This window comes from Streptomyces sp. NPDC085937, assembly GCF_044540535.1.
Classification (GTDB): Bacteria; Actinomycetota; Actinomycetes; order Streptomycetales; family Streptomycetaceae; genus Streptomyces.
In genome coordinates this window covers 112,841-287,991 of sequence record NZ_JBITSH010000002.1, presented here as the reverse complement: position 1 = coordinate 287,991, position 175,151 = coordinate 112,841, and the positions used below count along the sequence as shown (strand labels likewise).

148 protein-coding genes, 4 tRNA genes and 7 pseudogenes are annotated in these 175,151 nt (G+C 71.5%); 83 read left to right on the top strand and 76 right to left on the bottom strand.

Going from position 1 to position 175,151, the window contains the following annotated elements; translation table 11 throughout:
- Positions 1–517 precede the first annotated feature (517 nt).
- Positions 518–757, top strand: coding sequence for a heavy-metal-associated domain-containing protein (locus ACIF8S_RS04820; RefSeq protein ID WP_145827689.1), 240 nt, complete (start codon positions 518–520; stop codon positions 755–757).
- A 124-nt stretch (positions 758–881) separates the two neighbouring features.
- Complete coding sequence (locus tag ACIF8S_RS04815; protein WP_399997327.1) at positions 882–3,143, top strand: heavy metal translocating P-type ATPase; 2,262 nt, start codon at positions 882–884, stop codon at positions 3,141–3,143.
- Positions 3,144–3,833: 690 nt separating this feature from the next.
- Here ACIF8S_RS04815 and ACIF8S_RS04810 read toward each other — a convergent pair.
- The 3 genes from ACIF8S_RS04810 to ACIF8S_RS04800 all read right to left on the bottom strand — a co-directional run bounded on the left by ACIF8S_RS04810 (position 3,834) and on the right by ACIF8S_RS04800 (position 8,224).
- Positions 3,834–5,123: a citrate synthase gene (locus tag ACIF8S_RS04810; RefSeq protein WP_024887427.1), complete on the bottom strand. Its 1,290-nt coding sequence runs from the start codon at positions 5,121–5,123 to the stop codon at positions 3,834–3,836.
- Positions 5,124–5,301: 178 nt separating this feature from the next.
- Positions 5,302–7,695 carry an ATP-dependent RecD-like DNA helicase gene (locus ACIF8S_RS04805; RefSeq protein ID WP_399997326.1) on the bottom strand — a complete coding sequence of 798 codons (2,394 nt, stop codon included), beginning with the start codon at positions 7,693–7,695 and terminating at the stop codon, positions 5,302–5,304.
- A gap of 52 nt (positions 7,696–7,747) precedes the next feature.
- Positions 7,748–8,224, bottom strand: a complete 477-nt coding sequence (locus ACIF8S_RS04800; RefSeq protein ID WP_399997325.1) for a MarR family winged helix-turn-helix transcriptional regulator — start codon at positions 8,222–8,224, stop codon at positions 7,748–7,750.
- 113 nt (positions 8,225–8,337) lie between these two features.
- Here ACIF8S_RS04800 and ACIF8S_RS04795 point away from each other — a divergent pair, with 113 nt between their 5' ends.
- Positions 8,338–9,465, top strand: coding sequence for an epoxide hydrolase family protein (locus ACIF8S_RS04795; protein WP_399997323.1), 1,128 nt, complete (start codon positions 8,338–8,340; stop codon positions 9,463–9,465).
- On the opposite strand, the gene ACIF8S_RS04790 is transcribed toward ACIF8S_RS04795, so the two are convergent.
- The gene (locus ACIF8S_RS04790) at positions 9,434–10,426 is read right to left on the bottom strand and encodes a DUF1648 domain-containing protein (protein ID WP_399997321.1); all 993 of its coding nucleotides are present in this window, start codon (positions 10,424–10,426) and stop codon (positions 9,434–9,436) included. The genes ACIF8S_RS04795 and ACIF8S_RS04790 overlap by 32 nt on opposite strands.
- The gene (locus ACIF8S_RS04785) at positions 10,423–10,770 is read right to left on the bottom strand and encodes a GntR family transcriptional regulator (RefSeq protein ID WP_024883592.1); all 348 of its coding nucleotides are present in this window, start codon (positions 10,768–10,770) and stop codon (positions 10,423–10,425) included. Before ACIF8S_RS04785 ends, ACIF8S_RS04790 begins: the two co-directional genes overlap by 4 nt.
- A gap of 62 nt (positions 10,771–10,832) precedes the next feature.
- Here ACIF8S_RS04785 and ACIF8S_RS04780 point away from each other — a divergent pair, with 62 nt between their 5' ends.
- Positions 10,833–11,150, top strand: a complete 318-nt coding sequence (locus ACIF8S_RS04780; protein WP_215209933.1) for a hypothetical protein — start codon at positions 10,833–10,835, stop codon at positions 11,148–11,150.
- 116 nt (positions 11,151–11,266) lie between these two features.
- Positions 11,267–11,788, top strand: a complete 522-nt coding sequence (locus ACIF8S_RS04775; protein WP_399997318.1) for a hypothetical protein — start codon at positions 11,267–11,269, stop codon at positions 11,786–11,788.
- Positions 11,789–11,824: 36 nt separating this feature from the next.
- Here ACIF8S_RS04775 and ACIF8S_RS04770 read toward each other — a convergent pair whose 3' ends face one another.
- From ACIF8S_RS04770 to ACIF8S_RS04760, 3 genes are read right to left on the bottom strand one after another with little or no spacing between them, the layout of a single operon-like run.
- Positions 11,825–12,037 carry a DUF397 domain-containing protein gene (locus ACIF8S_RS04770; RefSeq protein ID WP_399997317.1) on the bottom strand — a complete coding sequence of 71 codons (213 nt, stop codon included), beginning with the start codon at positions 12,035–12,037 and terminating at the stop codon, positions 11,825–11,827.
- Entirely contained in the window at positions 12,024–12,221 is a 198-nt protein-coding gene (locus ACIF8S_RS04765; protein ID WP_399997315.1) for a DUF397 domain-containing protein, read from the bottom strand. Before ACIF8S_RS04765 ends, ACIF8S_RS04770 begins: the two co-directional genes overlap by 14 nt.
- Positions 12,205–12,636 (bottom strand): hypothetical protein, encoded by a 432-nt coding sequence (locus ACIF8S_RS04760; RefSeq protein WP_399997314.1) that lies wholly within the window; start codon positions 12,634–12,636, stop codon positions 12,205–12,207. Before ACIF8S_RS04760 ends, ACIF8S_RS04765 begins: the two co-directional genes overlap by 17 nt.
- Positions 12,637–12,821: 185 nt before the next feature.
- Between ACIF8S_RS04760 and ACIF8S_RS04755 the strand changes: the two genes are divergently transcribed.
- From ACIF8S_RS04755 to rbsD, 5 genes are all read left to right on the top strand, one after another.
- Positions 12,822–13,862, top strand: a complete 1,041-nt coding sequence (locus tag ACIF8S_RS04755) for a LacI family DNA-binding transcriptional regulator (RefSeq protein ID WP_399997312.1) — start codon at positions 12,822–12,824, stop codon at positions 13,860–13,862.
- The gene (locus ACIF8S_RS04750) at positions 13,859–15,391 is read left to right on the top strand and encodes a sugar ABC transporter ATP-binding protein (RefSeq protein WP_399997310.1); all 1,533 of its coding nucleotides are present in this window, start codon (positions 13,859–13,861) and stop codon (positions 15,389–15,391) included. Before ACIF8S_RS04755 ends, ACIF8S_RS04750 begins: the two co-directional genes overlap by 4 nt.
- Positions 15,381–17,339: a substrate-binding domain-containing protein gene (locus tag ACIF8S_RS04745; protein WP_399997309.1), complete on the top strand. Its 1,959-nt coding sequence runs from the start codon at positions 15,381–15,383 to the stop codon at positions 17,337–17,339. Before ACIF8S_RS04750 ends, ACIF8S_RS04745 begins: the two co-directional genes overlap by 11 nt.
- 107 nt (positions 17,340–17,446) lie before the next feature.
- Positions 17,447–18,352 carry a ribokinase gene (locus ACIF8S_RS04740; protein ID WP_399997308.1) on the top strand — a complete coding sequence of 302 codons (906 nt, stop codon included), beginning with the start codon at positions 17,447–17,449 and terminating at the stop codon, positions 18,350–18,352.
- A complete protein-coding gene (gene rbsD, locus ACIF8S_RS04735; RefSeq protein WP_399997307.1) occupies positions 18,349–18,738 on the top strand; it encodes a D-ribose pyranase in 390 nt (129 codons plus the stop codon). The genes ACIF8S_RS04740 and rbsD overlap by 4 nt, the downstream gene beginning before the upstream one ends.
- Positions 18,739–18,964: 226 nt before the next feature.
- Here the strand turns inward: rbsD and ACIF8S_RS04730 are convergent, their stop codons facing one another.
- From ACIF8S_RS04730 to ACIF8S_RS04720, 3 genes are read right to left on the bottom strand one after another with little or no spacing between them, the layout of a single operon-like run.
- Positions 18,965–19,798 carry a sugar phosphate isomerase/epimerase family protein gene (locus ACIF8S_RS04730; protein WP_399997305.1) on the bottom strand — a complete coding sequence of 278 codons (834 nt, stop codon included), beginning with the start codon at positions 19,796–19,798 and terminating at the stop codon, positions 18,965–18,967.
- Positions 19,795–20,952 carry a dihydrodipicolinate synthase family protein gene (locus ACIF8S_RS04725; RefSeq protein WP_399997304.1) on the bottom strand — a complete coding sequence of 386 codons (1,158 nt, stop codon included), beginning with the start codon at positions 20,950–20,952 and terminating at the stop codon, positions 19,795–19,797. The genes ACIF8S_RS04730 and ACIF8S_RS04725 overlap by 4 nt, the downstream gene beginning before the upstream one ends.
- Positions 20,949–22,100, bottom strand: a complete 1,152-nt coding sequence (locus ACIF8S_RS04720) for a Gfo/Idh/MocA family protein (protein ID WP_399997302.1) — start codon at positions 22,098–22,100, stop codon at positions 20,949–20,951. The genes ACIF8S_RS04725 and ACIF8S_RS04720 overlap by 4 nt, the downstream gene beginning before the upstream one ends.
- Positions 22,101–22,389: 289 nt before the next feature.
- Here ACIF8S_RS04720 and ACIF8S_RS04715 point away from each other — a divergent pair, with 289 nt between their 5' ends.
- From ACIF8S_RS04715 to ACIF8S_RS04700, 4 genes are all read left to right on the top strand, one after another.
- The gene (locus ACIF8S_RS04715) at positions 22,390–23,436 is read left to right on the top strand and encodes a LacI family DNA-binding transcriptional regulator (RefSeq protein WP_399997301.1); all 1,047 of its coding nucleotides are present in this window, start codon (positions 22,390–22,392) and stop codon (positions 23,434–23,436) included.
- 217 nt (positions 23,437–23,653) lie between these two features.
- Positions 23,654–24,184 (top strand): hypothetical protein, encoded by a 531-nt coding sequence (locus tag ACIF8S_RS04710; protein ID WP_399997299.1) that lies wholly within the window; start codon positions 23,654–23,656, stop codon positions 24,182–24,184.
- Positions 24,185–24,276: 92 nt separating this feature from the next.
- Positions 24,277–25,077, top strand: a complete 801-nt coding sequence (locus tag ACIF8S_RS04705; protein WP_399997298.1) for a sugar phosphate isomerase/epimerase family protein — start codon at positions 24,277–24,279, stop codon at positions 25,075–25,077.
- Positions 25,078–25,205: 128 nt separating this feature from the next.
- Positions 25,206–26,444: an MFS transporter gene (locus ACIF8S_RS04700; RefSeq protein WP_399997297.1), complete on the top strand. Its 1,239-nt coding sequence runs from the start codon at positions 25,206–25,208 to the stop codon at positions 26,442–26,444.
- Positions 26,445–26,650: 206 nt separating this feature from the next.
- Here ACIF8S_RS04700 and ACIF8S_RS04695 read toward each other — a convergent pair whose 3' ends face one another.
- The gene (locus tag ACIF8S_RS04695; RefSeq protein ID WP_399997295.1) at positions 26,651–27,661 is read right to left on the bottom strand and encodes an EamA family transporter; all 1,011 of its coding nucleotides are present in this window, start codon (positions 27,659–27,661) and stop codon (positions 26,651–26,653) included.
- Between the two features lie 93 nt (positions 27,662–27,754).
- Here ACIF8S_RS04695 and ACIF8S_RS04690 point away from each other — a divergent pair, with 93 nt between their 5' ends.
- Together ACIF8S_RS04690 and ACIF8S_RS04685 are read left to right on the top strand one after the other, a co-directional pair.
- Entirely contained in the window at positions 27,755–28,672 is a 918-nt protein-coding gene (locus ACIF8S_RS04690; RefSeq protein ID WP_399997293.1) for a LysR family transcriptional regulator, read from the top strand.
- A 321-nt stretch (positions 28,673–28,993) separates the two neighbouring features.
- The gene (locus tag ACIF8S_RS04685) at positions 28,994–30,844 is read left to right on the top strand and encodes a glycoside hydrolase family 3 protein (protein WP_399997292.1); all 1,851 of its coding nucleotides are present in this window, start codon (positions 28,994–28,996) and stop codon (positions 30,842–30,844) included.
- Between the two features lie 81 nt (positions 30,845–30,925).
- On the opposite strand, the gene ACIF8S_RS04680 is transcribed toward ACIF8S_RS04685, so the two are convergent.
- The 4 genes from ACIF8S_RS04680 to ACIF8S_RS04665 form a co-directional block, all read right to left on the bottom strand.
- On the bottom strand, positions 30,926–31,297 hold the full coding sequence (locus ACIF8S_RS04680) for a hypothetical protein (RefSeq protein WP_399997290.1): 372 nt from the start codon (positions 31,295–31,297) through the stop codon (positions 30,926–30,928).
- 69 nt (positions 31,298–31,366) lie between these two features.
- Positions 31,367–31,741: a hypothetical protein gene (locus tag ACIF8S_RS04675; protein WP_399997289.1), complete on the bottom strand. Its 375-nt coding sequence runs from the start codon at positions 31,739–31,741 to the stop codon at positions 31,367–31,369.
- A gap of 3 nt (positions 31,742–31,744) precedes the next feature.
- On the bottom strand, positions 31,745–35,827 hold the full coding sequence (locus tag ACIF8S_RS04670) for a polymorphic toxin-type HINT domain-containing protein (RefSeq protein WP_399997288.1): 4,083 nt from the start codon (positions 35,825–35,827) through the stop codon (positions 31,745–31,747).
- 210 nt (positions 35,828–36,037) lie between these two features.
- A complete protein-coding gene (locus tag ACIF8S_RS04665) occupies positions 36,038–36,520 on the bottom strand; it encodes a hypothetical protein (protein WP_399997287.1) in 483 nt (160 codons plus the stop codon).
- Positions 36,521–37,028: 508 nt separating this feature from the next.
- Between ACIF8S_RS04665 and ACIF8S_RS04660 the strand changes: the two genes are divergently transcribed.
- Positions 37,029–37,619, top strand: a complete 591-nt coding sequence (locus ACIF8S_RS04660; RefSeq protein WP_399997285.1) for a hypothetical protein — start codon at positions 37,029–37,031, stop codon at positions 37,617–37,619.
- Positions 37,620–37,632: 13 nt separating this feature from the next.
- On the opposite strand, the gene ACIF8S_RS04655 is transcribed toward ACIF8S_RS04660, so the two are convergent.
- The 3 genes from ACIF8S_RS04655 to ACIF8S_RS04645 all read right to left on the bottom strand — a co-directional run bounded on the left by ACIF8S_RS04655 (position 37,633) and on the right by ACIF8S_RS04645 (position 43,380).
- Positions 37,633–39,066: a S28 family serine protease gene (locus tag ACIF8S_RS04655; protein ID WP_349792676.1), complete on the bottom strand. Its 1,434-nt coding sequence runs from the start codon at positions 39,064–39,066 to the stop codon at positions 37,633–37,635.
- 107 nt (positions 39,067–39,173) lie between these two features.
- Entirely contained in the window at positions 39,174–39,560 is a 387-nt protein-coding gene (locus ACIF8S_RS04650; protein WP_399997284.1) for a hypothetical protein, read from the bottom strand.
- A gap of 112 nt (positions 39,561–39,672) precedes the next feature.
- Entirely contained in the window at positions 39,673–43,380 is a 3,708-nt protein-coding gene (locus ACIF8S_RS04645) for an ABC transporter ATP-binding protein (protein ID WP_399997283.1), read from the bottom strand.
- Between the two features lie 214 nt (positions 43,381–43,594).
- On the opposite strand from ACIF8S_RS04645, the gene ACIF8S_RS04640 reads away from it, so the two are divergent.
- Both ACIF8S_RS04640 and ACIF8S_RS04635 read left to right on the top strand, forming a co-directional pair.
- Positions 43,595–44,428: an endonuclease I family protein gene (locus tag ACIF8S_RS04640; protein WP_399997282.1), complete on the top strand. Its 834-nt coding sequence runs from the start codon at positions 43,595–43,597 to the stop codon at positions 44,426–44,428.
- Positions 44,429–44,648: 220 nt separating this feature from the next.
- Positions 44,649–44,876, top strand: a complete 228-nt coding sequence (locus ACIF8S_RS04635; protein WP_399997281.1) for a DUF397 domain-containing protein — start codon at positions 44,649–44,651, stop codon at positions 44,874–44,876.
- Between the two features lie 223 nt (positions 44,877–45,099).
- On the opposite strand, the gene ACIF8S_RS04630 is transcribed toward ACIF8S_RS04635, so the two are convergent.
- The 3 genes from ACIF8S_RS04630 to ACIF8S_RS04620 are packed head-to-tail and all read right to left on the bottom strand — an operon-like array spanning position 45,100 to position 49,287.
- The gene (locus tag ACIF8S_RS04630) at positions 45,100–46,788 is read right to left on the bottom strand and encodes a thiamine pyrophosphate-binding protein (protein ID WP_399997280.1); all 1,689 of its coding nucleotides are present in this window, start codon (positions 46,786–46,788) and stop codon (positions 45,100–45,102) included.
- Complete coding sequence (gene speB / locus ACIF8S_RS04625) at positions 46,785–47,753, bottom strand: agmatinase (RefSeq protein WP_349792660.1); 969 nt, start codon at positions 47,751–47,753, stop codon at positions 46,785–46,787. Before speB ends, ACIF8S_RS04630 begins: the two co-directional genes overlap by 4 nt.
- Positions 47,754–47,808: 55 nt before the next feature.
- Positions 47,809–49,287 (bottom strand): sodium:solute symporter, encoded by a 1,479-nt coding sequence (locus tag ACIF8S_RS04620; protein WP_399997279.1) that lies wholly within the window; start codon positions 49,285–49,287, stop codon positions 47,809–47,811.
- 187 nt (positions 49,288–49,474) lie between these two features.
- Between ACIF8S_RS04620 and ACIF8S_RS04615 the strand changes: the two genes are divergently transcribed.
- Positions 49,475–51,079 (top strand): PucR family transcriptional regulator ligand-binding domain-containing protein, encoded by a 1,605-nt coding sequence (locus ACIF8S_RS04615; RefSeq protein WP_399997278.1) that lies wholly within the window; start codon positions 49,475–49,477, stop codon positions 51,077–51,079.
- 155 nt (positions 51,080–51,234) lie between these two features.
- Here ACIF8S_RS04615 and ACIF8S_RS04610 read toward each other — a convergent pair whose 3' ends face one another.
- Both ACIF8S_RS04610 and ACIF8S_RS04605 read right to left on the bottom strand, forming a co-directional pair.
- Complete coding sequence (locus tag ACIF8S_RS04610) at positions 51,235–51,870, bottom strand: TetR/AcrR family transcriptional regulator (protein WP_399997277.1); 636 nt, start codon at positions 51,868–51,870, stop codon at positions 51,235–51,237.
- 282 nt (positions 51,871–52,152) lie between these two features.
- A pseudogene (locus ACIF8S_RS04605) lies at positions 52,153–52,488 on the bottom strand (IS1380 family transposase); the annotation flags it as partial.
- Between the two features lie 196 nt (positions 52,489–52,684).
- Here ACIF8S_RS04605 and ACIF8S_RS04600 point away from each other — a divergent pair.
- From ACIF8S_RS04600 to ACIF8S_RS04590, 3 genes and pseudogenes are all read left to right on the top strand, one after another.
- Positions 52,685–53,392: an alpha/beta hydrolase gene (locus tag ACIF8S_RS04600; protein ID WP_399997276.1), complete on the top strand. Its 708-nt coding sequence runs from the start codon at positions 52,685–52,687 to the stop codon at positions 53,390–53,392.
- 229 nt (positions 53,393–53,621) lie between these two features.
- Positions 53,622–54,468 (top strand): annotated as a pseudogene (locus ACIF8S_RS04595) (IS5 family transposase).
- Between the two features lie 65 nt (positions 54,469–54,533).
- Positions 54,534–54,719: pseudogene (locus tag ACIF8S_RS04590) on the top strand (hypothetical protein); the annotation flags it as partial.
- Between the two features lie 152 nt (positions 54,720–54,871).
- On the opposite strand, the gene ACIF8S_RS04585 reads toward ACIF8S_RS04590, so the two are convergent.
- The gene (locus ACIF8S_RS04585; protein ID WP_399997274.1) at positions 54,872–55,645 is read right to left on the bottom strand and encodes a GNAT family N-acetyltransferase; all 774 of its coding nucleotides are present in this window, start codon (positions 55,643–55,645) and stop codon (positions 54,872–54,874) included.
- Positions 55,646–56,003: 358 nt separating this feature from the next.
- Here ACIF8S_RS04585 and ACIF8S_RS04580 point away from each other — a divergent pair, with 358 nt between their 5' ends.
- Entirely contained in the window at positions 56,004–56,792 is a 789-nt protein-coding gene (locus tag ACIF8S_RS04580; RefSeq protein WP_024885504.1) for a phosphatase, read from the top strand.
- Here the strand turns inward: ACIF8S_RS04580 and ACIF8S_RS04575 are convergent.
- The 4 genes from ACIF8S_RS04575 to ACIF8S_RS04560 form a co-directional block, all read right to left on the bottom strand.
- Positions 56,762–57,226 (bottom strand): hypothetical protein, encoded by a 465-nt coding sequence (locus ACIF8S_RS04575; protein WP_399997273.1) that lies wholly within the window; start codon positions 57,224–57,226, stop codon positions 56,762–56,764. The genes ACIF8S_RS04580 and ACIF8S_RS04575 overlap by 31 nt on opposite strands.
- 58 nt (positions 57,227–57,284) lie before the next feature.
- Entirely contained in the window at positions 57,285–58,160 is an 876-nt protein-coding gene (gene tesB / locus ACIF8S_RS04570; protein ID WP_399997272.1) for an acyl-CoA thioesterase II, read from the bottom strand.
- A gap of 35 nt (positions 58,161–58,195) precedes the next feature.
- Entirely contained in the window at positions 58,196–59,353 is a 1,158-nt protein-coding gene (locus ACIF8S_RS04565) for an acyl-CoA dehydrogenase family protein (RefSeq protein WP_149548386.1), read from the bottom strand.
- Positions 59,354–59,561: 208 nt separating this feature from the next.
- Positions 59,562–60,158 (bottom strand): TetR/AcrR family transcriptional regulator, encoded by a 597-nt coding sequence (locus tag ACIF8S_RS04560; RefSeq protein WP_399997271.1) that lies wholly within the window; start codon positions 60,156–60,158, stop codon positions 59,562–59,564.
- Between the two features lie 86 nt (positions 60,159–60,244).
- On the opposite strand from ACIF8S_RS04560, the gene ACIF8S_RS04555 reads away from it, so the two are divergent.
- From ACIF8S_RS04555 to glmS, 13 genes are all read left to right on the top strand, one after another.
- Entirely contained in the window at positions 60,245–61,861 is a 1,617-nt protein-coding gene (locus ACIF8S_RS04555; RefSeq protein WP_399997270.1) for a carboxyl transferase domain-containing protein, read from the top strand.
- Between the two features lie 26 nt (positions 61,862–61,887).
- Entirely contained in the window at positions 61,888–63,912 is a 2,025-nt protein-coding gene (locus ACIF8S_RS04550) for an acetyl/propionyl/methylcrotonyl-CoA carboxylase subunit alpha (protein WP_399997794.1), read from the top strand.
- Positions 63,909–64,856: a hydroxymethylglutaryl-CoA lyase gene (locus ACIF8S_RS04545; RefSeq protein WP_399997269.1), complete on the top strand. Its 948-nt coding sequence runs from the start codon at positions 63,909–63,911 to the stop codon at positions 64,854–64,856. Before ACIF8S_RS04550 ends, ACIF8S_RS04545 begins: the two co-directional genes overlap by 4 nt.
- A 4-nt stretch (positions 64,857–64,860) precedes the next feature.
- Positions 64,861–66,021: an acyl-CoA dehydrogenase family protein gene (locus tag ACIF8S_RS04540; RefSeq protein ID WP_399997268.1), complete on the top strand. Its 1,161-nt coding sequence runs from the start codon at positions 64,861–64,863 to the stop codon at positions 66,019–66,021.
- Positions 66,022–66,215: 194 nt separating this feature from the next.
- Positions 66,216–67,262, top strand: coding sequence for an ABC transporter substrate-binding protein (locus tag ACIF8S_RS04535; RefSeq protein ID WP_399997267.1), 1,047 nt, complete (start codon positions 66,216–66,218; stop codon positions 67,260–67,262).
- 48 nt (positions 67,263–67,310) lie between these two features.
- A complete protein-coding gene (locus ACIF8S_RS04530) occupies positions 67,311–68,183 on the top strand; it encodes a siderophore-interacting protein (RefSeq protein WP_399997265.1) in 873 nt (290 codons plus the stop codon).
- Positions 68,184–68,341: 158 nt separating this feature from the next.
- Positions 68,342–69,784, top strand: coding sequence for a lysine decarboxylase DesA (gene desA / locus ACIF8S_RS04525; RefSeq protein ID WP_399997264.1), 1,443 nt, complete (start codon positions 68,342–68,344; stop codon positions 69,782–69,784).
- Positions 69,768–71,060, top strand: coding sequence for a lysine N(6)-hydroxylase/L-ornithine N(5)-oxygenase family protein (locus ACIF8S_RS04520; protein WP_399997262.1), 1,293 nt, complete (start codon positions 69,768–69,770; stop codon positions 71,058–71,060). Before desA ends, ACIF8S_RS04520 begins: the two co-directional genes overlap by 17 nt.
- Positions 71,057–71,599, top strand: a complete 543-nt coding sequence (locus tag ACIF8S_RS04515) for a GNAT family N-acetyltransferase (protein WP_399997261.1) — start codon at positions 71,057–71,059, stop codon at positions 71,597–71,599. The genes ACIF8S_RS04520 and ACIF8S_RS04515 overlap by 4 nt, the downstream gene beginning before the upstream one ends.
- Positions 71,596–73,368 (top strand): IucA/IucC family protein, encoded by a 1,773-nt coding sequence (locus ACIF8S_RS04510; protein ID WP_399997259.1) that lies wholly within the window; start codon positions 71,596–71,598, stop codon positions 73,366–73,368. Before ACIF8S_RS04515 ends, ACIF8S_RS04510 begins: the two co-directional genes overlap by 4 nt.
- A 118-nt stretch (positions 73,369–73,486) precedes the next feature.
- Positions 73,487–74,377 (top strand): DUF4429 domain-containing protein, encoded by an 891-nt coding sequence (locus ACIF8S_RS04505; RefSeq protein WP_399997258.1) that lies wholly within the window; start codon positions 73,487–73,489, stop codon positions 74,375–74,377.
- Positions 74,378–74,452: 75 nt separating this feature from the next.
- Positions 74,453–74,710: a hypothetical protein gene (locus ACIF8S_RS04500; RefSeq protein ID WP_006131553.1), complete on the top strand. Its 258-nt coding sequence runs from the start codon at positions 74,453–74,455 to the stop codon at positions 74,708–74,710.
- Positions 74,711–74,722: 12 nt separating this feature from the next.
- On the top strand, positions 74,723–76,540 hold the full coding sequence (gene glmS, locus ACIF8S_RS04495; RefSeq protein ID WP_399997257.1) for a glutamine--fructose-6-phosphate transaminase (isomerizing): 1,818 nt from the start codon (positions 74,723–74,725) through the stop codon (positions 76,538–76,540).
- 142 nt (positions 76,541–76,682) lie between these two features.
- On the opposite strand, the gene ACIF8S_RS04490 is transcribed toward glmS, so the two are convergent.
- Complete coding sequence (locus ACIF8S_RS04490) at positions 76,683–77,210, bottom strand: universal stress protein (protein WP_024885487.1); 528 nt, start codon at positions 77,208–77,210, stop codon at positions 76,683–76,685.
- A 274-nt stretch (positions 77,211–77,484) separates the two neighbouring features.
- Here ACIF8S_RS04490 and ACIF8S_RS04485 point away from each other — a divergent pair, with 274 nt between their 5' ends.
- The 4 genes from ACIF8S_RS04485 to ACIF8S_RS04470 all read left to right on the top strand — a co-directional run bounded on the left by ACIF8S_RS04485 (position 77,485) and on the right by ACIF8S_RS04470 (position 80,365).
- Complete coding sequence (locus tag ACIF8S_RS04485) at positions 77,485–77,826, top strand: hypothetical protein (protein ID WP_399997256.1); 342 nt, start codon at positions 77,485–77,487, stop codon at positions 77,824–77,826.
- Positions 77,827–78,213: 387 nt separating this feature from the next.
- Positions 78,214–79,446 carry a helix-turn-helix domain-containing protein gene (locus ACIF8S_RS04480; protein ID WP_399997255.1) on the top strand — a complete coding sequence of 411 codons (1,233 nt, stop codon included), beginning with the start codon at positions 78,214–78,216 and terminating at the stop codon, positions 79,444–79,446.
- 123 nt (positions 79,447–79,569) lie between these two features.
- Positions 79,570–80,172 (top strand): oligoribonuclease, encoded by a 603-nt coding sequence (orn, locus tag ACIF8S_RS04475; RefSeq protein ID WP_145827637.1) that lies wholly within the window; start codon positions 79,570–79,572, stop codon positions 80,170–80,172.
- A gap of 120 nt (positions 80,173–80,292) precedes the next feature.
- Positions 80,293–80,365: transfer RNA gene (locus ACIF8S_RS04470), tRNA-His, on the top strand.
- A 156-nt stretch (positions 80,366–80,521) separates the two neighbouring features.
- Here the strand turns inward: ACIF8S_RS04470 and ACIF8S_RS04465 are convergent.
- Positions 80,522–81,577 (bottom strand): LacI family DNA-binding transcriptional regulator, encoded by a 1,056-nt coding sequence (locus tag ACIF8S_RS04465; protein WP_399997253.1) that lies wholly within the window; start codon positions 81,575–81,577, stop codon positions 80,522–80,524.
- A gap of 342 nt (positions 81,578–81,919) precedes the next feature.
- On the opposite strand from ACIF8S_RS04465, the gene ACIF8S_RS04460 reads away from it, so the two are divergent.
- The 4 genes from ACIF8S_RS04460 to ACIF8S_RS04445 all read left to right on the top strand — a co-directional run bounded on the left by ACIF8S_RS04460 (position 81,920) and on the right by ACIF8S_RS04445 (position 86,766).
- Positions 81,920–83,278 (top strand): ABC transporter substrate-binding protein, encoded by a 1,359-nt coding sequence (locus ACIF8S_RS04460; RefSeq protein ID WP_399997252.1) that lies wholly within the window; start codon positions 81,920–81,922, stop codon positions 83,276–83,278.
- Between the two features lie 5 nt (positions 83,279–83,283).
- Positions 83,284–84,294 carry a carbohydrate ABC transporter permease gene (locus ACIF8S_RS04455; protein WP_399997251.1) on the top strand — a complete coding sequence of 337 codons (1,011 nt, stop codon included), beginning with the start codon at positions 83,284–83,286 and terminating at the stop codon, positions 84,292–84,294.
- Between the two features lie 11 nt (positions 84,295–84,305).
- Positions 84,306–85,211: a carbohydrate ABC transporter permease gene (locus ACIF8S_RS04450; protein WP_024885480.1), complete on the top strand. Its 906-nt coding sequence runs from the start codon at positions 84,306–84,308 to the stop codon at positions 85,209–85,211.
- 115 nt (positions 85,212–85,326) lie between these two features.
- Positions 85,327–86,766, top strand: a complete 1,440-nt coding sequence (locus tag ACIF8S_RS04445; protein ID WP_399997250.1) for a GH1 family beta-glucosidase — start codon at positions 85,327–85,329, stop codon at positions 86,764–86,766.
- 211 nt (positions 86,767–86,977) lie between these two features.
- Here the strand turns inward: ACIF8S_RS04445 and ACIF8S_RS04440 are convergent, their stop codons facing one another.
- The 3 genes from ACIF8S_RS04440 to ACIF8S_RS04430 all read right to left on the bottom strand — a co-directional run bounded on the left by ACIF8S_RS04440 (position 86,978) and on the right by ACIF8S_RS04430 (position 90,683).
- Positions 86,978–88,432: a cellulose binding domain-containing protein gene (locus ACIF8S_RS04440; RefSeq protein ID WP_399997249.1), complete on the bottom strand. Its 1,455-nt coding sequence runs from the start codon at positions 88,430–88,432 to the stop codon at positions 86,978–86,980.
- Positions 88,433–88,542: 110 nt separating this feature from the next.
- Entirely contained in the window at positions 88,543–89,952 is a 1,410-nt protein-coding gene (locus ACIF8S_RS04435; protein WP_399997248.1) for a sensor histidine kinase, read from the bottom strand.
- Positions 89,949–90,683 carry a response regulator transcription factor gene (locus ACIF8S_RS04430; RefSeq protein WP_399997246.1) on the bottom strand — a complete coding sequence of 245 codons (735 nt, stop codon included), beginning with the start codon at positions 90,681–90,683 and terminating at the stop codon, positions 89,949–89,951. Before ACIF8S_RS04430 ends, ACIF8S_RS04435 begins: the two co-directional genes overlap by 4 nt.
- 145 nt (positions 90,684–90,828) lie before the next feature.
- Between ACIF8S_RS04430 and ACIF8S_RS04425 the strand changes: the two genes are divergently transcribed.
- Complete coding sequence (locus tag ACIF8S_RS04425; protein ID WP_399997244.1) at positions 90,829–91,380, top strand: hypothetical protein; 552 nt, start codon at positions 90,829–90,831, stop codon at positions 91,378–91,380.
- 90 nt (positions 91,381–91,470) lie between these two features.
- Here ACIF8S_RS04425 and ACIF8S_RS04420 read toward each other — a convergent pair whose 3' ends face one another.
- Entirely contained in the window at positions 91,471–92,340 is an 870-nt protein-coding gene (locus ACIF8S_RS04420; protein ID WP_399997243.1) for a spermidine synthase, read from the bottom strand.
- A gap of 151 nt (positions 92,341–92,491) precedes the next feature.
- Positions 92,492–92,878 carry a hypothetical protein gene (locus ACIF8S_RS04415; RefSeq protein ID WP_399997793.1) on the bottom strand — a complete coding sequence of 129 codons (387 nt, stop codon included), beginning with the start codon at positions 92,876–92,878 and terminating at the stop codon, positions 92,492–92,494.
- A gap of 285 nt (positions 92,879–93,163) precedes the next feature.
- On the opposite strand from ACIF8S_RS04415, the gene ACIF8S_RS04410 reads away from it, so the two are divergent.
- Entirely contained in the window at positions 93,164–94,621 is a 1,458-nt protein-coding gene (locus ACIF8S_RS04410; RefSeq protein ID WP_399997242.1) for a hypothetical protein, read from the top strand.
- 158 nt (positions 94,622–94,779) lie between these two features.
- On the opposite strand, the gene ACIF8S_RS04405 is transcribed toward ACIF8S_RS04410, so the two are convergent.
- Positions 94,780–95,349, bottom strand: a complete 570-nt coding sequence (locus tag ACIF8S_RS04405; RefSeq protein WP_358874031.1) for a hypothetical protein — start codon at positions 95,347–95,349, stop codon at positions 94,780–94,782.
- Positions 95,350–95,482: 133 nt separating this feature from the next.
- On the opposite strand from ACIF8S_RS04405, the gene ACIF8S_RS04400 reads away from it, so the two are divergent.
- Positions 95,483–96,079 carry a TetR/AcrR family transcriptional regulator gene (locus tag ACIF8S_RS04400; RefSeq protein ID WP_399997241.1) on the top strand — a complete coding sequence of 199 codons (597 nt, stop codon included), beginning with the start codon at positions 95,483–95,485 and terminating at the stop codon, positions 96,077–96,079.
- A gap of 71 nt (positions 96,080–96,150) precedes the next feature.
- Here the strand turns inward: ACIF8S_RS04400 and ACIF8S_RS04395 are convergent, their stop codons facing one another.
- The gene (locus ACIF8S_RS04395; RefSeq protein ID WP_399997239.1) at positions 96,151–96,747 is read right to left on the bottom strand and encodes a histidine phosphatase family protein; all 597 of its coding nucleotides are present in this window, start codon (positions 96,745–96,747) and stop codon (positions 96,151–96,153) included.
- Positions 96,748–96,930: 183 nt separating this feature from the next.
- Here ACIF8S_RS04395 and ACIF8S_RS04390 point away from each other — a divergent pair, with 183 nt between their 5' ends.
- From ACIF8S_RS04390 to ACIF8S_RS04375, 4 genes are read left to right on the top strand one after another with little or no spacing between them, the layout of a single operon-like run.
- Positions 96,931–97,890, top strand: a complete 960-nt coding sequence (locus ACIF8S_RS04390; RefSeq protein WP_399997238.1) for a phosphatase PAP2 family protein — start codon at positions 96,931–96,933, stop codon at positions 97,888–97,890.
- Positions 97,841–99,010: a hypothetical protein gene (locus tag ACIF8S_RS04385; RefSeq protein WP_399997236.1), complete on the top strand. Its 1,170-nt coding sequence runs from the start codon at positions 97,841–97,843 to the stop codon at positions 99,008–99,010. The genes ACIF8S_RS04390 and ACIF8S_RS04385 overlap by 50 nt, the downstream gene beginning before the upstream one ends.
- Entirely contained in the window at positions 99,001–100,602 is a 1,602-nt protein-coding gene (locus ACIF8S_RS04380; RefSeq protein WP_399997235.1) for a hypothetical protein, read from the top strand. Before ACIF8S_RS04385 ends, ACIF8S_RS04380 begins: the two co-directional genes overlap by 10 nt.
- Positions 100,599–101,948, top strand: a complete 1,350-nt coding sequence (locus ACIF8S_RS04375) for an AAA family ATPase (protein WP_399997234.1) — start codon at positions 100,599–100,601, stop codon at positions 101,946–101,948. Before ACIF8S_RS04380 ends, ACIF8S_RS04375 begins: the two co-directional genes overlap by 4 nt.
- Before the next feature lie 61 nt (positions 101,949–102,009).
- On the opposite strand, the pseudogene ACIF8S_RS04370 reads toward ACIF8S_RS04375, so the two are convergent.
- The 4 genes and pseudogenes from ACIF8S_RS04370 to ACIF8S_RS04355 all read right to left on the bottom strand — a co-directional run.
- A pseudogene (locus ACIF8S_RS04370) lies at positions 102,010–102,105 on the bottom strand (IS5/IS1182 family transposase); the annotation flags it as partial.
- 1,270 nt (positions 102,106–103,375) lie between these two features.
- Positions 103,376–103,591 (bottom strand): annotated as a pseudogene (locus ACIF8S_RS04365) (helix-turn-helix domain-containing protein); the annotation flags it as partial.
- 35 nt (positions 103,592–103,626) lie between these two features.
- A complete protein-coding gene (locus tag ACIF8S_RS04360) occupies positions 103,627–103,965 on the bottom strand; it encodes a helix-turn-helix domain-containing protein (RefSeq protein WP_232649539.1) in 339 nt (112 codons plus the stop codon).
- On the bottom strand, positions 103,962–104,345 hold the full coding sequence (locus tag ACIF8S_RS04355) for a type II toxin-antitoxin system RelE/ParE family toxin (protein ID WP_399997233.1): 384 nt from the start codon (positions 104,343–104,345) through the stop codon (positions 103,962–103,964). Before ACIF8S_RS04355 ends, ACIF8S_RS04360 begins: the two co-directional genes overlap by 4 nt.
- A gap of 868 nt (positions 104,346–105,213) precedes the next feature.
- Here ACIF8S_RS04355 and ACIF8S_RS04350 point away from each other — a divergent pair.
- A complete protein-coding gene (locus ACIF8S_RS04350) occupies positions 105,214–106,308 on the top strand; it encodes an LLM class flavin-dependent oxidoreductase (RefSeq protein ID WP_399997232.1) in 1,095 nt (364 codons plus the stop codon).
- Here ACIF8S_RS04350 and ACIF8S_RS04345 read toward each other — a convergent pair.
- The gene (locus tag ACIF8S_RS04345; protein ID WP_399997231.1) at positions 106,284–108,227 is read right to left on the bottom strand and encodes a putative bifunctional diguanylate cyclase/phosphodiesterase; all 1,944 of its coding nucleotides are present in this window, start codon (positions 108,225–108,227) and stop codon (positions 106,284–106,286) included. The two genes, ACIF8S_RS04350 and ACIF8S_RS04345, sit on opposite strands and share 25 nt — an antisense overlap.
- A 440-nt stretch (positions 108,228–108,667) precedes the next feature.
- On the opposite strand from ACIF8S_RS04345, the gene ACIF8S_RS04340 reads away from it, so the two are divergent.
- Positions 108,668–109,906: a M6 family metalloprotease domain-containing protein gene (locus ACIF8S_RS04340; RefSeq protein WP_399997792.1), complete on the top strand. Its 1,239-nt coding sequence runs from the start codon at positions 108,668–108,670 to the stop codon at positions 109,904–109,906.
- Positions 109,907–109,956: 50 nt separating this feature from the next.
- On the opposite strand, the gene ACIF8S_RS04335 is transcribed toward ACIF8S_RS04340, so the two are convergent.
- From ACIF8S_RS04335 to ACIF8S_RS04315, 5 genes are all read right to left on the bottom strand, one after another.
- Positions 109,957–110,030 (bottom strand) — tRNA-Lys (locus tag ACIF8S_RS04335).
- Positions 110,021–110,614 (bottom strand): hypothetical protein, encoded by a 594-nt coding sequence (locus tag ACIF8S_RS04330; protein ID WP_024885459.1) that lies wholly within the window; start codon positions 110,612–110,614, stop codon positions 110,021–110,023. The genes ACIF8S_RS04335 and ACIF8S_RS04330 overlap by 10 nt, the downstream gene beginning before the upstream one ends.
- A 145-nt stretch (positions 110,615–110,759) precedes the next feature.
- Positions 110,760–111,125 carry a hypothetical protein gene (locus ACIF8S_RS04325; RefSeq protein WP_349792579.1) on the bottom strand — a complete coding sequence of 122 codons (366 nt, stop codon included), beginning with the start codon at positions 111,123–111,125 and terminating at the stop codon, positions 110,760–110,762.
- A 297-nt stretch (positions 111,126–111,422) separates the two neighbouring features.
- Positions 111,423–112,154 (bottom strand): decarboxylase, encoded by a 732-nt coding sequence (locus ACIF8S_RS04320; protein ID WP_399997229.1) that lies wholly within the window; start codon positions 112,152–112,154, stop codon positions 111,423–111,425.
- The gene (locus ACIF8S_RS04315; protein WP_399997228.1) at positions 112,151–113,005 is read right to left on the bottom strand and encodes a decarboxylase; all 855 of its coding nucleotides are present in this window, start codon (positions 113,003–113,005) and stop codon (positions 112,151–112,153) included. Before ACIF8S_RS04315 ends, ACIF8S_RS04320 begins: the two co-directional genes overlap by 4 nt.
- Before the next feature lie 193 nt (positions 113,006–113,198).
- Here ACIF8S_RS04315 and ACIF8S_RS04310 point away from each other — a divergent pair, with 193 nt between their 5' ends.
- Positions 113,199–114,146 carry a D-2-hydroxyacid dehydrogenase gene (locus ACIF8S_RS04310; RefSeq protein ID WP_399997226.1) on the top strand — a complete coding sequence of 316 codons (948 nt, stop codon included), beginning with the start codon at positions 113,199–113,201 and terminating at the stop codon, positions 114,144–114,146.
- Positions 114,147–114,164: 18 nt separating this feature from the next.
- Positions 114,165–115,553: an amidase gene (locus tag ACIF8S_RS04305; protein ID WP_399997225.1), complete on the top strand. Its 1,389-nt coding sequence runs from the start codon at positions 114,165–114,167 to the stop codon at positions 115,551–115,553.
- On the opposite strand, the gene ACIF8S_RS04300 is transcribed toward ACIF8S_RS04305, so the two are convergent.
- Positions 115,534–116,028, bottom strand: coding sequence for a DUF3830 family protein (locus ACIF8S_RS04300; protein WP_399997223.1), 495 nt, complete (start codon positions 116,026–116,028; stop codon positions 115,534–115,536). The genes ACIF8S_RS04305 and ACIF8S_RS04300 overlap by 20 nt on opposite strands.
- A 97-nt stretch (positions 116,029–116,125) precedes the next feature.
- Between ACIF8S_RS04300 and ehuB the strand changes: the two genes are divergently transcribed.
- The 6 genes from ehuB to ACIF8S_RS04270 all read left to right on the top strand — a co-directional run bounded on the left by ehuB (position 116,126) and on the right by ACIF8S_RS04270 (position 120,362).
- On the top strand, positions 116,126–117,040 hold the full coding sequence (ehuB, locus tag ACIF8S_RS04295) for an ectoine/hydroxyectoine ABC transporter substrate-binding protein EhuB (RefSeq protein ID WP_399997222.1): 915 nt from the start codon (positions 116,126–116,128) through the stop codon (positions 117,038–117,040).
- Complete coding sequence (gene ehuC / locus ACIF8S_RS04290) at positions 117,037–117,738, top strand: ectoine/hydroxyectoine ABC transporter permease subunit EhuC (RefSeq protein ID WP_399997220.1); 702 nt, start codon at positions 117,037–117,039, stop codon at positions 117,736–117,738. Before ehuB ends, ehuC begins: the two co-directional genes overlap by 4 nt.
- Positions 117,735–118,385 carry an ectoine/hydroxyectoine ABC transporter permease subunit EhuD gene (gene ehuD, locus ACIF8S_RS04285; protein ID WP_349792568.1) on the top strand — a complete coding sequence of 217 codons (651 nt, stop codon included), beginning with the start codon at positions 117,735–117,737 and terminating at the stop codon, positions 118,383–118,385. The genes ehuC and ehuD overlap by 4 nt, the downstream gene beginning before the upstream one ends.
- Positions 118,375–119,166: an ectoine/hydroxyectoine ABC transporter ATP-binding protein EhuA gene (ehuA, locus tag ACIF8S_RS04280; protein WP_399997219.1), complete on the top strand. Its 792-nt coding sequence runs from the start codon at positions 118,375–118,377 to the stop codon at positions 119,164–119,166. Before ehuD ends, ehuA begins: the two co-directional genes overlap by 11 nt.
- Before the next feature lie 252 nt (positions 119,167–119,418).
- Positions 119,419–120,177 carry an IclR family transcriptional regulator gene (locus tag ACIF8S_RS04275; protein ID WP_399997218.1) on the top strand — a complete coding sequence of 253 codons (759 nt, stop codon included), beginning with the start codon at positions 119,419–119,421 and terminating at the stop codon, positions 120,175–120,177.
- A 111-nt stretch (positions 120,178–120,288) separates the two neighbouring features.
- Positions 120,289–120,362 (top strand) — tRNA-Lys (locus tag ACIF8S_RS04270).
- 72 nt (positions 120,363–120,434) lie between these two features.
- Here the strand turns inward: ACIF8S_RS04270 and ACIF8S_RS04265 are convergent.
- From ACIF8S_RS04265 to ACIF8S_RS04255, 3 genes are all read right to left on the bottom strand, one after another.
- Positions 120,435–121,040, bottom strand: a complete 606-nt coding sequence (locus ACIF8S_RS04265) for a lytic polysaccharide monooxygenase (protein WP_399997217.1) — start codon at positions 121,038–121,040, stop codon at positions 120,435–120,437.
- Between the two features lie 123 nt (positions 121,041–121,163).
- Positions 121,164–122,300, bottom strand: coding sequence for an SPFH domain-containing protein (locus tag ACIF8S_RS04260; protein WP_399997216.1), 1,137 nt, complete (start codon positions 122,298–122,300; stop codon positions 121,164–121,166).
- Positions 122,301–122,377: 77 nt separating this feature from the next.
- Entirely contained in the window at positions 122,378–123,715 is a 1,338-nt protein-coding gene (locus ACIF8S_RS04255; RefSeq protein ID WP_399997215.1) for a peptidoglycan-binding protein, read from the bottom strand.
- 195 nt (positions 123,716–123,910) lie between these two features.
- Between ACIF8S_RS04255 and ACIF8S_RS04250 the strand changes: the two genes are divergently transcribed.
- The 3 genes from ACIF8S_RS04250 (at position 123,911) to ACIF8S_RS04240 (ending at position 128,421) form a co-directional block, all read left to right on the top strand.
- A tRNA-Lys gene (locus tag ACIF8S_RS04250) sits at positions 123,911–123,984 on the top strand.
- A 466-nt stretch (positions 123,985–124,450) separates the two neighbouring features.
- Complete coding sequence (locus ACIF8S_RS04245) at positions 124,451–126,484, top strand: glycosyltransferase family 2 protein (RefSeq protein ID WP_399997214.1); 2,034 nt, start codon at positions 124,451–124,453, stop codon at positions 126,482–126,484.
- On the top strand, positions 126,481–128,421 hold the full coding sequence (locus ACIF8S_RS04240) for a galactose oxidase-like domain-containing protein (protein ID WP_399997212.1): 1,941 nt from the start codon (positions 126,481–126,483) through the stop codon (positions 128,419–128,421). Before ACIF8S_RS04245 ends, ACIF8S_RS04240 begins: the two co-directional genes overlap by 4 nt.
- Positions 128,422–128,502: 81 nt before the next feature.
- Here ACIF8S_RS04240 and ACIF8S_RS04235 read toward each other — a convergent pair whose 3' ends face one another.
- From ACIF8S_RS04235 to ACIF8S_RS04210, 6 genes are all read right to left on the bottom strand, one after another.
- Entirely contained in the window at positions 128,503–129,537 is a 1,035-nt protein-coding gene (locus ACIF8S_RS04235) for a glycoside hydrolase family 6 protein (RefSeq protein WP_399997211.1), read from the bottom strand.
- 453 nt (positions 129,538–129,990) lie between these two features.
- Positions 129,991–130,674 carry a class F sortase gene (locus tag ACIF8S_RS04230; protein ID WP_399997209.1) on the bottom strand — a complete coding sequence of 228 codons (684 nt, stop codon included), beginning with the start codon at positions 130,672–130,674 and terminating at the stop codon, positions 129,991–129,993.
- A 17-nt stretch (positions 130,675–130,691) separates the two neighbouring features.
- Positions 130,692–131,300, bottom strand: a complete 609-nt coding sequence (locus ACIF8S_RS04225) for a hypothetical protein (protein ID WP_399997208.1) — start codon at positions 131,298–131,300, stop codon at positions 130,692–130,694.
- Positions 131,301–131,446: 146 nt separating this feature from the next.
- The gene (locus ACIF8S_RS04220) at positions 131,447–132,226 is read right to left on the bottom strand and encodes an HAD-IIA family hydrolase (protein WP_024885439.1); all 780 of its coding nucleotides are present in this window, start codon (positions 132,224–132,226) and stop codon (positions 131,447–131,449) included.
- Positions 132,227–132,319: 93 nt separating this feature from the next.
- Positions 132,320–133,012: an LPXTG cell wall anchor domain-containing protein gene (locus tag ACIF8S_RS04215; protein ID WP_399997206.1), complete on the bottom strand. Its 693-nt coding sequence runs from the start codon at positions 133,010–133,012 to the stop codon at positions 132,320–132,322.
- Positions 133,013–133,308: 296 nt separating this feature from the next.
- Entirely contained in the window at positions 133,309–134,397 is a 1,089-nt protein-coding gene (locus tag ACIF8S_RS04210; RefSeq protein ID WP_399997791.1) for an ROK family protein, read from the bottom strand.
- Positions 134,398–134,500: 103 nt separating this feature from the next.
- Here ACIF8S_RS04210 and ACIF8S_RS04205 point away from each other — a divergent pair, with 103 nt between their 5' ends.
- Both ACIF8S_RS04205 and ACIF8S_RS04200 read left to right on the top strand, forming a co-directional pair.
- Entirely contained in the window at positions 134,501–135,577 is a 1,077-nt protein-coding gene (locus ACIF8S_RS04205) for a Gfo/Idh/MocA family oxidoreductase (RefSeq protein ID WP_399997205.1), read from the top strand.
- A complete protein-coding gene (locus ACIF8S_RS04200) occupies positions 135,574–136,065 on the top strand; it encodes a heme-degrading domain-containing protein (protein ID WP_349792549.1) in 492 nt (163 codons plus the stop codon). The genes ACIF8S_RS04205 and ACIF8S_RS04200 overlap by 4 nt, the downstream gene beginning before the upstream one ends.
- Positions 136,066–136,168: 103 nt before the next feature.
- Here the strand turns inward: ACIF8S_RS04200 and ACIF8S_RS04195 are convergent, their stop codons facing one another.
- From ACIF8S_RS04195 to ACIF8S_RS04180, 4 genes are all read right to left on the bottom strand, one after another.
- On the bottom strand, positions 136,169–137,026 hold the full coding sequence (locus tag ACIF8S_RS04195; RefSeq protein WP_399997204.1) for a fumarylacetoacetate hydrolase family protein: 858 nt from the start codon (positions 137,024–137,026) through the stop codon (positions 136,169–136,171).
- A 160-nt stretch (positions 137,027–137,186) separates the two neighbouring features.
- On the bottom strand, positions 137,187–137,921 hold the full coding sequence (locus ACIF8S_RS04190) for a YidC/Oxa1 family membrane protein insertase (protein WP_399997203.1): 735 nt from the start codon (positions 137,919–137,921) through the stop codon (positions 137,187–137,189).
- A gap of 157 nt (positions 137,922–138,078) precedes the next feature.
- Positions 138,079–138,426: a DUF6412 domain-containing protein gene (locus ACIF8S_RS04185; RefSeq protein ID WP_399997202.1), complete on the bottom strand. Its 348-nt coding sequence runs from the start codon at positions 138,424–138,426 to the stop codon at positions 138,079–138,081.
- A gap of 73 nt (positions 138,427–138,499) precedes the next feature.
- Positions 138,500–139,030: a helix-turn-helix domain-containing protein gene (locus ACIF8S_RS04180; protein ID WP_349792542.1), complete on the bottom strand. Its 531-nt coding sequence runs from the start codon at positions 139,028–139,030 to the stop codon at positions 138,500–138,502.
- Between the two features lie 150 nt (positions 139,031–139,180).
- Here ACIF8S_RS04180 and ACIF8S_RS04175 point away from each other — a divergent pair, with 150 nt between their 5' ends.
- Together ACIF8S_RS04175 and ACIF8S_RS04170 are read left to right on the top strand one after the other, a co-directional pair.
- The gene (locus ACIF8S_RS04175) at positions 139,181–140,599 is read left to right on the top strand and encodes an MFS transporter (RefSeq protein WP_399997201.1); all 1,419 of its coding nucleotides are present in this window, start codon (positions 139,181–139,183) and stop codon (positions 140,597–140,599) included.
- A 62-nt stretch (positions 140,600–140,661) separates the two neighbouring features.
- Positions 140,662–141,678, top strand: coding sequence for an SEC-C domain-containing protein (locus ACIF8S_RS04170; RefSeq protein WP_399997199.1), 1,017 nt, complete (start codon positions 140,662–140,664; stop codon positions 141,676–141,678).
- Between the two features lie 144 nt (positions 141,679–141,822).
- Here the strand turns inward: ACIF8S_RS04170 and ACIF8S_RS04165 are convergent, their stop codons facing one another.
- Positions 141,823–142,656, bottom strand: coding sequence for an alpha/beta fold hydrolase (locus ACIF8S_RS04165; RefSeq protein WP_399997197.1), 834 nt, complete (start codon positions 142,654–142,656; stop codon positions 141,823–141,825).
- Between the two features lie 234 nt (positions 142,657–142,890).
- Positions 142,891–143,256, bottom strand: a complete 366-nt coding sequence (locus tag ACIF8S_RS04160; RefSeq protein ID WP_399997195.1) for an iron chaperone — start codon at positions 143,254–143,256, stop codon at positions 142,891–142,893.
- A gap of 127 nt (positions 143,257–143,383) precedes the next feature.
- Between ACIF8S_RS04160 and ACIF8S_RS04155 the strand changes: the two genes are divergently transcribed.
- Genes ACIF8S_RS04155 through ACIF8S_RS04145 form a run of 3 tightly spaced genes read left to right on the top strand, consistent with a single transcriptional unit; the run spans position 143,384 to position 146,392 of the window.
- Positions 143,384–143,806 (top strand): very short patch repair endonuclease, encoded by a 423-nt coding sequence (locus ACIF8S_RS04155; protein ID WP_399997193.1) that lies wholly within the window; start codon positions 143,384–143,386, stop codon positions 143,804–143,806.
- Between the two features lie 22 nt (positions 143,807–143,828).
- Positions 143,829–144,866 carry a DNA cytosine methyltransferase gene (locus ACIF8S_RS04150; protein ID WP_399997192.1) on the top strand — a complete coding sequence of 346 codons (1,038 nt, stop codon included), beginning with the start codon at positions 143,829–143,831 and terminating at the stop codon, positions 144,864–144,866.
- Positions 144,863–146,392: a DNA cytosine methyltransferase gene (locus ACIF8S_RS04145; protein ID WP_399997191.1), complete on the top strand. Its 1,530-nt coding sequence runs from the start codon at positions 144,863–144,865 to the stop codon at positions 146,390–146,392. Before ACIF8S_RS04150 ends, ACIF8S_RS04145 begins: the two co-directional genes overlap by 4 nt.
- A gap of 12 nt (positions 146,393–146,404) precedes the next feature.
- On the opposite strand, the gene ACIF8S_RS04140 is transcribed toward ACIF8S_RS04145, so the two are convergent.
- From ACIF8S_RS04140 to ACIF8S_RS04130, 3 genes are read right to left on the bottom strand one after another with little or no spacing between them, the layout of a single operon-like run.
- The gene (locus tag ACIF8S_RS04140; RefSeq protein WP_252537077.1) at positions 146,405–147,280 is read right to left on the bottom strand and encodes a DUF6339 family protein; all 876 of its coding nucleotides are present in this window, start codon (positions 147,278–147,280) and stop codon (positions 146,405–146,407) included.
- Positions 147,277–148,272 carry a hypothetical protein gene (locus ACIF8S_RS04135; protein WP_399997189.1) on the bottom strand — a complete coding sequence of 332 codons (996 nt, stop codon included), beginning with the start codon at positions 148,270–148,272 and terminating at the stop codon, positions 147,277–147,279. Before ACIF8S_RS04135 ends, ACIF8S_RS04140 begins: the two co-directional genes overlap by 4 nt.
- Positions 148,269–150,509, bottom strand: coding sequence for a helix-turn-helix domain-containing protein (locus ACIF8S_RS04130; protein ID WP_399997188.1), 2,241 nt, complete (start codon positions 150,507–150,509; stop codon positions 148,269–148,271). The genes ACIF8S_RS04135 and ACIF8S_RS04130 overlap by 4 nt, the downstream gene beginning before the upstream one ends.
- Before the next feature lie 334 nt (positions 150,510–150,843).
- Between ACIF8S_RS04130 and ACIF8S_RS04125 the strand changes: the two genes are divergently transcribed.
- The 5 genes from ACIF8S_RS04125 to drmB all read left to right on the top strand — a co-directional run bounded on the left by ACIF8S_RS04125 (position 150,844) and on the right by drmB (position 162,924).
- Complete coding sequence (locus tag ACIF8S_RS04125) at positions 150,844–151,047, top strand: hypothetical protein (protein WP_399997186.1); 204 nt, start codon at positions 150,844–150,846, stop codon at positions 151,045–151,047.
- 129 nt (positions 151,048–151,176) lie between these two features.
- On the top strand, positions 151,177–155,922 hold the full coding sequence (locus ACIF8S_RS04120) for a DEAD/DEAH box helicase (protein WP_399997185.1): 4,746 nt from the start codon (positions 151,177–151,179) through the stop codon (positions 155,920–155,922).
- Complete coding sequence (locus tag ACIF8S_RS04115; RefSeq protein WP_399997184.1) at positions 155,919–157,823, top strand: UvrD-helicase domain-containing protein; 1,905 nt, start codon at positions 155,919–155,921, stop codon at positions 157,821–157,823. Before ACIF8S_RS04120 ends, ACIF8S_RS04115 begins: the two co-directional genes overlap by 4 nt.
- Positions 157,820–161,065 carry a helicase-related protein gene (locus ACIF8S_RS04110; protein WP_399997183.1) on the top strand — a complete coding sequence of 1,082 codons (3,246 nt, stop codon included), beginning with the start codon at positions 157,820–157,822 and terminating at the stop codon, positions 161,063–161,065. Before ACIF8S_RS04115 ends, ACIF8S_RS04110 begins: the two co-directional genes overlap by 4 nt.
- The gene (gene drmB, locus ACIF8S_RS04105; protein ID WP_399997182.1) at positions 161,062–162,924 is read left to right on the top strand and encodes a DrmB family protein; all 1,863 of its coding nucleotides are present in this window, start codon (positions 161,062–161,064) and stop codon (positions 162,922–162,924) included. Before ACIF8S_RS04110 ends, drmB begins: the two co-directional genes overlap by 4 nt.
- 8 nt (positions 162,925–162,932) lie before the next feature.
- Here drmB and ACIF8S_RS04100 read toward each other — a convergent pair whose 3' ends face one another.
- A complete protein-coding gene (locus ACIF8S_RS04100; RefSeq protein ID WP_399997180.1) occupies positions 162,933–163,598 on the bottom strand; it encodes an ATP-binding protein in 666 nt (221 codons plus the stop codon).
- A gap of 211 nt (positions 163,599–163,809) precedes the next feature.
- On the opposite strand from ACIF8S_RS04100, the gene ACIF8S_RS04095 reads away from it, so the two are divergent.
- Both ACIF8S_RS04095 and ACIF8S_RS04090 read left to right on the top strand, forming a co-directional pair.
- Positions 163,810–164,658: a helix-turn-helix domain-containing protein gene (locus ACIF8S_RS04095; protein ID WP_399997179.1), complete on the top strand. Its 849-nt coding sequence runs from the start codon at positions 163,810–163,812 to the stop codon at positions 164,656–164,658.
- The gene (locus ACIF8S_RS04090) at positions 164,655–164,855 is read left to right on the top strand and encodes a DUF397 domain-containing protein (protein ID WP_399997177.1); all 201 of its coding nucleotides are present in this window, start codon (positions 164,655–164,657) and stop codon (positions 164,853–164,855) included. The genes ACIF8S_RS04095 and ACIF8S_RS04090 overlap by 4 nt, the downstream gene beginning before the upstream one ends.
- Before the next feature lie 47 nt (positions 164,856–164,902).
- Here the strand turns inward: ACIF8S_RS04090 and ACIF8S_RS04085 are convergent, their stop codons facing one another.
- Positions 164,903–165,439: a GNAT family N-acetyltransferase gene (locus tag ACIF8S_RS04085; RefSeq protein WP_399997176.1), complete on the bottom strand. Its 537-nt coding sequence runs from the start codon at positions 165,437–165,439 to the stop codon at positions 164,903–164,905.
- 100 nt (positions 165,440–165,539) lie between these two features.
- Complete coding sequence (locus ACIF8S_RS04080; RefSeq protein WP_399997174.1) at positions 165,540–165,980, bottom strand: DUF6086 family protein; 441 nt, start codon at positions 165,978–165,980, stop codon at positions 165,540–165,542.
- Between the two features lie 255 nt (positions 165,981–166,235).
- Between ACIF8S_RS04080 and ACIF8S_RS04075 the strand changes: the two genes are divergently transcribed.
- The 3 genes and pseudogenes from ACIF8S_RS04075 (at position 166,236) to ACIF8S_RS04065 (ending at position 168,579) form a co-directional block, all read left to right on the top strand.
- Positions 166,236–166,724, top strand: a complete 489-nt coding sequence (locus ACIF8S_RS04075; protein ID WP_399997173.1) for a GNAT family N-acetyltransferase — start codon at positions 166,236–166,238, stop codon at positions 166,722–166,724.
- Between the two features lie 105 nt (positions 166,725–166,829).
- Positions 166,830–167,335, top strand: a pseudogene (locus ACIF8S_RS04070) (GNAT family N-acetyltransferase).
- Positions 167,336–167,961: 626 nt separating this feature from the next.
- On the top strand, positions 167,962–168,579 hold the full coding sequence (locus ACIF8S_RS04065) for a hypothetical protein (protein WP_399997171.1): 618 nt from the start codon (positions 167,962–167,964) through the stop codon (positions 168,577–168,579).
- A gap of 10 nt (positions 168,580–168,589) precedes the next feature.
- Here ACIF8S_RS04065 and ACIF8S_RS04060 read toward each other — a convergent pair.
- The 4 genes and pseudogenes from ACIF8S_RS04060 to ACIF8S_RS04045 form a co-directional block, all read right to left on the bottom strand.
- A pseudogene (locus ACIF8S_RS04060) lies at positions 168,590–169,130 on the bottom strand (TetR/AcrR family transcriptional regulator); the annotation flags it as partial.
- A gap of 4 nt (positions 169,131–169,134) precedes the next feature.
- Positions 169,135–169,716 carry a sugar O-acetyltransferase gene (locus ACIF8S_RS04055; RefSeq protein WP_399997169.1) on the bottom strand — a complete coding sequence of 194 codons (582 nt, stop codon included), beginning with the start codon at positions 169,714–169,716 and terminating at the stop codon, positions 169,135–169,137.
- 116 nt (positions 169,717–169,832) lie between these two features.
- Positions 169,833–170,309, bottom strand: a complete 477-nt coding sequence (locus tag ACIF8S_RS04050; RefSeq protein WP_399997168.1) for a DUF2267 domain-containing protein — start codon at positions 170,307–170,309, stop codon at positions 169,833–169,835.
- A 133-nt stretch (positions 170,310–170,442) separates the two neighbouring features.
- Positions 170,443–170,862: an Hsp20/alpha crystallin family protein gene (locus ACIF8S_RS04045; protein ID WP_399997167.1), complete on the bottom strand. Its 420-nt coding sequence runs from the start codon at positions 170,860–170,862 to the stop codon at positions 170,443–170,445.
- Positions 170,863–171,083: 221 nt separating this feature from the next.
- Here ACIF8S_RS04045 and ACIF8S_RS04040 point away from each other — a divergent pair, with 221 nt between their 5' ends.
- On the top strand, positions 171,084–171,386 hold the full coding sequence (locus tag ACIF8S_RS04040) for a hypothetical protein (RefSeq protein ID WP_024885410.1): 303 nt from the start codon (positions 171,084–171,086) through the stop codon (positions 171,384–171,386).
- A 107-nt stretch (positions 171,387–171,493) separates the two neighbouring features.
- On the opposite strand, the gene ACIF8S_RS04035 is transcribed toward ACIF8S_RS04040, so the two are convergent.
- Both ACIF8S_RS04035 and ACIF8S_RS04030 read right to left on the bottom strand, forming a co-directional pair.
- Positions 171,494–172,972: an MFS transporter gene (locus ACIF8S_RS04035; RefSeq protein ID WP_399997165.1), complete on the bottom strand. Its 1,479-nt coding sequence runs from the start codon at positions 172,970–172,972 to the stop codon at positions 171,494–171,496.
- A 173-nt stretch (positions 172,973–173,145) separates the two neighbouring features.
- On the bottom strand, positions 173,146–174,492 hold the full coding sequence (locus tag ACIF8S_RS04030; RefSeq protein WP_399997164.1) for a DUF445 domain-containing protein: 1,347 nt from the start codon (positions 174,490–174,492) through the stop codon (positions 173,146–173,148).
- Between the last annotated feature and the right edge of the window lie 659 nt (positions 174,493–175,151).

Here is a 175,151-nt window from a genome sequence, read left to right as displayed (position 1 = left end):
CCGTCGCCCAGGCGCGACCGGGGCCGTCACCCAGGCGCGACCGGGGCCGTCGCCCAGGCGCGACCGGGGCCGTCACCCAGGCGCGGCCCAGGGTGGTCGCGCAGGCCCCGACCGGGGCGGCTCTCCGGGCGGGCCCGCGGGCGGCTCCCGTACGGACGGCGCCGGAACACTCCCGGAGGCGCTGCCCCGACGGTCCCGGGGGACGCACTCCGGGCACCCGGGGACGTGCGGCTCTCCGGGCAGCTCCCGTGCGAACGGGAGCCGGAGCGTTCCCGGAGGCGCGGCCCGGCCGCCCGGGCCGTCACCCAGGCACGACCGGGGCGGTCACCCAGGCGGGACCCCAGGGCCGTCACCCAGGCGCGGCCCCGGGGTGGTCGCGCAGGCGGCACCGGGCCACGCCCTGGCGGACCCTCATCAGTGCTTCATACCCCCTAGGGGTATAGTGTGAGAGGTACGGGGTCCCCAGGGACCCCTCCGACCCCCTGCACACCCGCTACGCCCCGACGAGGAGAACGACATGACGTCCCAGACCGATACCCAGGGTTCCGTCACCACCGTCTACAAGGTGACCGGGATGAGCTGCGGGCACTGCGAGGGCGCCGTCTCCGGCGAGATCTCGGAGATCCCCGGCGTCAGCTCGGTGACGGCCGTCGCCTCCTCCGGCGAGGTGACCGTGGTCTCCGCGGCCCCGCTCGACGAGGAGGCCGTGCGCGCCGCCGTCGACGAGGCCGGCTTCGAGCTGGCCGGCACGGTCTGACCACCGGGCCCCACCCCCCGAAGGCACCCCGCGCGGCGTGAACCGGCCGTACCGGCCACCCGGAACCCGTGGCCCCGGCCCGGCCCGCCGCCCACCGCATCCCGGACGTCCCTGGAGCACGGACATGACCAGCACCACCGCCCCCGAGGCACCGGCCGCCGAGCAGCCGGCCCTCTCGGAGGTCGAGCTGCTCATCGGCGGGATGACCTGCGCCTCCTGCGCGGCCCGCGTCGAGAAGAAGCTCAACCGCATGGACGGCGTCACCGCCACGGTGAACTACGCCACCGAGAAGGCCCGGGTCACCTACCCGCCGGGCGTCGAGGTCGCCGACCTGATCACCACGGTGGTGAAGACCGGCTACACCGCCGAGGAGCCGGCGCCCCCGCGGCAGGACGACGAGGAGACCGCCTCCGGGACCGACCCGGAGACGGCGGCCCTGCGCACGCGCCTGATCGTCTCCGCGCTGCTCTCGCTGCCGGTCGTGCTGCCGGCGATGGTTCCGTCCCTGCAGTTCGACCACTGGCAGTGGCTGTCCCTCACGCTCGCCGCGCCCGTGGTGGTGTGGGGCGCCGCCCCCTTCCACCGGGCCGCCTGGACCAACCTCCGGCACGGCGCGGCCACCATGGACACCCTGGTCTCCGTCGGCACGCTGGCCGCGTTCGGCTGGTCGCTGTGGGCGCTGTTCCTCGGCGACGCGGGCGAGCCGGGCATGCGGCACCCCTTCGAGCTCACCGTCTCGCGCACCGACGGCGCCTCCACGATCTACCTGGAGGTCGCCGCCGGCGTCACCACGTTCATCCTGCTCGGCCGCTATCTGGAGGCCCGCTCCAAGCGCCGTGCGGGAGCGGCCCTGCGGGCGCTGATGGAGCTGGGCGCCAAGGACGTCGCCGTCCTCAGGGACGGCCGTGAGGTGCGGGTGCCGGCCGACCGGCTGGCCGTCGGCGACCGGTTCGTGGTCCGTCCCGGGGAGAAGATCGCCACCGACGGCACGGTCGTCGAGGGTGCCTCCGCCGTGGACGCGTCCATGCTGACCGGCGAGTCCGTGCCGGTGGACGTGACCGTCGGCGACACCGTCACCGGCGCCACGGTCAACGCGGCCGGCCGGCTCGTCGTCGAGGCCACCCGGATCGGCGCGGACACCCGGCTCGCCCGGATGGCGAAGCTGGTGGAGGACGCGCAGACCGGCAAGGCCCAGGTGCAGCGCCTCGCCGACCGGATCGCCGGGGTCTTCGTGCCCGTGGTGCTGCTGATCGCGGCCGCCACCTTCGGGCTGTGGCTCGGCAACACCGGGGACACGGTCGCCGCGTTCACCGCGGCCGTCGCCGTACTGATCATCGCCTGCCCCTGCGCGCTCGGCCTCGCCACGCCGACCGCTCTGATGGTCGGCACCGGGCGGGGCGCCCAGCTCGGCATCCTCATCAAGGGCCCCGAGGTGCTGGAGTCCACCCGGCGCGTGGACACGGTCGTCCTGGACAAGACAGGCACCGTCACCACCGGCCGGATGTCCCTGCGGGCGGTGCACACCGCCGAGGGCACCGACGAGCGGGAACTGCTGCGGCTCGCGGGCGCCCTGGAGCACGCCTCCGAGCACCCGGTCGCCCGGGCGATCGCCACGGGCGCCGAGGAGCGCGTCGGCACGCTGCCCGGGGCCGAGCGGTTCGAGAACGTCCCCGGCAAGGGCGTGCGCGGGCGCGTGGAGGGCCGTGACGTGGTCGTGGGGCGGCTGTCCGAGGCGTTCGGGGAGCTGCCGCCCGAGCTGGCGCGGGCCGAGGAGGAGGCCGAACGTGCGGGGCACACCGCCGTGGTGGCCGGCTGGGACGGCACGGCACGCGGTGTCCTCGCCGTCGCCGACACCGTGAAGGAGACCAGCGCCGAGGCGGTCCGCGAGCTGCGGGCGCTGGGCCTCACGCCGGTGCTGCTGACCGGCGACAACCGGGCCGTGGCCGAGGCGGTGGCGCGCACGGTCGGCATCGACGAGGACCGGGTGATCGCCGAGGTGCTGCCCGAGGACAAGGCCGACGTGGTGCGGCGCCTCCAGGACGAGGGGCGCAGCGTCGCCATGGTCGGGGACGGCGTCAACGACGCGGCCGCGCTGGCCGTCGCCGATCTGGGTCTGGCCCTGGGCACCGGCACGGACGCCGCGATCGAGGCGGGCGACCTGACGCTGGTGCGCGGCGACCTGCGGGTCGCGGCGGACGCGATACGGCTGTCCCGGCGCACCCTCGGCACCATCAAGGGCAACCTGGTGTGGGCCTTCGGCTACAACGTGGCCGCGCTGCCGCTGGCCGCGGCCGGACTGCTGAACCCGATGATCGCCGGGGCCGCCATGGCGTTCTCCTCGGTGTTCGTGGTGACCAACAGTCTGCGGCTGCGGTCATTTCATTGAGGTCTCAAGTTGGGCAGTACCCCTGGAGTCCGGTAAGACCCTCACATAAGCTCTTCACAAGGCTCGCGCATCTTCCTTACGCTTGGGTCCCGTGAGAGGTTTGCGGGCTCCTGCGCACTGTGGGGAGATATGCAAGAGACGCAGATCACAGTGATCTGAACGTAACCATCGAAGGGGTTCGAAGGTCTAAGTTGGCGATGTCGGGCAGCGTCTTGGGGGGCGCTTCCTGGCATCTGGAGATGTCTTGGGGGACTTCTCCAGAGATTGCGTTGCCGGGGCACGTGCCCAGGGAAGCTTTGAGCGGCCCTCCCGACGTGCGTTGTCCCGGCAGACCGCACACACCGACGAGTGCGGCGGGTTCAGGTCCGTCCGTACTCACACAGCGATTCAGGCGCTGTCCTCACAAGCGCCCGGCCGGATCCCGTGGGGGGAATCCGCACCGGGACATGGGAAGGCGCCCTGGTACGTCGGCCCGTGGGGGGACCGGCGGCCGGGGCGCCTTTTCCTTGCGTACTTCTTACCAACGGGCGCACCACTGCGGTGGGGGCAAGCGCCCCAAGAGGCGCGTGTGCAAACGCCGAAGGGGCGCGGGGAACTGCGCGACCAGCCACAGCCGGCCCGCAGCCGCCCACACCCCTTCGGCGACGAACTCTCAGGCGCTCACGCGCACAACCCCCGCACCGGCAGGTGTCAGCGCTCCTCGACGGGAACGAAGTCCCGCTCGACGACGCCCGTGTAGATCTGCCGCGGGCGCCCGATGCGCGACCCCGGCTCCTTGATCATCTCGTGCCACTGGGCGATCCAGCCCGGAAGGCGGCCGAGGGCGAACAGGACCGTGAACATCTCGGTCGGGAAGCCCATGGCCCGGTAGATCAGACCCGTGTAGAAGTCGACGTTCGGGTAGAGGCTGCGCGAGACGAAGTAGTCGTCGGAGAGCGCGTGCTCCTCCAGCTTCAGCGCGATGTCCAGCAGCTCGTCGGACTTGCCGAGGGCGGACAGGACGTCGTGCGCGGCGGCCTTGATGATCTTGGCGCGCGGGTCGAAGTTCTTGTAGACCCGGTGGCCGAAGCCCATCAGGCGGACGCCGTCCTCCTTGTTCTTCACCTTGCGGATGAAGGAGTCGACGTCGCCGCCGTCGGCCTTGATGCCCTCGAGCATCTCCAGCACCGACTGGTTGGCGCCACCGTGCAGCGGGCCCCACAGGGCGGAGATGCCCGCGGAGATCGAGGCGAACATGTTCGCCTGCGAGGAGCCGACCAGGCGGACCGTGGAGGTCGAGCAGTTCTGCTCGTGGTCCGCGTGCAGGATGAGCAGCTTGTCCAGGGCGGCCACGACGACCGGGTCGAGCTCGTAGTCCTGCGCCGGGACGGAGAAGGTCATGCGCAGGAAGTTCTCGACGTAGCCGAGGTCGTTGCGCGGGTAGACGAACGGGTGGCCGACCGACTTCTTGTAGGCGTAGGCCGCGATCGTCGGAAGCTTGGCGAGCAGGCGGATCGTGGAGAGGTTCCGCTGCTGCTCGTCGAACGGGTTGTGGCTGTCCTGGTAGAACGTCGACAGCGCGGAGACCACCGACGACAGCATGGCCATCGGGTGGGCGTCGCGCGGGAAGCCCCGGTAGAAGTTCTTGACGTCCTCGTGCAGCAGGGTGTGCTGCGTGATGTCGTCCTTGAACCCCGCCAGCTGGTCGACGGTCGGCAGCTCGCCGTTGATCAGCAGGTAGGCGACCTCCAGGAAGGTGGAGCGCTCCGCCAGCTGCTCGATCGGGTAGCCGCGGTACCGGAGGATGCCGGCCTCACCGTCGAGATAGGTGATCGCGGATTTGTAGGCGGCGGTGTTGCCGTAGCCGCTGTCCAGCGTCACCAGACCGGTCTGGGCGCGGAGCTTCCCGATGTCGAAGCCCTTGTCACCGACGGTGCTGTCGATCACCGGGTAGGTGTACTCGCTGCCGTCGTACCGCAGTACTACAGAGTTGTCGCTCACGTCTTCCCTCACCGACGTTGTGCCTCATCTTCGAGGTGCCCTGACTGTCTCTACCATCCCCCACTCGGCTCAGGAGAGTGCACTCGGGGTCGACCATCGGGCCTATTGACGGCACTCAGTGCCGCCAACTTGCCCATCCTGCCCCCTGTGTTCCCCATCCGGAAGGCCTGTGTGACCTTCACGACTCATTTGATCGATCATTTTTTGATGACGCTGCCCTCACAGCGGGCCCCTGGCCCGTCGAGAGGTGCCGTCCACCGGGTCCCCCGCCGGACGAACCGGAACCTGAGGAGCGTGGTCCCGCCCCGGACGGGCCCGTCCCCGCGAGCCGCATGTCGAGCGCCGTGCACCGGCGGCCGGCCGACAGCGTGCGCACAGCCTGTCCGATCGCCTTGCGGGAGCCGACCAGCACGACCAGCTTCCGGGCCCGGGTCACCGCCGTGTAGAGCAGGTTGCGCTGGAGCATCATCCAGGCGCCCATGGTCACCGGGATGACCACGGCCGGGTACTCGCTGCCCTGGGAGCGGTGGATGGTCACGGCGTAGGCGTGCGCCAGTTCGTCCAGCTCGTCGAAGTCGTACGGGACCTCTTCGTCCTCGTCGGTCAGCACCGTCAGGCGCTGGTCGACCGGGTCGAGCGAGGTGACCACGCCGACGGTGCCGTTGAAGACGCCGTTCGCGCCCTTGTCGTAGTTGTTGCGGATCTGGGTGACCTTGTCGCCGACGCGGAACACCCGGCCGCCGAACCGCTTCTCGGGCAGGTCGGGGCGGCCGGGGGTGACGGCCTGCTGGAGCAGCCCGTTGAGCGTGCCCGCGCCGGCCGGGCCCCGGTGCATCGGCGCGAGGACCTGCACGTCGCGGCGGGGGTCGAGGCCGAACTTCGCCGGGATGCGCCGCGCCGCCACGTCCACGGTGAGCCGGCCGGCCTCCTCGGTGTCCTCCTCGACGAAGAGGAAGAAGTCCTTCATGCCGTCGGTGATCGGGTGCCGGCCGGCGTTGATCCGGTGCGCGTTGGTGACCACGCCGGACTGCTGGGCCTGCCGGAACACGCGGGTGAGGCGGACGGCGGGGACGGGACTGCCGTCGGCGAGCAGGTCCCGGAGCACCTCTCCGGCACCGACGCTGGGCAGCTGGTCGACGTCCCCGACGAACAGCAGGTGGGCGCCCGGCGGTACGGCCTTGACCAGCTTGTTCGCCAGCAGCAGGTCCAGCATGGACGCCTCGTCGACCACCACCAGGTCGGCGTCCAGCGGCCGGTCCCGGTCGTACGCCGCGTCCCCACCGGGCTTCAGCTCCAGCAGCCGGTGCACGGTGGACGCCTCGGCGCCGGTCAGCTCGGCGAGCCGCTTGGCGGCGCGGCCGGTCGGGGCCGCGAGCACGACCTTCGCCTTCCTGGCCCGGGCCAGCTCCACGATCGACCGCACGGTGAACGACTTGCCGCAGCCGGGTCCGCCGGTCAGCACGGCGACCTTCTCGGTCAACGCCAGCTTGACCGCGGCCTCCTGTTCGGGCGCCAGGTCCGTCCCCGTACGGCCACGCAGCCAGCCGAGCGCCTTGTCCCAGGCCACGTCCTTGAACGCGGGCATCCGGTCCTGGTCGGTGCGCAGCAACCGCAGCAGCTGGGCGGCGAGGGCCATCTCGGCGCGGTGAAAGGGCACCAGGTAGACGGCGGTGACCGGGTCACCGCCCTGCGGGTCGGGCACCTTCTCCCGTACGACGCCGGGGTCCCCCTCCGGGTCCTCCGGCTCGGCGGCGAGTTCGGCGAGGCACTCGATGACCAGCCCGGTGTCCACCTGGAGCAGCTTCACCGCGTCGGCGATCAGCTTCTCCTCGGGGAGGTAGCAGTGACCCTGGTCGGTGGCCTGCGACAGCGCGTACTGCAGGCCCGCCTTGACCCGGTCCGGGCTGTCGTGCGGGATGCCGACGGACTGGGCGATCTTGTCGGCGGTGAGGAAGCCGATGCCCCAGACGTCGGAGGCGAGCCGGTAGGGCTGGTTCTTCACCACGGAGATGGAGGCGTCGCCGTACTTCTTGTAGATCCGCACGGCGATGGAGGTGGACACCTCGACGGTCTGGAGGAAGAGCATGACCTCCTTGATCGCCTTCTGTTCCTCCCAGGCGTCGGCGATCTTCTTGGTCCGCTTGGGCCCGAGCCCGGGGACCTCGACGAGCCGCTTGGGCTCCTCCTCGATGATGCGGAGGGTGTCCAGGCCGAAGTGCTGGGTGATCCGGTCGGCGAAGACCGGTCCGATGCCTTTGACCAGCCCCGAGCCGAGATAGCGGCGGATGCCCTGCACGGTGGCGGGCAGCAAGGTCGTGTAGTTCTCGACGTGGAACTGCTTGCCGTACTGGGGGTGCGACCCCCAGCGTCCCTCCATCCGCAGGGACTCCCCCACCTGTGCGCCGAGCAGCGCGCCGACGACGGTGAGCAGGTCGTTCCCGCCGCGGCCGGTGTCGACGCGGGCGACGGTGTAGCCGTTCTCCTCGTTGGCGTACGTGATGCGCTCCAGCACGCCTTCGAGCGTGGCGAACCGGCGTTCGCCGGCGGGCGGGGCGGAGGGCTGGGTGGGCATGGCTCGACCGTACCGGGGGGCTGTGACAGGCGGCTTGGCAGAGGGCTCGGGTTCAGGATTCCTCGTCCTGGTGGGGGTGGGCGGGGCCGTGGTGCTCGGCGAGGACGGTGAGCAGGCGGGTGAGTTCGTCGCGCTCGCCGGGGGCCAGGGGGGCGAGGAGTTCGTCCTGCGCCTCGCGAATGAGGGCGTCCAGGCGGGCGAGGCGGCGACGGCCGACGGCGGTGAGGGTGATGACGTTGCGGCGGCGGTCGGCGGGGTCGGGATCGCGGCGTACGCAGTCCGTGTCGGCGAGTTCGTTGAGGACCGCGACCATGTCGCTGCGATGGATGCCGGTGCGGCGGCTGAGTTCGGCCTGGCTGGCGGGGCCGGCCTCGGCGAGGGTCAGCAGCACCGCGAAGTGCCACTTGTGGGCGCCCTCGGCGGCCAGGCGCTCACCGACGAGCCGGTCGGCCACCAGTGCGGACCCGGCCAGCAGGCGGCTGGGGATGGCGCGCAGGCGGGCGGGCGCCGGTTCCGGGGGCGTACTCATGGACGTTCCTCCACGTCTTGCGTTGGTGCCACCAACAGTCTAGCTTCGTTAGTGACGCCAACGTTTATGTCGCAAACGATTCCCGGAGATTCCGGAGATTCCCGGAGGGGACCATGATCACCCCGTTCCGCATCGCCATCCCCCAGGCCGCTTTGGACGACCTCGCCGACCGTCTCGCCCGGACCCGCTGGCCCGACGAGATACCCGGCGCCGGGTGGGACTACGGCTTCCCGCTCGCCCGGCTGAAGGAGCTCGCCGAGCACTGGCGCACCCGCTACGACTGGCGTGCGCACGAGGCCCGGCTCAACGAACTCCCGCACTACGTGACGGAGATCGACGGCCAGACCGTGCACTTCGTCCATGTGCGGTCCGCGCGGCCGGACGCGCTCGCCCTGGTCCTCACCCACGGCTGGCCCGGTTCGTTCCTGGAGTTCCTCGACGTGATCGAGCCGCTGTCCCGGGACTTCCACCTCGTCATCCCGTCCATCCCCGGATACGGCTTCTCGGGGCCGACCCACGAGCGCGGCTGGGACGTCGTCCGCGTCGCCCGCGCCTGGGCGGAGCTGATGCGGCGCCTCGGCCACGAGCGGTACGGCGCGCAGGGCGGCGACTTCGGCTCGGGCATCTCCCTGGCGCTGGGTGCGGTGGAGCCCGAGCGGGTCGTCGGGGTGCACGTCAACTACCTGCCCACCCGGCCCGACCCGGCCGCCGATGTCGCCCTGAGCCCTTCGGACGAGGCCCGGCTGGACAAGGTGCGGCACCTGATGGCGAACCGCCCGCCGTACCAGGCCCTGCAGGCCACGACCCCGCAGACCATCGGCTACGCGCTGACCGACTCGCCGGTGGGCCAGCTGGCATGGATCGCGGAACGGTTCGCACAGTGGACCGATCCCCGCACGCCGGTGAGCGACGAGCGGATCCTGACCGACGTCTCGCTGTACTGGCTGACCGCCACGGCCGCCTCGTCGGCACGGCTGCACCGCGAGTCGGCACGACGCACCGAGGGGTGCCCCGTGCCGGTGGGGGTGGCGGTGTTCGCCCACGACATCACCCAGCCGGTACGGCCCCTGGCGGAGCGGCTGTACGACATCCGACACTGGTCGGAGTTCGACCGGGGCGGCCACTTCGCGGCGATGGAAGTGCCGGAGGTGTTCGCGGAGGACGTACGGACGTTCTTCCTGGGGTCGGGGGTCGGGACGGACGAATCCGTCACTTCGCGCGTTGCCCGATCAGGGAGTTGAGGAGGGCCGCTCCCCGTTCGGCGTCGTCGACGCTGACGGCGAAGTCCTTGCCCTTGACGGTGCGGATCACCAGGCATTCGCCGCCGCGGAGCATGACGGTGGTGCCGAGGCCGCTCAGGCGGTAGCCCCAGCCGCCGACCTGCATGGCGGTGCGGTTCTCGGCCCAGGCGGAGACGATGGTGTCGGCGGCCCAGCGCCGGGCCGGCCAGCCCAGGGGGCCGAGGGCGACCTCAAGCCCCTTCTCGGTCACCCGCGCCTGGACGGAGGCGCAGGCGAGCAGTGCGACGGTGGCGAGGGCGAAGGTCGCGGCCGACCACACGGTGTGCAGCCCGGCCAGGCCGCCCATCGCCGCCACCGTCGCCCCGGCCGTGACGATCCCGCACGCGGCCGCCATGAGGTGGAGCCAGCGGTTGGACGCCCGCGACAGCCACACGAAGCGCTGTCCCTCGGGTATCTCCAGCGCCGGCCCGGCCACCGGTGGCACCGTCACCCGCGCCCGGCGGCCGATCAGCAGGGCCACCACGCCCACGGCAATCGCGCCGGCCAGGGTCACGACCACCCAGACCGTCACCGATCCGGCGTCGCGCCAGTCCGTACGGTCCAGGTTCGCCCGCACGATGGAAGCCTGAGCGCCGAGGAGCGTCACGCCGGTGAAGCCGAGGGTCACGCCCATCCACGAGGATCCCGCGAAGCCGCCGGGGCTTCGGCGAGCGCGCCACAAGGTCAGCAGGGCGGCGACCGCCAGGGCCAGCCAGAGCAGCGCCGGGAAGACCGTCGCGGCCCAGAACGGCATCGAGGAGTCCGGATCACCACCCGTCCCCCAGTGGGTCGCCAGCCGGTCCGGCAGCCGGTCCCTGGCGACCAGCGGAAAGGCCACCAGGAGCGCCAGGACTCCTACGACCCAGGCACCGGCGCCGGCACCCCACAACGTGCTGTTCCGGCGTTCCGTCCGCTCGGTCACGTGACCCCCCTGATCATGTCGATGACGTCGTCCTTGCCGTACCCGAGACGTTCCGCGTCGGCCAGGACCTCACGGATGCGGTCCAACAACGCCGAGCGGCCGTCCGCCCCCTGAGCCACGGTTACGCCGCGCCCCCTGCGGAATTCCAGCACCCCTTCGTCACGCAGGGCCCGCAGGCCGCGCAGCACCGTGTTGACGTTCACGCCCAGTGCCTGCGAGAGGTCCCGAGCCGGGGGCAGCCGGTCGCCCGGCGCGCACTCCCCTTCGGCGATGGCCCGCCGGATCGCACCGGCCACCTGCTCGTGCAGGGGGCGGTGATCGGCGACGTTCAGTCTCAGCAGCATGGTGCTAATGACGATAGCACCATAGGTGTGGGCGGGGATGGACGAGGTGGCAGTCTGCCTGCATGCCATGGATTGTGCGGGAGCATGCCGGTCGCCACTACGCCGTCGTCTTCCACTACGCCCTGCACGACGACGCCTGGTCCGTGGAGTTGAGCGAGGCGGTGCCTGCACCGGCAGCCGGCGACGACGACGCCGCGGTGACTCACCTACCGGGCGCGGCTTTCCTGACGACACTCGTCCCGGACGAGGACCCGGCCGCGGAGCCGACGGTCCGGGTGTACAGCCCGGAGGAACACGTCGTGCCGTACGAGATCACGCGCTGGTACATGGAGCAGGTCGCGGATCAGGTCGAGCGCTGCCGCGAGGCGTTCGAGCGGTGAACCGCCCACGCTGATCAGCCAGGTGCGGGGTCCCGGCCTCGCCCCCCTCTGGAACTCGCGGGCGTCCGGGGCACGTTGCGTGAAAGGGTGCCGTTCTGCCTGGCCGAGGGGGGAACATGGGGCTGACCTACGCCTACGACATCCATCTGCGTCCCGAGAACGTGGCGCGTGCGCTGACCGAGGTGGCGAAGCTGGCGCCGCCCGAGCGGAGGGTGCCGCCACTGACGGTCACGTTGCCGGGTGGTGAGCGGGTCGTGCTGCCGTTCACCAGCGACTTCAAGAGCGACCCCGTCGACTGCGCAGGGAAGGACAGGGTCACGCTCGACACGTCGCTCATGCTCCCGGCGGACGAGGCGGTGCGGGCGTACGCGGAGGAGGGGGACCTTCCCGTCGAGGACGGGCGCGTGCAGATCGGTTACGTGTACCTGGACATGTACTTCCCGCCCTTCCTGAACCTGCGCCACGTGTGCCTGGACTTCTGGGCGGCGACGTCGAGGATGAGCAGGCTGTTCGAGGACTCGGTCGCGATCAGAGAGGTGTTCACGAACCTCGCGGAGACGGCGGGGGCGGTGTGCTGTCTTTTCGACACGGGGGACGGAGCTCCCGAGCGGGTGCTTTGGGGCACGGCCCCCAACTGAACTCTGCAACGGGGACGCCGCCCACCCTCCACCTGCTCAGGCGGGCGGGCCTGCTGGTTCCTGCAGCGCGCTGATGAACTCGGCGAAGGCCAACTCTGAGAGGGTGAGTTTGGCCTGACCGGGCGCCTTCGAGTCGCGGACGGCTACGCGGGCGGGGGAGGTCGCAACCTCCACACACTCGTTGCCGTCGCCGGGGCCCGAGTAGGACGACTTGCGCCAGCGACCGTGGGTCGCGTCAGTGCGGCTCATTCCTGATCGTCGCCTCCTTGAGGCCTTCGACAAAGGTGGCGAACGTCGCCGAACGGAAGGTCAGCATTCCCCGATGCGGGGACTTCGAGTCACGCACGGAAGTGCGGGTGGGGGTCTCGGCGATCTCGACGCAGTTGTTGCCGTCGCCTTCGCCGGAGTAGGACGACCTATGCCAGTTGTCCATCGTGTGCCTCACCCCAGGCCGCGATCTCCGGATCACCGCCCCGGTTGACACCGGCCCGCGCCCCTTGGCCGCGGGCGAGACGGTGCAGGTCGGCGCTCACCTCGGAAGGCACCCGGTCCATCAGCTGCACGCCGGCCAGGCTCACCCTCGGCCCGACCTCCGCGTGGACCGCCACCCCGGCCAGCAGCATCCCCGGGGCGTACAGCGCGGTCAGGCCCACGTCGTCGTACGACTCCCAGAACGCGCCGTCACGGGCTACCCGGGACCCACTGCGGGACACACCGCCGAGCGCGGCCCACGCCTCGTCGCGGTCCATGCCGAACCGCAGCGGGCCCACCCCCACCAGCGGGTCCAGCAGCCACTGCCGCCGGTCCTCCGGCTTCCTGTCTTCCTGCTTCTCGCCCCACACCGTCACGGCGCCCCGCCCTCAGCTTCGGCCCGGCCTCTCACCGGGGATCTTGAGGGGCACCCTAGGCAGCACCACTGACATCCTCTTCCCGGTCACGATTCGGTTGCGGCGCCCTCCACCCCCTTGCCCCCGCCCGATGTAATCGTTTCCAATCCTCCGTGTAATCGATTCCACGAGGAGGTGGGTCGGGCATGGCGGGTATCAAGGACGTCGCCGCCGAGGCGGGGCTGTCCGTGGCCACGGTGTCTCGGGTGCTCAACGGGCATCCCTCGGTCAGCGAGGACGCGCGGCGTCGGGTGACCGACGCCGTCGAGCGGCTCGGGTACCGGCCGAACGCCGTCGCCCGGTCCCTGCGCACCGACCAGACCCGCACCCTCGGGCTGGTCATCAGCGACGTGATGAACCCCTACTTCACCGAGCTGGCCCGCTCCGTCGAGGAGGAGGCCCGCGCGCTCGGGTACAGCGTGATCATCGGCAACGCCGACGAGCGGCCCGACCTCCAGGACCACCACGTCACCACGCTGCTGGACCGCCGTATCGACGGGCTGCTGGTCTCCCCCACCGACGGCGGGTCGCCGGGCATGCTCGGGGCCGCGCGGGCCGGGACGCCGATGGTGTTCGTCGACCGGTGGATCCCGGGCGTCGACGTGCCCGTGGTCCGGTCGGACGGGCGGGCCGCCGTACGGGACCTCGTCGCGCATCTGCACGCGCTCGGGCACCGGCGGCTCGCGATCATCGCCGGGCCCGCCGCCACCACGACCGGCCGGGAGCGCGTGGACGCCTTCCGTGAGGCCCTCGCCGCCCACGGGCTGGAACTTCCCGACGTCTACATCGGTCAGGGCGACTTCCAGGCCGGCAGCGGACGCCGGGTCACCGAGGGCTTCCTCGACCTGGCGCAACCGCCCGAGGTCGTGTTCGCCGCCGACAACCTGATGGCGCTCGGCGCGCTGGACGCGATCCGGGCCCGCGGGCTGCGGGTGCCGGACGACATCGGGCTCGCCGCGTTCGACGACATCCCCTGGTTCGTGCACACCGACCCGCCGGTCACCGCCGTCGCCCAGCCGACCCGGGAGCTGGGGCGGGCCGCCGTGCGCGCCCTGGTCGACCGGATCGAGGGGCGGCCCGGCGCCTCCGTCGCCCTCCCCGCCCGGCTCGTCGTACGCCGCTCCTGCGGCGAGAGCGAACCCGGGATCGAGCCTTCCCCCTCCCCCGTACGAAGGAGTACGCCGTGAGCAGCCGCAGTCCTGACGAGTTGCTGCGCATCGAGGGCATCCGCAAGACCTTCCCCGGCGTGGTCGCGCTCGACGGCGTCGACTTCGACCTGCGCCGGGGCGAGGTGCACGTGCTGCTCGGCGAGAACGGCGCCGGCAAGAGCACGCTGATCAAGATGCTCTCCGGCGCCTACACGCCCGACGCCGGCCGGATCACCGTCGGCGGCGAGGAGGTGCGCATCAGCGGTGCGCAGGACTCCGAGCGGCTCGGGATCGCCACCATCTACCAGGAGTTCAACCTGGTCCCCGACCTGACGGTCGCGGAGAACATCTTCCTCGGGCGGCAGCCGCGCCGCCTCGGGATGATCGACCGGAAGCGGATGGACGCGGACGCCGAGATGCTGCTGAAGCGCGTCGGGGTCGACGTCTCCCCCCGGGCGCGGGTGCGTGAACTGGGCATCGCCCGGCTCCAGATGGTCGAGATCGCCAAGGCGCTCAGCCTGGACGCGCGCGTCCTGATCATGGACGAGCCGACCGCCGTGCTGACCTCCGAGGAGGTCGAGAAGCTGTTCTCGATCGTGCGGCGGCTGCGCGAGGACGGGGTCGGGATCGTCTTCATCACCCACCATCTGGAGGAGATCGCCGCCCTCGGGGACCGGGTCACGGTCATCCGGGACGGCCGCAGCGTCGGCCAGGTGCCCGCCTCCACGCCGGAGGACGAGCTCGTACGGCTCATGGTGGGGCGGTCCATCGACCAGCAGTACCCGCGCGAGCGCGCCGACGCCGGCGACGCCCTGCTCAAGGTCGAAGGGCTGACGCGCGACGGCGTCTTCCACGACGTCAGCTTCGAGGTGCGGGCCGGTGAGGTCGTCGGCATCGCGGGGCTGGTCGGCGCCGGGCGGACCGAGGTGGCCCGCGCGGTGTTCGGGGCCGACCCGTACGACGCAGGGACCGTGCACGTCGGCGGGGTGCGGCTGCGCGGCCACGACGTGAACGCCGCCATGGAGGCCGGGGTCGGGCTCGTGCCCGAGGACCGCAAGGGGCAGGGGCTCGTCCTCGACGCCTCCGTCGAGGAGAACCTCGGCCTGGTCACCCTCCGGTCGTCCTCCCGCGCCGGGCTCGTCGACCTCAAGGGGCAGCGCGAGGCCGCGGCCCGCATCGCCGGACAGCTCGGCGTGCGGATGGCCGGCCTCGGCCAGCACGTGCGCACCCTGTCCGGCGGCAACCAGCAGAAGGTCGTCATCGGCAAGTGGCTGCTGGCGCACACCAAGGTGCTCATCCTCGACGAGCCGACGCGCGGCATCGACGTCGGCGCGAAGGTCGAGATCTACCAGCTGGTCAACGAGCTGACGGCGGCCGGCGCCGCGGTCCTCATGATCTCCAGCGACCTGCCCGAGGTGCTCGGCATGAGCGACCGGGTCCTGGTCATGGCGCAGGGCCGGCTGGCGGGCGAACTCGACGCCGCCGACGCCACCCAGGACGCCGTGATGGCCCTCGCCGTCGGCACCACTTCCCCCAGCAACGGAACGGAGGCCCCCGGTGGCCACTGACACGCTCAAGAGCAAGCCGGGCGCGCAGGGCGGCGCCACCGGCGGCCTGCGCAGGCTGCTCCTCGACAACGGCGCGCTGACCGCGCTGATCGTCCTCGTCATCGCCATGTCGGCGCTGTCCGGGGACTTCCTGACCGCCGACAACCTGCTCAACGTCGGCGTCCAGGCCGCCGTGACCGCGATCCTCGCCTTCGGCGTCACCTTCGTGATCGTCTCGGCGGGCATCGACCTGTCGGTCGGCTCGGTCGCCGCGCTGTCCGCGACCGTCCTGGCGTGGAGCGCGACGGAGGCCGGGATCCCGGTGGCCCTCGCGGTCGTCCTCGCGGTGCTGACCGGCATCGCCTGCGGCCTGGTCAACGGCTTCCTCGTCTCGTACGGCAAACTCCCGCCGTTCATCGCGACCTTGGCGATGCTGTCGGTGGCGCGCGGTCTGTCCCTGGTGATCTCGCAGGGCTCGCCCATCGCCTTCCCCGACTCCGTCTCCCACCTGGGTGACACGCTCGGCGGCTGGCTGCCGGTGCCGGTGCTCGTCATGGTCGTCATGGGTCTGCTGACCGCGTTCGTCCTGGGCCGCACGTACATCGGCCGGTCCATGTACGCCATCGGCGGCAACGAGGAGGCCGCGCGCCTGTCCGGCCTGCGGGTGAAGAAGCAGAAGCTCGCCATCTACGCCTTCTCCGGCCTGTTCGCGGCCGCCGCGGGCATCGTGCTCGCCTCCCGGCTGGCGTCCGCGCAGCCGCAGGCCGCGCAGGGCTACGAGCTGGACGCGATCGCCGCCGTCGTCATCGGCGGCGCCTCCCTCGCGGGCGGCACCGGCAAGGCGTCCGGCACCCTGATCGGCGCGCTGATCCTCGCGGTGCTGCGCAACGGCCTCAACCTGCTGTCCGTGTCCGCGTTCTGGCAGCAGGTCGTCATCGGTGTGGTCATCGCGCTGGCGGTGCTGTTCGACACGCTGCGCCGCAAGGCGGGCGCGACCACCCCGGCGGCCGGCGCGTCCGGCGGCGGCAACAGGGGCAAGCAGGCACTGACGTACGTGATCGCGGCCGTCGTCGCCGTCGCGGTCGTCGGCGCCACCTCGCTGCTGCACGGCGGGTCCTCCCAGGCCGCCAAGCCGAAGGTCGGTCTGTCCCTGTCGACGCTCAACAACCCGTTCTTCGTGCAGATTCGGGACGGCGCCGAGGAGGAGGCGAAGAAGCTGGGCGTCGACCTCACCGTCACCGACGCGCAGAACGACGCCTCCCAGCAGGCCAACCAGCTGCAGAACTTCACCAGCGGCTCGCTCGACGCGGTCGTCGTCAACCCGGTGGACTCCGACGCGGCCGGCCCCTCGGTGCGCGGCGCGAACAAGGCGGACATCCCGGTGGTCGCCGTGGACCGTGGCGTCAACAAGGCGGACACCTCCGCGCTGGTCGCCTCCGACAACGTCGAGGGCGGCGCGCTCGGCGCCAAGGCTCTCGCCGAGAAGCTGGGCGGCAAGGGCACCATCGTGATCCTCCAGGGCCAGGCCGGCACCTCCGCGAGCCGTGAGCGCGGGGCGGGCTTCGCCGCGGGCCTGAAGGACTACCCGGGCATCAAGGTCGTCGCCAAGCAGCCCGCGGACTTCGACCGCACCAAGGGCCTGGACGTGATGACGAACCTGCTCCAGGCGCACCCCGACATCAACGGCGTCTTCGCCGAGAACGACGAGATGGCGCTCGGCGCGATCAAGGCACTCGGCTCCAAGGCGGGCAAGTCGGTGCAGGTCGTCGGGTTCGACGGCACGCCGGACGGGCTGAAGGCGGTCGAGGCGGGCACGCTGTACGCCTCCGTCGCCCAGCAGCCGAGCGAACTCGGCCGGATCGCCGTACGGAACGCGTTGCGGGCCGCCGAGGACCAGAAGGTGGAGAAGATGGTGAAGGTGCCGGTGAAGGTGGTCACGAAGGACAACGTGGCCGGCTTCGAGGGCTGACACCGGCACAGGGGCACGGGAGCCACACCGGCACCGGCGCCCCAGGGGCACACGGGCGGGCGGCCACCACGGCCGCCCGCCCTCCTCAGCGGATCGGGGAGCGATTCATGAACGACTACGACCTCCTGGTCGTCGGCTCGGCCAACGCCGACCTGGTGATCGGGGTGGAGCGCCGGCCGGGCGCCGGGGAGACGGTGCTCGGCTCCGACCTGGCGGTGCACCCGGGCGGCAAGGGCGCGAACCAGGCGGTCGCGGCCGCCCGGCTCGGCGCGCGCACCGCCCTGCTGGCGCGGGTCGGTGACGACGGGCACGGCCGGCTGCTGCTGGACTCGCTGCGCGCGGCCGGGGTGGACACGGTGGGCGTGCTGGTGGGCGGGGCGCCGACCGGTGTCGCGCTGATCACGGTGGACCCGTCGGGCGACAACAGCATCGTCGTCTCACCGGGCGCGAACGGCCGGCTGACCCCGTCGGACGTACGGGCCGCGGCGAGCCTCTTCCACGCCTCCCGGGTGGTGTCGACGCAGCTGGAGATCCCGCTGGAGTCGGTGGCGGAGGTGGTGCGGAGCCTGGCACCGGACAGCCGCTTCGTCCTCAACCCCTCGCCGCCGCAGCCGCTGCCGTCGGAGGTGCTGGCGGCCTGCGACCCGCTGATCGTCAACGAGCACGAGGCGAAGGTGATCCTGGGCGCCGGCGCCGGGGTGAGCGACGAACCCGAGGACTGGGCGCGGCTGCTGCTGGCGAAGGGCCCGCGTTCGGTCGTGGTGACGCTGGGCGGCGAGGGCGCGCTGGTGGCGTCCGCGGAGGGCGTCACGCGGGTGCCGTCGGTGAAGGTGGAAGCCGTGGACACCACCGGTGCCGGGGACGCGTTCACCGCCGCGCTGGCCTGGCGGCTGGGCACGGGCGAGCCGCTCGCCGAGGCCGCCGCCTACGCGGCCCGGGTGGGCGCGGCGGCGGTCACCAAGGAGGGGGCGCAGGTGTCCTTCCCGACGGCGGCGGAGGTCGCGGCGCTGTGAAGAAGCACGGGATCCTGAACCGGCACCTCTCCGGCGCCCTCGCCGAACTCGGCCACACCGACGGGGTGCTGGTGTGCGACGCGGGCATGCCGATACCGGCCGGGCCGCGCGTGGTGGACCTGGCCTTCCGGGCCGGGGTGCCGTCGTTCGCGGAGGTGCTGGAGGGGCTGCTCGAGGAGCTGGCCGTCGAGGGGGCGACGGCGGCGGAGGAGGTACGGGACGCGAATCCGGCGGCGGCGTCGCTGCTGGCCGGCCGCTTCCCCGACCTGGCGTACGTCCCGCACGAGCGGCTGAAGGAACTGACGTCCGGTGTGCGGCTGGTGGTCCGCACGGGCGAGGCGAGCCCGTACGCGAACGTGCTGCTGCGGTGCGGGGTCTTCTTCTGACCCGCCCCGCCCTGCGGGACGCGCCCGCACGAACTTCGAGGGGCCCGGTCCGTCGACCGGGCCCCTCGTTTCCCTCCCCCGCCAGGACCTCCCTGAAGTCCCCCCCGGGTCCCCACCCGGAAGTCCTGACGCTACGTAGACAGGCGGGGTGGGGGGAGGGTTGTACGGCCGGCGGAATTTTTTTCCGGACGGTCGGAGGACGTCCCGGCGACCGCTCCGGCGCCGGTCACCGCTCCACGTTCTCCGCCCACCGCCGGGCCGTCTCCGCCAGGAGTTCACGGCCGTCCCTCGCCCAGAGGTCCTCGTTGAAGAGCTCCACCTCGATGGAGCCCGTGTAGCCCGCCGCCTCCACGTACCCCTGCCACTCCCGCATGTCGACCGCCCCGTCGCCGATCTGGCCGCGGCCGTTGAGGACGCCCTCGGGGAGCGGGGTGATCCAGTCGGCGAGCTGGAAGGTGTGGATGCGGTTCTGCGCGCCCGCGCGGGCGATCGCCTCGGGAGCCGTGTCGTCCCACCAGACGTGGTACGTGTCGACCGTGACGCCGACCTGGTGGGCCGGGAAGCGTTCGGCGAGGTCGAGGGCCTGGGTGAGCGTGGAGACCACGCAGCGGTCCGAGGCGAACATGGGGTGCAGGGGCTCGATGGCCAGCTTCACGCCGTGGTCCTCGGCGTAGGGGGCCAGTTCCGTCAGCGCGTCCGCGATGCGTTCCCGGGCGCCGTGCAGGTCCTTCGAGCCGGGCGGGAGGCCGCCGGAGACCAGGACCAGGGTGTCCGTGCCGAGCGTGGCCGCCTCGTCGACCGCCCGGCGGTTGTCGGCGAGGGCCGCCGCCCGCTCGTCCGCGTCGGTCGCGGTGAGGAAGCCGCCCCGGCAGAGCGTCGTCACTGCCAGGCCCGCGTCCCGTACGAGCTTGGCGGCCGCGTCCACGCCGTACTCCTGGACCGGTGCGCGCCACAGGCCGACGGCCGGGACGCCCAGGTCGCGGCAGGCGGCGACCAGCTCGGGGAGCGTGAGCTGCTTGACGGTCATCTGGTTGATGCTGAAGCGGGTCAGGTCGCTCACGGGGTCACTCCGTGCAGGTGCAGCAGGGTCCTCATGCGGTCCTCGGCCAGCTTGGGGTCGGGGAACAGGCCGAGGCGGTCCGCGAGTTCGTAGGCGCGGGCCAGGTGCGGCAGGGAGCGGGCGGACTGGAGGCCGCCGGCCATCGTGAAGTGCGACTGGTGGCCCGCGAGCCACGCCAGGAACACCACGCCGGTCTTGTAGAAGCGGGTGGGCGCCTGGAAGAGGTGGCGGGAGAGCTCCACGGTCGGGTCGAGGAGGGCGCGGAAGCCGTCCGTGTCGCCCGTGTCGAGGACCCGGACCGCCTCGGCGGCCAGCGGGCCCAGCGGGTCGAAGATGCCGAGCAGGGCGTGGCTGAAGCCCTGCTCGTCGCCGGCGATCAGCTCGGGGTAGTGGAAGTCGTCGCCGGTGTAGCAGCGGACGCCCTTCGGGAGGCGGCGGCGCAGGTCGATCTCGCGCCGGGCGTCGAGGAGGGAGACCTTGATGCCGTCGACCTTGTCGGGGTGGGCGGCGATGACGTCGAGGAAGGTGTCCGTGGCCGCGTCCAGGTCGGGTGAGCCCCAGTAGCCCTCCAGCGCGGGGTCGAACATGGGGCCCAGCCAGTGCAGGATCACCGGCTCCGCGGACTGGCGGAGGAGGTGGCCGTAGATCTCCAGGTAGTCCTCGGGGCCCTTGGCCGTGGCGGCGAGGGCGCGGGAGGCCATGAGGATGGCCTGCGCGCCCGACTCCTCGACGACCGCGAGCTGTTCCTCGTAGGCCGCGCGGACCTCGACTAGGGTCACCGGGCCGCCGGTCAGCTGGTCGGTGCCGACGCCGCAGGCGATGCGGCCGCCGGCCGCCTTCGCCTCGGCGGCGGACCGGCGGATCAGCTCGGCCGCCCCCGCCCAGTCCAGGCCCATGCCGCGCTGCGCGGTGTCCATCGCCTCGGCGACCCCGAGCCCGTGCGCCCACAGATGGCGGCGGAAGGCGAGCGTGGCGTCCCAGTCGACGGCCGCCGGTGAGTCGGGGGTGGTGTCGGCGTACGGGTCGGCGACGACGTGCGCGGCGGAGAAGACCGTGCGGGAGGTGAGGGGGGCGCCGGGGGCGAGGGCGAGGGGCTCGGTGCGGGGTTCGTAGGCGCGCAGGGCGCCGTGCGCGTCGGGCAGGTGCAGGGTCACAGGGCGATCTCCGGTACGTCGAGACGGCGGCCCTCGGCGGAGGACCTGAGGCCGAGTTCGGCGAGCTGGACGCCTCGGGCGCCGGCCAGCAGGTCCCAGTGGTAGGGGGCGTCGGCGTGGACGTGCTTGAGGAACAGCTCCCACTGGGCCTTGAAGCCGTTGTCGAAGTCGCCGTTGTCCGGCACCTCCTGCCACTGGTCGCGGAAGGCCTCGGTGGCGGGGATGTCCGGGTTCCAGACCGGCTTCGGGGTGGCGGAGCGGTGCTGGACGCGGCAGGTGCGCAGGCCCGCGACGGCGGAGCCCTCGGTGCCGTCGACCTGGAACTCGACCAGTTCGTCGCGGTGGACGCGGACCGCCCAGGAGGAGTTGATCTGGGCGATCGCGCCGCCCTCCAGCTCGAAGACGCCGTAGGCGGCGTCGTCGGCGGTGGCGTCGTAGGGCTTGCCGTTCTCGTCCCAGCGCTGCGGGACGTGGGTGGCGGTGAGCGCCTGCACGGACCGGACGCGGCCGAACAGCTCGTGCAGCACGTACTCCCAGTGCGGGAACATGTCGACGACGATGCCGCCGCCGTCCTCCGCGCGGTAGTTCCAGGACGGGCGCTGCGCCTCCTGCCAGTCGCCCTCGAAGACCCAGTAGCCGAACTCGCCGCGCACGGACAGGACGCGGCCGAAGAAGCCGCCGTCGATGAGGCGCTTCAGCTTGAGCAGACCGGGGAGGAAGAGCTTGTCCTGGACGACGCCGTGCTTGATGCCCTTCTCCGCGGCGAGCCGGGCCAGTTCCAGGGCGCCGTCGAGGCCGGTGGCGGTGGGCTTCTCGGTGTAGACGTGCTTGCCGGCGGCGATCGCCTTGCGGATCGCCTCCTCGCGGGCGGAGGTCACCTGGGCGTCGAAGTAGATGTCGACGCTGTCGTCGGCGAGGACCGCGTCCAGGTCGGTGGAGAGGTGTTCTAGGCCGTGGCGCTCGGCCAGCGCCCTCAGCGCGTGCTCGCGGCGGCCGACGAGGACCGGCTCCGGCCACAGCACGGTGCCGTCGCCGAGGTCGAGTCCGCCCTGCTCGCGCAGGGCCAGGATGGAGCGGACGAGGTGCTGCCGGTAACCCATGCGCCCGGTCACACCGTTCATGGCGATACGCACCGTCTTGCGTGTCACGTCGTTCCCTTCGTACGCGGTCCGCGCGCCGCGTTCGCCGCACCCGCCTCACCTGCCCCTCGCGGGGCGGCGTGACCGGTGGACGTGACAGCAAGCGCTTTCTATACAGGCAGAAGCTAGCCTCTGCACCGCGGTGCGGACAAGACCACCGCCCACCCCGACTCGTTCGAGGGGGCGAACAACCGGGCGGATGGCCGTAGGGTCTGCTCGGAACCACCGGTGCGGGCGTGGTGGTTGCGACGGCGTACGGCACGGGCGGACGGCACGGCGGCGAGGCGGAGGACGAGACATGACGGTGACCCTGGCGGACGTGGCGGCACGCGCGCAGGTCTCACCCGCGACGGTGTCACGCGTGCTCAACGGGAACTATCCCGTGGCCGCGTCCACACGGGAACGGGTGCTGAAGGCCGTGGACGAACTGGACTACGTCCTCAACGGCCCCGCCAGTTCCCTCGCCGCCGCCACCTCCGACCTGGTCGGCATCCTGGTCAACGACATCGCCGACCCGTTCTTCGGGATCATGGCGAGCGCCATCCAGTCGGAGATCGGCGGTCCCGGCGGGCGCGCGGGCGGGGAGCGACTCGCCGTGGTGTGCAACACGGGGGGCTCGCCCGAGCGTGAACTGACCTATCTCACGCTGCTCCAGCGGCAGCGGGCGGCTGCCGTGGTGCTGACCGGCGGGGCGATCGAGGACGCGCAGCACAGGGCGGCGATGGACGCGAAGCTGCGGAAGCTGGCGGACGCCGGGACGCGGGTGGTGCTGTGCGGGCGGCCGCCGGCGCCGGCGACCGGGGCGATCGCGCTGGCCTTCGACAACCGGGGTGGCGGGCAGGACCTCACCGAGCACCTGATCGGGCTCGGGCACCGGCGGATGGGGTACATCGCGGGCCCCGAGGAGCGCACCACGACGCGGCACCGTCTGGAGGGCCACCGGGCCGCGCTGGCCGCGCACGGCGTCGAGGAGGACCCTCGCTGGACCGTGCACGGACGGTACGACCGGCGGTCGGGGTACGAGGCGACCGTGGAACTCCTCCGGCGGGACCCGTCGTTGACGGCGGTGGTCGCGGCGAACGACTCCGTCGCGCTGGGCGCCTGCGCGGCGCTGCGGGAGTCGGGACTGCGGATCCCGGACGACGTGTCGGTGGCCGGCTTCGACGACCTGCCGTTCAGCATCGACGTGGTGCCGTCACTGACCACGGTCAGACTCCCGCTTGCGGAGGCGGGCGCCCGGGCGGGCCGGATCGCGATGGGCCGCGAGGACGCCCCGCCCGGGGGGATCGCCTCGGTCCGGGGCGAGTTGATGGTCCGGGGCTCGACGACGGGGCCACGGGCCTGAAGCGGCAGTGTGTCTCCAAGGGGCGCGGGGAACCGCGCGACCGGCTCCCCTGCGCCCGCCCCCCGACGCGGCAGCCCGGCCGACACGGGGACGCCTCGCCACGCCCTGAAGGGGCGCGGGGAACCGTGCGACCGGCCCCCACCTGGCGGTGACACGGAACTCGACCGCCACCACCCCCTCCGCACCCCCTTCCGAAGCCCTACGACACACTTCTGTCATGCACCTCTACGAGGATCCGTCGACCTGGACGCCCGAACCACCCCGCTCCCGCGCCCAGTTGATCCTCCGCTTCGCGGCCACCCTCCTCTGCGCCCCCCTGCTGGGCGCACTGTGGCTGGCAGCCGCGGCCGTCCTCTTCGTCGTCGGGCTGTTCGCCGAGGTGATCACAGCCGTGAGCGACCGTTTCGAACGCGGCTACCTGCGGTTCATGGGCGCCACTCTGCGCCGCATCACCCGTCTGGGTTCCTGGTTCGTGACCTGGCCGGAGCTGCGCCACGAGGGAGACACCGAGTACTACCGGGCCCGGGTCGACCGCCGTGTCTCCCACTGGACCACGGCGGCCTCCGTCCCGCGTGAGCCCAAGAAGGCGCGGCCGCCCGTGGAGTGCGCGATCCCCCTGCGCGACTACCGCGGCGTGGGTGCCGGATACGTGGCCGAGGTCGCCGTGGGCCAGGGATGGGAACTGCGGCCGTCGAACGTCCACGAGGAGGTGCGCCTGTGGTGGGCGGCCGCCTCGCACACCGGCTGATCCCGAGGGGGACGGATCACAGGGGGCGCCGCCGTTGCGGCACCGGAGTGAGGGAGGAATCGCCCGCGCCGGTCGCGGGTAGTCCCGTATCCATGAAACTGGCGTTCTCCACTCTCGGCGTCCCCGGCCTCCCCCTCCCCGAGGTGACGGCCCTGGCGACCGCGCACGGCTACCACGGTGTCGAGCTGCGCGCCCATCCCGAGGAGCCCGTGCACACGGGCCTCACCGCCGAGCAGCGGGCGGACGTGGCCGCCGAGTTCAAGGCGGCCGGGATCGACATCCTGGGGGTGGCCGGGTACGCCCGGCTGGCCGCCCCCGGTGACGACGAACCGGTGCTCACCGAGGTGCGGGCGCTGCTCGACCTTGCCCGGGACATCGGCGCCCCGTTCGTCCGGGTCTTCCCCGGCGGCGGCGACGAGCAGAGCGCCGAGGAGGCGGACGCGACGGCCGCCCGGCGGCTGGGCACGGCCGCGGAGTACGCGGCCGACCGGGGCGTACGGATCCTGCTGGAGACCCACGACTCGCACCGCACCGGCGCGGACGCCATGCGGGTGCTGGGGCTGGTGGGGCACCGGCAGGTGGGCGCGCTGTGGGACGTGATGCACACCTGGCTGGGCGGCGAGCAGCCGGTGGACACCTTCGCCGCGCTGTCGCCGCACCTGGGGTACGTCCAGGTGAAGGACATCGCTTCGACGCAGGACACGACGCCGCTGGCGCTGGGCGCCGGGGTGCTGCCGTTGACCGACGTCGTCGAGGTGCTCTCCCGCAACGGCTGGGACGGGTGGCTGTGCTGGGAGTACGAGAAGCGGTGGTACGCCGACGCGGCGCCGCTGCCCGGCCTTCTCACCCCTGGCCGCGAGCACCTGGCGCGCCTGCTGAACGACTCGGCCTGACGGCCACGGCCGGCCCGGCGGCGGCGTGCCGGCCGGGTGGCGGGGAAAACGACTGGCCCGGGCCACGGGCGGGCGGATAACGTCCCCGCCGTGCCTCAGCCTGCCCTCCGTCGCCCTGTCATGCCCTCGTGAGCGTGTCCCGCGCGTTCCTCGACGTGCGTCCGCTGCGTACCTCACGCGTCTTCCGACGGCTGCTGATCGGACGGACCGTGTCCGTGCTCGGCAGCTTCATGACCATGGTCACCGTCATGTACCAGGTCTGGGAGATGACCCACAGCGCGGCCTGGAGCGGTGCGGTGGGCCTCGCGCAGGCCCTGCCGCTGGTGTGCTTCGGCCTGTTCGCCGGGGCCTGGGTGGACCGGGGCGACCGGCGCCGCATCTACCTGGCCGCGACGGTCGGCCAGGCGGTGTGCTCGCTGCTGCTGGCGGTGCAGGGGTTCACCGGACACGTGCCGGTGGCCGGTGTGCTGGCTCTGGTCGCCGCCCAGTCCGCCTGCGCGGCGGTGGGCGGTCCGGCGGCCGGCGTGTTCGTGCCCCGGGTGCTGCCCAAGGAGCAGGTGGCTTCCGGTCTGGCCCTCTACCAGGTCACCGCCCAGTCGATGATGCTGATCGGCCCCGCGCTCGGCGGGCTGATGCTCGGCTGGTTCGGCCTGGGCGTCTGCTACCTGGTGGACGCGCTGAGCTTCCTCATCGCCTTCTACGGCGCGTTCGGGCTGCCCGCGCTGCCGCCCGAGGGTGAGCCGTCACGGACCGGTCTGCACGGCGTGCTGGACGGGCTGCGCTTCCTGGCCGGCCACCGGGTGGTGCGGGGCGCGCTGGTCACCGACCTGGCCGCCACCGTGCTGTCCATGCCGGCCAGCCTGTTCCCGCTGATCAACGAGGAGCGGTTCGGCGGTGACCCGCGCACGCTGGGTCTGTTCATGTCGGCCATCGCGATCGGCGGGGTGACGGCGTCGGCGCTGTCCGGGACGGTGACCCACCTGAACCGCCCGGGCCTGGTGATGCTGTGCGGCGCCGGCGTCTGGGGGGCCGCGCTGGCCGCGTTCGGTGTGATGAGCAGCCCCTGGGCGGGGCTCGGCCTGCTGGTCCTGGCCGGGGCGGCCGACGCCCTCTCGGTGCTGTCACGCACCACGATCGTGCAGACCCGTACGCCCGACGCCCTGCTGGGCCGGGTCACCGCCGCCGAGCAGATCGTCGGGCAGGCCGGCCCGCACCTCGGCAACATGCGGGCGGGACTGGTGGCGGGGGCGACCTCCGGTGCGACGGCCCTGGTGACGGGCGGGCTGCTGTGCCTGCTCGCGGTGGCCTGGGTCGCCACGAGCACACGCGAACTACGCGGCGGCGTCCCCGCCCTGGAGTCACCCTGACCGCTCCCCCGGCCGGGACGCGCCGGTGCACGGACCCGCAGGGGTCCGCGCCGGGCGGGGCGGGGCGGGCCGGAACGCGCCGTCGGCTCCAGCGCCCCCGCCGCACACACCGCCACCGCGCCCGGTGCCCCCGCGCCCCCGCACCCTCGCGCCTCCGCCCCCGCCCCCGCGCACAGGAACCGTCCGCCCGCGCCGCGAGGCACGCATCACGCGCGGAGCGAAGCTCCCGGCCCCTGCGCCGACTCCGGCGACTCCCCCGACAACGCCCCCTCGGAAGGGGCCCCACCGGGCCGTGCGGGGTCCGTGACCGGCTCCGTGGCGGCGTCCGCCGGGGTGCCCTTCGCCGGAGTGGCCCCCGCCGTCCCGCTGCGGCTCAGGGACGTCAGCGCCACCCCGCCCACCAGCAGCGCCGCCGCGCACCACCGCAGCGGGGTGACGGACTCGCCCAGGAACAGGGCCGCCGACGTCATGCCGAAGACGGGGACCAGGAGGGAGAACGGGGCGACCGTGGACGCGGGGTGACGGTGCAGGAGCCAGCCCCAGGCGCCGAAGCCGAACACCGTGGCGCCCCAGGCGACGTACAGGACCGTGGCCCCGCCGGCCCGGTCCAGGGAGCGCAGCGCGGCCAGGTCCGCCGACGGGCCCTCGAGGAGCAGGGAGAGGGCGAGCAGCGGCAGCACCGGGACCGTGCTGACCCAGATCATGAAGTTCAGGGCGTCGGGGGGCGACGCCCGGCGGGTGAGGATGTTGGAGACGCCCCAGCAGGCCGCCGCCGCGACGACGAGGACGAATCCGGTCAGCGGGCCCGAGGCGCCCTCGTCGACCGCCGCCACGCCGATGCCGGCCAGCGCCACCGCCATCCCCAGCAGCCGTACGCGGCTGGGGCGTTCGCCGAGGAGGACGAAGGCGAACAGGGCCGTGAACACCGCCTGGACCTGGAGCACCAGGGAGGACAGCCCGCCCGGCATCCCGGTGTCCATGCCGATGAACAGCAGCCCGAACTTGGCGACGCCGAGGGCCAGTCCGACCCCCACGATCCATTTCCACGCCACCTTGGGCGGCCCGACGAGGAACACCGCGGGCAGGGCCGCGACCAGGAAGCGCAGCGCGGAGAAGAGCAGGGGCGGGAAGTGGTCGAGTCCGACCTCGATGACGGTGAAGTTCACTCCCCACACCGCGGCGACGAGGACGGCGAGGAGGACGTGTGACGGTCGCATACGTCGAGGATCACCGGTGACGACACTTCAGCACCAGCGACGATTCCTGCATGGTTGGATGAAGCACCGCTAACCGATCGGGGAGCCGCCGTCATGCTCGACCTCCAGCGTCTGCGCGCCCTGCACGCCGTGTCGGTGCACGGCACCGTCGGCGCCGCCGCCACCGCGCTCGGCTACACCTCGTCGGCCGTGTCGCAGCAGATCGCCAAGCTGGAGCGGGAGACGCGGACCGTGCTGCTGGAGCGGGAGGGCCGGGGCGTCCGGCTGACCGACGAGGCGCACCAACTGGTCCGGGCCGCCCGCGAACTGATCGCCATCGTGGAGCGGGCGGAGACGGAGCTGGAGGAGCGGCGCGGGGTGCCGTCCGGGCGGCTGACCGTCGCGGCGTTCGCGTCCGCCGCGCGCGGGCTGATGCCGCCCGTGCTGGCCGACCTGGCCCGCCGGCACCCCGCGCTCGACACCCGGCTCACCGAGGTGGACCCGCACCTGTCCGTGGACCTGGTCGCCAAGGGCGCGGTCGACCTGGTGATCGCGCACGACTGGGACATCGCGCCGCTGCCCGCCCCGGCGGGCGTGGAGCAGACGGTGATCGGGGACGACCTGTGCGATCTGCTGGTGCCGCGGGGGCACCGGTTCGCGGGGCGGGCGGCGGTGCGGCGCGAGGAGCTGGGCGGGGAGCGGTGGATCTGCCAGCCGCCGGGGCGGGTCTGCCACGAGTGGCTGGTGCGGACGCTGCGGGCGGCCGGGCACGAGCCGGACCTCGTGCACCAGGCCGACGAGAACCCCACCCTGGTCGCCCTGGTCGCGGCCGGCCTGGGCATCGCGCTGATCCCCCGGCTGGGCCGCGGTCCGCTGCCCGAGGGGGTGGTGGAGGTGCCGCTCGACCCGCTGCCCGTGCGGCGGCTGTACGCGCTGTGGCGTACGGGCGCGGCCCGCCGCCCCGCGATCGCGGAGACGGTCCGCACGCTGGTCGCGCACTGGCCCGCCGTGTCGGCCCACGGGCCGCGCTGACCTCGCACGCACCGAGTACGGCGGAGTCCGCTCCCGGCGGGGAACCCGCGGCCGCCCTCGTACGTCCCAGGGGCAGGCTGCCGGACGAGTCCCCCCGGGGTGGTCGCGCCGCCGCGACCGCTGACCCCCCTCAGCGCCGCACCCCGGCCCGGTGGCCCGCCGTCGTCGGCGCCGCCCCCCTCCCGCCGCGCCGGCGACGGCCCTTCCGTTTGCTGCACATGCCCTTGACTGGCAGAAACTTCCCGGATATTGGTGACCTCCTGGCAGTTTCCTTCAGCGGATCCCCGGCCCCCCCGCGGATCACCTCCCAAAGGAGCGCACGTGCCCGACAGCAGCCCCGGCACCGGCAGCACGGCAAGCACCGCCCGTCCGTCCAGACGTACCGTCCTCGCCGCGACGGCGGGCGTCACCTCCGTCCTGGCGGCCGGCGGCACCGTCCACGCGGCCACCGGCACGCACCGCCCCGACGACCGAAAGCTGCGCGCCCTCATCTCCCGTATGACGCTGGAGGAGAAGGTCGGCCAGCTGTTCGTCATGCGGGTCTACGGCCACTCCGCCACCGACCCGGACCAGGCCGACATCGACGCCAACCTCGACGAGATCGGGGTGCGTACGGCCGCCGAGCTGGTCGCCAAGTACCGGGTCGGCGGCATCATCTACTTCGCCTGGGCGCACAACACCCGCGACCCGCACCAGATCGCCGACCTGTCCAACGGCATCCAGAAGGCCTCCCTGGGCCTGCCGCGCGGTCTGCCCGTGCTGATCTCCACCGACCAGGAGCACGGCATCGTGGCCCGCGTGGGCGAGCCCGCGACGCTGCTGCCGGGCGCGATGAACGTCGGCGCGGGCGGCTCCCGCTCCGACGCGCGCAACCTGGGCCGGATCGCCGGACGGGAGCTGCACGCCCTGGGCATCCGGCAGAACTACTCCCCCGTGGCCGACGTGAACGTCAACCCGGCCAACCCCGTCATCGGCGTCCGCTCCTTCGGCTCCGACCCCGCGTCCGTCGCCGGGCTCGTCGCGGCCGAGGTGAAGGGCTACGAGTCGGCCGGAGTGGCGGCCACGGCCAAGCACTTCCCCGGGCACGGCGACACGGTCACCGACAGCCACGAGGCGCTGCCGTGGATCCACCACACCCGCGAGGAGTGGGAGGAGCTGGACGCGCCGCCGTTCCGTGCGGCGGTCGCCGCGGGCATCGACTCCATCATGACCGCGCACATCGTGGTGCCCGCGCTCGACCCGTCGGAGGACCCGGCCACCCTCTCCCGCCCGATCCTCACCGGGATCCTGCGCGAGGAACTGGGCTACGACGGCGTCGTGGTGACCGACTCCCTCGGCATGGAGGGCGTGCGCACCAAGTACGGCGACGACCGGGTGCCGGTGCTGGCGCTCCAGGCCGGCGTGGACCAACTGCTCAACCCGCCCTCGCTGGACATCGCCTGGAACGCGGTCCTGCGGGCCGTGCGGGACGGCGAGCTGACGGAGTCCCGGCTCGACGAATCGATCCTGCGTGTGCTGCGGCTGAAGGCCCGCCTGGGCCTGTTCGACGACCCCTACGTCAGCCACGCGGGCGTCGACCGCACCGTCGGCACCCGGTCGCACCTGGCCGCCGCCGACCGGATCGCCGAGCACGGAACCACCCTGCTGGTCAACGAGGGCGGGCTGCTTCCGCTGTCCCGCCGCCGGACCCCCAAGGTGCTGGTGGTCGGCGCCGACCCGGCCTCGCCTTCCGGCACCACGGGCCCGCCCACCGGCGTGCTCGCGCAGGCCCTGACCGAACTGGGCTTCACCGCGACCGCCCTGTCCACCGGTACGGCGCCCTCCGCGGCGACGATCGCCAAGGCCGTGGCAGCCGCCGGGGACGCGGACGCGGTGGTCGTGGGGACGTACAACGTCACGGCCTCCAGCAGCCAGAAGACGCTCGTCGAGCAGCTGCTGGCGACCGGGAAACCGGTCGTCGCGGTGGCGATCCGCAACCCGTACGACGTGGCCCATCTGCCGGGCGTGCGCGCCTACCTGGCGGCGTACTCCTGGACCGACGTCGAACTGCGCGCGGCGGCCCGCGCGATCGCCGGCAAGATCCGCCCGCGCGGCAAGCTGCCGGTGCCGGTGCAGCGGGCCGACGACCCGGCGACGGTGCTGTACCCGGTGGGGCACGGGCTGAGGTACTGAGAACGGGTGAGACCCTCTCCGGCCGGGGCGGCGAAGCACGCGTCGCCGCCCCGGCCGGCTCGGGTCCTCAGGGAGTCGCGGTCACGGGGTGCCCGGGATGGGGCCGAAGTGGGAGGGGTCCCGGAATCCGCCTTGGTCCTCGTGCCACTGCAGAGGGCCGCCGACGACGAATCCCTGCATACGGTCGGCGCCCACGACGTGCACATGGGGCGCTCCGTCGACGTCGATCCCGAACTCCGTCCGCACGCGGTCCCGCTCCTCCGCGGTGGCCGGTCTCATGGTGAGCCCTCGGTACATCCACCTCAGCATGAATCCGCGCACGTCGCCGATGTGCAGATCGATGCGCGGTTCGTTCGCCTTCTCCGCCGGCGATCTCAGCAGCAAGCGGTCGCCGTGAGCCGCCGTGTAGTGCCACAGGGAGAAATGACGCTCGGATTCATAAATGTGGGTCATGTCGTCCAGAAGTCGCGCCGAGTGCGGGCGACCGCCGTCCACGTCGAGTCGGCGGTCACCCACGCCCGGCTAAGGGGTCGGTGGCATACGGAGGAATCCGGAGGGCTGGGAGTCATCGGCGTGCTTCTCATGGACCTGCAGCGGCCCACCCACCACGAATCCAGCCATCACGTCCTTCCCGATGACGTGCAGCCGCCGGTCGGACTCCAGAATCGCGGTGCCGAGCATGTCCGTCACCCTTTCCCGCTCCGCTTCCGTCCCCTCGCGCACGGTGATCCCCTGGTAGACGGGACGAACGAACAGCGCCTCGACACTCGCGAAATGAAGATCGACGCGTCTGTCTGACACACCCCGACGGGAACTACGCAGCAGGACACCACCGTGGTGGAACACGCTGTACTGCCATACCACGAATGTCCGGTCGGAAGAATACTCCGCCTTCACGACCTACCCTCCGGACTTTGTCGGAGGCGGCGGCGGCTGGATGGCGCCCTGCGGGATTTCCTTGCCGGCTTCGTCGTAGAACGTCACATTGTTCCAATCCAGGTCACCCGTCCGATGGTAGAACTCGATCTGAGCCATCTCCCACTGCGTGGCTGCGCCGTCAGGCGTCCTGCCGGCCTGTGTCGCAGCATTCACCTTCTGCTGATGGGTACCGTTCACAGGTTCCCACCCCTTGAGGCTGACCGCGACTTTCTGATTGGAACTCAACGCGCTGTTCACCGCCTGCATCCAGTTGGTGTAGGGCCTTCCGTTCGGCAGCTGACCGATGACCTTGTCCAGATCGCCGCCGCCCATGACGTGGTACCCGTTGGGCAGTTGATCGGTCAGTTCCTCGGCGTGCGCGCGTATGCCGAGAACAAGTACCTTGCACTCACTGTTGTGGACCAGTACCGGCGTGTCCCCGGCCACCACGTGGAATGCGTGGAGGTCCTCGATCGTGAGGCCGTAAGTGGTGGTCCGCCGGACGAAGTCGCGTGTGGCGACGACCGTTGCCGTGGAGCCGTCGGCCGTCCGCAGCGTGTCTCCGGGACGCAGATCCGTCGCGGCGGCCCAGACGCGGAGGTTGGTGCTCCAGAACGGGTGATCGTGAGTGGCGGTGATGTCACCGCGTTCGCCGGTCGGACCGCGGATGGTGATGGCGGTGAGGTGCTTGTCCCCGGAGGTCACGATCGGGTCGGACGCCCTCCGGGCGCCGCTCTCACCGGTCAACGGGTCCGTGGCCCGGACCAGGTCCCCCGCCTTCACCTGCTCGATCGGCTTGTGACTGCCGTCGGCCATGAGCACCGGTGTGCCGGCCACGAAGCACTGGGTGCAGCCGGTGGCGGCCTGCTTGAGAGCCCGGTAGGCGAGGGTCAGTCCGCGGAGCTTGGACGTGAGGATGACGTCCTTCTGCAGCTCCCAGCAGGCCCAGAGGTCGCCCTTCTGCGCGCAGTTCTCCAGCTCGCTGAGTCCCAGAATGGTCTTCTCGAACTCCCACAGGCCCTTGCCGAACGCCTCGACGGAGGGCCCCAGGGCGAGGATGTCGCAGTACGCATCGTGGTGCTGGCACCAGCGCCCGGGGTTTTCGGCCGCTTCGCATCCTAGAATTCCGCACCGGTACAGTTCGGCGGGAGTGGCGCCCTCCTTCTCCGCGGCCTCCTTCTTGGCCACGGCCTCACGGCGTCGCTGTTCCTCCTCCTCGCGGTACTTCTTCACCGTGACCAGGAACGCCTCGCCGGCAGCGCTCAGAGCTTCTGCCGCGCTCTTGCCGGCCCGTTTCGCGGACTCCTTCGCAGCGTTCGCGGAGGCCCAGGCGACACCGGCCGAGGTCTGTGCCAGCTCGGCCGACACCGTGGCGTCGCTGGCGGACAGTGCTGCCTGACGGGCCGATGTGTCGGCCCGCTGAGCCGCGGCACGAGCCGTCCTCGCGGACTCGGCAGCGTCTTCCGCGGATGCCTCGGCGTTCTTCGCATGCTGATCCGCCTGCGACGCGTACCGGCTGGCGTCGGCAGCGGACTTCTGTGCCTTGTCGGCCCACCCCGCAGCCTCCTCGGCGGCCTGCCGCGCGGTGGCGGCCGTGACCTGTGCCCGGGCCGCGTCGGTCTGTGCCTCAGCGGCGACCTTGGCCGCGTCGGCGACGAGCTTGAGCACCTGTTGCTGGTGCGTCAACGCCAGCAGGTCCTTGCGCTCCGCCGTGTAGCGACCGGTCTCGACGAACCGGTGCAGCAGATAGGCGGGGCCCTCCAGGGCGACGCGTGCTGCCGCCTTGACCTCGGGACCTCCGCTCTCGACGAGTTGAGCTGCCAGAACCCTCTCGTCCTGCTCCCTTGCTTCATCCAACGTGGATGTGAGGAAGGTGCGGTAGGCGTCGGTGGTGCCGGCGTTCAGCGCCTCCCGCGCCTTCTCCTTCACCACGGGCCCGCCCGCGTCCGCCGCCTTGGCCACTTCCACGCGGAAGGCCTCACTGCCGGCCTCGTACTGGCCGCGCAGGAGGAACTCGCTCACCGTGGCGGCATCGCCGTCCAGTGCCGTCTCGGCGGCGTCCCGGACTTCCTTGACCGCGCTCTCTTCCGCCAGTCGCTCGACGGCGGCACGATCGTCGGCCGCCTGGGCGTCCGCGCGGGCGGTGAGTACGTAGGCGACGACACCCTCGGTGTCCTCACCCAGAGCGTGCTGGGCCGCCGCGCGCAGCCAGGGCCCGCCGTTGTCCAGGTCGAGCAGTGCGAGCTGTCGGCCCAGGCGCGCGATCTCCTCGTCGTCCGCGCCCTGCCGAGCCTCACGTGCCAGTTCCTCCGCGGTGGCACGCGCTTCCTCCACCGCATCGGCCTGATCCTTGCGCTCCTTCTCCCGGGCTTCGTCCTCGGCCTTGAGGTCGCGCGCCTTGGCTATTCCGGCGTTCGTGCGGGCCAGCAGTTCCTCCGCCTCGACCTCGCGGGCGAGCGCGTAGACGTCAGCGGCCTGCTCGGCGGCTTGTGACGCGACGTCCGCCGCCTCTGTCGCCGCGTTCGCGTGGGCTGTGGATCTCGTGGCCGCCTGGGCGGCTTCCCCTGCGTGGTCAGCTGCGTCATCGGCAGCGTCCGCCGCCTTGCGGGCGTGCTCCGCGGCGGACCGGGCCGCGTCGCGGGCTTCCTCGGCCGCCGTCGCCGCTTTCCCTGCGAGCTTCTCAGCTGCTCGAGCGGCACGGTCGGCTTCCGCCGCCTGCCGGTGAGCCGAAGCGGCCGCCGCCCGCGCGTTGGCCGCTGCGGTGCTGCTCTCCCCCGCATACTGTCCGGCCAGCACGGCAGCGTCGGCTGCGGCTGCGGCGTTGCTCCCGGCGCCGGCCGCGGAAAGGGCTGCCTTGCCCGCTGCAGTGGCCGCCTTCACGGCCTGGTCAGCGGCGTCGGCCGCCTTGGTCGCCCCCTGAGCCGCGTTGCGCGCCTGTACGGCGGCCTTCCGAGCCGCGTCCGCCTGCTGGGCGTCCGTGGCCGCTGCCGCGGCGGCGCCTCGCGCCTTTGAGGCGGCGTCGGCTGCGCCTGCGGCTGCCGCTGCTGCTTGCGCAGCCGCCGCCGACGCGACCCGGGCGGACTTGCTTGCGGCGTTGGCCGCCGAAATCGCCTTCTGGGCAGCCTTGGCGGCACCCGAGGCGGCGTTGGCCGCTCGGTTGGCCGCGCGAGCGGCGTCCGCCGAGTCCTCCTTGGTGGCCTCGGCTTCCGCGGCCGCCTTGAGGGCGGCCTCCTTGGCTTGCTTTGACGCTTCGACCGCTTCCGCCGACGCGTCTTCGGCGGCCTTGGTCTCCGTGGCGGCCAGCTTGCCCGCCTGCTCCGCCTGCTTGGCCAGTTCCGCGACAGTGGCGTGCTCCTGGTCCCGGTTGCGGGCGACGAACTGCCCCACCTCCAGGAACTCACGGACGTCGTCCATGGTGCCGCTGAGCGCCAGCCGCCCGGCGGCCCTCACCTGTGGGCCCCCGGCGGATATCAACTGTGCGACCAGGACGCGGTCGTCCGCGTCCTGTGCTTCGCTCAACCCGCTCCGCAGGAACTCGGCGACGTCCTCGACGCCGCCTTCGAGTGCGGCTCGGCCTCGCGCCTGCACCTCGGGGCCGCCTGCCGAGATCTCCCGCGCGACCAACACTCTCTGGTCCTGCTGGAAGGGCTCTTGCCAGCCCTCCTTCAGGAAGTAGGTCAGGTCTCCAGGATCCCCGGCCAATACTTCCCGGACAGCCGCCAGGGTGTTCTCGCCACCGAGACTGGCAAGCTGTGCCGCCTCGACGCGGTAGTCCTGCTCCACCAGGTCGTCATAGGTGGTCAGAAAGGTGACGACGTCCTGGTCGGACCCGGCGAGAGCCGCTCGAGCGGCAGCCCTGACCTCCGTGCCCCCGGTCGCCCAGATGTCAATGGCCTGCTGACGGATGGTCAGGTGGATGGGCTCAACAGTGGCATCCGGCACCTCCTCGGCAGGGGCCGGATTCGCTCCGAGCAGGCCACAAAGAAGGGCCGCAGCGGTAACGAAAGACACGCGATTGGCGGCACGTCTCCGTCTTCCGGAGAAACGATGCCGTTTCCATTTCATAAGACTCCTTGATTCCCATCACCGATCACAGGTGGGTCGATACACGCAAACGTCGCAGGGCTCGCATCGGCGACGCCGACCACCCGAACAAAGGCGTCGGCGGACCCCAACCCCGTTTCACTTCGGAGCAGGACCCGCCGATCTGACCCATTCGAAACTTCTCAAGCACTCCCGTGGACGAATGCCGGTACGGCACGGCCACGAGATGAATCAGCCCGTGACGCGTATCTCGACCAGGACGGACTGGGCGCCGCCCACGGTCCCTTCGCCGACCGGCTCGAACCCGCCCTCGGGCACATCCACCGTCTGGGTCTGTCCGTTGGCCGTCAGATCTGCGCTGATCGGCTGCTCGCCCGCTTCCAAAGCGAAGACGCGGGGAAGTTCGAGCGTGAGGAACCCGGAGGTCGAAGTCGCCTCGAAGCAGTAGGTGCCCCGCCTGCCGGCGCTGGAGTCAGCCACCGTGAGCACGCGGATCTGGTCCGCCTTCGGGTCACATTCGGCCACCAGAACGTGGCCGTCCCCGCGCTTCACCGTGATACCCATCGAGGACTTGATACGGTCTGCGCCTGGGTAGTTGAAGTCCTCCACCGCGTAGGGCATCTCGTCCGCAGCAGCCTGGGACTCGGTGGAGCCCCCGGCGACAGCCAGACCGGAGAATCCCCCCGCCACGGCGACGACGGCGATCGAGGTCACCGCGATGACATGTGTGCGCTTTATGGCTAATTTCCTTCTCTGAAGGCGAAGCATCCTGACTGCCAAAAAGGCAGAGTTCACCACCGCCGAACCAATGGGAAAACGAGGAGGCTTACCGCGGCGTCGATGTCACGTTTCATGACGCGTGCGGGACACCACGCGACCGCACGCCCCCCCAGATGACGCACGGCAAGAATACAAGACCCTTCGCACACCAGTACAGACTCCATCACGTCACCCAATTCACGGCTTATGTTTGCTATTTCCCTTTTACTTCAGACAAGACATGCTCGGTGTCGGTGGTACGCGCGAGGGTCGAGCAGAGTCGCGGATCGGCTCCTCACTTGTTGCGCGTACCGCCCCTACGCCAGCGCGTCCGAGCCGATGCCCCCCATATGCGCAAACGGTTCCACTTGTCTGGCCTGTCCGGGCGGCGGGCGGTCAGGCTGGGGGCGGGGATCTTCCGAGAGGGACGGCGATGCGGGTGCGCGGATGGGGGCCGGGGGCCATGGGGGCCCTGGCGGGGGTCGTACTGCTCGTCGGGTGCCGGGAGGCGCCGACGGACGCGGCCGGCGGGACGGCGGCCGTGGCGTCGCCCGTGCGGCCGACCGGGTACGGGGCGGTGTTCCTCGACGTCGGCGAGTGCAGCTCCTTCGGCCGCACCAGCTTCACCGAGGTGTCCTGCGCGAGCGAGCGCGCGGCGGCCCGGGTGGCCGCCCGGCACGACGGGACCGTGCGCGACGGGCCGCTCTGCCCGCCGGCCACCGATTTCGTGCTGCACATCAGCGAGCAGTGGCCGGCCGCCGACGAGGACGGCCACGGCATGGTGCCGCTCGGCTACGCCTGCATGCGCCACCTCCAGCCGCCGCACCCGGGCGACCCGGGCGGCGGGGGCGGCCCGCGCACCGTCGTCGGCGACTGCGTGTACGCCCTCGCCGGCGGCAAGGTCCGCGAGACCGCCTGCGACGGAAGCGGCCCGCGGGGGCCGGAGTTCAAGGTGACGAAGGCCGTGGACGCCCGGGCCGACTGCCCGGCGTCCACGGCCCTCTACGTCCGGCTGCGCGGGACCGCACCGGTCGGCTGCGCCGTCCCGGTGTGATCCCGCGCGGGTGTCACGGACGCAGCGCGTGCCGCGGCTCGACGTCCCGCTTGTCGAGCTTGGCGTCGAACTTCGCCAGCGGCCTGGCCGCCGTCGGGTTCGCCTGGACCGCGCTCGGGGCGACGCCCGCCCAGTCCAGGATGCGGGCCGTGGCCAGCGCCTTCTGCCGGTCGACCAGACCGGCCACGTTCGCACCGTGGTTCATGCCGGGCGCGGTGAAGACGTACGAGTCACGCGCGCCCTTGCCGAGGCGGAACGGCTCGGCGCCCCACGGGTCGTTCTCGCCGTACACGAACAGCATCTGCCGGGCGTGGTGGCGGACCCAGGTGTCGACGTCCCGCATGACGTGCGGCTGGAACTTCATGCCGATGGAGCGGGGCACGAAGTTGCGCGGCGGCTGGTAGCCGTAGCGGACGTACTTCTTCTCGATGTGCGGGAAGTGGATGGTCGGCGCGCCCAGCTGGGTGCCGGCCTGGTAGTAGTACGGCGTGTACGGCTCCAGGCCCTGGTCCGTGTAGAACGAGAAGCCGGAGATCGTGTCGACGGAGGTCCAGATCTCCTCGTCGGTGGCGTTCCTGGCGTCCGCCGGGATGTCCTGGCAGTCGGCGACGGTGCTGTACTGCCAGAAGCCCCACACGTAGTCAAGGACGACCGCTTCGTAGGCGCGGTCCAGGCTGCCGATGGTGTCGAAGGTGTAGCCGTTCTCGGCGGCGTAGGCGGCGTACTTCTTCTCCAGCGGGGCGCGGCGCACCAGCGCCTCGCGCTGCACGCCGTTCAGCCGGTCGCGGCACTCCTTGGTGCCGACGGTGCGGAAGAAGCGGTCGTAGGCCGAGTCCTCGTCGTTCACCACGTCGTTGGGCGCGACGTAGGCGACGACGCCGTCCATGTCCTTGGGGTAGAAGCGCTCGTAGTAGGTGGCGGTCATGCCGCCCTTGGACCCGCCGGTGGAGAGCCAGTTCTTGCTGTAGACCTTCTTCAGGGCCTTGAAGATGCGGTGCTGGTCGCTGGCGGCCTGCCAGATGTCCAGCTTCGACCAGTCGGCCGGCGCGGGCCGGGACGGGGTGAAGAAGCGGTACTCCATGGAGACCTGGTTGCCGTCCACGATCTGGGTCGGCTCGGCGCGGCGGGGCGTCGTGGAGACGCTGTAGCCGCCGGTGTAGAAGACGGTGGGCCGCGCGGTGTCCTTGTGCAGCACCGTGATCCGCTGCTGGAACGTCCCCTTGCCCGGTCGGCGGTGGTCCACCGGCTGGGTGTAGTTGAGGACGAAGAAGCGGTACCCGGTGTAGGGCTTCTCCTCGATCAGGCTCATGCCCGGGATCGAGAGCAGCCTTTCCTTGATGTCAGTGGTGCCGGTGGCCTCCGGCTCGGCGGCGGTGGCCGCCCCGGCCGTACTCAGTGTGCCTATGAGCACCGTGAGCGCCAGCAGCCATCTGAGCGCCTTGCGCATGCGCACTCCCCTGTGAGACAGATGTGCGCCGGAAGCTACTCGACCAACTCCTCACCGCACCAGGGGACGTAGGGAAAACCCTGTACAACTCCCGTTCCGGGGAGGGGTCAGCACAGGATCCAGCCGGAGCTGACCGAGTCCGCCCCGACCCGGCCCTTGACCCACACGCAGCGGCGTCCGACGTGCACGGTGACCGGCCCCGCGTGATAGGCGAAACGCCCCTCGTCGACCACCGGGCGGCCGCCGCGCGCCTGCACGCTCACCGACATCTGCCGCTTCACGCCGCCCTTCTTGGCGACGGTGACGGCGCAGACGTAGTCGCCGCGCTTGTAGACGTGCACCGACCCGGTGGAGAACGGCAGGGTCCGCGCCTTGCGCCCCGGGCACAGCGCGGACGCCTCCGCCGCCTGGGCCGGCGCGACGGCGAGCAGCCCCGAGGTGGTCAGCACCGCAAGGACCAGCGCGAGCCGCCGGTGTATCGCTCCACTGCGCACAGTCGTCCTCCCGTACCGCACCCGCCGCGACCGACGGCGTACGCGTGTACGGACGCGGGGCGTACGTCGCACGGTTGCGCGAGCCGGGGCGCGGGGGTGGTGAACGGCCGGATCAGGCCGGTGCCGGTACGTCCTCGCCGACGAACGTCCGCCACAGCGCGGCGTACCGGCCGCCCTTGCGCAGCAGTTCCTCGTGGGTGCCGTCCTCGGCGACCCGGCCGCGGTCCATGACGACGACCCGGTCGGCGCGGGCGGCGGTGGTGAGGCGGTGGGCGACGACCAGCGTGGTGCGGCGGCCTGCGATGCGGTCGGTGGCCGCGTTGACCTGTGCCTCGGTGGCGAGGTCGAGGGCGGCGGTGGCCTCGTCGAGCAACAGCACATCGGGGTCGACGAGTTCGGCGCGAGCGAGGGCGATCAGCTGGCGCTGGCCGGCCGAGAGGTTGCGGCCCCGCTCGGCGACCTGGTGGAGGTAGCCGCCGTCCAGCGTGGCGATCATCTCGTGCGCGCCGACCGCGCGGGCCGCGGCCTCCACCTCGGCGTCCGTGGCGTCGGGGCGGCCGTAGGCGATGGCGTCGCGCACGGTGCCGGGGAAGAGGTACGCCTCCTGCGGGACGACGCCCAGCCGGTGCCGGTACGCGGTGAGGTCCAGGTCGCGCAGGTCGGTGCCGTCGACGGTGACCCGCCCGGAGGTGGGGTCGTAGAACCGGGCGACCAGCTTGACCAGGGTGGACTTGCCGGCGCCGGTCTCCCCGACGAACGCGACGGTCTGCCCGGCGGGGACGGTGAGGTCGATGCCGGTGAGCGCGTCGTCGCCGTCGCCGTACGCGAAGTGCACGTCCTCGAAGGCGATCTCGCCGCGCAGGGACGTCACCGGGAGCGGCTTCGCCGGGGGCTTGGTGGAGGTCGGTTCGCGCAGCAGTTCCTGGATCCGGCCGAGGGAGACGGACGCCTGCTGGTAGCCGTCGAAGACCTGGGAGAGCTGCTGCACGGGCGCGAAGAACAGGTCGATGTAGAGCAGGTACGCCACCAGCGAGCCGATGGCCAGCGTGCCCTCGTCGACGCGGCCGCCGCCCACCACCAGCACCGCCGCCGCGGCGACCGAGGACAGCAGCTGCACGAACGGGAAGTACACCGAGATCAGCCACTGGCCGCGTACACGGGCGCTGCGGTAGTCGGCGCTGCGCTCGGCGAACCGACGCGCGCCGTCCCGCTCGCGCCGGAAGGCCTGCACGATCCGCAGCCCGGCCACCGACTCCTGGAGGTCGGCGTTGACCACCGACACCCTCTCCCGCGCCAGCTCGTACGCCTTCACGCTGGCCCGCCGGAAGAAGTACGTGGCGAGGATCAGCGGGGGCAGGGTGGCGAAGACGACCAGGGCCAGGCCGACGTCCAGCACGAGCAGGGCGACCATGATGCCGAAGAAGGTGACCACCGAGACGAACGCGGTGACCAGACCGGTCTGCAGGAACGTGGACAGCGCGTCGATGTCCGTGGTCATCCGGGTCATGATCCGGCCGGTCAGCTCGCGCTCGTAGTAGTCGAGGCCGAGCCGCTGGAGCTGGGCGAAGATCTTCAGCCGCAGCGAGTACAGCACGCGTTCGCCGGTGCGGCCGGTCATGCGGATCTCGCCGGTCTGCGCGGCCCACTGGGCCAGCACGGCGAGCAGTCCCAGCAGGGCGGCCGCCCACACCGCGGTCTGGGCGGCGCGGGTGACGCCCTCGTCGATGCCGTGCCGGATGAGGATCGGCAGCAGCAGGCCCATGCCGGCGTCCACGGCGACCAGGCCGAGGCTGATCAGCAGGGGGGTGCGGAAGCCCCGCAGCAGGCGGCGCAGGCCGTAGGAGTCCTCGGCGCGGACGGCGCGGGCCTCGTCGACGTCGGGGACGTCGTCGGCCGGGGGCAGGGCCGCGACCTGGGCGAGGAGTTCCGGGGTGGCCGGGGCGCCGTCCAGGGCGGTGTCCTTCGGCTCGCGGTCGCCGGTCCACAGCCGCGGGGTGACGCCCCGCTCGGCGTCGAACTCGGCGTCCAGCTCCTCACGGACGGAGGTGTCCTCCTCGCGCGGCCCGGCGGGCGGGGTGTGGCCCGGGGAGACGGCACCCAGCTCGTCGGGGTCGGTGAGCAGCCGGCGGTAGAGCGGGGAGCGGCGCTGGAGCTCGTCGTGGGTGCCGATGTCGGCGAGCCGGCCGCCGTCCAGGACGGCGATGCGGTCGGCGAGGTTCAGGGTGGAGCGGCGGTGGGCGATCAGCAGCGTCGTACGACCCCGCATGACGCTCTTGAGCACCTCGTGGATCTCGTGCTCGACGCGGGCGTCCACGGCGGAGGTGGCGTCGTCGAGGACCAGCAGGCGCGGGTCGGTGAGGATGGCGCGGGCCAGGGCGACGCGCTGGCGCTGGCCGCCGGAGAGGGTCAGGCCGTGCTCGCCGACGGTGGTGTCGTAGCCGTCGGGCAGCTCGTCGATGAACCGGTCGGCCTGGGCGGCGCGGGCGGCGGCGGCGATCTGCTCGTCGGTGGCGTCGGGGCGGCCGTAGGCGATGTTGGCGCGCACGGTGTCGGAGAACAGGAAGGAGTCCTCCGGGACCAGGCCGATGGCGGCGCGCAGCGACTCGGTGGTCAGCTCGCGCACGTCGTGCCCGCCGACCAGGACGGCGCCGCGGGTGACGTCGTAGAAGCGGGGCAGCAGCAGGGAGACGGTGGACTTGCCGGAGCCCGAGGAGCCGACCACGGCGAGGGTCTCGCCGGGGCGGATCTCGAAGGACAGGCCGTCGAGGACCGGCCGCTCGGGGTCGTAGCCGAAGGCGACGTCGTCGAACTCGACGGTCGCGGGGGCGTCGGCGGGCAGTTCCTTGGTGCCGTCGGTGAGGGACGGCTCGGTGTCGATCAGTTCGAGGACGCGCTCGGTGCCGGCGCGGGCCTGCTGGGCGACGGTGAGGACGACGGCGAGCATCCGCACCGGGCCGACAAGCTGGGCGAGGTAGGTGGAGAAGGCGACGAAGGTGCCCAGCGTGATGTGCCCGTGCACCGCGAGCCAGCCGCCGAGGGCGAGCATCGCCACCTGGCCCAGCGCGGGCACGGACTGGAGGGCGGGGGTGAAGCGGGCGTTCAGCTTGATGGTGCGCAGGCGTCCCGCGTACAGGCGGCGGCCGACCTCGCGCAGCTTGCCGGTCTCCTGCTCCTCCTGCCCGAAGCCCTTGACCACGCGGACGCCGCTGACCGCGCCGTCGACCACCCCGGCGACGGCGCCCGCCTGCGCCTGGGCGTACCAGGTGGAGGGGTGCAGCCGGGTGCGGCTGCGCTTGGCGATCCACCACAGGGCGGGGGCGACGGCGAGCGCGATCGCGGTGAGCGGCAGGGACAGCGACGCCATGATCACCAGGGAGATCACGAACAGCAGCAGGTTGCCGATGGTCATCGGCAGCATGAAGAGCAGGCCCTGGATGAGCTGGAGGTCGCTGGTGGCGCGGCCGACGACCTGCCCGGTGGACAGCTCGTCCTGGCGTCTGCCGTCGAGCCGGGCGATCGAGCCGTACATCTCGGTGCGCAGGTCGTGCTGGACGTCGAGGGCGAGCTTTCCGCCGTAGTAGCGGCGGACGTACGTCATGACGTAGACGGCGAGGGCGGCGCCGACCAGCAGGCCGGCCCAGGTGCCCATGTCCCGGGTCTTGTCGCCGATCACGTCGTCGATGATCACCTTGGTGATCAGCGGGACCAGGGCCATGACGGCCATGCCGGCGAGGGAGGAGCCGAGGGCCAGGACGACGTTCCTGGGGTGCCGCCACGCGTAGGCGGCCAGTCGTCGTGCCCATCCCCGTTGCGCTGTCACGCGGTGCCCTCCGATCGTCCTGATCTTCCGCAAGGCACCAACGCCGACCGAAGCGGATTTCATCCCTCCGCAACATTCCGCAGGCGCGCCTCCCCTACGCGGAGGCGGATTCTCGTCACGCAATCGGCACGCTCCCTCCACGCGCTTGACTGCATGTGCATGCCAGTCTCTCGGGTATCTCCCTTGTGCAACCCGCGTAGATCGGACACCCCACATGCCTGCTGTACGCATACGGCGCCGGAAGGCGGTGGCGCTGGCGAGCGCCGCCGTCCTGGCCGGACTCGCCGTCCCCGCCCTGACCCCCGCCACGGCCGGCGCCTCGGCTCCCGCCCCGGAGGCCCCCGCCGCCCAGACCGCCGCCGCGGTGGCCGACTACTACGAGGACGCCGAGGGCAAGACCGGCGACGACCTCAGGGCCGCCCTCAACTCGATCATCAGCGACCAGACGAAGCTGTCGTACTCGGCCGTCTGGGACGCCCTGAAGGACACCGACGAGGACCCGTCGAACAGCGGGAACGTGATCCTTCTGTACTCGGGCGTCTCCCGCAGCAAGAGCCTCAACGGCGGCGACACCGGCGACTGGAACCGCGAGCACGTCTGGGCCAAGTCCCACGGCGACTTCGGCACCTCCACCGGCCCCGGCACCGACATCCACCACCTGCGCCCGTCGGACGTCCAGGTGAACGGCGTCCGCGGCAACAAGGACTTCGACAACGGCGGCAGCGCCGTCGCGAACGGCGGGGGCAGCCTCACCGACTCCGACTCGTTCGAGCCGCGTGACGCGGTCAAGGGCGACGTGGCCCGCATGATCTTCTACATGGCGGTCCGCTACGAGGGCACCGACGGCTGGCCCGACCTGGAGCCCAACGGCAGCGTGAACAACGGCAGCGCGCCGTACATCGGCAAGCTCGACGTGCTGAAGGCCTGGAACGAGCAGGACCCGCCGGACGCCTTCGAGCAGCGCCGCAACGACGTCATCCACGAGTCGTACCAGCACAACCGCAACCCGTTCATCGACCACCCGGAGTGGGTCGAGTCGATCTGGTAGGCGTCACCTCGGCCGGCCTCCCTCAGACGAAAACGGCGGCCGGCCCGCCCCAGCGGTGGGTCAGTTGCCCGGACCCCCTCCCGGGACGGCGTCAAGGTCTACCTCGTCACCGCGGGGCACGGAGAGACGCGCTCCCCTGCTGCGGGCGATGCGGTGCATGCTCTGCCACTCAAGGAGTCACTGGCCCTGCTGAAGGCGACAGCAAAGGATCACGGACGTCATGACTGAACCGATCATCTCGAACGCTGCCGCGCTGACCGGCTGGCGGAAGTCCTCCTACAGCAACGACCAGGGCGGCAGCTGCCTGGAAGTCCTGGACGGTCACCCCATAGGCGTCCCTGTCCGCGACTCCAAGGTCCCTGAGGGCCCCGCGCTGCTCTTCCGGCCGGCCGGCTGGACGCCGTTCGTCACCGCGGTCAAGGACGGAAGCCTCTCCGTCTCCGCCTGACCGCTCCCCACCGCGGTCCCTCTCCGTGCTCAGAATCGTGGCCGCACACGTCAGCGGCCTGGCCGGGGAGCCCGAGGCCTTGAGAACCGCCCCGCTTCCACGGCCTGTGGACCCGGGCTCCTTCGGCGGCCGGATCGACGGGGTGGGCCCGGGCGCCTGCTGCCCCGGACCGGACACCACCGCCCTCCGCGTGGCTGCGGGCGATCTCGTAGGAGCCCGCGCCTCAGTTCCCCAGGTGCGTAGGTGCGAACATCCTCAGCACCGCCGGGAGGACCACCACCGACGGGCCCGAGGTGGAGAGGGACTTGGCGAGGTCCTCCTCCAGGGTTTCCGGGCTCGTGCGCAGCCCCGGGACGCCGAAGGACTCCGCCAGGGCCACGTAGTCCGGGCGGGTCAGCTCGGTCGCCGTGGGCTCGCCGAAGGCGTCCGTCATGTACTCGCGCAGGATGCCGTAGCCGCCGTCGTCGACGATCAGCCAGGTGACGTCGAGGCCGTACTGCCGGGCCGTGGCCAGCTCGGCGATGGAGTACAGCGCCCCGCCGTCGCCGGAGACCGCCAGCACCGGGCGGGTGGGGTCGGCGGCCGCCGCGCCGAGGGCGGCGGGGAAGCCGTAGCCGAGGCCGCCGGCGCCCTGCGCGGAGTGCAGGTGGTTGGGGCCCATCGCGTCGAACGCGGACCACGCCCAGTAGGCGAGGATCGTCATGTCCCAGAAGGACGGCGAGCCGGTCGGCAGGGCGCGCCGCACGGCCGTCAGCACCTGCTGCTCCAGCGCGAGGTCCTGGGCGTCGATGCGCTCCCGCACCCGGTCCAGCAGCTCGCGCACCCGCGCCGGGGCGGTCTCGTCCTCGCGGGGGTCCACCGTCTCCAGGAGCGCCTGGAGGGCGAGGCGGGCGTCCGCGTGGATGCCGATGCCGGGGTGGTTGGACTCCAGCTTGCCGAGGTCGGCCTCGATCTGGATCACCCGGCCGCAGGGCTTGAACGTGTGGTAGTTCGAGGAGAGTTCACCGAGGCCCGAGCCGACGACGAGCAGGACGTCCGCGTCCTCAAGGAAGTCGGTGGTGTGGCGGTCCTCCAGCCACGACTGGAGCGACAGCGGGTGGGTCCAGGGGAAGGCGCCCTTGCCGCCCGGGGTGGTCACCACCGGCGCCTGGATCCGCTCGGCGAGCTGCCGCAGCTTCTTGGAGGCGTCGGAGCGGATCACCCCGCCGCCCGCGATGATCGCGGGGCGTTCGGCGCGGGACAGCAGGTGCGCGGCGAGCGCGGTCAGTTCGGGGCGCGGGGGCAGCTCGTCCGGGGTGGCGTCCATGGCCGTCACCACCGGCAGCATCGTCTCCGCGAGGAGCACGTCCTGCGGGATCTCCACCCACACCGGCCCGTGCGGGACGGTGAGCGCGGACTTCCAGGCCGCCGCGATCGCGGAGGGGATCTGGGAGGCCGCACGCACCGTGTGGACGGACTTCACCACGCCCCGGAACGAGGCCGACTGGTCGGGGAGTTCGTGCAGATAGCCGTGGCGTCCGCCGCCGAGGCCTGCCGTCGGCACCTGGCTGCTGATCGCCAGCACGGGGGCGGACGCGGCCGCCGCCTCCTGGAGCGCGGCCAGCGAGGTCAGCGCGCCGGGGCCGGTCGACAGCAGCAGGGGCGCCGCCTCGCCGGTGATCCGCCCGTACGCGTCCGCCGCGAAGCCGGCGTTGTTCTCCACGCGCAGGCCGATGTAGCGCAGGTCGGAGCGGCGCAGGGCGTCGAACATGCCGAGCGCGTGCTGGCCGGGCAGGCCGAAGACGGTGGTCGCGCCCAGCCCGGCCAGGGTCTCCACGACCAGGTCTCCGCCGGTACGGCCGGGGGGCGGGTTCAGCGCGGCCTCCGTCTGGGCCGGCGTGGGGCGGAGCTCCAGGTCGTGGTCGTGTGTCACTTGGCGCGGGCCTCCGCGATCTGGCGGGACATGATCGTGGTCAGTTCGTACGCCGTGTGGGACGCGGCGACCGAGGTGATCTCGGCGTGGTCGTAGGCGGGGGCCACCTCGACGACGTCGGCGGAGACCAGGTTGCAGGAGGCGAGGCCGCGCAGGATCTCCAGCAGCTCGCGGGAGGTCATGCCGCCCGCCTCGGGCGTGCCGGTGCCGGGGGCGTGGGCGGGGTCGAGGCAGTCGATGTCGATGGAGATGTACAGCGGGCGGTCGCCGATGCGCTGCCGGAGCTGGTCGGCGACCTCGTCGGCGCCGCGGCGGTAGACGTCCGCGGAGGTGACGATGCCGAAGCCCATCTTCTCGTCGTCGGTGAGGTCCTGCTTGCCGTAGAGCGGGCCGCGGGTGCCGACGTGGGAGAGCGCCTCGGTGTCGAGGATGCCCTCCTCGACGGCCCGGCGGAACGGCGTGCCGTGGGTGTACTCGGCGCCGAAGTAGGTGTCCCAGGTGTCGAGGTGCGCGTCGAAGTGGAGCAGTGCGACCGGGCCGTGCTTCTTGGCGACGGAGCGCAGCAGCGGCAGGGCGATGGTGTGGTCGCCGCCGAGGGTCATCAGGCGGGCGCCGGTGCCGAGGAGGTCGTCGGCGGCGGCCTCCACCGTCTCGACGGCCTCGTTGATGTTGAACGGGTTGACGGCGATGTCGCCGCCGTCCGCGACCTGGGCGAGGGCGAAGGGCGAGGCGTCCTGCGCGGGGTTGTAGGGGCGCAGCAGCCGGGACGCCTCCCGGATGGCGTTGCCGCCGAAGCGGGCGCCCGGCCGGTAGGAGACGCCCGAGTCGAACGGCACGCCGACGACGGCGACGTCGGCGCGGCCGACCTCGTCGAGGCGGGGCAGCCGGGCGAAGGTCGCCGGTCCCGCGTAGCGCGGTACCCGGGAGGAGTCGACGGGGCCGCGGGGCGTTCCGTTGCTGCTCATGGAGGACTGCTCTCTTTCCTACGCTTCGTCGCGTATGTGCTGACTGCCCACGATGCTACTGGGCGGCCGGGATCTGTTCGGACACGGATTCGGACGTGCTGTCCGGCGCGGGGGCGCGTCCGGCGAGGCGTTCGCGCCAGGCGGCGAGGACGGCCGCGTCGGTGGGCCGGGTGGCGAGGGAGACGACGACGTACGCCGCGAGGGAGGCGAGCAGGCCGTAGTAGACGGGCTCGTTGGCGAGGATGCCGTAGGCGGCCATCAGGCCGATCACGGCGAGCCCGCCGACCGCGACGGAGGCGAGGGCGCCCTGCGCGGTGCCGCGCCTCCACAGCAGCCCGCCGAGGATGGGCACGAGCAGCCCGCCGACGAGCAGGTTGTACGCGACGGTCAGCGCCTGGACGACGTCGTTGAGGGCGATGGCGGTGCCGATCACGGCGAGGCCCATCAGCAGTATGAAGGCGCGGTTGCCCTTGACCTCGTCGTGCTGCTCGCCCTCGGGGCGCACGATGCCGCGCAGCCGCGCCCATATGTCGTTGTTGGCGACGGTGGCGCAGGCGATCAGCGCGCCGGAGGACGTCGACATCACGGCGGCGAGGGCGGCGGCCAGCACGAGGCCGCGCACGCCCAGGGGCAGCTCGTCCTTGACGATGGTGGCGAAGGCGTCGTCGGGGCCGGCGAGCTTCGGGTAGAGCACCTTGGCGGCCGTGCCGATCACGGCGCCGGCGACGGCGTAGGCGAGGCAGTAGGTGCCGGCGATCATGCCGCCCCAGCGGGCCGTGCGGTCGCCGCGGGCGGTGAAGACGCGCTGCCAGATGTCCTGCCCGATGAGCATGCCGAAGGTGTAGATCAGCACGTAGGTGAAGATCGTCTCGCCGCCGATGCCCAGCGGGTCGAAGTACTCGGTCGGCAGCTGCGCCTTCATCCCGCTGAAGCCGCCCGCCTTGACCACGGCGATGGGCAGCAGCAGGAGCAGCACGCCGATCGTCTTCACGACGAACTGCACCATGTCGGTGAGCGTGATCGACCACATGCCGCCGAGCGTCGAGTACGCGACGACGATGGAGCCGCCGAGGACGATCGCGAGGGTGCGGTTCATGTCGAAGAGGACGTCGAAGATCGTGGCGTAGGCGATGGTCGAGGTGACCGCGAGCATCAGGGTGTACGCCCACATGACGACGCCGGAGATGACGCCCGCCCGGCCGCCGTAGCGCAGGTCGAGCATCTCGGAGACGGTGTAGACCTTCAGCCGGGCGATGCGGGCGGAGAAGAAGACGCTCAGCGCGAGCAGTCCTAGGCCGATGGTGAACACCATCCAGGCGCCGGACAGGCCGTACTGGTAGCCGAGGCCCACGCCGCCGATGGTGGAGGCGCCGCCGAGGACGATGGCGGCCATGGTGCCCGAGTACAGGGCGGGACCGAGCCGCCGGCCGGCCACCAGGAACTCGCTCTTGGACTTGGCGCGGCGCATGCCCCACCAGCCCATGGCCAGCATGCCGGCCAGATAGACGACGATGACCAGGTAGTCCACGGCCATGCGGGGGCCTCCTTCGCGCACTGTCGGTGGCGTGTCGTGCAGACGGATCGCGCTCACCGGCGGCCACGCGGGGACATCCGCCCGTACCCGCGGGTGTGCCGGTGACCCGACCTTAGGTGGCCGAAAAGCGGCTGCGAAGTGTACGTTTCATCCAGATCGACATCCTGGGATGGAGGAAACGTCCACCATGCCGGACCCCACTGTTCCGCCCACCCCACCCGTCCCCCTGGATGCGCTGCTCGCCCGCTCGGACCTGGGCCTGCGCCGGATCGCGGGGCCCGAGGGGCCGGACATCGCCGTGCACTGGGCGCACACCTCCGAGATGGCGGACCCCTACCCCTACCTGCTGGGGGGCGAGCTGCTGCTGTCGGCGGGCGTGCACATCCCGGAGGGGGCGGGCCCGGGCTACTTCGACGCGTACGTCTCGCGGATCGTCGCGGCGGGCGGGACGGCGCTCGGCTTCGGGGTGGCGCCCGTGCACGACATGGTGCCCGGTGCGCTGGTGGAGGCGTGCGAGATGCACGGGCTGCCGCTCGTCGAGGTGCCGCCCAGGACCACGTTCTCGGCGGTGGCGCGGGCGGTGTGGCAGCTGATGGCGCAGGCCCGCACCGCCGAGCTGCGGCGGGTCACGGAGGCGCAGCAGAGCCTGGCCACCGCCGCCGCCCGCCCGGACCCGGTGCCCTCCGTCCTGCACCAGCTCGCCCGCCGACTGGCCGGCCGGGCGGTGCTGTACGGCCCCGAGGGCACGGAGATCGCGGGCGCGGGGGCGGACCAGGGCGAGGAGGCGCGGACGGCGCTGATGAAACTCGCGGAGGTGGTGCGCCCGCCGACGCCCGGACACCCCCGCACGCCGTCGCCCGAAGACCCGCGCGCGCCCTCGCCCGGACACCCGCGCGCGTCTTCGCCCGGACACCGGCCCGGATCCGGACCGGACGCCCCGGCCGGCGGCTCGGGCGACCTCCACGCCGACCCCGCGGCCCGGCCGTCCTCCGCCAGCGACACGGTCGCCGGGGTGCGGCTGGTCGCCCACGCGCTCGGCAACGGCGAGGGGTTCGTGCTGGGGGTCGCCGCCCCGCAGCGGGACGGGGGCGACCACACCATCGCCTCGGTGGCCGCGGTGCTGCTCTCCCTGCTCACCGGGGAACGGCACAGCGGCGCCGGCGCCGGCCGGTCCTCCGCGCTGGTGCGGCTGCTGCTGGGCGCGGCGCCCGGGGAGGTGGCGCCGCTGCTCGGCGGGGACCGGTGGCGGGTGGTGCACGGCAGACCGGACGGGCGGGCCGTACCCGACCCGGTGGCCGCCTCCGCACTGGGCGCCGCCCTCGGCTCGTCCCTGGTGGACGTGGCGGGCGAGGTGGTACGGGTGCTGGTGCCAGACGGGCGGGCGGTGGAACGGGTGCCGGGCTGGACGCTCGGCGTCAGCGCGGTCGCGGCCCCGCCCGACTGGCCGGCCGCCGACACCCAGGCCGCCCGCGCCCTGGCCCGCGCCCGCGCCACCCGCGCCCCGCTGCTGCGGCACGGCGACCGCCCGGCCCTGACCGACCTGGTCCCGGAGTCCGACGCGGACGCCCACGCCCGCGCGCTGCTCGCGCCGATAAGGCGGGCGCCGGCCCTGGTCGACACCCTGCGCACCTGGCTGTCCCTGCACGGCAGCTGGGACCGTACGGCGGTGGCGCTGGACGTGCACCGCAACACCGTGCGGCAGCGGATCGCGCGGTGCGCGGCGCTGCTGGAGGCGGACCTGGACGACCCGGACGTACGGATGGAGCTGTGGTTCGCGCTGCGCCGGACCTAGTCTTCTGAGTCAGGAATTCAGGACGTCGTTCCACCGCGGATCTTGATCTCGGTGAGGATGTGCATCCAGCGCTTGGCGCCCTCTCCGGCCCACAGCCCGAGAATGTCCCGCCGCCCGGCGGACGAGTGCGAAGGGGAACTTTCATGAACCTTTCGTCACCCGGCGTGCACGTCGACGCCCAGGAGGCGTCTCACGATGGTGCGGCCCATCTCGATGCGGCTCGCGTCCTGATACAGCAGGTACATGTCGTTCGCCTGGCCGAGGATAGCGAGTATCTGGAATGTGAGTTCCTGCGGTGACTGCTTGCCAGACAGCCTGCCGGCTTCCTGCGATTCCACGACGGCGGCGCTGACCAATTCGGTCCAGCGGCTGTGGAGGAGCACGAGCTGATTGCGGACGGCTCCTGGGCGGGTGTCGTACTCCGCGTTCACAGCGGCGAAGAAGCAGCCGCCCGGGAAGATGTCCCGTTCGACGAAGGAGAGCCAGTTCTCGCACAGAGCGAGGAGCTTTTTGAGGGGATCGGATTCCTGGAGAGCGGGCTGGACGATCTGTTTGTCGTAGACCAGGTGAGCCTGTTCGATGATGGCCAGTTCCAGCTCTTCTTTGGATCCGAAGAGTGCGTGCAGTGACGACTTGCTCATGCCTACCTTGTCGGCCAGCATTCCGATGGTAAGGCCTTGGAGGCCGTGCACGGTCGCTTCCGCGGGTGCTGCGGCCAGCACGGCGCGTCGGCTCCGCTCCCCATTGCTCCGCGTACGGCGGGTGGGAGTCCGTGTCGCCTCAACAGACATGATCAGCTCCTCTTGGACGATCGACCGTTCATTCTAGCCTCGATCGTTCATGAGTCCTCGTCGGTTCACTGACGGGGGCTATGTGCTTGCGAGGTACGGAAGCACGTGGGCTGGTCTTGCCCGGGGAGCCGGCGAGCGCGATCGCGTCCCGCTTGAACTCCTCGGTGTACCGCTTCGCATACTTGCTTCCCACCTGGTGCTACTTCCACTGGAACCTCAAGATCCCAGTCTCCAGGTGTCCACGATCAAGGGAAGCTTCAAGGAAGAGAGGTCAGGCATGTCGGTGATCTCTGCGACCCGGGCGCCGGGCCGCTCGGTGCCGCCGGCGCCGTAGGCCGGTGCCCATGCCTTCTTCGGGATCTTCAGGACGGCCTCGTGGATGGTGTCGGCGATGGCCCTTTTGACGGAATACGACAGCCATCGGCCCCGGCGGGAGGGTCAGTCGAGGAAGGCATGGGTCCCGCCGGTGAAGTCGGTGCGGATCAGCGTCTTCCGCCCCCGCCGCAGGTGCTTGGGGCGTTGAGCCCTGGCGAGTTGGGCTGCTTCGGTGTGATCGCTCGCGGTGTTGGAGCCCGCGTTGCCGGGCCGCAGCAGCGCGGCGACCAGCTCGCCGGAACCGGCCACTCTCCGCTCATTTGATCAAGCATCCAGACAACCCACCTCGTGAAAGCCCGAGGCTGGAGCACGTGCCACTCGATCGCCGCTCCGGCGTCTACGGGGGCGCCGTCCAGAGCACCAGGTGGCTTCCTGGACGGATGTTCGTCTAAGGTTCGCCTTGGACGAACGCCCATCCAATTACTTCGTAGGGACGAACATGCGCAAGTCGGATCTGCCCACGCTGCTCCTTGTACACGGCGCCTGGCACCGCAAAGAGATGTGGGGGAAGTTGATCAATGAGCTGCCCGGCATCGATGTCAGGACGGTGCAGCTGCCCTCCAGCGCCCCTGTTCCGCCCGACCAGCTCGGCGGCCTCTACGACGACGCAGAGGTAGTTCGCGCCGCGGTGGACGCCATCGGCCGACCGTGTGTCGTGGCCCCGCACTCGTATGGTGCGGTTCCCGTGACGCAGGGACTGCCGGGCGCGGCCAATCTCCGCCGGGTGGTCTCCATCTGCGGATGGCTCCTCGATGTGGGCGAGTCCCTCCTGTCCGTCATCGGCGGCAAGCCCACGGAGTGGATGCCGGAGATGGAAGGCGGTTGGTACGACATGACCTCCCCCCGGGAGATCTTCTACGCCGACATGTCCGAGGAGGATGCCGCAGCTGCAGCCGCGACGCTGGGTCCGACCTCCGTGGCGTCCTGTACCGAGACTGTGACGCAGGCGGTCTGGCGCACCGAGGTCCCCATCACCGCCATCTACGCGGAAGACGAGGTCATGGCGCCCTTCTTCAAGAACCTCGCCGAACGAGCCGCGGACACAGTGCTCTCCCTGCCCGGTAGTCACTCGCCCTTCCTGGCACGCCCGGCAGAGCTCGCAGCGATCCTCCGCGACGAACTGGAACAAGCCGCCAGGGAAGCCTGACTCACAGAGCGCGTGCTTGCGGCGCAGGGCGCCGTCATCATGCTGCTGATCCTCGCCGATGGTGCTTGCCCTGCCAGGTGTAGACGTCGCAATCCACACCGAACCGGAAGGCCCTCACCAGTTCAAGATCCCTCGGCCGGGACCGGGCTCACCCGTCCACGACCTCCCGGGACAGAACACCTGGAGATCGTCTTCACAGATGATCAGGCGATGAGAGATCATTCTGGTCATGGTGCGTAGTCATGAGCTGTCGGATGCCGAGTGCGCTGTGTTGTCGCGGTTGCTGCCGAGTTCGGCGACAGCGGGGCGGCCCCGTTCGGACAACCGGCGGGTACGGAACGGCATCGTGTGAAAGCTGCGGACCGGATCAGCCTGGCGTGATGTGCCGGAGCGTTATGGCTCCTGGCAGACCTTGTACACGCGCTTTCGCAGGTGGGCGTTGGACGGGACGTTTTCGCGCATGCTGCGGGCCGTCCAGGCGGAAGAGGACGCGGCCGGGGACATCGACTGGCTGGTGTCCGTCGACTCCACCGTCGTTCGGGCCCACCAGCATGCCGCCGGCGGAAAAATGGGGGCGGTCGACAGGGACGATCGGTGATCACACCCTTGGTCGATCCCGTGGTGGACTGAGCACGGAAGTTCACCTGCCCTGCGACGGGCGCGGCCGCCCTCTCGGCTTCGTCTTATCGGGCGGCAACGCCAACGACTGCACCCGCCTCGAGCCGGTGATGGAATCGATCAGCGTGCCCGGGGCCCGGGCCCGGGCGTTCACGCACCCGGCCCGACCGAGTGGTCGCCGACAAGGGCTACAGCTCTCGAAGGATCCGCGCCTGCCTGCGACGACGCGGCATCCCGCACACAATCTCTGAACGCGCCGACCAGATCCTGGGCCTGCTGAACCGCAGCACACGCGGCGGACGCCCGCCCGGCTTCGACCGGTGCATCTACCGCCGTCGCAACGTCGTTGAGCGCTGCTTCAACCGTCTCAAGCAGTGGCGCGGGCCACCCGCTATGACAAGACCCGCCAGTCCTACCAAGCGGCCGTCGGCATCGCCTCGACCCTGCTCTGGATCTGACCTTTGAAGACGATCTCCAGGAGCAGGAGGTTCGCGCTGCGCCGGACCTCAATGCTGTCCCGTAGCTGCCAGTTCGGCTCCGCGTTGGTGACGGCACACGTGGGGTGATCTCGGCGATCGATCCCGTGTGGATCGAGCCGTTCTCACGTCGGAACGAGTCGCGGTTCCGCAGACTGGTCGCGTTGGTGCGCCGTCGTGGCGGTGACGTCCGGCGCGGCCGGCCGTGGCGGCTCCGCCTGGAGGACCGCCTGCGTCGCACTCAGCGGATGAGCTGGCCCGACCACACTGTGGAGTCGTCGCGTCCTTCCGGCGTGCTGACACCGTGTGGTGAGGTGGGGACGGTGACGACCTCGTTGTCGTGCACCGTCGCTGCCTGCGGGGCGATGTGTCACGCGCCGCTTGCCTAGGAAGGAGCAGTGATCACCGTCAGGTTCTCTTCGGTGTGAAAGCCGGCCGACTGATACACAGGCTCACCCATCGGGCTCGCGTAAAGGTATGCAGTGGGGGCGCCGGCGGCAAAGCCTGCACGAACCATCTCCATGGTGACGACCTTGCCGTAGCCGCGCCTCCGGTAGGGCGGAAGCGTGGTGATGTTGAAAATGCCGTTCAGATCACCGGAGATGGCCGTCATACCCGTCCCTACCGGTACGCCGTCCAGTTCCGCCAGGTAGAGTTTCAACCCGTCGATCTTGTCCAGAGACGGTTCGGTGAGGACTCGAAACGCCTCGTGCGGCGCCTCAAAGCCCTCCGCGACAGTCCTGGCGTACAGATCGAACTCGTCGACCGATACAGCTCGTACGCGCAGGCCGTCGATTGCCGGCTCCGGCGGCAGGCCCTGGTCGGGGCGCCTTACCATGAGGGGCTGCGGATGGAATTCGGTCAGTCCGTAGCTTGCTGCCACCTCGGTGATGCGTGGTCCTGGAACCCCGCGGACGTGGATACTCCAGGGTAGTTCCCACGGGCTTTCAGAGGCAGCCAACGACGCTATCTCATCCGGGTTCGGCACGAGGCTGGGACTGACGACGGCGTTCAGCGAGGCGATAGGCGCCCCGGATATCGCCAGCACAGACCCCTCCGGGCCTCGCCGGGAATGTCCCGTGGTGACAGCGCCCAGCTTCTCGAGCAGGGTGGCGTATGCGGATGCGAATGGCCACAATGGGTCGTTTGTTTGATTCATGGGCCGACTATAGACGCGCATGCCTTCGAGTCGATCAGCGGCCGGGGCACCGGCCTGGTCATTCCGCACCGCCACGCACCCGGTCAGACCGAGTTCCCTGGACTGGAAAGAGGACCACAACCGCTCGCACCGCGGGGACCGCGGTCTTCTCCTCCCTTGAGGAGACGGCGGCGGCCCACCGGGCGCTGGAGGCGGGCGGTGTCCGGGCAAGTACGTGGTCAGGGTTAGGGCCGCGGGCGCCGGCCACCGTCGGCGGGCGCGGTGTGAGGAGCCGTACGGAGTCGGCTGAGTACGTGACGCACGTCCCAGCGCGCGATACGCCAGGGACGCCCCCTGTTCGCTGCCTCACAATGGGGGCATGCCGATATCCGGGACCCCCAGCCGCGCAGAACTCGTCGAACACCTGGTCGCCACCCGCATCGCGGGCGAGGTCGCCACCCCGCGCGAGAACAACCTCTCCCACTACCGGAAGCTGGCGAACGGCGACCGTCACTACTGGCTCGGCCTGGAGCTCGGCGAGCGCTGGACCGACGAGCAGGACGTGCTCGCGGTGATGGCCGAGCGGGTCGGCGTCAACGACGACCCGGAGTACCGGTACGGGCAGGACACCATCGACCCGGAGCTGACCGTCGACGGGCTGGAGCGGCTGGCCGGGCGGCTGCGCAAGGCGGCGGAGGGCCGGCAGCGGGTGCTGCTGGCCACCGGCCATCCGGGCGGCCTGCTGGACGTGCACCGGGCGACGGCCGCCGCGCTGCGGGCGGCGGGCTGCGAGATCGTGGTGATCCCGGACGGGCTGACCACCGAAGAGGGCTACGTGATGCAGTTCGCGGACATCGCGGTGCTGGAACACGGCGCGACGCTGTGGCACACCCACTCGGGCTCGCCCATGAAGACGATCCTGACCGCGCTGGAGCGGGAGGGCCGCCCGCTCCCGGACCTCGTCGTCGCCGACCACGGCTGGGCGGGCGCCGCCGGCCAGTACGGCGTGGACTCCGTCGGGTACGCCGACTGCAACGACCCGGCGCTGTTCCTCGCCGAGGCCGAGGGCACCGTGCAGGTGACGGTCCCGCTCGACGACCACGTGACCAGCCCCCGCCACTACGACCCGATGACGGCCTACCTGCTGGCGGAGGCGGGGCTGGCCTGAGCCCCGGCCGCCGGACGGTCGTCCACCACCCGGTCGAAGTACGGCCGGCCGTCCACCTCGACGTCCCGGACGGCCGGCTGCCGGGCCAGGGCGGGCGCCGCCGCGTCCAGCAGGCGCCGGGCCAGGGCGGGCGCCGCCGCGTCCAGCAGGCGCCGGGCCGTGCCGGGCTCGTGCAGGTTGAGCCACTCGCGGTCGGGGAGCCGTACCACCGTTCCGGCCTCGAAGTACGTCGTGTCGGACACGATCCGCAGCGGTCCCGTGGCGAACATCAGAGTCAGCCTGCGTCCGGTCCCGGCGCAGTACCCCTCGGTGAAGAAGGACAGCGACATCCGGCAGTCCTCGTAGGCGGGCAGCACCCGCTGACGGAGGGTCCAGTGCCAGGCCGTGCCGTCCACGACGAGTGTGCGCAGTATGCGGTGCTGTTGTTTGCCCACCGGGGCAGCGTAGGCCGCCGCTCCGGTGAGGTCACCGGGATTTCCGCCGTCGGGCCGGTCAGTCCTCGCGCGGGACGCGGACCACGCCCTCCTGGATGACGGACACCGCGAGGCGGCCGTCCTGCGTGTAGATGCGGCCCTGGCCGAGTCCCCGGCCGCCGTGGGCCGACGGGGACTGCTGGTCGTACAGCAGCCACTCGTCCGCGCGGAACGGACGGTGGAACCACATCGCGTGGTCCAGGGACGCGCCGACCACGTCGCCGACGGCCCAGCCGCCGCGCCCGTGGGCGAGCAGGATCGAGTCCAGCAGCGTCATGTCGGAGACGTACGTGGCCAGGACGACGTGCAGCAGGGGGTCGTCGCCCTCGACCTTGCCGTTGGTGCGGAACCAGACCTGCGAGTGCGGGTCGCGCGGCTCGCCGAAGCGGCCGTAGGGCGGGTCGTCGACGTAGCGCATGTCGACGGCCGCCCGGGCCCCGAGGTAGCGGTGCACGACCTCCGACGAAAGGTGCGGGTAGCTCCGCAGCCGCTCCTCGGATGTGGGCAGCGTCTCCGGGTCCGGGGACGGCGGCATCGGCTCCTGGTGGTCCAGCCCCTCCTCGTGCGTCTGGAAGGACGCGGAGAGGTGGAAGACCGGCTTGCCGTGCTGGACGGCCACCACCCGCCGGGTGGTGAAGGAGCGGCCGTCGCGGATCCGGTCGACGGTGTAGACGATCGGGGCACCCGGGTCGCCGATGCGCAGGAAGTACGCGTGCAGCGAGTGCGGGGGCCGGTCGGCCGGGACGGTGCGCCCCGCGGCGACCAGCGCCTGCGCCGCCACCTGGCCGCCGAAGACGCGGGGGACGGCGGAGGCACGGGACCGGCCGCGGAAGATGTTCTCCTCGATCTGCTCGAGGTCGAGCAGATCGAGGAGCTCCTGAAGTGCCTGACTCATGGAATCAGTTGTATACGGCAGGGATTTCCGGGTCCTTACAGACCCATGTCCTTGGCGATGATCGACTTCATGATCTCGCTGGTGCCGCCGTAGATGCGGTTGACCCGGTTGTCCGCGTACAGGCGGGCGATCGGGTACTCGTTCATGTAGCCGTAGCCGCCGTGCAGCTGGAGGCAGCGGTCGATGACGCGGTGCGCGACCTCGGTGCAGAACAGCTTGGCGCTGGCGGCCTCGGCGGGGGTGAGTTCGCCGGCGTCCAGGGCCTCGGTGGCGCGGTCGGCGACGGCCTCGGCGGCGTCCACCTCGGCCTGGCAGGCGGCCAGCTCGAACTTGGTGTTCTGGAAGTGGGCGACCGGCTTGCCGAAGACGGTGCGCTCCTGCACGTACTGCTTGGCGAACCGGACGGCGGCCTTGGCCTGCGCGTAGGCGCCGAAGGCGATGCCCCAGCGCTCGGAGGCCAGGTTGTGGCCGAGGTAGTAGAAGCCCTTGTTCTCCTCGCCGAGGAGGTCCTCGACGGGGACCTTGACGTCGACGAACGCCAGCTCGGCGGTGTCGGAGGTCTTCAGGCCGAGCTTGTCGAGCTTGCGGCCGACCGAGTAGCCCTCGGACTTGGTGTCGACGGCGAACAGGGAGATGCCGTGGCGGCGGTCCTCGGCCGTCGGGGCCGCGGTGCGGGCGCAGACGATCACCTTGTCGGCGTGCACACCGCCGGTGATGAAGGTCTTGGCGCCGTTGAGGACGTAGTGGGTGCCGTCCTCGCTCAGCTTGGCGGTGGTCTTCATGCCCGCGAGGTCGGAGCCGGTGCCCGGCTCGGTCATCGCGATGGCCCACATCTCCTCGCCGGTGACGAACTTCGGCAGGAAGCGCTTCTTCTGCTCGTCCGTCGCCAGCATCTTGAGGTAGGGCAGGGCGAGCAGCACGTGCACGCCGGAGCCGCCGAACTGGACGCCCGCGCGGGCGGTCTCCTCGTAGAGGACGGCCTCGAACTTGTGGGTGTCCATGCCCGCGCCGCCGAACTCCTCCGGCACGCTGATGCCGAAGATGCCCAGCTCACCGAGCTTGTAGTAGAAGTCGCGGGGCGCCTGGCCCGCCGCGAACCACTCGTCGTAGACGGGGACGACCTCGGCCTCGATGAAGGCGCGGATGGTCTCCCGGAACGCCTCGTGATCCTCGTTGAAAACCGTACGGCGCACTGTCCGCCACCCCAATCCGTGCGCCTGAACCGGCGCCGCTCTCGCGTCCCTGGTTGCTCGCCGGCGGGGTTCCTCAGCCGATGACTGCGGCCCGCATGGCTAAGCGCTTGCTCAGAACAAGGTACCGGCGAGTATCCACAGGCGTCCAGACCGGGCGGCCCGTAACGCTCGTCACTCCGCGAGCCCTTGGAGGCGGCCCCGTCGTGGCTCAGGCGCCCGCCGCCGCCGCGAACGCCCCCCGCGCCATCCGGTGCAGCAGCTCCGCCGTGCCGGCGCGGTCCGGCAGGGAGCCCGGGCGGGTGAGGTGCGGGGTGGAGTTGAGGAGGCCGAAGACCGAGTGGACCGCCGAGCGGGCGGCGGGCTCGGCGAGGTCCGGGTAGAGACGGCGCACCACGCCCACCCACAGCTCGACGTACTGCCGCTGGAGCTGGCGCACCAGCTTGCGGTCGGCGTCCCGGAGGCGGTCCAGCTCACGGTCGTGCAGGGTGATGAGCGGGCGGTCGTCGAGCGCGAAGTCGATGTGCCCCTCGATCAGCGAGTCGAGGACCGCCTCGGGGGCCGCCCCGTCCGCCTCGTCGAGTCGCCGCTTCGCGCCGGTCAGCAGCGACTCGCTGATCCCGACCAGCAGCTCCGCGAGCATCGCGTCCTTGCCCGCGAAGTGCCGGTAGAGACCGGGGCCGCTGATGCCGACCGCGGCGCCTATCTCGTCGACCCCGACGCCGTGGAAGCCGCGCTCGGCGAAGAGCCGGGCGGCCTCCTTGAGGATCTGCTCACGGCGGGTGGGGGCGTCGGTTCTGGTGGCCATGAGAACGATTCTAGACAGGGAGGTTAGCGGTCGTTAACCTGAAGGAAATGCGTTAACGCTCATTAACACGTGAGGGGACCCGCAGGATGCATGAGGCACCGGAGCTTCACAGCGCGGTTGATCCCGCGTCGGAGGCCTTTCGGGCCAACGAGGAGGCGCACCGCGCCCTCGTCGAGGAGCTGCGCGGCAAGCTGGCCGCGGCGGCGCTCGGCGGCGGCGAGCGGGCGCGCGCCCGCCACACGGCGCGCGGGAAGCTGCTCCCGCGCGACCGGGTGGACACCCTCCTCGACCCCGGCTCACCCTTCCTGGAGCTGGCCCCGCTGGCCGCCGACGGGCTGTACGACGGGCAGGCGCCGGCGGCCGGCGTGATCGCCGGGATCGGCCGGGTCGCGGGCCGCGAGTGCGTGGTCGTCGCCAACGACGCCACCGTCAAGGGCGGCACGTACTACCCGATGACCGTGAAGAAGCACCTGCGCGCGCAGGAGGTGGCCCTGGACAACCGGCTGCCCTGCGTCTACCTGGTGGACTCCGGCGGGGCCTTCCTGCCGATGCAGGACGAGGTCTTCCCGGACCGGGACCACTTCGGCCGCATCTTCTACAACCAGGCCCGCATGTCCGGCGCCGGCATCCCGCAGATCGCGGCGGTGCTCGGCTCCTGCACGGCCGGCGGCGCGTACGTCCCGGCGATGAGCGACGAGGCGGTGATCGTGCGGGGCCAGGGCACGATCTTCCTCGGCGGTCCGCCGCTGGTGAAGGCGGCCACCGGTGAGGTGGTCACGGCGGAGGAGCTGGGCGGCGGCGAGGTGCACTCGCGGGTGTCCGGGGTGACCGACCACCTCGCCGAGGACGACGCGCACGCGCTGAGGATCGTGCGTCAGATCGTCTCCACGCTCCCCGGACGCGGCGAGCTGCCCTGGCGGGTGGAGCCGGTCGCCGAGCCCAAGGTGGACCCGGCCGGGCTGTACGGCGCGGTGCCGGTGGACTCCCGCACGCCCTACGACGTCCGCGAGATCATCGCCCGGATCACCGACGGCTCCCGGTTCGCCGAGTTCAAGGCGGAGTTCGGGCAGACCCTGGTCACCGGCTTCGCGCACATCCACGGCCACCCGGTGGGGATCGTCGCCAACAACGGCATCCTGTTCTCCGAGTCTGCCCAGAAGGGCGCCCACTTCATCGAGCTGTGCGACCAGCGCGGCATCCCGCTGCTGTTCCTGCAGAACATTTCGGGCTTCATGGTCGGCAAGGACTACGAGGCGGGCGGCATCGCCAAGCACGGCGCCAAGATGGTCACGGCCGTCGCCTGCACCCGCGTGCCGAAGCTGACCGTCGTGGTCGGCGGCTCCTACGGCGCGGGCAACTACTCGATGTGCGGGCGGGCGTACTCGCCCCGCTTCCTGTGGATGTGGCCGAACGCCAAGATCTCGGTGATGGGCGGCGAGCAGGCCGCCTCGGTGCTCGCGACCGTCAAGCGGGACCAGCTCGAGGCGCGCGGCGAGGAGTGGCCCGCGGCGGACGAGGACGCCTTCAAGGCCCCGATCCGCGACCGGTACGAGCAGCAGGGGAACGCCTACTACGCCACGGCCCGGCTGTGGGACGACGGCGTGATCGACCCGATGGAGACCCGGCAGGTGCTGGGACTGGCCCTGACCGCGTGCGCCAACGCGCCCCTGGGTGACCCCCAGTTCGGCGTCTTCCGGATGTGAGGGGACCCCTGACGATGACTGACCAGATGTTCGACACGGTAGTGGTGGCGAACCGGGGCGAGATCGCCGTCCGTGTCGTGCGCACCCTGCGGTCGATGGGCGTGCGCTCGGTGGCGGTGTACTCCGACGCGGACGCGGGCGCCCGGCACGTCCGGGAGGCCGACACGGCGGTGCGGATCGGGCCGGCGCCGGCCGCGGAGAGCTACCTGTCGGTGGAGCGGCTGCTGGAGGCGGCCGCCCGCACCGGCGCGCGGGCGGTGCACCCGGGGTACGGCTTCCTCGCCGAGAACGCGGAGTTCGCGCGTGCCTGCGAGGCGGCGGGACTCGCGTTCATCGGACCCCCGGCGGACGCGATCGCGCTGATGGGCGACAAGATCCGCGCGAAGGAGACGGTTCAGGCGGCCGGGGTGCCGGTGGTGCCCGGCTCCAGCGGCAGCGGGCTGACGGACGCGCAGCTCGTCGACGCGGCCCGGGAGATCGGCATGCCGGTGCTGCTGAAGCCGTCGGCGGGCGGCGGCGGCAAGGGCATGCGCCTGGTGCGGGACGAGACGCGGCTGGCGGACGAGATCGCCGCCGCCCGGCGTGAGGCCCGCGCCTCCTTCGGCGACGACACGCTGCTGGTGGAGCGGTGGATCGACCGGCCCCGGCACATCGAGATCCAGGTGCTGGCCGACGGCCACGGCAACGTGGTGCACCTGGGTGAGCGCGAGTGCTCCCTCCAGCGTCGGCACCAGAAGATCATCGAGGAGGCGCCCAGTGTGCTCCTCGACGAGAAGACGCGGGCCGCGATGGGCGAGGCGGCCGTGCAGGCGGCCCGCTCCTGCGGCTACCGGGGCGCGGGCACGGTGGAGTTCATCGTGCCGGGCGGCGACCCGTCCCAGTACTACTTCATGGAGATGAACACCCGGCTCCAGGTGGAGCACCCGGTGACCGAACTCGTCACGGGGCTCGACCTGGTGGAGTGGCAGCTGCGGGTCGCGGCGGGCGAACCGCTGGCGTTCGGGCAGGACGACGTCCGCCTCACCGGGCACGCGGTCGAGGCGCGGCTGTGCGCCGAGGACCCCGCGCGGGGCTTCCTGCCCTCCGGCGGCACGGTGCTGCGGCTGCGTGAGCCGCAGGGCGACGGCGTGCGCACCGACTCCGGACTGAGCGAGGGCACGGAGGTCGGCAGCCTCTACGACCCGATGCTCTCCAAGGTCATCGCGTACGGCCCCGACCGGGCGACCGCCCTGCGCAAGCTGCGGGCCGCGCTCGCGGGGACGGTGACGCTGGGCGTGCAGACCAACGCGGGCTTCCTGCGGCGGCTGCTGGCGCATCCGGCGGTGGTGTCCGGCGAGCTGGACACCGGGCTGGTCGAGCGCGAGGTGGACGCGCTGGTCACGGACGGGGTGCCGGCCGAGGTGTACGCGGCGGCGGCCCTGCTCCGCCAGGCCGGCCTGGCGCCCGCCGCGGGCCCCGGCTGGAGCGACCCGTTCGACGCCGCCGACGGCTGGCGGATGGGCGGTGGCCGGGTGTGGACCGCGCACCACCTGCGGGTGGCGGGCCACGACCCGGTGACCGTGCGGGTGCGCCCCACCGCCGACGGCGGCACGGAGCTGCTGCTGCCCGGCGCGGACACCCCGGTGCGGGCGTCCGCAGGGCCGCTCGACGGGCACCGGTTCACCTGCGCCCTGGACGGTGTCGCGCACACCTTCGCCGCCCTGCCGGACGGCACCTGGCTGGGCCGGGACGGCGACGCCTGGCAGGTCCGCGACCACGACCCGGTGGCCGCGTCCCTCACCCGGGCGGGCCAGGCGGGCGCCGACTCGCTGACCGCGCCGATGCCGGGCACGGTGACGGTGGTGAAGGTCGCCGTCGGCGACGAGGTGGACGCGGGCCAGAGCCTGCTGGTGGTGGAGGCGATGAAGATGGAGCACGTCATCTCCGCCCCGCACGCCGGCACGGTCACGGAGCTGGACGTGTCCCCGGGCACGACGGTCGCCATGGACCAGGTCCTCGCGGTGATCGCGCCCGCGGACGCCGGTGAGTCCACGGAAGGGGAGACGGCATGAACGCGAGCGAGTTGGCCCTGCCGATGGCCGTACCGGCCGAGGGGCTGCCCGCGCGGGTGCGGATCCACGAGGTCGGCGCCCGTGACGGCCTGCAGAACGAGAAGGCGACCGTCCCGACGGCCGTGAAGGCGGAGTTCGTCTGCCGGCTGGCGGGCACCGGTCTGAGCACGATCGAGGCGACGAGCTTCGTGCACCCCAAGTGGGTGCCGCAGCTCGCGGACGCCGAGGACCTGTACCCGGCGGTGTCCGACCTGCCGGTCGAGCTGCCGGTGCTGGTGCCCAACGAGCGCGGCCTGGACCGCGCGCTGGCGCTGGGCGCCCGCCGGGTGGCGGTGTTCGCCAGCGCCACGGAGTCCTTCGCCAAGGCCAACCTCAACCGCACGGTGGACGAGGCACTGGCCATGTTCGAGCCGGTGGTGGCCCGCGCGAAGGAGCAGGGCGTCCACGTCCGCGGCTACCTCTCCATGTGCTTCGGCGACCCCTGGGAGGGCGCGGTCCCGGTCCCCCAGGTGGTGCGGGTGTGCCGGGCTCTGCTCGACATGGGCTGCGACGAGCTGAGCCTCGGCGACACGATCGGGGTGGCGACCCCGGGTCATGTGACCGCCCTGATCGGCGCGCTCAGGGAGGCGGGCGTGCCCGTCCCCGCGCTGGGCGTGCACTTCCACGACACCTACGGGCAGGCCCTGTCCAACACGCTGGCCGCCCTCCAGCAGGGCGTCACCACGGTGGACGCCTCCGCCGGCGGACTGGGCGGCTGCCCCTACGCGAAGTCCGCCACCGGCAATCTCGCCACCGAGGACCTGGTGTGGATGCTGCGGGGCCTCGGCATCGACACCGGCGTCGACCTCGGCCGTCTGGTCGCCACAAGCGTCTGGATGGCCGCCCACCTGGGCCGACCCAGCCCGTCCCGCACCGTACGAGCCCTCTCCCACCAGGAGCAGTGACGACATGGACCACAAGCTCTCCCCCGAGCTCGAAGAACTCCGCCGCACGGTCGAGGAGTTCGCGCACGACGTGGTGGCGCCGAAGATCGGCGACTTCTACGAGCGGCACGAGTTCCCGTACGAGATCGTGCGGGAGATGGGCCGCATGGGCCTGTTCGGCCTGCCGTTCCCGGAGGAGTACGGCGGCATGGGCGGCGACTACTTCGCGCTCGGCGTGGCCCTGGAGGAACTCGCCCGGGTGGACTCCTCGGTGGCCATCACCCTGGAGGCGGGCGTCTCGCTGGGCGCCATGCCACTGCACCTGTTCGGCACCGAGGAGCAGAAGCGTGAGTGGCTGCCCCGGCTGTGCTCGGGCGAGATCCTCGGCGCGTTCGGCCTGACCGAGCCGGACGGCGGCAGCGACGCGGGCGCGACCCGGACGACGGCCCGGCTGGACGAGTCGACGGACGAATGGGTCATCAACGGCTCCAAGTGCTTCATCACCAACTCCGGCACGGACATCACCGGCCTGGTCACGGTCACCGCGGTCACCGGCCGCAAGCCCGACGGCAAGCCCCTGATCTCGGCCATCATCGTGCCGTCCGGCACTCCCGGCTTCACGGTGGCCGCCCCGTACTCGAAGGTCGGCTGGAACGCCTCGGACACCCGCGAGCTGTCGTTCCAGGACGTCCGCGTCCCGGCGGCGAACCTGCTGGGCGAAGCGGGCCGTGGCTACGCGCAGTTCCTGCGCATCCTCGACGAGGGCCGCATCGCCATCGCCGCGCTCGGCACGGGACTCGCGCAGGGCTGTGTGGACGAGTCGGTGAAGTACGCGAAGGAACGGCACGCGTTCGGGCGTCCGATCGGCTCCAACCAGGCGATCCAGTTCAAGATCGCGGACATGGAGATGAAGGCGCACACGGCGCGCCTGGCGTGGCGGGACGCGGCGAGCCGGCTGGTCGCGGGCGAGCCCTTCAAGAAGGAGGCGGCGCTGGCGAAGCTGTACTCCTCCACGGTGGCCGTGGACAACGCCCGTGACGCCACGCAGATCCACGGCGGTTACGGCTTCATGAACGAGTACCCGGTGGCCCGCATGTGGCGCGACTCGAAGATCCTGGAGATCGGCGAGGGCACCAGCGAGGTCCAGCGGATGCTGATCGCGCGGGAGTTGGGCCTGACGGGCTGACCTCGGGACCGGCAGAGGGGGCCCGCGTCCACAACGACGCGGGCCGTCGCCGTGCTGCCGGGTGACCCGAATCACGGTGCTCGGCCGGCGTTTCCCGGGGAAGAACACCGGACGCCCTCTGGACAGATCGTTTGGTTAGGCTAACCTAACGCTGTTTGTACATCGGTCCCGTACGCACGAAAGCAGACCCTTCCATGTCGAACGCCACAACCGCCCGCTTCTCCCGTCGCGGACTGCTCGCCGCCGGTGGTGCCCTCGGGCTCGGCGCCGTCCTCACCGCCTGCGGGGACGACAAGAAGGACGGCGGCGCGGACACGAAGGGCTCCGGCGACACCAAGTCCGGCCCGTGGTCCTTCAAGGACGACCGCGGCACCACCGTGAAGCTCGACAAGACGCCCGCGAACATCGTCGCGTTCACCGGCGTGGCCGCCGCGCTGTACGACTACGGCATCGAGGTCAAGGGCGTCTTCGGCCCGACCACGACCAAGGACGGCAAGGCGGACGTCCAGGCCGGCGACATGGACGTCAGCAAGGTGACGGTCCTGGGCAACGTCTGGGACCAGTTCAACGTCGAGAAGTACGCGGCCCTCGCGCCCGACGTGCTCATCTCCACGATGTTCGACGACGCCGGCACCCTCTGGTACGTCCCCGAGGCGTCCAAGGACAAGATCGCCAAGCTCGCGCCCAGCGTCGGCATCTCCGTCTTCGACCGTCAGCTGACCGGCCCGCTGCAGCGGATGTGGGAGCTGGCCGAGTCGCTCGGCGCCGACATGAAGGACGCCAGGATCACGGAGGCCAAGAAGCGTTTCGAGGCCGCCTCCGAGCGGCTGCGCAAGGCCGCCAAGGCCAAGCCCGAGATCAAGGTGCTGGTCGGCTCGGCGAGCCCGGAGCTGTTCTACGTCTCGGGCACCAACCTCTCCATCGACCTGGAGTACTTCAAGGCCCTCGGCGTGAACTTCGTGGAGCCCACCGAAGAGGCCAAGAAGCCCACCGGCGGCTGGTTCGAGAGCCTCAGCTGGGAGAACGTCGACAAGCACAAGGCCGACGTGATCCTGATGGACGACCGCAGCTCGGCCATCCAGCCCGCCGACATCACCGAGGCGACCTGGAAGCAGCTGCCCGCCGTCAAGGCCGGCCAGGTCATCGCCCGGTCCACCGAGCCGATCCTGTCCTACGACAAGTGCGTGGCGCCGGTGGAGGCGCTCGCCGAGGCCATCGAGAAGGCCAAGAAGGTCAGCTGACGCCCTCCCCGTAAGGTCCCAGCCGCCCCCGACTCGCAGGAGCTCCTCGTGACGACTGCCGTGGCCGCCCCGTTCCGTTTCTTCGCCCTCCAGGTCGCCGGGACGCGGCGGCTCGGCCCGTCGCTCGTCCGGGTCACCTTCACCGGGCCGGAGCTGCGCGACTTCCGCTCCGACGGACGTGACCAGTCCCTGTCGCTGTTCCTGCCCCACCCGGGGCAGGACGAGCCGGTCGTGCCGCTGGAGCTGGGGGACAACTGGTGGCAGGGCTGGCGCGAACTGCCCGACGACGTGCGGGCGGTGATGCGCTCGTACACGCTGCGGGCGCTGCGCGCGGACGCCCTGGGGCACACCGTCGAGATCGACGTCGACTTCGTGCTGCACGGCGTCACCGCGGACGCGGGCGCGTCCGCGGCGGCCGGTCCCGCGTCCCGCTGGGCCGCCCGCGCCTCCGTGGGCGACCGGGTGCTGCTGCTCGGCCCCGCGCTCGCCGACAACCGGGCGATCCGCTTCCGTCCGCCCGAGGACGCCTCGACGGTGCTGCTGTGGGCGGACGAGACGGCCCTGCCCGCGGCCGCCGCGATCCTGGACGCCCTCCCCGCCGGCACCCCCGCCCGGGTCTGGCTGGAGGTGCCGCACGCCGGGGACGTCCAGGAGCTGCCGACCGCGGCGGACGCGGAGGTCACCTGGTTCGTCCGGGAGGGCGCGACGGCCCCCGAGGCCCCGCTGGCCCTGGACGCCGTCCGGGAGACCGCCCTCCCCTCCCCCGAGCGCGCCTACGCGTGGATCGCCGGGGAGTCCGGCCAGGTCAAGCAGCTGCGCCGGCACTTCGTCCGTGAGCGTGGTGTCGACCGCCGGCGGGTGACGTTCGTGGGCTACTGGCGGCGTGGTCTGACGGAGGAACAGCTCCGCGAACAGGCGTGAGCGACAACGGAGTTGAGGTTCCGTCGCATCCCGTCGCGACGTGACGACGGTCACGGCGGAAGCGGGATTACCCCCGGAAAAGTTTGGTTAGGCTAACCTAAGTTGAACCGCACCGGACCTCTCCCCGCACCGGACCGTCCCCACCGGAGGACCCCCACATGCGCTCTCACCTGCTCAACGACACCACCACGGAGCACTACCGACGCTCCGTGACCGAAGGAGTCGAGCGGGTGGCCGCCAAACTCGCCACCACCGACCGGCCGTTCACCGGCGTCACGGTCGACGACCTCGCCCCGCGCATCGACGCGATCGACCTCGACCAACCGCTCGGCGACAGCACCGCGGTGCTGGACGAACTGGAGGACGTTTACCTCCGGGACGCGGTCTACTTCCACCACCCCCGCTACCTCGCCCACCTCAACTGCCCGGTCGTCATCCCGGCCGTGCTCGGCGAGGCCGTGCTCTCCGCCGTCAACTCCTCCCTGGACACCTGGGACCAGTCGGCCGGCGGCACCCTGATCGAGCGGAAACTCGTCGACTGGACGGCCGCCCGCATCGGTCTCGGCCCCGCCGCCGACGGCGTGTTCACCTCCGGCGGCACCCAGTCCAACCTCCAGGCGTTGCTGCTGGCCCGGGAGGAGGCCAAGGCCCAGGACCTGGCGAAGCTGCGCGTCTTCGCCTCCGAGGTCAGCCACTTCAGCGTGCAGAAGTCGGCGAAGCTGCTCGGCCTCGGCCCCGACGCCGTGGTGGTGGTCCCCGTCGACCACGACAAGCGGATGCGGACCGTCGCCCTCGCCCGCGAGCTGGAGCGCTGCGCGGAGGCCGGGCTGACCCCGATGGCGGTCGTCGCCACCGCCGGCACCACCGATTTCGGCTCCATCGACCCGCTGCCGGAGATCGCCGGACTGTGCGAGCAGTACGGCGCCTGGATGCACGTGGACGCCGCCTACGGCTGCGGACTGCTCGCCTCCCGCAAGTACCGGCACCGCATCGACGGCATCGAACGCGCGGACTCCGTCACCGTCGACTACCACAAGTCCTTCTTCCAGCCGGTCAGTTCGTCTGCCGTGCTGGTGCGGGACGGGGCCACGCTGCGGCACGCCACCTACCACGCGGAGTACCTCAACCCGCGCCGCATGGTGACCGAGCGCATCCCCAACCAGGTCGACAAGTCCCTCCAGACCACCCGCCGCTTCGACGCGCTCAAGCTGTGGATGACGCTGCGCGTGATGGGCGCCGACGGCATCGGCGAGCTCTTCGACGAGGTGTGCGACCTCGCCGCCGAGGGCTGGAAGCTGCTGGCCGCCGACCCCCGCTTCGACGTGGTCGTCGAGCCCAGCCTGTCCACCCTGGTCTTCCGCTACGTCCCGGCCGCCGTCACCGACCCCGCCGAGATCGACCGGGCCAACCTCCGCGCCCGCAAGGCGCTGTTCGCGTCCGGTGACGCGGTGGTCGCGGGCACCAAGGTGGCCGGGCGCCACTACCTGAAGTTCACCCTGCTCAATCCCGAGACCACGACGGCCGACATCGCGGCCGTCCTCGACCTGATCGCCGGCCACGCCGAGCAGTACCTGGGAGAGTCCCTTGACCGCGCTTGCTGACACCACGGAACCGGCCTACGACTTCGTGGGCATCGGGCTGGGCCCGTTCAACCTGGGGCTGGCCTGCCTCACCGAGCCCATCGCCGAACTCGCCGGTGTCTTCCTGGAGTCCAAGCCCGACTTCGAGTGGCACGCCGGGATGTTCCTCGACGGCGCCCATCTGCAGACGCCGTTCATGTCGGACCTGGTCACCCTCGCCGACCCGACGTCCCCCTACTCCTTCCTCAACTACCTGAAGGAGAAGGGCCGGCTGTACTCGTTCTACATCCGGGAGAACTTTTACCCGCTGCGCGTCGAGTACGACGACTACTGCCGCTGGGCCGCCGGGCAGCTCAGCTCCATCCGCTTCGGCACCACGGTCACCGAGGTGACGTGGGACGAGGCGGCCGAGGTGTACGTCGTGGCCACGGACACCGGTACGACGTACCGCGCCCGGCACCTGGTGCTCGGCACCGGCACCGTGCCGTTCGTGCCCGAGGCGTGCCGGGGCCTGGAGGGCGACCTCTTCCACAACGCGCAGTACATGCACCGCAAGGCGGAGCTGCTGGAGAAGCAGTCGGTCACGATCGTGGGCAGCGGGCAGAGCGCCGCCGAGATCTACTACGAGCTGCTCTCCGAGATCGACGCCCACGGCTACCAGCTCAACTGGGTCACCCGCTCCCCGCGGTTCTTCCCGCTGGAGTACACCAAGCTGACCCTGGAGATGACGTCCCCGGACTACATCGACTACTTCCGCGCGCTGCCCGAGGACACCCGCTACCGCCTGGAGAAGCAGCAGAAGGGCCTGTTCAAGGGCATCAACTCGGAGCTGATCGACGCGATCTTCGACCTGCTGTACCAGAAGAACGTGGAGAGCGGCGGGCGCGGCGTGCCCACCCGGCTGCTCACCAACTCCTCGCTCACCTCCGCCCGGTACCAGGACGGCACGTACACGCTCGGCTTCCGCCAGGACGAGCAGGGCAAGGACTTCGAGATCGCCACCGAGGGCCTGGTGCTCGCCACCGGCTACCACTACCAGCAGCCCGCCTTCCTGGAGCCCGTCCGCGACCGGCTGCGCCTCGACGGCCACGGACGCTTCGACGTCGCCCGCAACTACGCGATCGACGTCACCGGGCGCGGCGTGTTCCTGCAGAACGCGGGCGTGCACACGCACAGCATCACCAGCCCCGACCTGGGCATGGGCGCCTACCGCAACGCGTCCATCATCCGCGAGCTGCTGGGCACCGAGTACTACCCGGTCGAGAAGACCATCGCCTTCCAGGAGTTCGCCGTATGAGCACCATCGGTACGTTCACGATCCGCCCGCTCGACCCGCTAAAGGACGCGGAGCTGCTGCACCGCTGGGTGACCCACCCCAAGGCGGCGTTCTGGATGATGCAGGACGCGCGGCTCCAGGACGTCGAACGCGAGTACATGCGGATCGCCGCCCACGAGCACCACCACGCATACCTGGGCCTGCACGACGGCGAACCCGCCTTCCTGATGGAGAAGTACGACCCCCGGTACGTCGAACTGGTCGGGCTCTACGAGCCGGAGCCCGGCGACGTCGGCATGCACTTCCTGGTCGCCCCCACCGACCGCCCCGTCCACGGCTTCACCCGCGCCGTCATCACCGCCGTGATGGCGGAGCTGTTCGCCGACCCGGCCACCCGCCGGGTCGTGGTGGAGCCCGACGTCGGCAACAAGGCCGTGCACGCCCTGAACGCGGCCGTGGGCTTCGTGCCCGAGCGTGAGATCGACAAGCCGGAGAAGCGCGCGCTGCTGAGCTTCTGCACGCGCGAGCAGTTCGAGGCCGCCCGAGGAGTGTCCGTATGACCCTGTCCGACGCCGTGGCGCACCTGTCCCCCCACCGCTGGGCGCGGGCCAACCGCCTGCTGATCCGCAAGGCGCTCGCCGAGTTCGCGCACGAGCGGCTCGTCACGCCGGAGCCGGCCGGTGACGGCCGGTACATCGTCCGCAGCGACGACGGCCACGCCCGCTACACGTTCACGGCCCGGCTACGGGGCCTGGACCACTGGCAGGTCGACGCCGACTCGATCACCCGGCACCGCGACGGCGCCGAGCTGGAGCTCGCGGCGCTGGACTTCTTCGTCGAGCTGCAGAAGTCCCTGGGGCTGAGCGACGAGATCCTGCCGGTGTACCTGGAGGAGATCTCCTCCACCCTCTCCGGCACCTGCTACAAGCTGACCAAGCCGGAGGTCACCTCGGCCGAGCTGGTCGACGCCGGCTTCCAGGCCATCGAGACCGGCATGACCGAGGGCCACCCCTGCTTCGTCGCGAACAACGGGCGGCTCGGTTTCGGCGTCCACGAGTACCGACGGTACGCCCCGGAGACCGGCAACCCGGTGCGGCTGGTGTGGCTGGCCGCCCATCGCTCGCGGGCCGCGTTCACGGCGGGCGTGGGCATCGAGTACGAGTCGTTCGTCCGCCAGGAACTGGGCGAGGAGACCGTCGAGGGCTTCCACGACGTCCTGCGCGCACAGGACCTGGACCCCGCCGACTACCTGCTGATCCCCGTCCACCCCTGGCAGTGGTGGAACAAGCTGTCCGTCACCTTCGCCGCCGAGGTCGCCCGCCGGCACCTGGTCCTGCTGGGCGAGGGCGACGACGAGTACCTGGCGCAGCAGTCCATCCGCACCTTCTTCAACCGGTCGCACCCGGAGAAGCACTACGTGAAGACGGCCCTGTCCGTCCTCAACATGGGCTTCATGCGGGGCCTGTCCGCCGCCTACATGGAGGCCACCCCGGCCATCAACGACTGGCTGGCCCGCCTGATCGACAACGACCCGGTGCTGCGTGACACCGGACTGTCGATCATCCGGGAGCGGGCCGCCGTGGGCTACCGGCACCTGGAGTACGAGCAGGCCACCGACCGCTACTCGCCGTACCGCAAGATGCTGGCGGCGCTGTGGCGGGAGAGCCCGGTGCCGTCCCTCCAGGACGGCGAGTCGCTCGCCACCATGGCGTCCCTGGTCCACGTCGACCACGAGGGCCGGTCCTTCGCCGCCGCCCTGATCGAGCGCTCAGGACTCACCCCGCAGGAGTGGATGCGGCGCTACCTGCGGGCCTACTACGTCCCGCTGCTGCACAGTTTCTACGCCTACGACCTGGTGTACATGCCGCACGGCGAGAACGTCATCCTGGTGCTGGAGGACGGCGCCGTGAAGCGTGCCATCTACAAGGACATCGCCGAGGAGATCGCGGTGATGGACCCGGACGCGGTGCTGCCGCCCGAGGTCGCCCGGATCCGCGTCGAGGTCCCGGACGACACCAAGCTGCTGTCGATCTTCACCGACGTCTTCGACTGCTTCTTCCGCTTCCTCGCGGCGAACCTCGCCGAGGAGGGCGTCCTCGACGAGGACGGCTTCTGGCGGACGGTCGCGGAGGTCACCCGGGAGTACCAGGCGTCGGTGCCGGCCCTCGCCGACCGCTTCGAGCGGTACGACATGTTCGCCCCGGAGTTCGCCCTGTCCTGCCTGAACCGCCTCCAGCTGCGCAACAACAAGCAGATGGTCGACCTGGCGGACCCCTCGGGCGCCCTCCAGCTCATAGGCACCCTGAAGAACCCCCTGGCAGCCTTCTGACCCGTCGAGCGGACGAGCCTCCCGGAGTACGGTCCTCCGGGGGGCTCCCGCCCTCCCCGGCCACCCCTCCTGCAACTCCCGCCCCTGCCAGGGAAGAAGCCGATGGAACAATCCCCCCATGGCGGAAATCATCCAGAAGGACGGCACGTGGACGTTCGACGGCGAGACCCTGCGCCTGACCCCCGGCCGCGACAAGAACATCGGGCTGCTGCGCCGCACGCTGGGTGAACTGGCGGTACCGCTGGAGGCGTTGGCGGGCATCTCCCTGGAGCAGGGCAAGAAGTCGGGCCGGCTCAGGCTGCGGCTGCGCGACGGCGCCGACCCGCTCCTGCACGCGACCGGCGGGCGCCTCACCGAGCCCCAGGACCCCTACCAGCTGGTCGTCGAGTCCGACCGCTACGGCGTCGCCGAGTACTTCACGGAGGAGGTCCGCACCGCCCTGCTGCTGGAGCAGATACCGTCCGGCCCGGTGACCGCCTACCTGCTGCCCGGCCCGCCCCTGCCCCTGTCCGTCTCCGCCGGGGACGGCACCGTCAGCTTCGACGGGGAGCGCGTACGGCTGGAGTGGAACTGGAAGACCGAGGACGCCAAGTCCGCCGCGGGCCCCCGCATTCTCGCGGTGCCGGACCTGGAGGGCGTGGAGTGGCAGCCGGCGGCCGGCCTGGAGAACGGCCACCTCCGCTTCCTCGTGCGCCACGCCCCCACCAAGGTCCCGGCCAAGTACGACCCGAACGCCGTGGAGTTGTGGGGCTTCAAGAAGGACCCGCTGATGGCCCTGGTGGCCGCCGCCGTGCAGGCCCGACTGCCGCACCCCTCCACCCCCGCAGCCCCGGCCCTGGACGGCCCGCGCACCCCCGAGGGCGACCGGCCCGCACCGGCCGACCGCGCCGAGGACGACCACGACGCACTCCTGCGCCGGCTGCGGGAACTGGGCGAGCTGCACCGCTCCGGCGTGCTCACGGCCGACGAGTTCGCCCTCGCCAAGCAGGCCGTCCTGAAGCGCATGTAGCGGCCATCCGCCTGAGCCTGCCCGAAATCGGGCACGTTTCTTGCGAAACCGTCGCCGGTACCTCAGGATCATCGAGTGCACGACGAACTTGTCGATCATCTGACGCGGTCCACGCCCCTCAGCCGGGGCGAGGCGCTGCGGGTGATCCAGGACGTGCTCGCCTACTTCGACGAGACGACCGAGGAGTACGTCCGTCGCCGCCACCGCGAGCTCCAGGCCCAGGGCCTGGTGAACGCGACGATCTTCCAACGGATCGAGGCGGACCTGAGATACCGCGCGGTGGCGCCGCCCGAGCTCTCGCTCCGGCAGCTGCGCCGCATCGTCTACGGCTAGGAACATACCTGTATGTGCGGAATCGTCGGTTACATCGGCAGGCGTGAGGTCGCCCCCCTGCTGCTCGAGGGGCTGCAGCGTCTGGAGTACCGCGGCTACGACTCGGCGGGCATCGCCGTCACCGCCCCGAAGACCGGGACCCTCAAGACGGTCAAGGCCAAGGGCCGGGTGCGCGACCTGGAGGCCAAGGTCCCGGCGCGCTTCAAGGGCACCACCGGTATCGCCCACACCCGCTGGGCCACCCACGGCGCCCCGTCCGACGTGAACGCCCACCCCCACCTGGACGCCGAGGGCAAGGTCGCCGTCGTCCACAACGGCATCATCGACAACGCCGCCGACCTGCGCCGCAAGCTGGAGGCGGACGGCGTCGAGTTCCTCTCCGAGACCGACACCGAGGTCCTCGTCCACCTCATCGCCCGCTCGACGGCGGAGTCGCTCGAGGACAAGGTCCGCGAGACCGTCCGCCTCATCGAGGGCACCTACGGCATCGCCGTGCTGCACGCCGACTTCCCCGACCGCATCGTCGTCGCCCGCAACGGCTCCCCGGTCGTCCTCGGCATCGGCGAGAAGGAGATGTTCGTCGCCTCGGACATCGCCGCGCTGGTCGCCCACACCCGCCAGATAGTCACCCTCGACGACGGCGAGATGGCCACCCTCACGGCCGACGACTTCCGTACCTACACCACGGAGGGCACGCGCACCACCGCCGAGCCCACCACCGTGGAGTGGGAGGCCGCCTCCTACGACATGGGCGGCCACGACACCTACATGCACAAGGAGATCCACGAGCAGGCCGAGGCCGTGGACCGCGTGCTGCGCGGACGGATCGACGACCGCTTCTCCACCGTGCACCTCGGCGGCCTCAACCTGGACGCCCGCGAGGCCCGCCGCATCCGCCGCGTGAAGATCCTCGGCTGCGGCACCTCGTACCACGCCGGCATGATCGGCGCGCAGATGATCGAGGAGCTCGCCCGCATCCCCGCCGACGCCGAGCCGGCCTCCGAGTTCCGCTACCGCAACGCGGTCGTCGACCCCGACACCCTGTACGTCGCCGTCTCCCAGTCCGGTGAGACGTACGACGTGCTGGCCGCCGTGCAGGAGCTGAAGCGCAAGGGCGCCCGCGTCCTCGGCGTGGTCAACGTGGTCGGCTCCGCGATCGCCCGCGAGGCCGACGGCGGCGTCTACGTGCACGCCGGCCCGGAGGTCTGCGTCGTCTCCACCAAGTGCTTCACCAACACCACGGTCGCCTTCGCGCTGCTCGCCCTGCACCTGGGCCGCACCCGCGACCTCTCCGTGCGCGACGGCAAGCGGATCATCGAGGGCCTGCGCCGCCTCCCCGCCCAGATCGCCGAGATCCTGGAGCAGGAGGAGCAGATCAAGAAGCTGGCCCTGGAGTACGCCGAGGCCCGCTCGATGCTCTTCATCGGCCGTGTCCGGGGCTACCCGGTGGCCCGCGAGGCCTCCCTGAAGCTCAAGGAGGTCTCGTACATCCACGCCGAGGCCTACCCGGCCTCCGAGCTGAAGCACGGCCCGCTGGCCCTGATCGAGCCGGCCCTGCCCACCGTGGCGATCGTCCCGGACGACGACCTGCTGGAGAAGAACCGCGCGGCGATGGAGGAGATCAAGGCCCGCAGCGGCCGGATCGTCGCCGTCGCGCACCAGGAGCAGGAGAAGGCGGACCACACGATCCTGGTCCCCAAGAACGAGGACGAGCTGGACCCGATCCTCATGGGCATCCCGCTCCAGCTCCTCGCGTACCACACGGCCCTGGCCCTCGGCCGCGACATCGACAAGCCCCGCAACCTCGCCAAGTCGGTCACCGTCGAATAACCACTACCTGAGCGGCAGCGCCCCGTAAGGGGCGCGGGGAACTGCGCGACAAGCCCCCACCCACCCGCACAGGCCGTGCAAACAGAACGGGCCCCTACGTGTTGCCGATCAACACGTAGGGGCCCGCCTGTGCAAGCTCACGTCATGGAATGACGACAACAGGCCGCTGCGCCCGCTTCGCCAGCCTCCCCGCGACCGACCCGAAAAGCCGTCCCACGAGCCCGTGGGTGGAACCCACGACAATCGCATCGGCCTCGTACTCCCGCCCCACCTCTTCGAGTTCGTGGCAGATGTCCCCACCCCGCTCGACGAGGATCCACGGCACCTCGGCCAGATAGTCCGCACAGGCGAGCTCGAGCCCCAGCACCTCCGTACGGTGGTCCGGGACGTCCACGAAGACCGGCGGCTCGCACCCCGCCCACACCGTGGTGGGCAGCCGGTTCGCCACATGGACGATGATCAGTCCGGACCCGGAGCGCCGCGCCATGCCGATGGCGTACGCGAGGGCCCGTTCACTGGACGTGGACCCGTCGAAGCCGACCACCACCCCGTGCCGGAAGGCGGGATCGCACGCATGGCGTGATTCCTCCGCCGCCAGGGGTTCGGCCGCCGTCGGATCGGCGACCGGCCGCTTGCGGTCCGCGGGTTCGAAGAATTCGTGACCGGCCATGGCTGTCTCGGGGTTGTGATCCTTTGTGGGGACGACAGTGTGCGGCGGAGCTGTGTCCGGGAAGTATCTTCCCAACCCCATACCCCCAAGGGTACGGCGGCACGCCTCCCGGGCCCAGATCCCGCGCGAGCCGGAAGGCGGGTTCCCCGGAGCATGCACGAGGGTCCGCCCGCGACGCAACGGTTGCTGGCCTGTACAGGCGGTTTGCGCGGTATTCGCTTGACGGCCACAGTGGGTCCCCGCAGAAGGCAAGAGCCGTCCGGCCCCGAGACCGGTGACCGACGGCCCGCCCCGCCGTTGGACTCCGCCCGGACCGCACCGCGCGACGCCCCCGCGGGACCCCGCGGACGACCTGCTCCGCTGGGCGGTCTTCAGCTGTCTGCTGGTCCCCGTGGTCCTGCTGTGGTGCGGCTCCTCGCTCGCCGGGGCGGCCGGCGTGGCGTGCGGCCTGGCGGCCGTCACGGCCGCCTGCCGGCTGCTGCTGCGCCGCTCCCGACGGGCGGCCGCGCGCACGCCGTCGGCCCCGTCACGCACTCGGCACGGACGGCGCCGGGGAGCGGGGGCGAGGGCGCGGGCGTACGCCCCGCGCGACGGAGGACGCACACCGGCCGGTTGACCGGTTTCCGCACCCACGCCCGTCTCTTTTCAGCCAACTTCGGGTCCTGGCGCATCCCTTGCCGTCACCACCCCCCAACCCCCGTTCCACCTGCACGAAGAGGGACTCACGAGCCCCGCGCACCCTATGCGGTTTGGCCACCGCGACAAGGCGCACTTCCCTGCACGGCGCGCGAGTGCAACGCTTCGTGATCGAATGCTTCACGCCAAGTTGCCAAGTCGACAATGCACCGAGTGCCGAACTGGCCAGCGGTGCACGACGGGACACAGTAGATTCGATCTTGACTGTCTTACGGCGGGGGACTCGTGCAGGACCGAGGGGAAACGTGTTGGAGCGACAGACCCGAAGGGAACAGGGCGCCGCGACCACCGAGGGGGGCTTAGCAGGATGAGCCACGACTCCACTGCCGCGCCGGAAACCGCTGCCAGGAAACTCTCCGGGCGCCGCCGCAAGGAGATCGTCGCGGTGCTGCTGTTCAGCGGCGGACCCATTTTCGAGAGTTCCATACCGCTGTCGGTGTTCGGGGTTGACCGCCAGGACGCCGGCGTGCCGCGCTACCGCTTGCTGGTATGCGGCGGCGAGGACGGCCCGCTGCGGACCACAGGGGGCCTGGAACTCACCGCGCCACACGGCCTGGAGGCGATATCCCGGGCGGGCACCGTCGTGGTGCCGGCCTGGCGATCGATCACCTCTCCGCCACCGGAGGAGGCACTGGACGCACTGCGCCGTGCCCATGAGGAGGGAGCCCGCATCGTCGGGCTGTGCACCGGCGCCTTCGTCCTCGCGGCGGCGGGCCTGCTGGACGGCCGTCCCGCGACCACCCACTGGATGTACGCGCCGACGCTGGCCAAGCGCTATCCGTCGGTGCACGTCGATCCACGCGAGCTGTTCGTGGACGACGGGGACGTGCTGACGTCGGCGGGCACGGCGGCCGGCATCGACCTGTGTCTGCACATCGTGCGCACGGACCACGGCAACGAGGCGGCCGGCGCGCTCGCCCGGCGCCTGGTGGTCCCGCCGCGCCGCAGCGGCGGCCAGGAGCGCTACCTCGACAGGTCTTTACCGGAGGAGATCGGCGCCGACCCGCTCGCCGAGGTCGTCGCCTGGGCGCTGGAGCACCTCCACGAGCAGTTCGACGTGGAGACGCTCGCCGCCCGCGCGTACATGAGCCGCCGCACCTTCGACCGCCGGTTCCGCTCGCTGACCGGCAGCGCGCCGCTGCAGTGGCTGATCACGCAGCGGGTGCTCCAGGCGCAGCGCCTGCTGGAGACGTCGGACTACTCGGTGGACGAGGTGGCCGGCCGCTGCGGCTTCCGCTCGCCGGTCGCGCTGCGCGGACACTTCCGGCGCCAGCTCGGTTCGTCCCCGGCCGCCTACCGGGCCGCGTACCGCGCACGGCGCCCGCAGGCGGACCGCGGCCAGGACCCCGACAACACGCCCGGCTCCCCGGGGCCCGTCCCGTCCGGCCAGCCGGCCCACACGGGACACCCGGTGCCGCCGTCGCTGCACCCGGACAGCCCGGTCCCGCACCAGTCCCGCCGTACGGCGGCGGCCGGTGCCCTGGGCGCTTCCCTGACCGCCTCGGCCCCGGGCGTACCGGGGCAGCGCAGCGCGCCCTGAGGTGACCGCCGTGAGGGCCGGAGGCCGTGTGCCTCCGGCCCTCACGGCGGTGCGGGGACATCCGGGGAATCCCCGCTTCACCACCCGGTCCGGCACGGCGCCGCGCCCCGTATGGTTAGACACATGAACGATCGCATGGTGTGGATCGACTGCGAGATGACCGGCCTCTCGCTGTCGGACGACGCGCTCATCGAGGTGGCCGCCCTCGTGACCGACTCCGAGCTGAACGTGCTCGGCGAGGGCGTCGACATCGTCATCCGCCCGCCGGAGCGGGCCCTGGAGACGATGCCGGAGGTGGTGCGCGCGATGCACACCGCGTCGGGGCTGCTCGAGGAGCTGCCGGACGGCACGACGCTGGAGGACGCCGAGCAGCGTGTCCTCGCCTACATCAAGGAGCACGTCAAGGAGCCCGGCAAGGCGCCCCTGTGCGGGAACTCCGTCGGCACCGACCGCGGCTTCCTGCTGCGCGACATGCCGACCCTGGAGGACTACCTCCACTACCGGATCGTCGACGTGTCCAGCATCAAGGAGCTGGCCCGCCGCTGGTACCCGAGGGCGTACTTCAACAGCCCCGAGAAGAACGGCAACCACCGCGCGCTCGCCGACATCCGCGAGTCCATCGCGGAGCTGCGGTACTACCGCGAGGCCGTCTTCGTGCCCCAGCCGGGACCCGACTCCGACACCGCGAAGAAGATCGCCGCGAAGCACGTCCTGCCTGCTCAGTAGGTGTACGGAGGGGGTTCAGGGGGGCCGCGCGGAAAGGTGGGCGCGAGCACCCCTTCGGACCCTGTACACTTTTTCTCGGCCGGTCAGGGAAGTCACTGACCTCCTCGGAACCGGTCCATGGTGGGTGTAGCTCAGATGGTAGAGCACCTGGTTGTGGTCCAGGATGTCGCGGGTTCAAGTCCCGTCACTCACCCTCACCGCAGCAGCCGGTGACCTCGCAGGAGGTCACCGGCTGTTGACGTTTCCGGGCGCCTACGGACGTCCGCCGGGGCATCCCCGTACGTCCCGGACGTACGTTCCGGACGACAGAGGGGCGGACGGCGGACAGCCGCCCCGCCCCCTTCGCCGCTCAGGACGACGCGCGCTCCACCAGTTCCGTCGCCAGCACCATCTGACGGCGCTCCAGCTCCCGCGTCGCGGTCGGGCGGCGGTCGGCGACCTCGGCGAGCAGCAGGTCGGTCATCGCCCGGCCCATCTCCTCGATCGGCTGGCGCACGCTGGTCAGCGGCGGGTCCATGTGGCGGGCGATCGCGGAGTCGTCGTACCCGACCAGCGCCACGTCGTCCGGGATGCGGCGGCCCGCCTCGCGCAGCGCCTGACGGGCACCGGCCGCCGTGACGTCCGAGGCGGCGAAGACGGCGTCCAGGTCGGGCCGGCGCTCCAGCAGGGCCGCCATCGCGCGCCGGCCGCCGCCCTCGGAGAAGTCGCCCGGCTCGATCAGCAGCTCGTCCACCGGGTGGCCCGCGTCGCGCAGCGCGTCCCGGTAGCCGTCGACGCGGCGCTGGGCGCCGTAGACGTCGAAGCGGCCGGTGATGTGGGCGACGGTGCGCCGGCCCCGGCCGACGAGGTGCTCGACGGCCTGCCGCGCACCGCCGTAATTGTCGGAGTCCACCGAGGTGAGCGTCTCCTCCGCCGAGCGGGGGCCGCTGATCACCGCCGGGATCTCCAGCTGGGACAGCATGTCGGGCAGCGGGTCGTCGGCGTGCACCGAGACCAGCAGCACCCCGTCCACCCGGTGCGCGGCCAGGTACTGGGCGAGCCGCTGCCGCTCCCGGTCGCTGCCCGCGAAGATCAGCAGCAGCTGCATCTCGGTGTCGGACAGGGCGGCGCCGACCCCGCGGAGCATGTCGGAGAAGTAGGGCTCGGTGAAGAAACGGGTCTCGGGCTCGGGCACCACGAGGGCTATGGCGTCGGTGCGGTTGGCCGCCAGGGCGCGAGCCGCGGTGTTGGGGACGTAACCGAGTTCGGCGACGGCCGCCTCCACCGCGGCGCGTGTGGCGTCGCTCACCCGGGGCGAGCCGTTGATCACTCGTGAAACCGTGCCACGGCCCACTCCGGCGCGTGCTGCCACCTCTTCGAGGGTGGGGCGGCCACCACTTCGGCCCCGCACTCCGTGGCTTGCCATCCGCCCCGCCTTCCTTCGTGTGTCACGCTGGCCTGGAATGTAACAGCCCCGGCAGTGACGGTGACCACCCCGCGAGGGCGTCCGTGCGGACTCCGGCGTTCCGAAGGACGGTCCCCCCGGCCAAGTTAACGGGCAGATAACTGAACGCACTTTGCGGTGTCTGTTCCCTTGACACCCCCGCCCGGACCCGCGACTCTTCAACACATCACTTGTGGGAGCGCTCCCACGGTACCTGACACATACACAACCCGCACGTTCCCCGCCCGAGCCGCAACGCGCAGAATACGGGTCAACAACGCCGTTGGCCGGGGGGTCGGCACGTCAGGGCAACAGGAGGACGCAATGCGAGCACGTACCCTGCCCCTCACCAGGCAGCGGTCGGGCGGGGGGAAGCCCTTCGCCCGCCGGGCGCTGGCCGTAGCGGCCGTGGTGTCGCTGGGCACCGGGCTGCTGGCCGGCTGCGCCGACGACGGCGGCGACGACAGCTCCGGTGGTTCCTCGTCCGGCGAGGGCAAGACCAAGATCACCCTGGGTCTGTTCGGAACCATGGGCTTCAAGGAGGCGGGTCTCTACGCCGAGTACGAGAAGCTCAACCCGGACATCAAGATCGAGGAAAACGTCGTCGAGCGGAACGAGAACTACTACCCCGCTCTCGTCAACCACCTGACCACCAACAGTGGGCTGATGGACGTGCAGGCGATCGAGGTCGCCAACATCGCCGAGGTCGTCGGCACCCAGGCGGACAAGTTCACGGACATGTCCAAGGTCGAGGGTGTGAAGAAGGACGGCTGGCTGCCCTGGAAGTGGGAGCAGGCCACCGCCAAGGGCGGCGAGACCATCGCCCTCGGCACCGACGTCGGCCCGATGGCCATCTGTTACCGCAAGGACCTCTTCGAGAAGGCCGGCCTGCCGAGCGACCGCGAGGAGGTCGGCAAGCTGTGGGCGGGCGACTGGAACAAGTTCCTGGCGACCGGTGAGAAGTACAAGAAGGCGGCCGGCAAGGACACCTTCTTCATGGACTCCCCCGGCGGTCTGCTGAACGCCGTCCTCAGCAGCGAGAAGGAGAAGTTCTACGACGCGTCCGGCGAGGTCATCTACAAGACCAACCCGGCCGTGAAGGCCGCCTTCGACCTGACCGCGGACGCGGCCGAGAAGGGCCTGGTCCAGTCGCAGACGCAGTTCCAGCCGGCCTGGGACACCACCATCGCCAACAGCAAGTTCGCCACCGTCGCCTGCCCGCCGTGGATGCTCGGCTACATCAAGGGCAAGTCGAAGCCGGACGCGGCCGGCAAGTGGGACGTCGCCGTGGCCCCGAAGTCCGGCAACTGGGGCGGCTCCTTCCTCGGCGTGCCGAAGAGCGGCAAGAACGTCGAGGAGGCGCAGAAGCTGGTGGCCTGGCTGACCGCGCCCGAGCAGCAGGCGAAGCTGTTCAAGGTGCAGGGCTCCTTCCCGAGCGCCACGGCCGCGTTCGACAGCCCGGAGGTGACCGGCGCGAAGAACGAGATGACCGGTGACGCCCCGATCGGCACGATCTTCTCCGAGGCCGCCAAGCAGATCCCCGTCCAGGTGATCGGCCCGAAGGACCAGATCATCCAGCAGGGTCTGACCGACAACGGCGTCATCCTCGTGACGAAGGGCAAGTCGGCCGAGGAGGCCTGGGAGACGGCCACCAAGACCATCGACAACAACCTGGACAAGTGACCCGCATGGCCACCCGTTCCGACACCGCCGCGTCCCCCGTCAAGGGGGGCGCGGCCCCGGGCCGTGCGCCCGGCAGCCCCTCCGTGGACAAGGAAGGAAGGCGCCGGGCCAAACTGTCCCGCCGCTGGCAGCGCGACGCCCGCTTCAGCCCCTACGCGTTCGTCGCTCCGTTCTTCCTGCTGTTCGCGGCCTTCGGGCTGTTCCCGCTGATCTACACCGGCTGGGCCTCGCTGCACCAGGTCGAGCTGACCGCGCCGACCGACATGGACTGGGTCGGGCTGAGGAACTACACCCGGATCTTCGACGACGACTTCTTCTGGAACGCGGCGCAGAACACCCTGACCATCGGCATCATCTCCACCGTTCCGCAGCTGATGATCGCCATGGGCATCGCCCACATCCTGAACTACAAGCTGCGCGCCTCGACCTTCTGGCGGGTCGCGATGCTCGCGCCGTACGCCACCTCGATCGCCGCCGCCACCCTGGTGTTCGTGCTGCTCTTCGGCCGTGACTACGGCATGATCAACTGGGTGCTCGACGCCGTCGGCATCGATCCGATCGGCTGGCAGGACGACAAGTGGCCCGGCCAGATAGCCGTGTCCACGATCATCATCTGGCGCTGGACCGGCTACAACGCGCTGATCTACCTCGCCGCGATGCAGGCCATCCCGCAGGACCTGTACGAGTCGGCGGCGCTGGACGGCGCCAGCCGCTGGCGGCAGTTCCTGCACGTGACGCTGCCCTCGCTGCGCCCGACGATCCTGTTCACCGTGGTGGTCTCGACGATCGGCGCCAGCCAGGTCTTCGGCGAGCCGCTGCTGTTCGACCCCAACAAGGGCGCGTCGGGCGGCGCGGAGCACCAGTTCCAGACGCTCGGCCTGTACCTGTACGAACAGGGCTGGGTCAACCAGCACCTGGGCCGTGCCTCGGCGATCGCCTGGACCATGTTCGCGATCCTGATCGTCATCGGCCTCATCAACCAGCTCATCTCGCGCCGGCTGCGCGCCAGCAGTTAAGGAGTGTGGCCGTGACGACGACTGTGACGCCCCCCGAGACACCGATCGTCAAGGAAGAGAAGCGCTCGCGCCTGCCGAAGTCGGCGCGGGCGGGCGGCACCCTGCACGGCGGTCCGATCGCCTACGCGGTCCTGATCGTGTTCACGCTCGTGTCGCTGTTCCCCCTGGTGTGGACCGCGATCGCCGCGTCCCGTGACAACCAGCGCCTGGCGGAGAACCCCCCGCCGCTCTGGTTCGGCTCGAACCTGTTCAAGAACCTGGAGATCGCCTGGAAGGACGCCAACCTCGGCGAGGCCTTCCTCAACACCACCATCGTGGCGGGCATCTCCGCGGTGACCATCGTGGTGCTGTCGACGGTCGCCGGGTTCGCCTTCGCCAAGCTGCGGTTCAAGGGTCGCAACGCCCTGATGCTGCTGGTCATCGGCACGATGATGGTTCCGCCGCAGCTCAGCATCATCCCGCTGTACATGATGGTGGCCAAGCTCGACTGGACCGACCAGCTGCAGGCGGTCATCTTCCCGTCGCTGGTCAGCGCGTTCGGTGTGTTCTTCATGCGGCAGTACCTGCTGCAGGCGCTGCCCGACGAGGTCATCGAGGCCGCCCGGGTGGACGGCGCGAGCAGCTGGCGCGTGGTGTGGCACGTGGTCTTCCCGGCCGCGCGGCCGGCCATGGCCGTGCTCGGCATGCTGATGTTCGTGCAGGCGTGGAACGACTTCCTGTGGCCGTTCCTGGTGCTGACGCAGACCGGCAACCCGACGGTGCAGGTCGCTGTCGCGGGCCTCGGCCGCGGCTACACCCCCGACCAGTCCCTGATCATGGCGGGCGCGCTGCTGGGCACGCTGCCCCTGCTTCTGGTCTTCGCGATCTTCGGCAAGCAGATCGTGGGCGGCATCATGCAGGGCGCCGTGAAGGGCTGACGCCCGCACTCCGACACCCGTGGGGCCGGGTCGCCGCCGTCCCGGCCCCCTTCCTTCTCCTTACGTATTCGTCGGTCTTCAACGACCTCTATGCGACCTCTATGGGAGCGCTTCCATGTCTGACTCCGCCACGCCGGCGACCCCGGTGACCTTTCCTCCGGCCTTCCTCTGGGGCGCCGCGACCTCCGCGTACCAGATCGAGGGGGCGGTGCGGGAGGACGGACGTACCCCTTCCATCTGGGACACCTTCAGTCACACGCCCGGCAAGACCGCCGGCGGCGAGACCGGTGACGTCGCTGTCGACCACTACCACCGCTACCGCGACGACGTGGCGCTGATGGCGGACCTCAACCTGCAGGCCTACCGCTTCTCCGTGTCCTGGTCGCGGGTGCAGCCCACCGGCCGGGGCCCGGCCGTGCAGCGCGGTCTGGACTTCTACCGCCGACTGGTCGACGAGCTGCTCGCGAAGGGCATCAAGCCGGCCGTCACGCTCTACCACTGGGACCTGCCGCAGGAGCTGGAGGACGCCGGCGGCTGGCCGGAGCGCGACACCGCCTACCGCTTCGCCGAGTACGCGCAGATCGTGGGCGAGGCGCTCGGCGACCGCGTGGACACCTGGATGACCCTCAACGAGCCGTGGTGCAGCGCCTTCCTCGGGTACGCCTCCGGTGTGCACGCGCCCGGCCGCACCGACCCGGCCGCCGCGCTGAAGGCCGCCCACCACCTGAACCTGGCCCACGGCCTGGGCACCAAGGCGCTGCGCACGGTGCTGCCGGCCCGCAGCCAGATCTCCCTCAGCCTGAACACCTCCGTGGTGCGCCCGCTGAACCCGCGGTCCCCGGCGGACGTGGTGGCGGCCCGCAAGATCGACGACCTGTCGGGCGGCATCTTCCACGGCCCGATCCTGCACGGCGCCTACCCCGAAACGCTGCTGGAGGCGACCTCGTCGGTGACCGACTGGTCGTGCATCCAGGACGGCGACCTGGACACGATCCACCAGCCGATCGACGCGCTCGGCCTCAACTACTACACGCCGACCCTGGTGTCGGCCGCCGACCCCGACGACAAGGGCCCGCGCGCCGACGGCCACGGGGCCAGCGAGCACTCGCCGTGGCCCGCCTCGGACGACGTCGCCTTCCACCAGTCGCCGGGCGAGCAGACCGAGATGGGCTGGTCGGTCGACCCGACCGGTCTGCACGAGCTGATCATGCGCTACCACCGCGAGGCTCCCGGCCTGCCGCTCTACATCACCGAGAACGGCGCCGCCTACGACGACAAGCCGGACGCCGACGGCAAGGTCCACGACCCCGAGCGCGTCGCCTACCTGCACGGCCACCTCTCCGCGGTGCGCCGGGCCATCGCCGACGGCGCGGACGTGCGCGGCTACTTCCTGTGGTCGCTGCTGGACAACTTCGAGTGGGCCTACGGCTACGAGAAGCGTTTCGGTGCGGTCTACGTCGACTACGTCAGCCAGAAGCGGACGCCGAAGTCCAGCGCCCTCTGGTACGCGCGGGCGGCCAAGTCGGGTGAGCTTCCGGAGCCCGAGGGCATCTGACCGGCCCTCGGGGTTCCGGGAGGAACGGGGCGCGGGTTCGGGGGGCGGGGCGCGGTGTCCCTGGGGAGTGCCGCGCCCCGCTCGCGTGCGTCCGGGCCTGCCACCGGACGCACGGGTGCCCCGGCCGGGTGGGGGGAGGTCCGGCCGGGGCACGCGCGTCCCCGTTGTCCGCGGTGGCTCGTGGACGCCCTTCGTGGGGGCGCCGGGCGGCTCAGTTGTAGGCCGCGAACGCCTTCGAGAAGGCGAACTTTTCCTGGAGGACCGAGCTGCAGGTGGCGTCGGCGGACGGCTTCTGACCGCCGGGGCACTGCTGGTCACGGGTACCGGACCACATCGACAGCCGGCCCAGGCCCTTGGCCTTGGCGAAGTCCACCAGCTGGGTGGCGTCCTCCACCGTGAAGATCTCGGTGACGACGTCGTTGACGCCGATCATCGGGGTGACCGCGACCGTCTTCCACGCCTCGGCCTCACCGAGCCCGAGAATTCCCTTGACCTGGGCCTGGGTGGCGGTGGCGGCCTGCTCGGCGTAGGTGCCCATGTCGTCGCTGTAGGCGGGCCCGTAGTCCATCGCCATGATGTTGACGGCGTCGATCCGCACGCCGTTCCGCTCGGCGTCGGCGAGCAGGTTCACCCCGTCCTGGGTGAGCCCCTCCGGCATGACCGGCAGGGTGTAGGAGACATCGAGGTCCGGGTGGGACTTCTGCAGCGCGGCGATCGCCTGGGCCCGGCGGGTGTTGGCAGCCGCGTTCGGCAGGGCGCCGCCCTCGACGTCGAAGTCGACCTTGGTCAGCCCGTAGGTGTCGACGACCTCGGTGTAGGCGGCGGTGAGCGCGTCCACCGAGGCGCAGGTGGTGCCGAGTTCGGAGCCGGCCGCGCCGCCGAAGGAGACACGGACGTCGCCGCCCGCCGCGCGCAGCGCGCCGATCTGCCCGGCGACAGCGTTGTCGCCGAGGCTGCCGGTACCGCCCCACCTGGGGGTGCAGCCGCCGCCGTCGGTGACGAACGCCAGGGTGTACTCCTTCACACCGGTCGCCTCGGCGCTCCCGAGCAGGTCGTACGCGGGGAAGAGGGAGGTGTCGACGTACGGCGCGAAGCCGGCGCCGTCCGCGGAGCCGCCACCGGTGGTCCGCGTGGGCCCGGGGGCCGGCTCGGTGGTGGGGTCACCGGGGCGGGTGGGTTCCTCGGTGGGCGTGGGCTGCTGGGTGGGGGTCCCGGTGGGGCGGCCGCCGGGCTCCGGCGCGGGCCCGCCCTCGCCGCAGGCGGCGCCGTCGACGAGGCAGCCGGTGGGGTCGGCGGTTCCCTTGACGACGAAACCGACGGTGACGGACTCACCGGCGGCCAGGCCGTCGGTGTCCCACTTCGGGGGCGTCACGGTGACGTGCCGGCCGCTCACCCGTGACTCGGCGTTCCACAGCGAGCCGAGTTCGGTGCCGGCCGGCAGCTCGAACTCCAGCGTCCAGTCGCCGCTCCCGCCGCTGTTGTTGGTCACCACGTACTGGGCGGTGTAGCCGGTCGGCCACTCGCTGGTCCGGGTGTACGCGGCCGCCACGCCCGCGGCCTGCGCGGTGCTGGTGAACAGGAACGCCCCGCCGCCGGCCACGGCCGCGGCGGCCACCGCGCCGATCGCCTTGTTCCTGCCGCTGATCCTGCGCCGGTGCGTACTCATCGCGTGCCTGCCTTCGTCGCCGTTCGTGGGGGGTGTGCGGCAGCACGCTAGCGATCCGGAATCGGACAACTCGCCTGATCCGGAAGGCGGTCGGGGATCTTAGGGTCCGCTTAAGGAAGGGATCGGGAGCGGTTAAAGGACCGGCCCACGCGGCCCGGTCCGCGCCGCCGGACACCGCCGCGGTGACCGCGCCGGCGCGGGGACCGTTCGCGGCCGTCGAGCTGGATCCACAGGCGCACCTCGGTCCCGCCGAGCACCGACGAACCGATCCGTACGTCGCCGCCGGTCGACTCGGCGAGGCGGCGCACGATGTCCAGGCCGAGCCCGGTGGAGCCGTCGCTTCCGGAACCCCGGCCGCGGGCCATCGCCGCCTGCGGGTCGGCTATCCCGGGGCCCGCGTCGGACACGAGGACGATCACCGCGTCCTCGCCGTTGTGCACGTCGACGGCGAAGGCGGTGCCTTCGGCGGTGTGCCGGAAGACGTTGCCGAGGAGGGCGTCGAGGGCCGCGGCCAGGTCGGTGCGGGCCACGGGGATGCGCACCGGCCGGTCCGCCCCCGCCACCCGCCACTTGCGGCCCTCGTCCTCGGCGAGCGCCGACCAGAACGCCATCCGCTCCCGCACCACCTCGGCCGCGTCGCAGCCCGCTCCCGGCCCGGCGGCGGCCGTCTGCGGCTTGGCGTCCCGGGCGGTGCGGATGATGGTGTCCACCTCCCGCTCCAGTTGCTCGACCGCCGCCCGGGTCTGCTCGGCGGCCGGGCCGTCGCCCAGCGAGGCGGCGTTGAGCCGCAGCACGGTCAGCGGGGTCCGCAGCCGGTGCGACAGGTCGGCGGCCAGCTCCCGCTCGTTGGCGAGGAGCTGGACGACCTGGTCGGCCATGGAGTTGAACGCCACGGCCGCGAGGCGCAGTTCGGTCGGCCCCTCCTCGGGCACCCGGGCGCCCAGCTTGCCCTCACCCAGTTCGTGGGCCCCCTCGACGAGCCGCTGCGCGGGGCGCACCATCCGCACGCCCAGCCGGTCGGCCACCGCGACCGAGCCGACGATCAGGGCGACGCCGACGGCGGCGAGAACCGCCCAGGCCGTGCCGACGCCGTTGGTGACCTCGGACTCCGGCACGAACACCTCGACGACGGCGATCTCGCCGGAGCTGAGCGCGACCGGCTGGAGCAGCGCCGAACCGCCGGGCACGGAGGAGGTGGAGGCACGGCCCAGCTCCCGCACGGCGGCGATGTCCTCGTCGGAGGCGCGCCGCTCCCCTATGTCGAGGGCCTGTCCGCCGCCGCTCGCCGGGATGTGCACGGCCATGGCGGCGTCGGATCCTGCCGAGGCGACGACCCTTTCCAGCTGGGCGCGGTCGGTGGTGATGGACAGCGCGGGCGCGACGGCCGCCGCCTCGCGCTCGGCACCGGCGAAGGCACGGTCGCGGGCCATCTCGCGGATGACCAGACCGAGCGGGACCGCGAAGGCCACCACGACCATCGCGGTCACGGCCAGCGACACCTTCACCAGGGCCCATCTCATCGGGGTGGCTCCGCTCCGGGCGTGTGCGCGCCCCCGGCGGCGGTCGCCGGCGGCTCCAGCTTCACACCGACGCCCCGCAGGGTGTGCAGGTAGCGGGGCCGCGCGGCGGTCTCCCCCAGTTTCCGGCGCAGCCACGACAGGTGGACGTCGATGGTCTGGTCGTCGCCGTAGGACTGCTGCCACACCTCGGCGAGCAGCTCCCGGCGAGGCACGACCACGCCGGGCCGCCCGGCCAGGAAGGCGAGCAGGTCGAACTCGCGCCGGGTCAGGTCGAGCCGTACGCCGTCCAGTTCGGCCTGGCGGCGCAGCGGGTCGACGGTGAGCCCGCCCACCCGGATCACCGGTGAGGGCGCCGCCTCACCGCCGCCGGCGCGGGCACGGCGCAGCACGGCCGCCATCCGGGCGGAGAGGTGCTCCACCGAGAAGGGCTTGGTCAGGTAGTCGTCCGCACCGGCGTTGAGCAGCCGCACGATCTCCGTCTCGTCGTCCCGTGCCGTGGCGACGATGACCGGTACGTCGGTGATGCCGCGGAGCATCTTCAGGGCCTCGGAGCCGTCGAGATCCGGCAGTCCGAGGTCCAGGACGACCACGTCGAAGCGGAAATGGGCGACCTCGCGCAGCGCCTCGAGCGCGGTGCCGACGCTGCGCACGGTGTGCGAGGCGTCGGTCAGCTGCCGTATGAGCGCCGAACGTACGAACTGGTCGTCCTCGACCACGAGAACACTTGCCATGGGCGGCACCGTACGCCATGCCGGGCGGGGTCGGCCCGGGCCTGTGGACAACTCCGGACGAGCTGCCCGAAGGCCTGTGGACGGGCCTTCCACGCCTTCCCGGGGCGCGACACGGGTGGGGCGGGTGGGGCAGTATGGCCCGACGATGCGCAGAGGACTCCTTCACGTACTGGCCTGGCTGCTCGCCACGGGCGCGGCGGTCACGCTGTCGTGGTGGGGTGTCAGCACGGTGATGGAGGGCACGGCCTACGACCCGCCGCGCGCCCTGCCGATCCCGGCGGGCGAGGAGCAGGCGCGGGCGGTGTCCTCGTCGACCCGGCGCCCGTCCGTCGAGCCGTCGAAGGAGAAGAAGGAGACCGCGAAGTCCCCTTCCCCGTCGGACAGGCCGGCCACGCCCTCCCGTACGCCGGACCCGACGCCCTCGCGCACCCCTCCCCCCGCCGGCACGCCCACGGCGCCGCCGACGACCGCGGCGGGCGAGGTCAAGAGCTACGACACCCGGGGTGGCCGGGCGGTGTTCGACATCGGCGAGGCCTCCGCGTCCCTGGTGTCGGCGACTCCGGGCGCCGGCTGGTCGATGCAGGTGTGGAAGACGGAGACGTGGATCCGGGTGGAGTTCGCCTCCGGCGCGGACCGGGTCTCGGTGTTCTGCACCTGGCACGACGGCCCGCCACGGGTGGAGATCAACACGTACTGAGGCCGCGCCTGCGAGAGTTCGGCGGGGGTTCGGCGCGGGCCGGAGGCCGGCCAGGTGAACGCCGGCCCGGCGTCGGGCGGTTCGCGACGCTCAGCGGAAGACGGACGCCGGCGGGGCCGGTGACGCGACCGCCGCCGCGTCGGTCACCGGGGCCGCGCCACCGGTGAAGTCGAGCAGCTCACGGCCGTGCAGGACCCGGCCGGAGTGCGCGTCGGATGCGGCCCGCCGGGTCAGCTCGGCGAGCGGCAGCGGTGCGTCGGAGGCGACCAGGACCGCGTTGCCGAACCGCTTGCCGCGCAGTACGGCCGGGTCGGCGATCAGCGCGAGTTCGGCGAACCGGGCGGCGGCGGTGGCGATCTGGCCACGCAGGTGTGCGAGTGGGGGGCCGTCGGCGAGGTTGGCGGTGTAGACGCCGCCCGGGGCGAGGGCCCGGCGGACGTCGTCGAGGAACTCGGTGGAGGTGAGGTGGGCCGGGGTGCGGGCCCCGCCGAAGACGTCGGCGACGACGAGGCAGGCCCAGCCGTCGGGTACCTTGGCGAGCCATTCGCGGGCGTCCGCCGCCCGCACCCGGATCCTCGCCCGGGTGTCCAACGGCAGTTCGCGCCGCACCAGGCGCACCAGGGCCGCGTCGCGCTCGACGACCTGCTGGGTGGAGCGGGGCCGGGTGGCCGCGACGTACCGGGCGAGGGTGAAGGCGCCGCCGCCGAGGTGCACGGCCTGGAGCGGCTTGCCGGCCGGGGCGACGAGGTCGACGACGTGCCCGAAGCGGCGCTGGTACTCGAAGGAGAGGTACGCGGGGTCGTCCAGGTCGACGTGCGACTGCGGCGCACCGTCGATCAGCAGCGTCCAGGCGCGCGCCCGGTCGCGGTCCGGGACGAGCTGGGCGAGCCCTCCGTCGACCTGTTCGGTGACGGCCTCGGCGGCCGGCTGCCCACGTCCACTGCTCCTGGCCCTACCCATGCGGCCATTGTCCCAGGCGGGAGGCGCGGCCCGCCGACCGGCAGCGAAGGCGCGGCTACCCACATGGGTGCGGCCCTCCGCACAGGTGCAGCCCTGCGCACAGGTGCATCCCTGGGCACCGGCATGGCCGCCTCTCGGATGCGGCCGTCCCTCAGCTGCAGCTGTCCGCCGCCGCGATCATCCGCTGGGCCTCGCCCAGTGCCTCCCGCAGTACCGCCGGGTCCGTCGCCAGGTCCGCCTCGCCGGGCGGCACCAGCCAGTCCGAGCCCCCCTCGCGCGTGTCCGGGGCCAGCCGCAGGCCGCGGCCGTCGGTCTCCGTACAGACGCTGCCGGGGACGTCCCAGGCGGCCGCGGTCCCCGGCGGCACAAGGAACGCGAGGGTGTCACCACCGCCGTCGTGCAGCACGGGGCCCACCGCGTCACCGGCTCCGCGCCGCAGGATGTCCACCGCCTCCAGTCCCTGCCGGGCCGGGACCGTGACCACGTCGCAGTCCGGACCGGCGGGTTCCAAAGGGTCGTTCTTCCGACTGGTCGTCATCATCCCGGCCTCCACCACACATCCCGCTCGGACTAGGGGTCGGGAGTCGGGGGGCTCCCGGTCCACTGAACTCAACGAGCCGCGTCGTCAAGGGCTACGGCAGAAGTCCGCCGCAAAGGATGGCACTTCATGGCAGAACGCGGACGACATATCCGGTATGTAGCCAAACTCAGCGTACCCAGCCCGTCACAGCAGGTACGTTCATGCCCGCCGGAAACAGGGTGGCACTCGGACAAGCCGCCCCGATCCCGGCATGGTTCGACGGTTCGCAGAGAGGACCCGGCCATGGCGTCGTCATCGGTGCCCTCGTCCCAGCCAGCCCGGCCACCGCGGCCGAACCTCGTCTTCCGGCACCTGCGCGGATCGCGCTCGCCGGCCGAGTTCGCCGCGGCGGTACGGCGGGCCGCCCGTGAGATCGGCGAGCGGGTCAGCTGTGACGCGCGGTACGTGCACCGGGTCGAGGCGGGCGAGATCCGCTGCCCCAACTACGCCTACGAGCGGGTGTTCCTGCACATGTTCCCCGGCCGCACGCTGACCGACCTGGGCTTCGCGCCCCGCTCGTCGGTCCGCGGGCGCCGGAACCGGGCCGCCGGGGACGTCCCCGCGGCCCGCACGGAGGACCCGCCGAACGCCACGAGTGAGAACAGCGGGGCGTGCGAACCGTATGAGACGCACAACCGGTACGACACGTACGACGAGTACGGCCCGCACGACTACGAGGAGAGCGACGTGCTGCGTCGCGCATTCATGACCGGCGGGGGCGCCACGGTGGCCGCCGCCACGCTGAGCCCCTACGGGCTCGCCCCCGACGCCTCGGCGGCGCAGCGCCCCGTGCGCCGCGTAGGGACCGGCGAGGCGTGCGCCCTGGAAGAGGCCGTGCGCCGGATCCGGCTGCTCGACGACCGGCACGGCGCGGACGGGCTCTACCGCCGCGCGGCGGCCCCGCTGCGGGCCGCGTACGCCTTGCTCGACGCCGGGGCGACCCGGCAGCGCACGGCGGACCGGCTGTACTCGGGCGCCGGGGAGCTGGCCATCTCGGTGGGCTGGCTGGCGCACGACTCGGGCCGCTTCGACGACGCGCGCTCCCACTACGCGGAGGCGCTCGCCACCGCGCGCGTGACGGGCGACGCCGGGTTGGAGGCGCACGCCTTCTGCAACACGGCGTTCCTCGCCCGCGACGCGGGCCGGCCCCGGGAGGCGGTGCGGGCGGCGCAGGCGGCCCAGCGGGCGGCACGGCCGCTCGGTTCGCCCCGGCTGATGTCGCTGCTGGCGCTGCGGGAGGCGGGCGGCTGGGCGGGGCTCGCCGACCGCGCGGGGTGCGAGCAGGCACTGGCCCGGGCGCACGCCTACTTCCAGCGGGGCACCTCGGAGGCGGATCCGGAGTGGATGAGCTTCTACGGGGAGGCCGAGCTGGAGGGCCTGGAGGCCCAGTGCTGGTCCACGCTGGGCGACTGGCCGCGCGCGGCTCGCCACGCGCGCCGCGCGGCGGAGCTCCAGGACCCGCACTTCACCCGCAACATCGCGTTGTACACGGCGGAGCTGGCCGACGACCTGGCGCGCGGCGGCCTGCCCGACGAGGCGGCGCAGGCGGGCATGCGCGCCCTCGACCTGCTGACCGAGGTCCAGTCGTCCCGCGTCCGCACGATGCTGTCCGGCACCTCCCGGGTGCTGCTGCCGCACCGCCGCGCGTCCGGCGTCTCGGAGTTCCTGGACCGCCACGCCTCGCTGCCGCGCATGATCTGACCCCGCGGCGGACGATCTGCCCCCGCGGCGGACGGACCGGCACGGAATCGCCCCGGCCGAGGTCCGTCGCGCTCACCGGGGCCCTGCGCCGACGGGAAGCCGCGGGCCCCGCCGGCGCCGGGGGAGACGCCGATGGGGCCCGCGGGGCTCGGGGCGGGTCATGCGCGCCGGGTGGCGCGACCCAGGCGGAGGGCGGAGACGAGGAAGAACACTCCCCCGAGGAAGGCGTAGCCGGCGAGCGTCTTGAGGGAGGCGTCGGCGCCGCCGGCCTGGGCGGCGAACGACACACCGGCGAGGGTCGAGATGCCGCCGCTGGCGATCATCGCCCACTGTCCGCCCATACGGCGCCGGGCGACGCCGACCACGAGCTGGACCAGACCCGCGGTGACGGCCCAGGCGCCCCAGACCCGCAGCACCGCCGGGATGCCGGAGGTGGCGGCGACGGCAAGGCCGACGGCCGTGAGGGTGCTGAGCACGATGTTCAGGTACAGGTGGCGCACCGGACCGCCGTCCGCCGCCGCGGACCGCACGTCGACGACCGCGCACGCAACGTCGAACAGCGGATAGAGCACGAGGAGCGTCGCACTGAGCGGGCCCAGCGTGTCCGCGGTGGCGAACAGCAGGGCGGCCCAGACGGCGGCGAAGGCGAAGCGCACGAAGTACAGCCTGCGCAGGGCCGCGGGAGCGGAGGCGGGTGCGGGGGCCGGGGCGGTGACGAGGGTGTCCACGAGGGTGCCTTTCGGTGGCGGGCGGACCTGCGGAGCAGGAGGGAGAACGTTCGGTCTTCCTCTATTGAAGTGGCTCACCCCACACCCGTCAAGACCGAACGTTCTCCATCTCCGTTTTGGTACGCTCGGCCCCATGAGTCGGGGCACACGAAACAGCAAGCCGTCCGAGGCGCGGACCAGGCTGCTCGGGACGGCGACGCGGATCTTCTACGCCGAGGGGATCCACTCCGTGGGCGTCGACCGGATCATCGAGGAGGCCCAGGTCACCCGGGCCACGCTGTACCGCCACTTCAGCGGCAAGGAGGAGCTGGTCCTCGCCTATCTCGGCCAGGCGGACCAGGGCATACGGGCACAGGTCGCCGGCGCGCGGGAGCCGGACGCCACTCCGGCGGACGACGTGCGGGCGGTCGCGCGGGCCATCGCCGACGGCATCCGTTCCCCCGGCTTCCGCGGCTGCGCGTTCCTCAACGCGGTGGCGGAGTTCCCCGACCCGGACCACCCGGTGCACCGGGCCGTGCTGGACCACCGGCAGTGGTTCCTGGAGACCGTCACCGAGCTGCTCGGGCGGGCGGGCATCGAGCCCGCCGACGCGGCGGGGCGGCACTTCGTGATGCTGAGGGACGGCGCCATGGCGGCCGGCTGCCTGTTCGACCCGGAGCTGGTCTGCGAGACCCTCCTGCACGGCGTCGAGGGCATCCTCACGGCGGGCACCGCCGCGTCACGCGCCTGAACGCGCGCGACGTGACGGACGCGTGGAGTGACGCACGCGTGAAGTGACACGCGCGTGAAGTGACACGCGCGTCAGGGGACAAGGTGCCCCACGTCGTTCCAGCTCTCCAGGGCCGGCTCGCCGTAGGCCCAGCCCAGGACCGACAGGGACGTCGGGTTGAGGCGGATGCGGGCCGCGAAGTCGAGCGGCAGGCCCAGCCAGCGGGCGCCGATGGACCGCAGGATGTGGCCGTGGGCGAAGACCAGCACGTCCCGGTCGGCGGAGCGTGCCCAGGCGACCACCTCGTCCGCGCGGGCCGTGACCCCGGCGAGCGTCTCGCCCTCGGGGACGCCGTCGCGCCAGATCAGCCAGCCCGGACGCACCGCCTGTATCTCCGCGGGCGTCATGCCCTCGTACGCCCCGTAGTCCCACTCCAGGAGCGCGTCCCAGTGCCGGGCGCGGTCGCCGAAGCCGGCCAGCTCACAGGTCTCCCGCGCGCGGGACAGCGGACTGGTGCGCACCTCGACGTCCGGCAGTCCGTCGTACGGCGCCCGGTGCAGGCGCTCGCCCAGCAGCTTGGCCCCCTGCCGGCCCTCCTCCAGCAGCGGCACGTCCGTCCGGCCGGTGTGCTTGCCGGACAGCGACCACGCGGTCTGTCCGTGCCGGGCCAGCAGGATGCGCGGTGCCATGGGAACCTTCCGAAAATCGCAGGCGGGACCCGTCCATCATCGCGCACCCTGGACGCGGGCAACCCGGGGGGCGATCTCCGCGTCTATCCGGTTCCGAGGGCGTGCACGCGGGAAGACGCGCGCACAACGTAGAGTGGCTCGCCGCCGACCAGGACAGCGCGAGGACGAAGGGGGAGCGATCGGATGCCGCACACCGAGACACCGGGCACCGAGGCGGTCCCGGCGACCCGGCTGCGCTGGTGGACCGAGCTGCCGCTCATCCTCCTCGTGTACGCCTGCTACTCCGCGGGACGGCTGGTCGTCCGGGGTGACGTCGCCGACGCCGTGGACCACGGCCTGGCGCTGCTGCGCATCGAGAAGGCGCTGTACCTGAACGCCGAGCACCCGCTGAACCGCCTGTTCACCCGCGAACCGTGGATCGGCATACCCGCCGACTTCTGGTACGCCTCCCTGCACTACCTGGTGACCCCGGCGGTGCTCATCTGGCTGTTCCGCTCCCACGCGGTGCGCTACCGCGCGGCCCGGACCTGGCTGATGACGTCGACGTTCATCGGTCTGATCGGCTTCACCCTGCTGCCCACCTGCCCGCCCCGGCTGCTCGACGCGAGCCACGGGTTCGTGGACACGATGGCGTACTACAGCTCCTGGGGCTGGTGGGGCGGCGAGGCGAGCGCCCCGCGCGGTCTCGGCGGCATGACCAACCAGTACGCGGCGATGCCCAGCCTGCACGTGGGATGGGCGCTGTGGTGCGGGGTGATCCTCTGGAAGTACGGGCGCGGGCGCTGGACGAGGACCGCCGCGGTGGTCTACCCGCTGGTGACCACGATCGTGGTGATGGGCACCGCCAACCACTACTTCCTCGACGCGCTGGCGGGTGCCGCCGTGATGGGCGCCGGCCTGCTGCTCGCCCCGTACGTGAGCCGGGTCGCCGGCCTGGTGAAGGCGCGGTACCTGCCCGCTTCCGTGTCCGTCCCGGCGGCCTCGTCCGACACGGATGCCACGATTGTCAGTGCCGGATGCCAGACTTCCGCGGGTGAGCGAATTCCACGGCAGCGGCATCCCGAGTCGCGGTACGGAGCAGGAGCCGAACCGGGTGCCTCCCCCACGGACGCGGGGGACGGGGCTCCGGCAGCGGCTCGCTGAGCTGCGGGGTCCCGAGGTACCGGCCAAGGCGCTGGACGCGCGCGCCCTGGCGGCCCTCGCCGCCAACCCGGGCTGCAGACGGCGCGCCATCCTCGACGGCGCCGGGGTGAACAAGGCGAAGCTGGCGAGCGCCCTGGGCTCCCCCTCGGTCTTCGGCCAGTCGCAGTTCGCGTTCGTCCGGGGCAACGCCTTCGAGGCGAAGGTCAAGGCCGACGGCGGTACGGAGCTGCTGCGCCTCGCCCACGAGAAGCTGGACCGTTCCGCCGAACCGCCCGCCGGGGCGCGCGTGCCGGACCTGACCGCGCAGGGCCCCGAGGGCCGCACCGCGCGCACGGAGCTCGCGCTGCGCGAGGCCGCCGAGGCGCCCGGCGCGTGGACGCTGCTGGACCACCCGATGCTCGCCCTGGACGTGGCGGGCTCCCTGGCCTTCCTGGAGCCGGACGCGGTGGTGGTGCACCCCGACGGCAGCTGGACGGTCGTCGAGATCAAGTCGTTCCCGATGCTGGACGGGGCGGCGGACCCGGCGAAGGTCGGCGCGGCCGCCCGCCAGGCCGCGGTGTACGTGCTGGCCCTGGAGCGGGTCGCCGCCCGGTTCGATACGCCCCCGCGTGTGCGTCACCGGGTCCTGCTGGTGTGCCCCAAGGACTTCTCCAACCTGCCGGCCGCCTCCGCCGTGGACGTGCGCAAGCAGCGCGCGGTGACCGCCCGCCAGCTGGCCCGTCTCACCCGTATCGAGGAGATCGCCGACACGCTCCCGGAGGGCACCTGCTTCTCCCCCGAGCTGCCCGCCGAGCAGCTGGAGCAGGCCGTGGAGTCCGTCCCCGCGACCTACGCGCCCGAGTGCCTGTCCGCCTGCGAGCTGGCCTTCCACTGCCGCGACCGCTCCCGCGCGTCCGGCGCGGTGACCTCCCTGGGCCGTCCGGTGCGGGCCGAACTGGGCGGTCTGACGACCGTCGGGGACGTGCTGGCGGCGGCCCGCGGCGAGGCCGGCGACCCCGACGACCCGGCGGTGGCGGCGTTGCGCCGGGCCGCCGCCCTGCGCGCGGAGGCGCTGGCGTCCGCCGCCGGGGAGGCCCGTGAAGCCGCCGGGGGCGCGCGGGAGGTGGCCCCGTGTCGCTGATCGCCACCCTGGCCCGGCTCGAGGCCGTCGACACCGGCCGCGCCCAGCCGGCCGCGACCGTCCGGCACCGGCACCTGGCCGAGCGGCCCCTGGTGTTCGTGCCGCTGGTCACCGCCGGTGAGGCGGGCGCCCCGCTGGGCGCGCTGGTGGGCACCGACCGGGACGCGCCGCGTCTGCTGGTGGTGGCGCAGCCCCGTGACCGCGACCTGCGGTTCGCGTTCCTGGCCGAACTGGCCGACGTGGTCCTGCCGTACGTCGACTCGTTCGCGGACGCCGTGGAGGCCGCCGAGCGCTCGGAGACCGACCCGGAGACCGGCAAGCGGGTCAAGGTCGAGGTGGAGCTGTGCGCGGACGCCCCCCAGCTGGTCGTGCCCAGCCGGGCGGGCATCGACCTGGTGCGGCTGCTCGGGCGCTCGATGCGGTTCCGGCGTACGGCGGAGCAGGACCCTGAGGCCCCGTTCCCGGCGCCGCCCCGGGTGCCGCTGCTCGGGCGCTGGCTGACGCACTTCGGGGAGCGGGCCCGGGTGCCCGGCTCCTGCCTGCTGCTGGCCGTGACCGACGTGCTGGGCCGGCACTGGGCGACCGGGCAGTCCACGCTGGAGGACCAGCACCTGGGGGCGCTGCTCGCCTGGATCGACCCGCCCGAGGGCCGCTCCGGCGCTGAGGCCGCCGAGGAGGCGGAGCTGAAGCGGGACGACGACGGTCAGCTGATCTGCCCGCCCGCGGGCCCGGCCACCGACCCGGCGTTCGACAACAAGCTGCTCGCCCCGGCCATCGAGCGCTACGACCGCGCCCGGACGGCTCTGGCAGCCGCCGAGGACGGCCTGGAGGCGGACGACCGGCTGGGCACGCTGACGGCCGCCGAGCGGGAGATCCGCGCGCTGGTGGAGAGCCGGACCCGGCCCACCTGGGACGCGGTGTGGCGGGGCCTGGACCTGCTGCGGGAGCTGCCGGAGGGCGCCCGGGTCGAGGAGCGCTGGACGCGCGACCGCTGGTCGTACACCGGCCACCGGGACCGGGTGGCGTCCGGCGAGCCGCCGCAGCCCCGCCGGGACGACGCGGTGACTGCGGCGAACAAGCTGGCGGCCCGCGAGCGGGAGCAGGCCCGTCTGGAGGCGCAGGAGGCGCTCGACGACCCGCTGGTGATGGCGGCGCGGCGGTTGTCCGGTGAGGCGTTCGCCGGGGAGGTCGTCGACGTGGTGATGGCCTACAGCGAGAGCAAGCGGCCGAGCCCGCGCCCGCTGGTCACGGTCCGCACCGACGACCGGCCGCATCTGGGGGAGCGTACGAAGGTGTACCGCTCGCTGGGCGGGAAGCCGCAGACGGCCGAGTTCGCCGGGTACGAGGCGGGCCCCGAGGACGGCCTGCTGGTGCTGCGGATCATGGACAAGATGGGGCGGGGGAAGGAGCCGGAGCCCGGTTCGGTGCCGGAGAAGGGCGACCGCCTGTGCTTCACGCTGTTCGAGCACGAACCGCGCGGTGGCGCGAAGCTGCCCGACCCGGAGGAGACGCCGTGGACCCACGGCGGGCCGCCCGGTGAGGAGCCCGCCCCCGAGCCCGCCGACCCGGTGACCGAGGAGGACGTGCTGTGACCGCCCCCGTCGAGGAGACGGTGTTCGACCCCGGCTCCGCGGCCGCCCGCGCCACGGACGCGATCCTCCACGACACGCTCCACGGCGCCGCGCGCGGTGTCGTCGTCGACTCCCCGCCCGGCGCCGGCAAGTCCACGCTGGTGGTGCGCGCGGCGCTGGAGCTGGCCGAGGCGGGCCGCCCGCTGATGGTGGTCGCGCAGACGAACGCGCAGGTGGACGACCTCGTGCTGCGCCTCGCCGAGAAGAACCCCGACCTGCCGGTGGGCCGCCTGCACAGCAGCGACACCGACCCGTACGACAAGGCGCTGGACGCCCTGGACCAGGTGCGCACGTCCGCGAAGGCGGCGGACCTCGCCGGGCTGCCGGTGGTGCTGTCGACGGCGGCGAAGTGGGCGCACGTGAAGAACGTGGAGCCGTGGCAGCACGCGATCGTCGACGAGGCGTACCAGATGCGCTCGGACGCGCTGCTCGCGGTGGCCGGGCTGTTCGAGCGGGCGCTGTTCGTGGGCGACCCGGGGCAGCTGGACCCGTTCTCGATCGTGGGCGCCGAGCAGTGGGCGGGGCTGTCGTACGACCCGTCGGGCTCGGCCGTCACCACGCTGCTCGCGCACAACCCCGACCTGCCGCAGCACCGCCTGCCGGTGTCCTGGCGGCTGCCCGCCTCGGCGGCGCCGCTGGTGTCGGACGCGTTCTACCCGTTCACGCCCTTCCGCAGCGGCACGGACCACGGCGACCGCGCCCTGACCCTGGCCGTCCCGTCGGACGGCTCGGGCCCGGACCGGGTGATCGACGAGGCGGCCGAGTCCGGCTGGGGCCTGCTGGAGCTGCCCGCCCGGCACACCCCGCGCACCGACCCGGAGGCGGTGGGGGCGATCGCCCTGGTGGTCCGCCGCTTGCTGGACCGGGGCGGCGCGTCGGTCTCCGAACGCTCCCCCGATCCGACCCCGCTCACGGCGGACCGCGTCGCCGTCGGCACGGCCCACCGCGACCAGGCGGCTGCGGTCCGCGCGGCGCTGGCGGACCTGGGCGTGAGCGACGTGACCGTCGACACGGCGAACCGGCTCCAGGGCCGTGAGTACGACGTGACGGTCGTACTCCACCCGCTGTCCGGCCGCCCCGACGCGACGGCGTTCCACCTGGAGACGGGCCGCCTCTGCGTCCTCGCCTCCCGTCACCGCCACGCGTGCATCGTCGTCTGCCGCGAGGGCGTGACGGACCTCCTGGACGACTACCCGTCCACGGAACCGGTCCAGCTCGGGACGCTGGTGAAGTTTCCGGACGGCTGGGAGGCCAACCACGCGGTGCTGTCGCATCTGGCGGAGCACAGGGTGCGCTGGAGTCCGTAAGAAGCGGCTGACGGCGATCAAAGTCGTAGTCCATCATCGACCACGGGATGACGCTCTCGCAGGTGTCGGCGCGTCGCTCATAGTTGCGGACCAGGCGTCGGCTGCGCAGGATCCAGGCGAAGGATCCTTCGACGACGCAGCGGCGAGGCAGGACCTGTGATCCCGCCGCGGCCACGCACCTGGTCCGCAGTGCGGGGCCGCGCTCGCCGCCGCTTATCGGTGGCCGCCCGGCCTGCTAGAAGTCCGGCGAACCCCTCCGACTGATTACCGACCCTGCCCGGACGCCCTGCCGGATGGACGCAGGAGCTCCTCCTTGAAGGACTACCGCGATCTGATCCGAACCGCCCACCAACAGCTCGGCGGCCCGATCCTGCTGGTCTGGGACATTTGAACAGACAGCATGCGCCGTTACACCGCCGACCGCGACTGGCTCACCGTCTTCCAGCTGCGGCCCTACGCACCCGACCTCAATGCAGTCGAAGCATCTGGTCCGTCCTACGACGCACCATCACGGCCAATCGTGCCTTCGCCGACCCCGACGACCTGATCACCGCGGTCCGGCGCGGCCTACGCCAGCCCAGTACCGCCCCGACGTCCTTTACGGCTGCTCACCGACAAAGGCCTCCGAAGCCAGCCACCAAACGACATCAAGCATTCAAGGTCAGTATGCGTGTGCACTGAGCGTTGAATCTCCGAACTGGCTGCAATCAAGCCTGAGAGATCTAGTCTACGATCTTGAATCGCACGGTTGCCCCATCCGGGCGATCTCGGAGTTGCACCGCCAAGTCGCCTCGAAGGCACATTGCCTTCACAGAATCGAGCACATACATGTTTCCGGTGGAAAATTCTCCACCCAACACGAATGGACACTTCGGGATAAGGCGAGATCCATACTCAATCACACCTTTGGTGGTCAGTTCGCAATCAAGGAAGAGGCGATTTATTCGTTCGATCCGGAAATCAGCTTGTCCAATCGACTACCCATCAATCACACACCACTATTCGCACCTTTGGAAGGTTGGGCAGCGGAAATTCTCAGTGCCTACGAGTTTCTGACTGGGTATAGCGATGAGTGGCAGGCTTTGAACACCCTGTGGACTCGGCGGGCCCCAGCACTGACTTGGAGGAATGGAACGCCCCACAGCTCTGGCGGCCCTCGATGTGCTGAGCAGACTCACGATACTTACTGCGACTCACGTTGATCTCGCAAGCTGCCGACGTGTGGTGCACCAGGATCGGCGTGCCACCCGCCGGCACATAGTACGTGTGCAGACCAGGCCGCTCCTACCTGCAAGTTTGCTGGTCAGCGGACCATTTGACAGTCGCCGGATGTTCGTGCTCGTACGCTGGAGCCTGCTGCTGTTGCCGTCATTACTGCCGTCAGTGGCCTACACCGGCTGGGGAATTCCTGAGATTCCGAATGCGTGTCAAGCGGCTTTGTCGTGATGGGTGAGGCTGATGGTCAAGTCGGCGCCGAGAGCCTGAGCCAGGCGGCGCAGGAGGGGGAGCGTGGGCACGGTCCCGCCGCCTTCGAAGCGGGAGATCTGCGGCTGTTTCATCCCGCACCGCTCGGCCAGCTCGGCCTGGGACAGCCCGAGCTCGATGCGCCGGTCGTGGACGAGTTGCCCGAGCTCACGGGCGAGCGCGGAAGGCGGGTCCTGCATGGTTCCTCCCCGCCTCAGGCCGCTGGGGCGACGATGGTGACGGTGGGCTCGTCTCCGCCGGCGAGGTGCACGTCCACCGTGAGGTCCAGTGCGCGGGCCAGGCGCATGATGACCGCGATGGGCGGCAGCTCGGTGGCCGTCTCGATGCCTTCGATGTCATCGACGTCGACGTGCATGCGCTCGGCGAGGTCAGCCTCGCTCAGGCCCAGCTGCTTACGCCGGTCGTAGACGGCCTTGCCCAACGTCATGGCGAGACCGGCCTCTTCGTAGACCCGGTCGTACTCGGGGTCAGCGTCCAGGTGTTCGCCCAGCAGCCGGCGGTGGCGACGGGTCCTCCATTCGCTGTGGTTCACCGGTTCTCCTTGAGGTTGCGGCTGTAGAGGTCGTGCTCAGCGGCGGCTTCATGCTCTGCCTCGCACAATCGCTGTGCGGCGTGGGCGCGGTCCACTTCGACCTGCTCGCGCATCTTGGTCTTGCGGAACACGGTGAGCAGCACGACACGTCGGCCGGGCGCCAACCAGTAGGTGATCCGCTGATGGGTATCGCCCAGACGGAAGCGCAGCTCGCGGAGCTTGCCGCCCAGATGGCGGGAGTGCGGTTCGTCGAGCGTGGCGGCCTGCTCGGCGAGCAGGTCGGCGACGCGTTCGGCCTGCTTGTAGTGATGGGCCGGAATGTTCTCCAGCCACAGCCGCACCTCCGGCTCGATCTCGATCGAGTACCGCCCGCTGCCCATAGCGCCGATGATATATGGGCAGGGCTGGCGCGTCGCCCAGTTTGGCGGCGCGGGGCCGGGGCGGGAGGGGCCCACCGCGAGGGTTAGCCGCCGGGGCATCGCTGCCGACTGGAGGTGGTGCCGGCCACCGCCCTCGGTGAGCCTCGCGACGCATGTGAGGGGTCGGCCCCCTGGTCGGCCCTTGCCTGCGATCCGGCCGTAGGACGGTCGTAGGCGATAGCTCGCTGTGCCAGGAGCCCGGCTCCGGTCATCCCGGTGATCCGGCCGGTTGCCGTTTTCGCAGCCCGGCTACTGTTTCGGCTCGGTCCTCCGGTAGCGGGTCTGTGTCGAACCTGCCGCTGCTCACCCGCCTGACCAAGGCACTGGACGCGTCGCTGACCATAGACCTGGACGGTGACCGTTCGGCCTTCGCCTTCCCGCGCTCAACGGTCACCGGCCGGAGGAGCCGGTGTCGGGCGGAACCTCCTCGGTGGCATGAGCCAGGGGTGGCGCTCGGCGTACGTGAAGGCAAGGAACATCCCGGTTCCTGGTCCGACTCGGACGTGATGGCCGCGAGACCGTCCGGGGAGCGGACTGGCCGGGTGCCAGCCGCCGGGTGCTCCTCGACCGGGAAACGCGGTGTCGGCCTCGGGTGGCTGAGGTCCGCAAGGGCAGGGCTGCACATCAAGCCCTCCAGCAGTACGGAAATCTTCGTCCCGGTCGGCGTACGGGCGCCCTCATCGGCCGACCTCGGGTCTCACCGCAGCGCGTGAGGGGGCGAGCACGTATACGACACGCACCCCCGGCCGGGGGAATAAGCGGGGAGCACCCCCTGTTCTTCCACCGCACAGCACTGTGTGAGTGGACGTACGACAGGAGGCACCCCCACGTGACCGCAGACGACGAGATCAGGGGTACCGCCCTCGGCTCCGCCCCCGTTCCCCTTTCCGTGCTCGACCTGGTCACGGTCGGGGCCGGGCGGACCGCGTCCGACGCGCTGCGGACCAGCGTGGAGCTGGCGAAGCTCGGCGAAGCGCGCGGGTACCACCGGTACTGGGTGGCCGAGCACCACTCCATGCCGGGTGTGGCCTCCTCCTCGCCCGCCGTGATCCTCGCGCACCTGGCCGCGCACACGGAGCGGATCCGGCTCGGTTCGGGCGGCGTGATGCTGCCCAACCACGCGCCCCTCGTCATCGCCGAACAGTTCGGCACGCTGGAGGCCATGGCCCCCGGACGGGTCGACCTGGGTCTCGGGCGGGCGCCCGGCACCGACGGGGCGACCGCCGCCGCCCTGCGCCGCACCGACCGGCTGAACGAGGGCGCCGACGACTTCCCGCAGCAGCTCGCCGAGCTGACCCGCTTCCTGGACGACGACTTCCCCGACGGGCACCCCTACCGGCGGATCCACGCCGTGCCCGGCCCGGTGCAGGCCACCTCGCCCGGCGGGGTGCAGTCCCCGCACCGGCCGCCCCTCTGGCTGCTCGGCTCCTCCGGGTTCAGCGCCCAGCTGGCCGGCATGCTCGGGCTGCCGTTCGCCTTCGCCCACCACTTCTCCGCGCAGAACACCGTCCCGGCGCTGGACCTGTACCGGGAGAGCTTCCGGCCGAGCGCGGTGCTGGACGCGCCGTACGCGCTGATCGGCGTCGCGGCGCTCGCCACGGACGACGAGAAGGAGGCCCGCCGCCAGGTGCTGGCCGCCGCGCTGAACATGGTGCGGCTGCGCACCGGCCGCCCGGGGCTCGTGCCCACGCCGGAGGAGGCGGAGGCGTACGACTTCAGCCCGATGGAGCGGGAGTTCGTGGAGTCCTGGAACGCCAACGTCATCCACGGCACCGCGGACGAGGTCCGGGCCGGCCTGGACGACCTCCAGAAGCGCACCGGCGCCGACGAGTTGATGCTCACCGCCAACGCGCACGGCGGTGACGTCCGGGTGCGGTCGTACGAACTGATCGCCGACGCCTACGGGTTGCCGACGCCCGCCTGAACGTCCGGCGTGCCGAGCAGCTCGGAGATGCGGTCGGCCGGGACCGGGCGTGAGTACAGCCAGCCCTGACCGGTGTCGCAGCCGATCCGGCGCAGCCGGGTGGCCTGCGCGGAGGTCTCCACGCACTCCGCGGTGACGGTCAGCCCCAGGCGGTGGGCGAGTTGCACCATCGCCTCGACGATCACCTCGTCGGCGGGGCTGGCCTTCGCCGTGCGGTCCTCGATCTGGAAGCCCCGCACGAAGGAGCCGTCGAGCTTGAGGACCGACACCGGCAGCCTGCTGAGGTAGGCGAGGTTGGAGTAGCCGGTGCCGAAGTCGTCGATGGCGATGCGGACGCCCATGTCGCTGAGCGCCTTCAGGGTCTGCAGCGGCCGGCCGGAGGAGCCCATCACCGCCGACTCGGTCAGCTCCAGCTGGAGCAGGTGCGCGGGCAGTCCCGTCTCCTCCAGCGTGTCGGCGACGTCCGCCACCAGGTCGGAGTCCCACACCTGACGGACCGCCACGTTCACGCTGACGAAGATGGGCGGCCCGTCCGGGTGCTCCGTCTGCCATGCGCGCGCCTGCCGGCAGGCGGTGCGCAGTACCCAGCGGCCGAGCGGCACGATCGAACCGTCCTCCTCCGCCAGGGAGATGAACCGATTCGGCGTCAGCGTGCCGAAGCGGGGGTGGTTCCAGCGGATCAGGGCCTCGACGCCGTGCACCCGGTCGTCCTCCATGCCCACCAGCGGCTGGTACTCCAGCGCGAACTCGCCCCGGTCGATGGCCGGCCGGAGGGTGGAGGCGAGGGCCTGGCGGGTCACCCGGGTGGCGTTGCGCTCCGGGTCGAACAGCGTCCAGCGGCTCTTGCCGTCGGCCTTCGCCCAGTACAGCGTGGTGTCCGCGGCCTGCATCAGCGCGGTCGGGGTGGTGCCGGCGGCGTGCCGCTCGACGACGCCGATCGAGGCGGAGACCGACAGGCGCCGGCCGGCCAGGTCGAACGGGGCCTGGATGGCGTCGAGCAGCGACTCGGCGAGGTCGGCGAGCTGTTCGGTGCCGGTGGAGTCCTCGACGAGCAGGGCGAACTCGTCGCCGCCGAGCCGGGCGACCAGCGGGATGCCGGCCCGGGTGCGGCCCGTCTCCTGCGCGCACCGGGTGAGCCGTTCGGCGACGGCGGCCAGCAACTGGTCGCCCACGCGGTGGCCGAGGGTGTCGTTGACGGCCTTGAAGCCGTCCAGGTCGAGGTAGCACAGCCCGATCCGGCCGGTGCCGCTCTCCGCGTACGACTCCGCCTCCAGGGCGGTGGTGAGGCGTTCGAAGAACAGGGTGCGGTTGGGCAGCCGGGTCACCGGGTCGTGCTCGCGCAGGTGCCGCAGCCGGGACTGCAGTGCGCGGTGGTCGCTGATGTCGGCGACGGACAGCAGCACGCCCCCGTCGTCGGGGGGCAGCGGGGCGGCGGTGACCCGCACCCACAGCGCGTGCCCCTCGGGGTGTTTGAGCCGGCGGGTGCAGCGCAGGCGGCCGCGGCGGCCGCGCAGCAGTTCGCGGTAGGCGTGCCAGGTGCGGGCGTCGGAGCCGAGGTCCACCAGGTCGGCGGCGACAGCGCCGGTGAGGGTGGCCTGGTCGCGGCCCAGCAGTTCGGCGAGGGCGGCGTTGGCGCCGGTGACCGTGCCCTCGCGGTCGACGACGGCCATGGCGAGCGGGGCGGCGGTGAAGACGGAGCGGTAGGACGGCGGCGGGGGTGTGCGCGGGTCGGAGTCCTCGGCGCCGGGGGCCTCCGCACCGAGGGCCTCTGCAGCTACGGCCTCCGCACCGAGGGCCTCTGCACCGAGCCCCTCCGCACCGAACGCCTCTGCACCGGGGGACGTGAGGATCTCACTCTCTGTGACGACCGGCCGGTTGAGCTCAGTCGCGGGCGTCGGCCCTTCGGACGTTCCGCTCACCACTCGCTCCCGCAGTGCACTCGCTCGCTGTCGTGCTGGGAAAGGTCTCTCCGTACCCGGAAAGTGTGCCGATCATAGAGGCCCGGGTGGGGCCGCTCCAGCCACTGTCCGGCCTCGGAGCCGGTTCCGCATCTCTGCCCGATCGTTTCTGCGCGCGGTCCGACGGCTTAGGGCAGGGCTCCGACCAGTTGTGACGTTCCGTGAGTGCGTACGGAGCGGACCGCGTGCGGTACTGCCCGGATCGCCTCCGTTCTCACCCGACCGGTGCAGTTGAACAGGGCGTAGTACGACAAATCATCCCAGTCTGGGGGCGGTGTCCCGCGAACCGTCTCCCGGAGGTCCCCGTGCCGCGTCAGCTCACCCCGAGAGGACTCGGACGTGAGGCACTGCGGCGGATCGGCCGTTCGGGTGTACGGCCCCGGCTGCGCACCACGGCGGCGATGTGCACCACCATGTCGGCACTGGCGGCGACGTCCCTGGTGACCGTGGTGTCCGGCCCCGGGCCCTTCTCGGCGGAGCCCTGTGTGCTGACCCGCACCGACGCCCACCACTCGGAGGGCCTGGACACCTGGAACGCCTCCTACCCGCGTCCGACGCGGCAGCTCGACGCGGTGATGGTGTTCCTGTCGTTCCCCGACTCGCATCCGCTGACCACGCCGCGGGACCTGGCCGCCGACCACTTCCCGGCGACCGGCCGCTTCTTCGAGCAGGCCTCCTACGGCAAGTTCAGCCTGCGGTCGCACCCGGTGAACCGGTGGATCCGCATGCCGCGTCCGTCGACGGCGTACGCCATACAGCGCGACTGGACCGTGGCGCACCGGGCGGCCTATCTGCGGGACGCGCTCGCCGCGTCCGATCCGCACGTCGACTACTCGCGCTACGACATCGTGTACTTCGTCGCCGATCCGGACGCGCCGGGCGTGGACTCCGACGCCACGAAGGTGGTCAATCTGGACCGGCCGATGCGGGCCGACGGCACGGACATCCGACGGGTCGTCACCGTGTTCGAGAACAGTCCGCCGGACCGGCTGGTGCTGGCGCACGAGACCGGGCACGTCTTCGACCTGCCCGACCTGTACCACCGGCCGGTGGACGGCAAGGGCGACTGGGACACCCACGTCGGGGACTGGGACCTGATGGGCAGCCAGTTCGCGCTGGCGCCGGATCTCTTCGGCTGGCACAAGTGGAAGCTGGGCTGGCTGGAGCCCCGGCAGGTGCGGTGCGTACAGGAGGGCGGTCCGGTGCGGCTCACGCTGGAGCCGCTGGGGGCGGGCCCGACGACACCGGTGACGGGGGCGGCGGGGGCGCCGTCCTTCGGACTGGGACGCGGCACCAAGCTGGCGGTGGTGCGTACGGGGACGGACACGGCGCTGGCGTTCGAGGTGCGCGGACCGGTCGGCAACGACCGGGCGGCCTGCCGGCCGGGGGTGCTGGTCTACCGGGTGAGCGCCGGCACCCGCTCGGGGCGCGGGCCCATCGAGGTGATCGACGCCCACCCGCACACCGAGGCCTGCTGGGAGGACTCCGTCTATCCCCCACTGGCGGACGCCCCGGTCGCCCTCGGCGAGAGCTTCACGGTCCCCGGTGAGTCCGTCCGGGTGGAGGTCGAGGGCCGTACCGCCTCGGGCGCCTGGACGGTGAAGATCACCACCGGCGACCGGACGGCCCAGGCGTCCTGAACCGCGACGAAGAAAGCCCCCCGCTTGCGCGAGGGGCCTTCTTCGTGTCGTGCGCCGCCAGGGACTCGAACCCCGGACCCGCTGATTAAGAGTCAGCTGCTCTAACCAACTGAGCTAGCGGCGCCTGCTGACGTCGTAGACATTAGCACCACGATCGGCGGGAGGAAAAATCGATATCCGCACGGCCGCCCGGGCCGCCCGCACCGCCGCCCAGAGCAGCACCTCCGGGCCCGGCAGCCAGGGGCGACGGGTGTCGGGGGCGACCAGCCAGCGGGCGAGGGGCGCCGCGTCGGCGCGGGCGGGTGCAGCCGGGGCGGGGACCGTCACCTCGTCGCCGGCGCCGTGACACAGCAGGGGCGGCACACCGTCCGTACGGGAGCCGTGCGCGCCCCACTCCTCCCAGGTCAGCAGGGCGGGCAGCCGCTGGGCGGTGCCGACCGCGGCGAACAGCAGCATCCGTCCCCGGTACTCCGCCACGGGACCCGAGCCCGGCCCCTCCTCCCACAGGCGGTCCAGCATCCGGCGCCCGAAGATCCCGGGCACGCTCACCACGTCGAAGACCACGCCGCAGGGCAGGACCACCGGGGCGTCCTGCCGCTCCCCCCAGAGCGTCCGCGTGCCGCACCGGGCGGTGCCCGCCGAGGCGAGCCAGGCGGCGCCGTCCGGGGTGACACCGCTGACGTCGAAGACATTCGGTGTGCTGCTCATACAGATATTTCTACGCGCCGTGAGAGCGCGGTTCCGCAGAGTTGCCGGAACTCCTGACGAGAGGGAGGCCGAGCGCGTACCCTGCCACCCGGCATATGCCCCGCCCGTTCGGCCCAGGCAGGGGAAGGACCGCGGGGCGGCGGGCTCACACGGGGTCGACGTGCCCCGGGCCCTCTCCGCCGCGCATCAGGTCGCGGCCGAACTCGACCATCTTCTTCGCGTAGTCCTCGGTCCACTCGGCGCGCTCGGCGATGTCCGCCGTCGTCAGCCGGTCGAAGCGCCGGGGGTCGGCGAGCTGGGCCGCCGCCATCGCCTGGAACTCCGTCGCCCGGTCCGCGGCGGCACGGAACGCGAGCGTCAGCTCCGTGGCCCGCTCCAGCAGGGCGCGCGGATCCTCGATCGACTCCAGGTCGAAGAAGTGCTCGGGGTCCGAGGCCGCCTGCGCGGGCTCGAACAGCAGGGGCGCGGGGCGCAGCCGCGGCTGGTCCGGGCGCGGCGCGTACTCCGCCATGACTTCTCCTTCGTACGTCTCGGTGGCCCCCGGGGTGCCGGAGGGCCACCGTCCATTGTCCCGCGCCCCCGCAAGAGGGCGTCCGGTCCGGTGCGGCCGGCCACCCCCGCGTCCGCGGGCGCGCCGACCGGTGACTACCCAGCTCGCGGGGCGCACAAAGACGGCGGCGGGAACGCGCCGCGGGCGCGCGGGACGACGTACGCCGTGAAGGTGGCGTTCCTCACGTCCGTACGGAACGGCTCCGGACGTCCGTACGGACGGCTCCCGGCGTCCGAACGGAACCGGTCGGGCCCGGGCTCACACCTGGACGACCGGTTCGCGGGTGAAGAGGGCGCCCAGTTCCGGGGCGTTCACCCGGCGGTCGGCCAGGCGCAGGCCCTCCCAGACGGTGACCTGGTTGGCGGTGAGGACGGGCTTGCCCAGCTCCTTCTCCAGGGCCGGGATGTGGGCGACGGTGTGCAGCGCGGTGTCCGGCAGCAGCACCGCGTCCGCGTCCGGGGAGTCGGCCGCGCGGGCCAGCGCGAACAGCTCCGGCTCACCCCAGGTGCCGACCTCGGCCGCCGTGACGATCCCGGAGCTGCGCACCCCGGTGACCTCCGCTCCCCCGTCCCGCAGGAACGCGGCGAAGAGCTGGGCGACGTCGTCCGGGTAGGTCGCGCCGACGGCGACCCGCCGGGCCTCGATCTCCCGCAGCGCGTGCACGAAGCCGAAGGAGGTGGAGGAGGCGGGCATGCCGGCGGCCCGGGCGAGGTCGCGCACCTGCTCGTGGGCGCCCTGCCAGCCGTGCACGAAGCTGCCGCTGGTGCAGGCCCACACCACGGCCTCGGCGCCGGACAGCCGCAGCTCCTGGAGTCCGGCCGCCAGCCGTTCGGGCGAGCCCATCTCGCGCAGCGCGTCCACCCGGTGCGCGTCCTCGCCGATGTCGGTGTGCACCAGGTCCAGACGGACGTCGCTGCCCAGCAACTGCTCGACGCGCGGATAGTCGTCCTCCGCGGAGTGGCCGGGGTAGAGGAATCCCAGTGCGGTCATGTCCAGCCTTCCTGCTGCTTCTCTCCTGGCGCGTCCGGCAGCACCGGACCCGGTGTCTGTCCGGGCAGCACGGTCGGCGCCCGGCCCGGCGGCACGGTCCCGGAGCGCGCCGACGCGTCGATCAGCGCCTGATACGGTCCCACCGCTCGGGTACCCAATCGGCGCAGCGCCGCCCACATGGTCACCTGGTTGGCCGAGATGACCGGTATGCGCAGTTCCGCCTCCAGCTGCGGGATCACGTCGTAGGTCGGCAGGTTGGTGCAGGAGAGGAACAGCGCGTGACAGGCGCCGGTCCGGCCGTGGACCGCCTGCCGTGCCATGTCCACCACCTCGCGGTAGGTGACCTTCCAGATGTGCCGGGTCAGCCCCATGTAGGCGCAGCCGGTGACGGTGACGCCCGCCCGCGCCACGTAGTGCTCCAGCGCCCGGGTGACCGACACGGTGTACGGGGTGACCAGGGCGACCCGGCGCACGTCCAGCTCCACCAGCGCTTCGAGCAGCGCGCCGGAGGTGGTGATCGCGGGGACCGCGCCGGCCCGGCTCATCGCCTCGCACATGGCCCGCTCGCCGACGATCCCGCCGACGAAGCTGCCCGAGGTGCAGGCGTAGGCGACGACCTCGGGGCCGACGGCGGTGAGGGTGCGCACCGCCTCGCCCAGCGTCTCGTGCTCGCTGACCAGCCGGGCGAGATCGAGGCTCACCTCGACCGGCACGTACGGGGTACGGGTCAGGTGCAGGGAGACGCCGTCCGGGATCCAGCGCCACAGCTCCCGGTCCAGCGCGAAGTCGAAGGGTGCCACCACCCCGACCCCGCGCTGCGGGCTCGGGCCGCCGAGAGGGGAGACGTCCATGACAGGCACCGGCCTCACACTGGGAGACGAGCACACGAAGGAACGCGGAAGAACCCGTGCCGACGACGGTAGGTTCGGGTGCCGGTGCGGTCAATCCGCCCGGGTCACCCTCCGGTCAGCACCCTGTTGAGTCGTCGTCACCGCCCGCCGGAAGGCCGCCGGGAGGCACCCGAGGAACCTGGAGACGAGGCCCATGACGACCCCCACCCTGCTCGTGCTGGACGCCGAACCGCTCCCCCGGCTCGGCAGGCTCACCGGCCGGGCGCGGATCGAGCACGCCGACGGGTCGACGCTCGCCGAGCGGCTGCCGCACGCGGACGTGCTGCTGGTGTGGGACTTCACCTCGCACGCGGTGCGCCGGGCCTGGCCGGGCGAGGGTCCCCGGCCGCGCTGGGTGCACACCGCGAGCGCCGGGGTGGACCACCTGCTCTGCCCCGAACTCGCCGCGTCCGACACCGTGGTCACCAACGCCCGCGGGGTCTTCGACGGGCCGATCGCCGAGTACGTCGCCGGCCTCGTCCTCGCCTTCGCCAAGGACCTGCCCAGGACGCTGGCGCTGCAGCGGGAGCGGACCTGGCGGCACCGGGAGACGCGCCGGGTGGCCGGGACGCGGGCGTGCGTGGTGGGGTCCGGGCCGATCGGCCGGGCGGTGGCGGGCACGCTGCGGGCGCTCGGGATCACCACGGCACTGGTGGGGCGTACGGCACGGCCCGGGACGCACGGCCCCGAGGACCTGGACCGGCTGCTGACGCGCGCGGACTGGGTCGTCGCCGCGGCTCCGCTGACCGAGGGGACGCGGGGCATGTTCGACGCCCGCCGGTTCGGCGTGATGCAGCCGTCCGCGTACTTCGTCAACGTCGGCCGGGGCGAACTGGTGGTGGAGGAGGCGCTGGTCAGGGCGGTGCGCGAGCGGTGGATCGCGGGCGCGGCGCTGGACGTGTTCGCGGCCGAGCCGCTCGCGCCGGACAGTCCGCTGTGGGAGCTGCCGGGGGTGGTCGTCTCCCCGCACATGAGCGGGGACACCGTCGGCTGGAGGGACGAACTCGGGGCACAGTTCGTGGAGTTGTTCGAGCTGTGGACGTCGGGGAGGCCACTGGTGAACGTGGTCGACAAGCAGCGGGGGTATGTACCGGGTCACTGACGTCTCCGAGGAGGCCGGATGTCCGAGCTCACCGATCTGACCGCGACGCAGCTTCTCGACGGCTACCGCAAGGGCGAGTTCGGTCCCGTGGAGGTGACCCGCGCCACGCTGCGCCGGGCCGAGGAGATCCAGCCCGAGGTGAACGCGTTCGTGCGGCTGCTCACCGACGACGCCCTGGAGCGGGCCGCCGCCTCCGAGGAGCGGTGGCGGCGGGGCGAGCAGCGGGGGCCGCTGGACGGGGTGCCGGTCACGGTGAAGGACCTCCTGCTGCTGCGCGGCGCCCCGACCCTGAAGGGCTCGCGGACGATCGACCCGGCCGGGCGCTGGGACGAGGACGCGCCGTCGGTGGCGCGGCTGCGGGAGCGGGGCGCGGTGTTCCTGGGGAAGACCACGACGCCCGAGTTCGGCTGGAAGGGCGTGACGGACTCCCCGCTCGGCGGGGTCACCCGCAACCCCCGCGACCCGGCCCGGACGGCGGGCGGGTCCAGCGGGGGCGCGGCGGCGGCCGTGGCCCTCGGCGCGGGGCCGCTGGCGCTGGGCACGGACGGCGGGGGCAGTGTCCGCATCCCGGCCGCGTTCTGCGGGATCTTCGCGCTGAAGCCGACGTACGGGAGGGTGCCGCTGTATCCGGCGAGCGCGTTCGGCACGCTGGCGCACGTCGGTCCGATGACCCGGGACGCGGCGGACGCGGCGCTGCTGATGGACGCGATCGCCGCGCCGGACTCCCGTGACTGGTCCGGTCTCGCCCCGGCGCCCGGGTCCTTCACGGACGGGCTGGCCGGCGGGGTGCGGGGGCTGCGGGTGGCGTACTCGCCGACGCTGGGCGGGCAGGTGCGGGTGGACCGCGAGGTCGCGGCGGTGGTGCGGCGGGCGGTGGAGCGGCTGGCGGAGCTCGGCGCGTACGTCGAGGAGACCGACCCCGACCTGGCCGATCCGGTGGAGGCCTTCCACACCCTGTGGTTCGCCGGCGCGGCCCGGGTCACCCAGCACCTGGGCCGGGAACAGCGGGAGCGGCTCGATCCGGGGCTGCGGGAGATCTGCCGGGCCGGTGCCCGGCTGTCGGCGCTGGACTATCTGGCCGCGGTGGACGTGCGCATGGACCTGGGCCGGCGGATGGGCCGCTTCCACGACACCTACGACCTGCTGGTCACCCCGACGCTGCCGATCACCGCGTTCGAGGCGGGCGCGGAGGTGCCGCCGGGGTCGGGGCACCGGCGCTGGACCGGGTGGACGCCGTTCACCTACCCCTTCAACATGACGCAGCAGCCCGCCGCGACGGTGCCGGTCGGTCTGGTGGGCGGGCTGCCCGTGGGGCTTCAGCTGGTCGCCGCCCGGCACCGGGACGCGCTGGTCCTGCGGGCGGCGCACACGCTGTACGAGGCGGGCGTCACAGCCGCCGGAAACTGAGCGTCTCCCCGGCGGCACCGGTGCGCCACAGGTCGTTGCAGGCGTCGGCGAGGGCGTCCAGACCCTCCACCATCTGCCCCCAGACGATGCCGGGCACCCAGCCGACGTCGCCGTTGAGCAGCAGGTTGTTCCGTTCGTAGAACAGGGCGAGGTCCACCACGGTGCTGCCGGGGCGGACCTCGCGGTCGTAGCCGTAGGAGGTGGTGCCCAACTCGGCGCCGGAGAAGGTGAAATAACACAGGTCGCCCGGAATGGGCGTGACGGTGGGGTTTTCCAGGGGTACCTCCCGGTCCGCGAAGGGCGGGAAGAGGGCGTAGACCTCGTTGCGCGCGTATTTGGCGTGGTAGACGTCGCCGGACAGCGGGAGAGATTTCCAGACGGCTTCGCAGGTGATCGGCGCACGGTCGTCGAGCAGCCGCGCGACACCGGTCACCTCGCGCTTGACCAGGGAGATCTCGAGGAATCGGTCGGCCATGCACCCCATGGTCCCGCGCCGGTCAAGACCGCCCGACCGCCGAACGGGGCCGAAATTGGCCGGAATAACTCGCATCGCTTCGGGTAGCCGCGCCGCCATGGCTCCACCACTTCAACCACTGAGACGAATACAAGGGACCTCCGGACCCTCGCGTCGGTCGCTGCTCGCGGGGGTCGCGGCGCTCGGCGCACTGGGTGCCGCGGGCTGCTCACGGGTACCGACCGCCTCGACGACCGACGGCGGCGACCTGCTCGACCGGCTCAAGGCGGCGGGCGTGGTCCGGCTGGGCATCGCGGGTGAGATCCCCTTCGGGTACATCGACACGGACGGTGAACTGACCGGCGAGGCACCGGAGCTGGCCAAGGTCATCTTCAAGAGGCTGGGGGTGGAGCGGGTGCAGCCCGTGCCCACCGAGTTCGGCTCCCTGATACCCGGGCTGAACTCGCAGCAGTTCGACGTCGTGGCCGCAGGGATGTACGTCAACGCCGAGCGCTGTGAGCAGGTCATCTTCTCCGACCCCGACTACCAGATGCTCGACTCGTTCATCGTCCGCAAGGGCAACCCGCTGGGGCTGCGCAACTACCAGGACGTGGTCGAGAAGAAGGCGAAGTTCGCCACCGGCACCGGCTACGCGGAGATCGCGTACGCCGTGGAGGCCGGGTACAAGGAGAGCGACATCCTGATCGTCCCCGATCAGGTCGCCGGCCTGAACGCCGTCGAGGCCGGACGTGTCGACGTCTTCGCCGGAACCGCCCTCACCACCCGCGAGGTGGTCAAGAAGTCCAGCAAGGCGGAGGTCACCGAGGCCTTCAAGCCCATCGTCGACGGCGAACCGCACGTCGACGGCGGCGCGTTCGCCTTCCGGCCCACCGAGACCAAGCTGCGCGACGCGTTCAACGCCGAGCTGGCGAAGCTCAAGGAGAGCGGCGAACTGCTGCGGATCCTGCGGCCGTTCGGGTTCACCGAGGACGAGATGACCGATCTGACCGCGAAGGAGCTGTGCGGCGGATGACCTCAGGACTCTGGGAACGCGTACTCGACGGCGTCTGGGTCACGATCCAGCTGCTCGTGCTCAGCGCGCTGCTCGCCACCGCGGTGTCGTTCGTGGTCGGCATCGCCCGCACCCACCGGCTGTGGATCGTCCGCTTCCTCGCGGGCTTCTACGCCGAGGTGTTCCGAGGCACCTCGGCGCTGGTGATGATCTTCTGGGTGTTCTTCGTGCTGCCCCCGGCCTTCGGCTGGCAGCTCGTGCCGCTGTGGGCGGGCACCCTGGCGCTCGGCCTGACCTACGGGGCGTACGGATCGGAGATCGTGCGCGGCGCGCTCGCCGCGGTCGACCCGGCCCAGCGTGAGGGCGGCATCGCCCTCAGCTTCACACCCTGGCAGCGGATGAAGCTCATCCTGCTGCCGCAGGCGGTGCCGGAGATGGTCCCGCCGTTCTCCAACCTGCTGATCGAGCTGCTCAAGGGCACCGCCCTGGTGTCGGTCATGGGCATGGGCGACCTGGCGTTCAGCGCCAACCTGGTCCGCCTGGCGCTGCAGGAGAGCGCGGAGATCTACACGTACATCCTGCTCATCTACTTCGTGATCGCCTTCCTGCTCACCCGGTCCATGCGCGGGCTGGAGAAGAAGCTGAAGGCGGGCGTCGGCAAGGCGCCGAAGAAGAAGGCCGCCGCCGTGCGCGTGCCCGAGGGAAGTGGTGTCTCGTGACGTGGGACTGGGGCGCGGTCGCCGACTTCATGCCGTACTTCTGGGACGGTCTGTGGGTCACCCTGCAGATCCTGGTGTTCGGCTCGCTGATCTCCTTCGTGCTCGGCCTGGTGTGGGCGCTGCTGATGCGGACGCCGACGCGCTGGGTGACCTGGCCGGTCGGCGGCGTCACGGAGTTCATCCGCAACACCCCGCTGCTGGTGCAGCTGTTCTTCCTCTTCTACGTGCTGCCCGAGTGGGGGATCACCTTCTCGGCGATGACCACGGGTGTCTTCGCCATCGGGCTGCACTACTCGACGTACACGATGCAGGTCTACCGCGCCGGTATCGAGGCCGTGCCGGTGGGCCAGTGGGAGGCGGCGACGGCGCTGAACCTGCCGCTGCGCCGGACGTGGACCGTGGTGATCCTGCCGCAGGCCGTGCGCCGGGTGGTGCCCGCGCTCGGCAACTACGTCATCTCGATGCTGAAGGACACCCCTCTGCTGATGGCCATCACCGTGCTGGAGATGCTCGGCCAGGCGCGGCTGTTCGCCCAGCAGAACTTCCAGTTCACCGAGCCCCTGACGGTGATCGGCGTGGCCTTCATCGTCATCTCCTACCTGGCCTCCCTTGCCCTGCGAGCCCTGGAGCGACGCCTTGTCCACTGACACCCACGCCCCGTTCGAAGAGAAGCCCGAGACCCCGCGCGCGACCGGTGAGCTGATCCGGCTGGAGCGGGTCACCAAGCGGTTCGGGGACCACACGGTCCTGGACAACCTGGACTTCTCGGTGGACGCCGGGAAGCACGTGACGCTGATCGGTCCGTCGGGGTCCGGCAAGACCACGATCCTGCGGCTGCTGATGACCCTGCTGAAGCCGGACGAGGGTGTCATCACCGTCGACGGGCAGCAGCTGTTCCCCGCGCCGGAGAAGCAGGTCCGCGAGGTCCGCAAGAAGATCGGCATGGTCTTCCAGCAGTTCAACCTGTTCCCGAACATGACCGTGCTGCGGAACATCACCGAGGCCCCGGTCACCGTGCTCGGCATGTCCAAGGACGCGGCCGAGGAGCGGGCGCGGGAGCTGCTGGAGATGGTCGGGCTGACCGACCACCTCGACAAGCACCCGGGCCAGCTGTCCGGCGGCCAGCAGCAGCGCGTGGCGATCGCCCGTGCGCTGGCGATGCGTCCGCAGGTGCTGCTGCTGGACGAGGTCACCTCGGCCCTGGACCCGGAGCTGGTGGCCGGCGTGCTGGACGTGCTGCGGGACATCGCCCGCTCGACCGACATCACCATGCTCTGCGTGACCCACGAGATGAACTTCGCGCGGGACATCTCGGACCAGGTGCTGATGTTCGACTCGGGCCGGGTCATCGAGGCGGGGTCGCCGGAGAAGATCTTCAACGAGCCCGAGCACGACCGGACGCGGGAATTCCTGAGCGCGGTCCTGTAGTCACCTGGCGTGCCCGCCGCATCACCCGAGGTCCACGACATGGGTCATTCCTCTGGCATATGCCAGAGGGTCGGCGCCGCAGTTGAAAGGGCCGCAATCTTGTCAACCCCCGCTTTGGTCAGGCCCTTTGACGGCTATCGTGGAGGGGATTCGTTGACCGGATTGCGGCCCCAGGCCCCTGGACACCGCCCTCCGTCCGCCCGGCGGACGGGACGGTTCCGTCGGGCCGACGAGCGAGCGCAGGGGGAAACCGTGGCGCTGAGGCACGAGCCGACCGCGTCGTACCACTCGGTCCAGGACGCGCTGCGCGTCCTGGAGACGGTGGCGCGGCGCAGCACAGGAATCAACGACAGCGAACTCGCCCGCGAGACCGGCATCGGCACGGAGCGGCTGACCACCCTCCTGCGGATGCTGCGCCGCGAGGCCTACGTCGAGCAGATCACCGACGGCGCGTACGTCACCGGAGCGGCCTTCGCCCGCCTCGGCTCCGCCGACGGGCACCAGGAGGCGTTGCGCGAGACCCTCCAGCACACCCTGGACCGGCTCCGCGACTCCGTGGGCGCCGCCGTCTACCTCAGCCGGTACGTCGACGGCGAGGTCAAGGTCACCCAGTACGCCGACAGCCCGGACACCCCGAAGGTGAACGAGTGGGTGGACTTCCGCTACTCGGCGCACGCGACGGCGGTCGGCAAAAGCCTGCTCACCCAGCTCGACCACGAGGGCCGGCGCGACCACCTGGCCCGGCACCGGCCGGCCCGGCTCACCTCGCGCACCATCACCAGCGACCGCCTGCTGCTGAACCGGCTGGCCTCGCAGCCGCCGACGGTCCCGGTGCTCGACCTCCAGGAGTACGCGGTCGGCACGGTCTGCGCCGCCGTCCCGATCACCGCCGGTTCCTCGGTGGGCTGCCTGGCGCTGTCCCTGCCGCTGGAGCACGCTTACCGGCTGCGCCGGGCCGCCGACACCCTCAACCGCAACGCCGCCCCCGTCCTGCTGTCTCTGGCGATCTGAGGCCTTCCGTTCGGACCACCCCAGCCGTCGGCCGAGGTGGTCGGGAGCACCTCTCAGGACCGGGTATGATTTTCTCCGTCGCCGACCGCGGAAGCGGACGGCGGGAGTCATGCGCCGCTAGCTCAGTTGGTTAGAGCAGCTGACTCTTAATCAGCGGGTCCGGGGTTCGAGTCCCTGGCGGCGCACCGAGAAGGGCCTCTCGTGGGAGCGAGAGGCCCTTTGACGCGTCCGGGGCCGCGCGGGCCATCTGTCCCGGTCTAGAAGGTGACGTCCGAGCAGGCGTAGAAGGCGTTGCCCGTGTCGTGGACCGTCCACACCGCGAGGATCACGTGGTGGCCGCTCAGCCCGGAGGGCAGCCGGCCGCTGTGCGAGAGCGTCTGCGGCGGGCGCTGACCGTTGTAGGGCACGGTCAGGAACGGCGTGAGGTTGAGGTCGGACCGGGTCAGGTTGTGGTTCTCGTTCCAGCCCGGCTTGGTGACGTAGTACTTGAAGTCGGTCGTGGCGTGCATGGCCGTGAACTGCCACCGGAAGGTGTAGTTCTGGCCGCCGGTGACCCGGGTGGTGGGCCAGGCTCCGCCCGACGGGGTGCGGGGGCTGTCGAGCGGGGCGAAGGACGTGTTGCCCGCCGAGCAGAGCCTGCCGTCGGCGGGGCCCGCCGCCGGGAAGCCCTTCGGGCCCTCGACGCTCTGCGGCTCCCACTGGATGGCGCCGCAGTTGGAGACCGAGCCGTTCTGGCAGAGCTTCTGCCGGCTGACCGGCAGGTCGGTGTAGCCGTGGCCGCTGGCCCCGCCGGAGGAGAACACGAGCGCTCCGGTCGTGGCCAGTCCCACGGCGGCTGCGTACATCTTGGTCCGTGTGCGCATGCTGCCGCTCCTGGGGTGTGGGGGAGGTTCAGTGAGCCGTGCAGGTAGGTCTAGACCAAGTCTCAGAGTAGAGACGCGGCTTGAACATGTCCATACCAATCGCAGGGCCTGTCCCCCGGCCGTTCACGCCCCGTTCTCGCCCCGCCCCGCGCAGAACGCCACCGTCAGGTCCTTCACCAGCACCTTGCGTTCGTAGTCGTCCAGGTCCACCAGGCCGCGCATGGTCAGCCGGGTCACGGTGTCCTCCACCGAGTCCACGACGGAACTCAGCACGCTCGCCCGGTGCTGGGCGTCCAGCGCGGCGATCCTGCGCCGGTGCATCGCGGCGGCCACCTCGGGCGCGTACTCCACCCGCAGCGGCCGCACGGCGAACACCTCCACCCCGACCGGCCCGGCGTCCGCCGCGACCAGCCGGGTCAGCGCGTCCTGGGTCGCCTGCACCGCGCCCCGCCCGGCGCCCGGCGCTGCCACCGGCACCCGCAGCAGCGCCGCCTCCACGCACGCCCGCAGGTACCCCTCGTGGTCCTCCAGGCCCAGGGTCGCCCGCGCGGTGTCGCGCACCCGCCACACCACCAGCATCGCCACCCGCAGCGCCACCCCGCTGTGGTCGGCCGCCGGCATGGGCTCCCCGCGCCAGTGGCGCAGCCGTACGTCGACCCGGCGGCGCAGCAGCAGCGGGTTGACCCACAGCAGTCCGGTGCGCCGCACGGTTCCCCGGTAACGCCCGAACAGCCCCAGCACCCAGGCCCGTCCGGTCCGCCCGCGGGCCAGCCCGCCGAAGCCGAACAGCCCGAGCGCCCCGGCCCCGGCGAACGACGCCCACTGGGCCGGCCCGAGCGCCCCGGCCCCGGCGGGCGGGCCGAGCGCCTGCACCGCGAGCGGCGGCAGCACCCCCGCCCACCAGGCCGTGGCCGCGCAGCCCGCCGTCCCGCACACCCCCGCGAGCACGCCCGCGATCCCCGGCAGCACCCGGGCGGGCCGCTCCACGAGCGCGGGGTCCACGCCGGGGCCGGCCGGGCGGGTCCGCGCCCCCGCGGGCCGGCCGTCCGGGCCGCCGTCGGGACGGCGGGCGACGACCGCGGGGCGCAGCTTCACCGCCGCGGGGGCCGGGCCGGGATCGTCACGGAACAGCAGGTGGACGGGGATCTCGGTGGTGGACTCCGTGTGGATCAGCCGGGCCGGACGGACCGCCGTGGCACCGTCCGCGGGCCCCTCGGACTCGGGGACCTGCTCGGGGACGGGGGATGTCGTGGTGGTCATGCGTGCCTCCAGCCTCCGCGCCAGATGCGTCACGTCGGGGGTCACGGGCGGGGCGGCTGCCCGGCGCCCGGGGTGGGTCAGGCGAAGAGCCGCCGCCAGGTCTCCGGGCCCGGGACGCCGTTCGCGGCCTTGCCGCGCCAGCCCTGCGCCCGCTGGAAGTCCGCCACGTTGCGGCGGTCCTCCTCGCCCCAGCGCGGGCCGGGCCCCGTGGTGTAGTGCCGGCCGAACCCCCTCTCCACCAACTGCCGGCCCAGCCGGGTGACGTGGGCGTTCTCCTCCCCCGGGCGGAACGGCGCCCGGCCCGGGTAGCCCGGCACCCCGTGCGAGGAGGGTGCCCGCTCCGGGTCCGCCACGGCAGAAGCGGAACCTCCACTTAGTGCCGTCCGGTTCCCGTCGGCCGCCGCCCGAGCGGCCGGCGCCCCCGGCTGCGGGGCCGCGGCGGCGCCCCGCCGCCCCGGCGTCCCACCGCCCGCCCCGGCCCCGGCGTCCGCCCCCGTCGGAGCGCCCGGCACGGCGACGACCGCCCCGGCGCTTCCGGGGACGGCCGGGGTGCCGCTCGCGGTGGTGTCCGAGCCGTCGACGGCGGGACCGGAATCCGCCACCCCGGACTCGGGAGTACGTGGCGGCCGGGCGGGTGCGGCGCTCTCCGGAACCGCCCCCGCCGCCCCGTCGGTCACGCCTTTGTAGCGGTACGGCACATAGCGCGCGGAGTTGCTCCAGTAGGCGTACGGAGTGGTCATCCGGCGGGTGTGCGGCGGGGTCTGTTCATAGGCCACGTATTGGGTGCGGGTGGAGTCCGTCCAGCCGCCGAAAATGACGACATGCGAACCGTTGTACGGGTCGGACGCATTGTGGAAGAGCAGGATGTCACCCGGCTGGAGTTCCGCCTTGGTGATTTTGTCGCCGTATTGGGCGAGGCTGCCCGTCCATTCGTTGCCGGGCAGTTTCCACGCCATGGACACGTATCCCGAGCAGTCCTGCCGGTAGCCGTCCGACCAGAACGCGGACACGCTGTACGGCACCTTCTGGCTGACCCAGGAGGCGGCCCGCTTGACGATGTCCGTACGGCTGATCGCGGGGACCGTCACGGGACCCGCCGGCGGCACCGCCGTGCCCGTGCGTCCCTCCGGCCCGTACAGCGGGGCCGGCGCGCCCTGCCCGCCGGCGGGTCCCTCATCTGCGGGGACGCCCTGCCCGGCGGAGAGCCGGGTGTCCTGGACGGCGGCCGCGGGGACCGGGTGCGCGCCCAGCGCGGCGGACGTCACGGCGGCCACGACCAGCGCGGTGCGGCGCGCCGCGGAACGCCGCAGCCACCGCCCGGCGAGGGGAAGCGGCCGCGCCCGCCGTTCCTGCGCGCAGCCGGGGCACGCGCAGTCTCCGGCCGGATCGAATTCCTCGAACACCGGAGACTCCATGCGATTCCCCTCACATTCCCGGAACGTTTCTCCGCAGCTGTGCACGACGGTCAGTGTCGCAACGGTCTTCCCGGCGCGCACTTTGACGGTCCGAATGATGTAAAGCCTTCCTCGCCCGGACCGTCCGGACCGGGCGGCCGGGCCGGCGCGGTCACGAGCACCCTCCGGAGTCCTGTAGAGTTCTGCCGTCAGCAGGCGCCGCTAGCTCAGTTGGTTAGAGCAGCTGACTCTTAATCAGCGGGTCCGGGGTTCGAGTCCCTGGCGGCGCACCGACACGACGGGCTCCTCGTCCCACGAGGGGCCCGTCGTTTTTTGGCCGGAAACTCTCTCGCCTCCGTTGAGCGTGACGCTCTCGTTCCCCGTAGGGAACTGTGACATCACGAGGCGCGCTCAGCCGTCACAATGGTCCCTTATGGCCGGTGTGCACCGTGTTTCGCATCTTGCGATCATGATGAACGAACCGGGAACCTGGACCCTTCAAAAGACCGCCGCACCGCGGCCGTTGGGGGACGGCGAGAACCGGCTGCCGGTCCGGACGGGGTGAGGGACCCCGTTCCCGGTCCCGGTGACCGAGGGGGATCATGCAACCGGAAGGACACGAGGACGTGTCTATAAGGTGTGCGTGACGTGGTGACAGCGGTCCGCCACTGGCACGTCCGGAGGTCGAGGGGGACCGACGACGGACGCAGGAAAGCGACGAAACACGCGCTCGTGACGCGTGTGGGGGGATGACTCATGACGTCGACGCCGACGGGCGCCCACCGGGACGACGACCCGTCCCAGACCACCCAGCTCAGGGTGCCCGGCCATCGGAACTGGAACACGGGCACGTTCCGCAGGATCAAGAAGGCGCTGCCGAGATACGACTACGAGCACTACAGCCGGCTCGCGGGTCCCCTCACCCAGCCCGATCCGAGCAGACCGTACCGGGTCCAGTACCGCTCACTGATCTCGCAGGAGCCGCACCGCATCCGCATCGCGCTGATGCTGCTGGCGGCCCCCGTGCTGTCCCTGGTGCTGCTGGTGTGGCTGCTCCAGCCCTCGCACTGGACGGAGCGCGACTACCCGGCGTTCGAGTGGCTGCCCGCCCTCGACGTCGTGATGCTCGTCTCGATCGGCCTGATCGAGCTCTTCCGCTGCCTGAACGTGCTGTCGAACGCGCACGCGACCCTGGTCGCCCGCGACCCGGTCCCGGTGGTGCCCGAGACCGGCACCCGGGTGGCCTTCCTCACCTCCTTCGTGCCCGGCAAGGAGCCGCTGGAGATGGTGACGAAGACCCTGGAGGCGGCCGTGCGGATCCGCCACCGCGGTCTGATGCACGTCTGGCTGCTCGACGAGGGCGACGACCCCGAGGTGAAGGCGGTCTGCGAGCGCCTCGGCGTGCACCACTTCTCCCGCAAGGGCGTCGCGAGGTGGAACCAGGCGAAGGGCCCGCACCGGGCCAAGACCAAGCACGGCAACTACAACGCCTGGCTCGACGCGCACGGCGACCACTACGACTTCTTCGCCTCGGTCGACACCGACCACGTGCCGCTGCCGAACTACCTGGAGCGGATGCTCGGCTTCTTCCGCGACCCGGACGTCGGCTTCGTCATCGGCCCGCAGGTCTACGGCAACTACGACAACTTCGTCACCAAGGCCGCCGAGTCCCAGCAGTTCCTCTTCCACGCGCTCATCCAGCGGGCCGGCAACCGCTACGGCTCCCCGATGTTCGTGGGCACCTCCAACGCCGTGCGCATCAAGGCGCTGAAGCAGATCGGCGGCCTGTACGACTCGATCACCGAGGACATGGCGACCGGCTTCGAGATGCACCGCGCCAAGAACCCGGAGACCGGCCGCAAGTGGCGCTCGGTCTACACCCCGGACGTGCTGGCGGTCGGTGAGGGCCCCAACGCCTGGACGGACTTCTTCACCCAGCAGATGCGCTGGTCGCGCGGCACCTACGAGACGATCCTCAAGCAGTACTGGAAGGGCTGGTACTCGCTCCCGCCGAGCAAGCTCTTCAACTACACCATGATGATCATCTTCTATCCGATGTCCGCCCTGAACTGGATCCTCGCGGCGCTGAGCTGCGCGCTGTTCCTGGGCCTGGGCGCCTCCGGTGTGAACATCGACCCCGCCGTCTGGCTGATGCTCTACGGCAACGCCTCCGCGCTGCAGATCGGCCTGTACGTCTGGAACCGCCGCCACAACGTCTCCCCGCACGAGCCGGAGGGCTCCGGCGGCGTGGCCGGCATGGTGATGTCCGCGCTGTCGGCGCCGCTGTACGCGAAGGCGCTGATCGACTCGGTGCTGCGCCGCAAGAGCAAGTTCGTGGTCACCCCGAAGGGCGACTCGGCCAGCCCGGACACCTGGTTCGGCACCTTCCGCTACCACTGGTACTTCATCCTGATCTTCGGTGGCTCCATCGCCGCGGGCTTCGTCCTCGGGCACTCCCACCCGGCGATGGTCATCTGGGCCACCTTCGCCCTGCTCATCACCGCGGCCCCGATGTTCGCCTGGCGCCACGGCATGCGGCAGGACCGCAAGAAGCCCGGCGCCCACGCGGCGGGTCAGCACCGCGAGGACGCGACCCCGGCCGACGGCGTGCGGCTGCCGCAGCAGCACGCCCCGCACCAGCCGCAGTCCCGGCCCCACTGGGCCGGCTCGCACGGCGCTCCGGGCGGATCCGGGGGCCCCGAAGGGCCGGGAGGGCCCGGGGGCCACAACCCCGGCGACGACCAGACCATGCAGATCGCCCTTGGTGGACTTGGGGGACGTAAGGAATGACTGACCGTGCAGGCCGCCGTCGCGCCCGTCGGATCGCGATAGGCACGGCGGTGGTACTCGCGCTGGCCGGAATGAACGGGCCGTGGCTGTACCGCTTCGGGACCGAGAAATACCACCAGTACAAGATCGATCAGCCGGAGTACAAGGCCGCGAACGGCAAGTGGGAGATCGTCGAGTTTCCCGAGGAGTACCGGCAGAACACCATCCACGCGGCGCTGCTGCGCACCGGCAAGGTGCTGCTCGTCGCGGGGTCGGGCAACGACCAGGACAACTTCGACGCGAAGAAGTACGACACCCGGATCTGGGACCCGGTCAAGGGCACCGTCAAGAAGATCCCCACGCCGTCGGACCTGTTCTGCACCGGGCACACCCAGCTCGCCAACGGCAACCTGCTGATCGCGGGCGGCACCAAGCGGTACGAGAAGCTCAAGGGTGACGTGAAGAAGGCCGGCGGCCTGATGCTCGTCCAGAACGAGAACCCGGACAAGCCGATCACCCTCCCGGCGGGCACGAAGTTCACCGGCAAGGAGAACGGCAAGACCTTCGTCTCGAAGGACCCGGTGCTCGTGCCGCGCGCCGAGAAGAACTTCGACCCGCAGACCGGCGAGTTCCTGGGCAACACCCCAGGCGTGGGCCGCATCTACGTCGAGGCGCAGAAGGAGGGCGCCAAGTACGAGACCGGCACGCAGGACAACTACCGGGTGCACGGGCTCACCGGCGCCGACGCCCGCAACACCTACGGCATCGCCGAGAAGCTCGCCCTGGACAAGAAGGACTTCCAGGGCATCAGGGACGCCTTCGAGTTCGACCCGGTCGCCGAGAAGTACATCAAGGTCGACCCGATGAAGGAGGCCCGCTGGTACCCGACGCTCACCACCCTGAGCGACGGCAAGATCCTCAGCGTCTCCGGTCTCGACGACATCGGCCAGCTGGTCCCGGGCAAGAACGAGGTGTACGACCCGAAGACCAAGGAGTGGACCTACACCGACGAGGAGCGCCAGTTCCCGACGTACCCGGCGCTGTTCCTGATGCAGAACGGCAAGGTCTTCTACTCGGGCTCGAACGCGGGCTACGGACCGGACGACGTGGGCCGTGACCCGGGCGTCTGGGACGTGGAGTCCAACAAGTTCAAGAAGATCCCCGGGCTCAGCGACCCGAAGCTGATGGAGACGTCCAACACGGTGCTGCTGCCGCCCGCCCAGGACGAGAAGTACATGGTGATCGGCGGCGGCGGGGTCGGCGAGTCCCCGCGGTCCAGTGAGAAGACACGGATCGTCGACCTGAAGGCCGACGACCCGGAGTTCGTCGACGGGCCGTCGCTGGACAAGGGCACCCGCTACCCGCAGGCGTCGATCCTGCCGAACGACGAGGTGCTGATCTCCGGCGGCTCGGAGGACTACCGCGGCCGCGGCGACTCCAACATCTTGGAGGCGCGCATCTACGACACCGGGCGCGACGAGCTGAGGCGGGTCGCCGACCCGCTGGTGGGCCGCAACTACCACTCGGGGTCGATCCTGCTGCCCGACGGCCGGGTGATGTTCTTCGGCTCGGACTCGCTGTACGCCGACAGGGCCAACACCAAGCCGGGCGAGTTCGAGCAGCGCATCGAGATCTACACCCCGCCGTACCTGTACGGCGACCAGGAGCAGCCCGACCTGTCCGGCGGGCCGCAGACGATCGAGCGGGGCGAGTCCGGCACGTTCACCTCGCGGGACGCGGCGTCGGTCAAGAAGGTCCGGCTGATCCGGCCGAGCGCCACCACCCACGTCACGGACGTGGACCAGCGCTCGATCGCCCTGGACTTCACCACCGACGGCGACAAGGTCACGGTGACGATGCCGAAGAACAGGAATCTGGTCCAGTCCGGCTGGTACATGCTGTTCGTCACCGACGGCGACGGCACGCCCAGCAAGGCCCAGTGGGTGCAGGTGCCGTAGCGCACCGGTGGGGACGCGCCGAGGGGCGCCGTGCGACACGCACGGCGCCCCTCTCGCGTCCCGTTCCCGCCGGGCGGCCGGTCAGCCGGCCGATCCGCGGGCCAGGGCCAGCGCGTAGTCGGCCCACCACTGGCCGGCCTTCGGCCCGCCCTTGCACTCGCCGTCCGACTCCCCCGGGCGCTTGATCCACAGGTAGGCGTCGACGAGCGGGTCGGCCGTCCGGGTCGTCGGGGTCTCGCCGAGCGCCCGGCCGGGCGGGTTGCACCAGCGTTCGTCCGCGTCGCCCTCGGTGTAGGGGCCGTTGCCGTTGCGGCTGGTGTCGACGACGAAGGGCTTGCCGCCGACCTTGGCGGACAGCTCCTTGCCGTAGGCGATGGAGTCCTCGGTGGTGTAGAAGTTCGACACGTTCACCGCGAAACCGTCGGCCTGCTCGATGCCCGCCTGCTTCAGCGGCTCGAAGATCTGGTCGGGGTTGCCCCAGCCGGCGTTGCCGGCGTCCAGGTACACCGTGGTGTTCTTCAGGGCCTTGAGCTGGGCGACGGCCCCCTTGAGGAGGTCGTACCGCTCCTCGTGGAACTCCTCCGGGGTGCAGCCGTCCACCAGGTGCAGCACCGCGTCCGGTTCGAGCACCACCGTCGCCGGCCGGTCCCCGATGCCCTTGGCCACCGCGCCGACGAACTCCCGGTAGGCGTCGCCGTCCTCGGCGCCGCCCTGCGAGTACTGGCCGCAGTCGCGGTGCGGGATGTTGTAGAGGACCAGGACCGCCCGCCGGCCGACCTTGTCGGCGTTCTCGGTGAGCTCGCGGGTCTGCTCCTCGGGCTTCTCCGGGCTGATCCACTCCGCCACGGGCTGCTCGGCTATCTTGCGGAGCTGCTCGGCCTCCGCGTTCCTGCCGTCGTGCCGCAGTTCGGCCACCTTGCGCGCCGCGAGACCGTCCGGGTTGACCCAGAAGGGAGCCGCCTCCTTGGGCTGCTGCGTGACGGCCCGCGGCGCCTCCGCCTCGCCCTCCTTGCCGTCACCCCCGGAGGAACATCCCGCGAGCAGCAGTGCCGCCCCCAGCACCGCTGCCGACGCCCGCCCTCCGGCGAACGCCCCGACCCCCCTGCTGCCGTACATCCAACCCCCCTTGGGTGCACTCGTTCCACGTCTTCCGGGCCCCAATCCTGGCACACGTCCCCAGACGTCAGGACGGCCGAGTCCGCCTTGTCCACGGCCTGTTACAGCGGGCCCCGGCCGGGCGGGCCGCCGCGGTGCCGGGGGCGTGCGGATCCTCGGCCACCTGCGTCGATCACGGAAAGCGACCGGTCCGGGACTTGACGTGGAGCGACCCCTGGGCCGGGCCGGGCTTTCCCTCTAGAGTCGGGGGCACCGGCCGGCCGGTGTCCCCGGCCGGTGCTCCCGTGCGCCTTGTCCGGCCTCCCGCGCGTCCCGCCGGGTCACTCCCGCGGCCCGTGCTCCGCGCGGTGGAGGACCGGCCCGGTCGGCGGCCCCCGGGGAGCGGGTCGTCGACCGGGCCGTGCGCCCGCGCCGCCGCGGGCGCTCAGGCGTGGGGCGCGTCCCCCTGGGCGTTCACGCGTCGGTGAGGTACGCCGAGACGACCACGTTCGCCGAGTAGGCGCCGGTCGTGCGGTCGTAGGTGCCGCCGCAGGTGATCAGCCGCAGCTCGGCGCGCCCCTCGTGGCGCGGACCGTACGCCTGGCTCGCGTCGAAGCCGTCCCGGTCGAGCACGCGGACGTCCTCGACGGTGAACTCGGCGACCGTGCCGTCCGCGCGGGCCACCCGGATCTCCTGCCCGGGCTCCAGCGTGTCCAGGCGGTGGAAGACGGCGGGCCGGGTGTCGGTGTCGACGTGCCCCACCATCAGCGCGGTGCCCACCGCGCCCGGGGCCACCCCGTCCGCGTACCAGCCGACCTCGCCCGCCCGCTCCGGCGGGGGCGGCTCCGGGGCGCCGCGCTCGTCCAGGCCCCGGGCGACGACCGGGGCGCGCAGCTGAAGGCCGGGGATGTCGAGGGTGAGGGGCTCGGCGGCCTTCAGCGGCCGGTGCACGGTGGGCAGGTCGAACAGCGGCGGGCGTCCGGCCGCCGCCATGTCGCCGGTGGCCGGTCCGGCCGTCCCGGCGGGCACCTCGGTCAGTCCGCGGCCCCACAGCCACAGCCCGAGCAGCAGCACCACCCAGACCACGCCGGCGGGCAGCCGCCGCCGTACGCGCCCCAGGCCCGTCGCGGTCGTCTCCACGTCGTCCCCGTCCGTCACGCCGCGCATGGTCCCGGTCAACCCGTCCCCCTGCCGCGCCGGGCCTGCCGGCGGGCCCGGCGGTGGACGGTGAGGGCGGCGGTCCCGGCCAGCGCCAGCGCGACCACCGTCTGCGCGGTGCCGGGCCCGTGCCGCTCGCGGTCGGCGGCGACGGCGCGCGCGGTCCCGCCGCCCCCGGCGTTCACGGGGGCCACGGGCGAAGGGTGGGTCTGCGGGGTCCGGGTCTGCGGGGCGCGGGTCTGCGAGGTCTGCGGGCCTTGGGCGGCCGGAAGTGCCGGTTCACCGGCGGCAGCCGGGGGCGGGGTGACCTTGAGGGCCGCCTTGCGTTCGGTGCCGTCGCAGGCGTACGTCACCGCGTACGTCCCGGCGGTGAGGGTGGACCGTACGCGGCTGTCGCCGGCGAGTCCGTCGCCGGTGCGGGTGAGGCGGGCCTCGGACACCAGCGCGGGGGACCGCGCGACCGCCTCGCGTGCGTCGCACCCGGTCACCCTGAGAGCGATGTCACTGCCGGGGGCGGGAGCCGCGGGGGTCACCGAGAGACCCCCGCCGTCCGCCGCCCAGGCCGTCGGACCGAGCGCGGTGACGGCCAGGACACTCGCGCACAGAGCGAGTCGCCGCTTACCCATCGTGAACCTCCAGACACTTCGGAGGTTCCCCCGCGCGCTGCGGCCCCGCACCCCCTGACGCCCCGCACTGCGCCGTGCGGGTGAACGGGGAGGTGCGGAGGCGGGCGTACGGGGTCGCGGCGCGGACGCCCTGCGGAGGCCGGGGGTCAGACGAGGTCGACGATGTCCGCGATGGAGTCGACGACCTTCGACGGCCGGTACGGGAAGTTCTCCACCTGCTCCGGCCGGGTCAGCCCGGTGAGCACGAGGAACGTCTTCATGCCGGCCTCGATGCCCGCGAGCACGTCGGTGTCCATGCGGTCACCGATCATCGCGCTGCTCTCCGAGTGCGCCCCGATGGTGTTCAGCCCGGTGCGCATCATCAGCGGGTTGGGCTTGCCCGCGAAGTACGGCTGCCTGCCGGTCGCCTTGGTGATGAGCGCGGCCACCGCGCCGGTCGCCGGGAGCGGGCCCTCGGTGGAGGGGCCGGTCTCGTCGGGGTTGGTGCAGATGAAGCGGGCGCCGGCGTTGATCAGCCGCACGGCCTTGGTCATCGCCTCGAACGAGTACGTCCGGGTCTCGCCGAGGACCACGTAGTCGGGGTCGTGGTCGGTGAGGATGTAACCGATGTCGTGCAGCGCGGTGGTCAGCCCGGCCTCGCCGATGACGTACGCCGACCCGCCCGGCCGCTGGTCGTCGAGGAACTTGGCGGTGGCCAGGGCGGACGTCCAGATGTTCTCGATCGGCACCTCCAGGCCCAGCCGGCGCAGCCGGGCGTGCAGGTCGCGCGGGGTGTAGATCGAGTTGTTGGTGAGCACCAGGAAGGGCCGCCCGGACTCGCGCAGCTTCTTGATGAAGGAGTCGGCGCCGGGGATCGGCACACCCTCGTGGATCAGCACCCCGTCCATGTCGGTGAGCCAGGACTCGATGGGCTTGCGGTCTGCCATGTGCGGGATCTCCTGCCGTACGCGGTCCTGCCGTGCGTCCCAGCCTAAACAGACCCGGATCATGAGGGAACGGGCGCTCCGGGGGCGGGGTGCTCAGCCGCGGCGCCGCCGGGCGAACAGCACCGCCAGGGCACCGGTGAGGACGGCCCCGGCGGCGAGGGCGAGGACCTGGGGGCCGGTGCCGGTCCCGGCCAGTTCCTCGGCGAGGGAGAAGCCGTCGGGTCCGGGGGCGCCGTCGATGCGGAAGCGGTAGTCGTCGGACTGCCCGACCCAGTCGCCGTCGCCGTCCCTGCGCTGGACGACGGCGGCGGTGGCGGTGACGTGGTTCGGCACGGCGTCGGAGGTGACGGCGAGGCGCACCTTGACGGTGAGGGTGGCGCGGGGGCCGACGGTGAAGCCGGGGAACCGCTCCGCGTCGTCGGCGAAGGCCCCGACGAGTTCGTCCGCGTCGGTCGCCTCGAACCGCACGGGGTGCGGCCGGCCGGCGGGGTCGTAGAACTCCAGCCGGGGCTGGGAGGGCTTGAGCTTCCGCTCCTCGTCGACGAGCACGACGACGGGGTGCACGCCGGTGCAGGTACGCCCGGTGGTGTTGCTCAGCTCCAGCTCCCACCCCCCGAACCCGCCCCCGGCGTCGTACGCCTCGGGTCCGCCTCGGATGTGTGCGGTGAGCGGGAAGCCGCGGTCCCCCGCGCCCGCACACCCGGGAAGCCCCACCTGCTCCACACCGGCGCCCCCGACCCCCCACACCACAACTCCCGCCACCACACCCAGCACCACGAATCCCATAACGCCCCAATCTCCCCCGAACCCCCGGGCGGTGCCACCGCTATTCGGGGCCCTGGGCGAGCCGCAGGCACCCGCGCCACTGGGGCGGCAGCGCTCCGCGCAAGTCGCGGGCAGTCGTGCCGCTGGGGCGATGGGGGCACCTCCCGCTCGAGCGAAGCCGAGAGTAGGGGAGGGTGGGCGCGACGGCACCCCGCACGCGCCGGGCCGCGCAACCACCCCCCGGCACACACCCGCGCCGGGCACCTACCAAGTCGCCGGGACTGAACACCCCCCGTCCACACAAGCCCGTGCAGCAACTACCCCTCCTGCCCGAACACCGGCGCCAACACCAACTCCGCCGCCCCCACGGCGACAAGCCCTTCTCCGGGCACCCCCCGCACGGCCACACTCTCCTCCCCCGTCCGAGCAGCCCGCGCCTCCAGCACCCCCCGCACACCGGACACGAACACGTCCGGCGCCCCCTCCACCGTCCGCCCGCCCAACAGCACCCTGTCGATGTCCAGCAGCCCCACCAGATTCGCCGCCCCGGTCCCCAGCACCCGCGCCGCCTCCGCCGTCTCCCCCCGCGCCACGGCCGCCAGGCACAACGCCTCCACGCACCCCCGCTCCCCGCACCCGCACGGCGGCCCGTCCAGCTGCACCACCTGGTGCCCGAACTCCCCCGCCCCGGTCCGCGGCCCCCGGTGCACGCTCCCGCCGATCACCAGCCCGGCCCCCAGCCCCGTACCGAGGTGCAGGTAGGCGAACGAGCCGCCCTCGCCCCCGACCGCCAGCCCGAGCGCCACCGCGTTGGTGTCCTTGTCGACCACGACGGACACACCCCCCAGCCGCTCGGACAGCGCGTCCCGCAGCGGAAACCCGTCCCACTCCGGGAACCCGGTCACCCGGTGCAGCACCCCCCGCCGATGATCGAGCGGCCCGGGCAACGCGACCCCGACCCCCAGGAGCGCGCCGCTCCGCGCGACCTCCGCCGCCAGCTCCTCCACCACCGACGCGACCCGCCCCAGCACGGCCTCCGCCCCGGCCCCCAGGTCCAGCGGCACGCGCCGCCGCGCGACCACCGTCCCGTCGAGGTCGGCCAGCACGGCCCGCAGTTCGTCGCGGTCCAGGTGCACGCCCACCGCGTGCCCGGCCTCCGGGACCAGCCGCAGCACCATGCGCGGCTTGCCGCCCGTGGACGCGCGGCGCCCGGCCTCCGCGGCGAGGCCCTCCTCCCGCAGCCGGGCGGTTATCTTGCTGACCGCCTGCGGGGTGAGCCCGGTGCGCTCGGCGAGCTCCAGCCGGCTGATGCCCTCCGCCCCCGCCGTGCGCAGCAGGTCGAGCACGAGCGCGGTGTTGTGGCTGCGCAGCGCGAGCAGGTTCGCCCCGCCGTTCGCCCCGCGCATCCCTGAGCCGTTCGCGCCCCGCAGGCCGGCGCCGTACGTCCTGTTCACCTGCCCATTGTGGCGCGCCCTTGCACTTTGGCAACAGCGTTGCGAAAGTAGGACCATGACTGGCACTCCCCTCCGCGTCGGCCTCGTGGGCTACGGCCTCGCGGGTTCCGTGTTCCACGCCCCGCTGATCACCGCGACCCAGGGCCTCGCGCTCGACACGGTCGTCACCTCGAACCCGGAGCGTCAGGCGCAGGCCCGCGCCGCGTTCCCGGAAGTGACGGTCGCCGCCTCGGCGGACGAGCTGTGGGCGCGCGCGGACGAACTGGACCTGGTCGTCGTCGCGTCGCCGAACAAGACGCACGTCCCGCTCGCCACCGCCGCGCTGGAGGCCGGTCTGCCGGTCGTCGTGGACAAGCCCGTCGCGGGCGCGGCGGCGGAGGCCCGCACGCTCGCCGCCCTCGCCGAGAAGCGCGGCCTGCTCCTGTCCGTGTTCCAGAACCGCCGCTGGGACAACGACTTCCTCACCCTGCGCCGGCTGATCGCCGACGGCGAGCTGGGCGAGGTGTACCGCTTCGAGTCGCGTTTCGAGCGCTGGCGCCCGCAGCTCAAGGGCGGCTGGCGGGAGTCCGGCGACCCGGCGGAGGTCGGCGGTCTGCTGTACGACCTCGGCAGCCATGTCGTCGACCAGGCCCTGGTCCTCTTCGGCCCGGTGACCTCCGTGTACGCCGAGACGGACGTCCGCCGTGAGGGCGCGCGGACCGACGACGACACGTTCCTGGCGCTGACCCACGAGAGCGGGGTCCGCTCGCACCTGTACGTCTCCGCGACCACCGCCCAGCTCGGCCCGCGCTTCCGCGTCCTCGGCTCGAGGGCCGGTTACGTCAAGCACGGCCTGGACCCGCAGGAGGCGGCCCTGCGCGACGGCCTGCGCCCGGGCACCGACGACACCGAGTGGGGCGCGGAACCGGAGGAGCTGTGGGGCCGTGTCGGCTCCGGCGAGTCCCCGGTGACCGGCGGCGGCAGCCCCGTACGGACGCTGCCGGGCGACTATCCCGCCTACTACGCGGCCGTGGCGCGGGCGTTGCTCGCCGACGGCCCCAACCCGGTGACCGCGCTGGAGGCGGCGGCGGCCCTCGACGTCCTTGAGGCGGCGCGCCGTTCGGCCGCCGAGAAGGTGACGGTGACCCTGTGACCACCCCGAAGCAGTCCCCCGAGCTCACGCCGACGGTGGAGGAGCTGGAGGCGCAGGAACGGCGCCTGGTGTTCCGGCAGTTCACCCACGAGGACGCCTGGGCGCTCGGCTCCCTGCTGGTGGAGCTGGCGCGCGAGCGGCAGGCGCCGGTCGCGGTCGACATCCACCGCGCCGGGCAGCAGCTCTTCCACGCCGCGCTGCCGGGCTCCACGCCCGACAACGACGCGTGGATCGCCCGCAAGCGCCGGGTGGTGGAGCGTTACGGCTCCGCGTCGTACCTGGTGGGGGCGCGGTTCCGGGCGAAGGGCACGACGTTCGAGGAGTCGTCCCGCCTCGATCCGGACACCTACGCGGCCCATGGCGGCTCCTTCCCGGTCACCGTCGAGGGTGTCGGCGTCGTCGGCGCGGTGACGGTCTCGGGTCTGCCCCAACTCCAGGACCACCGCATGGTGGTGGAGGCACTGGAACTCTTCCTGTCACGGGCGTAGCCCGGGTCACCTCACCCGGCCAGGAGGAGCAGGAGGACGACGAGGGCCGCGACCGCCGCCGGTGCGCGGCGACGTGACGCGGCCCTCGTCCGTCACCGGCGCCTCACGCCCGCGCCAGCACCTGCCGTTGCCGGCCCAGCCCCGTGACCTCCAGTTCGACCACGTCGCCCGGCCTCAGGTACGGCTTCGGCTCGGGCCGGCCCATCGCCACCCCGGCCGGGGTGCCGGTGTTGACGACGTCGCCCGGGTACAGGGTCATGAACTGGCTGACGTACCGCACGACCTCCCCGACGGGGAAGATCTGCTCCGCCGTCGTGCCGTCCTGCTTCAGCTCGCCGTTGACCCACAGCCGCAGGGAGAGGGCCTGCGGGTCGGGCACCTCGTCGGCGGTGACCAGCCACGGCCCGAGCGGGTTGAACGTCTCGCAGTTCTTGCCCTTGTCCCAGGTGCCGCCCCGCTCGATCTGGAACTCCCGCTCGGAGACGTCGTGGGCGACGGCGTACCCGGCGACGTGCGCGAGTCCCGCCTCAGCCGACTCCAGGTAGCGCGCGGTGCGTCCGATCACGACCGCCAGCTCGACCTCCCAGTCGGTCTTCGCGGACCCGCGCGGGATCAGCACCGTGTCGTCCGGGCCGACGACGGTGTCCGGTGCCTTGAAGAAGATCACCGGCTCGGCGGGCGGCTCGGCGCCGGTCTCGCGGGCGTGGTCGTGGTAGTTCAGCCCGATGCACACGATCTTGCCGATCCGCGCGAGCGGCGGCCCGATCCGCGGTGCCGCCCCGGCGAGCACGGGCAGCGCGCCGGCGTCGGCGGCGGCTTTGATCCGGCCGAGGGCCTCCGCGTCGGCCAGCAGCGTCCCGTCGATGTCGGCGACGAGTCCCGTCAGGTCCCGCAGGGTGCCGTCTGCGTCGAGCAGCGCGGGCCGCTCCTGTCCCGGCGTACCGACTCGCAGCAGCTTCATGGTCACGTCTCCCTCACTCGCGGGCGCCCGCCCGACGGGGAACGACCGGTGCGGCGGGCGCGGCCGTCGGAGGACCGGCCGATCCTCCAGGCCGGGCGCTCCACCGCGCAAGACCCGGTTCACGTACTGGACCGCGCCCGTGCCGTCGCCGTCGCGCGGCTCACCGGTACAGCACGGACCGTTCGACCACGCTCCACGTGGTGGAGGTGACCACGTACAGGGCGGCGGCCAGCGGGACGACGGCGACGGTGACCAGGGTGAAGAACGACATGAACGGCATCACCCTCATGACCCCGCCCATGGCGGCGGCGCCCGGCACCCGCGGGTCCGCGCCGCCCGTCCCCGTGCCCGCCGTCGCCGCCGAGGCCTCCGTCATCCGGCGGGAGAGCCGGTAGCTGAAGTACGCGACGACCGCGACGACCGCGAAGAGGCCGAGGTACACGAGCCCGGCCCCGCCGACCATCCCGCCGTCGCCGAGCGCGTCCGCCCACCGGTGGCCGAGGGGGGCGTCGAGCAGCCGGTGGCCGAGGAGTTCGTTGGGCTCGCCGCCGATCGTGCCGTTGGAGAAGAGGTGGTAGAGCAGGAAGAACGCCGGGAGCTGGAGCAGGCTGGGCAGGCAGCCGGACAGCGGGGACACCTTCTCCTCGGCGTGCAGTTCCATCACGGCCTTCTGCAGCTTCTCGGGGTTCTTGCCGTGCTTGCGGCGCAGTTCGGCGAGGCGCGGCTGGAGCGCGGCCCGCGCCTTCTGGCCCCGCGCGGCGGCCCGGGACAGGGGGTGGACGAGGAGCCGTACCAGGGCGGTGAAGGCGATGATCGCGGCGGCCGCGGCGGACGGGCCGAACAGCGGCTGGAGCAGGTCGGCGATGTGCCCGACCAGGCTGGCGAAGACGGACATGGGTGAGCCCTCCGTGGGTCTCGTCGTGCCGGGGGTCCCGGCGCGGCGGACGGCCGGGACGGGATCGGGAAGGTCGGCATGACGACCCGCGCGCGGGCGTTGCGGAACGGAGGGATCGGTGGGAGAGATGCCCTGCGAGGTCCCCTACGGGGATGCCCTACGCGGCGGTCGCCGGGAGGGCGTGTCCGGGCGCTCGGGGGCGGGTGCGCCCCTTGGCGTCGGGATCCCGCTGAGGGAGGAAGGCGGTACGCCGGTCGCGGTCGCGCAGGGCGGTGCGTACCCGGGTGGGCGGCACGGCGGGCGCGGAGCGGGCGGCGATCACGGTGCACGCGGTGAGGGCGGCGCCGGCCGCGGCGGTCGCGGCGAGGGTGACGTGGACCAGGGAGAGTCCGCCGTCGGGGGCCGGGGTCAGCAGCAGGGCGACCTGGAGCAGCGGGAAGAGCAGGGCGAGGAGGGTGCGCGCGGAGCGCGTGGCCGGCCGTCCGGCGGTCGTGTGCCGCGTCATGTGCCGTGCCCCCCTCTCCGCCTCGTGATGCATGGTGCACCGCATTGTGCCAGCTCCCGCCGTAGGGCGGGGATCAGGCCGCCGGGTCGGTCTCCACGGGCTGCAGCAGCCGCTTGGGCTTGAGCAGTGCCCGGCTGACCGGGTCCGCCGGGTCGCGGCCGAGGTCCGGCCCCGGTACCACTTCGACGTCCGGCACGGCCACGACGGTTCCGCAGGCGGGGCAGTCGCTGTACGGCCCGAGCTCGGTGCCGCACGCGGCGTGCCGGAAGATCCGCAGCTGTTGCTTGGTGAGCTGCTCGCGCCCCCAGAGCCCGAGGGCGCGCAGGGTGGGCCACAGGGCGATGCCGCGGTCGGTGAGGACGTACTCGTCGCGGGGCGGGGACTCCTGGTAGCGGCGCTTCTCGAGGATGCCCTGGGCGGTCAGTGCCTGGAGGCGGGAGGCGAGGACCGCGCGCGGGATGCCGAGGTGGACGAGGAAGTCGTTGTAGCGCCGCACGCCGTAGAAGGCGTCGCGGATGACGAGCAGCGTCCAGCGTTCGCCGATGACTTCCAGGGCGCTCGCGATGGAGCACTCCTGCGTCGCGTAGTCCTTGCCCAGTGCCATGCCGTCCACTGTAACCACTTTTACGTTTGTTGGTTCATTGACTGAACTGACCGGTGCTACCGTGGGGGAACCTCAGTAGGTTCAATGAACGAACCTACCCGCCTCCATCACCCGCCAACCGTCACCGATCCCGCAGAGGACCCCGACGACATGACCGCCACCCCCGCCTCCGCCGCGCGGGCGCAGGACACCACCCCGCGCACCGCCGTCCCCGGGTCCGCGCCCGCCGCCGGATCGCCCCCGCGCCCGGGCGCCACGCTGGCCCTGACGAGCGCCGCCACCGCCGTGGCGCTGATGACGTACACCGCGCCGATCGTGACGCTCCCCGCCACCGCGGCCGCCCTGCACACCCCGCTGTCCGCGCAGGCCTGGCTGCTCAACGGCACCCCGCTGGGCCTCGCCGCCCTGCTGCTGGTGGCCGGCAGCCTCGCCGACGACTACGGCCGCCGCCGGATCTTCGTCTGGGGCACCCTGGCGCTCGGCGTCACCACCGCCCTCGGCGCCCTGGCCGGCTCGACCTGGCTGTTCACCCTGGCCCGCATCGCCCAGGGCGGGGCCAGCGCGGCCCTGCTGGCGAGCAGCCTCGGCCTGATCGTGCACGCCTTCCCGACGGCCGCCGGCCGGCTGCGGGCGACGGGCGTGTGGGGGGCGTTCGTCACCGGGGGCATCGCGGTCGGCCCGCTGCTCGCCGCGGCGATACCCGAGTGGCGCGCGGTCTACGGCGTCCTCGGCGCCGCCGCCGTGGTGATCGCCTTCCTCGGCAGCCGGACGCTCACCGAGTCACGCTCCGCGCGCGGCGGCCGGCCCGACTTCGCCGGAGCCGCGACCTTCGGCCCGGCGCTGGTCGCCCTGGTCGCGGCCCTCACCCTGGGCCGGGACGGCTGGCTGCGGGCGCCGGTGCTGCTGCTGTTCGGGGCGGCGGTCGTGCTGCTCGCCGCGTTCGCCCTGGTGGAGCGCCGTACGGCGACCCCGATGATCGACCTGTCGCTGCTGCGCCACCGCGGTTTCCTCGCCTCCTCCGTCGGCGGTCTGTTCACGGGACTGTCGGTGATCGGCCTGTTCAGCTTCCTGCCGGCGGTGCTCCAGCGGCAGCTCGGCATGTCCGCGATGCAGACGGCCCTGCTGTCCCTGCTGTGGGCGGGCCTCGCCTTCCTCGTCGCGCTCCAGGCCCGCCGCCTGGCCGGACGGATCCCGACCCGCGTCCAGCTGGCCATCGCCTTCGCCCTGCACGCCGTGGGTGTGATCACCATGCTCGGCGCGATCGACGCGGGCTCCACGGCCCGTTTCGTCCCGGGCATGATCATCGCCGGCGTCGGCAGCGGCCTGCTGAACGCGGCGCTGCCGCTGCTCGCCGTCGAGTCGGTCCCGGCCGCCCGGGCGGCGATGGGCTCCGGCGCCCAGCAGACCCTGCGCTACATCGGCTCGTGCGCCGGCGTCTCCCTCGTCATCGCGATCGCGACGTCGTCGGGCGGCGGCCCGGCCCGGGGCACGGACATCGCGATGGTGGTCTCCGCGGTGCTGGCGCTGGTCGCGGCGGTGGGCGTGCTGGCGCTGCGGGAACGGTCGTAGGACGGTCCCCGAGGGTCGTCGGGCCCTCACTTCTGTCACCGGTCGGCAGTACCGTGTCCCCCATGCGCCCCGACACGCCTGCCGAAAACGTCGACCACACCACCGAGGCCGCCCGCCTGGAGCGGTTCGCCGACCGCTACCCCGAGGACGCGGAGGCCCTGCTCCTGCGGGCCGCCGCCCACCGGGAGCTGTCCGGCGACCGCCCCGCCGCGACCGCCCTCTACGACCGCCTGCTGGCCTCGGGCGCCGGCCTGGACAACCCGTACCTGGTCCGCGCCCTGAAGGCCTCCAACCTGTGGGAGTACGGCCACGAGGCGGAGGCCCGCGCGATCATCGACGGCATCCGCACCGCCGCTCCGCGCGACGCCGCCCCCTGGGTGATCGTCGCGGAGGCGCTGGAGGCGCACGACGAACTGCAGCAGGCGCACGAGACGTTCACCGAGGCGGTCCGGCTGCTGCTGACCGACGTGCCGGAGCCCCCGCGCGCCACGCACCCGCTGCTCCTCGGACGGCACCGGGTGCGCAGGATGCTCGGCGCCCCGCACGACGAGTGGGACGCGGTGGCGGACTCCGTGCACACCCACGCCATCGGCCTGGACGAGCTGCACGACCCCAAGCGCGTGTGGTCCCTGGGCTCGGAGAACCCGGCGGAGCTGGAGGCGGAGATCCTGCGGCTGCGCGCCGAACTGGGCGCGTACCGGGAGGCGTTGTCCCGCCCGTTCCCGGTGGCGGTGCTGCACTGGCCGGCCGGTGAACTGGCCGAGCTGACGGAGGCGTACCCGGACCTCGCGGAGGAGTACCCGTCCCACGAGGCACACCTGGCGACGATAGAGGCGGCCCTGCGCGAACTGGCCGCCTCCGGCACACCGAACCTGGGCATCGTCAGGGGCACGGTCCCATCGTACGAGGCGTTCGCCGCCTCGGAGCTGGCCTCCCCCGCCGACCCGGCGCTGCTCCCCCAGTACGCGACCACGCTGGCGGCGCGGGGCCGCGCGGTGGCGTGGCCGCCGGAGCGCGTGGAGGCGTGCTGGTGCGGGTCGGGGCGGACGTACGGGGAGTGCCACGGACCGGCGCTCTGACGCACGGTGCTCTGACGCACGTCGCTCTGACGCACGCGTAACGGTGCGCCCGCCCGCCGGTTGGTCCGGCGGGCGGGCGCACCGCTGCGTTCGCCGGTCCGTCCGTCCCTGCTTGCGTCCCTCTTTGCGTCCCTACTTGCGTCCCTACTTGGCGAGGAAGCCGAGGAGGGCGTCGGTGACCTCCTGGGCGTGGGTCCACAGCAGGCCGTGCGGGGCGCCCTCGATGACGACGTACTCGGCGTCGGGCAGGGCCCGGTGGAAGGGCTCGCCGGTGGCCTCGATGGGGAGGATGCGGTCGGCGGTGCCGTGCAGGATCAGCGCGGGGACGTCGACCTTCTCGATGTCGGTGCGGAAGTCGGTCGTCCAGGTCGAGACGCTGGCGAGCGAGGCGTACCACGAGGCGCCGGCGGCGATGTTCCAGCTGTTGCGCAGGGCCTCCTCGCTGATGCGGGTGCCGAGGTTCTCGTCCAGGTTGTAGAAGTCCTGGTAGAAGGCCGTGAAGTAGGCGTACCGGTCGCCGGTGACGGCCTGCTTGATGCCTTCGAAGACGGCGCCGTCGACACCCGTGGGGTTGTCGTCGGTCTTGAGCAGGTACGGCTCGAGGGAGGCGAGGAACGCGGCCTTGGCGACCCGCTCCGAGCCGTAGGTGCCGAGGTAGCGGCCGACCTCGCCGGTGCCCATGGAGAACCCGACGAGGACCGCGTCGCGCAGGTCGAGGGTCTCCATGACGGTGTTCAGGTCGGCGGCGAAGGTGTCGTAGTCGTAGCCGGTGGCGGGCTGGCTGGACCGGCCGAACCCGCGGCGGTCGTAGGTGATGACCCGGTAGCCGGCGGCGAGCAGGGCGGCGGACTGCTTCTCCCAGGAGTGACCGTCGAGCGGGTACCCGTGGATCAGCACGACCGGCTGCCCGGTGCCGTGGTCCTCGTAGTAGAGGTCGATGGAGGCGGAGTTCTCCTGGCCGACGGTGATGAACGGCATGGCACTGCCCTTCCGTTGAGGTCCGGTGTGCGGTGAGCACTGATGTAGAAGATAGTGCGCCATTGAGTTGTGCGCAACTAGATGGTGCACAACTCAAACGGCGGGATTGTCCCGCCGCCGGGCGGTTGCCGAAGGTTGCAGCCGACGCGCCTCACGTAGATCGGTGGACGTATGGCTGGTCCGCGAGGGCGGGAAGGGAGGAGAAAGGGGGGCGCTGCGCTGCCTGTCTGCCGGTCAGCACACGGCGCCGGGCGCGGACGCCGTGGCCCGCAGCAGGTCCCGCACGAGGCCGAGGTCGACGTTCTCCGGCTTACGGAAGCGCAGGCAGCCCTTGCCCATGTCCCGGCCGGCCAGCCGCTCGGCGAAGACGTCACGGACATCGGGGCGCATGAGGTAGACGGAGAGGTACTGCTTCTGACTGGCGAAGGCGATCTCCGCGACTCCGCCGCGCTCGTACGCGGGCATGCCGCAGGCCATGACCTCGGTGAAGCCCGGAAGCTCGGCCCGGCACAGCTCACGCAGCCGCGTCAGGACGACGTTGCGGTCGTCGGGGACCTCGGCGAGGTACGTGTCCACGTCGGGGGCGCTGCTTCGCACCATGGGGGGAGCTTATGCCGGGCCGGGGCGGTTGGCCCTCGTTCATGACCACCCCACACCGTCACCCCTGCGCCGGCAGAATGCTGGTGTGTCCGGTGTCGTTCCGTCCTCCCCCAGCGTCTCCGCCCGCATGAGTCGGCAGAACCGCCGCGACACCGCGCCCGAGGTGGCGGTCCGGCGGCTCCTGCACGCGGGGGGCCTGCGATACCGGGTGAACGTGCCCGTGCCCGGAATGCCCCGGCGCACGATCGACATCGTCTTCCCCAAGGCCAAGGTCGCGGTGTTTCTCGACGGCTGCTTCTGGCACGGATGCCCGCAGCACGCGACCAGCCCTAAGGCCAATGCCGAGTGGTGGCGGACCAAGCTCGACAAGAACATGGCGCGTGACGCCGAGACGACCGAGCACCTGACCCATGAGGGGTGGACCGTCCTCCGCTTCTGGGAGCACGAGCCGCCCGACGAGGTGGCAGCGGTAGTGGGGGCCACGGTGACGCTCGAGAAGCGGGGCAGGGGAAGCCCGGACGAGCGTGCGGCATCGCCGAATCGTCTGTGACGCGGGGTGAAAGAGGGGGACCATGACCGAGCGACTGATGTTCGTGGACGTTTGCGCGGGTGCGGGCGGTCTGGCATCAGGGCTGGAGAGCGCCGGGTTCTCACCGGCGCTGTTGCTCGACAACAAGAGTCAGGCCTGCGAGACCTTGCTGGCCAATCGGCCGGAGTGGAATGTCGTCTGCGAAGACCTGATCGACTTTCTTCCGGAGGAGCACCCGGAGGTTCTGGACGTCGACCTGCTCTCCGCGGGTCTCCCCCGGGTGAAGGCTTCGGCAGCGGTGGGGCGTGGGGACAGCGAGCCGGAACTACGACTGCTCAAAGCCGCGGTCTACCTCGTCCACGCGGTCCAGCCACGTGCCGTGCTGCTGGAGAACCTGCCCGCCCTGGTGGACTCACCCGTGTACGCGGACGTCCGCTCTTTCGTCGAGGACGAGTTGACGCATCTCGGCTACGGCTGCCACTGGTTCGTGCTGAACGCGGCCGACTTCGGCGTCCCGCAGGAGCGGCTGCAGGGCGTCCTCGTGGCGCTCAAGGGACCGTGGTTCCGCGCCTTCAGTCCGCCGCAACGGACGGTGAGCGAAATCGTCTCGGTCGGCCAGGCGCTGCGCCACTCGATGGGCGCTCGAGGCTGGCCCGAGGTTGATGCCTGGGCAGACCAGGCACGCTCCGTGGCGCCGACCGTTGTGGGGGGCTCGGACAACCGAGGCGGCCCGGACCTCGGCCCGAGCGGGACCAAACGGGCCTGGGCGCGGATGGGGGTCAACGCCGGCGCGTTCGCCGACGAGGTGCCGGGGCCGGACTACGTGTGGCCGCGTTCAAACGACGTGACCGAGATGTTGAAGATCACGGTGGACCAGGCGGCAATACTCCAGGCGTTCCCGCCTGAATGGCGGATCACAGGACGGAAGACAGCTCGGTACCGACAGATCGGACACGCGACTCCTCCGCCTGTAGGCAGAGCGCTCGGCGGCGCCATCTCGGCCGCGCTCCGGTCGCCGGCAGACGGACCGGCAAAGGGTGGAATGGCACCCCCGATCGCCGGCTACACTTCAAGCCCATGAGTCACATCGAGAAGGCACCACCCCCACCTGCGGGTTTCCGCATCTTGGACCTGTTCGCGGGGCCGGGTGGACTGGATGTGGCAGCGGATGTCCTGGGACATCGGGTCACGGGCATCGAGTGGGACGACGACGCATGCGCGACCCGCGAGGCCGCAGGGATGGACACCTTCCACGGCGACGTGCGGAAGTACAGCGCATCACTCTTCCCTCACGCGCAGGTGCTGACGGGAGGACCGCCCTGCCAGACCTTCACAGTGGCCGGCCACGGGGCCGGTCGCAGGGCCTTGGACGATGTCTTGGGATACATCGAGCGGCTGCACGCCGTCGTACGGAAGGACGGAGCGGGGTGGGCAGAGATCTCCCGCACCTGGCGGGAGATCACCGAGGAGCTCGGGGAGAAGGCGGCCAAGGCTGAGCAGATCAAGGCTGAGAAGCGCGAGGTCGACGCTCTCCGTGCCGTTGAACGCAAGGTCATCAAGAAGAGCCTCCAGGAGGGTGGCCGCTCCCAGGAGAGGATCGATCGTGTCCTGAAGGCACTCAGGGCCTCAAGAGACCTTGCTCCCGAGGACGCGGACCTCCACGACTTGGTCGCGCAGTACAACTCCCTGGGGGTCGTGCTGGAGAGTCTGAAGGCCGAACTCGAAAAACTGGGCGATGAGCGGACGGGGCTTGTCCTCCAACCGCTCTGGTGGGTGATCGAGCGGTGTCGGTGCCCAGGACTGAAGCCCTTCGAGGCCGTGATTCTCGAGCAGGTTCCCGCTGTCATGCCGGTGTGGGAGAGATACACCACGGTGCTCGCCACCTTGGGCTATCGCACAAGGACGCAGCTGATGTACACAGAGGCGTTCGGGGTCCCGCAGACCCGCAAACGCGCGGTGCTCATGGCCCGGTTCGGCGAGACCGACATTCCCCCGGTGGCCGAAACCCATGAGCGCTACCGTCCTCGGACCCTTGCCACTCGGACGTCGACGGGGGAGGGCACCCAGCTCTGGGCCCCCGAGACCGTCGTCGACACGACGCCGAAGAAGGCCTGGGTGTCCATGGAGACGGCTCTCAAGAAGGCACGAAGTATCGCGCCCGATCTACCGGACCGGCCGGCTTTCACCGTGATCTCGAACTACGGAACCGGCGGCGACCCCGGTGCGCGCGGCGAACGCGACCACGATGCGCCGTCCGCGACGGTCACTGGCAAGGTGTCCCGGAACCGGCTGGTCCACAAGGACACGAAGGAGGAGCTCCCGGAAGAGTGCGCCCGGTTCACCTTCGCGGAAGCCGGAGTGCTCCAGACTTTCCCCGTCGCATACCCCTGGAGCGGCAAGGACCAGCCTCAGCAGATCGGCAACGCCGTACCGCCGCTGCTCGCCCTTCACGTGCTGCGCCACGTCCTCGAACCCGAACTGTCGGATGAACAGGCGCGCGCCAGGCTGGAGCAGGCCGTCGCGGATCTTGAAGCCTGGCAGCCCGGCGAGCGCGTGAAGGCACGCGAGTACGGGGAGTGGGAGGGCCACCCACTCACGGGCAAGTGACCCTCGTTCACCTCAGTCCTGCGGTACCCGTCCCCTGACCGGTGCCGTTTGGAAGAGGTTGACGAAGTGCTCGGTGAGCTTCTCCACCGATGTCTCCGGCACGGACTCCTCATCGGGTCCGATGGGCAAATCGTGGCGGGGCACGGGCGGTGCGGACTCGGCCTCCGCGATCCACTGGCGCAGTGCCCGCGGGTCGCGTGGCTCGTCCCCGGCGAACGCGTCGTAGATCAAGGTGGCGCCTGCGGTGTTGATCGCCGTGATCAACCCGTTGATCTCCCGACCGGTCCCGGCGATCCCTCGTTCCAGAATGCGCACCAACGCCTGAGCCGTTGGCCGATGGTCCACCAGGCTCAGACGCAGAGCGTTGTGAATGAGGTCCTGGTTGGAGCAGGCCTTCACCACCGGCATGTAGTCCGCGCCGTTGCGGAACATCTCCGCCGCCCACCACAACCGCGAGAAGCACTGACGGTCCGGAGCACCTTTGAACCGAGCCGGGTTGATGCGCGGAATCTTCCCCTCCGGCGCGGTCGCGGGGTGTCTCCAGGCCACGTAGTCAGGCGCGACGGCCAGGGCGAGATGGTTCCAGATCCTCTTGTCCGCGGCTTCCCTCCGGGTAAGGCGGAGTGTCGCGTGCAACCGGGGCGCCAGCCAGCCGTCGGCGTCCGTCCGGTTGCCCTTGAACTGGAACATCGCGTCGTCCACGAGGTCCCTCAAGGGCTCTACCTCCCACCGGGCGTCGCCCTCCGGCAGGGGCTCGACGACCTTGGCCAGGTCGACACCGCCGTGGCCCTGCACTCCCCTGAGGAGATCCTCGGTGAGGAACGGGTCGGCAGCGGCTCCGGACAGCAGGCCGAGTCGCTCGGGAACGTGATGCGGCCTCTCGATCACTTGCTGTCCTCTCGGTTCATCTGCTGCAGCGCGCGCAGGGCGTTGGCGACCGCCTTGCTCGCACCCGCGCGACGTACGGCCGCGTAGTGGACGCGGGTCTGAAGTTCCACCCAGCCCGCGTCATCGGTCCGCCGCCGATGGACTCGGCGCAGTGCCTCCTCGACGTGCAGCCCGGGCGCCACGTCGGGAAGCATCTCGCGGAGGACCTCGCCCCTCCAGTCGGTGGGGAAGACCGGCGAACCATCCGGTTCGACCTCCAGATCGCCCACGGCACTGTGGAACACCGCCGTCCAGACATCTGTGGCCATCTGGGACAACAGAAGCTCGTGAATCTTGTTCTCGATCCCCCCGCCGTTGCCGCCGAGGAGATCCGAGAAGCCTTCGACATCCGTATTGATCATTACCATTGGCAGTCGACCCGAGGCATCGATCACCCAAGGGACGTCGGCGTAGGGGCGCAGCCACTCTCTCGCGCTCTTGGAGAAACTGGCCTGCTTCACGTCCAGCCGCAGACCACCCAGCGGTTCCTCGGCGACCACGTCGACGGTCCAGTCCGCGTCGGTCTCGGTGATCGACCGCCCCTCCACGCCGTCGACGGTGGCGACGGCGTAGGCGGCGAGACTCGCACGTCCCACATGGTCGTCGCGAAGCACCTCGATCTGGCCGGACCACTCCTTGCTGTCCGGAGCGTCCTGCCGCAGCTCCACGGTGGTCCGGAGATTGGTGTCTCCGTCGGTGAGCACCGCCAGGACCCTCAGGCCGCTCCACGGGGCGTCGGTATCGGTGGCGCCGGGGGGCAGAGTGGCGGAGATGCCGATCCTGGCCGAAACCCAGTCCTCGTGCTGGGCCACGCCAAGAGCCACTGTCCGCTGCGGCACCGAGTATGCGGAGGTGTCCAGAGCGTCGAAGGTGCCGTCGGGCAGCTTGAGCGTCGCCGACGTCACCCGGAGGATGATCGGGCGATTGAGTCGCTTGTACGGGTAGAACTTCATGCCTCACTCCCCTGCGCACCGGCACGGAGTTCGAGAACGAGCCGTGTGAACTCACTGCGTACCGGGTGGCTGGTGACGTCGGTGAAGCCCCTGAAGACGGCTCGGCGGGCGTGCGGTGTGAAGCGGAGCGCACCGGCCTCGACCTCGCATCCGTCCACGGCGACCAACTCGGCCCAATCGAGCTTCGGCCGACTGCCGGACCGGACGTCGAGCAGGACCACCGGGCTCATCGCCGGCAGTTCCTCGGATCGCGGCAGTTTCACCTCCGCGGTGATCCTCCACTCCCCGGCGTCGCCGATCTCGGCGGACAGCGCGTCCAGCTCCGGCAGTGCCGGCCCGGATGGCCGCTTGGCAGCGGTGGCCTTGCGCTGCACCGTGAGTTTCTTACGCAGTTTGGCGTTCTCCTGCGACCCGGCGCTCCTCGGCCGGACCACCAAGTCCTTCACCGCAGCGTTGACCTCGGTGGTCAACCTGGAGATCCGATAGTGAGCGGTGTGCGACCAACGCAGGGTCAGCTCCTCGGTCTGACCCCAGCGGTCGTGCTCGGGCGGTTCCGCCGCGCGCAGGAACTCCTCCGCCTCCGCCGCGAAGGGCGCCGACTCCCCGGCGGCGTGTCCTACCAGGAGCACCGCTTGGAAGTTGTTGACGCCCAGGGGCAACCCACTGACGCCGCTCTTCTTGACGGTCATGCGGTTGCCGCGCAACGAGTGGACCTGGTTCGGTACTCCGTCCTTGTCCTCTGCCTCCGTGACCAGCAGAATCCCTTGGTGGACGCCGAGCGTGCCCCGGCGTCCTCCGGCGAGGGGCAGACGAAGCGGCACGTTGCGGAGCGCCACCTGGCCGGCCTGGGTGAGCCGGTCCACCGTCGTCCCCTCGTAGAAGGCCCGCAGCGCACGCGTGCGTGAGGGTTGCGTCTCGCCGGGATCGACCTTTTCCTCCGGGATGACGACTTCGCCGTTGCGCAGTGTCCGCACGGACGTTTCCAACAGTGGGAGCCTGCTGCCCCCTCCGGTCATGGCCGCCCAGAAGTCCCGGCCCAGCGCCTCGACCAGGCGACGGTGCATGACGGTGATGTCACGGGTCCCGTCGTCCTCGCTGCCGCCACTTTCCTCGTCGTCGACGGCCGCGTCATCCTTTTCCGACGCGAGGCTCGCCACGTCGTGGGCGCCGACGATGAGGAAGGACGTTCCCGGCTCGTCGCTGTCGCGGGTGAGGTGAAGTCGTTCGACCGTCTCCGTGTCGGCCCACCACGAGCGGACCACCTCCGCGCCGGGCGTCTCGGGATCGGGGCGCCCCAACCAGGCGGGACCCGCGCACTCGCGGCCGTCGACGGAGCGCCACGGAAGTTCCAGTCGTCCGATGACACGGCGTTCGGTGCGGCCCTCGTGGGGAACGGACAACGTGGAGTTGATCAGGACCAAGCCGAGCGCGCTGGTCGCCCAGAGCGTCGCCTTACCGAGGCCATACGAACCACCCGCGCTGCTACCGGACTTGAGACTCTCCAACTGCCGGCGCACGACAGCCGCGAACTTGCCGTCGTCGTAGTCGTCGCCGGTGAGACCGGAAGCGTTGTAGTCGTCCACGCGCAGAAGGATCAGGCGGCCCTTCTCGAACATGTCCCGCACACCGGCGTCCACGACCCGCCCGACCTTCTGATCGGCGGCGGACTCCGAGACCGCCAGGTAGTGAGGATGCAGTTCGTCCCAGAGGATCGCGGCGCGGAACGCTTCCAATGCCTCGCCGGTCAGCTCATGGATGGTGTAGCGCACGCGTACCGGACGCCCGTTCTCCACGAGCCGCTCGTCAAGACTGTTCTGACAGGTCTCCCGCGCGAGCACCTGGACATCCGCGTCGAACGCGAAGGCAGCGGCGTTGCCGCCGTCACGTCCGCCGTCCGGATAACCGGGTCGGTGGTACCAGGTGACGGGAAGACCCGCCTGTGTGTCGGTGGTCCGCATGTGCACTGTGCCCAGATCCGTGCCGAGCGCCTCGGCGATCTCGCCCATGACGGTCGGCCGCGGAACCGAGCGCTTGGTGATCCACGCCGAGACAGCGGCTCGGGTCAGCCCCAGTTCCTCCGCCAGCTCCGCCTGCGTCTTGCCCGCAATCTTGAGCTGACGGGCCAACCAGGGCCCGAACTCCTCACCGGCCTCCATGTGGCCTCCCGTTCTTCGCCGTTGTCGTTGTGCCCGTGGCCGTGGACAGGCTAATTTGACGCCACGCGGAACGTCAATCAACTCTTGACGCGCCCGCGGTCGACCTCGGCCCCCATCCGCTGTCCACTTTGACCACTTCGCTCCAGTCGGCACCTGAATGTCAACGAATGGTCGAGCGGTTGCTCAATTACCAACCGCAAACAAACGCCGTGAACCGGCCACCGGCCTTACAGCGGTGTCCAGAAATTGGGGGTGACACGTTCGGGTGACGACCCGTAAGATGATTTTGACGGGAGTGCCCACCCCACTGGGAAACTCTCCCTGGAGACAGGTGAGTTGTACCCTTTTTCACTTATGGCTCCCGAACGCGCTCGCGGCACGGGAACCTTGACGGAACCGGAGGCAACGGCTCCACATGGAAGGCACTTCCGAAGAAACGAACGTTCCGCACCCTTACTACTGCTCCCCGAGCTCGGGGCGTGAACTCGACTCTCTCTACCTGCAGGTCCGGATGGACGGCTCGGACACGGAAGGGAAGCGGATTCTCGACTCGTACGAGATGACGCCCGACGAATTCAACGAGCGCTTCGATGGCTATCCGGGGCTCCCCGAACTGTAACGGTCCATCCCACGGAGACCACATCTCCGAGACTCGGACCTCCCAGGTCAGACAGCATCCGACCGTGTATTGAGCAACCCTCTGCCCCCTGTCCACAAATCCATTCACCGCAGGAGCCGTGAAGCCGTGATGTCCGATTCTCCGCGCACGGTCATATCGACCATTCTCGAACAATCGTCCCGCGTCTTGCAGACCTACGAGGTCGACCCGGGCCTCATTCCTGAACACGCCAACGGAGAACGCCGCATCACTCAAGGGGGATACGGGGACCGTCAACTGTTCGAACTTGTGCAGAACGCAGCCGACGAAATTGCCGACCAGCCGGGCGGTACCGTCCAGGTCGTTCTCACCGATACGCATCTCTACTGCGCCAACGAGGGATCCCCGGTGACTCCGGAGGGCGCGGAGACCATTCTGCGCATGAGCATGTCCCGCAAGCGCGGCGGCCAGATCGGGCGATTCGGCGTGGGTGTGAAATCCGTTCTGGTCGTCACCGACACCCCCCAGTTCTTCAGCAGTACCGGCTCCTTCGGATTCGATCGCGAATGGGCCTTCGAGAGGATCCGGTCGGTGCCCGGGGTGCGGGATCGCCTCGGCGAGCGGTTCGAAGCACCGGTCCTGCGCATGGCCCGACCCCTCGACGATGCCACCGAGCGTGCCGCGGACCCCGTCCTGGACGAGTTGCTGAGCTGGGCCACGACCGTCGTCCGCCTGCCGCTGCTGAAGGGCACTGCAGGCAGGCTGGCGCTGGACATGTGCGGTGGACGGACGGACACCGGCGCGGCCCGCGAGGAGTTTCCGATCGGATTCCAGCTCCTCTCCCCGCATGTCGCCAAGGTCGTCCTCGAAGACCGGAGGCCCCGCTCGACCGTTCGACGCGTGCTGACGACCGAACAGTCCGATGACCTGCACACCGTGATCGAGGAGCGGACGGGGAAGCCGACGGCGACTGCCCGCTGGCGCGTCTTCGCCACCACCCACGAACCCGGCCCCGCTGCCCGGGCCGACGCCGGCGAGTTGCACGATCGCCTCACCCTCGACCTCGCCTGGGCGGTGCCGGCGCTGGAGAAGGACCCGAAGAGCGGACTTCTCGTGAGCCCGCGAGGGCGGGGCCGGTTCTGGTCCTTCTTCCCGACCAAGTACGAGATGTCCCTGAGCGGCATCCTCAACGGTGCCTGGAAAACCAACGAGGACCGACAGAACCTGCTGGACTCCTCGCCGTTCAACGAGGAGATGATCAGGGTTTCGGCCGCTCTGGTCGTCGACTCGCTCCCCCGCCTGGCGTCCGCCGAGGACCCCGCAGCCTACCTTCCCCTGCTTCCGGGACGTGTGAAGGAAGCGATCAGCTGGGCCGACGCGTTCCTGACCCAGGAGATATGGGAGAAGGCCGCGGTACGTCCGTCGCTGCCCGATCAGGAGGGCGTGCTGCGTGTCCCGACGGAGCTGCGCATTCCGCCGCGTCTCGACAAGGACCGGAGCCTCGGCTGGCTGCGGATGTGGCACCAGTCCCCCGGCCGCCCTTCGGGCTGGCTGCACCCCTACGCCGAGGCCGATGTCCTGCGCGCCGGCAAGGTCGAGCACATTCTCGGCGCTGCCGGGCACAAGCGGGCCGACGTGCGCGAGTGGCTGGAGGCACTGGTCGAGTGCGGCACCGCCGAGGCGTCGGCGTCGGCGATCCGCATTCTCGCCGCGGTGATCGAGGCCGGGTCGCCGCACGCCGAGGAGGCCCGCAAGGCGAAGATCGTCCTCACCGAGGAGCACGGCCTCGTCGCTCCCGTGCCCGGCCAGGTGTTCCGCCGCGCCGAGGAGGGCGGCCTGCGGGAGTCCTTGACCTATGTGGTGAACGAGATAGCGCGGGACCGGGGGCTCGCCTCCGCGCTCAACCTCCTCGGGATCCGCGAGGCAGACGCCGAAGGCCGATTCATCAGCGTGCTGGACCAGGGCTTCGACGAATACACCGACACCCAGTGGGAACGCTTCTGGGACCTGTTCCGCCAGGCCGGTGGGCGGCGCCTGACCAACGCGGTGCTCCGACACGTGCCGGACGCCCGCGAGAAGCTGCGCGTGCGCACGGCGGACCAGAAGTTCCGTCCGGTACGCGATTGCATGTTGCCGGGTGTCGTGGTGCATGCCGAACGCGAACCGAGCATCGCCGTCGACACGAGGTTCCACTCCGACGACCTCGCCTTCTTCCGTGACATCGGCCTGCGGGAACGACCGTCGTCCTCGACCCAACCGGAGGGCGAGGCCTGGTTCGAGGAGTACCGGGAGGCCGTCCACGCGTCCTACCTTCGCACCCTGGGCCCTGGCACTCCCCGCCCCGGCATCAGGCGCATGAAGCTGGAGGGCTCGCCCATCGGTGGTCCGTTGCACTTCTTCCGGTCGCTCTCGGAGGAGTCCCGTGCGGCTTTCCTCAAGGCACTTCCGGACGATGCCGTGGTGGACAACTGGACGCGGCAGATCGGCGGCCAGACGAGCACCCGTCGGGCCGTCTCATCGCCCATCCGCTGGATGCTGAGGAAGTACGGAACCGTCGCCACGTCCAAGGGGATCAAGCCGCTGACGGAGGCCGTAGGACCCCAGCTCGCCGCTCACCGGGACGTGCTGCCGGTCGCCGACATCTCCCCGGAGAAGGCACGCAAGCTGCGCCTGCCCACCTCGGTCGACGAGGTTCCGGCGGAGCACTGGGAGGCGCTTCTCTCACAGGTGCTGAGGAGCGAGGACGACGCCTTCGTCGGTAACACCTACGTGATGCTGACCCGTTTCGAGGCGGCATTCCCCGAGGACTCGCTGACCCGCTGCCGGATCGGAGACGCCTGGGGCACCCGCCCCGACGACGAGATCACCGTGGCGGTCGGCACCACCGAGTACCGGGCCCTGCGCGCGGAGCAGCTCCCCGCCCTGTTGGTGGCGAGCGCCGAGGACGCCGAGTTGATGGTCGAGAAGTGGCAGATGAAGCGCTACGCCGACGCCATCACCAAGGAGACCCGCGAGGTCCCGGACGGTGATCCGGTCGCTCTCACGGATCTGTTCCCCGCCCTACGTCAACGGTTGCGCATCGACCACCGGAACACAACGATGCAGCGTTGCACCGAGTTGGAGGAAGTGACCCGGACCGAGAACGGTACGAAGAGCCGCCCCCTGGACGCGGTACTCCAGGGGGGGACGATCAAGGTCCGTGTCCCCCTGGAACCCGAGCCCATGCTGCGGCTGATCGACCGCGAACTGGCCTTGGGGCTCGGCCCCGCAGGTTGCCGAGCAGTTCTGGAGCACCAGGAACGCATCGCGCGCGACAGCGAGACGAAGGCAGCCCGGAAGGCCGTTCGCGACGCCGAGGACGTCGTCACCAAGATAGAGCTGCTCATCGGCGCCGAGGCACTTCGGACCGGGCTGCCGGACGGGCTGATGGAGGCCGAACTGCAGGAGACCGGCGGCGCGGAACCTCCAGGGCACCGGATCGCGCAGATGGCCTTCAACGCGCACGGGAACGGTGTCCTTCAGCATCACACCCGCGACATCCAGTCCAGGTTTCCGAACGCCCCTGTCTCCTACGGCGGCTCGCCGGCTGCTGTCGCCTTCGTTTCGGACCTTGGCCTGCCTGTGGCCTTCGCCGGTTCCAGAACTCCGGCGCTCCCGGCCTTCGAGACGGTGGACGGTCCTCGGGACTTCCCTCGGCTCCACGACTACCAGGAAGACCTGGTCCGTAATATCACCACCCTCCTCGACCGGCTGGCACCGCAGCGCGCCATGCTGTCGTTGCCGACCGGAGCGGGGAAGACCCGGGTCACGGCCGAGGCCGTGATCCGCTGGGTCAAGCGGGTCGGCGATCTGGGGGGCCCGCTGCTGTGGATCGCGCAGACCGAGGAACTGTGCGAACAAGCTGTCCAGAGCTGGAAGTTCGTCTGGAGCAAGGTGGGTGCCGAACGTCCGCTCACCATCAGTCGGCTGTGGAGCAGCCGGGAAGTGGGGAACGTCGTCGAGAACCCGCATCTGGTGGTCGCCACGGACGCCAAGCTGGAGCGGTGCCTTGGCACCGACCAGTACGCCTGGCTGCGGCAGGCAATGCTGGTGATCGTGGACGAAGCCCACACCGCCCTTCCCAAGCGGTACACCGGGATTCTCAACCAGTTGGGGCTCACCCAGTACGAGACCGCTCGGCACCTGATCGGCCTCACCGCCACCCCGTTCCGCAACAGGAACGTGGACGAGACCAGCCGCCTGATCACCCGTTTCGGCAACCGGCGGCTCGACGAGGGTGTCTTCCCGTCCGGTGATCCGTACCGGGACCTGCAGGAGTGGGGGATGCTCGCCCAGGTCGAGCACCGCACTCTCACGGGTGGCGAGATCGAACTGACGCAGGACGAGAGGACGTACTCCGAGCGTATGGCCATGCTTTCCCGCTCCGCCGAGCAGCGGCTCGTCGACGACCACGCACGCAGTCGGCGCATCGTCGACGCGGTGGCGGGTCTTCCGGAGGACTGGCCGACCCTGCTGTTCGCCACCTCCGTGGACCACGCCAAGTACCTGGCGGCCATGCTCAACGACCGTGATGTCACCGCCGCGGCAGTGGACTCGACCACCAGCGACCAGGATCGCCGGCAGCGGATCGAGGACTTCCGTGCGGGCCGTATTCGTGTGCTCACCAATTACGGCGTTCTGACCCAGGGGTTCGACGCTCCCGCCACCCGGGTCGTGGTGGTGGCTCGTCCGGTGTACAGCACCAACGTGTACCAGCAGATGATCGGGCGGGGTCTGCGCGGACCCAGGAACGGCGGCAAGCCCACCTGTCTGATCCTCAACATCGACGACAACATCGCCAACTTCGACACCCAGCTCGCCTTCACCGAGTTCGAGCACCTCTGGAGCAGAAAGTGACCGACACCTATCTCGACAGCCCGCAGCTCAGCGAGGAGCAGCGGGCCGTGGTCGAGCAGCCTTGGGACGCGCGCGTCCTGGTCACCGCCGGAGCAGGCGCGGGCAAGACTCACACCCTGGTGCGCCGACTCGACGCGCTGTGTGGGCATGAGGACCCCGACGAAGCACTGGAGGCCGCGGAGATTCTGGTGCTCACGTTCTCCCGAGCCGCCGCCCGCGAGCTGCGTGAGCGGATCTCGCGGCACGGGGAGCGCGCCCAACGGGTACGGGCGCGGACTTTCGACGCGTGGGCGTACGAGGTGCTGCTCCAGGCGCACCCCGACGGCGATTGGGGCGTGGTCGGCTTCGACGAGAGGATTGCGGCCGCCGCCCGCGCGATAGAGAAGGGAGCGCTCGAGGTCGGAGACGCCGTTCCGCCCGCGCACGTCGTGATCGACGAGGTGCAGGACCTCCTGGGCGGACGCCGCGAGCTGGTCGAGACGCTCCTCGACCGGTACCAGGAGTCCTGTGGTTTCACCGTCGTCGGAGACGCGGCTCAGTCCGTCTACGGCTTCCAGATCGCGGACCCGGGTGAGCGCGCCGACGAGACCGGAAGGTTCTTCGACTGGCTGCGCTGCTCGTTTCCCGACGACCTCGTGGAACTGAACCTCACCCGCAACTTCCGGGCCGCCACGGAGGAGGCCCGGGTCGCGCTCGCGCACGGTCCACGTCTCCAGCAGCTCACCGACCCGGACGAGGCCGCGACGCTCTACGACGAACTGCGCGACCTCCTTATGGACCCGACGAACGCGGTGGGAGCCCTCGACGACGAGTTCACCCTGGACGGTCTGCGGGACCTCACCGACACCTGCGCCATACTCACGCGCGACAACCAGGAGGCACTTGTCGTCTCCGGTCTGCTGCACGCACACGGCGTGCAGCACCGGCTGCGACGTCCACTCGAAGAGCGTCCCGTACCGTACTGGGTGGCCGAGTTGCTGCGCGGTACGGAGGCAACCGGCCTGGCCGAGGACCGGTTCCGCTCCCTCCTCGCGAGGATTCCCCTGTCGTACGAGCCGAACGCCGACGCCCTGTGGACGGTTCTACGTCGGGTCGCACGCGGGCCCGGTCGCGGGGTGATCGACCTGGACCGGCTGCGACGCGCGGTCGCCGACGGCAGGTTCCCCGACGAGGCGGCCGACCCGGAGACCGCACGGATCGTCGTCTCGACCGTGCACCGCGCCAAAGGCCTTGAGTTCGACCGGGTGATCGTTCCGGCTCCACCGACCGTCGCGGAGCTGCACAAGCGGTACGGAGACGAACTCGATCTGCCAGCGGAGGCTCGGGCCCTGTACGTGGCGATGACGCGTGTCCGTCAGGATCTGTACCACGCCCCCCGTCCCGAGCTTCCTCTCTTCAGGCGGGCGGGACATCGACGCGACGGCCGCCGCTACATCGGATCGTGGCGGTCCTACGACAGGTACGGGATGGTCGTCGAGGCGGGCGACGTGTGTCGGGACAATCCGCCCGGTCACGAGGCGGACGCCGTCGCCACTCAGGCGTATCTCCTGGCACGGGTCCGCCCCGGCGAGAAGGTGGTGTTGCGCCGACGTCACGACCTGCCGATGGGAGAGACACAGAGCCCGCCGTACGCCCTGTTGCACGACGGGCGGGAGATCGGCGAGGCATCCCAAGGGTTCCGCGAGGCCCTCTTCCGGGTGCAGAAAGTCAACCGTACCTGGGACCCCTGGTGGCCCGACGAGATCCACGACCTGTGGATCGACACCCTGGAGACCGTGACGGGCAGCACCGCCGCCGGCGCCAACGCCGGGCTCGGTGAACGCGGTGTCTGGGCCGTCCCGCGGATCACCGGCGTCGGCCGGTTCCGCAGAACCGACGACAACGAGGAGCAGCGAGCATGACGCACGTGGCAGGCCGGCACTCCGAGCATTACCGGGTGCGGGACGACGAACTGCTCGTGGGGCTCCGCCGCGAACTCTTCGGCCCCACCGAGGACGCCGCGACGGAGGACCGGGACGAGATCCTCACTCAGGACGCGCCGATCGACCGCTACCTGACCGGGGTGCTGTATCCGCGGGCCTCCAAGGAGCGGGAGGTCGAGATCGCCGCCGAACAGGACGGCTTGGACGTCGCGCCGGTGCTCGTGCGTGAGGACGTCGAGGAGTTCGGACCGGCTCAGGACGTCGCCGGCTCCGGGGACAGGCGTCCGTCGACCATGGGTCTCACCTTCGCTGTCGACCCGACCATAAGCGACACGATCGTGGTCTCGGCCCGTGCGGCGGTCTACGAGCCCACCGACGCCGAGGGCAAGCTCGTCGAGGCCCGCCGGGCCGAAGCCCGTACCACCTCCGAACAGCGGGAACGGTGGCGTCGCAGGGTGCTCGAGATCCCGGACCGGTCCATCGCCGTGAGGGCGTCCGCTCCCGCCCGACCGGTCGACCTCGTCCCCGGCAAGGTCGCGCTGCACGTCATCGTCCGACGCCCCGACCCGACCACCGGCACGGTCACGATCACCGTGACGCTGATCAACACCCAGAAGGTCGGCGAGTGGGATCTCCAGGACGCCTTCTCCCTGTTCCAGTGCGGCCTGACGGTCCGGGCCGCCAACGGCTCCACCGCGTTCGTCGAGCGCCCCGCCCCGTCCGCCGCCCACGACCCGGAGATCGCCGCCAGTCGGCTGTTGCACCGGCACGCCCCGACCTTCGCCGTCGGGCACGGCTGCGCCGCAACGTGGGACTGGAAACCCTCACCGATCGGCGTGACCGACACGGAGAAGGCCGGCGTCCCCGAAGTGCGCAGCGACTTCGTGCCCAGCGTGGAAGTACTGCTCACCGACTCCAATCCGGAGATCGACGACTCGACGCTGTCCATGCTGGGGCTGGCCGAGAAGCCCGACGCGGAGGTGCTGGCCGCCCTGGAGGGGCTCGCCACGGGATACGAGCGCTGGATCGCACGAAAACAGGACGAGGCGGACGCGCTGACCGGTGACACCCATGGGGACCCCGCGCGGATCCAGGTTGAGGCGTGTCGCGAGGCTCTCGGTCGGATCCGCGAGGGCATCGAGCTGCTCCGCGAGAAGCCGGACCTGATGAGGGCTTTCCGGCTCGCCAACCGTGCCATGGCAGACCAGCGCGCCCGCAGCGCCTGGGTGAAGGGCGGACGCGTCGGCGCCCCCGATCCGGCAGCCGGCAGGTGGCGCCCCTTCCAGATCGCCTTCGTGCTGCTCTGCCTGGCAGGCATCGACAACCCCGAGCACGACGACCGGAAGATCTCCGACCTGCTCTGGTTCCCCACCGGTGGCGGCAAGACGGAGGCATACCTGGGACTGATCGCCCTCACGTCCTTCCTGCGCCGTATTCGCAAGGGCGCGGACGGCGGCGGGGTCACCGTGATCATGCGCTACACGCTGCGGCTGCTCACGCTTCAGCAGTTCGAACGCGCGGCGATCCTGCTCTGCGCCATGGAGAACATGCGGCGCCGGACGCCCGAGCTGGGGCCGGAGGAGTTCTCCGTCGGCATGTGGGTGGGCCGTTCGGCCACGCCCAACACGCTGGCCGAGGCGGATGCCAAGCTCGACGAGCTGCGCGCGAACCTGGACAAGCGGCTCGCCACCGAAAACCCCGTCCAGTTGCATGCCTGCCCCTGGTGCGGGACCCGTCTCGACGCCCGTAACTACACAGTCGACGAGGGCGCCAAGCGGATGTACGTCCGCTGCCCCGGCACGGACTGTGACTTCGCCGACGGCCTCCCCGTCCACCTGATCGACGAGGCGGTGTACGCCGCACGCCCGACGTTGGTGATCGCCACCGTCGACAAGTTCGCCTCCATGCCGTGGCGCCCTGCGACGTCCGCGCTCTTCAACCGCGACAATCCCGACGGCGGCACGCCTCCTCCGGAGCTCATCGTCCAGGACGAGCTCCATCTGATCTCGGGTCCGTTGGGGACCCTCACCGGCCTTTACGAGACCGCCGTGGACGCGCTGGCAGGCTGCCCCAAGGTGATCGCGTCGACGGCGACCATCCGTCGCGCCGCCGACCAGGGCCGTCACCTCTTCGCGCGCGAAGTCCGCCAGTTCCCGCCCGCAGGTCTGGACTCCCGCGACTCCTGGTTCGCCGTGGAGACACCGCGTGAGGAGAAGGCGAGCCGCCGCTACGTCGGCCTTCTGGCCCCCGGGACCAGCCAGTCCACCCTGCTCATCCGCACCTACGCCACCTTGCTGCATCGGGCCAGGCAGGCGGAGACCAAGGACGAGGTGCGCGACGCGTACTGGAGCCTCGTCGGCTACTTCAACAGCCTGCGCCTGCTCTCTGCGGCCGAACTCCAGGTCCACGACGACGTGGTGGCCTACCTGGAGCTGCTGGCGGAGCGGGATGGCGTCCCCGTGCGCTCGGTCGCCAACTACTCGGAGCTGACCAGTCGGATCGACGCGAGCGAGATCCCCACACGGCTAAAGGGCATCGAGAAGAGGCTCCCCGACGAGGACACCGTGGACGTCCTGCTCGCCACCAACATGATCGCGGTGGGCGTCGATGTGGACCGGTTGGGGCTGATGGCCGTGATGGGTCAGCCCCAGACGACCGCCGAGTACATCCAGGCCACCAGCCGGGTCGGCCGCGCGCACCCCGGTCTGGTCGCGGTCATGTTCAACTCCACGCGGGCCCGGGACCGATCCCACTACGAGAGCTTCCAGCACTTCCACTCCGCCCTCTACCGCGAGGTCGAGTCCACCTCCGTGACACCGTTCTCCGCCCGCGCCCGCGAGCGGGGCCTGCACGCGGTGATCGTCGCCCTCGCACGCATCCTGATCCCGGCCGCGCGGCCCAACGACGGCGCCGGCGAGGTCGAGTCCTACGTGAACGTCCTTCAGGACCGCGTCAAGCCGCTGCTGATGGAGCGTGTACTCGCGGTCACCGAGACCGAGGCCGACGCGGTCTCCGACTCTTTCGAAGAGTTCGTCGAGTGGTGGCGCGATGAAGCAAGCACCCACAATCGCCTGCTCTTCGAACCGAAGAGGGGTGATCGCGCCCCCTCGCTCTTGAAGGCGTTCGACGACGAGTCCGAGGGTGCCGAGGCGTGGCCCACGTTGTGGAGCCTGCGCGACGTCGACGCCGAGTCCGCCCTGTTCATGGAGGGAACACGATGACCCCGCCCCCTCGCCGCCGCCGGCACGGAGCGAACGGCGCTACGCCCGCCCACTCATTTCCGCGACGCGGTGAGATTCGCCGCGCCCAGGTGATCACCACGTACGGCGTCGGCTCGCTCATCGCCGTCGACCACGAGTCCTTCGTCGTCTCGGGCCTGGACGAGGCAGACCGGAGCTGGCGTGCCGACGAATCTCCGAAGATCTACGAGCGACGCCTGGCCAGGCTCCTCGATGTCGACCATTTCCGGCTGCCTCCCGCCTCCGACGACACCAGCAAGGACGGCCTCCGGGTGCGCCGTTTCCCCTTGATGCACTCGTGCCCCGAGTGCAACGAGCTGCAGCACCATCGCGACTTCAACCCGCCCGCCGGTCGCAGTGTCTGCGGCACCTGCGAGGTGGACCTCGTTCCCTCCCGCTTCGTCGTCGCCTGCGAAGCCGGGCACCTCGGTGAGTTCCCGTACCGGCAGTGGGTGCACCGCACGACCGACCGTGGTTCCACAACGGTCGGCAAGTGCGGGGGGAAACTGAAAATGCGCTCGTCCGGTCGCACGTCATCGCTCCGCTCCATCATCGTCTCCTGCACCTGCGGGAGGGCACCCGAGGTGTCGATGGAAGGCTCCTTCCGCAAGAACGCGCTCAAAGACCTGGGGTTGACGTGCCGGGGTCACCGCCCATGGCTCGGCACGTCCGCCCCGGACCAGGAGTGCGGACTGCCCTTGCGGACGCTCCAGCGCGGTTCTTCCTCGGTGTGGCAGCCGGTGTTGAAGTCGGCGCTCTCCATCCCGCCGTGGAGCAACAGTCGCGAGGATCCGTTGGCCGGCCACTGGGAGAAGCTCAGGAAGTACGAGACCCGCGAGGCCGTCGAAATCTATCTCGATGCCGTCTTCACCGAGGGATCGTGGCCTCTCTCCCTGGACGAGGTGATGACGCTGCTCGACGCGGAACGCGAGGAGGATCCCGAAGGCGGTGAACCCGCCACCTTCGACCATCGCTACCGCGCCCTGCGCAACAAGGAGTACGAACGTCTGCGCTCCGGCAACGACGAGAGCGAGCACTCCCGCGACGAGCAGTTCGTCTGCGAGACCCCCCTGGGCGACCGGAGCGTGCTCGACCCGCTCGGCGTCACCGGCCCGATGCTGGTCAAGAAACTCCGCGAGGTGCGTGCGCTGAAGGCGTTCACCAGGCTCGTCGACGCAGAGTCGACGACCGACGCGAAGGAGATGCCGCTCTCCGACAGCCCCTTGCGCTGGCTTCCGGCCATGGAGGTCCGCGGCGAGGGAGTCTTCCTCCGCCTGGACGAGAACCGGCTTGGCACCTGGGAGAAGGCGACAGCGGTGGCGGCCCGGGTCGAGCGGATGCGGACAGCCCACCAGCGGGTGCTGGATCAGCGGGCCGACGACCCGAGCCGTGCCGTCCCGTCCCCGGCCAGCCCTCGGATGGTCCTGCTGCACACCTTGGCCCACGTCCTCATCAACGAGTGGAGCCTGGAGGCCGGGTATCCGGCAGCCTCTCTGCGCGAGCGCCTCTACGCCGCGGACGACATGGCCGGGGTGCTCATCTACACGGCGACGAGCGACTCGGCGGGCAGCCTCGGTGGTCTCGTCGTCCAGGGCGAACCGGATCTTCTCGACCGCACGGTGCGCTCGGCCGTCCGCCGTGCCGAGTGGTGTTCCTCCGACCCGCTGTGCATGGAGACCGAGGTGTCCGCCACCGGCACAAACCTCGCCGCCTGCCACGCCTGCGTGATGTTGCCGGAGACGAGCTGCGAGCACAACAACATTCTGCTCGATCGGGCACTGCTGGTCGGTACTCCGGATGATCCGCCCGTGGGGTACTTCCAGCACATACTGGCGAGCTGAAGCCGGCCTCACCTCGGACCTTGGGACGAAGTGGCTTCATAGCGGCTCTGCGCGCGGTCGAGCACATCGTCCGCGTCGCAGCCATTGACGTTGAGCCAGCGGAGGAAGTCCGTGACGACGTCGATCACGGACTCCTCCGCCACTGTCCGACCCACCCTGCCGAGCCCGGGTTCGTAGCGACAGGTCGGCGGCCTCAACGTCGCGTACATGTCCAGCAGTGCCTCCGCGCGCGACACCGACGGGTCCACCGGCCTGCCGGCCGACGGTGCGAGTCCGGTGACCAGCTCGCACCACGTCACCTTGCGGTCCTCGTGAAGCTGGACGCCCCAGCGGTCGGTGAGGGCCTCGACGAGCGCCATGCCCCGTCCGCACTCGGCGTCGATGTCGGCACTCACGAGGGCGGGCAGGGCCCGTGTGTCGGGGTCGTGGACCTCGATGCGCAAATACGCGCCGTTCACGGACACCACAAGTGACCCCGGCGTGCCGGGCCCGACGTGGGTGACGACATTGGAAACGAGCTCACTGACGCAGAGCTGTGCCGCATCGACCAACCCGTTCAGATTCCACGCCGCAAGACAGAGACGGACGACTCGCCTCAGGGCTGCCACCTCTTCGGGCTGGGCAGTGAACTCGATGCTCCACGGAACTCGCTTCGGCCACGCTTCCTGACTCAAGGGCCTCTCCCATCGTTGTCCACACCAACCCGCCCGGCAGCGGAGCGTCATGAGATGTCACTCACTGTCGCCCTTGCCTGCCCAGGATGAGGCCAGCGCATCCCGCCGTGCAATGTGCACGGCGGGATTCCCACTTCCGTGTGATTGGCAGGCAGCCCCCTTGGCAGCAGACTTGACTCTCGCTACGCACCGCAGGGTTGAGGGGAACAAGATGGCCGGTTCACCGACGGCACGCCGTCGGCGTCTGTCGATCGAGCTGAAAAAGCTCCGGGAGAAGAGCGCACTGACCTGTGCGCAGGTCGGCCAGGCGTTGGACTGGAGCGGTTCCAAGGTCAACCGCATGGAGACGGGCAGCGGCAGGGTTCAGCCTTCGGACGTCGACGCGCTCTGCCGCTTCTACGACACGAGTGACGAGCTGCGCGAGTTCCTCAAGTCACTGGCGCGCGATGCGAAAACGCGCGGATGGTGGCAGGTGCACGGTGCGGGCGTCCCCGAGTGGTTCAACATCTACATCGGCCTGGAGCAGGACGCCTCCACGCTCCGCCAGTACCAGTGCGAGCTGCTGCCGGGCCTGATGCAGACCGAAGCGTACGCCCGCGAACTCCACACGACCGGCGCCCACATGTCGGCCGAGGACATCGACCGCGCCGTACGTGTACGACTGGAACGCCAGGAGATGCTGACGCGACCCGACGCACCCGAGGCCTGGTTCATCGTGAACGAGGGTGCCGTGCGCAACGTCATCGGGGACCGGGAGATCATGCGGGAGCAGCTGGCAGGAGTGCTGGAAGCCGCCGAGTTGCCGAGCGTGACGCTCCAGGTGCTCCCCTTCGACTCGGGCACGTACCCCGCGACGGGCTCATTCACCATGCTCGGTTTCCCGGCGCCGGAGGATCCCGACCTGGTGTACCGGGACGGCATCACGGACGCTGTCTACCTGGAAGGTGAGCACCATGTCCGTGAGTACACGCGGGCGTTCGACGGCCTGCGTGCGGCGGCCCTCAGCCCTCAGCGGTCCGTCCGGCTCATCCAGTCCGTCGTGAAGGAGTACTCGAAGTGAGCACCGCAGCGCCGACCGGCCGTGCACTCGTCTGGCACACGTCCTCGTACAGCAACGGCGCGGGCGGTGAGTGCGTGGCGTTCGCGGCGACGCCGGCGCGAGCACATGTGCGGGACACCAAGGAGGTCGACGGCCCGGTCGTCACAGTGACGGGACGGTCCTGGACCGTCTTCGTTCAGGCGCTCAGGGCCGGGTGAACCCATGTCGCCCTACGGCGACCGACGTCCGGCACCACCTCACCCGCCTACGCCACCCCACCCGCCTTCCACTCCCCCGCCAGCAACCCGAGCACCACCTCGTCCATGAACTCCCCCAGCACCCACGCCGAGTTGCGCAGCACCCCCTCCCGCACGAAGCCGTTGCGCTCGGCGGAGCGGATCATCGCCTCGTTGTCCGACAGCGTCTCGATCTGAAGGCGGTGCAGGCCGCGCACGACGAAGCCGTAGTAGCACAGGGTCGCCACGACATCCGTGCCGTAGCCCTTGCCGCGGGCGGCGGGCAGGAGGCCGAGGCCGATGTGGGCGTTGCGGTTGTGGCTGTCGATGCCCCACAGGTTCGCGGTGCCGACCAGCGTGCCGCTCTCCAGGTCCACCACGGAGAAGGGGACGACCCCGTCGGCCGCGTAGTCGACGGCGAGGCGGGGGTCCTTCGACGTGACCGGCTGCCACGGCGCGCCCTCGGCCCGCGCGGCGTTGACCACGTCGTTGTAGAGCTCGGCCCGCAGGATCGGGATGTCGTCCTCGTGCCGGTCCCTGAGCCCGACCCTGGTTCCCTTCAACATGCGGTCTTCTTATCGGACCGGAACGAGCGGCGGCAATCGATTAAGAGGACCGTCCGCGACGGGAGGCAGCGGTACGACAGGACGGCCGGACCGCGGTCGGTCAGCGCGCCATGTGCCGACCCAGCTCCCGTGTCCTCGCACGAAGCCCGGCGGCCCATGCCGCGCCGTCCGCGGGGGTGGACATCCCGGTGAGCGCGGAGATCTGTACGTCTTCGAACGGGCCCTGCGGTGCGCCCCCGAGTTCCTCCCAGTCCACCGTGATCGCGGCGCGTTCGGCCAGGACGAGCACCGTGGCGACGAAACCTTCGGCCAGCGCGAGCCAGACGCCGTGCGTCGTCCTTCGGTGCCGTGCCAGGAGGGCGTTGACGAAGGTCTCGAAGGTGTCCGGGGCGATCTGGCACTCGTCGTTCGCCATCGGTCCGACACCCGACGGCTGTCCCAGCTCCGCCTCGAAGACCGCCACCTGGCTCTGGAACATGCGGGAGACCCCGTTGGACGGGTTCCACAGCGTCTCGTCACCCACGTCGTAGTTCTGGCTCACCGTACGCCTCCCCCTCGTTCCGGCAGGACACCGTAACCGGCCGGATCACCACCCGTCGTGCGGATTACGGCGGCGCCGCGGCCGGCCGGCACCCGTTCCGCCCGTCGGCATTACGCTGGGAGGCATGGAGTGCTTCGCCGCCTTGCGTACGCGTCACTGAGGGCCCCGCTCGCCGCCACCCCGTCGGCCGGGAGCGGGCCGACCCAGCCCTTCTCCCCCTGGGTGTCCAGCCCTCAGCCCGAAAGGCGCACTCCCATGTTCATCCGCGCGTTCACCCCGCAGGACCTCACGGCCCTGACCGACCTGACGATCGAGACGTTCCGGCCGTTCTACGAGGACTCCTTCCGCCCTCTCGTCGGTGAGACCGTCTTCGCCAACCAGCACGGCGACTGGCGTGACGACTACCGTCGCGAGGTCCGCGGACTCCACGCCCCCGAGCGGCACCTGTACGTCGCGGTCGTCGAGGCCGGTGACGGCGATGGCCCCGCCGGTTACGTGGCCTGGAGCGTCGACTCCGACCGCCGGAACGGCAGCATCAGCCATCTCGCCGTCTCGGCACAGCACCGCCGCGGCCGCCTCGGCACCGCCCTGTGCGAACACGCCTTCGCGCACATGCGGAGCCTCGGCGCGGAGGTGGTCGAGATCGGCACCGGGGGCGACCCCTTCCACGCACCCGCCCGCGCCCTCTACGAGCGCCTCGGGTGCACGGCGCTGCCGACAGCGGTCTACTACCGGCAGCTCTGAGCCGGCTCCGGGGCGGGCGCGGCTCCAGCGCCTGCCCCGGGCGTTCCTCTCGCCGAAAGGGCGACCCCGTCCCCTGCCACCGCGCCTGGGCTGAACCGGCCACCCATGAATGCCTATCTCCTGGAGAGTGAGTCTGCCCACGTGGCCATATCCCTGCGCGAAGTCGAGGACAGTGACCTGCCGGTCTACTGGGGACGGTTGACCGATCCCGAGGTGCAGCGGATGGCCGCCGTGACAAGGAAGTACCACTACGACCGCGGCCACTTCGACCGGCACTGGGCGACCGTGCGCGCGGACCCGGCCGTGCTCGTGCGGACCGTCGACGTGGACGGTGAAGAGGCAGGTCACGCCGCCGCGTCCGGCCCGCCGTCCGAGCGCGAGGTCACCTACGTCGTCTGACGGTCGCACCGGGGCAAGGGCGTCGCCACCGCAACCCTGGCGCAGTTGACCGCGCTGGAGCCCGCCCGGCCACTGCACGCGCACGCCGCCGCCGACAACGCCGCTCCCTGCGCGTGCTGGAGAAGTGCGGCTTCGTCGTCACGGGGAAGAGCCGGTGCTTCGCGCGGGCCCGTGACGCGGAGATCGACCTGGTGCACATGACACTGAGCTGAGGCACTCGCCCGGAGCCCGCCGCCGCACGCGCCCTGCAGTGGCCGGATGTTCGACCGTCTGGAGATCAAGGTGCTGCCCCCGGGCCCCGCTGGGCGGCTACGGTGCGGTTCCTGGTCAGCGGCGAGGACCTGATCGAGGAAGGGGTCGACGAGGGAGGTCGCGGCCCGTACGCGGCCGACGTTCTGCCGGCAGGCCACCCCAGCCCGCTGCGGGCGACCGGGGAAGCGCGCCGGCTGGAGCTGGGCGTACCGGAGTGCACCGGCGGCTGCTGCGGGTTCCTGACCGTGGTCGTGCAGCGCTGTGGGGGCATCGTGCGGTGGTCGGACTGGGAGCTAGCTCCCCGCGGAAGCGCCGACCCGGTTGCTGGATCCGCCTTCCGCCGTAGGTCCGCCCCGGTCGGTACCGGAACTGAATGTGCCCGCACGGTAAAGCCGCGTGACCAGCTCTCGACATACCGGATGTCGGAAAGGACTCCCACGAAAGTGCTGAGGGAGAGCAGCGGGAACCCGCGGACGCGGAACCCCAGTCGTGAGTTCGGCAACCGAGTTGTGGTCTGGAGCCGTACCGGCACGCTGTCCTACCATGCGTTCATTCACCAGGCGCAGCGGAGACTTCGGGGGAACGCATGCTGGCCGAGGAGTACGGATATCAGGTATCACCCCGGCCCGCCGCCGAGACGCCCGGCGTCCGGGCGCAAGTGGGGCAGGACAGGAAAAACACGCTCAGCGGGATGTGGCAACTGACCGCGTTCTTCCTCGTCCTCAGTGCCGTCCTGAGCGCAGTGATGCAGGATCTCTGGCCCTTGCTCATGCCGGCGGTCTGGACCCTCCTGATCGTGCCGCCCAGCTACATCTGGCTCGTGCGGAAAGAGCCAGCCCAAATGATGCGCGTTCTCGAGACCAGCCGTTGGCAGGTGTGGCCCTGCCGGATCGAAAAGATCAAGGGGACGGCGATCGCACGCCGTCTACTGCTACTGGCACCGGACAAGAGCGTCGCCGCGATGTTCGAGGGAGCGGTCCCGCACGATGTGTGGCTGAGTATGACCGACGGACGGGGCGTGCTGTGGATCGCCGGCGACCTACGCTTCCCGGCGGTCGCCGCCGTCCCCGGTGGTGAGCCGTTGTGGCGCATCACCCCGGTGGAACCCACACAGCAGCCGCAGGCCCTCGCGAACACCGACGCCGCTTTCGACGCCCTCGTCGCCGAGGCCCGTTCCGCCGTCGTCTGGAACTTGCTGGGCTGACACCCCCTCGTCCCTCTCCCGTGATCCTCCCCACGGCCTCCCGCCTCAGCGACCGCCCCGGTGGGTCGTCGTCCAGGGCTCGGTGAAGGGCCAGGCCCTCGATCAGGGCGTCCAGCCGGGTGCCGTGTCCGGTGGGAAGTGCAGTTCCCGCAGGGCGCGGCTGCGGCGCATCCACCGGACGCACAGCGCGCGGTACGGCTCCCGGCGCGCCGCCAGCGTGTACAGCTCCCGCACCAGGATCAAGTCGCGGCGCGGGCCCTCCGAGAGGGTGTGGACGAGGTCGGTGACCGCCCCGCGCGCCTCCTCCGGGGTCGCGGCGCCCGCGAGGTGCCGTTCGAAGACGCGACCACGTGGTCGGCGTACCCCGCCAACGCTTCTCGCAGCAGCTCGTCGATCCCGGTGAAGTGGTACGTCATCGAGCCGAGCGGCGCCCCGGCCCGCGCGGCGATCTTGCGGTGGGAGACGCCCGCGACGCACCCCTCGGCGATCAGGTCGAGCGCCGCCGCGAGGATGCGTTCGCGGCGGCGGGGGTCGGCGTGCCCGGTGGCCATGTGTTCACAGGGAGCGGACCTGGCGGGCCGGGTTGCCGACCGCCACGACGTTCGCCGGGACGTCCTTCGTGACCACCGCGCCGGCGCCGATGACCGAGTTGTCGCCGATGGTCACCCCGGGGCAGACGATCGCGCCGCCGCCCAGCCAGACGTTGTCGCCGATGGTGATGGGCAGGGCCGCCTCGAGCTTGTCGCGCCGGGGCTGCGGCTCCACCGGGTGGGTGGGGGTGAGGAGTTGGACGTTGGGGCCGATCTGGCAGTCCTCGCCGATGGTGATGCGGGCGACGTCCAGCGCGGTGAGGTGGTAGTTGACGAAGGTCCGCGCGCCGATGCTGATGTTGCTGCCGTAGTCGACGTACAGGGGCGGGCGTACGTCGATGTCCTCGCCCGCGGAGCCCAGCAGCTCGGTGAGGAGCGTCCGGGCCTCGGCGGGGTCGTCCAGGTAGGCGTCCTGGTAGCGGGACGCGAGCCGCATGGCCTGCCGCTGCCGGCGGGCGATCTCCGGGTCGTCCGCGATGTACAGGTCGCCCGCGAGCATGCGCTCCAGGTTGGTGCGCGGGTCCCCCGCGAAGTGGTCGGCCGTCATGCGTACGACCGTATGCTCCTCGCCCGCCGACGGGCACGCGCGACGGGCACGCGCGACGGGCGCCCCCGCCGGAGCGGCACGGGGCGCCCGTGAGGAAGGGAGCTACGGCGTGGCCGTCACGCCGGTGTCAGCTCCGCCCGGCCGAACAGGAGGGCGTAACCGGGCGGCAGCTGCGCGAGGACGCGGGTCACCAGCTCGTCGCCGACCAGCGGGGGCAGGACGCTGAGCACGGAGCTGACGTCCCAGCGGGCCGTGGCCGGGGTCGCGCCCTCGATACGGGCCGCCACCGAGTCGACGAACTCGGCCGCCGTCAGCGGGCGGGTCGCCGGGATCTGCGAGGCGACCACCCGTGCGGCCTCCTCGGGCAGGGCGCGGGCCAGGTCGACGCGTTCGTCACCGACGACGTGACCGCCGAGGGCGGACAGGACGACGCGGGTGACGCTCTCCGCCTCCGACCGCGTCGGGTACTGCCCGGCCTCCCGTACGGTGTCGACGAGTTGGCGCCAGGCGGGGTCCTGGGCCGGGTGTGTCTCGGCCGGGATGATCCCTCCCGGCTGCGGGACCGCGGGCTTGCGCGGCGTCAGCGTGGTCATCCGAAGCTCCTCTCCTTCTGCGGTGTTCGGTTGTGAGGGGGCCGGTGGTCCGTCGCCCGCCGGGGGCGTACGGCGCGTGGGCGCGTCCCGCGGGAGGGGGGTCCGCGGGACGCGTGGAAGGGGTGGGCGGCGGTCAGCCGGTGAGCTGCCTGCGGTCGCCGCCGGTGATCTGGATGCGGCGCGGCTTGGCCGCCTCGGCCACCGGGATGCGCAGCGTCAGGACACCGGCGTCGTACGAGGCGTCGATGCGCTCGGTGTCCAGGGTGTCGCCGAGGAACAGCTGGCGCGTGAAGGTGCCGGTCGGCCGTTCGGCGACCACCGTCTCCGCGCCCTCGGGGGCCGGCGAGCGGCGCTCGGCGCGCACGTTCAGGACGTTGCGCTCGACGTCGAGCTCGATGGTCTCCGGGTCGATGCCGGGGATGTCGAAGTGGACGACGAAGTCGTCCCCCGACCGGTAGGCGTCCATCGGCATCGCCGAGGCGCGGGTCACCGGGCCGAACACCTGCTGCGTGAGGCGGTCGATCTCACGGAAGGGGTCGGTACGCATGAGCATCACAGTCCACTCCTCTCTGTGGCGTCATCGGTGCGATGCCCTACGGGTCAATTCCTTATATAGCCGATGGGGAGGAAAGTTGACAAGAGAAGACTCAGTTTGGGGTCGGCCGGTCCGTGGGTCTTGGCGCGGGGCTGGTGACGGGGGGCGTCGCCGGGAGGGTTAGCCTCGGAGTCCGTGGACCCCGCCCGAGCGGGGCGCAGTGGCAGGAGGCAGCAGGCATGGCGAAGGTTCCCAGTTCGGTCGTGGCCGCGAGCGGGCTCGTCGGCGGGTACGGCGTGGCCCGCTGGACCCGTAAGCGGCAGCTCGGCGGTGTCGTCCTCGCCGCCGCCGGGGTCGCCGCCGCCCAGCAGTGGCGACAGCGCGCGGGCGGTGCGGCGGCCGGCGCCCTGTCGGTGGCCTACGTCGCCGCCTTCGCCGGGTCGCACCCGCTGGCGAAGAAGGTCGGCGCCTGGCCCGCCGTGTTCGGCGTGGCCGGCGCCGTGGCCCTCGCGTCGTGGGCGGTCGCCGACCGACGGGGCTGACACCCCGCCGGCCGTCGCGGGCGGGGTGTGTTCCATCCGCGCCCCGTCTCGTCCCGCCAGGGCCCGGCCCGGTTCGTCCCGCCAGGGCCCGGCCCCGGTTCGTCCCGTCAGGGCCGGGCCGGGGCCTGATGCGGTTCGGCCGCCGACAGGGGGGTGGCGATGTCCTCCAGGGAACGCCGTTCCGCGTTCACCGCGAGGAGCGCCGCCACGATGCCCGCCGCGACCATCAGGGTTGCCCCGATCTGGAACGCGAGCACCGTGTCGCCGACCTTGCCGGTGTTGGTCAGCTCGGCGAACAGCAGCGGGCCGCTGATGCCGCCCGCGGCGGTGCCGAGGGCGTAGAAGAAGGCGATGGACATGGCCCTGGTCTCCATCGGGAAGATCTCGGAGACCGTGAGGTAGGCGCTGGAGGCGCCGGCCGAGGCGAAGAACAGCACCACGCACCAGCAGGCCGTCATCGTCGCCGCCGTGAGCGAGCCCCGGTCGAACAGCCACGCCGTGCCGAACAGCAGCGCGCCGGACAGCACGTACGTGCCGGAGATCATCACGCGCCGGCCGACCGTGTCGAACAGCTTGCCCAGCAGCAGCGGGCCGAGGAAGTTGCCGGCCGCGATGACCGCGAAGTAGTAGCCGGTGTTCCCGGACGGCACGTCGAAGAACTGGGTGAGGATCGCGCCGAAACCGAAGGTGATCGCGTTGTAGAGGAACGCCTGGCCGATGAAGAGGGCGAAGCCGAGGGTGGAGCGCCTGCGGTAGCGGCCGAAGACGGTGCGGGCGATCTCGGTGAACGTGGTGCGGCTGCGCTGGTGGATCGTCATCTCGTCCTCGGCGGGCGGCAGCTCCTTGCCGCCCTCGGCCGTGACGCGTTCCTCGATGCCGCCGACGATCTGCTCCGCCTCGTCGTCCCGGCCGTGGATGAGCAGCCAGCGTGGACTCTCGGGGACGTGCCGCCGTACGAGGAGGATCACCAGGGCGAGGACGGCGCCCAGCGCGAAGGTGAGCCGCCAGCCGACGTTCGCCGGGAAGATCGAGGTGTCCAGGGCGACGATGGACAGCAGCGCGCCGCCGACCGCGCCCAGCCAGTAGCTGCCGTTGATCAGCAGGTCCACCCGCCCCCGGTACTTCGCCGGGATGAGCTCGTCGATCGCGGAGTTGATGGCCGCGTACTCGCCGCCGATGCCGAAGCCGGTGAGGAAGCGGAAGAGGAAGAACCACCAGGTGTCGAAGGACAGGGCGGTCAGGGCGGTCGCCGCGAGGTACACGGCGAGGGTGATCAGGAACAGCTTCTTGCGGCCGTAGATGTCGGTGAGCCGCCCCCAGAAGAGGGCGCCCACACAGGCGCCCGTCACGTAGAGGGCGGCCGAGATGCCGGTGACCTCCCCTGAGGTGATGGGGAGTCCGCTGCCAGGCTCCGACAGCCGGGCCGCGATGTTCCCGACGATGGTGACTTCCATCCCGTCGAGGATCCACACGGTGCCCAGACCGATGACGATGGACCAGTGCCAGCGGGACCACGGCAGGCGGTCCAGGCGGGCGGGAATTCTGGTGGTGATGGTGCGTCCGGACCCGGACTGCGCGGTGGCCATGGGCTCCCTCCTCGGCGAAGTGAGTCCCTTGTGCCCCGTGCCCGCCGGTTTCACGCCCGGCGCGGTCCGGGGCGGGTGCGGCGGGGCCCGCACCGGGCGGAGAGCGGCGACCGGCACGGCCCGCGCGGTGGCCCCTCGTCCCCTCGGGGACACGGCTCGCGGCGGCCCCTCGGCTACGCGCCCACCGCCCGCGAGATCGTGTAGATCAGCAGGCCGGCCAGGGAGCCGACCACCGTGCCGTTGATCCGGATGAACTGAAGGTCGCGGCCGATGTTGGCCTCGATCTTCTTCGTGGTGTGCTCGGCGTCCCAGCTCGCCACGGTGTCCGTGATCAGGCTGGTGATCTCCTTGCGGTAGGTCGTCACCACGTACACCGCGGCGCTCTCAAGCCAGCCGTCGACCTTGCCCTGCAGCTTGGTGTCGAGGGACATCCGGGCGCCCAGCGACAGCAGCGACGCCCGCAGCCGCAGCCGCAGTTCGCTGCGCTCGTCCTCCGCCGCCGACACGATCATGCCCCGTACGGCCGTCCACGCGGACGCGATCAGGTCCTGCACCTCGCTGCGGCCCAGGATGTCGCCCTTGAGGCGCTCCACGCGGGCCCGGGTGTCGGTGTCGGACTGCAGGTCGGTGGCGAAGTCCGTGAGGAAGCGGTCCAGTGCCCCGCGCGCGGGGTGGCCGGGCATGTCGCGCATCTCGGTGACGAAGCGCAGCAGCTCCTTGTAGACGCGCTCGCCGACCTTGCGGTCCACGAACTTGGGGGTCCAGCCGGGGGCGCCGCCGTGGACGGCGTCCATCACGGTGTCGCCGTGCAGGACCAGCCAGTCGTGGGCGCGGCTGACGACGACGTCGACGGCGCGTTTGTGGCCGCCGTCGGCGACGATCCGCTCCAGCATCTTGCCCATGCCGGGCGCGATCTCCTGGGCGTCGGCGCGGCGGGTGATGGCCTCCCCTACGACCGCCTGGACGTCGGAGTCGCGCAGTACGGTCAGCGCGCCGCGCAGCGCCGCCGACACCTCGGCGGTGACCCGGTCGGCGTGCTCGGGGACGGCGAGCCAGGCACCGAGTCTGCTGCCGATGCCGACGGCGCGCAGCCGTCGGCGGACGACGTCCTCGGAGAGGAAGTTCTCCCCGACGAAGTCGCCGAGGGCGGTGCCGAGCTGGTCCTTCTTGGTGGGGATGATCGCGGTGTGCGGGATGGGCAGGCCCAGGGGGTGCCGGAACAGGGCGGTGACGGCGAACCAGTCGGCGAGCGCGCCGACCATGCCGGCCTCGGCCGCCGCGGCCACGTACCCCGCCCAGGCGCCGGCGCCCTGGTGGGAGGCCCACTTGGCGAGGACGTACACGACGGCGACGAACAGCAGCAGGCCGGTGGCGGTGAGCTTCATGCGGCGCACGCCGCGCTGCTTCTCCTCGTCCGCGGGGCTGAACGTCGTCATCGCGCGGTTGGTCGCCGTGCCGGCGCCGGTTTGCCGCCCGTCGGCGTCCCGCTCCTCGGTGTCTGCCGTCTCAGTCCGTTCCATCCGCTCCACCCGCTCGGTGATCCCTCACACATTGTCCCTTCCTGACCGACTCCTGGAACGGAACAGGAGTTCCCGGCGTCTGTCCTGAGGGGGATTGTCCAGGGACATCACCTAGGGGTACCCCAGGTCCGCCCGGAAACCCCGGGCCGCCCGGCACGACCACCCGACAGGCCCGCCCGGGTCTGCCGGGGGCGGGGCCGGCCCGGCGTCGCGGGCGGCTCCGGCTCGCCCGCGCGGCCGCCCGGGTCGTCCCGGGGGCCGCCCGGATGATCTCCGGGGGCGTCCGCGCGTGATCTCCCCCGCCGTGGCCCACCATGGTGTGTCGGACCGGAGCCTCGCGCTCCCGCCTCCCGAGGAGAACAGAACAGCATGACCCGGCGTCGTGACGGGGGCGCGCCGCACCCCGAGCAGGCCCGCCCCGCGGGCCGGGACCACCCTGTCCGGGCACGCGGAGACGAACGGCCCCGCCCCGCGAGGACGCCCCGCCCCGCGCGGCGGGACCGCCTCTCGGGACGGGGTCGCCCCCCGAAGCAGGAGCGGCCAGAGCAGGAGCGGCCCGAGCGGGAGCGGCCAGAGCAGGAGCGGCCCGAGCGGGAGCGGCCAGAGCAGGAGCGGCCCGAGCGGGAGCGGCCAGAGCAGGAGCGGCCCGAGCGGGAGCG

Bases quoted from the DNA above. Each gene is read 5' to 3' on its own strand.
- ACIF8S_RS04820 (WP_145827689.1), top strand. From the start codon at position 518: ATGACGTCCCAGACCGATACCCAGGGTTCCGTCACCACCGTCTACAAG.
- ACIF8S_RS04815 (WP_399997327.1), top strand. From the start codon at position 882: ATGACCAGCACCACCGCCCCCGAGGCACCGGCCGCCGAGCAGCCGGCC.
- ACIF8S_RS04805 (WP_399997326.1), bottom strand. From the start codon at position 7,695: ATGCCCACCCAGCCCTCCGCCCCGCCCGCCGGCGAACGCCGGTTCGCC.
- ACIF8S_RS04800 (WP_399997325.1), bottom strand. From the start codon at position 8,224: ATGAGTACGCCCCCGGAACCGGCGCCCGCCCGCCTGCGCGCCATCCCC.
- ACIF8S_RS04795 (WP_399997323.1), top strand. From the start codon at position 8,338: ATGATCACCCCGTTCCGCATCGCCATCCCCCAGGCCGCTTTGGACGAC.
- ACIF8S_RS04785 (WP_024883592.1), bottom strand. From the start codon at position 10,770: ATGCTGCTGAGACTGAACGTCGCCGATCACCGCCCCCTGCACGAGCAG.
- ACIF8S_RS04780 (WP_215209933.1), top strand. From the start codon at position 10,833: ATGCCATGGATTGTGCGGGAGCATGCCGGTCGCCACTACGCCGTCGTC.
- ACIF8S_RS04775 (WP_399997318.1), top strand. From the start codon at position 11,267: ATGGGGCTGACCTACGCCTACGACATCCATCTGCGTCCCGAGAACGTG.
- ACIF8S_RS04770 (WP_399997317.1), bottom strand. From the start codon at position 12,037: ATGAGCCGCACTGACGCGACCCACGGTCGCTGGCGCAAGTCGTCCTAC.
- ACIF8S_RS04765 (WP_399997315.1), bottom strand. From the start codon at position 12,221: ATGGACAACTGGCATAGGTCGTCCTACTCCGGCGAAGGCGACGGCAAC.
- ACIF8S_RS04755 (WP_399997312.1), top strand. From the start codon at position 12,822: ATGGCGGGTATCAAGGACGTCGCCGCCGAGGCGGGGCTGTCCGTGGCC.
- ACIF8S_RS04740 (WP_399997308.1), top strand. From the start codon at position 17,447: ATGAACGACTACGACCTCCTGGTCGTCGGCTCGGCCAACGCCGACCTG.
- ACIF8S_RS04715 (WP_399997301.1), top strand. From the start codon at position 22,390: ATGACGGTGACCCTGGCGGACGTGGCGGCACGCGCGCAGGTCTCACCC.
- ACIF8S_RS04710 (WP_399997299.1), top strand. From the start codon at position 23,654: ATGCACCTCTACGAGGATCCGTCGACCTGGACGCCCGAACCACCCCGC.
- ACIF8S_RS04705 (WP_399997298.1), top strand. From the start codon at position 24,277: ATGAAACTGGCGTTCTCCACTCTCGGCGTCCCCGGCCTCCCCCTCCCC.
- ACIF8S_RS04695 (WP_399997295.1), bottom strand. From the start codon at position 27,661: ATGCGACCGTCACACGTCCTCCTCGCCGTCCTCGTCGCCGCGGTGTGG.
- ACIF8S_RS04690 (WP_399997293.1), top strand. From the start codon at position 27,755: ATGCTCGACCTCCAGCGTCTGCGCGCCCTGCACGCCGTGTCGGTGCAC.
- ACIF8S_RS04680 (WP_399997290.1), bottom strand. From the start codon at position 31,297: ATGACCCACATTTATGAATCCGAGCGTCATTTCTCCCTGTGGCACTAC.
- ACIF8S_RS04670 (WP_399997288.1), bottom strand. From the start codon at position 35,827: ATGAAATGGAAACGGCATCGTTTCTCCGGAAGACGGAGACGTGCCGCC.
- ACIF8S_RS04660 (WP_399997285.1), top strand. From the start codon at position 37,029: ATGGGGGCCCTGGCGGGGGTCGTACTGCTCGTCGGGTGCCGGGAGGCG.
- ACIF8S_RS04655 (WP_349792676.1), bottom strand. From the start codon at position 39,066: ATGCGCAAGGCGCTCAGATGGCTGCTGGCGCTCACGGTGCTCATAGGC.
- ACIF8S_RS04640 (WP_399997282.1), top strand. From the start codon at position 43,595: ATGCCTGCTGTACGCATACGGCGCCGGAAGGCGGTGGCGCTGGCGAGC.
- ACIF8S_RS04635 (WP_399997281.1), top strand. From the start codon at position 44,649: ATGACTGAACCGATCATCTCGAACGCTGCCGCGCTGACCGGCTGGCGG.
- speB (WP_349792660.1), bottom strand. From the start codon at position 47,753: ATGAGCAGCAACGGAACGCCCCGCGGCCCCGTCGACTCCTCCCGGGTA.
- ACIF8S_RS04620 (WP_399997279.1), bottom strand. From the start codon at position 49,287: ATGGCCGTGGACTACCTGGTCATCGTCGTCTATCTGGCCGGCATGCTG.
- ACIF8S_RS04615 (WP_399997278.1), top strand. From the start codon at position 49,475: ATGCCGGACCCCACTGTTCCGCCCACCCCACCCGTCCCCCTGGATGCG.
- ACIF8S_RS04610 (WP_399997277.1), bottom strand. From the start codon at position 51,870: ATGTCTGTTGAGGCGACACGGACTCCCACCCGCCGTACGCGGAGCAAT.
- ACIF8S_RS04600 (WP_399997276.1), top strand. From the start codon at position 52,685: ATGCGCAAGTCGGATCTGCCCACGCTGCTCCTTGTACACGGCGCCTGG.
- ACIF8S_RS04585 (WP_399997274.1), bottom strand. From the start codon at position 55,645: ATGAATCAAACAAACGACCCATTGTGGCCATTCGCATCCGCATACGCC.
- ACIF8S_RS04580 (WP_024885504.1), top strand. From the start codon at position 56,004: ATGCCGATATCCGGGACCCCCAGCCGCGCAGAACTCGTCGAACACCTG.
- tesB (WP_399997272.1), bottom strand. From the start codon at position 58,160: ATGAGTCAGGCACTTCAGGAGCTCCTCGATCTGCTCGACCTCGAGCAG.
- ACIF8S_RS04560 (WP_399997271.1), bottom strand. From the start codon at position 60,158: ATGGCCACCAGAACCGACGCCCCCACCCGCCGTGAGCAGATCCTCAAG.
- ACIF8S_RS04555 (WP_399997270.1), top strand. From the start codon at position 60,245: ATGCATGAGGCACCGGAGCTTCACAGCGCGGTTGATCCCGCGTCGGAG.
- ACIF8S_RS04550 (WP_399997794.1), top strand. From the start codon at position 61,888: ATGTTCGACACGGTAGTGGTGGCGAACCGGGGCGAGATCGCCGTCCGT.
- ACIF8S_RS04545 (WP_399997269.1), top strand. From the start codon at position 63,909: ATGAACGCGAGCGAGTTGGCCCTGCCGATGGCCGTACCGGCCGAGGGG.
- ACIF8S_RS04540 (WP_399997268.1), top strand. From the start codon at position 64,861: ATGGACCACAAGCTCTCCCCCGAGCTCGAAGAACTCCGCCGCACGGTC.
- ACIF8S_RS04535 (WP_399997267.1), top strand. From the start codon at position 66,216: ATGTCGAACGCCACAACCGCCCGCTTCTCCCGTCGCGGACTGCTCGCC.
- desA (WP_399997264.1), top strand. From the start codon at position 68,342: ATGCGCTCTCACCTGCTCAACGACACCACCACGGAGCACTACCGACGC.
- ACIF8S_RS04515 (WP_399997261.1), top strand. From the start codon at position 71,057: ATGAGCACCATCGGTACGTTCACGATCCGCCCGCTCGACCCGCTAAAG.
- ACIF8S_RS04510 (WP_399997259.1), top strand. From the start codon at position 71,596: ATGACCCTGTCCGACGCCGTGGCGCACCTGTCCCCCCACCGCTGGGCG.
- ACIF8S_RS04505 (WP_399997258.1), top strand. From the start codon at position 73,487: ATGGCGGAAATCATCCAGAAGGACGGCACGTGGACGTTCGACGGCGAG.
- glmS (WP_399997257.1), top strand. From the start codon at position 74,723: ATGTGCGGAATCGTCGGTTACATCGGCAGGCGTGAGGTCGCCCCCCTG.
- ACIF8S_RS04490 (WP_024885487.1), bottom strand. From the start codon at position 77,210: ATGGCCGGTCACGAATTCTTCGAACCCGCGGACCGCAAGCGGCCGGTC.
- ACIF8S_RS04480 (WP_399997255.1), top strand. From the start codon at position 78,214: ATGAGCCACGACTCCACTGCCGCGCCGGAAACCGCTGCCAGGAAACTC.
- orn (WP_145827637.1), top strand. From the start codon at position 79,570: ATGAACGATCGCATGGTGTGGATCGACTGCGAGATGACCGGCCTCTCG.
- ACIF8S_RS04465 (WP_399997253.1), bottom strand. From the start codon at position 81,577: ATGGCAAGCCACGGAGTGCGGGGCCGAAGTGGTGGCCGCCCCACCCTC.
- ACIF8S_RS04460 (WP_399997252.1), top strand. From the start codon at position 81,920: ATGCGAGCACGTACCCTGCCCCTCACCAGGCAGCGGTCGGGCGGGGGG.
- ACIF8S_RS04455 (WP_399997251.1), top strand. From the start codon at position 83,284: ATGGCCACCCGTTCCGACACCGCCGCGTCCCCCGTCAAGGGGGGCGCG.
- ACIF8S_RS04445 (WP_399997250.1), top strand. From the start codon at position 85,327: ATGTCTGACTCCGCCACGCCGGCGACCCCGGTGACCTTTCCTCCGGCC.
- ACIF8S_RS04440 (WP_399997249.1), bottom strand. From the start codon at position 88,432: ATGAGTACGCACCGGCGCAGGATCAGCGGCAGGAACAAGGCGATCGGC.
- ACIF8S_RS04435 (WP_399997248.1), bottom strand. From the start codon at position 89,952: ATGAGATGGGCCCTGGTGAAGGTGTCGCTGGCCGTGACCGCGATGGTC.
- ACIF8S_RS04430 (WP_399997246.1), bottom strand. From the start codon at position 90,683: ATGGCAAGTGTTCTCGTGGTCGAGGACGACCAGTTCGTACGTTCGGCG.
- ACIF8S_RS04425 (WP_399997244.1), top strand. From the start codon at position 90,829: ATGCGCAGAGGACTCCTTCACGTACTGGCCTGGCTGCTCGCCACGGGC.
- ACIF8S_RS04420 (WP_399997243.1), bottom strand. From the start codon at position 92,340: ATGGGTAGGGCCAGGAGCAGTGGACGTGGGCAGCCGGCCGCCGAGGCC.
- ACIF8S_RS04415 (WP_399997793.1), bottom strand. From the start codon at position 92,878: ATGACGACCAGTCGGAAGAACGACCCTTTGGAACCCGCCGGTCCGGAC.
- ACIF8S_RS04410 (WP_399997242.1), top strand. From the start codon at position 93,164: ATGGCGTCGTCATCGGTGCCCTCGTCCCAGCCAGCCCGGCCACCGCGG.
- ACIF8S_RS04400 (WP_399997241.1), top strand. From the start codon at position 95,483: ATGAGTCGGGGCACACGAAACAGCAAGCCGTCCGAGGCGCGGACCAGG.
- ACIF8S_RS04395 (WP_399997239.1), bottom strand. From the start codon at position 96,747: ATGGCACCGCGCATCCTGCTGGCCCGGCACGGACAGACCGCGTGGTCG.
- ACIF8S_RS04390 (WP_399997238.1), top strand. From the start codon at position 96,931: ATGCCGCACACCGAGACACCGGGCACCGAGGCGGTCCCGGCGACCCGG.
- ACIF8S_RS04355 (WP_399997233.1), bottom strand. From the start codon at position 104,345: ATGGGCAGCGGGCGGTACTCGATCGAGATCGAGCCGGAGGTGCGGCTG.
- ACIF8S_RS04340 (WP_399997792.1), top strand. From the start codon at position 108,668: ATGTGCACCACCATGTCGGCACTGGCGGCGACGTCCCTGGTGACCGTG.
- ACIF8S_RS04330 (WP_024885459.1), bottom strand. From the start codon at position 110,614: ATGAGCAGCACACCGAATGTCTTCGACGTCAGCGGTGTCACCCCGGAC.
- ACIF8S_RS04325 (WP_349792579.1), bottom strand. From the start codon at position 111,125: ATGGCGGAGTACGCGCCGCGCCCGGACCAGCCGCGGCTGCGCCCCGCG.
- ACIF8S_RS04320 (WP_399997229.1), bottom strand. From the start codon at position 112,154: ATGACCGCACTGGGATTCCTCTACCCCGGCCACTCCGCGGAGGACGAC.
- ACIF8S_RS04315 (WP_399997228.1), bottom strand. From the start codon at position 113,005: ATGGACGTCTCCCCTCTCGGCGGCCCGAGCCCGCAGCGCGGGGTCGGG.
- ACIF8S_RS04310 (WP_399997226.1), top strand. From the start codon at position 113,199: ATGACGACCCCCACCCTGCTCGTGCTGGACGCCGAACCGCTCCCCCGG.
- ACIF8S_RS04305 (WP_399997225.1), top strand. From the start codon at position 114,165: ATGTCCGAGCTCACCGATCTGACCGCGACGCAGCTTCTCGACGGCTAC.
- ACIF8S_RS04300 (WP_399997223.1), bottom strand. From the start codon at position 116,028: ATGGCCGACCGATTCCTCGAGATCTCCCTGGTCAAGCGCGAGGTGACC.
- ehuB (WP_399997222.1), top strand. From the start codon at position 116,126: ATGGCTCCACCACTTCAACCACTGAGACGAATACAAGGGACCTCCGGA.
- ehuC (WP_399997220.1), top strand. From the start codon at position 117,037: ATGACCTCAGGACTCTGGGAACGCGTACTCGACGGCGTCTGGGTCACG.
- ACIF8S_RS04265 (WP_399997217.1), bottom strand. From the start codon at position 121,040: ATGCGCACACGGACCAAGATGTACGCAGCCGCCGTGGGACTGGCCACG.
- ACIF8S_RS04260 (WP_399997216.1), bottom strand. From the start codon at position 122,300: ATGACCACCACGACATCCCCCGTCCCCGAGCAGGTCCCCGAGTCCGAG.
- ACIF8S_RS04255 (WP_399997215.1), bottom strand. From the start codon at position 123,715: ATGGAGTCTCCGGTGTTCGAGGAATTCGATCCGGCCGGAGACTGCGCG.
- ACIF8S_RS04245 (WP_399997214.1), top strand. From the start codon at position 124,451: ATGACGTCGACGCCGACGGGCGCCCACCGGGACGACGACCCGTCCCAG.
- ACIF8S_RS04240 (WP_399997212.1), top strand. From the start codon at position 126,481: ATGACTGACCGTGCAGGCCGCCGTCGCGCCCGTCGGATCGCGATAGGC.
- ACIF8S_RS04235 (WP_399997211.1), bottom strand. From the start codon at position 129,537: ATGTACGGCAGCAGGGGGGTCGGGGCGTTCGCCGGAGGGCGGGCGTCG.
- ACIF8S_RS04225 (WP_399997208.1), bottom strand. From the start codon at position 131,300: ATGGGTAAGCGGCGACTCGCTCTGTGCGCGAGTGTCCTGGCCGTCACC.
- ACIF8S_RS04220 (WP_024885439.1), bottom strand. From the start codon at position 132,226: ATGGCAGACCGCAAGCCCATCGAGTCCTGGCTCACCGACATGGACGGG.
- ACIF8S_RS04215 (WP_399997206.1), bottom strand. From the start codon at position 133,012: ATGGGATTCGTGGTGCTGGGTGTGGTGGCGGGAGTTGTGGTGTGGGGG.
- ACIF8S_RS04210 (WP_399997791.1), bottom strand. From the start codon at position 134,397: ATGCGCGGGGCGAACGGCGGGGCGAACCTGCTCGCGCTGCGCAGCCAC.
- ACIF8S_RS04205 (WP_399997205.1), top strand. From the start codon at position 134,501: ATGACTGGCACTCCCCTCCGCGTCGGCCTCGTGGGCTACGGCCTCGCG.
- ACIF8S_RS04195 (WP_399997204.1), bottom strand. From the start codon at position 137,026: ATGAAGCTGCTGCGAGTCGGTACGCCGGGACAGGAGCGGCCCGCGCTG.
- ACIF8S_RS04190 (WP_399997203.1), bottom strand. From the start codon at position 137,921: ATGTCCGTCTTCGCCAGCCTGGTCGGGCACATCGCCGACCTGCTCCAG.
- ACIF8S_RS04185 (WP_399997202.1), bottom strand. From the start codon at position 138,426: ATGACGCGGCACACGACCGCCGGACGGCCGGCCACGCGCTCCGCGCGC.
- ACIF8S_RS04180 (WP_349792542.1), bottom strand. From the start codon at position 139,030: ATGGCACTGGGCAAGGACTACGCGACGCAGGAGTGCTCCATCGCGAGC.
- ACIF8S_RS04175 (WP_399997201.1), top strand. From the start codon at position 139,181: ATGACCGCCACCCCCGCCTCCGCCGCGCGGGCGCAGGACACCACCCCG.
- ACIF8S_RS04170 (WP_399997199.1), top strand. From the start codon at position 140,662: ATGCGCCCCGACACGCCTGCCGAAAACGTCGACCACACCACCGAGGCC.
- ACIF8S_RS04165 (WP_399997197.1), bottom strand. From the start codon at position 142,656: ATGCCGTTCATCACCGTCGGCCAGGAGAACTCCGCCTCCATCGACCTC.
- ACIF8S_RS04160 (WP_399997195.1), bottom strand. From the start codon at position 143,256: ATGGTGCGAAGCAGCGCCCCCGACGTGGACACGTACCTCGCCGAGGTC.
- ACIF8S_RS04155 (WP_399997193.1), top strand. From the start codon at position 143,384: ATGAGTCGGCAGAACCGCCGCGACACCGCGCCCGAGGTGGCGGTCCGG.
- ACIF8S_RS04150 (WP_399997192.1), top strand. From the start codon at position 143,829: ATGACCGAGCGACTGATGTTCGTGGACGTTTGCGCGGGTGCGGGCGGT.
- ACIF8S_RS04145 (WP_399997191.1), top strand. From the start codon at position 144,863: ATGAGTCACATCGAGAAGGCACCACCCCCACCTGCGGGTTTCCGCATC.
- ACIF8S_RS04135 (WP_399997189.1), bottom strand. From the start codon at position 148,272: ATGAAGTTCTACCCGTACAAGCGACTCAATCGCCCGATCATCCTCCGG.
- ACIF8S_RS04125 (WP_399997186.1), top strand. From the start codon at position 150,844: ATGGAAGGCACTTCCGAAGAAACGAACGTTCCGCACCCTTACTACTGC.
- ACIF8S_RS04120 (WP_399997185.1), top strand. From the start codon at position 151,177: ATGTCCGATTCTCCGCGCACGGTCATATCGACCATTCTCGAACAATCG.
- ACIF8S_RS04110 (WP_399997183.1), top strand. From the start codon at position 157,820: ATGACGCACGTGGCAGGCCGGCACTCCGAGCATTACCGGGTGCGGGAC.
- drmB (WP_399997182.1), top strand. From the start codon at position 161,062: ATGACCCCGCCCCCTCGCCGCCGCCGGCACGGAGCGAACGGCGCTACG.
- ACIF8S_RS04095 (WP_399997179.1), top strand. From the start codon at position 163,810: ATGGCCGGTTCACCGACGGCACGCCGTCGGCGTCTGTCGATCGAGCTG.
- ACIF8S_RS04085 (WP_399997176.1), bottom strand. From the start codon at position 165,439: ATGTTGAAGGGAACCAGGGTCGGGCTCAGGGACCGGCACGAGGACGAC.
- ACIF8S_RS04075 (WP_399997173.1), top strand. From the start codon at position 166,236: ATGTTCATCCGCGCGTTCACCCCGCAGGACCTCACGGCCCTGACCGAC.
- ACIF8S_RS04065 (WP_399997171.1), top strand. From the start codon at position 167,962: ATGCTGGCCGAGGAGTACGGATATCAGGTATCACCCCGGCCCGCCGCC.
- ACIF8S_RS04055 (WP_399997169.1), bottom strand. From the start codon at position 169,716: ATGACGGCCGACCACTTCGCGGGGGACCCGCGCACCAACCTGGAGCGC.
- ACIF8S_RS04050 (WP_399997168.1), bottom strand. From the start codon at position 170,309: ATGACCACGCTGACGCCGCGCAAGCCCGCGGTCCCGCAGCCGGGAGGG.
- ACIF8S_RS04045 (WP_399997167.1), bottom strand. From the start codon at position 170,862: ATGCTCATGCGTACCGACCCCTTCCGTGAGATCGACCGCCTCACGCAG.
- ACIF8S_RS04040 (WP_024885410.1), top strand. From the start codon at position 171,084: ATGGCGAAGGTTCCCAGTTCGGTCGTGGCCGCGAGCGGGCTCGTCGGC.
- ACIF8S_RS04035 (WP_399997165.1), bottom strand. From the start codon at position 172,972: ATGGCCACCGCGCAGTCCGGGTCCGGACGCACCATCACCACCAGAATT.
- ACIF8S_RS04030 (WP_399997164.1), bottom strand. From the start codon at position 174,492: ATGGAACGGACTGAGACGGCAGACACCGAGGAGCGGGACGCCGACGGG.